This is a genomic window from Streptomyces sp. SID13031, from assembly GCF_010548305.1.
Taxonomy (GTDB): Bacteria; Actinomycetota; Actinomycetes; order Propionibacteriales; family Kribbellaceae; genus Kribbella.
Map to the genome: position 1 here is coordinate 56,945 of NZ_JAAGLV010000004.1, position 221,509 is coordinate 278,453.

Annotated in this window: 234 protein-coding genes, 1 tRNA gene and 4 pseudogenes (2 of these 239 cut by a window edge); 142 read left to right on the forward strand and 97 right to left on the reverse strand. The window is 67.7% G+C overall.

Features of this window, described 5'->3' with window-relative positions:
• Positions 1-100, reverse strand: the start of a protein-coding gene (locus tag G3I17_RS09970) for a choice-of-anchor M domain-containing protein (RefSeq protein WP_164595679.1). The gene continues 2,084 nt to the left of window position 1, outside the view; only the first 100 of its 2,184 coding nucleotides appear in the window; the start codon lies at positions 98-100; its stop codon lies off the left edge, out of view.
• Positions 101-438: 338 nt separating this feature from the next.
• Between G3I17_RS09970 and G3I17_RS09975 the strand changes: the two genes are divergently transcribed.
• From G3I17_RS09975 to G3I17_RS09995, 5 genes are read left to right on the forward strand one after another with little or no spacing between them, the layout of a single operon-like run.
• Entirely contained in the window at positions 439-1,062 is a 624-nt protein-coding gene (locus G3I17_RS09975) for a 50S ribosomal protein L25/general stress protein Ctc (protein ID WP_164595680.1), read from the forward strand.
• A gap of 42 nt (positions 1,063-1,104) precedes the next feature.
• Complete coding sequence (gene pth / locus G3I17_RS09980; RefSeq protein ID WP_164595681.1) at positions 1,105-1,680, forward strand: aminoacyl-tRNA hydrolase; 576 nt, start codon at positions 1,105-1,107, stop codon at positions 1,678-1,680.
• Positions 1,681-1,693: 13 nt separating this feature from the next.
• The gene (mfd, locus tag G3I17_RS09985; RefSeq protein ID WP_164595682.1) at positions 1,694-5,320 is read left to right on the forward strand and encodes a transcription-repair coupling factor; all 3,627 of its coding nucleotides are present in this window, start codon (positions 1,694-1,696) and stop codon (positions 5,318-5,320) included.
• 47 nt (positions 5,321-5,367) lie between these two features.
• Positions 5,368-6,021: a SurA N-terminal domain-containing protein gene (locus G3I17_RS09990; protein ID WP_203589991.1), complete on the forward strand. Its 654-nt coding sequence runs from the start codon at positions 5,368-5,370 to the stop codon at positions 6,019-6,021.
• Between the two features lie 4 nt (positions 6,022-6,025).
• Entirely contained in the window at positions 6,026-7,009 is a 984-nt protein-coding gene (locus tag G3I17_RS09995; protein WP_164595683.1) for a MazG family protein, read from the forward strand.
• Positions 7,010-7,120: 111 nt separating this feature from the next.
• Here the strand turns inward: G3I17_RS09995 and G3I17_RS10000 are convergent, their stop codons facing one another.
• Positions 7,121-7,489 (reverse strand): hypothetical protein, encoded by a 369-nt coding sequence (locus G3I17_RS10000; RefSeq protein ID WP_164595684.1) that lies wholly within the window; start codon positions 7,487-7,489, stop codon positions 7,121-7,123.
• Between the two features lie 70 nt (positions 7,490-7,559).
• Here G3I17_RS10000 and G3I17_RS10005 point away from each other — a divergent pair, with 70 nt between their 5' ends.
• Genes G3I17_RS10005 through G3I17_RS10030 form a run of 6 tightly spaced genes read left to right on the forward strand, consistent with a single transcriptional unit; the run spans position 7,560 to position 12,426 of the window.
• Complete coding sequence (locus tag G3I17_RS10005; protein WP_164595685.1) at positions 7,560-8,429, forward strand: LysR family transcriptional regulator; 870 nt, start codon at positions 7,560-7,562, stop codon at positions 8,427-8,429.
• Positions 8,426-9,010 carry an RNA 2'-phosphotransferase gene (locus G3I17_RS10010; protein ID WP_164595686.1) on the forward strand — a complete coding sequence of 195 codons (585 nt, stop codon included), beginning with the start codon at positions 8,426-8,428 and terminating at the stop codon, positions 9,008-9,010. The genes G3I17_RS10005 and G3I17_RS10010 overlap by 4 nt, the downstream gene beginning before the upstream one ends.
• 38 nt (positions 9,011-9,048) lie before the next feature.
• On the forward strand, positions 9,049-10,329 hold the full coding sequence (gene eno / locus G3I17_RS10015; protein ID WP_164595687.1) for a phosphopyruvate hydratase: 1,281 nt from the start codon (positions 9,049-9,051) through the stop codon (positions 10,327-10,329).
• Between the two features lie 18 nt (positions 10,330-10,347).
• Positions 10,348-10,962 carry a septum formation initiator family protein gene (locus tag G3I17_RS10020; RefSeq protein ID WP_203589992.1) on the forward strand — a complete coding sequence of 205 codons (615 nt, stop codon included), beginning with the start codon at positions 10,348-10,350 and terminating at the stop codon, positions 10,960-10,962.
• Positions 10,959-11,441 (forward strand): DUF501 domain-containing protein, encoded by a 483-nt coding sequence (locus G3I17_RS10025; RefSeq protein ID WP_164595688.1) that lies wholly within the window; start codon positions 10,959-10,961, stop codon positions 11,439-11,441. The genes G3I17_RS10020 and G3I17_RS10025 overlap by 4 nt, the downstream gene beginning before the upstream one ends.
• Before the next feature lie 37 nt (positions 11,442-11,478).
• On the forward strand, positions 11,479-12,426 hold the full coding sequence (locus G3I17_RS10030; RefSeq protein ID WP_343238255.1) for a Ppx/GppA phosphatase family protein: 948 nt from the start codon (positions 11,479-11,481) through the stop codon (positions 12,424-12,426).
• A gap of 58 nt (positions 12,427-12,484) precedes the next feature.
• On the opposite strand, the gene G3I17_RS10035 is transcribed toward G3I17_RS10030, so the two are convergent.
• Positions 12,485-13,087: a TetR/AcrR family transcriptional regulator gene (locus tag G3I17_RS10035; protein ID WP_164595690.1), complete on the reverse strand. Its 603-nt coding sequence runs from the start codon at positions 13,085-13,087 to the stop codon at positions 12,485-12,487.
• 131 nt (positions 13,088-13,218) lie between these two features.
• Here G3I17_RS10035 and G3I17_RS10040 point away from each other — a divergent pair, with 131 nt between their 5' ends.
• The 3 genes from G3I17_RS10040 to G3I17_RS10050 all read left to right on the forward strand — a co-directional run bounded on the left by G3I17_RS10040 (position 13,219) and on the right by G3I17_RS10050 (position 16,997).
• Positions 13,219-14,643: an MFS transporter gene (locus G3I17_RS10040; protein WP_164595691.1), complete on the forward strand. Its 1,425-nt coding sequence runs from the start codon at positions 13,219-13,221 to the stop codon at positions 14,641-14,643.
• An 18-nt stretch (positions 14,644-14,661) separates the two neighbouring features.
• Positions 14,662-15,492 (forward strand): uracil-DNA glycosylase, encoded by an 831-nt coding sequence (locus G3I17_RS10045; RefSeq protein WP_164595692.1) that lies wholly within the window; start codon positions 14,662-14,664, stop codon positions 15,490-15,492.
• A gap of 197 nt (positions 15,493-15,689) precedes the next feature.
• Positions 15,690-16,997, forward strand: a complete 1,308-nt coding sequence (locus tag G3I17_RS10050; protein ID WP_164595693.1) for an NAD(P)/FAD-dependent oxidoreductase — start codon at positions 15,690-15,692, stop codon at positions 16,995-16,997.
• Between the two features lie 60 nt (positions 16,998-17,057).
• On the opposite strand, the gene G3I17_RS10055 is transcribed toward G3I17_RS10050, so the two are convergent.
• From G3I17_RS10055 to G3I17_RS10065, 3 genes are all read right to left on the reverse strand, one after another.
• Entirely contained in the window at positions 17,058-19,409 is a 2,352-nt protein-coding gene (locus tag G3I17_RS10055) for a GH92 family glycosyl hydrolase (protein WP_164595694.1), read from the reverse strand.
• A gap of 88 nt (positions 19,410-19,497) precedes the next feature.
• On the reverse strand, positions 19,498-20,163 hold the full coding sequence (locus G3I17_RS10060; protein ID WP_164595695.1) for a response regulator transcription factor: 666 nt from the start codon (positions 20,161-20,163) through the stop codon (positions 19,498-19,500).
• Positions 20,160-21,284 carry a histidine kinase gene (locus tag G3I17_RS10065; protein ID WP_164595696.1) on the reverse strand — a complete coding sequence of 375 codons (1,125 nt, stop codon included), beginning with the start codon at positions 21,282-21,284 and terminating at the stop codon, positions 20,160-20,162. The genes G3I17_RS10060 and G3I17_RS10065 overlap by 4 nt, the downstream gene beginning before the upstream one ends.
• A gap of 103 nt (positions 21,285-21,387) precedes the next feature.
• On the opposite strand from G3I17_RS10065, the gene G3I17_RS10070 reads away from it, so the two are divergent.
• From G3I17_RS10070 to G3I17_RS10085, 4 genes are all read left to right on the forward strand, one after another.
• On the forward strand, positions 21,388-21,894 hold the full coding sequence (locus G3I17_RS10070) for an ACT domain-containing protein (RefSeq protein ID WP_164595697.1): 507 nt from the start codon (positions 21,388-21,390) through the stop codon (positions 21,892-21,894).
• Positions 21,895-21,902: 8 nt separating this feature from the next.
• A complete protein-coding gene (locus G3I17_RS10075; protein WP_164595698.1) occupies positions 21,903-22,466 on the forward strand; it encodes a peptide deformylase in 564 nt (187 codons plus the stop codon).
• 178 nt (positions 22,467-22,644) lie between these two features.
• Positions 22,645-22,725: transfer RNA gene (locus tag G3I17_RS10080), tRNA-Leu, on the forward strand.
• Positions 22,726-22,772: 47 nt separating this feature from the next.
• A complete protein-coding gene (locus G3I17_RS10085; protein ID WP_164595699.1) occupies positions 22,773-23,096 on the forward strand; it encodes a hypothetical protein in 324 nt (107 codons plus the stop codon).
• A gap of 52 nt (positions 23,097-23,148) precedes the next feature.
• On the opposite strand, the gene G3I17_RS10090 is transcribed toward G3I17_RS10085, so the two are convergent.
• The 7 genes from G3I17_RS10090 to G3I17_RS10120 all read right to left on the reverse strand — a co-directional run bounded on the left by G3I17_RS10090 (position 23,149) and on the right by G3I17_RS10120 (position 27,095).
• Positions 23,149-23,607 (reverse strand): Imm1 family immunity protein, encoded by a 459-nt coding sequence (locus tag G3I17_RS10090; RefSeq protein ID WP_164595700.1) that lies wholly within the window; start codon positions 23,605-23,607, stop codon positions 23,149-23,151.
• A complete protein-coding gene (locus G3I17_RS42055) occupies positions 23,600-24,331 on the reverse strand; it encodes a DddA-like double-stranded DNA deaminase toxin (RefSeq protein WP_203589993.1) in 732 nt (243 codons plus the stop codon). Before G3I17_RS42055 ends, G3I17_RS10090 begins: the two co-directional genes overlap by 8 nt.
• A gap of 80 nt (positions 24,332-24,411) precedes the next feature.
• Positions 24,412-24,672: a hypothetical protein gene (locus G3I17_RS10100; RefSeq protein ID WP_164595701.1), complete on the reverse strand. Its 261-nt coding sequence runs from the start codon at positions 24,670-24,672 to the stop codon at positions 24,412-24,414.
• Between the two features lie 96 nt (positions 24,673-24,768).
• A complete protein-coding gene (locus G3I17_RS10105) occupies positions 24,769-25,110 on the reverse strand; it encodes a hypothetical protein (RefSeq protein ID WP_164595702.1) in 342 nt (113 codons plus the stop codon).
• Positions 25,111-25,248: 138 nt separating this feature from the next.
• Positions 25,249-25,992, reverse strand: coding sequence for a GntR family transcriptional regulator (locus G3I17_RS10110; protein WP_164595703.1), 744 nt, complete (start codon positions 25,990-25,992; stop codon positions 25,249-25,251).
• Between the two features lie 69 nt (positions 25,993-26,061).
• Positions 26,062-26,262 (reverse strand): hypothetical protein, encoded by a 201-nt coding sequence (locus G3I17_RS10115; RefSeq protein ID WP_164595704.1) that lies wholly within the window; start codon positions 26,260-26,262, stop codon positions 26,062-26,064.
• A complete protein-coding gene (locus G3I17_RS10120; protein WP_164595705.1) occupies positions 26,253-27,095 on the reverse strand; it encodes a phosphoribosylaminoimidazolesuccinocarboxamide synthase in 843 nt (280 codons plus the stop codon). The genes G3I17_RS10115 and G3I17_RS10120 overlap by 10 nt, the downstream gene beginning before the upstream one ends.
• Positions 27,096-27,263: 168 nt before the next feature.
• Here G3I17_RS10120 and G3I17_RS10125 point away from each other — a divergent pair, with 168 nt between their 5' ends.
• Positions 27,264-28,040, forward strand: a complete 777-nt coding sequence (locus G3I17_RS10125) for a hypothetical protein (protein WP_164595706.1) — start codon at positions 27,264-27,266, stop codon at positions 28,038-28,040.
• A 450-nt stretch (positions 28,041-28,490) separates the two neighbouring features.
• On the opposite strand, the gene G3I17_RS10130 is transcribed toward G3I17_RS10125, so the two are convergent.
• From G3I17_RS10130 to G3I17_RS10140, 3 genes are all read right to left on the reverse strand, one after another.
• Positions 28,491-28,937, reverse strand: coding sequence for a hypothetical protein (locus tag G3I17_RS10130; protein WP_164595707.1), 447 nt, complete (start codon positions 28,935-28,937; stop codon positions 28,491-28,493).
• 548 nt (positions 28,938-29,485) lie between these two features.
• Complete coding sequence (locus G3I17_RS10135; protein WP_164595708.1) at positions 29,486-29,680, reverse strand: hypothetical protein; 195 nt, start codon at positions 29,678-29,680, stop codon at positions 29,486-29,488.
• Between the two features lie 132 nt (positions 29,681-29,812).
• Entirely contained in the window at positions 29,813-30,277 is a 465-nt protein-coding gene (locus G3I17_RS10140; protein ID WP_164595709.1) for a GNAT family N-acetyltransferase, read from the reverse strand.
• A 356-nt stretch (positions 30,278-30,633) separates the two neighbouring features.
• Between G3I17_RS10140 and G3I17_RS10145 the strand changes: the two genes are divergently transcribed.
• Together G3I17_RS10145 and G3I17_RS41570 are read left to right on the forward strand one after the other, a co-directional pair.
• Positions 30,634-31,053 (forward strand): hypothetical protein, encoded by a 420-nt coding sequence (locus G3I17_RS10145; RefSeq protein ID WP_164595710.1) that lies wholly within the window; start codon positions 30,634-30,636, stop codon positions 31,051-31,053.
• On the forward strand, positions 31,050-31,184 hold the full coding sequence (locus G3I17_RS41570) for a hypothetical protein (RefSeq protein ID WP_275402425.1): 135 nt from the start codon (positions 31,050-31,052) through the stop codon (positions 31,182-31,184). The genes G3I17_RS10145 and G3I17_RS41570 overlap by 4 nt, the downstream gene beginning before the upstream one ends.
• Here the strand turns inward: G3I17_RS41570 and G3I17_RS10155 are convergent.
• The gene (locus G3I17_RS10155) at positions 31,181-31,612 is read right to left on the reverse strand and encodes a DUF4440 domain-containing protein (protein WP_164595711.1); all 432 of its coding nucleotides are present in this window, start codon (positions 31,610-31,612) and stop codon (positions 31,181-31,183) included. The genes G3I17_RS41570 and G3I17_RS10155 overlap by 4 nt on opposite strands.
• An 18-nt stretch (positions 31,613-31,630) precedes the next feature.
• Positions 31,631-32,149, reverse strand: a complete 519-nt coding sequence (locus G3I17_RS10160) for a DinB family protein (RefSeq protein ID WP_343238256.1) — start codon at positions 32,147-32,149, stop codon at positions 31,631-31,633.
• A gap of 76 nt (positions 32,150-32,225) precedes the next feature.
• Here G3I17_RS10160 and G3I17_RS10165 point away from each other — a divergent pair, with 76 nt between their 5' ends.
• The 3 genes from G3I17_RS10165 to G3I17_RS10175 all read left to right on the forward strand — a co-directional run bounded on the left by G3I17_RS10165 (position 32,226) and on the right by G3I17_RS10175 (position 34,634).
• The gene (locus G3I17_RS10165) at positions 32,226-32,990 is read left to right on the forward strand and encodes a DUF4118 domain-containing protein (RefSeq protein WP_203589994.1); all 765 of its coding nucleotides are present in this window, start codon (positions 32,226-32,228) and stop codon (positions 32,988-32,990) included.
• A gap of 258 nt (positions 32,991-33,248) precedes the next feature.
• Entirely contained in the window at positions 33,249-34,088 is an 840-nt protein-coding gene (locus G3I17_RS10170) for a Bax inhibitor-1/YccA family protein (RefSeq protein ID WP_164595712.1), read from the forward strand.
• A gap of 108 nt (positions 34,089-34,196) precedes the next feature.
• On the forward strand, positions 34,197-34,634 hold the full coding sequence (locus tag G3I17_RS10175; protein ID WP_164595713.1) for a VOC family protein: 438 nt from the start codon (positions 34,197-34,199) through the stop codon (positions 34,632-34,634).
• 99 nt (positions 34,635-34,733) lie between these two features.
• Here the strand turns inward: G3I17_RS10175 and G3I17_RS10180 are convergent, their stop codons facing one another.
• Positions 34,734-34,982 (reverse strand): DUF4287 domain-containing protein, encoded by a 249-nt coding sequence (locus G3I17_RS10180; RefSeq protein ID WP_164595714.1) that lies wholly within the window; start codon positions 34,980-34,982, stop codon positions 34,734-34,736.
• 88 nt (positions 34,983-35,070) lie between these two features.
• Positions 35,071-36,099: an SGNH/GDSL hydrolase family protein gene (locus G3I17_RS10185; protein WP_164595715.1), complete on the reverse strand. Its 1,029-nt coding sequence runs from the start codon at positions 36,097-36,099 to the stop codon at positions 35,071-35,073.
• 77 nt (positions 36,100-36,176) lie between these two features.
• Here G3I17_RS10185 and G3I17_RS10190 point away from each other — a divergent pair, with 77 nt between their 5' ends.
• Positions 36,177-37,550: a cystathionine beta-synthase gene (locus tag G3I17_RS10190; RefSeq protein WP_164595716.1), complete on the forward strand. Its 1,374-nt coding sequence runs from the start codon at positions 36,177-36,179 to the stop codon at positions 37,548-37,550.
• Between the two features lie 665 nt (positions 37,551-38,215).
• On the opposite strand, the gene G3I17_RS10195 is transcribed toward G3I17_RS10190, so the two are convergent.
• Positions 38,216-39,682 carry an NAD(P)/FAD-dependent oxidoreductase gene (locus tag G3I17_RS10195; RefSeq protein ID WP_164595717.1) on the reverse strand — a complete coding sequence of 489 codons (1,467 nt, stop codon included), beginning with the start codon at positions 39,680-39,682 and terminating at the stop codon, positions 38,216-38,218.
• A 45-nt stretch (positions 39,683-39,727) separates the two neighbouring features.
• Positions 39,728-40,969 carry a lactate racemase domain-containing protein gene (locus G3I17_RS10200; protein ID WP_164595718.1) on the reverse strand — a complete coding sequence of 414 codons (1,242 nt, stop codon included), beginning with the start codon at positions 40,967-40,969 and terminating at the stop codon, positions 39,728-39,730.
• 193 nt (positions 40,970-41,162) lie between these two features.
• Here G3I17_RS10200 and G3I17_RS10205 point away from each other — a divergent pair, with 193 nt between their 5' ends.
• Positions 41,163-42,551: an FAD-binding oxidoreductase gene (locus tag G3I17_RS10205; RefSeq protein ID WP_164595719.1), complete on the forward strand. Its 1,389-nt coding sequence runs from the start codon at positions 41,163-41,165 to the stop codon at positions 42,549-42,551.
• A 4-nt stretch (positions 42,552-42,555) separates the two neighbouring features.
• On the opposite strand, the gene G3I17_RS10210 is transcribed toward G3I17_RS10205, so the two are convergent.
• On the reverse strand, positions 42,556-43,560 hold the full coding sequence (locus G3I17_RS10210; RefSeq protein WP_164595720.1) for a hypothetical protein: 1,005 nt from the start codon (positions 43,558-43,560) through the stop codon (positions 42,556-42,558).
• 97 nt (positions 43,561-43,657) lie between these two features.
• Between G3I17_RS10210 and G3I17_RS10215 the strand changes: the two genes are divergently transcribed.
• Positions 43,658-44,680, forward strand: a complete 1,023-nt coding sequence (locus tag G3I17_RS10215; RefSeq protein WP_164595721.1) for a LacI family DNA-binding transcriptional regulator — start codon at positions 43,658-43,660, stop codon at positions 44,678-44,680.
• A gap of 32 nt (positions 44,681-44,712) precedes the next feature.
• On the opposite strand, the gene G3I17_RS10220 is transcribed toward G3I17_RS10215, so the two are convergent.
• Positions 44,713-45,675: a hypothetical protein gene (locus tag G3I17_RS10220; protein WP_164595722.1), complete on the reverse strand. Its 963-nt coding sequence runs from the start codon at positions 45,673-45,675 to the stop codon at positions 44,713-44,715.
• 190 nt (positions 45,676-45,865) lie between these two features.
• Here G3I17_RS10220 and G3I17_RS10225 point away from each other — a divergent pair, with 190 nt between their 5' ends.
• Both G3I17_RS10225 and G3I17_RS10230 read left to right on the forward strand, forming a co-directional pair.
• Positions 45,866-47,377 carry a phospholipase D-like domain-containing protein gene (locus tag G3I17_RS10225; protein ID WP_164595723.1) on the forward strand — a complete coding sequence of 504 codons (1,512 nt, stop codon included), beginning with the start codon at positions 45,866-45,868 and terminating at the stop codon, positions 47,375-47,377.
• 39 nt (positions 47,378-47,416) lie between these two features.
• Positions 47,417-48,292 (forward strand): aminoglycoside phosphotransferase family protein, encoded by an 876-nt coding sequence (locus G3I17_RS10230; protein WP_164596042.1) that lies wholly within the window; start codon positions 47,417-47,419, stop codon positions 48,290-48,292.
• An 18-nt stretch (positions 48,293-48,310) separates the two neighbouring features.
• Here the strand turns inward: G3I17_RS10230 and G3I17_RS10235 are convergent, their stop codons facing one another.
• Positions 48,311-49,030: a nucleotidyltransferase domain-containing protein gene (locus tag G3I17_RS10235; RefSeq protein WP_164595724.1), complete on the reverse strand. Its 720-nt coding sequence runs from the start codon at positions 49,028-49,030 to the stop codon at positions 48,311-48,313.
• 138 nt (positions 49,031-49,168) lie between these two features.
• Here G3I17_RS10235 and G3I17_RS10240 point away from each other — a divergent pair, with 138 nt between their 5' ends.
• Positions 49,169-51,211 (forward strand): copper-translocating P-type ATPase, encoded by a 2,043-nt coding sequence (locus G3I17_RS10240; protein WP_164595725.1) that lies wholly within the window; start codon positions 49,169-49,171, stop codon positions 51,209-51,211.
• 7 nt (positions 51,212-51,218) lie between these two features.
• Here G3I17_RS10240 and G3I17_RS10245 read toward each other — a convergent pair whose 3' ends face one another.
• Entirely contained in the window at positions 51,219-52,217 is a 999-nt protein-coding gene (locus G3I17_RS10245) for a zinc-dependent alcohol dehydrogenase family protein (RefSeq protein WP_164595726.1), read from the reverse strand.
• Positions 52,218-52,281: 64 nt separating this feature from the next.
• Between G3I17_RS10245 and G3I17_RS10250 the strand changes: the two genes are divergently transcribed.
• The gene (locus G3I17_RS10250) at positions 52,282-52,593 is read left to right on the forward strand and encodes a helix-turn-helix transcriptional regulator (RefSeq protein ID WP_164595727.1); all 312 of its coding nucleotides are present in this window, start codon (positions 52,282-52,284) and stop codon (positions 52,591-52,593) included.
• 18 nt (positions 52,594-52,611) lie between these two features.
• Here the strand turns inward: G3I17_RS10250 and G3I17_RS10255 are convergent, their stop codons facing one another.
• Complete coding sequence (locus G3I17_RS10255) at positions 52,612-52,797, reverse strand: hypothetical protein (protein ID WP_164595728.1); 186 nt, start codon at positions 52,795-52,797, stop codon at positions 52,612-52,614.
• Between the two features lie 169 nt (positions 52,798-52,966).
• On the opposite strand from G3I17_RS10255, the gene G3I17_RS10260 reads away from it, so the two are divergent.
• From G3I17_RS10260 to G3I17_RS10285, 6 genes are all read left to right on the forward strand, one after another.
• The gene (locus G3I17_RS10260; RefSeq protein ID WP_203589995.1) at positions 52,967-54,073 is read left to right on the forward strand and encodes a hypothetical protein; all 1,107 of its coding nucleotides are present in this window, start codon (positions 52,967-52,969) and stop codon (positions 54,071-54,073) included.
• An 88-nt stretch (positions 54,074-54,161) separates the two neighbouring features.
• Positions 54,162-56,954 (forward strand): ABC transporter permease, encoded by a 2,793-nt coding sequence (locus G3I17_RS10265; RefSeq protein ID WP_164595730.1) that lies wholly within the window; start codon positions 54,162-54,164, stop codon positions 56,952-56,954.
• Positions 56,955-56,959: 5 nt separating this feature from the next.
• Positions 56,960-57,631, forward strand: a complete 672-nt coding sequence (locus G3I17_RS10270) for an ABC transporter ATP-binding protein (RefSeq protein WP_343238257.1) — start codon at positions 56,960-56,962, stop codon at positions 57,629-57,631.
• Positions 57,632-57,699: 68 nt separating this feature from the next.
• Complete coding sequence (locus G3I17_RS10275) at positions 57,700-58,326, forward strand: histidine phosphatase family protein (RefSeq protein ID WP_164595731.1); 627 nt, start codon at positions 57,700-57,702, stop codon at positions 58,324-58,326.
• A 5-nt stretch (positions 58,327-58,331) separates the two neighbouring features.
• Entirely contained in the window at positions 58,332-58,478 is a 147-nt protein-coding gene (locus G3I17_RS10280; protein WP_164595732.1) for a hypothetical protein, read from the forward strand.
• Positions 58,479-58,482: 4 nt separating this feature from the next.
• Entirely contained in the window at positions 58,483-59,013 is a 531-nt protein-coding gene (locus G3I17_RS10285; RefSeq protein WP_164595733.1) for a DinB family protein, read from the forward strand.
• A 19-nt stretch (positions 59,014-59,032) separates the two neighbouring features.
• Here the strand turns inward: G3I17_RS10285 and G3I17_RS10290 are convergent, their stop codons facing one another.
• Positions 59,033-59,383: a YciI family protein gene (locus G3I17_RS10290; RefSeq protein ID WP_164595734.1), complete on the reverse strand. Its 351-nt coding sequence runs from the start codon at positions 59,381-59,383 to the stop codon at positions 59,033-59,035.
• A gap of 309 nt (positions 59,384-59,692) precedes the next feature.
• Between G3I17_RS10290 and G3I17_RS10295 the strand changes: the two genes are divergently transcribed.
• A complete protein-coding gene (locus G3I17_RS10295) occupies positions 59,693-60,454 on the forward strand; it encodes a class I SAM-dependent methyltransferase (RefSeq protein ID WP_164595735.1) in 762 nt (253 codons plus the stop codon).
• A gap of 227 nt (positions 60,455-60,681) precedes the next feature.
• Here G3I17_RS10295 and msrA read toward each other — a convergent pair whose 3' ends face one another.
• Both msrA and G3I17_RS10305 read right to left on the reverse strand, forming a co-directional pair.
• Positions 60,682-61,320, reverse strand: coding sequence for a peptide-methionine (S)-S-oxide reductase MsrA (gene msrA, locus G3I17_RS10300; RefSeq protein ID WP_164595736.1), 639 nt, complete (start codon positions 61,318-61,320; stop codon positions 60,682-60,684).
• Between the two features lie 87 nt (positions 61,321-61,407).
• A complete protein-coding gene (locus G3I17_RS10305; RefSeq protein WP_164595737.1) occupies positions 61,408-62,847 on the reverse strand; it encodes a PLP-dependent aminotransferase family protein in 1,440 nt (479 codons plus the stop codon).
• A gap of 221 nt (positions 62,848-63,068) precedes the next feature.
• Between G3I17_RS10305 and G3I17_RS10310 the strand changes: the two genes are divergently transcribed.
• Both G3I17_RS10310 and G3I17_RS10315 read left to right on the forward strand, forming a co-directional pair.
• Positions 63,069-63,611: a hypothetical protein gene (locus G3I17_RS10310; RefSeq protein WP_239062414.1), complete on the forward strand. Its 543-nt coding sequence runs from the start codon at positions 63,069-63,071 to the stop codon at positions 63,609-63,611.
• Between the two features lie 148 nt (positions 63,612-63,759).
• A complete protein-coding gene (locus G3I17_RS10315) occupies positions 63,760-64,353 on the forward strand; it encodes a helix-turn-helix domain-containing protein (protein ID WP_343238258.1) in 594 nt (197 codons plus the stop codon).
• 561 nt (positions 64,354-64,914) lie between these two features.
• Here the strand turns inward: G3I17_RS10315 and G3I17_RS10320 are convergent.
• The 3 genes from G3I17_RS10320 to G3I17_RS10330 all read right to left on the reverse strand — a co-directional run bounded on the left by G3I17_RS10320 (position 64,915) and on the right by G3I17_RS10330 (position 68,637).
• Positions 64,915-66,789, reverse strand: coding sequence for an HNH endonuclease signature motif containing protein (locus G3I17_RS10320; protein WP_164595739.1), 1,875 nt, complete (start codon positions 66,787-66,789; stop codon positions 64,915-64,917).
• Positions 66,790-66,901: 112 nt separating this feature from the next.
• Positions 66,902-68,047, reverse strand: coding sequence for a hypothetical protein (locus G3I17_RS10325; RefSeq protein WP_164595740.1), 1,146 nt, complete (start codon positions 68,045-68,047; stop codon positions 66,902-66,904).
• Positions 68,048-68,055: 8 nt separating this feature from the next.
• Positions 68,056-68,637: a hypothetical protein gene (locus tag G3I17_RS10330; RefSeq protein ID WP_164595741.1), complete on the reverse strand. Its 582-nt coding sequence runs from the start codon at positions 68,635-68,637 to the stop codon at positions 68,056-68,058.
• Between the two features lie 197 nt (positions 68,638-68,834).
• On the opposite strand from G3I17_RS10330, the gene G3I17_RS10335 reads away from it, so the two are divergent.
• Genes G3I17_RS10335 through G3I17_RS10345 form a run of 3 tightly spaced genes read left to right on the forward strand, consistent with a single transcriptional unit; the run spans position 68,835 to position 72,706 of the window.
• Positions 68,835-70,019: a cystathionine gamma-synthase gene (locus tag G3I17_RS10335; protein WP_164595742.1), complete on the forward strand. Its 1,185-nt coding sequence runs from the start codon at positions 68,835-68,837 to the stop codon at positions 70,017-70,019.
• Positions 70,016-71,386, forward strand: a complete 1,371-nt coding sequence (locus G3I17_RS10340) for a glutamate mutase L (RefSeq protein WP_164595743.1) — start codon at positions 70,016-70,018, stop codon at positions 71,384-71,386. The genes G3I17_RS10335 and G3I17_RS10340 overlap by 4 nt, the downstream gene beginning before the upstream one ends.
• Before the next feature lie 30 nt (positions 71,387-71,416).
• The gene (locus G3I17_RS10345; RefSeq protein ID WP_164595744.1) at positions 71,417-72,706 is read left to right on the forward strand and encodes an AI-2E family transporter; all 1,290 of its coding nucleotides are present in this window, start codon (positions 71,417-71,419) and stop codon (positions 72,704-72,706) included.
• Positions 72,707-72,759: 53 nt separating this feature from the next.
• Here the strand turns inward: G3I17_RS10345 and G3I17_RS10350 are convergent, their stop codons facing one another.
• Together G3I17_RS10350 and G3I17_RS10355 are read right to left on the reverse strand one after the other, a co-directional pair.
• A complete protein-coding gene (locus G3I17_RS10350; protein ID WP_164595745.1) occupies positions 72,760-74,379 on the reverse strand; it encodes an MDR family MFS transporter in 1,620 nt (539 codons plus the stop codon).
• A complete protein-coding gene (locus G3I17_RS10355) occupies positions 74,376-74,918 on the reverse strand; it encodes a MarR family transcriptional regulator (protein WP_203589996.1) in 543 nt (180 codons plus the stop codon). The genes G3I17_RS10350 and G3I17_RS10355 overlap by 4 nt, the downstream gene beginning before the upstream one ends.
• A 145-nt stretch (positions 74,919-75,063) precedes the next feature.
• Between G3I17_RS10355 and G3I17_RS10360 the strand changes: the two genes are divergently transcribed.
• The 4 genes from G3I17_RS10360 to G3I17_RS10375 are packed head-to-tail and all read left to right on the forward strand — an operon-like array spanning position 75,064 to position 78,412.
• On the forward strand, positions 75,064-75,822 hold the full coding sequence (locus G3I17_RS10360) for an SDR family oxidoreductase (protein ID WP_164595746.1): 759 nt from the start codon (positions 75,064-75,066) through the stop codon (positions 75,820-75,822).
• A gap of 54 nt (positions 75,823-75,876) precedes the next feature.
• Positions 75,877-76,824: an ATP-binding cassette domain-containing protein gene (locus G3I17_RS10365; protein WP_164595747.1), complete on the forward strand. Its 948-nt coding sequence runs from the start codon at positions 75,877-75,879 to the stop codon at positions 76,822-76,824.
• A complete protein-coding gene (locus G3I17_RS10370) occupies positions 76,824-77,609 on the forward strand; it encodes an ABC transporter permease (RefSeq protein WP_164595748.1) in 786 nt (261 codons plus the stop codon). Before G3I17_RS10365 ends, G3I17_RS10370 begins: the two co-directional genes overlap by 1 nt.
• Complete coding sequence (locus tag G3I17_RS10375; RefSeq protein WP_164595749.1) at positions 77,609-78,412, forward strand: ABC transporter permease; 804 nt, start codon at positions 77,609-77,611, stop codon at positions 78,410-78,412. Before G3I17_RS10370 ends, G3I17_RS10375 begins: the two co-directional genes overlap by 1 nt.
• On the opposite strand, the gene G3I17_RS10380 is transcribed toward G3I17_RS10375, so the two are convergent.
• Positions 78,405-79,682: an aminoglycoside phosphotransferase family protein gene (locus tag G3I17_RS10380; protein ID WP_164595750.1), complete on the reverse strand. Its 1,278-nt coding sequence runs from the start codon at positions 79,680-79,682 to the stop codon at positions 78,405-78,407. The two genes, G3I17_RS10375 and G3I17_RS10380, sit on opposite strands and share 8 nt — an antisense overlap.
• A 109-nt stretch (positions 79,683-79,791) precedes the next feature.
• On the opposite strand from G3I17_RS10380, the gene G3I17_RS10385 reads away from it, so the two are divergent.
• From G3I17_RS10385 to G3I17_RS10405, 5 genes are read left to right on the forward strand one after another with little or no spacing between them, the layout of a single operon-like run.
• Positions 79,792-80,586: a hypothetical protein gene (locus tag G3I17_RS10385; protein WP_164595751.1), complete on the forward strand. Its 795-nt coding sequence runs from the start codon at positions 79,792-79,794 to the stop codon at positions 80,584-80,586.
• A gap of 43 nt (positions 80,587-80,629) precedes the next feature.
• A complete protein-coding gene (ilvA, locus tag G3I17_RS10390; protein WP_343238271.1) occupies positions 80,630-81,829 on the forward strand; it encodes a threonine ammonia-lyase in 1,200 nt (399 codons plus the stop codon).
• Between the two features lie 10 nt (positions 81,830-81,839).
• On the forward strand, positions 81,840-83,180 hold the full coding sequence (locus tag G3I17_RS10395; protein ID WP_164595753.1) for an extracellular solute-binding protein: 1,341 nt from the start codon (positions 81,840-81,842) through the stop codon (positions 83,178-83,180).
• Positions 83,177-84,055 (forward strand): sugar ABC transporter permease, encoded by an 879-nt coding sequence (locus G3I17_RS10400; RefSeq protein ID WP_164595754.1) that lies wholly within the window; start codon positions 83,177-83,179, stop codon positions 84,053-84,055. The genes G3I17_RS10395 and G3I17_RS10400 overlap by 4 nt, the downstream gene beginning before the upstream one ends.
• Positions 84,052-84,858, forward strand: coding sequence for a carbohydrate ABC transporter permease (locus tag G3I17_RS10405; protein ID WP_164595755.1), 807 nt, complete (start codon positions 84,052-84,054; stop codon positions 84,856-84,858). Before G3I17_RS10400 ends, G3I17_RS10405 begins: the two co-directional genes overlap by 4 nt.
• Here G3I17_RS10405 and G3I17_RS10410 read toward each other — a convergent pair whose 3' ends face one another.
• Positions 84,859-85,284: a MarR family transcriptional regulator gene (locus tag G3I17_RS10410; RefSeq protein WP_164595756.1), complete on the reverse strand. Its 426-nt coding sequence runs from the start codon at positions 85,282-85,284 to the stop codon at positions 84,859-84,861.
• A gap of 88 nt (positions 85,285-85,372) precedes the next feature.
• On the opposite strand from G3I17_RS10410, the gene G3I17_RS10415 reads away from it, so the two are divergent.
• Together G3I17_RS10415 and G3I17_RS10420 are read left to right on the forward strand one after the other, a co-directional pair.
• Positions 85,373-86,875 (forward strand): MFS transporter, encoded by a 1,503-nt coding sequence (locus G3I17_RS10415; protein ID WP_343238259.1) that lies wholly within the window; start codon positions 85,373-85,375, stop codon positions 86,873-86,875.
• 139 nt (positions 86,876-87,014) lie between these two features.
• On the forward strand, positions 87,015-88,007 hold the full coding sequence (locus G3I17_RS10420; protein WP_164595758.1) for a hypothetical protein: 993 nt from the start codon (positions 87,015-87,017) through the stop codon (positions 88,005-88,007).
• Positions 88,008-88,308: 301 nt separating this feature from the next.
• On the opposite strand, the gene greA is transcribed toward G3I17_RS10420, so the two are convergent.
• Together greA and G3I17_RS10430 are read right to left on the reverse strand one after the other, a co-directional pair.
• Positions 88,309-88,821 carry a transcription elongation factor GreA gene (gene greA, locus G3I17_RS10425; RefSeq protein WP_164595759.1) on the reverse strand — a complete coding sequence of 171 codons (513 nt, stop codon included), beginning with the start codon at positions 88,819-88,821 and terminating at the stop codon, positions 88,309-88,311.
• Positions 88,822-89,006: 185 nt separating this feature from the next.
• On the reverse strand, positions 89,007-89,447 hold the full coding sequence (locus tag G3I17_RS10430) for a DUF4307 domain-containing protein (protein ID WP_203589998.1): 441 nt from the start codon (positions 89,445-89,447) through the stop codon (positions 89,007-89,009).
• Positions 89,448-89,482: 35 nt separating this feature from the next.
• Here G3I17_RS10430 and mca point away from each other — a divergent pair, with 35 nt between their 5' ends.
• The 3 genes from mca to G3I17_RS10445 all read left to right on the forward strand — a co-directional run bounded on the left by mca (position 89,483) and on the right by G3I17_RS10445 (position 91,954).
• On the forward strand, positions 89,483-90,346 hold the full coding sequence (gene mca / locus G3I17_RS10435; protein WP_164595761.1) for a mycothiol conjugate amidase Mca: 864 nt from the start codon (positions 89,483-89,485) through the stop codon (positions 90,344-90,346).
• Between the two features lie 41 nt (positions 90,347-90,387).
• The gene (locus tag G3I17_RS10440; RefSeq protein ID WP_164595762.1) at positions 90,388-90,672 is read left to right on the forward strand and encodes a hypothetical protein; all 285 of its coding nucleotides are present in this window, start codon (positions 90,388-90,390) and stop codon (positions 90,670-90,672) included.
• Positions 90,673-90,982: 310 nt separating this feature from the next.
• On the forward strand, positions 90,983-91,954 hold the full coding sequence (locus tag G3I17_RS10445) for a CopD family protein (protein WP_203589999.1): 972 nt from the start codon (positions 90,983-90,985) through the stop codon (positions 91,952-91,954).
• A gap of 23 nt (positions 91,955-91,977) precedes the next feature.
• Here the strand turns inward: G3I17_RS10445 and G3I17_RS10450 are convergent, their stop codons facing one another.
• A complete protein-coding gene (locus G3I17_RS10450; protein WP_164595764.1) occupies positions 91,978-92,514 on the reverse strand; it encodes a Uma2 family endonuclease in 537 nt (178 codons plus the stop codon).
• Between the two features lie 17 nt (positions 92,515-92,531).
• On the opposite strand from G3I17_RS10450, the gene G3I17_RS10455 reads away from it, so the two are divergent.
• From G3I17_RS10455 to G3I17_RS10465, 3 genes are all read left to right on the forward strand, one after another.
• Positions 92,532-94,511, forward strand: coding sequence for a thioredoxin domain-containing protein (locus G3I17_RS10455; RefSeq protein ID WP_164595765.1), 1,980 nt, complete (start codon positions 92,532-92,534; stop codon positions 94,509-94,511).
• A 223-nt stretch (positions 94,512-94,734) separates the two neighbouring features.
• Positions 94,735-96,789, forward strand: coding sequence for a M4 family metallopeptidase (locus G3I17_RS10460; protein ID WP_239062388.1), 2,055 nt, complete (start codon positions 94,735-94,737; stop codon positions 96,787-96,789).
• 114 nt (positions 96,790-96,903) lie between these two features.
• Positions 96,904-98,322, forward strand: coding sequence for a M28 family metallopeptidase (locus tag G3I17_RS10465; RefSeq protein WP_164595766.1), 1,419 nt, complete (start codon positions 96,904-96,906; stop codon positions 98,320-98,322).
• Between the two features lie 13 nt (positions 98,323-98,335).
• Here the strand turns inward: G3I17_RS10465 and G3I17_RS10470 are convergent, their stop codons facing one another.
• Positions 98,336-98,848: a hypothetical protein gene (locus G3I17_RS10470; protein WP_203590000.1), complete on the reverse strand. Its 513-nt coding sequence runs from the start codon at positions 98,846-98,848 to the stop codon at positions 98,336-98,338.
• Between the two features lie 44 nt (positions 98,849-98,892).
• Here G3I17_RS10470 and G3I17_RS10475 point away from each other — a divergent pair, with 44 nt between their 5' ends.
• Positions 98,893-99,363, forward strand: coding sequence for a nitroreductase family deazaflavin-dependent oxidoreductase (locus G3I17_RS10475; protein WP_164595767.1), 471 nt, complete (start codon positions 98,893-98,895; stop codon positions 99,361-99,363).
• On the opposite strand, the gene G3I17_RS10480 is transcribed toward G3I17_RS10475, so the two are convergent.
• Positions 99,356-100,540: a phosphotransferase gene (locus tag G3I17_RS10480; protein ID WP_164595768.1), complete on the reverse strand. Its 1,185-nt coding sequence runs from the start codon at positions 100,538-100,540 to the stop codon at positions 99,356-99,358. The two genes, G3I17_RS10475 and G3I17_RS10480, sit on opposite strands and share 8 nt — an antisense overlap.
• A 152-nt stretch (positions 100,541-100,692) precedes the next feature.
• On the opposite strand from G3I17_RS10480, the gene G3I17_RS10485 reads away from it, so the two are divergent.
• The gene (locus tag G3I17_RS10485; protein ID WP_164595769.1) at positions 100,693-101,157 is read left to right on the forward strand and encodes a MarR family winged helix-turn-helix transcriptional regulator; all 465 of its coding nucleotides are present in this window, start codon (positions 100,693-100,695) and stop codon (positions 101,155-101,157) included.
• Positions 101,158-101,159: 2 nt separating this feature from the next.
• On the opposite strand, the gene G3I17_RS10490 is transcribed toward G3I17_RS10485, so the two are convergent.
• The gene (locus tag G3I17_RS10490; protein ID WP_164595770.1) at positions 101,160-101,894 is read right to left on the reverse strand and encodes a hemolysin III family protein; all 735 of its coding nucleotides are present in this window, start codon (positions 101,892-101,894) and stop codon (positions 101,160-101,162) included.
• 221 nt (positions 101,895-102,115) lie between these two features.
• On the opposite strand from G3I17_RS10490, the gene G3I17_RS10495 reads away from it, so the two are divergent.
• The 4 genes and pseudogenes from G3I17_RS10495 to G3I17_RS10515 all read left to right on the forward strand — a co-directional run bounded on the left by G3I17_RS10495 (position 102,116) and on the right by G3I17_RS10515 (position 106,185).
• On the forward strand, positions 102,116-102,895 hold the full coding sequence (locus G3I17_RS10495) for an isoprenyl transferase (RefSeq protein ID WP_164595771.1): 780 nt from the start codon (positions 102,116-102,118) through the stop codon (positions 102,893-102,895).
• A gap of 143 nt (positions 102,896-103,038) precedes the next feature.
• Positions 103,039-103,776 (forward strand): annotated as a pseudogene (locus G3I17_RS10505) (alkaline phosphatase family protein); the annotation flags it as partial.
• Positions 103,777-103,978: 202 nt separating this feature from the next.
• The gene (locus tag G3I17_RS10510) at positions 103,979-105,316 is read left to right on the forward strand and encodes a PhoH family protein (protein WP_164595773.1); all 1,338 of its coding nucleotides are present in this window, start codon (positions 103,979-103,981) and stop codon (positions 105,314-105,316) included.
• Positions 105,317-105,486: 170 nt separating this feature from the next.
• Positions 105,487-106,185 carry a hypothetical protein gene (locus G3I17_RS10515; protein ID WP_164595774.1) on the forward strand — a complete coding sequence of 233 codons (699 nt, stop codon included), beginning with the start codon at positions 105,487-105,489 and terminating at the stop codon, positions 106,183-106,185.
• A gap of 22 nt (positions 106,186-106,207) precedes the next feature.
• Here the strand turns inward: G3I17_RS10515 and G3I17_RS10520 are convergent, their stop codons facing one another.
• Positions 106,208-106,435, reverse strand: coding sequence for a hypothetical protein (locus tag G3I17_RS10520; RefSeq protein ID WP_164595775.1), 228 nt, complete (start codon positions 106,433-106,435; stop codon positions 106,208-106,210).
• Positions 106,436-106,709: 274 nt separating this feature from the next.
• Between G3I17_RS10520 and G3I17_RS10525 the strand changes: the two genes are divergently transcribed.
• The 5 genes from G3I17_RS10525 (at position 106,710) to G3I17_RS10545 (ending at position 110,340) form a co-directional block, all read left to right on the forward strand.
• Positions 106,710-107,354 (forward strand): hypothetical protein, encoded by a 645-nt coding sequence (locus tag G3I17_RS10525; RefSeq protein ID WP_164595776.1) that lies wholly within the window; start codon positions 106,710-106,712, stop codon positions 107,352-107,354.
• A 73-nt stretch (positions 107,355-107,427) separates the two neighbouring features.
• Positions 107,428-108,840 (forward strand): class II fumarate hydratase, encoded by a 1,413-nt coding sequence (locus G3I17_RS10530; protein ID WP_164595777.1) that lies wholly within the window; start codon positions 107,428-107,430, stop codon positions 108,838-108,840.
• Positions 108,837-109,526, forward strand: a complete 690-nt coding sequence (locus G3I17_RS10535; RefSeq protein ID WP_164595778.1) for a DUF402 domain-containing protein — start codon at positions 108,837-108,839, stop codon at positions 109,524-109,526. Before G3I17_RS10530 ends, G3I17_RS10535 begins: the two co-directional genes overlap by 4 nt.
• Positions 109,527-109,646: 120 nt before the next feature.
• Positions 109,647-110,105, forward strand: a complete 459-nt coding sequence (locus tag G3I17_RS10540; RefSeq protein WP_164595779.1) for a hypothetical protein — start codon at positions 109,647-109,649, stop codon at positions 110,103-110,105.
• Positions 110,106-110,175: 70 nt separating this feature from the next.
• Entirely contained in the window at positions 110,176-110,340 is a 165-nt protein-coding gene (locus G3I17_RS10545) for a hypothetical protein (protein WP_164595780.1), read from the forward strand.
• Positions 110,341-110,356: 16 nt separating this feature from the next.
• Here the strand turns inward: G3I17_RS10545 and G3I17_RS10550 are convergent, their stop codons facing one another.
• Positions 110,357-110,569, reverse strand: coding sequence for a hypothetical protein (locus tag G3I17_RS10550; protein ID WP_164595781.1), 213 nt, complete (start codon positions 110,567-110,569; stop codon positions 110,357-110,359).
• 8 nt (positions 110,570-110,577) lie between these two features.
• Positions 110,578-112,248, reverse strand: coding sequence for a fumarate hydratase (locus G3I17_RS10555; protein ID WP_164595782.1), 1,671 nt, complete (start codon positions 112,246-112,248; stop codon positions 110,578-110,580).
• Between the two features lie 118 nt (positions 112,249-112,366).
• Between G3I17_RS10555 and G3I17_RS10560 the strand changes: the two genes are divergently transcribed.
• Positions 112,367-113,059, forward strand: coding sequence for a DUF1707 domain-containing protein (locus G3I17_RS10560; protein WP_164595783.1), 693 nt, complete (start codon positions 112,367-112,369; stop codon positions 113,057-113,059).
• A gap of 21 nt (positions 113,060-113,080) precedes the next feature.
• Here G3I17_RS10560 and G3I17_RS10565 read toward each other — a convergent pair whose 3' ends face one another.
• Positions 113,081-113,413, reverse strand: coding sequence for an EthD domain-containing protein (locus tag G3I17_RS10565; RefSeq protein WP_164595784.1), 333 nt, complete (start codon positions 113,411-113,413; stop codon positions 113,081-113,083).
• 68 nt (positions 113,414-113,481) lie between these two features.
• On the opposite strand from G3I17_RS10565, the gene G3I17_RS10570 reads away from it, so the two are divergent.
• The 3 genes from G3I17_RS10570 (at position 113,482) to G3I17_RS10580 (ending at position 115,177) form a co-directional block, all read left to right on the forward strand.
• Complete coding sequence (locus G3I17_RS10570) at positions 113,482-114,039, forward strand: TetR/AcrR family transcriptional regulator (protein ID WP_164595785.1); 558 nt, start codon at positions 113,482-113,484, stop codon at positions 114,037-114,039.
• Between the two features lie 175 nt (positions 114,040-114,214).
• On the forward strand, positions 114,215-114,514 hold the full coding sequence (locus tag G3I17_RS10575) for a helix-turn-helix transcriptional regulator (protein ID WP_343238260.1): 300 nt from the start codon (positions 114,215-114,217) through the stop codon (positions 114,512-114,514).
• A 249-nt stretch (positions 114,515-114,763) separates the two neighbouring features.
• Complete coding sequence (locus G3I17_RS10580) at positions 114,764-115,177, forward strand: hypothetical protein (RefSeq protein WP_164595786.1); 414 nt, start codon at positions 114,764-114,766, stop codon at positions 115,175-115,177.
• Here the strand turns inward: G3I17_RS10580 and G3I17_RS10585 are convergent.
• From G3I17_RS10585 to glpX, 3 genes are read right to left on the reverse strand one after another with little or no spacing between them, the layout of a single operon-like run.
• A complete protein-coding gene (locus G3I17_RS10585) occupies positions 115,164-115,676 on the reverse strand; it encodes a hypothetical protein (RefSeq protein WP_164595787.1) in 513 nt (170 codons plus the stop codon). The two genes, G3I17_RS10580 and G3I17_RS10585, sit on opposite strands and share 14 nt — an antisense overlap.
• Positions 115,677-115,678: 2 nt before the next feature.
• Positions 115,679-116,647 (reverse strand): carbohydrate kinase, encoded by a 969-nt coding sequence (locus G3I17_RS10590; protein WP_164595788.1) that lies wholly within the window; start codon positions 116,645-116,647, stop codon positions 115,679-115,681.
• A complete protein-coding gene (glpX, locus tag G3I17_RS10595) occupies positions 116,644-117,678 on the reverse strand; it encodes a class II fructose-bisphosphatase (RefSeq protein ID WP_164595789.1) in 1,035 nt (344 codons plus the stop codon). Before glpX ends, G3I17_RS10590 begins: the two co-directional genes overlap by 4 nt.
• 62 nt (positions 117,679-117,740) lie before the next feature.
• On the opposite strand from glpX, the gene G3I17_RS10600 reads away from it, so the two are divergent.
• Entirely contained in the window at positions 117,741-118,358 is a 618-nt protein-coding gene (locus G3I17_RS10600; RefSeq protein WP_164595790.1) for a DUF4245 domain-containing protein, read from the forward strand.
• Positions 118,359-118,481: 123 nt separating this feature from the next.
• Positions 118,482-119,156 carry a nucleotidyltransferase family protein gene (locus G3I17_RS10605; protein ID WP_164595791.1) on the forward strand — a complete coding sequence of 225 codons (675 nt, stop codon included), beginning with the start codon at positions 118,482-118,484 and terminating at the stop codon, positions 119,154-119,156.
• 115 nt (positions 119,157-119,271) lie between these two features.
• Here the strand turns inward: G3I17_RS10605 and G3I17_RS10610 are convergent, their stop codons facing one another.
• Positions 119,272-119,589 (reverse strand): multidrug efflux SMR transporter, encoded by a 318-nt coding sequence (locus tag G3I17_RS10610; protein ID WP_164595792.1) that lies wholly within the window; start codon positions 119,587-119,589, stop codon positions 119,272-119,274.
• A complete protein-coding gene (locus G3I17_RS10615) occupies positions 119,589-120,188 on the reverse strand; it encodes a flavodoxin family protein (RefSeq protein WP_164595793.1) in 600 nt (199 codons plus the stop codon). Before G3I17_RS10615 ends, G3I17_RS10610 begins: the two co-directional genes overlap by 1 nt.
• Positions 120,189-120,229: 41 nt before the next feature.
• Between G3I17_RS10615 and G3I17_RS10620 the strand changes: the two genes are divergently transcribed.
• Positions 120,230-120,892 carry a TetR/AcrR family transcriptional regulator gene (locus tag G3I17_RS10620; RefSeq protein ID WP_164595794.1) on the forward strand — a complete coding sequence of 221 codons (663 nt, stop codon included), beginning with the start codon at positions 120,230-120,232 and terminating at the stop codon, positions 120,890-120,892.
• Between the two features lie 25 nt (positions 120,893-120,917).
• Here G3I17_RS10620 and G3I17_RS10625 read toward each other — a convergent pair whose 3' ends face one another.
• Positions 120,918-121,145: an exodeoxyribonuclease VII small subunit gene (locus G3I17_RS10625; RefSeq protein WP_164595795.1), complete on the reverse strand. Its 228-nt coding sequence runs from the start codon at positions 121,143-121,145 to the stop codon at positions 120,918-120,920.
• Positions 121,142-122,371, reverse strand: coding sequence for an exodeoxyribonuclease VII large subunit (gene xseA, locus G3I17_RS10630; protein WP_164595796.1), 1,230 nt, complete (start codon positions 122,369-122,371; stop codon positions 121,142-121,144). The genes G3I17_RS10625 and xseA overlap by 4 nt, the downstream gene beginning before the upstream one ends.
• A 402-nt stretch (positions 122,372-122,773) precedes the next feature.
• Here xseA and G3I17_RS10635 point away from each other — a divergent pair, with 402 nt between their 5' ends.
• Positions 122,774-123,796, forward strand: coding sequence for a 4-hydroxy-3-methylbut-2-enyl diphosphate reductase (locus G3I17_RS10635; RefSeq protein WP_343238261.1), 1,023 nt, complete (start codon positions 122,774-122,776; stop codon positions 123,794-123,796).
• 12 nt (positions 123,797-123,808) lie between these two features.
• On the opposite strand, the gene G3I17_RS10640 is transcribed toward G3I17_RS10635, so the two are convergent.
• From G3I17_RS10640 to G3I17_RS10650, 3 genes are all read right to left on the reverse strand, one after another.
• Positions 123,809-124,453, reverse strand: a complete 645-nt coding sequence (locus G3I17_RS10640; RefSeq protein ID WP_164595798.1) for a hypothetical protein — start codon at positions 124,451-124,453, stop codon at positions 123,809-123,811.
• A complete protein-coding gene (locus G3I17_RS41575; protein WP_275402432.1) occupies positions 124,450-124,701 on the reverse strand; it encodes a sigma factor-like helix-turn-helix DNA-binding protein in 252 nt (83 codons plus the stop codon). Before G3I17_RS41575 ends, G3I17_RS10640 begins: the two co-directional genes overlap by 4 nt.
• Positions 124,702-124,763: 62 nt before the next feature.
• The gene (locus G3I17_RS10650) at positions 124,764-125,162 is read right to left on the reverse strand and encodes a helix-turn-helix domain-containing protein (RefSeq protein ID WP_164595800.1); all 399 of its coding nucleotides are present in this window, start codon (positions 125,160-125,162) and stop codon (positions 124,764-124,766) included.
• Positions 125,163-125,246: 84 nt separating this feature from the next.
• Between G3I17_RS10650 and G3I17_RS10655 the strand changes: the two genes are divergently transcribed.
• Entirely contained in the window at positions 125,247-125,855 is a 609-nt protein-coding gene (locus tag G3I17_RS10655) for an NAD(P)H-binding protein (protein WP_164595801.1), read from the forward strand.
• Between the two features lie 23 nt (positions 125,856-125,878).
• On the opposite strand, the gene G3I17_RS10660 is transcribed toward G3I17_RS10655, so the two are convergent.
• The 8 genes from G3I17_RS10660 to G3I17_RS10695 form a co-directional block, all read right to left on the reverse strand.
• Positions 125,879-126,994, reverse strand: a complete 1,116-nt coding sequence (locus tag G3I17_RS10660) for an aromatic ring-hydroxylating dioxygenase subunit alpha (RefSeq protein ID WP_164595802.1) — start codon at positions 126,992-126,994, stop codon at positions 125,879-125,881.
• A 7-nt stretch (positions 126,995-127,001) separates the two neighbouring features.
• A complete protein-coding gene (locus G3I17_RS10665) occupies positions 127,002-127,439 on the reverse strand; it encodes an SRPBCC domain-containing protein (RefSeq protein WP_164595803.1) in 438 nt (145 codons plus the stop codon).
• Positions 127,436-127,762, reverse strand: a complete 327-nt coding sequence (locus G3I17_RS10670) for a metalloregulator ArsR/SmtB family transcription factor (protein WP_164595804.1) — start codon at positions 127,760-127,762, stop codon at positions 127,436-127,438. The genes G3I17_RS10665 and G3I17_RS10670 overlap by 4 nt, the downstream gene beginning before the upstream one ends.
• A gap of 135 nt (positions 127,763-127,897) precedes the next feature.
• On the reverse strand, positions 127,898-129,082 hold the full coding sequence (locus G3I17_RS10675) for a glycoside hydrolase family 64 protein (RefSeq protein WP_343238272.1): 1,185 nt from the start codon (positions 129,080-129,082) through the stop codon (positions 127,898-127,900).
• 248 nt (positions 129,083-129,330) lie between these two features.
• Positions 129,331-130,557, reverse strand: coding sequence for a DNA recombination protein RmuC (locus G3I17_RS10680; protein ID WP_164595806.1), 1,227 nt, complete (start codon positions 130,555-130,557; stop codon positions 129,331-129,333).
• Positions 130,558-130,619: 62 nt separating this feature from the next.
• Positions 130,620-132,047, reverse strand: coding sequence for an MFS transporter (locus G3I17_RS10685; RefSeq protein WP_164595807.1), 1,428 nt, complete (start codon positions 132,045-132,047; stop codon positions 130,620-130,622).
• Positions 132,048-132,097: 50 nt separating this feature from the next.
• Positions 132,098-132,889 (reverse strand): polysaccharide deacetylase family protein, encoded by a 792-nt coding sequence (locus G3I17_RS10690; protein ID WP_164595808.1) that lies wholly within the window; start codon positions 132,887-132,889, stop codon positions 132,098-132,100.
• Positions 132,890-132,963: 74 nt separating this feature from the next.
• Positions 132,964-133,848 carry a DUF817 domain-containing protein gene (locus tag G3I17_RS10695; protein WP_343238262.1) on the reverse strand — a complete coding sequence of 295 codons (885 nt, stop codon included), beginning with the start codon at positions 133,846-133,848 and terminating at the stop codon, positions 132,964-132,966.
• Positions 133,849-133,919: 71 nt separating this feature from the next.
• Between G3I17_RS10695 and G3I17_RS10700 the strand changes: the two genes are divergently transcribed.
• Both G3I17_RS10700 and ychF read left to right on the forward strand, forming a co-directional pair.
• Entirely contained in the window at positions 133,920-134,441 is a 522-nt protein-coding gene (locus G3I17_RS10700) for a GNAT family N-acetyltransferase (RefSeq protein WP_164595809.1), read from the forward strand.
• A 90-nt stretch (positions 134,442-134,531) separates the two neighbouring features.
• Positions 134,532-135,608, forward strand: coding sequence for a redox-regulated ATPase YchF (gene ychF / locus G3I17_RS10705; protein WP_164595810.1), 1,077 nt, complete (start codon positions 134,532-134,534; stop codon positions 135,606-135,608).
• A 509-nt stretch (positions 135,609-136,117) separates the two neighbouring features.
• Here ychF and G3I17_RS10710 read toward each other — a convergent pair.
• Positions 136,118-136,945, reverse strand: a complete 828-nt coding sequence (locus tag G3I17_RS10710; RefSeq protein WP_164595811.1) for a hypothetical protein — start codon at positions 136,943-136,945, stop codon at positions 136,118-136,120.
• Positions 136,946-137,419: 474 nt separating this feature from the next.
• On the opposite strand from G3I17_RS10710, the gene G3I17_RS10715 reads away from it, so the two are divergent.
• The 6 genes and pseudogenes from G3I17_RS10715 (at position 137,420) to G3I17_RS10740 (ending at position 141,479) form a co-directional block, all read left to right on the forward strand.
• The gene (locus G3I17_RS10715; RefSeq protein ID WP_164595812.1) at positions 137,420-137,572 is read left to right on the forward strand and encodes a hypothetical protein; all 153 of its coding nucleotides are present in this window, start codon (positions 137,420-137,422) and stop codon (positions 137,570-137,572) included.
• A gap of 155 nt (positions 137,573-137,727) precedes the next feature.
• Positions 137,728-138,228 (forward strand): annotated as a pseudogene (locus G3I17_RS10720) (DUF5984 family protein); the annotation flags it as partial.
• A 102-nt stretch (positions 138,229-138,330) separates the two neighbouring features.
• Complete coding sequence (locus G3I17_RS10725; RefSeq protein ID WP_164595814.1) at positions 138,331-138,714, forward strand: helix-turn-helix domain-containing protein; 384 nt, start codon at positions 138,331-138,333, stop codon at positions 138,712-138,714.
• Positions 138,707-139,975, forward strand: coding sequence for a type II toxin-antitoxin system HipA family toxin (locus tag G3I17_RS10730; protein WP_164595815.1), 1,269 nt, complete (start codon positions 138,707-138,709; stop codon positions 139,973-139,975). Before G3I17_RS10725 ends, G3I17_RS10730 begins: the two co-directional genes overlap by 8 nt.
• Positions 139,976-140,150: 175 nt before the next feature.
• On the forward strand, positions 140,151-141,200 hold the full coding sequence (locus G3I17_RS10735; RefSeq protein ID WP_164595816.1) for a hypothetical protein: 1,050 nt from the start codon (positions 140,151-140,153) through the stop codon (positions 141,198-141,200).
• Positions 141,201-141,302: 102 nt separating this feature from the next.
• On the forward strand, positions 141,303-141,479 hold the full coding sequence (locus tag G3I17_RS10740) for a DUF5984 family protein (RefSeq protein ID WP_164595817.1): 177 nt from the start codon (positions 141,303-141,305) through the stop codon (positions 141,477-141,479).
• A gap of 86 nt (positions 141,480-141,565) precedes the next feature.
• On the opposite strand, the gene G3I17_RS10745 is transcribed toward G3I17_RS10740, so the two are convergent.
• Together G3I17_RS10745 and G3I17_RS10750 are read right to left on the reverse strand one after the other, a co-directional pair.
• On the reverse strand, positions 141,566-142,018 hold the full coding sequence (locus G3I17_RS10745) for a hypothetical protein (protein WP_164595818.1): 453 nt from the start codon (positions 142,016-142,018) through the stop codon (positions 141,566-141,568).
• A gap of 174 nt (positions 142,019-142,192) precedes the next feature.
• The gene (locus G3I17_RS10750) at positions 142,193-142,945 is read right to left on the reverse strand and encodes an SDR family oxidoreductase (RefSeq protein WP_164595819.1); all 753 of its coding nucleotides are present in this window, start codon (positions 142,943-142,945) and stop codon (positions 142,193-142,195) included.
• 95 nt (positions 142,946-143,040) lie between these two features.
• On the opposite strand from G3I17_RS10750, the gene G3I17_RS10755 reads away from it, so the two are divergent.
• From G3I17_RS10755 to G3I17_RS10770, 4 genes are all read left to right on the forward strand, one after another.
• Positions 143,041-143,631, forward strand: a complete 591-nt coding sequence (locus G3I17_RS10755; protein WP_164596051.1) for a TetR/AcrR family transcriptional regulator — start codon at positions 143,041-143,043, stop codon at positions 143,629-143,631.
• A gap of 181 nt (positions 143,632-143,812) precedes the next feature.
• A complete protein-coding gene (locus G3I17_RS10760; RefSeq protein WP_164595820.1) occupies positions 143,813-144,610 on the forward strand; it encodes an oxidoreductase in 798 nt (265 codons plus the stop codon).
• Between the two features lie 7 nt (positions 144,611-144,617).
• On the forward strand, positions 144,618-145,610 hold the full coding sequence (locus G3I17_RS10765) for an AraC family transcriptional regulator (protein ID WP_164595821.1): 993 nt from the start codon (positions 144,618-144,620) through the stop codon (positions 145,608-145,610).
• A 50-nt stretch (positions 145,611-145,660) separates the two neighbouring features.
• Positions 145,661-146,389, forward strand: a complete 729-nt coding sequence (locus G3I17_RS10770; RefSeq protein ID WP_164595822.1) for a class I SAM-dependent methyltransferase — start codon at positions 145,661-145,663, stop codon at positions 146,387-146,389.
• A 315-nt stretch (positions 146,390-146,704) separates the two neighbouring features.
• Here G3I17_RS10770 and G3I17_RS10775 read toward each other — a convergent pair whose 3' ends face one another.
• Complete coding sequence (locus tag G3I17_RS10775; RefSeq protein WP_203590002.1) at positions 146,705-147,355, reverse strand: LysE family translocator; 651 nt, start codon at positions 147,353-147,355, stop codon at positions 146,705-146,707.
• A 169-nt stretch (positions 147,356-147,524) separates the two neighbouring features.
• On the opposite strand from G3I17_RS10775, the gene G3I17_RS10780 reads away from it, so the two are divergent.
• The 8 genes from G3I17_RS10780 (at position 147,525) to G3I17_RS10815 (ending at position 154,316) form a co-directional block, all read left to right on the forward strand.
• Entirely contained in the window at positions 147,525-147,704 is a 180-nt protein-coding gene (locus G3I17_RS10780) for a DUF5302 domain-containing protein (RefSeq protein WP_164595823.1), read from the forward strand.
• Between the two features lie 149 nt (positions 147,705-147,853).
• On the forward strand, positions 147,854-148,555 hold the full coding sequence (locus tag G3I17_RS10785) for a GntR family transcriptional regulator (protein WP_164595824.1): 702 nt from the start codon (positions 147,854-147,856) through the stop codon (positions 148,553-148,555).
• Positions 148,556-148,802: 247 nt separating this feature from the next.
• Positions 148,803-149,903, forward strand: coding sequence for a TIGR03364 family FAD-dependent oxidoreductase (locus G3I17_RS10790; RefSeq protein WP_164595825.1), 1,101 nt, complete (start codon positions 148,803-148,805; stop codon positions 149,901-149,903).
• Entirely contained in the window at positions 149,903-150,571 is a 669-nt protein-coding gene (locus G3I17_RS10795; protein ID WP_343238273.1) for a phosphonatase-like hydrolase, read from the forward strand. The genes G3I17_RS10790 and G3I17_RS10795 overlap by 1 nt, the downstream gene beginning before the upstream one ends.
• A 17-nt stretch (positions 150,572-150,588) precedes the next feature.
• On the forward strand, positions 150,589-151,629 hold the full coding sequence (locus tag G3I17_RS10800) for a 2-aminoethylphosphonate ABC transporter substrate-binding protein (RefSeq protein ID WP_164595827.1): 1,041 nt from the start codon (positions 150,589-150,591) through the stop codon (positions 151,627-151,629).
• On the forward strand, positions 151,626-152,681 hold the full coding sequence (locus G3I17_RS10805; RefSeq protein WP_164595828.1) for an ABC transporter ATP-binding protein: 1,056 nt from the start codon (positions 151,626-151,628) through the stop codon (positions 152,679-152,681). The genes G3I17_RS10800 and G3I17_RS10805 overlap by 4 nt, the downstream gene beginning before the upstream one ends.
• Positions 152,681-153,535 carry a 2-aminoethylphosphonate ABC transporter permease subunit gene (locus tag G3I17_RS10810; protein WP_164595829.1) on the forward strand — a complete coding sequence of 285 codons (855 nt, stop codon included), beginning with the start codon at positions 152,681-152,683 and terminating at the stop codon, positions 153,533-153,535. Before G3I17_RS10805 ends, G3I17_RS10810 begins: the two co-directional genes overlap by 1 nt.
• Positions 153,519-154,316: an ABC transporter permease subunit gene (locus G3I17_RS10815; protein WP_164595830.1), complete on the forward strand. Its 798-nt coding sequence runs from the start codon at positions 153,519-153,521 to the stop codon at positions 154,314-154,316. The genes G3I17_RS10810 and G3I17_RS10815 overlap by 17 nt, the downstream gene beginning before the upstream one ends.
• A gap of 15 nt (positions 154,317-154,331) precedes the next feature.
• On the opposite strand, the gene G3I17_RS10820 is transcribed toward G3I17_RS10815, so the two are convergent.
• Both G3I17_RS10820 and G3I17_RS10825 read right to left on the reverse strand, forming a co-directional pair.
• Positions 154,332-156,434, reverse strand: coding sequence for an alpha/beta fold hydrolase (locus tag G3I17_RS10820; RefSeq protein WP_164595831.1), 2,103 nt, complete (start codon positions 156,432-156,434; stop codon positions 154,332-154,334).
• Between the two features lie 48 nt (positions 156,435-156,482).
• Positions 156,483-157,550 carry a class I SAM-dependent methyltransferase gene (locus G3I17_RS10825; protein ID WP_164595832.1) on the reverse strand — a complete coding sequence of 356 codons (1,068 nt, stop codon included), beginning with the start codon at positions 157,548-157,550 and terminating at the stop codon, positions 156,483-156,485.
• A 100-nt stretch (positions 157,551-157,650) separates the two neighbouring features.
• Here G3I17_RS10825 and G3I17_RS10830 point away from each other — a divergent pair, with 100 nt between their 5' ends.
• The 4 genes from G3I17_RS10830 (at position 157,651) to G3I17_RS10845 (ending at position 163,414) form a co-directional block, all read left to right on the forward strand.
• The gene (locus G3I17_RS10830; RefSeq protein WP_164595833.1) at positions 157,651-160,404 is read left to right on the forward strand and encodes a LuxR family transcriptional regulator; all 2,754 of its coding nucleotides are present in this window, start codon (positions 157,651-157,653) and stop codon (positions 160,402-160,404) included.
• Between the two features lie 73 nt (positions 160,405-160,477).
• On the forward strand, positions 160,478-161,449 hold the full coding sequence (locus G3I17_RS10835; protein WP_164595834.1) for an aminoglycoside phosphotransferase family protein: 972 nt from the start codon (positions 160,478-160,480) through the stop codon (positions 161,447-161,449).
• 54 nt (positions 161,450-161,503) lie between these two features.
• Entirely contained in the window at positions 161,504-162,142 is a 639-nt protein-coding gene (locus tag G3I17_RS10840; RefSeq protein ID WP_164595835.1) for a DedA family protein, read from the forward strand.
• 78 nt (positions 162,143-162,220) lie between these two features.
• The gene (locus G3I17_RS10845; protein WP_164595836.1) at positions 162,221-163,414 is read left to right on the forward strand and encodes a hypothetical protein; all 1,194 of its coding nucleotides are present in this window, start codon (positions 162,221-162,223) and stop codon (positions 163,412-163,414) included.
• Here the strand turns inward: G3I17_RS10845 and G3I17_RS10850 are convergent.
• A complete protein-coding gene (locus G3I17_RS10850) occupies positions 163,404-164,231 on the reverse strand; it encodes an acyltransferase domain-containing protein (protein WP_164595837.1) in 828 nt (275 codons plus the stop codon). The two genes, G3I17_RS10845 and G3I17_RS10850, sit on opposite strands and share 11 nt — an antisense overlap.
• Positions 164,232-164,417: 186 nt before the next feature.
• Between G3I17_RS10850 and G3I17_RS10855 the strand changes: the two genes are divergently transcribed.
• On the forward strand, positions 164,418-164,966 hold the full coding sequence (locus G3I17_RS10855; RefSeq protein WP_343238263.1) for a GNAT family N-acetyltransferase: 549 nt from the start codon (positions 164,418-164,420) through the stop codon (positions 164,964-164,966).
• Positions 164,967-165,023: 57 nt separating this feature from the next.
• Here the strand turns inward: G3I17_RS10855 and G3I17_RS10860 are convergent, their stop codons facing one another.
• From G3I17_RS10860 to G3I17_RS10895, 9 genes are all read right to left on the reverse strand, one after another.
• On the reverse strand, positions 165,024-165,311 hold the full coding sequence (locus tag G3I17_RS10860) for a 4a-hydroxytetrahydrobiopterin dehydratase (protein WP_164595838.1): 288 nt from the start codon (positions 165,309-165,311) through the stop codon (positions 165,024-165,026).
• A 31-nt stretch (positions 165,312-165,342) separates the two neighbouring features.
• Complete coding sequence (locus tag G3I17_RS40630) at positions 165,343-165,675, reverse strand: hypothetical protein (RefSeq protein ID WP_239062392.1); 333 nt, start codon at positions 165,673-165,675, stop codon at positions 165,343-165,345.
• Positions 165,669-166,193, reverse strand: a complete 525-nt coding sequence (locus tag G3I17_RS40635) for an alpha/beta fold hydrolase (protein WP_239062393.1) — start codon at positions 166,191-166,193, stop codon at positions 165,669-165,671. Before G3I17_RS40635 ends, G3I17_RS40630 begins: the two co-directional genes overlap by 7 nt.
• 14 nt (positions 166,194-166,207) lie before the next feature.
• On the reverse strand, positions 166,208-168,184 hold the full coding sequence (locus G3I17_RS10870; protein ID WP_164595839.1) for an AarF/UbiB family protein: 1,977 nt from the start codon (positions 168,182-168,184) through the stop codon (positions 166,208-166,210).
• Positions 168,185-168,430: 246 nt separating this feature from the next.
• Complete coding sequence (locus G3I17_RS10875) at positions 168,431-169,183, reverse strand: succinate dehydrogenase/fumarate reductase iron-sulfur subunit (RefSeq protein WP_164595840.1); 753 nt, start codon at positions 169,181-169,183, stop codon at positions 168,431-168,433.
• Positions 169,180-171,060 (reverse strand): fumarate reductase/succinate dehydrogenase flavoprotein subunit, encoded by a 1,881-nt coding sequence (locus tag G3I17_RS10880; protein ID WP_164595841.1) that lies wholly within the window; start codon positions 171,058-171,060, stop codon positions 169,180-169,182. Before G3I17_RS10880 ends, G3I17_RS10875 begins: the two co-directional genes overlap by 4 nt.
• Before the next feature lie 19 nt (positions 171,061-171,079).
• On the reverse strand, positions 171,080-171,880 hold the full coding sequence (locus G3I17_RS10885) for a hypothetical protein (protein WP_164595842.1): 801 nt from the start codon (positions 171,878-171,880) through the stop codon (positions 171,080-171,082).
• On the reverse strand, positions 171,880-172,170 hold the full coding sequence (locus G3I17_RS10890; protein ID WP_164595843.1) for a hypothetical protein: 291 nt from the start codon (positions 172,168-172,170) through the stop codon (positions 171,880-171,882). Before G3I17_RS10890 ends, G3I17_RS10885 begins: the two co-directional genes overlap by 1 nt.
• Before the next feature lie 107 nt (positions 172,171-172,277).
• A complete protein-coding gene (locus G3I17_RS10895) occupies positions 172,278-172,904 on the reverse strand; it encodes a hypothetical protein (RefSeq protein WP_164595844.1) in 627 nt (208 codons plus the stop codon).
• Positions 172,905-172,967: 63 nt separating this feature from the next.
• Here G3I17_RS10895 and G3I17_RS10900 point away from each other — a divergent pair, with 63 nt between their 5' ends.
• The 6 genes from G3I17_RS10900 (at position 172,968) to G3I17_RS10925 (ending at position 179,589) form a co-directional block, all read left to right on the forward strand.
• Complete coding sequence (locus G3I17_RS10900) at positions 172,968-173,357, forward strand: (deoxy)nucleoside triphosphate pyrophosphohydrolase (protein WP_164595845.1); 390 nt, start codon at positions 172,968-172,970, stop codon at positions 173,355-173,357.
• Positions 173,358-173,484: 127 nt separating this feature from the next.
• Positions 173,485-174,531, forward strand: coding sequence for an ABC transporter permease (locus G3I17_RS10905; protein ID WP_164595846.1), 1,047 nt, complete (start codon positions 173,485-173,487; stop codon positions 174,529-174,531).
• A 3-nt stretch (positions 174,532-174,534) separates the two neighbouring features.
• Entirely contained in the window at positions 174,535-175,539 is a 1,005-nt protein-coding gene (locus G3I17_RS10910; protein ID WP_164595847.1) for an ABC transporter permease, read from the forward strand.
• 16 nt (positions 175,540-175,555) lie between these two features.
• A complete protein-coding gene (locus tag G3I17_RS10915) occupies positions 175,556-176,626 on the forward strand; it encodes an ABC transporter ATP-binding protein (RefSeq protein ID WP_164595848.1) in 1,071 nt (356 codons plus the stop codon).
• 28 nt (positions 176,627-176,654) lie between these two features.
• On the forward strand, positions 176,655-177,692 hold the full coding sequence (locus tag G3I17_RS10920; protein WP_164595849.1) for a dipeptide ABC transporter ATP-binding protein: 1,038 nt from the start codon (positions 176,655-176,657) through the stop codon (positions 177,690-177,692).
• A gap of 187 nt (positions 177,693-177,879) precedes the next feature.
• A complete protein-coding gene (locus G3I17_RS10925; protein WP_164595850.1) occupies positions 177,880-179,589 on the forward strand; it encodes an ABC transporter substrate-binding protein in 1,710 nt (569 codons plus the stop codon).
• An 89-nt stretch (positions 179,590-179,678) separates the two neighbouring features.
• Here the strand turns inward: G3I17_RS10925 and G3I17_RS10930 are convergent, their stop codons facing one another.
• Positions 179,679-182,039 (reverse strand): XRE family transcriptional regulator, encoded by a 2,361-nt coding sequence (locus G3I17_RS10930; protein ID WP_164595851.1) that lies wholly within the window; start codon positions 182,037-182,039, stop codon positions 179,679-179,681.
• A gap of 116 nt (positions 182,040-182,155) precedes the next feature.
• Between G3I17_RS10930 and G3I17_RS10935 the strand changes: the two genes are divergently transcribed.
• The 4 genes from G3I17_RS10935 to G3I17_RS10950 all read left to right on the forward strand — a co-directional run bounded on the left by G3I17_RS10935 (position 182,156) and on the right by G3I17_RS10950 (position 185,870).
• Positions 182,156-182,452 carry a LuxR C-terminal-related transcriptional regulator gene (locus tag G3I17_RS10935; protein ID WP_239062394.1) on the forward strand — a complete coding sequence of 99 codons (297 nt, stop codon included), beginning with the start codon at positions 182,156-182,158 and terminating at the stop codon, positions 182,450-182,452.
• Positions 182,453-182,519: 67 nt separating this feature from the next.
• The gene (gene mshB / locus G3I17_RS10940) at positions 182,520-183,431 is read left to right on the forward strand and encodes an N-acetyl-1-D-myo-inositol-2-amino-2-deoxy-alpha-D-glucopyranoside deacetylase (protein WP_164595853.1); all 912 of its coding nucleotides are present in this window, start codon (positions 182,520-182,522) and stop codon (positions 183,429-183,431) included.
• 67 nt (positions 183,432-183,498) lie between these two features.
• On the forward strand, positions 183,499-184,014 hold the full coding sequence (locus tag G3I17_RS10945) for a flavin reductase family protein (protein ID WP_164595854.1): 516 nt from the start codon (positions 183,499-183,501) through the stop codon (positions 184,012-184,014).
• Positions 184,015-184,079: 65 nt separating this feature from the next.
• A complete protein-coding gene (locus G3I17_RS10950; protein ID WP_164595855.1) occupies positions 184,080-185,870 on the forward strand; it encodes a VanW family protein in 1,791 nt (596 codons plus the stop codon).
• A gap of 71 nt (positions 185,871-185,941) precedes the next feature.
• Here the strand turns inward: G3I17_RS10950 and G3I17_RS10955 are convergent, their stop codons facing one another.
• Together G3I17_RS10955 and G3I17_RS10960 are read right to left on the reverse strand one after the other, a co-directional pair.
• On the reverse strand, positions 185,942-186,373 hold the full coding sequence (locus tag G3I17_RS10955; protein ID WP_164595856.1) for a type II toxin-antitoxin system PemK/MazF family toxin: 432 nt from the start codon (positions 186,371-186,373) through the stop codon (positions 185,942-185,944).
• Positions 186,374-186,382: 9 nt separating this feature from the next.
• Positions 186,383-187,120, reverse strand: a complete 738-nt coding sequence (locus G3I17_RS10960; protein ID WP_164595857.1) for a GNAT family N-acetyltransferase — start codon at positions 187,118-187,120, stop codon at positions 186,383-186,385.
• 322 nt (positions 187,121-187,442) lie between these two features.
• Between G3I17_RS10960 and fdxA the strand changes: the two genes are divergently transcribed.
• Positions 187,443-187,769, forward strand: a complete 327-nt coding sequence (gene fdxA / locus G3I17_RS10965; protein ID WP_164595858.1) for a ferredoxin — start codon at positions 187,443-187,445, stop codon at positions 187,767-187,769.
• A gap of 94 nt (positions 187,770-187,863) precedes the next feature.
• Here the strand turns inward: fdxA and G3I17_RS10970 are convergent, their stop codons facing one another.
• Positions 187,864-188,841: a hypothetical protein gene (locus G3I17_RS10970; RefSeq protein ID WP_164595859.1), complete on the reverse strand. Its 978-nt coding sequence runs from the start codon at positions 188,839-188,841 to the stop codon at positions 187,864-187,866.
• Between the two features lie 94 nt (positions 188,842-188,935).
• Entirely contained in the window at positions 188,936-189,874 is a 939-nt protein-coding gene (dapD, locus tag G3I17_RS10975; protein WP_164595860.1) for a 2,3,4,5-tetrahydropyridine-2,6-dicarboxylate N-succinyltransferase, read from the reverse strand.
• Positions 189,875-190,046: 172 nt separating this feature from the next.
• On the opposite strand from dapD, the gene G3I17_RS42060 reads away from it, so the two are divergent.
• Complete coding sequence (locus G3I17_RS42060) at positions 190,047-190,799, forward strand: TipAS antibiotic-recognition domain-containing protein (RefSeq protein WP_164595861.1); 753 nt, start codon at positions 190,047-190,049, stop codon at positions 190,797-190,799.
• A 218-nt stretch (positions 190,800-191,017) separates the two neighbouring features.
• Here the strand turns inward: G3I17_RS42060 and G3I17_RS10985 are convergent, their stop codons facing one another.
• The 3 genes from G3I17_RS10985 to G3I17_RS40640 form a co-directional block, all read right to left on the reverse strand.
• Positions 191,018-192,019, reverse strand: coding sequence for a LacI family DNA-binding transcriptional regulator (locus G3I17_RS10985; protein WP_164595862.1), 1,002 nt, complete (start codon positions 192,017-192,019; stop codon positions 191,018-191,020).
• Positions 192,020-192,333: 314 nt separating this feature from the next.
• On the reverse strand, positions 192,334-192,678 hold the full coding sequence (locus tag G3I17_RS10990) for a TraR/DksA family transcriptional regulator (protein WP_164595863.1): 345 nt from the start codon (positions 192,676-192,678) through the stop codon (positions 192,334-192,336).
• A 20-nt stretch (positions 192,679-192,698) separates the two neighbouring features.
• A complete protein-coding gene (locus G3I17_RS40640) occupies positions 192,699-192,983 on the reverse strand; it encodes a hypothetical protein (protein ID WP_239062395.1) in 285 nt (94 codons plus the stop codon).
• Between the two features lie 155 nt (positions 192,984-193,138).
• On the opposite strand from G3I17_RS40640, the gene G3I17_RS11000 reads away from it, so the two are divergent.
• The 8 genes from G3I17_RS11000 (at position 193,139) to snpA (ending at position 199,543) form a co-directional block, all read left to right on the forward strand.
• Positions 193,139-193,738 (forward strand): ABATE domain-containing protein, encoded by a 600-nt coding sequence (locus G3I17_RS11000; RefSeq protein WP_164595864.1) that lies wholly within the window; start codon positions 193,139-193,141, stop codon positions 193,736-193,738.
• 74 nt (positions 193,739-193,812) lie between these two features.
• Positions 193,813-194,514, forward strand: a complete 702-nt coding sequence (locus tag G3I17_RS11005; RefSeq protein WP_164595865.1) for a VOC family protein — start codon at positions 193,813-193,815, stop codon at positions 194,512-194,514.
• Positions 194,501-195,562 (forward strand): succinyl-diaminopimelate desuccinylase, encoded by a 1,062-nt coding sequence (dapE, locus tag G3I17_RS11010; RefSeq protein WP_164595866.1) that lies wholly within the window; start codon positions 194,501-194,503, stop codon positions 195,560-195,562. Before G3I17_RS11005 ends, dapE begins: the two co-directional genes overlap by 14 nt.
• 53 nt (positions 195,563-195,615) lie before the next feature.
• A complete protein-coding gene (locus G3I17_RS11015; protein WP_164595867.1) occupies positions 195,616-196,485 on the forward strand; it encodes a TIGR00730 family Rossman fold protein in 870 nt (289 codons plus the stop codon).
• 77 nt (positions 196,486-196,562) lie between these two features.
• The gene (locus tag G3I17_RS39770; RefSeq protein ID WP_239062436.1) at positions 196,563-197,570 is read left to right on the forward strand and encodes a DivIVA domain-containing protein; all 1,008 of its coding nucleotides are present in this window, start codon (positions 196,563-196,565) and stop codon (positions 197,568-197,570) included.
• The gene (locus G3I17_RS11025) at positions 197,570-198,037 is read left to right on the forward strand and encodes an SRPBCC family protein (RefSeq protein ID WP_164595868.1); all 468 of its coding nucleotides are present in this window, start codon (positions 197,570-197,572) and stop codon (positions 198,035-198,037) included. The genes G3I17_RS39770 and G3I17_RS11025 overlap by 1 nt, the downstream gene beginning before the upstream one ends.
• The gene (locus G3I17_RS11030; protein WP_164595869.1) at positions 198,034-198,594 is read left to right on the forward strand and encodes a DNA-3-methyladenine glycosylase I; all 561 of its coding nucleotides are present in this window, start codon (positions 198,034-198,036) and stop codon (positions 198,592-198,594) included. The genes G3I17_RS11025 and G3I17_RS11030 overlap by 4 nt, the downstream gene beginning before the upstream one ends.
• A gap of 283 nt (positions 198,595-198,877) precedes the next feature.
• On the forward strand, positions 198,878-199,543 hold the full coding sequence (gene snpA / locus G3I17_RS11035) for a snapalysin (protein ID WP_164595870.1): 666 nt from the start codon (positions 198,878-198,880) through the stop codon (positions 199,541-199,543).
• 69 nt (positions 199,544-199,612) lie between these two features.
• On the opposite strand, the gene G3I17_RS11040 is transcribed toward snpA, so the two are convergent.
• Both G3I17_RS11040 and G3I17_RS11045 read right to left on the reverse strand, forming a co-directional pair.
• Entirely contained in the window at positions 199,613-200,404 is a 792-nt protein-coding gene (locus tag G3I17_RS11040) for an enoyl-CoA hydratase-related protein (protein WP_164595871.1), read from the reverse strand.
• Positions 200,405-200,437: 33 nt separating this feature from the next.
• A complete protein-coding gene (locus G3I17_RS11045) occupies positions 200,438-201,265 on the reverse strand; it encodes a PaaX family transcriptional regulator C-terminal domain-containing protein (protein ID WP_164595872.1) in 828 nt (275 codons plus the stop codon).
• A 184-nt stretch (positions 201,266-201,449) separates the two neighbouring features.
• Here G3I17_RS11045 and G3I17_RS11050 point away from each other — a divergent pair, with 184 nt between their 5' ends.
• Both G3I17_RS11050 and G3I17_RS11055 read left to right on the forward strand, forming a co-directional pair.
• A complete protein-coding gene (locus G3I17_RS11050) occupies positions 201,450-201,617 on the forward strand; it encodes a DUF3117 domain-containing protein (RefSeq protein ID WP_012923066.1) in 168 nt (55 codons plus the stop codon).
• Positions 201,618-201,839: 222 nt separating this feature from the next.
• Positions 201,840-203,360 (forward strand): leucyl aminopeptidase family protein, encoded by a 1,521-nt coding sequence (locus G3I17_RS11055; protein WP_164595873.1) that lies wholly within the window; start codon positions 201,840-201,842, stop codon positions 203,358-203,360.
• Positions 203,361-203,387: 27 nt separating this feature from the next.
• Here G3I17_RS11055 and glgA read toward each other — a convergent pair whose 3' ends face one another.
• Together glgA and G3I17_RS11065 are read right to left on the reverse strand one after the other, a co-directional pair.
• Positions 203,388-204,542, reverse strand: a complete 1,155-nt coding sequence (gene glgA, locus G3I17_RS11060) for a glycogen synthase (protein ID WP_203590004.1) — start codon at positions 204,540-204,542, stop codon at positions 203,388-203,390.
• A gap of 19 nt (positions 204,543-204,561) precedes the next feature.
• On the reverse strand, positions 204,562-205,095 hold the full coding sequence (locus G3I17_RS11065; protein ID WP_343238264.1) for a GNAT family N-acetyltransferase: 534 nt from the start codon (positions 205,093-205,095) through the stop codon (positions 204,562-204,564).
• Between the two features lie 71 nt (positions 205,096-205,166).
• Here G3I17_RS11065 and glgC point away from each other — a divergent pair, with 71 nt between their 5' ends.
• The 8 genes and pseudogenes from glgC to G3I17_RS11105 all read left to right on the forward strand — a co-directional run bounded on the left by glgC (position 205,167) and on the right by G3I17_RS11105 (position 213,512).
• A complete protein-coding gene (gene glgC, locus G3I17_RS11070) occupies positions 205,167-206,393 on the forward strand; it encodes a glucose-1-phosphate adenylyltransferase (protein WP_164595875.1) in 1,227 nt (408 codons plus the stop codon).
• The gene (gene kynU / locus G3I17_RS11075; RefSeq protein ID WP_164595876.1) at positions 206,390-207,676 is read left to right on the forward strand and encodes a kynureninase; all 1,287 of its coding nucleotides are present in this window, start codon (positions 206,390-206,392) and stop codon (positions 207,674-207,676) included. The genes glgC and kynU overlap by 4 nt, the downstream gene beginning before the upstream one ends.
• Positions 207,673-208,992, forward strand: coding sequence for an NAD(P)/FAD-dependent oxidoreductase (locus G3I17_RS11080; RefSeq protein WP_164595877.1), 1,320 nt, complete (start codon positions 207,673-207,675; stop codon positions 208,990-208,992). The genes kynU and G3I17_RS11080 overlap by 4 nt, the downstream gene beginning before the upstream one ends.
• The gene (locus G3I17_RS11085) at positions 208,989-210,497 is read left to right on the forward strand and encodes a 2-hydroxymuconic semialdehyde dehydrogenase (protein WP_164595878.1); all 1,509 of its coding nucleotides are present in this window, start codon (positions 208,989-208,991) and stop codon (positions 210,495-210,497) included. Before G3I17_RS11080 ends, G3I17_RS11085 begins: the two co-directional genes overlap by 4 nt.
• Positions 210,498-210,786: 289 nt before the next feature.
• Positions 210,787-211,197 (forward strand): annotated as a pseudogene (locus G3I17_RS11090) (RidA family protein); the annotation flags it as partial.
• A 36-nt stretch (positions 211,198-211,233) separates the two neighbouring features.
• Positions 211,234-211,740, forward strand: a pseudogene (locus tag G3I17_RS11095) (3-hydroxyanthranilate 3,4-dioxygenase); the annotation flags it as partial.
• 40 nt (positions 211,741-211,780) lie between these two features.
• The gene (locus G3I17_RS11100; RefSeq protein ID WP_164595879.1) at positions 211,781-212,788 is read left to right on the forward strand and encodes an amidohydrolase family protein; all 1,008 of its coding nucleotides are present in this window, start codon (positions 211,781-211,783) and stop codon (positions 212,786-212,788) included.
• A gap of 1 nt (position 212,789) precedes the next feature.
• On the forward strand, positions 212,790-213,512 hold the full coding sequence (locus G3I17_RS11105; protein WP_164595880.1) for an alpha/beta hydrolase: 723 nt from the start codon (positions 212,790-212,792) through the stop codon (positions 213,510-213,512).
• A gap of 4 nt (positions 213,513-213,516) precedes the next feature.
• On the opposite strand, the gene G3I17_RS11110 is transcribed toward G3I17_RS11105, so the two are convergent.
• Positions 213,517-214,191, reverse strand: a complete 675-nt coding sequence (locus G3I17_RS11110; protein ID WP_203590005.1) for an O-methyltransferase — start codon at positions 214,189-214,191, stop codon at positions 213,517-213,519.
• Between the two features lie 161 nt (positions 214,192-214,352).
• A complete protein-coding gene (locus tag G3I17_RS11115) occupies positions 214,353-215,135 on the reverse strand; it encodes a DeoR/GlpR family DNA-binding transcription regulator (RefSeq protein WP_164595882.1) in 783 nt (260 codons plus the stop codon).
• Positions 215,136-215,236: 101 nt separating this feature from the next.
• On the opposite strand from G3I17_RS11115, the gene G3I17_RS11120 reads away from it, so the two are divergent.
• On the forward strand, positions 215,237-216,118 hold the full coding sequence (locus G3I17_RS11120) for an SIS domain-containing protein (protein ID WP_164595883.1): 882 nt from the start codon (positions 215,237-215,239) through the stop codon (positions 216,116-216,118).
• 136 nt (positions 216,119-216,254) lie between these two features.
• Positions 216,255-216,725 (forward strand): SRPBCC family protein, encoded by a 471-nt coding sequence (locus G3I17_RS11125; RefSeq protein WP_164595884.1) that lies wholly within the window; start codon positions 216,255-216,257, stop codon positions 216,723-216,725.
• Here G3I17_RS11125 and G3I17_RS11130 read toward each other — a convergent pair.
• Together G3I17_RS11130 and G3I17_RS11135 are read right to left on the reverse strand one after the other, a co-directional pair.
• Positions 216,661-217,290 carry a GNAT family N-acetyltransferase gene (locus tag G3I17_RS11130; RefSeq protein ID WP_164595885.1) on the reverse strand — a complete coding sequence of 210 codons (630 nt, stop codon included), beginning with the start codon at positions 217,288-217,290 and terminating at the stop codon, positions 216,661-216,663. The two genes, G3I17_RS11125 and G3I17_RS11130, sit on opposite strands and share 65 nt — an antisense overlap.
• Entirely contained in the window at positions 217,280-218,455 is a 1,176-nt protein-coding gene (locus G3I17_RS11135; protein WP_164595886.1) for an MFS transporter, read from the reverse strand. Before G3I17_RS11135 ends, G3I17_RS11130 begins: the two co-directional genes overlap by 11 nt.
• 68 nt (positions 218,456-218,523) lie before the next feature.
• Between G3I17_RS11135 and G3I17_RS11140 the strand changes: the two genes are divergently transcribed.
• The 5 genes from G3I17_RS11140 to G3I17_RS11160 form a co-directional block, all read left to right on the forward strand.
• Positions 218,524-219,078 (forward strand): CGNR zinc finger domain-containing protein, encoded by a 555-nt coding sequence (locus G3I17_RS11140; RefSeq protein WP_164595887.1) that lies wholly within the window; start codon positions 218,524-218,526, stop codon positions 219,076-219,078.
• A 38-nt stretch (positions 219,079-219,116) separates the two neighbouring features.
• Positions 219,117-219,338 (forward strand): biotin/lipoyl-binding carrier protein, encoded by a 222-nt coding sequence (locus G3I17_RS41595; RefSeq protein ID WP_164595888.1) that lies wholly within the window; start codon positions 219,117-219,119, stop codon positions 219,336-219,338.
• 253 nt (positions 219,339-219,591) lie between these two features.
• Entirely contained in the window at positions 219,592-220,209 is a 618-nt protein-coding gene (gene sigE, locus G3I17_RS11150) for an RNA polymerase sigma factor SigE (protein WP_239062442.1), read from the forward strand.
• 14 nt (positions 220,210-220,223) lie between these two features.
• Positions 220,224-220,823 carry a zf-HC2 domain-containing protein gene (locus tag G3I17_RS11155; protein WP_203590007.1) on the forward strand — a complete coding sequence of 200 codons (600 nt, stop codon included), beginning with the start codon at positions 220,224-220,226 and terminating at the stop codon, positions 220,821-220,823.
• A gap of 16 nt (positions 220,824-220,839) precedes the next feature.
• Positions 220,840-221,509: the 5' portion of a transcriptional regulator gene (locus tag G3I17_RS11160; protein WP_164595891.1), read on the forward strand. Its footprint extends 404 nt past the window's final position; only the first 670 of its 1,074 coding nucleotides appear in the window; the start codon lies at positions 220,840-220,842; its stop codon lies beyond the right edge, outside the window.

Sequence of the window (221,509 nt, forward strand, 5' to 3'; positions counted from 1 at the left end):
CGGCATACGAGCGCAACGGCAGCAGTACGACGCAGAACGCGACGGCGGCGGTCAGAGAGGCGAGGAGGGCAGCACGGAAGCGAGGGTGAGTGGCGGTCACGGGAGGAACTTAACTGATCCGACAATCATTTTCAGTAAGCTCGGGTGAAACTGCCCCGGACGACGCCGGAAAGTCGTCACGATCGACGGACCTCAAAGTCACCCTCAGAACGGATTTCCCGTCTGGGCGGAGTCGTGGGTAAACTGTTTTGGTTGCCTCGGCGAGGGACGCCCCCCGGAAACAGCCACGCTCACCCGTGACCTGTCGGGAGCGGCTCCGTGATCGACGCGGTGGTTCGTTGCCTGACGCCTTTCGGAGTCAAGACGTGCCCGCTGAGGCCAGCAGCTTGCAAGACCACCGATAACACACCACCGCAACGCACTTGAGGAGTTCATCTCGTGGCCGAGGTCAAGATCCAAGCCGAGTCGCGCACGGAGTTCGGCAAGGGTGCTGCCCGCCGTATCCGTCGGGACCACAAGGTGCCCGCCGTTCTGTACGGCCACGGCACGGACCCGGTGCACATCACGCTGCCCGGTCACGACACCATGCTGGCGCTGAAGACCGCCAACGCACTGCTGCTGATCGAGGTCGAGGGCGCGGAGAGCCTGCTCGCGCTGCCGAAGCAGGTCCAGCGCGACCCCATCCGCAACACCATCGAGCACGTCGACCTGGTCATCGTGAAGCGCGGTGAGAAGGTCCAGGTCGAGATCCAGGTGCACATCGAGGGTGACGCCATCTCCGAGACCCTGGTCGTGGTCGAGAACCAGACCATCCTGGTCGAGGCCGAGGCGACGCACATCCCCAACGGCGTCACCGTCTCCGTCGAGGGCCTGGACGCCGGCGCGCAGATCCACGCGTCCGACCTGAAGCTTCCGGCCGGTACGACGCTGGCGATCGAGCCCGACACCCTGATCGTCAACATCACCGCGGCCCAGACCGCCGCGCAGGCGGACGCCGAGATGGCCACCGCCGATGCCGAGGCCGGCATCGTGCGCGACGAGCCGGTCGCCGCCGAGGCGTAGCAAGTAGCAGTACAACAGCTTCAACAGGAGGGGCCGGGATCCGTGGCGGACGACGTGTGGTTGGTCGTCGGGCTGGGGAATCCCGGCCCTTCCTATGTCAAGACCCGGCACAACGTCGGCCAGATGGTCGCCGACGAGCTCGTCTCCCGGGCCGGCGGCAACTGGAAGCAGCACAAGCAGGCCAAGGCCGAGGTGGTCGAGGCCAGGATCAGCGGTATCCGGACGATCCTGGCCAAGCCCCGGTCGTACATGAACGAGTCCGGCGGTCCGGTCTCCGGGCTGGTGAAATTCTTCAAGATCGAGCTCAAGGGCCTGATCGTGCTCCATGACGAGCTGGACATCGACTTCGGCGTCCTGCGGGCCAAGTTCGGCGGCGGCGACAACGGCCACAACGGGCTCAAGTCGATCCGTAAGTCCCTTGGCACCGGCGACTACTATCGAGTCCGGTTCGGGGTGGGACGCCCACCAGGGCGGCAGAGCCCAGCGGACTTCGTCCTGAACGAGTTCTCCTCAACCGAACGCAAGGACCTCCCGTTCGCTGTCGACCGGACAGCCGACGCAGTCGAGTCCCTGATGACGGATGGCCTAGAAGTAACCCAAGGACGGTTCAACTCTTAGTGAGGGACAACTCGTGAAACTGGCCGGTCTGGTCGACACCCTGATCACCGATCCGGTAGTGGCCGAGGCCGTTCGTGACGCCAAGAACGACGGTGTCACGACGCTCGACCTGAGCGCTCCCGGGCCGATCCGCCCGGTGCTGATGGCTGCCCTCGCGGCCGCCCAGGGCGCGGACCGCCCCATCCTGGCGGTGACGGCCACTTTCCGTGAGGCCGAGGAGCTCACCGAGGCGCTGCAGTGCCTGGTCGAGTCCGGCACCGTCGCCTACTACCCCGCCTGGGAGACGCTCCCGCACGAGCGGCTGTCCCCGCGCTCCGACACCGTCGGCCGCCGCCTCGCCGTACTCCGCAGGCTCGCGCACCCCGACCCGTCGGACGAGACCACCGGCCCGATCAAGATCCTGGTCGCCCCCGTACGGTCCGTGTTGCAGCCCCAGGTCGCCGGGCTCGCCGATCTCCGGCCGGTCCAGTTGCACGTCGGCGACTCGGTCGAGCTCGAGGATGTCACCGAGCGACTCTCGGCAGCGGCGTACAACCGGGTCGACCTGGTCGAGCGGCGCGGTGAGTTCGCCGTCCGCGGTGGCATCATCGACGTCTTCCCGCCGACCGAGGAGCACCCGCTGCGGGTCGACTTCTTCGGCGACGACGTGGAGGAGATCCGGTACTTCGCGGTCGCCGACCAGCGCTCGCTCGAGATCGCCCAGCACGGACTGTGGGCCCCGCCCTGCCGCGAGCTGCTGCTGACCGACGAGGTGCGCGCGCGGGCCGCAGTACTGGCCAAGGAGCACCCGGAGCTGTCCGAGCTGTTCGAGAAGCTCGCCGAAGGACACGCGGTCGAGGGGATGGAGTCGCTGGCGCCCGTCCTCGTCGACGACATGGAGTTGCTGGTCGACCTGATGCCGGCCGGCACCCACGTCGTCGTCAGCGACCCCGAGCGGGTCCGGGCGCGGGCGCACGACCTGGTCGCGACCAGCCAGGAGTTCCTGGAGGCGTCCTGGGCCGCTGCCGCCGGTGGTGGCGATGCGCCGATCGACCTGGGCGCGGCGGCGTACATGTCGCTGGCCGACGTCCGGTCGCACGCGCTGGCCAAGGGCCTGGCCTGGTGGAGCATGTCGCCGTTCGCGGCGGCCCCGACGGACGTCCCCGAGGAGCTGCGCGACTCGATGGGGGAGCGCGTCTCGATCGATATCGACGCGGATGCCGGCGCGGTCCGCAGCCGCATCGTCGCGGCGCACGAGGTCGAGCCGTACCGCGGCGAAACCGCTGCTGCCGTTGAGGATGTGCGCGGCTGGCTGCGCGACGGCTGGCGCGTCGTCTGCGTCACCGAGGGCCACGGTCCGGCCCAGCGGCTGGCCGAGGTGTTCTCCGAGGCCGAGCTGCCCGCGCGGACCGTCGACAGCATCGACGGCATCCCGCCGGCCGGCGTGGTACAGATCTCCCAAGGCGCCCTCGATCGCGGGTTCATTGCCGAGGGCATCAAGTTCGCGGTGCTCACCGAGAACGACCTGGCCGGGCAGCGATCCGCGGCCGAACGGCGTTCCCAGCAACGGATGCCGAGCCGCCGCAAGAAGACGGTCGACCCGCTGGAGCTCGCCCCGGGCGACTACGTCGTGCACGAACAGCACGGCGTCGGCCGGTACGCCGAGATGCTGCAGCGGACCGTCGGTACCGGAGCGCAGAAGGCCACCCGCGAGTACATCGTGATCGAGTTCGCGCCGAGCAAGCGCGGGCAACCGGGCGACCGCCTGTACGTGCCGACCGACCAGCTCGACCAGGTCACCCGGTATGTCGGCGGCGAGCAGCCCACGCTGGACAAGATGGGCGGCGGCGACTGGGCCAAGCGCAAGGGCCGCGCGCGCAAGGCGGTCCGCCAGATCGCCGGCGAGCTGATCAAGCTGTACGCCGCCCGCCAGGCGACCAAGGGGCACGCGTTCGCCAAGGACACCCCGTGGCAGCGTGAGCTGGAGGACGCGTTCCCGTTCGTGGAGACGCCCGACCAGCTGGCCACCATCGACGACGTCAAGCACGACATGGAACGCGTCACCCCGATGGACCGGATCGTCTGCGGCGATGTGGGCTACGGCAAGACTGAGATCGCCGTCCGGGCTGCCTTCAAGGCGGTACAGGACGGTAAGCAGGTCGCGATCCTGGTGCCGACCACGCTGCTCGTGCAGCAGCACTATGCGACCTTCGCCGAGCGGTATGCCGCGTTCCCGGTGAACGTGGCGCCGTTGTCGCGGTTCCAGACCGACAAGGAGTCCAAGGGGACGCTGGATGGTCTGGCCGACGGCTCGGTCGATGTCGTCATCGGTACGCACCGGCTGCTCGGCGGTGAGGTGGCGTTCAAGGATCTCGGCCTGGTCGTGGTCGACGAGGAGCAGCGCTTCGGTGTCGAGCACAAGGAGCAGCTCAAGCAGCTCCGGACCGCGGTCGACGTGCTGACGATGTCCGCGACGCCGATCCCGCGCACGCTGGAGATGTCGATCACCGGCATCCGGGAGATGTCCACGATCGCCACCCCGCCGGAGGAGCGGCACCCGGTGCTGACCTTCGTCGGCGCCTACGAAGAGGGCCAGGTGACCGCCGCGATCCGGCGCGAGCTGCTCCGCGAGGGCCAGGTCTTCTTCGTCCACAACCGGGTGAACTCGATCGAGAAGGCGGCCGCCCGGATCCGCCAGCTCGTCCCCGAGGCGCGCGTCTCGGTCGCCCACGGCCAGATGCCCGAGCACCAGCTCGAGCAGGTCATCCAGGGGTTCTGGGAGAAGGAGTCCGACGTCATCGTCTGTACGACGATCGTCGAGTCGGGCATCGACATCTCCAACGCGAACACGCTGATCGTCGAGCGCTCCGACCTGCTCGGGCTCTCGCAGCTGCACCAGCTGCGTGGCCGGGTCGGCCGTGGTCGCGAGCGCGCCTACGCGTACTTCTTCTTCCCGCCCGAGAAGCCGCTCACCGAGACGGCGCACGACCGGCTGGCCACGATCGCGCAGCACGCCGACCTGGGCGCCGGCATGCAGGTCGCGATGAAGGACCTGGAGATCCGCGGCGCCGGCAACCTGCTCGGCGGCGAGCAGTCCGGCCACATCGCTGACGTCGGGTTCGACCTTTACGTCCGGCTGGTCGGCGAGGCAGTCGCGGAGTACCGGGGTGACACTCAGGCCGAGGAGCCCGAGGTCAAGATCGAGCTGCCGATCGACGCGCACCTGCCGCACGACTACGTGCCCTCGCAGCGGCTGCGGCTGGAGATGTACCAGCGGCTCGCCGCCGTACGGGACGAGGACGGCATTGCCGAGCTGGTCGAGGAGCTGCACGACCGGTACGGCGACATCCCGCAGCCGGTGCTGAACCTGATCGAGGTGGCGAAGTTCCGCAACCACGCCCGCCGGGCCGGTCTGCACGACGTCACCCTGCAGGGCAATCTGATCCGGTTCGGACCGGTCGAGCTGGCCGATTCGAAGGTGCTCCGGCTGAACAGGCTGTACCCGAAGAGTCTGGTCAAGCCGCAACTGCGTACGATCCTGGTACCGAGGCCTGCCACCCGGCTGGTCGCCGGTCAGCCGCTCCGCGACCAGGAGTTGCTGCAGTGGTGCGCCAGACTGATCGACGACGTGATCGCCGAACCGGTCGGCGGCTCCGCGTGATGGTGAAGTTGGGCCTGACCACGAACTGGAAGATGCGAGGAGATTCGGTGAGCACTTCGCGACGGCTTCGGGCTGCGCAGGTTGTCGGCGCGGCGCTGGCCTCGGTCCTGCTGCTCGGCGGCTGCGCCGCGGGCACCCACCCGGGTGCGGCGGCGACGATCGGCGGCAAGGAGATCAGCGTCAGCGATCTGGACAAGAGCACCTCGGCGATCCAGAGTGCGGTCGGCGACCAGCAGCAGGTCGCGCCGTCGGCCGTGCTGAGCCTGCTGGTCAGCAACGAGCTCGCCGCCCAGGTGCTGAACCAGCGCTCGATCAGCGTCAGCGACGCGGAGCTCGGCCCGGCCACCAAGGTGGTCGTCGACGAGGCGCTCTACCAGAAGTTCACCGGCAACCCGTCGACCAACGACTTCCTGATCGCCTCGGCGCGGGCACTGGTCGGCCGGATCAAGCTGGCCGGCGGCACCGGGATCACCGACCCGAACGCGCAGCAGCTGAACTCCGAGGGCGCGCAGCTGCTCGACGACGCGGCGAAGAAGATCGACGTCGACGTCTCGCCGCGCTACGGCAAGTGGGACGGCAGCAAGGTCGACGGCACCTCGGGATCGCTCTCGGTCCTGTCCGACCAGAGCAAGCCGACCCCGACCGCGCCGCAGGGCGAGCAGCCGCCGGCTGAGCAGCCACCTGCTGAGCCGCAGGGCTGAGCTTTTGACGGGCTCGATCAAGGTCGTCCTCACCAGTCCACGGGTCGCGCCCGGGTTGCTGACCCGGGCCGGCTGGCAGGTCTTCACCGACGCCGAACACATCGGCGCCTCGGCAGGCCCCGAGCGCCCGGACGTCCAGGCACTGATCGGGTCCGGGCTCGTCCTGCAGCACATCGTGGGTGAGGTCGGCGAGCAGTGGGCCTGGCTGACCGACGCCGCCGCCACCGGCTGCCGCGTCGCGTGGCTGATCGGCGAGGACGGCGAGCCCGCCTTGCTGCGACTGATCGCCGACCAGCTCAGCAGGGAGCCGCGGCCGGAGTACGAGGTCGAGATCGTGCACGGCTCGTACGACGTACCGGGAGCGCGGCTGATCGACCTCGTGCGGGTGATGGACCGGCTCCGGCGCAACTGCCCATGGGACCAGGAGCAGACCCACCAGAGCCTCGCGCGCTACCTGCTCGAAGAGACCTACGAGACCCTCGAAGCAATCGACTCAGGCGACTACGTACACCTGCGCGAGGAACTCGGCGACCTGCTCCTCCAGGTCGCCTTCCACGCCCGCATCGCCGAAGAGATCTCGGAAGAGGACGACGGCTTCTCCATCGACGACGTAGCCGGCGGCCTGGTCGAAAAACTCATCCGCCGCCACCCCCACGTCTTCGCCGACGTCACCGCAGCCGACTCCGCCACGGTGGAGGCGAACTGGGAAACCATCAAGGCAGCCGAAAAACAACGCACCTCAGTCCTCGAAGGCATCCCCTTGGCCCTCCCCGCCCTCGCCCTGGCCGACAAGGTCCTCGGCCGAGCCGCAAAGGTCCTCCCCGCCGACCTTCCCGCAGCAGAAGCGACCGACGACGAGACCCGCATCGGCGAGGCCCTACTCGAACTGGTCCGCGAAGCCCGTGCTCTCGGCGTCGACCCCGAACAGGCACTCCGGACAGCAACCCACCGCCTGACCGACGAAATCAGAACCGCCGAAGCCGGCTGAGAGGCCAGTTGTCTGCCTGGCAGCCTTGGGCTGTCCCTAGCGACAGGACATAGTCGGGCGTTGGCTCGAGCGCCACGCTCACGGAGGCGGCGGCCGTTCGCAGTACAGGCACTATGTCCTGTCGGTAGGGACAGAGCCAACAGGCGATTCCATTGGGGATTTGGCTAGGTCGGTGCAGTGGATTGCCTTGTCGGGGCGGCGGAGGCAGAAGCGGACGTTGGTTTCGGGGATGCCGGTGTGGGTGAAGAAGTCGTGGTGGCGGAGCCAGTCCATCGAGCGGCCCTGGATTCTGGGGCCGCACTTGGAGATGAGCCAGGCCTGGCCGTCGAAGAGGTTCACCAGGCGGGTGATCGCTTCGAATGCTCCGGGGACGCCGGGGGTGCGTAGTACGGCGGCCTGGTCGCCGTGGAAGAACGTGGTGTCCTCGCCGGGCGGGCTGTCGATGATGACGCGGCCGATATCGATTCCCAATCTGTTCATGTCTCGATCGTCGGGCAGCCGACTATGTCGACAGAACTATTAATAGACCGCGAAGCTATAGTTTGAAGTGATGATTCTGGATCGCCTGGTCGCCGAGGACCTGGAGGCGTTCGCGGCCTTCGCCAAGCACCGCAACTTCACCCACGCGGCGGATGAGCTGCACGTCAGCCAGCCCGCGTTGCACGCCAGGATCCGCAAGCTCGAGCAGACGCTGGGCAAACAGCTGTACGAGCGCCAGGGCCGCAACCTGCTGCTGACCGAGACCGGCGACCAGCTCGCCGCCTTCGCCAACGACACCCGCACCCGGGCCGCCGCGTTCCTCGACTCCCTCGACGTCCTGCCACCCCGGCGGCTCGTCCTCGCGGCCGGCTCGGGGGCGTACCTCTATGTCATCGGCGACGTCCTCCGCCGGTACCTCGATCGCAAGCTCGGCCTGCGCCTGATGACCACGGACTCGGACGCCACGCTCGCCGCGGTCCGCGACGGCACGGCCGATGTCGGCGTCACCGCGCTCACGATCCCACCCGAGGATCTCGACTGCGAGTTGCTGACGCAGTACCCGCAAGTGCTCGCGGTCCGCCCCGATCACCGCCTGGCGGATCGGCGTACGGTCCGCTTGAAGGATCTCGGTGGTGAGGCCCTGGTCGTACCGCCGAAGGCCCGCCCGCATCGGCAGCAACTCGAGCGCAGCCTGCTCGACGCCGGGGTCGACTGGACCGTCGCGGTGGAGGCCGAGGGCTGGGTTCTGCTGGTCCACTTCGTCCGGTTGGGTGTCGGGCCGGCGGTCGTCAACGGCTTCGTCCGTACGCCGGCCGCCGTGCGAACCATCCCGATCAAGGATCTCCCGCAGATCCGTTACTACCTGGTCACCCGCCGCGACCGTCCCGCCGACAAACGCCTCGACACGCTACGGACGCTGCTGACACGCTTCGTCACATGAGCGGGAGCGGCGGTGGGAGCGTGAGCCGGGCCAGCCGACAGCTTTCCCGACTGCTCAGGCACTCCGCCGGCGACCGCGGACTCGCGATGACCCCCGACGGCTGGGCCCTGATCGAAGACGTCTGCAAACTCCTCCGAATGGACCGTACTGCGCTCGCCACCGCCGTGGAGCACAACGACAAGGCGCGGCTGCAGGTCGACGGCGCCCGGATCCGCGCCTGCCAGGGCCACTCCAACGCCGGAATGCCCGTTACCCGTGAAGCCTTGGAGAACAGTTGGCGACGGGTGCACCCCGTCGAAGAACTCTGGCACGGCACGAATTTGACCGTCCTGGACGCGATCCTGCGCGAAGGCCTGCACCCGGGCCGGCGGACCCACGTCCACCTCGCACCGGCCCGGAACAGCCACGTGGGCAGGCGATCCAGGGTCGACGTACTGCTCGGCATCGATCCGGCGAGGCTCGGGCAGCCCGTTTTCGAAGCCCCGAACGGGGTTCTGCTGGTCCGTACGGTCCCGGCCGCGGCGATCTCCGAAGTACTGAAGGCAGACGCGGTCCACGGGCCCGACTGGTCTGGCCGCTAGGCTCGGGGCTGACATCAGGTGTGAACAAGGGAGTAGATGTGGCCACCATCGAGGCCGTCGGCGCCCGCGAGATTCTTGACTCGCGCGGTAACCCCACTGTCGAGGTCGAGGTTCTCCTCGACGACGACACCGTCTCCCGGGCGGCAGTGCCGTCGGGAGCTTCCACCGGCCAGTTCGAGGCCGTCGAGCTGCGTGACGGGGACAAGTCCCGTTACGGCGGCAAGGGTGTCCAGAAGGCCATCACGGCCATCCTGGAGGACATCGACAAGGAGATCGTCGGCTACGACGTCCACGAGCAGCGGCTGATCGACCAGGCCCTGATCGACCTGGACGGTACGCCGAACAAGTCCAAGCTGGGCGCGAACGCCATCCTCGGCGTCAGCCTCGCGGTGGCCAAGGCCGCCGCCGAGAGCGCCGGTCTGGACCTCTACCGCTACGTCGGCGGCCCGAACGCGCACGTGCTCCCGGTGCCGATGATGAACATCCTCAACGGCGGCTCGCACGCGGACAGCAACGTCGACGTGCAGGAGTTCATGATCGCCCCGATCGGCGCGTCGACGTACTCGGACGCCCTGATGCAGGGTGCGACCGTCTACCACGCGCTGAAGGCCGTGCTGAAGGAGAAGGGCCTGTCCACCGGCCTCGGCGACGAGGGCGGCTTCGCCCCGAACCTGCCGAGCAACCGCGACGCCCTGGACCTGATCCTGGTCGCGATCGAGCGGGCCGGCTTCAAGCCCGGCGAGGACATCGCGCTGGCGATGGACGTGGCCGCGAGCGAGTTCCACACCGACGGCGTCTACGCCTTCGAGGGCGGCAAGAAGACGTCCGACGAGATGATCGCGTACTACGCCGAACTGGTGGCGTCGTACCCGATCGTGTCGATCGAGGACCCGCTGGACGAGGAGGACTGGGACGGCTGGAAGAACCTCAGCGCCCAGCTCGGCGACAAGATCCAGGTGGTCGGCGACGACCTGTTCGTCACCCAGGTCGAGCGGCTGCAGCGCGGTATCACCGAGAAGGCGGCCAACGCCCTGCTGGTCAAGGTGAACCAGATCGGCACGCTGACCGAGACCCTGGACGCCGTCGACCTGGCCCACCGCAACGGGTTCAGCTGCATGATGAGCCACCGTTCCGGCGAGACCGAGGACACCACGATCGCCGACCTCGCGGTGGCGACCAACTGCGGCCAGATCAAGTCCGGCGCCCCGGCCCGGTCCGACCGGACGGCGAAGTACAACCAGCTGCTCCGGATCGAGGAGGAGCTCGACGACGCGGCCCGGTACGCCGGTCGCTCGGCCTTCCCTCGATTCAAGGGCTGACCGACGTAAACTGCTGAGATGTCCTCCCGCCGGGATCCAGGTGCGCGCCCAGGCTCGCGACCGACCAGTCGCAGCCAGTCGCGCCCGCCTGCCCGCCGGGACGGCAACCAGCCGCCCAAACGACGGACGACGGGAACTCCGGCCGGTCCACCCCGGACCCGGGGTTCCCGCAACCTCACCGGCCGGGCAGCCGTCGTGCTGCTCGTGCTCGGTGCGCTGGTCGTCTCGTACGCGCAGAGCCTGCGGGTCTGGTTCGACCAGCACCAGCAGATCAGCGCGCTGCAGCAGGAGATCCGCGATCGCGAGCTGCGCGTCGGCCAGCTCGGCGACGAGGTCCAGCGCTGGGACGACGATGCCTACGTCAAGGCACAGGCCCGGCAACGGCTCGGCTGGGTGATGCCGGGCGAGATCGGGTACAGGGTGATCGGCGCGGATGGCAAGCCCGTCGGCGCCCCGCCGGAGCCCGCGGGCCCGGCCGATCCGAAGGCCGACGCCCCGCAGAAGCCGACCTGGTACACGAAGCTCTGGGGCAGCGTCGAAGGCGCCGGCAAGCCACCGGCCGCGGCCAAACCGGCCGCGCCGAAGCCGACCCCCAAACCAGTTCTGACCGCACCACCGAAGGGCAGCAGGTGAGCGTTACACCCGAGGACGTTACGGCCGTCAGCGCACAGCTCGGCCGCCCGGCCCGCGGGATCCGTTCGATCGCGCACCGCTGCGGCTGCGGCCTGCCCGATGTGGTCGAGACCGAGCCGAGGCTCCCCGACGGCACGCCGTTCCCGACCACGTACTACCTCACCTGCCCGCGACTCGCGTCAGCGATCGGCACGCTCGAGGCGGAGGGCGTGATGAAGGAGATGACGGATCGGCTGGGGGAGGACGAGGAGCTGGCCGCTCGTTATCGCGCCGCGCACGAGGACTACCTGCGCCGCCGCGAGTTGCTGGGCGATGTGCCCGAGATCGCCGGTATCAGCGCCGGCGGCATGCCCACGCGGGTGAAGTGTTTGCATGTCCTCGTCGGCCACTCGCTGGCGGCCGGCCCCGGCGTCAACCCACTGGGCGACGAGGCCCTGGCGCTGCTCCCCGACTGGAGCCGCCGAGGCCCCTGTGTCTGACGGTGCTGTGTCTGACGGTGCTGTGTCTGGTCAGTCAGTGCGGGTTGCTGCGATCGATTGTGGGACCAACTCGATCCGGCTGTTGATCGCGGACTATGCCGATGGCGAGCTGACCGAGGTCGATCGGCAGATGCGCATTGTCCGGCTGGGGCAGGGCGTCGACTCGACCGGGGCGTTTGCTCCCGATGCGCTGATCCGTACCTTCGCGGCCTGTGGGGAGTACGCCGAGATCGTGCAGGCCGCTGGGATCGACCGGTTGAGGTTCGTGGCGACCTCGGCGGCTCGCGATGTGAGCAACCGGGACGAGTTCTTCGCCGGGGTGTCCGAGCGGCTCGGGGTGTCGCCGGACATCATCTCGGGTGACGAAGAGGCAGCACTGAGTTTCCAGGGTGCGACCGGCGGGCTCGCGGCGCTCGAAGTACCGGGTCCGTATCTGGTGGCCGACATCGGCGGCGGGTCGACCGAGTTGGTGCTGGGCGACGCCGACGGCGTACTGGCTGCCGAGTCGCTCGACATGGGTTCGGTGCGGATGACCGAGCGGCACCTGCACTCGGATCCGGCGACGGTCGAGGAGATGGCGGCTGCCACCAAGGACATCGACGCGTTGCTCGACTCGACGGCGGTGCCGTTGTCGAAGGCGCGCTGTTTGATCGGGGTAGCCGGGACAGTGACGACGGTGGCGGCGGTGGCGCTCAAGCTGACCGAGTACGACCCCGGCGTGATTCACCATGCGCGGATCCATGGTGATCTGCTGCTCGACACGACGTCGTGGCTAATGGGGGCGACGCGGATGGCGCGGGCCGCAGTACCGGCGATTCACCCCGGTCGGGTGGATGTGATCGGGGCCGGCGCGTTGATCCTGCAGCGATTGCACGACCGCCTGGACTACGACGGCGTCCTGGTCTCAGAACACGACATCCTCGACGGCGTCGCACTCGCGCTCGCCCGCGCGGTCAGCGGTTCTGTCCCGACGGACAGGACATAGTCCCCGATCGGCGGTCGCTGGGGTGCTGCGTGAGCGGGGGAGTCTGCCCTCGCGCGGACTATGTCCTGTCGGTCGGGACGGGAGGGCGGGGGCGGAGGCCGTCCAGGGCCAGGTTTAGGACTCGGGTGCGTTGGGCTTCGTCGACGAAGCCGGCGGCGGTCAGGCCGCTGACCATCCGGAGTACGTCGTCGAAGCTGGTGTCGGCGCGGATGACGCCCGCCTCCTGCGCCTGGTCGAACAGCGGCTGGCCGGCGCCGTACATCGCCTCGCGGGCGGTGCGGAACAGCTCGGAGTCGCGGTTCAGCTCCTCGTAGATGGCGCGCTTGGTCGCGGCGTACCCGACGAAGCGCTGCAGCCAGGTCTCGAACGCCTGCCACGGCGGCAGGTCGGCGACCTCGTCCGCGGCCTGGCACAGCTCCTCGATCTCGCCGAAGTAGACGGCGTCGAAGAGGTCCTGGCGGGTCGGGAAGTTCCGGTAGAGCGTGCCGATGCCGACCCCGGCCCGGCGGGCGATCTCCTCCAGCGACGCACCGGCGCCGTTCTCGGCGAAGGCGTCCCGGGCGGCGGCCAGCAGGGCGTCGAAGTTGCGCCGCGCGTCGGCGCGATGCGGGCGCTTGATCGCGACGCCAAGATTGCCGCGTGCGTTTGTGGTCTCGGTCACCCCAGTCACCCTATCGACTAGAAACGGAGGACTGCCTCCGTTATAGTGGAGGCACGCCTCGACTTTAGCAGATCGGGGTCTACCGTGCCGCCGCCGGCAGGCACGCTCACACCCTCTCGAAGGACTTCTGCATGCCCAGAATCAGGCATAACTCACCGCGATTGACGCTGGCCGTGCTAGCGACCGTCGTGGCTGCTTTCTCTATGCTGCAGTCGCTGGTCACCCCGGCGCTGCCGCTGATCCAGCGAGACCTGCACACCACCCCAGGCCTCGTCACCTGGGTGTTCACCGCGCTGCTCCTCTCGGTCTCGGTGTCGACCCCGCTGCTCGGCCGGGTCGGCGACATGGTCGGCAAAGAGCGCACTCTGCTCATCGCCCTGGTTGCCCTCGCGGTCGGGTGTCTGCTCGCGGCGATCGCGCCGAACATTGGTGTACTGATCGCGGCCCGGGTGGTCCAGGGGCTCGGCGGGGCGGTCTTCCCGCTGTCGTTCGGCATCATCCGGGATGAGTTCCCCACCGAGCGGGTGCCATCCGTGGTCGGCCTGGTGTCGGCGGTGATCGCGGCCGGCGGTGGGCTGGGGATCGTTCTGGCCGGACCGATCGTGCAGGCGCTCGGCTGGCGTTGGCTGTTCTGGATCCCGCTCGTCGTCGTCACGATCGCCGCGGTACTGGTTCGCAGGTACGTCCCTGAGTCGCCGAATCGGGTGCCTGGCCGGATCGACTGGCTCGCTGCCCTGCTGCTCTCCGGCTGGCTGATCGCGCTGTTGCTGCCCGTGAGCACCGGCCGCTCCTGGGGTTGGGGGTCGGCCCGGACGGTCGGCCTGTTCGTCGCGGCCGCCGTACTGCTGGCCGCTTGGATCACCGTCGAGCTGCGGTCGAAGAATCCGCTGATCGACATGCGGATGATGCGGTTGCCGGCGGTCTGGACGACCAACCTGGTGGCTTTGCTCTTCGGTGCGGCGATGTTCGCGGTCTACGCGTTCGTGCCGCAGTTCGTGCAGATCCCCAAGGCTGCGGGCTTCGGGTTCGGCTCGAGCGTGACGCAGGCCGGACTGCTGATGTTGCCGATGCTGGTCACGATGGCCGTCGCCGGTTCGCTGAGTGGGCCGTTGGCGCCGCGCTTCGGGGCGAAGGCCCAGGTGGTCTCGGGCTCGGCCCTGAGCCTGGTCGCGGCGCTGCTGTTCGCGCAGTTCCATCACGCGCCGTGGCAGCTCGCGATCTCGACGGCGATCTTCGGTGTCGGGCTCGGTCTGGCGTACGCATCGATGACCAGCCTGATCGTGCAGAACGTGCCCCGTGAGCAGACCGGCGCGGCCACTGGGATGAACGCCAACATCCGCACTATCGGCGGATCGATAGGTACGGCGGTGGCCAGCTCCATCATCACCGGCCATCTTCAGCCCTCCGGCCTGCCCGCCGAGTCCGGCTTCACCGATACGTTCTACCTGCTGGCGTGCTTCTCGGCAGCTGCGGTCGTGCTGGCGCTCGCCATCCCGGCGACTCGCCGGGTCACGAAGGCCGCGCCGGACCCGCTTCTCGAGGAGCTCGTCAGCTGACGGTTCTACGCTGAGGGCATGAAGCTGCCGCACCCATTGACCGGCGACCTGTACGAGAGCCCGGTGCCGCCGGGGACGGGCTGGCCCGAGGACCCGGCGGCCCGTAGTACTGCGGTCGCTCACGATGCGGCGGAAGTCGTCAAGCTCGCGCAGACGGACGACCTGGCGGAACTCGACGCCAGGGTGTCCGTCTGTCGTGCGTGTACCCGGTTGGTCTCCTGGCGTGAAGAGGTTGCCCTAAGCAAGCGAAAGTCCTTTGCGGACCAGCCGTACTGGGGTCGCCCGATCGCCGGTTGGGGAGACCCTGCGCCGCGCGTGCTGATCGCAGGCCTCGCCCCAGCCGCGAACGGCGGCAACCGCACCGGCCGGGTCTTCACCGGCGACCGCTCGGGCGACTGGCTCTTCGCGTCGCTCTACCGGGTCGGCCTGGCCTCGCAACCGACCAGCGAGCACGCAGGCGACGGCCTGCATCTCCGAGGCGCCCGCATGATGGCCGCCGTCCGCTGCGCCCCACCCGCCAACAAGCCGACGCCGGACGAGCGCGACAACTGCTCCCCGTGGTTCCACGCCGAGCTGAAGCTGGTCCTGCCCTCCAGTCGGGCGATCGTCTGCCTGGGCAAATTCGGCTTCGACGTCCTCCTCAACGCGCTGCAGGCCGTCGGCGGCCAGGTACCGAAGCCCCGCCCCAAATTCGGCCACGCGGTCGAGTACGTCGTACCAGGCCCGTACGGCGAAGTCGCCGTCCTCGGCTGCTTCCACCCCAGCCAGCAGAACACCTTCACCGGCAAACTGACCGAGCCCATGCTCGACGCGGTGCTGGCCCGGGCGAAGGCGATCGCGGGGCTCTGAACTTGCGGTTGTGTTACCGCGGTGGTCGGCGCTAGGTCTGGGTGGGTGCAGGCGGCAGAGTAGGGGAGGTGGGAACCCCCGCACGGGGGATTCCCGGTGGGTGAGATCACCCGGAAGACGGCTTGTGAAAGTTTTCACGAGCCCGTTATGCTGAAGTGGACATGAAGTTGGAGCACCACTCAGGGAGAGTGAAGGCAATGGCAGCCCAGGTACCGCACATCCTCGTCGTCGGAGGCGGTTACGTCGGGATGTACACCGCGTACGGCCTGCGCAAGGCCGCCCGCCGGGGCCGGATCAGGGTCACCGTGGTCGACCCCCGCTCGGTGATGACGTACCAGCCGTTCCTGCCCGAGGCGGCAGCCGGTTCGGTGGAGCCGCGGCACGTCGTGGTGCCGCTGCGCAAGACGCTCAAGGGCTGCCGGGTGGTCACCGGCCGCGTGGTCGGGATCGACCACGACCGCAAGGTCGCCCAGGTGATGCCCGAGGAGGGCCCCGACTACGAGCTCGCGTACGACCAGGTGGTGATCGCGATCGGCTCGATCGCCCGGACGCTGCCGATCCCGGGGCTGGCCGAGGAGGCAGTAGGTTTCAAGAACGTCGAGGAAGCGATCGCCCTGCGCAACAAGGTGCTCGACCGGCTCGACGTGGCGTCGTCGCAGCCCGACCCGGAGCTGCGCAAGTCCGCGCTCACCTTCGTCTTCGTCGGCGGCGGGTATGCCGGGATCGAGGCGTTCGCCGAGCTCGAGGACATGGCCCGCTACGCCACCCGGTACTACGACAACGTCACGGCCGAGGACATGCGCTGGGTGCTCGTCGAGGCGACCAACCGGATCCTGCCCGAGGTCGGCCCGGAGCTCGGGCAGTACACCGTCGAGCAGCTGCGCAAGCGCAACATGGACATCAAGCTCGAGACCCGGCTGGAGTCCTGCGAGAAGGGCCATGTCGTACTGAGCGACGGCGAGGAGTTCGACGCCGACACGATCGTCTGGACGGCCGGCGTGAAGGCCAACCCGGCGCTGGCCCAGACCGGGTTCCCGCTGGACGAGCGCGGCCGGGTCAAGTGCCTGGCCAACCTCCGGATCGAGGGCGTCAACGACGCCTGGTCGGCCGGCGACAACGCCGCAGTACCGGACCTGACGTCCGAGACCGGCGCGTACTGCGCTCCGAACGCGCAGCACGCCGTGCGGCAGGCACGCCGCCTCGCGGCGAACATCCTCCGCGTGGTCGACGGTCAGCCGCCGCAGGACTACAAGCACAAGTACGTCGGCTCGGTCGCGAGCCTCGGCCTGCACAAGGGCGTCGCCCAGCTGTACGGCGTGAAGATCAAGGGCTGGCCGGCCTGGTTCCTGCACCGGACGTACCACGTGTCCCGCGTCCCCACCTTCAACCGCAAGGCCCGGGTCATCCTGGACTGGACCCTCGCACTCTTCTTCCGCCGCGAGGTCACCAGCCTAGGCAGCCTCCAAACGCCCAACGAGGAGTTCCGCAGGGCAACCGACTCCTGACCAACGCCTTACGTCCGAAGAAGTGAAGGTGACGTCCCTCCGCTTCTTCGGACATAAGCGTCAGCGGTCGAGGGGAGGGGCGCCCCAGGTCGTGGGGGTCGAACCCAGTTGCACGCTGATCCGGCCGCCGTCGGTGAGGAACGACTCCGGCAGCCAGGACTCGGCGCGTGACTTGCCGTTCAGGGTCAGCGATTCGACGTACTGGTTGGCGTCTGACGTCTCCGGCGCCTCGATGGTCAGCCGTACGCCGTTGCTGCGGTGCAGGTCGACCCGCGGGAACAGCGGGCTGCCGACCAGCAACTCGGCTCGGCCGGGGGTCTGCGGGAAGAGCCCGATCGCGGCGAAGACGTACCAGGCCGAGAGCGTGCCCAGGTCGTCGTTCCCCGGCAGACCCGACGGCCCGGTCCCGTAGACGGTGTCGACGATCTCGCGCGTGGTCGCCTGGGTCTTCCAGGCAACGCCGAGACCGTTGTAGAGCCACGGAGTGTGCAGGCCGGGCTCATTGGTCGGGTCGTACCTGAGCGCACCACCGCCCTTGACGGCCCAGTTGCCGGCGGCATCGTGGAAGAAGCCGTCGAGGCGCTCGACCGTGTTGCTGCCCATCAGCTCAGCTAGCCCCGAGACATCCTGCGGAACCATCCACGTGTACGTCGCGCTGGAACCCTGCGCGAATCCCACGTCGGTCGACGGCGTGAACCCGGCCTGCCAGCTGCCATCCGCCTTCCGTGCCCGCTGATACCCCACGGCCGGGTCGAAGGTGTTCTTCCACCAGGTACCGCGGTCGGCCAGGTCGGCCGTGGGCTTCCCGAGCCGCGATCCCCACTGGGCCAGGGAGAAGTCGGCCAGCGAGTTCTCCAGCGTCTCGGCGGCGCCACCCCAGCAGTGGCAGGCGTCCTGCGGTGCGTAGTGCTTCTGGAGATAGTTGTTCAGCGCGGGTCGTTGCCCAGTGCATTGCCCGGGGCAACCGCCGTCGAGCTCGGCCTCGGCGTTCTGAACTGTTGCCTGCCGCACCAAGGAGTCATAGGCGCCTTCGGCATCGAAGTTCTGTACGCCCATCGCCGCGAAGGTCGCCAGCGTCGGCGCCGCCGGGTCGCCGGTCATCACGTGCGTCGCGCCGTTGTTGTGCAGCCAGCGATCCCAGATCCCCTTGTTCTGCTGGGCGAACTGGTACATCGACTGCGCGAAGTCGCCCGCGATGTCCGGTTTCAGCACCGCGAGCAGCTGGATGTGCGCCCGGTACTGGTCCCAGCCGGAGAACGTCCCGTACTGCGCCTGCTGGCCCGGCGCGAGCTGGTGGATCTGCTGGTCCGTACCGAGGTAGTTGCCGTCCACATCGTTGAAGATGTTCGGCTGCAGCATCGCATGGTAGAGCGCGGTGTAGAAGGTGGTCCGCTGCGCATCACTGCCACCGTAGATGCGGGTGTTCTGCAGCTCGTTCTTCCACTGCCGATAGCCGTCGGCGGCGATCCGGTTGACGGTCGCGTCCTCACGAACCTCGGTGTCGAGGTTCTGCTCGGCCCCGGCGAGGCTCACGTAGGAGATACCGATCCGCATCTTCACTTTGGCGCCAGGGGCGAAGGTGACGTAGCCGCCGGAGCCGCGGCCGGCTCGGTCCGCACCGGTCGCGTAGCCCTCGCCGCCGGTGGTCTGGGTGCCGCCCGGGGTGACGGCCGCGTTCTTCCAGGTGCCGGTGGCAACGACCGGCTGGTCGAAGGAGGCGGTGAAGTACAGGCGGTAGTAGGTCTTGCGGTTGTTCGTACCGCCGTTCGCGCGCCGGCCGCAGAACGCTCCGGTGAGCACGGAACCGGTCACCTTGCGGTTGGCCGCGTCGATGCTGATCTCGGCGTCCTCGCTGCCGTTGAGCGAGTTCGACGTACGGAACAGCAGGTTGGGCTGGCCTTCGGTGGGGAAGGAGAAGTCGCCGACGCCCGCGCGGGTGGTGACCGCCAGGTCCGAGGTCACGCCGTTCGCCAGTTTCACGGTGTAGCGGCCGGGTTTGGCGACCTCGTCGGCGTGGCTGAAGTTGCTGGCGTACTTCGCGTCCTTGGTGTCCGCGGTCGGCGAGGTGTCCACCGCGCCGACGTACGGCAGGATCGGTACGTCCCCGGCGGCGCCCGGGTTGCAGCCCGCGCCGTTCACGTGGGTGAGGCTGAAGCCACGCACTCGCGTCGCGTCGTACTGGTAGCCGTTGGCCGCGCCGGTGCTGGTCTGGTCGCCGCGGGTGCTGGTCGGGCTCCACGAGATCATCCCGAACGGCCGGACCGCACCCGGCCAGGTGTTGCCGTCCCGCGCGGACCCGATCAACGGGTCGACGTACGCCGCCGGATCGACCACTGCTTGGTCTACGGCTGCTTGAGCCGGGAGAGCTGGTACCAACAGGGCCAGAGCGAGACCACCGACGAGCAAGCGCATGCCACAACCTTCCGGGGGCGGACGGAACCCCTAGAGGCTAATGCGCATGAGCATGGAGTGGCTATCCGGCAGAGTGAAGGATCGGTGATCAGCGGGTGTCGTCGAGGAAGCCGGCGTCGTGGACGAGCAGGGCGATCTGGACGCGGTTGTTGAGGTCCAGTTTGGTGAGGATGCGGGAGACGTGCGTCTTCACGGTCGGGATGCTGAGGTACAGGGTCGCGCTGATCTCGGCGTTCGACTTGCCCTCGCCGACGGCCACGGCGATGTCGCGCTCGCGGTCGTTCAGGTCCTTCAGACGCTGCACGGCCTTGTTCTTGCGCTGGTCCTGGCCCGAGGCCGCGACCCGGGTGATCAGCCGCTTCGTCACCCCGGGCGACAAGACGGGCTGCCCGCCCGCGATCCGGCGGACCGACTCGACGATCTCGGCCGGCGGGGTGTCCTTGAGGATGAAGCCCGCGGCACCCGCGCGGAGCGCGCGCAGTACGTGCTCGTCGGCGTCGAACGTGGTCAGGATGACGACCTCGGGCGCGCCCGGGCGCTTTCTGACGGCCTCGGTCGCGGTCAGGCCGTCCATACCGGGCATCCGGATGTCCATCAGCACGACATCGGGGGAGAGCCGGTCGATCAGGGCCTGGACGCCGCTGCCGTCGCCGGCCTCGCCGACCACGCGGATGTCCGGCGCGCCGCCGAGCATCAACTGCAGCCCGGCGCGCAGCAGCGGATCGTCGTCCACGATCAACACCCGAATGGTCATGCGGGCCACGGTAGCCAAGCGGCGAGCCTGAATTCGCCCTCGGGTGTCCGGCCGTGCTCGAGTCGCCCGTCGACGAGCTGGGCGCGTTCGGTCAGACCGATCAGACCCTGGCCGTCCCCGCGACGCGCCTGGCCGGCGGGATTGTGCAGCTCAACGGTCAGACCATTGCCCGGCGCACCGACCACCTTGACCCGGACCGGCTCGCCCGGCGCGTGCTTGAGCGCGTTCGTCAGCCCTTCCTGGACGATCCGGTACGCCGTCCGGCCGACGTGCTCGGGAAGGTTGCCGGGAGCATCGAATTGCAGCTCGACCGGGAGCCCGGCTTTGCGGGAGTCCTCCACCAGCGCGGGGAGGTCCGCGAAGCTCGGCTGCGGTAGCTCGCCGACCGGCGCGCGTAGTACGCCGATCACCTCGCGAAGGTCCTGGAGCGCCTGGTGGGCGCTGGCGCGGATGATCTCGGCGGCACTGGCGACCTCCGTCGGGTTGGCGTCCGGGCGGTAGGCCAGGGCGCCGGCGTGCACGCTGAGCAGGGAGAGCCGGTGGCCGAGCACGTCGTGCATCTCGCGGGCGATCTCCTCGCGGGCTCGCAACTGGCCACGCTCGGCCTGCAGGAGCGCCATCGCCTCGGCCCGGTCGGCGCGGTCGCGGAGGGTCTGCAGCAATTGGCGGCGGGAACGGAGGTACAGGCCCCAGCCGGCCAGAGCGGCGTAGAAGAGGATCGCCCAGAGAGCGGTCTCCTGGACCGACTCGGCCTTGTCGCGGACCAAGAGATAGATGGCCAGGCTCACCGCGTTGACACCGAACATGGCGAGCGTCGTCCGCCAGGGGCGGTAGATCGCCACCGTGAGGATCAGCATCAGGGTCGCGGGGCCGGCTGTGTCCGAGAACGTCGAGATCACTGCCCCGATGACCGTCAGCTGCACCGGCCAGCGGCGCCGGAACCAGAGCGCCAGGCACAGCGCCATACCGGCGATGAAGTCGAGGTCGAGCAGCCAGGACGGAATCGGGTCGTTCCTGCCGCCGTCGTACAGGACGAGGCCGACGAGGACCGCGAGGGTGAAGCTGAGGCTGTCGACGACCCAGTCCCGGGCGCTGCGTCGAGGACCTTCGGAACCGGCCATGGGACGAATCTAGCGCCGTTCCCGGCCGCTTCGGGGTGGATCGCGGCGTCCGGATACCGAAGTCGGGTCTGGTCGAGACTTTGGTCCGGGTAGGTTTTCGCCCATGAGTCAGCTCGCAGTCACCGTCATCGGCCCGGACCGCCCGGGCATCATCGCCGACGTCACCGAGGCGCTCGCCCAGACCGGCGTCAACCTCGAAGACTCCACGATGACGCTCCTGCGCGGGCATTTCGCGATGATGATCGTCTGCTCGGGGCCTTTCGCTGAGGTGCGCGAGGCCCTGGAGCCGCTGCGGGGGGAGCTCGTCATCACAGTGCGTGAGATGGGGCCGGAGCTGGCGCACGCGCCGATCGGGGCGCCTTTCATCTTGAGCGTGCACGGCGCGGATCGGCCGGGGATCGTGTCCGCCGTGACCCGGATGATCGCGAGCGTCGGCGGGACGATCACCGACCAGACGACGCGGCTGAGCGGCTCGCTGTACGTGCTGACGGCCGAGGTCGAGCTGCCGGCCGGGGCGGAGCTGGGAATGCTCCAGCGCGCATTGGAGATCACCGCCGAGGAGCTCGGAGTCGGAGTCACACTGCGCCCGGCCGAGAGCGACGATCTGTGAGCTCTCCCGTGACCGCCCACCTGAACCAGACGCTCGCCAGCTGGAGCCCGGCTCAACTTGGTCTCACAGGCGACGTACTGGAGGTCGTCCAGGCCCCTCACCCTGTACTAGCCACCGAGGGCGCGTCGGTGGATCCACTGGATCCGGTGATGGTCGCCTTGGCCGCTGACCTGGTCGCCACGATGCGCATCTCGCCCGGCTGCGTGGGACTGGCGGCACCCCAGGTCGGCGTCGCAGCCCAGATGTTCGCCCTCGACGTGACCGGCCACCCCAAAACCCGCACCTGCCACGGCGTCTTCGTCCTCTGCAACGCGGTAATCGTGGAGGCCACCCGCCAGGAGAAGGCCCGCGAAGGCTGCATGTCAGTCCCCGACCTCACTGGCGACGTAAAGCGAGCCACCCGCCTGACCATCACCGGCACCCTCCCCGGCACCACAGCCGAACTGACCCTCACCACAGACGCCTTCGAAGCCCGAGCCCTCCAACACGAAATAGACCACTGCTCCGGAGCCCTCTTCCTAGACCGAGTAGCCGGCGCCCACGCCATCTACCCCCGCAAGGTCTACCTGTAGCTCGGCAGGGGCCGGACGGCCATCACACACCAACTCGCCCGGTTGCCGCCTCCCCACGCTCAGGGATGCCTTCGAACCCGACTCTCCAGTTGGTTGGTGTGTGGCGGCGATCCGGGGTTCCGTGCTTACCCTGTGTCCGTGGCCGGGATCTACTTGTAAGGTGCTCTTTTGGTCGCAGGCCCGGGTGGCGGAACGGCAGACGCAGCGAGCTTAAACCTCGCAGCCGAAAGGCATACGGGTTCGAATCCCGTCCCGGGCACAACGACAGCTGGCCTGTGCAGACCCCTCGACTGTCAGACTGATCAGATGGATGACCAGCACCCTGAGGCCCCAGCTGCCGACACCCAGGCGGGCCGTGCTGGGGTTGTGCGTGAGCTGTTCGACATCAACACCTTCTACGCCGCGGGTAAGCCGGGTCGGCTTCGCTGGTACGCCATCCGCCTGGGACTCTTCGTGCTCGGCAGTGGAATCGGCTGGATCCTCTGGCGGATCATCGACGCTGACTCCGCAGGCGGCCGTTCGTTCGGAGAGCGCCTGCTCACCAACGCCTACCTCTGGACCTGTCTGATCGCCACCGCCTTCTACGCGATCCACGACCGCCGAACACGTCGCCAAAACCCCAAGGGCTGACTGATCTCGAATCCTGTCGGGGCACCGGCACCAAATGAAGGATTGCGCAGGATCAGGCGATATCAGCAGGCCAGGCTGACCACTCAAGGGATGTCGGTCGGCCCCCGCCGGTCTGGACGAATTCTCCGATGGCTCGACGCACATCCTCGAGCGAGACCTCAGAATCCTGTGGCCAGCCCTCGTCATGCCCCTGGTAGTAGAAGAATGCTTCTTCGCGTTGGCTGGGGCTTCCCGGGACGTACCAGACGCCGCGGGCAGTCCCGTCGTCACCGGCGTACCGAATGCCGCCCACCTTGGCCTCGGCGTCGATACCGATGCGCAGCTCGTGGTCACGGACACCGGACTCCAACAGCGGCCGCGCCTCGCTGTAAAGCGCGACAACCGAGTTCTCGAACGGCTCAGCCAAGACCGCGTCGACCAGCGCGTCGACATCGGCCGCCGAAGTCAGGAGCGTGGGACCTGCGCCGTTCTTGTAGAAGGCCCTCACAGTCGCTGCCATGTCGTCACCCATCCTGTTCCGTACCGAGGTAGGTCCGCTTGAATCCAGCCGGTCCGTAGACGGTCAAACTACCGCCCGCCGGGAGGAACCGGCTCAGCATCTGATCACAACCAAGGTCACCGTCACACGGCCTCTTGTTGATCGCAATCGTCTCGTCCTTGAGCCCGCGTTCACGCATCATCAGCGCGAATTTGATCTCGACATGCGCCGAGATCGCCAAGGTATGCGGCGGGTCGCCCAGCTCCTTATCCAACGCCAGGCGGTCTGCCATCTCTCGATACCTGTCGATGCCGCTGAGCAAGGGCTGTTCGTTCCCATCGGCGTCTCGCCAGAGGCCACTGGTCTTCTCCCGATGGCCTCGACGCTCAACGCGTACCGGCAGCATCCGAAACAGACCCCAGGCGTCTTCATCACTGATCGTGGGACGCGACCGCTCGGTTCCCGGGCTTGGCTTGTCGCCTGCCTGGGGGGCCTGCTTCGGATTCTTCCCCTCTGAGACCCGTTCATCGTCTCGCTGGCCCTCCGCCGGCGTCCGGCGTCCGGCCACCATTTGGGCGGCCCAGTCCTGTGCTTTTGGCCGTACCTGAGCCAGGTAGTGAGCTGCCTCTTCGCAGCGACTGGCGGCCTCGTCCAGTTGTATTGCGGCCATCTGTGCTGCCGGGTTGTTCGACATGTGCCCGACATAGCCTGCTTTCTCCCGGCACCTCTGAGCCATCCGCGCGAGGTAGTCGGCCACGCGAGGTGTCTCGTCCAGTGCAGTTAGCAGCGCCTGGGCGACCCGCTGGAGTTCGGACGGCATTTTCGTGCCTTCGACGGCTAGATCTGGTCGGCATAGCTTCGGCAGCCTTGTGCGGCGATCTGGAGGGATTCCACGGCTTGTTCGAGCGAACGTCCGGCGGCATCCAGGAGTTGGGAGATGTCGCGGTCGGCGCCGGTGGCTGATCCGGCGATCAGGGCTTGGACCTGCGCTCCGGTCTGGCCGAACTTCTGCCGGAAGCCTCCGAGGCTTCCGGCGCCTTGCTGGGCTTCGGTCGTCAGTTGGTACAGCTGGGCTTTCAGTCTTTGGATATCGGACATGGGCGCCTCATTCGAGTGCGGTTGCTGTGGGCAACTAGATGAAGGTGGAGCGGCGGGTGGACGCAGGTGCAGGGACCGGTACGCCCACCCGCCGGCTTAGTGGCTCCAGTCGAGGCCGGCGGCGACGAAGACCTGGGCGCCAGTTGCGCGTTCGAACGTGAGCTTGACGGCGAGCGGGGCGCCGAGAACAGCGAAGTGCAGCATGCTCGGAAGTACGACGGCCGAAGCCTGGTCCTGGCTGATGGCTTGAACCAGCGCTTCGAACGCGGCGGGCGTGGACTCTCGTTGCTCGATGAAGACCGTCCCCATCGTGAAGCCCTCGGCGAAGGCATAGTCGACGAGCCGTGCTTTGACGCCAACCAGTTCGTCTTCGGTCATGAGTAGGTGCTGCCGGATATAGCCGAGAACAAGGGGTTTGGTGCGGTCCGCGTCGGTCATCGCACAGCCGTTCGTCGGGGGAGCTGCAGAGGTTGGCGCTCCGGGTTAAGTGTTCTAGTTCAGAGCCTAGAACACTTCGATCATGACTACAACCCGTCATGAGGGATCGCGTGGTGGGTGTTTGGTCCGGGTGCGGGACTAGTCGCCGAGGCGTCCGCGGTAGGTGACTCGGCCGAAGGTGATGCTTTCGCCGTACTCGAGCACGTCGCCGGCGTCGTCGTAGACCCAGTTGCGGCCAACGAGGATGAGATCGCCTTCGTCAAGGCCAAGCTCAGCTGCTTGCTCTGTGGTGGCCGCGGCGGGTTCGAACTGGTCCTGCCAGGCGTCGATGGTCCGCTTGAGTGTGTTCGCGACGTAGGCGAAGGTACCTTCGCGGATCCGCTCGGTGCTCAGTAGCAGCGGAGCGCTCTTGGCCAGATCGCCTTTGAAGTAGGAGGTCGAGGCGGAGATCGGCTTGTCGTCGGCGCGGTAGGTGATCCGCACGCGGCGAATCACGGTGCTCCCGACTTTGAGTCCCAGTGCGTCCGCGACCTGCTCGGTGGCCTTGCCTAGCGCGGCGTGGGTGATCTTGGCGTATTGACCGGTCGGGTAGACCTTGCCGGTACGCCGAGACTTGTCCACACGGTCATTCGCGGCCCGGCCGCGCTCTTCCTCGGTCGTGACGATGCTCCCGACGCCACGCTCGGGCCTGACGTATCCCTCGGCCCGCAAGCTGGTCAACGCCCGCTGGGCGGTCGCGATCGCCACTCCGTAGTCGCGCATCAGCGTCCGTACGGACGGCACGCGATCGCCGGCCTGCAGTTCACCGTTGGAGATCCGAGTACGGATCGCATCGGCAATCTGCAGGTACGGCGGCGCGGGGCGTACCAACTTCGGGGGCATGACGAAACCTCAAACTCTTCAATCGGTGTTCTAGAACACCGCAAGCATAGGTGGACCTTGCGCGAAGGTCTAGTAATCGTCCCGCGCGTTGACCCGGTCGACGCTCAGTCCGGTCGCCGCGACCGATCGGGAGATCTCGACATCCGCCGGGTCCGGCTCCGCGCCCTGCTCCTTCGCGGCCAGCAGCCGGTGGTGAACCTTCTGCAGTTCGAGTACCTCGCTCAGGCGAGCCTCTTGGATCTCATCCCAGGTCGCCACGGTCAGTCCCATTTCAGCCCGGTGATGCGCTCGTACATCGCCACATAGCGAGCCCGAGTCTCGTTGACGACCTCTGCCGGAATCTCAGGGCCCGGGGGAGTCTTGTCCCACGTCCCCAGATCCCGTGCCCAGTCCCGCACGTACTGCTTGTCGAACGACACCTGTCGCTGCCCAGGCTTCCAGTCCTCGTCGCGCCAGTACCGCGACGAATCCGAAGTCAGCACCTCGTCGGCAAGGACAAGCGTCCCGTCCTTCGCCAGCCCAAACTCGAACTTCGTGTCAGCCAGGTGGACCCCACGGCCGGCCGTGATCTCGGTAGCCCGCGCGAACAGCTCGAGCGTCTTCGCCTCAAGCGTCTTCGCCAACTCCGGCCCGACAGCCTCCGAGACCTCTTCGAAGGTCATCGGTTCGTCATGCCCGTCCTCAGGCGCAGTCTTCGTGGTCGGCGTGAAGACCGGCTGCGGAAGCTTGTCGCCCTCACGCAACCCCGGGGGTATCGACACCCCAGAGATCTTCCCGCTCTCCTGGTAGGCCTCCCACCCAAGCCCAGCAAGGTATCCACGGGCGATGCACTCAACCTGAATGATGTCGACCTGCTGCACCCGAACAGCCCGACCCTCAAACTCAGCAGGCACATCGGTAGCCGAGATCACGTGGTTGGGCATCACGTCCTTGAGTTGCTCAAACCACCACAACGACAGACTCGTCAGCAACTTGCCCTTGTCAGGCACCGGCGTAGGCAACACCACGTCGTAGACCGACACCCGATCAGTCGCAACGAGGATCACCTCCCCGGGCCGATCGCTGTACACATCCCGAACCTTGCCCCGATGAAGAAGCTCCACGTCACTGTTCTAGCACACCCGGTCCGTCCAGCCGAGGTTGCCTCCAAGAATGTCTCGTTACGCAGCGTATTGACACCTATGAGTCAAACTGACAGCCTCGTCTCGATCTCGTGGGGGGATCTCGCGCATCGCCTTGCGCCGTTGTAGAAGACTGCCAATGGGGGGCACATGGGGACCGAGTTCATATTTCTCCTTGTTTCGGGGTTCACTGTTGTTTACACCCTGCTAAAAGACGCCCTTTCGGCGAGAGGTGACCGCAAAGTCGCAGAGGCTGTCGAGCGGAAGGAAAAGTCGCTCATCGAGAGGCTGGAGTCCGAAGCTCCGAGCGCGGAGGCAAGGCAAATCACTTGGGAAGGCCTGCCGGACGGCGACGCCCACGATAATGAGCTTCAAGCTTACGTCTCGAGCCTGGCTACACGAGTCACTCGCATGGAAACTGTTTCCGAGCGGCTTGAGGTCAGACGGCAAGCACTCCTTGAGACATATCACAATCAGGGCCTTTCGCAATCACGCGTCAGCTTCGGCTTCAGTATCACACTTGGTGTACTTGGGTTTGCAATCATTGCATACGCAGTGCTAACAAAGAGTCCGGAAATAGGCGCTTATGTGTCTGGTGTTGTTACCGAGGCTGTTGCGGCACTATTCTTCACTCAATCTAATCAGTCTCGTGAACTGATGGCGAGGTTTTTCGACAAGCTTCGTGATGATCGTCGCCTAGAAGAGGCTCTCGCCCTCGCTGACGGGATTAGTGATTCCAGACTGAAGTCGACCCTCCAGGCCCTTCTCGCGATGCAACTGATCGGCTCTGAGCACTCGCCGAGCGTTCTGCCAGGTTTCAACTCGGTAGATTCGGCATCACAGAACGCGAATTCCCCCAACACGGCGCTCAGTAACGTCGCGGCCGCCACCGAAAATGGCGCGACGCCATCTATGGCCACCGACTGACAAGTTTCTCCATGTCTTCAAGGCGGGCCCTTCAGGGCCCGAAAGCGCGCCGCCACCACAGGACCGGGGGAGCGGGGCAGCCTCCGGCTCCTCGCCTAAGGGCTCGTCGTCCCCGTTCGCCCGTTGGCTTGGCGCGCACGTGCCAAGGGTGCGGTCGTAGACAGCAGAACTCGCCATCGTCGATCGACACCCTGTCGGTTCATCTCCCTCGCCAATCGGCCGGCCACTGGCCGCCGTAATCCGGGGTGACTCGCCGTCTGATCCTGAGCTACCGCATCGTCCCGCTAGCAATCATGGGAGGGACGGTCCGGCCCGGCCCGCGTCAAGGGCGCCTGCGGCGTCGCTTCGCGATCGAGCGAGCTTGCCCCTGGACCCGCACCGAACCAGACCTAAGGTCGGCAGCTATCGGGACGATGCGGCAGGACTGACCGTGTGCTTGACACGTAACCGTCAAGCGGTACTGACGCCATCTCCGGGTTCACCTTCGACCGCCGCACGAGCAGCGACTGCGTATTCGTAGCGAGGGTCTACTTCTACAAGAGCTTCGGGACCTTGTTGAATGAGGTAGTCCCACCCGGCCACAACCTCTTGAAGGATCGCCGTGGCCAACTGACCTGGATCTGGTTTGAATGAGACGAAGGGTCCAAACAGACCGCTGGGAAGGCGAAGCTGATCATCTTTCGGCTCACCAGTCGTCGGATCAACGAGAACCGGAATCGAGACCCACCGCTTGCCGTCCAGAGATGTGAGCAGATATGAGTCGATATTCGTCCTCACCCGAAGCACCGTCAGTCCGCCATCGAATCGAACAACTTCGGGGTCAATCACTGACGCGTGCCGGTGAAGGACATCACAGGCCCTCATCATGAGCTTCACACCTGACGGGCGACCGAACACGAGGCCTCCTATGGCACTGAAGGTAGACATTTGCCGTTCCAGCCCTACCGAAGGCAAATATCACCCACGTTGCCCATGCCTGTCCACAACAGGTGGTAGCGGCTATCCGGCCGCGCGACGATACAGCAGCGAAGTACAGCAACCGGGGTGGCCAGCATGGTCTGCGGGGGTCGTTGACCGGCCAGCGGTCACGCTTGGATGGCCTGCCTTGACCGGGGTGCCCCGAGTTCGCAACGAGGCGCAGATAGTTGCAGTCGTAGTTGCAGTTCACCCGGATCCACGGGCGTCCGCTGACGTCCAACACTCGGAGCAGGAGTCTGAGGCGAACTATCACGAACGCAGACGGATGGGGGATGGGCGAACTTAAACCTCACAGCCGAAAGGCATGCGGGTTCGAATCCCGTCCCGGGCAGCACCGCGCCTCCCCCACCATGGCGCCGTCACCTGTGCGCCCCAGGGTTGTGACGGTGATCTGACGCCTTGCCGGGCATGATGTCCGCATGGGCATTCACGCCGAACTTGTTGGCTCCGACGGCGCAGCGACCCGGCTACCGGATCCATCCGGTGGCACGTTCGATTCCGCTGGCGACTTCGATGAGTTGATGCCGGGCGGTGCCACCGAATACCCGCTGCTCAGCCAGGTAGATCCGTTCGACGATACGAGCTTCTCCCCGGGTGATATGGATGCACTGCTCGCAGAAATTGATCGCCTCCTTGCTTCTGCCGACCGTGGTCCCCAGCACAGAGGACTTCTCCGTCTCCGTGCACTGGCATCGAGATGCCAAACCCTCCCCGAGAGCGCACTCCGGTTCGTTGGCGACTAGCAACGACTCTGAGGCGTGGTTGCAGTGGCGGTTGCAGTTCACCCCAGTTCCTCACTGATGGTCTCTCCGCTCGGTGCGCACGAGGCGTGGGTCTGTGGTTCGGCGCATCAGGCGCGACCCGCCGACGCCATCGGTGAAGCCCCAGCGGCGGTAGAACGGGACTAGGTCTGGTTGGCAGATCAGTTCGATGCTTCGTACGTCGGTCAGGCGTGGGTGTTGGACGACGGCGTCCATGAGGGCGGCGCCGAGGCCGGAGCCGCGGAAGTTGTTGTGGACGACTACGTCGAGGACCATGGCGAGGTAGGTGTAGTCGGTGAGGACTCTGGTGAATCCGGCCAGCTGGTTTGTCGGTTCGTGGATGAACGCCAGTACCAGGTCTGACTCCTGCAGCATCTGAGTGATGTCATCCGGGGCGCGGTCCGCCATCCACCAGGCTGAGCTGAACAGGTCCATCAATTGGGGCAGCCGCTCCGCCTCGACCGCCTCTTGCGCGACGATTCCTCCGACTCTTGTCATTTGCTCATGCTGACAAGTCCAGCGTGGGCGACGGCCGTTATCGTGCGTTTCATGTGTGCCTCGCAGGTTTGGGATCGGCTGGGTGGTGGTTGGTGAGTCGGCGGGTTCGGTACTACGGGTCGTGTCCTGAGTGTGGGCATGACTGGCGGGAGCATCCGGGTGGTGTGTTCGGGGAGCCGGGGGATGGGACTTGTGGCGAGTGTCAGTACGAGTTCTCGCATGGTCAGCGTGAGAGCGATGCGGAGGCTTGCCGCCTTCCGGCATCCGCGGTGCGGCCGATGGTTGTCCCGGCTCGGGCCCGGCGTTGGTGGAGGAGGAGGAGGAGGAGGAAGGCCGTCGCCTCGGGTTCATCGGGCGTGATCACCGAGATCGTTGGGGTTTCGGACGATCCGCGGCACGGGGTCGCAAGTGGCGGGTCGGGGCTTTATGAGTTCTGGAGCGCGGACGGCGTACCGGTGTACTTGCATGACACGACGTTGGTGAGTGTGTTGTGGGAGCCGGTACTACGTGGGCTCGGCCTGCGGTTTGCGGGGGATGGCGCGGCGAGCGTGGCTATGCGGTTCGAGGGTGTGGTGATCCTCGAGTGGAGTCAGGACAACGAAGGGCTCGATGATGCTCCGGATGAGGTTGCCGGGCAGGTTTCGGAGTTCTCGTATGACGGGGGCGACGGGTTCGAGCTCGTCACTGCCCAGTCGGTCGTCGGATTCACGGCGACGCGGGTGTCCGTTTCCGCCGAGCCTGTACGTCGTACCGGTGACGAAGGGAGTGGAACGTGAAGGTGATCGTGGCGCACGAGACGCTCGACGGCTGGCGGAAGATTTCGCCGGTGCCGTCGGAGCGCTTCGAGATGCTCGACGTCCAGGTGCTCAAGCACGAGGTCTCCGGGACCAGGGGGCCGTTCGACTAGATCGTCAGGCCGGGCCGCTCGTCGTCCCAGGCTGCGGCGGAGATACGCCAGCCTTCCGTAGTACGGATGAACTGGATCGTCTTCATCCCACGGCCGGTGAACGCGACGCCATCCTGCACGCCTTCCTTGGCGTAGCTGCCCCACCAGTGGGCGATATCGCCCCAGATCTCTGTACGTCCGCCAAGTGCCCATTCGTGGAAGTCGACCAAGGTCCCGCCCTCGAGCAACGCCTGCCGGGGAGCGATGAAGTCGTCGACCCCGTAGACGGCGGGCTCCCCACCACAGGTCCGCACGATGACAGCCTCGGGGACGAACAGCCTCCGCAGTACGTCGAGCCGCTCGGCAGTCCCGTCCCCGGAGGTGAATGCCGTGAAGAACGCATCCACCATTCCCTCGAGCTCAACACGGTCGGCGATCGAATCGGTCATGCGCTCGATCGTAGAGGCCTACTCGCCGGTGGAGCCGTCGATGGACTCTCGGAGGAGGTCCAGGTGGCCGGCGTGGCGGGCCGTTTCCTCGATCAAGTGGGTCAGCGCGTAGCGGAGGTTGAAGGTCATACCCTCGCCCTGTGCCGGGTCGTCGAGGGAGGCGGCTGCGGCGGTGATCGAGCGGGAGCGGGCGCACTCGGCCTGATAGACAGCGACCAGGGCCGGGAGGGTGTCGCCGGCGGCGAGTGCGAAGTTGCCATGCGGGTCGTCGTCGGTCCACGGCCATTCGACATCCTGAGCGGCGAAGTCGATCGCGAACCAGAACCGCTCAACCCCGGTCAGATGCTTCACGAGCCCCGCAGGAGTGAGCGTGGAGGCGGTGACCGGGTGTCCGAAGGCCTGCTCATCCGTCAGTCCAGCAACCTTGTTCACCACGGTATCCCGCAGAAAATCGAGCATCCCGCTCAACGTCTCGCGCTCACCGGCGGATTCCGGCGGGCGGACTCGTTCGACGGGCTGGACTGCATCGGAGGACACCGGGACAGGCTAGTGGCCGGTAGGGGAATCGGGGTGACTTTGTCAGAGTCTGGTGAGAAGCGTTGATTGTTGGGCTGTGGCGCGCGTCAATGGAGGGGTGGAGAGCTACCGCGGTCCAGTCGTCACAACGGCTGTCGTTCTTCCTCTGGTCGTTTGTGCGGTCCTGATCCCGTTCCGGAACAGTTTCGACAACGCGAACGCCGCCCTGCTACTGGTACTCGTCATCGTGGCGGTCGCAGCCTTCGGGATCCGGCCGGCCGGAGTGGTCGCGGCTGTGTCCAGTGCGGTCTGGTTCGACATTTTCCTGACGGTTCCCTACAACCGGCTGACCATCGACGACCGGGGCGACATCGAGACCACGGTCCTCCTGGTGGTGATCGGCCTTGCCGTCACCGAGATCGCGATCTGGGGCCGTCGGCAACAAGCTAGGGCGAGCCGGCAAAGCGGGTATCTGGCCGGGGTGATGACGGCCTCCGGCGCGGTTGCCGTCGGTGGCTCCGCCGACGAGCTGATCGAGCATGTGAGTGCAGAGCTGGTCACGGTGCTGGGTATCGACAAGTGCCGCTTCGTCACCGGTGAGCAGCGTCCCGGTACGCCGCAGCTGAACCATGACGGGTCCGTGAGCCGCGGTGAGCACCTTCTCAAGGTGGAGCGCGATGGTCTCCCGACGAACTCCGAGATCGAGCTGGTCGTTCAACACGGCGGCGTCCCTCGCGGACGGTTCCTGCTGACTGCGGCGGCGCGACTGGTCCGTCCGGATCTCGAGCAGCGGCTGGTTGCGGTGGCCCTGGCCGACCAGGTCGGTGCCGCGCTGGCGTCACGCGACGCCGCAGCCAAGTAGCCCCTCCCAAGACTGGCCTGCGGGAAGAACCACATCCTGGGTGGCCATCGGTTACGGCGTCGTACTTGCCCATACAGGTACGACGCCGCACCGCGTCCGGGGCCGACCCGAAGCCCACCTCGTCCGAGAAGTTGGGTTATGCAACCGCTTCCAGCGTTGGGATATCGCTTGGGGAACACCTGGGTCATCCTCAGGCGTTGTTAAGGGTGGGCCCGTAGTATCTCGGTACGACCCACAGTGGGTTATCAGGAGGATGACATGCAGAGCAGTAACCCGGTCCTGAACCGGTCGAGTGCATTTGCGCCTGGCCAAGGCCAGGCCTATCCCGGGGCCGCTCCGTACGGTCAGCCGGGTCAATACGGTCAGCCCGGCCAGTACGGCGGTGCCGGTATGCCGCCCCAGCAGTACCAGGGGGCGCCCGCCAACAGCCGTCCGATGACATTGGACGACGTGATCGTCAAGACCAGCATCACGCTGGGTGTCGTCGTGGCAGCCGCTGCGGTGTCCTGGAACGTGGTTCCGGATCGTCTGGTGACGCCGGTGTTCCTGGCCGGTGCGCTGCTGGCGTTCGCGCTCGCGATGGTGCTGTCGTTCTCGCGCAAGATCAACCCGGCACTGGTGATCGTCTACGCCGCCGCCGAGGGTGTTTTCCTCGGGATCTTCAGCAAGTTCATCGCCGGCTACGTCGGTAGCTCCGATGTCATCGTGCAAGCCGTCCTGGCGACCATGGTGACGTTCGCGCTGACTCTGGCGACGTACAAGTACTTCGCGATCAAGGTGACGCCACGCTTCACCAAGATGGTCATGATCGGCACGATGGCCTTCGCCGGCGTGATCCTGATCAACTTCGTCGCCAGCCTGCTCGGGTTCCACACCGGTATCGGCGGGTTCGGCGCGATGGGTCTGCTGTTCGCCGCGATCGGCGTCGGCCTGGCCGTGTTCAACCTGATCCTCGACTTTGACATGGTCGAGCAGGGTGTCCGCGCCGGAGCCCCGCAGCAAGAGGCCTGGCGGGCCGCGTTCGGCCTGACCGTCACGCTGGTCTGGCTGTACGTGAACCTGCTGCGGATCCTCGCGATCCTCCGCGGTAGCAACTAGCAGCCAGCTGACCAACGAGGCCCGGTTCCTTCAGGTGGAGGAACCGGGCCTTCGTCATGCCCAGCTCCGGTACGAGGCTCTGTCGGTGCGCCCTGCGATGGTGGGCAGATGACAACGAGCTGGACGATGACGATCGACTGCGCCGACCCGGCCCGGGTGGCGCGCTTCTGGAGCACGGCTCTGGGGTACGTCGAGGCCGATCCGCCAACCGGGTGGAGCACCTGGGAGAACTGGCTGGTGGATCACGGCGTGCCGGAGGACGAGTGGGGCGATGGGGCGAGCCTGGCCGATCCGAGCGGCGTACTGCCGTCGATCACGTTCATGAAGGTGCCTGAGGCCCGTACTGCGAAGAACCGGCTGCACCTCGACCTGCAGGTGAGCGGAGGACGCGACAAACCGGCAGAGGTGCGCGAATCCGCCATCAGGCAAGAGGTTGCGCGACTCATCGACGCCGGCGCGACGGTTGTGCACGAGGTCGCGCAGAACGGCGTACTGGATCACTTCTGGATGGCCGATCCCGAAGGCAATGACTTCTGCGTCGTCTAGAAGTCCTTGGGAACAAGGGCGACCCAGAAGCAGCGAAGGCCTGCCCCTCCACCTGAAAGGGCAGGTCTCCGGCAAATATTCAGTCTCCTGTTCGGCTCGTCAGCCCATTCGCCTGTGCGCTTTGACCAGGTCGTATTCATGGACGATGGCTGTGGCGTGCCCGTGAGCGAGGGCGTACTCGCTGGAAAGCCATCTCACCCTGTCATCGAAGCGCAGGAACGACGGTCCGTCGTTCATCAGGCTGAACCACTCGGCCATCTCACGTCCAGTGCACCGGGGCACCTTCTCCACCAGACGTTGGTGCGTCTCCTCGGAGTGGTTCAAGCCCATCTTCGCCTCCCGTTTCATCGGGGTTCTCGCGTAGTCATTCGACTGTGCATCAGGAAAACGCCGTGTGCAAGACCCTCTTCATGAAAGTCATCGCTCAGCGGACGCTCTATTTCCCAACAGGCACAGCGTCCGTGGCGTCGGTACTGCCTTCTTCGACGCGCTCGACCTCGACCTCCGGGTGCCGGCGGCGATGCCGCAGTTGCGCCCAGCGACCACGGGGACCGCGCTCGTGACCGGCCACCTTGGCGGCGGCCACCTCCGTACCGGCCGTGCGGACCGCCTTGACGGCGGCCTCCGCGATCGGCAGCACCGCTTCGCCACGGAACAGCTCGGGTTGCACGAAGGACTCCGGGCCGACCCCGACGGAGGCGGCGACCGATGGCAGCAGGGCGGCCGCCGCAGCGGCGTACCCGGTTACTGAGGGGTGGAAGTTGTCCGGGCCCCACATCGACGGGTTGGTGCGGAAGGCCTCGCTCAGCAGTGAGCCCATCGACACCGTGCGGCCACCGGCCTCGACCACGCTGATCGTCTGGGCGGCAGCCAGTCGCTGGCTCCAGGACCGGGCCACCTGCCGCAACGGCGGCATGATCGGCCGGACGACGCCGAGGTCCGGGCAGGTACCGACCACGACCTCGCAGTTCGCGGCGCGGAGCCGGCGTACGGCGGAGTCGAGCAACCGGACCGACGTCGACGGCGGTACCTGCGACTTCACGTCGTTGACGCCGATCAGGATCGCGGCCACGTACGGGCCGGCGAGTAGTGCGTTGTCGACCTGGCCGGCCAGGTCGATGGACTTGGCCCCCGTTCGCGACACGTCGACGAGCCGGACCGGACGCTTCGCCAGCTCGGCGAGACCGCAGGCCAGCAGAACGCCGGGGGTCTCGTCGGGGGAGGAGGTGCCGTATCCGGCCGCGCTGGAGTCGCCGATCATCGCGAGCGTGATCGGACGACCTGGGTACCGACCGTACAGACCGTCGCCCCTGGTCGGGTGAGCCTTCATCGGACCGATGACGCGCTTGGCGTACCGCGCTTCTGCGGTCAGCACGCCGTACAGCGTCGCTCCGATCAGTCCGAGTCCCCCACCACCGAAGGCTGCGGCCTGGGCCAGTTTCTTGGCGGCCCTGGCTTTTCTCATACCCCCAGGATTACACGCTGTGACACCGAAGCAAGCGAAATAGCGCTCCGACGCGCTCGTCCCATACAGTGAGATTCGTGCGCTACGTAGAATCACTCCTGGACCTGGTCGGCAACACGCCGCTCGTGCGGCTTTCGAAGACCACTGACGGTGCCAAGCCGCTGGTGCTCGCGAAGGTCGAGTACTTCAACCCGGGCGGGTCCGTGAAGGACCGGATCGCCAAGCGGATGATCGAGGCCGCGGAGGCCTCGGGCGAGCTCAAGGCGGGTGGCACGATCGTCGAGCCGACCTCCGGCAACACCGGCGTCGGGCTGGCGATGGTCGCTCAGGCCAAGGGCTACAAGTGCGTCTTCGTCTGCCCGGACAAGGTCAGCGAGGACAAGCGCAACGTGCTCAAGGCGTACGGTGCCGACGTGGTCGTCTGCCCGACCGCGGTCGCGCCGGAGCACCCGGACTCGTACTACAACGTCTCCGACCGGCTGGTCCGCGAGATCGACGGCGCCTGGAAGCCGAACCAGTACGCCAACGTGAACAACCCGCTGTCGCACTACGAGTCGACCGGGCCCGAGCTCTGGGAGCAGACCGAGGGCAAGATCACCCACTTCGTAGCGGGCGTCGGTACCGGCGGGACGATCAGCGGCACCGGTAAGTACCTCAAGGAGGTCTCCGGCGGGCGCGTGCAGATCATCGGCGCCGACCCGGAGGGTTCGGTGTACTCCGGCGGCAGCGGCCGGCCCTACCTGGTCGAGGGCGTCGGCGAGGACTTCTGGCCGGAGACGTACGACCGCGACATCTGCGACCGGATCATCGAGGTCTCCGACGCCGACTCGTTCGCGTTGACGCGGCGGCTGGCGCGCGAAGAGGCGATGCTCGTCGGCGGGTCCGCCGGGATGGCGGCCGCGGCGGCGATCCGGCTGGCTCAGGAGCTCGACGACCCGGACGCTGTCATCGTCGTCCTGCTGCCGGATGGTGGGCGCGGGTATCTGACCAAGGTGTTCAACGACGACTGGCTGGCGCAGTACGGATTCCTGGCGCACGAGCGGCAGGGGGCGACACTGGGCGAGGTGCTCGCGCGCAAGGACGGCAGTCTGCCGCCGCTGGTGCACACCCACCCGCACGAGACGATCGCCGAGGCGGTCGAGATCCTGCGGGAGTACGGCGTCTCCCAGATGCCCGTGGTACGGGCGGAGCCGCCGATCATGGCGGCCGAGGTGGCCGGCTCGGTGTCGGAGCGGACGTTGATGGACGCCCTGTACTCCGGGAAGGCGCGGCTCGCGGATATCGTCGAGCTGCACATGGATGACGCCCTGCCGTCACTGGGCGCGGGGGAGTCGGTCACGAAGGCGGTCGAACTGCTGGAAGGCCGGGATGCCCTGATGGTGCTGGACGACGGGAAGCCGGTGGGCGTGCTCACCCGGCAGGACCTGCTCGGTCACCTGTCCGTCGGCTGACTCCCTGTGCTGGTTGTCATCGGTCCACCACGGTGGGGACGATGGCGATCAGGACCGTGAGGAGAATGCCGAGCACGATCGCTGCTGACCCGAGAATCTGAAGGATTTCCATACCTCAAGAGTCCTTCGGCAATCGGCTCTGACCATCGGTCTCAGGACCGGTCTTGCAGTCCACCCGGGGTAGCAGAACCCCTTGTGTCCCTCATACTTCCGTTGCCTCAAGCAATAGAAACGCCGACGCCGGCCGCTCCTGTGGGGACGGCCGGCGTCGGCGTTTCAGATTGCATGCTCCACGACCGACGAACCCCCCGAGGGCTCTTCGGGTGTGGGGCGGCCGCACTCGAGCGCTCGGTGGTGGGCGCCTGGCTTACCACCGGGGCGCTGAGGGTGGGGAGGGCGCCCGGGCTCGAGTGCGGGGCTGGGTCAGCGGTCTACGACGGTCGGGATGATGGCGATCAGGGCGGTGATCACGACACCGCCGACGATGACGACTGCGCTGAGGATCTGGAGGAGGTTCATGCTTCAAGGATGCGCCGGTCGCGCCTGGAAAGCGTCGGTCCAAAGTCCTGTCTTCGTCTCCACCCATAGTCGTACGCCGACCCCGGCCGCCTCCTACTCCAGTACTCCGGGACGCCCCAGGGGCAGCCTCAGGGCAGCTCGCCGGGCTAGTGGGTGATGACGAAGTCGGCGGGGTTCAGGCGGCGGGTGCGGCGCCAGTAGGACGTGGTGAAGTCGGGCCAGCTGGTCGAGTTGCGGCCCTGGGCGTCGATGTACCAGTTGGTGCAGCCGGTCTGCCAGACGGTGTCGCCCAGGTCGTCCTGGGTCTCGCTGATGAACCGCTCCTGCGCCTCCTCGCGAACCTCGACCGTCAGCCCGTTGCGCCGCCGGAGCAGGTCGAGCGCCTGCATCACGTACCGGACCTGTGACTCGATCATGAACACCATCGACGAGTGCGCGAGCCACGTGTTCGGGCCGGCCAGCAGGAACAGGTTCGGGTAGCCGGCGACCGCGATACCGAGGTGCGCGCCGATCCCGTTCTGCTTCCAGCTGTCCGCCAGATCGACGCCGTCGCGGCCGAGGATGCCGAGCCGGGTCAGGTTGGCGAACACCTCGAACCCGGTCCCGAGCACGATCGTGTCGCACTCGCGCTCGGTCCCGTCGTCGGTGACCACGCCGGTCGGCGTGACCCGGGTGATCCCGCTGGTGATCACGTCGACGTTGTCCCGGGTCAGCGCCGGGTAGTACTCGTTCGAAAGGAGGACTCGCTTGCAGCCGATCTGGTAGTCGGGCGTCAGCTTCGCCCGCAGGACGGGATCGGTGATCTGCTTGCGGAGGTGACGCTTGGCCTGGAGCTCGAGCCCCTTCATCAGCTTCGGGTTGCCCCCGAAGCCGGCCCCGCGCGCCTCCAGCCCCCAGTAGATGATGTCGCGGATGGCCCGCTGCCCGGCCGGGAAGCGCGAGTGCAGAGCCCGCTCGAGCGACCCGATCGCACGGTCCGGCTTGGGCGTGACCCACGGCGCGGTCCGCTGGTACAGGTCCACCTGCGCGGCTTGCTCGGCCACCGGCGGCACGAACTGGATCGCGGAGGCGCCCGTCCCGACGACGGCCACCCGGCGCCCGGTCAGGTCGTGCTCGTGGTCCCACTCCGACGAGTGGAACGCCTTGCCTGCAAAGGAGTCAAGGCCGGCGATGTCGGGGAGCTTGGGCTTGTGCAGGCCGCCCACGCCGGTCACCAGTGCCTGCGTTTCCAGCGTCTCGGTGTCGTTGAGGGTGACCGTCCAGTGCCCGGTCGCCTCGTCGAAAGCGGCTTCGGTGACGTCGGCGCCGTACCGGATCTTGTCCGCGATCCCGTACTTCGTGGCGCAGTGCTCGAGGTAGGCGAGGATCTCGTCCCAGGGCGCGAACATCCGGGTCCAGTGCGGGTTCTGCTCGAACGAGAAGGAGTACAGGTACGACGGGACGTCGCAGGCGCAACCGGGGTAGGTGTTGTCCCGCCAGGTGCCGCCGAGGCGATCCGCCTTCTCCAGGATGACGAAGTTCTCGCAACCGGCCTGGCGGAGCTTGATGCCCATACAGAGGCCCGCGAATCCGGACCCGACGATCGCGACCTCGACCTGTTCGATAGCAGCCATAGCAGCGAAGGTTACCCGCCAGTCAGGTCTGTGTCAGGGTCGCTGTCAGCGGAGTCTGTGCAGGATCTCGCCGGCGTTGGGGAGGACCAGGGTTTCCGGGTCGTTCTCGTACTGCGCCAGGTCGAACTCCGCCGGATCCAGGTACCCGAGATTGGCGCCCCGGACGACGTCCGCCGGAATCCCCGTCGCGAGCGTGACGTCGACCCGGCAACGCTCGCCGTCGACCGGATCCCAGCTACCCGCGCCGCGGAGGTGGGTCGAGTGGGCGAGCACTCCCCAGTGCATCGAGCGGAACTTGTCCCACTGGCCGAGGAAGTAGTCGCGGCAGTGGTACCCGATCTGCTCGATCTCCGGGTGCATCGCGGCCAACTGGGTCACGTGCGGCGCGTACAGGATGACCTCGCCGCCATCGGCCACGATCGGCTCGACCTTGTAGAAGCCCTTGGCGGCTGTCCAGATGTCCTGGTAGCGCGACGGCATGAGCGACACGACCCGGCGTACCGGCCGGTCGAGGTAGCGGACGTGGGTCTCGGCGGAGACCGCCGCGGCTGCTTGCCAGGAGGAGGCGGTGTCGCCGAAAGCCACGGCGTGCAAGGCGTTCGTACCGGACTGGGCGACGACGCTGAGGGCGAGCTTGTCGGCCGGGATGAGGGCGGCGGCCTCGTTGATCAGAGCGCGGACCGGGGTGATGCCCGGCGTACCGATGATGCCGGCGCTGGTGATCAGGGCGCCGAGCCAGTGGGACAGGTCGATGACCTCCTGGCCGGCGACGCCCGGGAAGAAGTACTTGTTGCCGCCGGAGAAGCCGACCACCTCGTGCGGGAAGACCGGGCCGACGACGAGGGCGACGTCGTGCTCGACGACGGCCCGGTTGAGACGGACCGGGACCTCCTCGTGGAGCAGGCCGCCGGAGATCTCGCCGATCCGGTCCGCGCTGATCGTGCCGAGGTCGACGAAGGTCTCCTCCTTCCACCATTCGTGGTTGAGGACCTCGTACTCACCGCCGAGATGGGTCGCCAACTCGGCCGGTGACATCTCGGCATGGGTGCCGAGGGCAACCAGTACGGTCAGCCGGGAGACCTTGCCGGTGAGTGCGCCGTGGACCGCGTCCAGCAGGAGCGGTAGCGGGCAGCTCCGGGTCGCGTCGGGGACGATCACGCAGACGCTGCGCCCGTCGAGCCCCGCACCGCCCAACTGCTCGCGGATGAAGGCGCGGACGTCCTCATCGGCCAGGACCTGCCCGGGCCCACCCAGCACTGCTGCAGTCTGCGCATCGGTGACGGTCATGGGATCAAGCTTATCGGTAAGCGGTTACCACGGTTCCCGGCTGGGCGAGTTCTGGCTGTGACCGGCTGGAAACCCTTGGTAGGCAAGGGAATCGCGTGAGCTCCCGGTAAGCGGCGAGGCGTTGACCGGCTTCGCAACCGGGAGCAGCATCGGGGTGTCAACTGGGGAACATCTAAGCAAGGGGGGAGTTCCCATGTCCGACACGATCGCGCGTCCGTCCGGTGCTCATCGGGGACGGCCGGACGGGTTCGGGGGAGAGGTGATCCGGCCGGGCGATTCGTCGTACGACGAAGCCCGGTCGGTGTTCAACGCGATGATCGACAAGCGGCCGGGGTTGATCGCGCAATGCGAGTCGGCGGCCGATGTCGCCGCGGCGGTCCGGTACGGCGTCTCGGAGGGGCTGGAGATCGCGGTTCGGGGCGGCGGCCACAGCGTTGCGGGCACCGGCGTGACGGAGGGCGGCATCGTCGTCGACCTGCGCAAGATGCGGTCCGTACAGGTCGATCCGGAGGCCAAGCTCGCGCGGGTCGGGGGCGGCGCTACTTGGGCGGATGTCGATGGCGCCTGCCAGCAATACTGGCTTGCGACGACCGGCGGTCGCGTCTCGACCACCGGGGTGGCTGGGCTGACGCTTGGCGGCGGGTCCGGGTGGCTGGAGCGGAAGTTCGGGTTGGCGTGCGACAGCCTGGTGTCGGTCGAGCTCATCACGGCCGACGGGCAGTTGGTGATCGCCGACGAGACCAGGAACACCGAGTTGTTCTGGGCGCTACATGGTGGCGGGGGCAACTTCGGGGTGGCGACGTCGCTGACGTTCAAGCTGCGGCCGTTGACCTCGATGACGCTGGCGATGGTGTTCTGGCCGGCCGACGCCGGACCTGAGGTTCTCAGCCGGTACCGCAACCTGATCGAGGCAGGTGCGCCGGAGGAGTTGGGCGGCGGCGTGATCCATCTGACGGGGCCGCCGGAGGACTTCGTACCGCTGCATCTGCAGGGCGAGCGACTGGTTGCGGCGGGCGCGTTCTATGCGGGGACCGAGGCGGAGACGAGGGAGGCGTTCGCGCCGATGTTCGATCTGTGCCCGGAGGGCGTGATGGTTGCGGAGATGCCCTATGTCGCGATCCAGTCGGCGCTGGATGATCCGCCGGGGTTCCGGAACTACTGGTCGGCGGAGCACCTCGACGAGTTCCCCGACGACGCGATCAAGGCGTTCTGCGATCGGGCGGTGGACATGCCGTACCCCTCGCCGTCGCAGCAGTTGGTGGCTCCGTGGGGAGGCGCGGTCGCGCGTGACGCCGGCAAGTGGCCGTTGCCGCACCGGAGCGCGGCCTGGGTGATCCACCCGTTCGGGATGTGGGCCGACGCGGCCGACGACCAGCGCGGGATCGAGTGGGCGCGGAATCTGTGCACGGATATGAAGCCCTGGTCGACCGGGTCGGTCTACCTGAACTTCATCGGTGACGAAGGCCAGGACCGCGTGGTGGCCGGCTACGGGCAGGACAACTACGACCGGCTGGCCCGGGTCAAGGCGGAGTTCGACCCGGGCAACGTGTTCCATCTGAACCAGAACATCAAACCGGCTTAGGTGTTCAGACGGCGCGGGCGATGGCGATGGAGCCTTCGAGGCGGGTACCGGCCTCGTAGATCATGTACTCCACGCCACCGTCCGAGCCGAAGGCAGGCGCTGCGCAACGACCGTTGTCAGGTGCCCCGGGCAACGGTGTGTGGAAGACGCCGAGGTGGTTGCGCTTGTCGAAGTTGTTGCCCACCTCGGTGATCCGCATCGCCCCGCCGGCCTCGATGTTCGTGTGGTAGACGACGTACGTCGAACCGTTGCGCTCGGCAATGGCCGGTGCGCCGATGTCGCGGGCGCCGACGTCCTGCGGGTTGATCAGCGGCGTCTGGGAGAAGGTCCAGTTGCGGCCCTCCGGCGACCAGCCCCAGCCGATCGAGCGACGGTTCGCGGTGGTGTTGATCATGAAGACCATCACGTACCGGGCGCCCTTCGACGGCAGGTCGTGGCGGAACACCCGCGCGTACGACGCTTCCGTCGTACCGGCCGGGAGCATCGAGGTGGAGAGCACCACCTTGTCGTAGGTGAAATGGATGCCGTCGGTCGAGCGGGCCAGCCGGGTGGTCGTGTTCTCGCCGTGGAAGTACATCCACAGCTCGTTGACGTCGTCGTTCCACAGCGAGTGTGGTGAGGAGACGTGGGAGACGTTGTAGTGCGGCGACCAGGTGCGGCTGATGATCGGGTTGGCCGCGTACTCGGTGTACGGGCCGCCGAGCGAGTTCGAGTACGCCAGGCACAGGCCGCCGGGCGCGTCATGCGGGGCGTAGTACAGGTAGAAGCGGCCGAGGGCGTTGCTGATCCGGCCGACGGTGCCGCGGACGCTGGGGAAGATCAGCTCGCCGGTCGGGTTGTAGCGCAGGTTCGCCTTGTTGAACGCGACCCGGACGTAGTTGTAGTTGGGGAATCCGCCGGGGGCGGCGTTCGCGGTACCGGTGAGCTGCAGGCCGGCCGCGAGGCCGAGCCCGACGCCGGCGGTGCCGCGGAGTAGGGTCCGGCGGCTGACGGGAGGTAGGTTCGTCATCCTGGTTCCTCACACTTCGGGGGCGGTTGCTGCCGAGTGTGTAATCCGGTTGGTGGGCAGTCAATAAGCTAATCCGTATTAGCTAAAGGTGATAGCGATGGCAAGGGCGCCGCGGCAAGCGGATATCGCCGCCGCTGCGGGGGTTTCGCAGACGACGGTCTCGCTGGTTCTGTCCGGGAACACCGACGGTATGCGGCTGTCGGAATCGACCCGGCGGCGAGTGCTGAAGGCGGCGGAGACGCTCGGCTATGTGCCGGACCCGGTCGCCACGCGGCTGGCGTCGGCGCGTAATCACATGATCGGCGTCTACACCTTCGCCTCCGCGTTCCCGACCGCCGTGGACGACTTCTACTACCCGATCCTGGCCGGCATCGAGGAGGAGGCGGCGGCCCTCGGCCAAGACCTGATCCTCTTCACCGGTACCGGCGGTCTCGACGCGCGGGCGGACGACAAGACGGCGATCCGCCGGACCAGGATCGCCGACGGCTGCCTGTTCTTCGGGCGCCACGTACCGGAGGAGCCGATCGACTGGCTGCTCGGCGGCGGCTTCCCCCTCGTCTACATCGGCCGCCGCGACGAGCTCGACGGGCGGATCCCCTTCGTAGGCGTGGACTACGTCGCCGCCTCAGCTGCCGTCATCCACCGACTGGTCGAGGCGGGGCACCGCGAGATCCGCTACTTGCGCTCGATGGACGATGCGCTCTCCTCCTCCGACCGCGAGCGCGGCGTCCTCACCGCGGCCGAGTCAGCCCAGCTGCCGGTACGCCGGATCGTCGCGCGAGCCGCCGACGCGGAGGTTCGCGATTTGGTCGAGCGCTGGCGCAACGAAGGCGTGACCGCCGTCGTAGTCGAGGAGACCGACACGGGCTCCCTGTCGACCGCATTGCTGGCCGCGCTGAACGGCATCCGGGTGCCAGACGAGTTGTCGATCGCAGTACTAGGCCAACCGAAGAACCACCCAGAACTCAGTGGCTTCGACGTCCCCCGCCGAGAACTCGGCCGCCGAGCAGTGCGCCTGCTCGTCAACCAGATCACCTCATCAACTGCTCGGCCCCCCGAGCAGGTCCTCCTCGACTGCATTCCCGTCGCCGGGTCGACTATCGGGGCTCCTGGGTGGTAACTAACTTGCACCTGGAGACCAAAAGTTTCCCACTAGTCGCCTAAGGAGCACTGGCGAGCGTTGCAGGGGTGCGCGGGAAGTGCGGGCATGCGGCGGCGAAGTACCTGGAGAACCTGTACGGCGGCCTCGCATGGGCGGGTGGTGATGTCGAACCACCCGTACCGCAGCGTGGCCTCGGCTCTCAGGGTGGCTCGGTTGTCGCGGTCGAGGTCACGCCGTCGATGCTGCGGCGCGAGGTGGAGACGCCCGTCGAGCTCGACCACCAGCCCGTACTCGGGATAGGCGACGTCGGTGAATTCCCGGCCCACCTGGCGCTGCCGTACTCCGGTCGGCAACCCGTGCCGCCGCTCGACGTCGCGCAGGTAGCGCAGTTCGAGCAGTGAATGCGAGCCCGCCGCCACGTCGGCCAGGATCGGCCGCAGTACTGATCGATGGCGCAGCCGGCCTCTCCCGTCGAGCGCGAGCAGGATGTCGGCTGGACTGACCCGCCCGCTCTGGCAAGCTTCCGCGATCGTGGCGGCAGCGTCGTCCGACGTCTCCGAGATCCCGACGATGTCCAGTACTGCGTGGGCCGCCTCTCGCCGCGGCGGGATGACCGCGGCCAGACGGTCCTCCCAGTGAGCGTCGCGACGGATCAGCAGGTTGGGGCGGCTCCGCACTCGCCGATCGCGGGGGATGGTCACGTACACCGGGCGGCGGTCGTCCCGCTTGATCAGCCCGGATTGCTCGGCCGCGGTGTAGTGGCTCCAGGCTGCATCCGGGCCCGCGTACAGCAGCGCTGCCAGCAGGCGTTCGTCGTACCCGATCGGTCCGGTGTGGGTGGCATAGACACCGGGATGGACCGTCTGCCAGGCCCGCCGCCGTAGGCGCCGCCGGATGTCGGCCTCGGACCAGGCCGCAGCCAGAAGCTGACTCCGGCCGACAATCCGGTTCTGCGTGTGGATCAGGACCTCGATCCCCTCGTCCTCAAGCTCCTGCTGCCACCACCAGTCCATCCAACCAAGGGTGCCGGAGATGAGCGGATGGCGTTGCGCAGGCTGTGGACAACCGGTCCCTCGAACCCTTGCCGCCGCTGGGTGGTAACTAACTTGCACCTGGAGACCGAAAGTTTCCCGCTTAGTGGCCTCGGGGTCAGTGGCCTCAGCTCGTCAGTTCGGATTCGGCTGGTCGGGGTACCTGGGTCTGGTGAGTGACTGGTTTCTGACGTCTGCCGAGCGCGGCAACCCTGCGTCCGATCTCGAGAGGGCGTGGACGGGCGGCAATGCGGTCAGGCTGATCGTGCACGGCGTCGGCTACTTCCGGCGCCTGTACGACGAACTGTGTGCGCTCACCGCCGGCGATCGGGTGTACTTCACCGACTGGCGGGGTGACGCGGACGAGCGGCTCTTCGAGGACGGGCCGACCGTCGGCGAGGTGCTCTGCGACCTGGCCAGGAGCGGGGTCGAGGTCCGTGGGTTGCTTTGGCGGTCGCATTCTCACCATGTCCAGTTCAACGCCCAGGAGAACCAGCGGCTCGGGACCGAGCTCAACGAGGCCGGTGCCGAGGTGCTGCTTGATCAGCGGGTACGGCGGCTGGCGTCGCATCACCAGAAGCTTTTCGTGATCCGCCATCGAGGGGCCCCGGCGAAGGATGTCGCGTTCGTGGGCGGGATCGATCTGAGCCACCAGCGCCGCGACGATGCCGAGCACCTCGGCGATCCGCAGCAGGCGCCGATGGATCCGCGGTACGGGGATCGGGCGCCCTGGCACGACGCGGTGCTCGAGTTGCGCGGTCCGGTGGTCGCGGAAGTGCTCCGGACCTTCGTCGAGCGATGGGACGATCCGAACCCGCTGGACCGGCGGACGCCGTACCGGATGGTGGTGCAGCGGTTGGAGCGGATGCCGCGTCATCCGGCCAAGCTGCCCGAGGAGTTCCCGGATCCACCCGAGGCGGGGCGGCACGAAGTACAGGTGTTGCGGACGTACGGGCACAAGCATCCGGCGTTCCCGTTCGCACCGAAGGGTGAGTACAGCGTGGCGCGGGCGTATCAGAAGGCGTTCGGGCGGGCGCGGCGGTTGATCTACTTCGAGGACCAGTATCTGTGGTCGTCGGTGGTGGCCGAGGGGTTGTGTGAGGCGTTGGAGCGGTCGCCGGAGCTGCGGGTGATCGCGGTGGTGCCGCGGTATCCGGATGCCGACGGGCGGTTCAGCGGGCCGCCCGCGCGGTACGGGCAGCTGCAGGCGATGGACAGGCTGCGGTCGGTGGCGCCGGATCGGGTCGCGGTCTACAACCTCGAGAACGCGGCTGGTACGCCGATCTACGTGCACGCGAAGGTGTGCGTGGTGGATGACGAGTGGTTCACGTGTGGTTCGGACAACTTCAACCGGCGCTCCTGGACCAACGACAGCGAGCTGACGTGCGCGGTGGTCGGCGACGGGCTGGCGCGGTCGGTACGGGCCGAGCTGTGGGCCGAGCATCTTGGTGGCGAGCCGAATCTCGATCCGGCGGAGGGGTTCGAGCAGTGGAAGGCTGCTGCCTCGGCGCTGGACTCGTGGCATGACGGTGGTGAGACCGGGCCGCGGCCGGCTGGTCAGGTGCGGCTGCATGAGCCGGTACGAGTGGGACGGCTGGCGAGGTTGTGGGCGCGGCCGGTGTATGACCATGTCTACGATCCCGACGGTCGCCCTCGGCGGCTTCGGCGGAAAAACGAGTTCTGAGAGTCGCCGTCGGTGGGTTTGGATGGGGGCATGGGCAAGATGCATGCGGACGAGGCGCCGATCGACGAGCAGTTGGTACTGCGGCTGGTGGCGGCGCAGTTTCCGCAGTGGAGCGGGTTGGGGGTTTCGGAGGTTCCCTCGAGCGGGACCGTCAATGCGATGTACCGGCTCGGGGAGTCGCTGACCGTACGGCTGCCGCGGATCGCGGGTGGGGTGTCGGACATCGAGAAGGAGTTCGAGTGGTTGCCGCGGTTCGCGCCGTTGGTGCCGGTGCGGATCCCGGTACCGGTCGGGCTGGGGGAGCCGGGGGACGGGTATCCGTGGCCGTGGTCGGTGCAGGAGTGGATCGACGGGGACATCGCGGTTGCGGGGGCCGTGGTGGAGCCTGGTGGGTTGGCTGAGGAGCTGGCTGGGTTCGTACGGGCGTTTCGGGTTGTCGAGTTGCCGGGCGGGCCGGCGGCGTACCGGGGTGGGGCCTTGGGTTCTCAGGATGAGGAGACTCGGAAGGCTCTTGATCAGCTGGAAGGGTCGATCGATACGGCGACGGCGTTGGCTGCTTGGGAGTCTGCGCTGGCGGCGACACCGGCGGCTGCGCCTTGCTGGGTGCATGGCGATTTGATGCCTTCCAACCTGTTGCTCGACGAGGGCGGCCGGCTGGCCGCGGTGATCGACTTCGCGACCGCGGGGGTCGGGGATCCGGCGTGCGACCTGATTCCTGCGTGGAATCTGTTGCCTGCCTCTGCTCGTCTGGTCTACCGCGAGGCGCTGGGCGTCGACGATGACGCCTGGAATCGCGGCCGGGGGCGCGCGCTATCGATGGCGCTGATCCAGCTCCCGTACTACCGGCACACGAACCCGGGGATCGCCGCCAACGCCCAGCACGTCATCGACGAAGTGCTCGCCGACTTCAGCTAGCCACGTGAAATCCCGAGGCTAGTCGCCGGACAACCGGAACCCCGCGAACAGGCGGCCGCCGTGCGCCGCGAGGATGGCGTCGACGGTGCTGATCATGGCCGCCGGCTTGCCATCAGCGGCCGCGCGCAGAGCGGCGGGTAGTGCGGTTGCGTAGTTGGTGGCGTGCGTCCCGTCGTACTCGATCAGCTCACGCAGGAGACCTTTGCCAGTGCCGGTCCAGTGCTGGGCGCCGGTCAGCAGGAGGTTGGCGGCGTCCTGCCAGAGGATGGCGGCGACGGCGGTCCGTACATCGTTGCTGTCGGCACCGATCAGGTCTTCGAGGAGATCGGAGACCTTGTACCTGAGCATGGCGAGGTCTTGAGGTGAGAGCGGCGGCGGGCCGGCCAGGATTTGGGCCTTGCCGCTCTCCTGGAGCCGGGCGCCGGAGCCGTCGGTGTCGAGCAGCACGATCGTCTCGCCGACCAGGCGCATCATCGAGGGCTGCCGGCGTTGGCGGTCCTTCTCGCAGTAGTGGGTCAGCGACTCCTCGGTGTGCACGAAGAGCTCGGCCGGCCAGCCGCCGTACTGGAGCGATTCTCGCAGCGGTGCCGGCGGCCCGGGGAGCAGGACGGTGATGTCGAGGTCCGAGGTCGCGGTCGCGGTGCCGCGGGCAACACTTCCACCCAGCCAGGCCGCACGAGCCTGTGGATAACGCTCCTCGACCAGCTTGCGGGCCAGCTCGACCGCTTCCTCGACCATCCGCTCAGTCTCCCTGGATCGGGGGGCGAGCTCCACCGACTTTCCGGAAGCGGGAATAGGAAATGGGTGGGGCGGGTTGCCGGGGTCATACCCCATGGGGGTATGGTTGAAGCGCTGGGGAACCGATGGAGGGCACAAATGAGCGACCAACACGCGCCGCACACCACCCACGACGTGCACGCCGGCGAGCACGAGCACGATGGGCATGGGGATCATGCGGCGCAGTTCAAGGATCGGTTCTGGGTCAGTTCGGGGCTGGCCGTGCCGGTGGTGTTCTTCAGTGAGATGTTCGCGGATCTGCTCGGCTACCAGCCGCCGGAGTTCGCGGGATCGAGCCTGATCGCGCCGGTCATCGGCACAGTGATCTTCCTGTACGGCGGGCAGCCCTTCCTGCGGGGCGGCTGGAGTGAGCTCAAGAGTCGCCGGCCGGGGATGATGCTGCTGATCTCGATGGCGATCACGGTCGCGTTCGTGGCCTCGTGGGTGACGACGCTCGGGATCGGCGGGTTCGACCTGGACTTCTGGTGGGAGCTCGCGCTGCTGATCGTGATCATGCTGCTCGGGCACTGGCTGGAGATGCGCGCGCTCGGCGCCGCCTCCGGTGCGCTCGACGCGCTGGCCGCCCTGCTGCCCGACACGGCCGAGAAGGTTACCGCCGACGGCGTGGTCGAGGTTGCCCTGAGCAACCTCTCCGAAGGTGACGTCGTACTGGTCCGCTCAGGCGGTCGCGTCCCCGCCGACGGTCAGGTGGTCGATGGTCAGTCCGAGGTCGACGAGTCGATGATCACCGGCGAGTCCCGCCCGGTACTACGCGCCGTCGGCGACCAGGTCGTCGCCGGTACCGTCGCAACCGACAGCGCCTTGCGCGTACAGGTCACTGCAGTCGGCGAGAACACCGCCCTGGCAGGGATCCAGCGCCTCGTCGCCGAAGCGCAAGCGTCGTCATCGCGAGCGCAGGCGCTGGCCGATCGCGCCGCCGCGTTCCTGTTCTACTTCGCTTCCTCCGCGGGCGTCATCACCTTCCTGGTCTGGAGCCTGCTGGGCAAGCTGGACGATGCGGTGACCAGGACCGTCACCGTGCTGGTGATCGCCTGCCCGCATGCCCTCGGGCTCGCCATCCCGTTGGTGATCGCGATCTCCACCGAGCGCGCCGCCAAGGCCGGCGTACTGGTGAAGAACCGGTTGGCGCTCGAGCGGATGCGGACGATCGACATCGTCTTGTTCGACAAGACCGGCACGCTGACGAAGGGTGAGCCGGCTGTCACCGGCGTCGCGGCGGTTTCCGTTGCCGACAACGAGTTGCTGGCAATCGCGGCGGCCGTCGAGTCGGACAGCGAGCACCCGCTGGCCAAGGCGATCGTGCGGGCGGCCGACGAGGCCGGCGCGCAGCGGCTGAAGGCTTCCGGTTTCAGGTCGCTGACCGGCCGTGGAGTCGAGGCTGAGATCGATGGGGTGCACGTGTCGGTTGGCGGGCCCGCCTTGCTCCGTGAGACCGGCGTACAGGTTCCTGGCGAGTTGGAGGGTGCTGTCCAGGAGTGGAAGGACCGGGGTGCCGCGGTGTTGCAAGTGGTTCGTGACGGTCAGGTTCTCGGCGCGATCGCGTTGGAGGACGAGGTTCGGCACGAGTCGCGGCAGGCTGTCGATGCGCTCCACCAGCGTGGGGTGAAGGTCGCGATGATCACCGGTGACGCGCATCAGGTGGCCGCGGCGGTGGCGGCCGAGTTGGGGATCGACGAGGTGTTCGCCGAGGTGCTGCCGCACGACAAGGACGCCAAGGTGGCCGAGTTGCAGGCGCGCGGGCTGCGGGTGGCGATGGTCGGCGACGGCGTGAACGATGCGCCGGCGCTGGCTCGTGCCGAGGTCGGGATCGCGATCGGCGCTGGTACGGACGTGGCGATCGAGTCGGCCGGAGTGGTGCTCGCTGCGGACGACCCGCGGGCGGTGTTGTCGGTGATCGACCTGTCGAAGGCCAGCTATCGCAAGATGTGGCAGAACCTGGTCTGGGCGACGGGCTACAACGTCATCGCGGTACCGCTGGCGGCCGGCGTACTGGCCTTCGCCGGGATCGTGTTGTCGCCCGCGGCGGGCGCGGTACTGATGTCGCTGTCGACGATCGTGGTCGCCCTCAATGCGCAACTGCTCCGCAGGCTGAACCTCTCACCCGACCGCCTGGCGTCCTGACCGGCTGTCAGCGGGAGGTGGCGACGACGATTTTGCCGAAGTGGGTGTTGGATTCGAGGTGTTCGTGGGCCTGGATGATGTCTTCGAGGTCGAAGACGCGGTCGACGGTCGGCCGGAAGGCGCCGGTGCGCAGGCCGCTGCTGACGAAGGCGATGGCCCGCCGTAGCCGCTCCGGGTTTCGGCTGATCTCCTGGACCGAGTAGGTGCGGAGGTTGAGAGCGGGCATCCCCAGCTCGAACCCCGGGTACGGCGTCGGCTGGCCGCTGGCGGCGCCCCAGAGGAAGTGGGTTCCGTCGGCGGCGACCGCTCGAGCCAGCTCGACCACTCCCGGGCCGGCGACGGCATCGAACACGTACTCCGCGCCGCGCCCGCTCGTCAGCGACAGGATGCGTCCGGCGACGTCCTCTTCGGTCGAGACGATCACCTCGGCCGCGCCCTCATCGAGCAGCCGCTGCCGCTTGGCGCGGGTGCGGGTGATGGCGATCGGCGTTGCCCCCAACCGGTTGGTTGTATGGATTGCCGCCAGCCCGACGCTGCTCGACGCCGCGTTGATCGCCACGACATCACCCGCGCGGCCGCGGCCGATCTCGACCATCGCGCCGTACGCCGTCAGGTAGGGCATCCACACCGCGGCGCCCGCCACGGCGTCGACCGGCTCGGGGCGGGGGACCAGCGCGGTCACCGGCGCCAGCGCGCGTTCGGCGTACTGGGGGTAGTCGTTCTGAGAGAAGTTCGGGATGACGCTGACCGGTTGGCCGACGGTGAAGGCGGTGACGCCGGGGCCGAGTGCCTCGATCACGCCGGCGGCCTCGCTGCCGAGGCCGGCCGGGAACTGCTTGACCGGCTCGATGTACTGACCGCTGCGGAAAAGCACGTCCGCGCGGTTGAGGCCGATCGCGTCGATGCGGAGCAGCACCTCGCCCGGGCCCGGATCGCCTGGCTCGAGGTCGTCCAGTCGTAGTACGCCGGGGCCGCCTGTTTCCTGGAACCGCACGGTCATCGCCATGGGCTCACTCAATCCTGAAGTTTGATTACTGTCAAACTATGATGGGTGTCGTACTATTTCGTCCATGGCACGTGTGCCGCAGCATCCCGAGGTGTCCGAGTTCGAGCTCCAGCAGGTGCTGGAGGCGCTCGTCGACCCGGTCCGCCGGAGCATCGTCCAGCAACTCGACGCCGCGGAGCGCGATATCAAGTGCGGCGACTTCGAGCTGGCGGTGCACAAATCCACCGCCACGCATCACTTCAAGGTCCTCCGCGAGGCGGGTCTGATCCGTCAGTACTACGTCGGCACCTCTCGCCTCAACACCCTCCGCCGCACGGACCTCGACGAAGCCTTCCCAGGCCTGCTCGCCGCGCTGACCACCCCACAAGCCAGCTAGTGGCACGGAGCCAGGGGGTCACTCGTAGGTGAGGGTGACCTCTTCGCTGACGGTTCCGTCGGGGTTCGTGACGGTACGGCGGTGGACGGTGGCGCCCGGCGGATCCCAAGGGAGTCCTGGCGGTGGTACGGGGTTGCCGTCCTCGTCGAGCGGCGGGCGGTCGTCGGCTTCCGGTCGCGGTACGTCGGGGAGATCCGAAGACACACCGACCACCTCCGTGGAGCAACTGTTGATCGAGCCTGGCACAGATACGGAGGCTCAGCCACTCGGACGGTTGCAGGTTGCTGCAAGCTGCGGGCGACCCGTAGTACTGGCCCGGGCTGGGCGGGATGATGCGGGTTTGGCTTGCGGGGGAGGCGATGTGCGGACGTTGATGACGGGCCCGGCATGGGTTTCGTATGCGCAGATCTATGTCGAGAGCACGGAGACCTGGGCCGATCTGCACGAATGCTTCGGCGGTCAGCAGAACGGGTTGTGCGGTGCAGCGATCGGCGGCCGGCTGTGGTTGATCACCGGTCTGCACACCGGGGAGGTCGGCTTCACGGTCGAGTTGCACGACGACGAGCCGCCGGTGGATGAGGAGTGGGAGGAGGTCGTCGAGGCGTCATACCGGCCGGAGGGGCCGACTGCGCTCAACGGCTGGGGCGGTCATGGGTATTGGCCGCTTGACTTGGAGCTCATCGACTATCGGGTTCGGTACTCCGCTTGGGGGATGGAGGCCAGCGAACAATCCGCCGGGCCGATGGATGGCGAGCGGTATCTAGTGCAGTTCTGGCCGGCCCCGCGGGCGCCGGATCGCGTCGTACGGCAGACCAGCGCGCAGGCGGCGTACTGGCACGACTTCGCCAAGACGCAACCGCCGCCGCCCACCGCCGAGGAACGAGCTGAGTCCGAACGGCAGCGCGCCGAGGAAGAACGGCGAGCAGAGGTCGAACGTGAGCGCAGGGAGGCCGAAGCGCTGCTGGCGGTCGAGACGGAGAACTGGGGCGGGCGGCTGCCAAGCGATCGCCTCCGTGAGCTCTCCTGGCGAGCGATCGAGGTGGCCGAGCTCGACCGTCCGCTGCTGGATGCGGTCGATCAGCTGGACGGCGCCACGCAGCGAGCGATCGCACGCTGGGCGGCGCGCCGTACCCTCGCCGAGGCCCGGTTGGCGGAGATCGACTGGATCGCTTCCGCTCTGGACGCGATGGACAGCGGCGAGGAGTTGCCCGCGAGCTTCCACGAGTCGCCTGGTGCGTGGGAACGGCTGTGGTCCGACCGCCGGATCGTGAGTACCACGATCACGACCGTCGATGGGCACAGCGACAACTTCCATCAGCAGTCGATGGCGTTCCCCGCGATCCTCGCTGCGTCCGCCGATGATCCGCTGGTGGCGGCGGTCGACACGATCAGGATCGGCGCCCACACCTACGGCTTCGGCCGGCCGCAACTCTTCTTCGCCGCCCTGCGACGGGCTTTCCCATCTCTGGCTCTGGTGTAGGCATGACCCGGTCGGGCGGGATGATGCGAAGTGGGCGAGGGCTGGCTGGGGAGGCGCTGGTGGGGATCTCGATGACAGGACCTGCGTGATGTTCGGGTTCGTGCTTGCGCAGTTGCGGGGGCGACTTCGGCGTACGGTCGCATTGCTGGTCGCGGTGGTGGCGGCGACGAGTGGGTTCGTCGTGCTCAGCGGGGCTGCGGAGACGTCGCAGTTGCGGACCACGGGGACGGTGGAGGCCAACTACCGGTCGGCGTACGACGTACTGGTCCGGCCGAAGGGTGCTCGCTCTGAGCTTGAGCAGCAACGCAATCTGGTCCGGCCGAACTATCTGTCCGGTATGTACGGCGGGATCACGACGGCGCAGCTCGATCAGGTGCGGGCGGTGCGGAGCGTCGAGATCGCGGCGCCGATCGCGATGCTCGGCTTCACCTACGCCACAGTGGAGCAGTCGGTGGATCTCACCGACCAGGTCGATCCGTCGGCGCAGCAGCAGGTCTTCCGGCTCACTCCGACGTGGCTCGCGGACCGTGGGCTGACGGTGATCGACGACGCGCCGCAGTACGTCTATCTCAGCCGCAACGCCTTGTACAACGCGAAGATCATCGTCGGACTGCAGCCGCCCGGACCTGTCTACGCCAACGGCACGGCACTGCGTCGAGACCCCTTCTTCAACTGCAGTTCCAGCGTTCTCGAGGTCTCTGCGGCCGGCCGGCAGACCCCGCTGTGCGCGTGGACGCTGGACCCCGATGCGAACGGCACGACCAAGCGGGAGCGGACCGGGCTGATGATCTGGCAGCGGTCCACGGACGGCCGGTACTCCGATGTGCTCGCCGTGCCGCGGACCACCATCAAGCGGTTGGTGGTGAAGGTCAGTTGGAAGGTGATGATTCAGGCCGCGGCGATCGATCCGCCGGCCGAGGCCAAGCTGGTCGGGCTCGATCAGGCGATGATCGGCGGCCGGTACCTGTCGGCGGGAGACCAGCCAGTGGTCGCCGGGGTGAACCATTCCGAAGACGGTTATGACGATCGCTACCTGAGCGTGCCGACGATGATGGCCGACAAGTCGTACGTCGACGAGCAGGTCCAGATCGTGATCGAGCGGCTCGCACCGGGCGCACAGGCCGCACTGGTCGGCCACGAGTACGTCGACGCGCTGCCGCTCCTCGGCCGTACGCCCGGTACGCCGGTCGGCGCGCCGATTCGGTCGAGCTCCGTGCCTGACCTGAGTCGCACGCAGGCGAGTCTTGGTGTGCTGTACCGGCCGGGCCCACCGTCGTACCAGCTGGGCTCGACCGGCCGGCTGATACCCCAACCGGCCGCGATCAGCCCGGACGTCTGGCGGGGGTCGACTGACAGCGGCTACTTCGACCAGCCACCGGCGTTCGTGTTCGACACCGGATTCCGGCCGCTCGGACCGACCACTTCGGGGGATTTGTCCGGTACTTCCCTGCCCGTGGGCGAGATGGTCGGTCGCTTCGATCCGGGGCGTTTGCGCGGCTTCTCGCCGCTGTCGACGGTGCCGCTGGAGACGTACCAGGCGCCGGGGCTCGACGGTGCGGATGATCGCTCCCGCCAGTTGCTCGGTGGCCGGTCGTTGCTGCCGACCAGCAGTCCCACTGGGTATCTGTCCACGCCGCCGCTGATCCTGACCAACCTCGCGGCGCTCGACCGGCTGCCACTGGCCGACTCGTCTGCTCCGCTCAGCGCCATCCGGGTTCGGGTGTCCGGCGTCACCGGGATGGATGCGATCAGCCAGGAGCGGGTCCGTGGGGTCGCGGCCGACATCGCTGCCGCCACTGGGCTCGACGTCGACATCACGATCGGCTCGTCGCCGTCGCTGCAGGCCGTGACGTTGCCGGCTGGGAAGTACGGGCGGCCGGAGCTCTCGCTGGTTGAGAAGTGGTCGCGGAAGGGGGTCGCTGTGACGATCATGGCTGCGGCGGATCGGAAGAGCTTGCTGCTTTCCGTGCTGATTCTGGCGGAATGTGCTGTTTTTCTTGGCAATGCGGTGGCTGCGTCGGCCCGGTCGCGGCGGCGAGAGCTCGCAGTACTGACTTGTCTCGGCTGGCCTCCTGGGCGGCTTGCTGTCGGGTTGCTGGGGGAGGTGGCGTTGGTCGGGGCGGCCGGTGGGCTTCTTGCTGCTTCGATCTCGACTCCGTTGGCGCAGTTGGCTGGGCTGGCGGTGCCGTGGTGGCGGGCTGCGTTGGCGGTGCCGATCGGGCTTGGGCTGGCGTTGGTTGCGGCGGCTCTGCCCACGCTGTCTGCGATCCGGGCGACTCCGGCTGAGGCCGTCGTACCGGCGGTACGGTCGGTACGTCGTAGTCGGCATCATCGGACCGTCTTCGGTACTGCGTTGGGGAATCTGGCTCGTGTCCCAACGCGTGCTCTGCTTGGGGTTCTGGCTTTGACCGTGGGGGTGGCCGCGGTGACGTTGCTGGCGGCGGTGCTTGTTGTTTATCGCAACCAAGTTGTCGGGTCGATGCTCGGGGACGCGGTGACTTTGCAGGTCAGGCCGGTGGACTTGATAGCGACCGGGGCAACGGTGTTGCTGGGAGTCGTTGCTGTCGCTGACGTTCTCTATCTCAATGTGCGCGAGCGGGCGGGGGAGATCGCGGCGTTGTGGGCTGCCGGGTGGACCGACAACGCGTTGTTGCGGCTGGTCGTCTACGAAGGCCTCGGGATCGGCGCTCTTGGAGCGATCAGCGGTGCTGCGCTGGGAATGGCGGGGATCGGGTTCTTCGTGGGTGGGATCACGGCGGGGTTGGTTGTCGTTGCGTTGTTGACAGCTGTTGGCGCGACGTTGCTGGCCGGGTTGTGTGCGGTCGTACCGGCTCTATTACTGCGGCGGCTTCCGTTGGCCGCTCTGCTGGCTGAGGAGTGAGCGCTGTGACGGGTGGTTCCGTGGTGGAGGTCAGCGACCTCGTCAAGGCGTTCGGGCCGGCATCCAACCGGTTGGTTGCCGTCGATGGGGTGTCGGTGCGGATCGAGCCTGGCAGTGCAGTGGCGTTGACCGGGCCGAGTGGGTCGGGGAAGTCGACGTTGCTGCACTTGATCGGGGCGATCGAGCATGCCGACAGTGGGTCGGTGCTAGTCGACGGGTCCGAGGTCACGACGCTCAACCGGCGCGGGCTGGCGGCGTACCGGCGGTCTGTTGGGTTTGTCTTCCAGCGCTATCACCTGCTGCCTGCGCTGACGGCGGAGGACAATGTGGCAGCGCCGCTGCTCCCGTTCCGGGTCGACTTCGACAAGCGGGCCCGGGCGCGGGAACTGCTCGAGGTGGTGGGGATCGGCGATCGGTGTACTGCGTTGCCGTCGCAGTTGTCGGGCGGGCAACAGCAGCGGGTGGCGATCGCCCGCGCTCTCGTCGGCGGGCCACGATTGCTGCTAGCCGACGAACCGACCGGCAACCTCGACTCGGCCCGCACCGAGGAGATCATCGACCTGCTACTGAAACTCCGCGACGAACGAGGCATGACAGTAGTCATCGCCACCCACGAACGAGACGTCGCAGCCCGCTGCGACCGCGTAGTCCACCTCCAGGACGGCCAAATCCAGTAGAAGCCCCAAGCGTTCGGTTGTGTGAGGATCCAAGGGCCAACCCGGCTACTAGGCGGAGGAGGCCGGAAATGTCCGGTACTGCTACTCGTTACCTGTACCTCGCCCGGCACGGTCAGGCGTTGCCCGACCAGAGCGGGCTGTCGGCGAATGGGCGTCGCCAGGCGGAGTTGCTTGGGCGACGGCTTCGGGACGTGCCGCTTTCGGCGTTCCATCACAGCCCGTTGCCTCGCGCGGTGCAGACGGCTCAGGTGATTGGCGAGCAGCTGCAGGCGGCGGTTGCGCTGGAGGTATCAGAAGCTGCCGGCGACTACCTCCCTGCTGCGCCGAAGCAGGGCGAAGTGCCGGCCGAGTATGCCGATTTCGTGCTCAACGTCCTTGCGCAGTTCACACCTGATGAGCTTGATGAAGGCCCCGTCCTTGCCCTCAAGGCTCTTGAGCTCTTCACCGGCCCGGTCGACGGCGCGGACGATCGCCACGAACTGCTGGTCACTCACAACTTCCTGGCCGGCTATCTCGTCTGCCAGGCCGTGGGCGCTGCGGGGTGGCGCTGGCTCACCCTCAACCACTGCAACGCCGCGCTGACAGTACTTCGGTACGCCCCGGGTCGGCCCGCCTCGATCCTTGTCTACAACGACATGCGCCACCTGCCGAAGGACCTACGCTGGACGGGCTTCCCGCCTGAGCTTCAGGTCTGAGCTTCATGTCTAAGGCGAAGGAGCCCGAGGTCGACGAGTTCCTGACCGCCGACCCCGGGAACGCCGTCGAGGAACTGGCGGATGTGCTGGAGGTCTGGCCCAAACCGCTCCAAGTAGAGGTCAGAAGCTGTCCGCTTTGCCTTCTAGAGTGAAGGCATGACAACGAACGAGCAGATCGTGACCGGTGAGCGGGCCGACATCGTCGACTTCCTCACCAAACACCGGTACTTCCTGCGGCACACCGCCGACGGGCTCTCCGACGAGCAGGCGAACACCCGCAGTACCGTCAGCGCGCTGACGATCGGCGGCCTGATCAAGCACGTTGCCGAGGTCGAGCGGAGTTGGGCCGATTTCGCGCGGGCCGGTGGCGGCCAGGAAGTACCCGAGGAAATCGAGTACACCCCGGAGCGGATCGCCCAGTGGGAGAACCAGTTCCGCCTGGCCGAGGGCGAGACGCTGGCCGGCGTACTGGCGGAGTACGAGAAGGTCGCAGCCGCCACCGACGAGCTGGTCCGGACCCTCGACCTCGACACCACCTACGAACTCCCGGCCGCCCCGTGGCAGCCCCCGGGCGTCTTCTGGACGGTCCGTCGCGTCTTCCTCCACATCACAGCCGAAACCGCCCAGCACGCCGGCCACGCCGACATCATCCGGGAAACAATCGACGGCCAGAAAACCATGGGCTGACCACCACGTAAGTACTGGGTCAGCGCGGGCTTGACGGCGGGGCGGACCGGAACAGGCGGACGTCTTGGGCACAGCGGCAGGCGGTGGCGACCTTGGCGGCCCATTCTGCCGCCGCCTCGCGGGTAGGCACATCGACGATCATCAAGCCGCCGATGAGTTCCTTACTCTCCGGGTAGGGGCCGTCGGTGACCACCCCGCCCGCGTCCACCTGGAAGGCCTCCACGTCGTAGTCCAGCCCACCGGAGAACACGAAGACACCGGCCTCCGCGGCCTCCTTGCGCACCGCGACGGCGGCTCTGGCCACGTCCGGCATGTCCTCGGCAGGGAAGTCCATCGAACCTTCTTCGAACGAGATCAGGTACAGCGTCATCTCACCACTCCTCGTCTCGGAGGCCGGTCTCCGGCCCAACACTCCTGCTACGAACGGTTCGATCCGGATCCGACAGGCTGCCGACAGGAAATTCCAAGAAGGCCCGGGCAGGTACAAGAAGCGTGCCTCAAACCGGTACAGCGGTAGCGGCAAACAGGCCGGCAACCATCGCCACTTCCTGCAACGGCCGGGGGATGACCAAAAGGAAGAGGACACCACCGTGACGGTGATGCCCTCGAGTTCGGGTGGGGGCTCCCGGCGGTGGAAAATGACAAGCGCTTGGGGCGTGGAAGATGCCAGGATGCCGGCATGGTTGCGCGCGCGTTGAGTTTCGGGGCAGTGGCGGAGGCGTACGAACGGTTCCGGCCTGGGTACCCCGTGGAACTCCTCGATCTGGTGATGGCTTACGCCGGTGGGCCGATCCGGACCGCCCTCGAGATCGGCGCCGGGACAGGCAAGGCAACGCGCCTGTTCGCGCAGGGAGGGATCGCGGTCACGGCGACCGAGCCTGACGCGGCCATGCTCGCGGAGATGCGCAAACACCTGCCGGCAAACGTCACAACTGTGCAAGCCGCATTCGAGGACTTGCCGCCCGATACGTCGTACGAGCTGGTGTATTCGGCTGCCGCCCTCCATTGGACCAACCCTGAAGGCCGGTGGGCCCGGATGGCCGCACTCGTCCGACCGGGCGGCGTGTTCGCCTCGTTCGGTGTACCGATCCAGCTGGCCGACCCGGCCCTCAATGAGGCCGCGCGTGCGGCACGTGCGGCGTACCTGGAGGAAGACGGCGTCCCGTCGCCCGACGGCACACCCGCGGATCGCCCGATGCAATGGCCCGGCACGGAGCTCCAGCAGTCCGAGTGGTTCACCGATGTCCGGCAGTCGGTGATCGAACGGCGCCTGACGATGAGCGCCCACGACTACATCGGACAACTCTCGACGGTCTCGGCGTACGTGATGCTGCAGCCCGCCGACCGAGACCAGGTCTTCCGCCGAATCCTCCAGGTCCTCCCCGAAACCGTAGAACTCAACGCCCAGGTCGACGTCCACCTCGCCCGCCGCCACCACTAGCCCGACGCCCCGCACTCGGCAGGATGTCGGGGCGGTAGCGATCCGCATCAGCATGGGGCCGTACGTGGTTCGGGTGGGCTCAATGCAGTAGCGCGACATGCGAGTACCGGTGGGGCAAATGCGCTGACCCCACGGATGCGGGTTTCGTTCGCATCGCGTGGGGTCGCGGGTGGTTCGGGTGGGCTCAAGACTTCAGCCCGCTAGACGAGTACGGGTGGGGCGATCTGTTAGGCCGGGAACTTGGCGCCGGTGTTGCTGTGGCAGCGGTAGCCGTTGGGGTTCTTGGCCAGGTACTGCTGGTGGTAGCCCTCGGCGTAGAAGAAGTCCTTGGCGGGGGCGATTTCGGTGGTGATGTCGCCGTAGCCCAAGGGCTTGATTACGGGGGCGTAGAGGTCGCGGGTGCGTTCGATCTCGGCCCTTTGGGCGTCCGTCGTGTAGTAGACGGCTGAGCGGTACTGGGAGCCCAGGTCGTTGCCCTGGCGCATGCCCTGGGTCGGGTCGTGGGTTTCCCAGAAGACCTTGAGGAGGTTGGTGAAGGTGGTCTTGGCCGGGTCGTAGACGACGCGGACCGCCTCGGTCTGGCCGGTGCGGCCGGAGCAGACCTCTTCGTAGGTCGGGTTGGGGGTGTAGCCGCCGGCGTAGCCGACTGCGGTCGTGTAGACCCCGGGCTGCTGCCAGAAGATCTCCTCGGTACCCCAGAAGCAGCCCGTGCCGAACCAGACTTCCTCGAAGCCCTCGGGAGCGGGTGCGGTCTGCGGCGTACCGAGCACGATGTTGTCCGCCGGTACGGCGAAGGTGGGCTCGGGGCGGCCCGGCAGGGCGGCGTCCGGCTCGACCAGGGCTGACTTTTGCTTGAAGAACGACATCTCACGCCTCTCGCAGAGTGACTCTCATAGTCTCTCAACGCCACTGCCTCAGTGATCCTTCCCCCGGCCGATTACGGGGCGTTTACGTCAGGCGATCATCGCGGCGGTACGCCGGAGCTGTGGCCCGGCGGTCAGCGACTCGTACGACGACGCCAACCGCGAGACGGCGTCACGCAGAGTGTCCGGGTCCAGCGTGTATGGCAGCCGCAGGAACGACTCCAGCCCACCGTCCGGGGAGAAGCGCGACCCGGCCACCAGCAGTACTCCGTTCCGTTGGGCCACGCCCACCAGGCTCGACCCGACCGGCTCGGGGAGTTCGCACCACATCGACAGGCCGCCGCCGGGCAACTCGAAGCGCCACGACGGCAGCTCAGTACGGAGCGCAGAAGCAAGCGTGTCGCGGCGGAGAGCCAGCGCTGCTCGCCGCTCGGGCAGCACGGACCGGTACGACTGCAGCAGCCGCGTGACGACAAGCTGCTCCAGTACGGGCGCGCCCAGGTCGAGGGAGGCGCGGGCGTCGAGGATGCGGGCGACCAGCGACTCCGGCGCGCGCAGCCAGCCGATCCGCAGGCCGCCCCAGAACGACTTGCTGACCGAGCCGACCGTGATCACACCTTGCGGGTCGAACGACGCGAACGGCGGTGGCAGTTCCTGCCCGTCCAGCGGTAGCTCGAAAAGCGTCTCGTCGATGATCGCGGTCGTCCGGGCGCGGGCGAACGCGGTCGCCAGCCGCTGCCGGTCATCGGCAGACATCAACCAGCCGGTGGGATTCTGGAAGTCCACCACCATCCAGGCGGCTCGCGGCGACGACTGCCGAATTGTTGCTTCCAGCAACGGAAGGTCCCAGCCGGCCGGGCTCATCGGTACTGCGACCACCCGGCAACCACTCCGCCGGATCGCGTCCACCGAGTTCGGGTGGGTCGGGCTCTCGGTCAGCACCCGGTCGCCGATCTGGGTCATCGCGCGGACCGCGATCGACGTGGCGGCCAGCGCGCCCGCGGTGATGATGATCTGATCCGCCGTCGTCGGCAGCCCACGGGCCCGGTACGACGCCGCGATCTCCTCACGTAGTACCGGCAGCCCCTGCGGGTGGTAGCCCGGTGTGGCCAGATGCAGCGGCAGATCCTCGACCGCCTCGGCCACCGCGCTGCTGATTCCCGGTACGGACGCCGATGCCGCGCAAGTGAGGTCGTAGAGCCCATCGGTGTCGATCCACGGGGCGTGATGCCGGCCGAGCTCGGGCCCGACCTTCGACGGCAGCGAGGTGACGCTGCCCGAACCGCGCCTGCTGGTCAGATAGCCCCGATCGCGCAGTTCCCGGTACGCCGACGCGACGGTGGTACGGCTGACTCCCAACGCGTCGGTCAGTTCGCGCTCCGACGGCACCCGCGCGCCCGGCATGATCCGGCCGTCCGCGATCAGCAACCGAAGCCGCTCGGCCAGGCTCCGGTACGCCGGTCCGCTGTCGTCGCTCCAGCTGCCGAGGAGGCCGGCGAGCGTGCTGGCGGGAAGCTGTTGCGCTGTCATGCAGTCCACTATTGCCCAATTGGCTATCGAACACCAGGCCAATCGGCCGCAAACTGGTTCCTGTGACCGCCACTTCCGAAGCCCCTGCCAACAACACCACCGTTAAGACTCCCCGAGGCCGCCAACTGGCTGCACTGAACCCGATCGAGCAGCTCAAGGCCGGGCACCTGCCGCGCCGCCTGGTCCAGCTCTACATCGGGCTGCTCCTGTATGGCGGTTCGATGGGCCTGATGGTCCAGGGGAACCTCGGCCTCGACCCGTGGGACGTCCTGCACTCGGGCATCACCAAGCACGTGAACCTCAGCTTCGGCACCGTCGCGATCGCGGTCAGCTTCCTCGTCCTGCTCGCCTGGATCCCGCTGCGGCAGTGGCCCGGTCTCGGCACGATCAGCAACGCCATCGTGATCGGTCTGGCCGTCGACCTGACCCTGGCGGTCGTGGACCGGCCGGACCAGCTCTGGCTGCGGATCGTCTTCATGGTCTCGGGCATCGTCGTGAACGCCCTGGCCGGCGCGCTCTACATCGGTGCCCAGCTCGGCCCCGGCCCGCGCGATGGGATGATGACCGGCCTCGTTCGGCGTACCGGCAAGAGCGTGCGCGTGGTCCGGACCAGCATCGAGGTCACCGTGCTCGCGGTCGGCTGGCTGCTCGGCGGCGTCGTCGGCTTCGGCACCATCGCCTACGCCCTGGCGATCGGCCCGCTGGTCCACGTCCTTCTCCCGCTCTTCACCGTGAAGCTGACCACCGAACCGGCGAAGAACTGAGACCGCGGCTGCCGGACCAGGGGGCCCGGCAGCCGCGCACCACAGGACCCCTCAGCCTGCGGGATCCATGGTCAGCCGACCGGTTCCCTCCCTGGAGTCCGCCCACTACCTGCCGGTCGGTAGGTAGTGAAAGTGAGAGGGTGGTGATGTGCAGCACGAGATCAGTTCGCGAGAAGGCGCCCGGCCGCCCCGCGACACCAAGGCAGAGATCCACCGGGCGGCGCTCGAGCTTTTCTCCTCGCGCGGTTATGAGAAGACGAGCCTGCGGGAGATCGCCGAGCAGGTCGGGATCACCAAGGCGTCGCTGTATTACCACTACTCCTCGAAGCAGGAGTTGCTGCAGGCGATCGTCGGGACGTTCTTCGACGACATCAAGACTGTGTTCGCGCAGATGGACGGGCTGGTGTGGTCCCCGGAGCGGGAGCACGAGGTACTGACGGCGTACCTGGACGTCGTCATCAAGCACCGTACGACCGGGCCGACCGTACTGCGCGACATCACCGCGGTACTGGCTGCCTTCGACGACCAACTGGACGACCTGATCGAGCAGAGCCGGGCCTTCCAACTGTGGCTGGCCGGACCGAACCCGAGCGCCGCCGACCGGATCCTCGCGGCTGCCGCGGTCGAGGTGATCGGCGCGGTGCTCTCAGCCGGCCTGGATCAGGCCGCGGTATCCGATGAGGAGATCCGCACCGTGTTACTGGACGCGGCAGGCGCAGTACTAGCCCGCAAAACCAACTAGCCCCACCCGTGCTCGTCCCCCAGGTCGGCGCATTGTGCCCGCCCGAACTGCTGGTGTTGGAGCTCGGTTGTTGCAGAGGCAGCAGGCTGCTTCGAGTGCAATCACCGTCGTCGCCATACCTCTGTGCAGCTCGGTGGCGCGATCTGTGGCGCTGTCCGACGGGAATCTCGGCTTGCCCGGCAGCGGAGCAGGATCGTCATCGGAGTTGTCGAGCCGTGTTCGGAACACCACGCCGGACGGTAGGTCCTTGGAGACCGTCGCATTCGCGAACGCCCGGGCTGCCTCCGCCGACGCGGCCAACAGCGCGGCGAACAGATGTCGAGCCGCGGCGAACAGGTTCCGAGCCGGGCGAACGGATCCTGAGCCGGGCGAAGATGTCGAGCCGGGCGAAGAGATGCCGAGGCGCGGCACGGAGCTATCGGTCAGCCGGGTGTCGGTCGCCATGAGAACGCCTCCGCCGAGCCCATGCCGGAGGTCGGCTGCCGATCGACGGGTCGGTGGCTGGAGGGACATCATCGATCGGTATGACGAACGTTGGCCAGGCGCCGGGCGCGATGCTGGTTACTGCCGGTCGGCTGGGCGGGTTCCGCGGTGGTCGACGATGAATTTGAAGCCGTGGCGGGTGGTCCATTCGAGGGCGTCGTCGTTTAGGCGGTGTACTTGCCAGCCGCCGTGGGTTTTGACCCGGTGGCTGAATCGCCTTAGCGGGATGAGGTTGTCGGTGTTTGTTTGTTTTGGTGGGCCGTTGGGTTTGAAGGGTTTGATGTGGTCGAGGTCGGTGGCGTGGCTGCTTTCGCCGGTGCCGTAGATGAATTGTTCTGCTGGGTAGCGGAGTTTGATTCGTTCGCGGATGCGCTGGGGGATCTCGTAGGAGTCGGCGGAGAGCTTGTCGTGGAGGTCGATGACGGGGCGGAGGGTGACGTGGCCGTGGCCGATGAGTTCTTCCAGTCGGGTGACCAGGACGGGGCCGAATCCTTCGACGCGCGCGACGCCTTCACCGGCGAGGAGGGTTTCGTCGGTGATGTGGAGGTAGAGCGTTGTTGGGTTCCCTGGCCGTCGGGCGGACTGGTTGTGGTCGGCGAGCTTCCCGATCAGCTCTCGGAGTGCTGCATTGCTCGGGTCGCGAGGTCCAGTGCAGGTGTCGGGCGGGGTGGAGGCTGCCTGCTCGTCGGTGCCAGGCATGTCGTCCCATGGCCAGCGCCCTGGGTGCGGATCCATTCGTGTCTCTTCCGGGGCAGAAGCACCAGAGGTGGAGGACGCTCTGGAGGCAGCGGCAGACGGCGCGACGGCCGAGGCTGCGGGTGGCGCGGGTTCGGTGGGCGCTGTGGGCGAGGCAGGCTGGGCAGGTCCAGCCGGCCGGGCGGGGGTGTCGCCCGTGGCACGCTCCGCGGAAGCTGCAGACGGCGCAGGGGCGTCGGATGCGGCACCGGTGGGTGGGACAGGCCCGGTGGGCGACGCAGGCACGGTGGGGGCCTCGCGTTCCATCGGGGCCGCGGGGCCGGTGGCGGTCTTGGGGGCGGTGGGAGCCCCGGGCTCGGTGGGAGCCCCGGGCTCGGTGGCGGCGCTGGGCTCGGTGGGAGCCCCGGGCTCGGTGGTGGCGCTGGGCTCGGTGGGAGCCCCGGACACGGTGGCGGCACCGGGGTTGGTGGGGTTTGTGGTGGTGAGGTGGTGGGCTATCTGGAGGAGGTCGGCGGCTTGGGCGGGGTCGGCGAGGATGCCGATGGCTCGGGCTCGGCGTTCGTCTATCGAGGTGGTGTCGCCGTGGGCGGCGAGGATGGCGGCGATCTGGTTCAGGGTGGCCTGGAGACGGATCACGTGGCCGGTGGCGGCTTTGATGAACAAGGTGGTGGTGCCGTGGTCGTCGGTGCGGCCGGCCCAGACTCCTCGTTCGCGGGCCTGTTCTTCGGCGCGGGCGCGGGCGGTGACGGGGTCTGCTTCCCAGAGGGCGGCTTTGACGATGTTGTGGAGCCGCAAGGTGCTGAGGCTGTCGACGATGTCTGCGACGCGGCGGTCGACGATGCCGGCGGCTTCTTCGGACAGTTCCCTGCAGGCCGTCGCGATGTTGCAGGCTTTCCAGGCGGTGGCGTGGCCTGATTCGACCTGGGCCCAGATCCTGGGGAGGCGGTGGCGCAGGGCGAGGGCCTGGCCCATGTATTTGGCGGCCGAGGTGGTGGATCGGCCGATCATCACGCCGAACTCGGCCACCGCGAACTCGGCGACGCTCGGGCAGCCGGTACCGCCGTAGACCCTGCTCTGTTCCCCGCCGGGAACCAGTTCGTGGTCGGAGACGGTCGCTGTGCCGGGATGGAGGTCGGCGAAGTGCAGGCCGTGGCGCAGTATCTCGACATCGATCCAGTTGCGCTGGACGTGCAGCTCACCGACCGAGGAGAGCGTCTCCCGGGCCGTGTACTCACTGACATCAACTGACTCGAACATGCATTCGATTCTATGTCATATTCGAACGCCCGCCAAATTGCGAGAGAGTGGCATCAAGAGGGAAAACCCTTACAGGGCAGGAAATTAAGGGGTTCCCGGTGGTTCGGGTGGGTTAGCGCCCTTGGCTGTCTGGTTTGTGGTGTTTGTTGTGGGTGGGGGTGGCTTCGCCTTGGCCGGTGGTTGGTTGCTGGCTGCCTGGTTTTGGGGCGACTGCGCCGGAGGCGGGGGCCATGGCTGGGTCTGCGCCGGGGGTGCCGCCGTGGCGTTGCGGGGAGTTGCTCTGGGTCTGGGTCACCGGGCCTGAGTTGTTGTAGGCCAGCTGTACGCCGGTCATGCGGCCGGCCGGCGCTATCCCGTCGAAGGCGGCCGCGGACTCTGGTCCGCGGTGGTGGCCATCACCTGCTTCTTGAGTGGCGGTGGGCATCGGCACCGTGGTGTTGAGGCCGACGTGGACAGCCTTGGCCTGGGCTGCCTTCTGGGCGGCCAGGTCCGGAGTCTGCTGGGCAGCAGCAGCACCAGCAGCAGCGGCGGCGGTGGGTTGCGCGCCGCGGCCGGTCGGGTTCTGGCGGCGTTCGTTGTAGTCGGCGCGGAACTGCTCCGCCTTTCCCTTCGCGCTGTTCGCGCCGTCGCGTACGGCCTGGGTCCAGCGCGATGCGGTGTTCACCACGTTCGCCACTCGCTGGCCCGCGGATTGGCGGGGTGGCTGTGCGGCCACGGCCGCTGCGGATACCCGCGCCTGGGCGAAGTGGTGTTGTGCCGCCTGCTCGATACCGGCGCGCAGGGCTCCGCTCAGCTGGGAGTGGGAGAGCATGCTCAGATCCTGCTTGCTGACGCGGGAGTGGCCGATCCCTTGCCGTACGGCCGGGTCGATCCGCTTCACCTCACTCTTGGCCTGGGCGTAGGCCATCTGGAGAACGTGCTTGCCCTGGCGGATGTCCTTGCGCTCGGCCCGCCGGTTCGAGAGCTTCTTGAACGGGTTGCGGGTCCGCTGCGTCGCCGGGGTCGTCGCCTGGATCTGCGCGGCCGCCTGGGCGTTGAGTCGCTGGGCGAACCGCTCGTGGTCGGGGCCGTACAGGCCGTTGATATTGGCGTGCGCCAGGTGCTTCAGGTCGTTGCTGTTCAGCTTGGAGCGCCCGACGGCGGCCAGTACGGCCGGGTCCATCCGCTTCACGTCGCGCGCGGCCTGGGCGTACGCGGCCTTGAGTGTCCGGGTGCCTCGATTGGTCATCCGGCGCGGGGACGGGTTCGACAGGCTCATCGGATCTCCTAGTCGATGTAGACGGCGTAGTTGACCCCGACGGCCGTAGTCAGCGGCTCCTTGCTCGGCTTGGTGCTGTACAGCCGGTACTGCGCTCCCGGGCGCAGCCAGACCGCGAGGTGTCGACGCCCGGCGCCGGCACCCGGCTCCCACTCGTCATCGAACCCGTCAGCGCTGTCGTCGTTCACGTAGTCCGGCAGACCCCAGTACTTCGTCGCGAGCGCGAGGTGCTCCGGCCAGTGCGCGTCCAGCCCGGCCTCGGCGGCGGCGAGGTCGTCGGGACCGATCTCGTACGCCGACCAGCCGCTGTCCGGGCAGTCTGAGAAGGCCAGGCCGGCGAAGACGATCATCGTGATCCCGCGGCCGGTCGTGAACCCCCACGAAACCATCGCGTCGTCGATCACTTCGCCGGGCTCGAGCGGCCACGGCTTCCAGCTGGTCGCGGCCATCACGCGGTGGACGAGCGCCCGGACCACTGCCTCGCCGGAATCGTCGTCGTCCGGTCCCGCGATCGGAGCCCAGTCGGCGATCTCGGCCAGAGCGGCGATCGCCAGCTCGTCCTCGTCCAGCGACCTGTCCTGCGTCTTCATCCGCGAGATTCCTTCCGTGCGTCACTGCGCGTCGACCACCGAAACCGTAGGCCTTTTCCGGGGTCACTGCATCCGGTTGTCCACAGCCCAGCCAGAGGCAGGCCGGAGGCAACAAACCCAGGCAACCCAGGCAACAAACCCAGGCAACGATCACGGTCCCCCGGGCAGTTGTCTCGCGGCTGGGACGGGATTCCGGGATGGATGGGACCAGGCCGTACGCTGGTCCGGTGAACTCTGAACACTCCTACGGCTTCGAGACGCTTGCGATCCACGCCGGAAACGAGCCCGACCCGACCACCGGCGCGGTAGTACCGCCGATCTACGCGACCAGCACCTACAAGCAGGACGGTGTCGGCGGTCTGCGCAACGGCTACGAGTACTCCCGGTCGGCCAACCCGACCCGGACGGCGCTGGAGGAGTGTCTGGCCGCGATCGAGGCGGGCACCCGCGGGTTCGCGTTCGCGAGTGGGCTGGCGGCCGAGGACACCCTGATCCGCTCACTGTGCGTGCCGGGTGACCACGTGGTCTTCCCCGACGACGCGTACGGCGGCACCTTCCGGCTGTTCGCCAAGGTGCTCGGTGCCTGGGGTGTCGAGATGACGCCGGCGGCGGTGACGCACCCGGAGGCGATCCGGGCCGCGATCCGCCCGGGCAAGACCAAGGTGGTCTGGCTCGAGACGCCAACCAACCCGCTGCTGAACGTCGCCGACATCGCGATCGTCGCGCAGATCGCGCACGACGCCGGCGCGGTGCTCGTGGTCGACAACACCTTCGCCTCGCCGTACCTGCAGCAGCCGCTGGAGCTCGGCGCCGACGTGGTCGTGCACTCGACGACGAAGTACATGGGTGGGCACTCCGACGTGATCGGCGGCGCGCTGATCGTCCGCGACAGCGAGCTGGCCGACAAGATCGCCTTCCACCAGAACGCGATCGGCGCGATCGCCAGCCCGTTCGACTCGTTCCTGGTACTGCGCGGCATCAAGACGCTCGGCGTCCGGATGGACAGGCACAGCGACAACGCGGAGAAGGTCGTCGAGTTCCTGCAGCGGCACAAGGGCGTCACCTCGGTGCTCTACCCGGGCGTCGACGGTCACCCCGGCCACGAGACGGCCGCCAAGCAGATGAAGCGGTTCGGCGGCATCGTGTCGTTCCGGGTCACCGGCGGCGAGCCGCACGCGCTGGACATCTGCAACAAGGCCGAGGTCTTCACCCTGGGCGAGTCGCTCGGCGGTGTCGAGTCGCTGATCGAGCATCCAGGCAAGATGACGCACGCCTCCGTCGCCGGTACGCCGCTGGAGGTGCCGGCCGACCTGATCCGGCTCAGCGTCGGCATCGAGACGATCGACGATCTGCTGCAGGATCTCGACCGCGCGATGGCGTGACCCTGTGGGTGGCGGTCGACTTCGGGTCGACCTTCACTAAAGCGATCGCGGTGGACGCCGGCTCGGGTGACCTGGTCGCCCGGGCCGAACACCGCACCACCGTCGACAGCGACGTGATGGACGGCTGGCATGCCTGCCGTACTACGTTGCTGGCGGCGGACGCCGGGGTCGCCAAGGCCGACGTGCTGGCGTGTTCGAGCGCGGGCGGCGGTTTGCGGATCGGTGTCGTCGGCAACGAAGAGCTCGTCACGGCCGAGGCCGGCCGGCGGGTCGCGTTGTCGAGTGGTGGGCGAGTCGTTGCCGTGGTCAACGGCGGGCTGACGGCAACTTCTCTGAAAGCATTGCGGGCCGAGCGGCCCGATGTCGTACTGCTGCTCGGCGGTACGGATGGCGGCAACTCGGCGGTGATCGTCAACGCGGCCGCGGTGCTGGCGAAGTACAAGTGGCGGCGGCCGGTGGTTGTCGCGGGCAACCGTGACGCGCGGGGCGAGATCCGTGAGTTGTTGTCGGCGGCAAGGGTCCCGCATGTGCTCGCGGCGAACGTCGTGCCGGAGATCGGGGTGTTCGCGCCGGACGGGGCGCGGGCGGCGATCCGGGAGATGTTCCTGGCGCACGTGATCGGCGGGAAGAACCTCTCGCGCGATCCCGGTTTCGCGGCGATGGTCCGGGCAGCGACGCCGGACGTCGTACTGCGGGGGGTCGAGGTGCTGGCCGCGTTGCACGGGGACGTCGCGGTCGTGGACATCGGTGGCGCGACGACGGACGTGCACTCGGTGATCGAGCTCGACCCGGAGGACGCGAACCTCGGCCGTGAGGTGGTCGCGACCCATCCGGTGACGCGAACGGTCGAAGGCGATCTCGGGATGCGCTGGAGCGCAGTACCGGTGGTTGGTGCGGGAGTGGAGGCCGGGCTGCTCGAGGCCGGTACTGCGCTCGAGGCTGCTGCTGTGCGTCGGCATGAGGACCCGTCCTTCCTGCCGGGCGATGCGCTGGAGGCGTCGTACGACGAGACGCTCGCCCGGGTGGCGGCGACGGTCGCGTTGCGACGGCATGCGGGGCGGCAGCGGGTGGTGTTCGGGCCGGGTGGGCGGGTGATCGAGCGCTCCGGGAAGGACCTGCGCGAGGTCGATCTGCTGGTCGGATCCGGGGGAGTGCTGCGGCACAACGGGCCGGAGGTCGCGGCGCGGATCCTCGGTGGCATCTCGCAGGGCGCCCAGGAGGAAGGCTGGCTGGTACCAGCTGCCGCGACGACGTGTGTCGACTCCGACTACGTGCTCGCGGGTGTGGGATTGCTAGCGGAACTCGATCCGAAGGCGGCCGAAGGACTGGCCGCCAATATTCATGGAACCGCCGGAGCCGGGCACTAGTCTCAGGAGAACCTGAGACGCGGAGGTGTCATGAGCAAGCCGGACGAGCCGGTAGGGCAGGACAACTCGGCCGATGTGCCTGGAGTTGGTGTGCCTGAGGTCGGGCGGGACGAGGAGAGTCCGGTGGCGGACAACTCCGCCACTGACGGCGTCAGCGGGACCGTCGTGCCGACCGACGACCAGCACCTGGTCGCGGCGTCCAGCAAGGGGACGATCGACCTCGGGGTGACGCCGGGGATGCAGATCGCGAGTGCCTGGGCCTGGCGGTTCCTGGTGATCGTCGCGGCCGTGCTGGTGATCGCTTATGGAATGCGGTACCTGTCAGAGGTCGTCGTACCGGTCACGGTCGGCATCCTGCTCACGGCTCTGCTCGTGCCGGTGACCAATGCCTTGCAGCGGCTGCGGTTGCCGCGCGGTCCGGCCGCCGGGATCACCGTGATCACCACGATCGTCCTCGTGGCCGGCTTGCTCACGCTCGTCGGGACGCAGATCGCGAGCCAGTTCGACAAGCTGTCGGACCAGGTCGGCGAGGGGGTGCAGAAGCTGCGTGACCTGCTCCGGATCAACTTCGGGCTGACCGAGAAGGACATCACCGACTCGCTGAACAAGCTCCAGGACACCGTGATGAACGGTGGCGGGCTCGGCCAGCGCGCGGCCGAGGTCGGTACCACCGCGACCCATGTCGTCGCCGGGCTGTTCATCGCGCTGTTCTGCTTGTTCTTCTTCCTGTACCAAGGTCCGCAGATCTGGGCCTGGGTGGTGCGGCTGTTCCCGCGGCACGCGCGCGAGAAGGCCGACTCGTCCGGGCGCAAGGCGTGGGTGTCGCTGACCGCGTTCGTCCGGGCGACGATCATCGTTGCCGCGGTCGACGCGATCGGCATCTCGCTCGGCGCCGCGATCCTCGGGCTGCCGCTGGTGAGCGCGATCGGGATCCTGGTCTTCGTCGGCGCGTTCATCCCGGTGGTCGGCGCGTTCGTGAGCGGCATCGTCGCCGTACTGGTCGCGCTGGTCGCCAAGGGGCCGATCGTCGCGATCATCATGCTCGGCGTGGTGATCGGAGTGCAGCAGCTGGAAGCGCATGTGCTGCAGCCGTTCCTGCTCGGCCGGGCGGTCAGCGTTCACCCGCTGGCGGTCATCCTCGCGATCGCGACCGGAGTGGTGGTCGCAGGCATCGTCGGCGCACTGCTCGCGGTGCCGACAGCCGCGGTCCTCAACACCATCGTCAACCACCTGGCCGGCAACGACGTGGATCCAGAACCACCACGCCCGATCCCCCGCCGCCGCCCCCCGACTCCACGCGCCGAGCAACCCACAACCTGACCTGAAAAAGCAGCCGCCCCCGGGGGTTCCGGGGGCGGCTGCTTTGTTGGTTTCTAGTGCATCGAGGCGGCGGCTGAGGCTTCGAGGTTTTCGTCCTCGGGCTTCGCCTCGCCGTCGGAGCGGCCGGCGAGGCGCTGCTCCGGGGTGATCAGGGCGAGCACCAGGGCGATCGCCAGGAAGGGCAGCGAGACCAGGAACACGTCGTCCATGGCGTCGACCAGGCCGTGCAAGGCCCAGCCCTTCATCGGCTCCTGCAGGCTGTGCAGCACCGGCACGCTGTTGGCGGCCTTGGCGAGTCCGTCGACCATGCTCTGCGTGGCGTTCGGGACGATGTCTTTCAGGTGGACCTCCAGCCGGCTGGTCAGCACCGCGCCGTAGACGGCCGTACCGATCGCTCCACCCATCGAGCGGAAGAAGGTCATCGTCGAGGTCGCGGTCCCCATGTGCTGCCGGGGCACGCTGTTCTGCGCGGCGGTGACGGTGATCTGCATCGACAGGCCCAGCCCGCTGCCCATCACGAACATGTAGATCGCCAGGTGCCAGTACGGCGTGTCCATGCCGATCGTGGACAGCATCACCATCGCCGCACCGACCAGGATCGCCGAGATGATCGGGTAGATCTTGTAGCGGCCGGTCTTGCTCATCAGCTGGCCGCTCGGGATCGAGGCGGCGAAGATACCGACGATCATCGGCAGCAGCGCCAGGCCCGACCGGGTCGGGGACAGGTCCTTGACGGCCTGCAGGTACAGCGGCAGGAAGATCAGCGCGCCGAACATGGCGAAACCGAGCAGGAACGCGAACCCGGCGTACCCGGAGAAGATCCGGCCCTTGAACAGGTCCATCGGGATGATCGGCTCGGACACCCGCAGCTCGACCAGGACGAAGGCGACGGCGAGGACGACCGAACCGATCAGCAGCGCGAGCGTGGTGCCGTTGCCCCAGCCGTTCTGCGGCCCGGACCAGGAGACGGCGAGCAGCAGGGTGGTGACGGCGCCGGTGACGATCGCCGCACCGAGGTAGTCGATCTTGTGGCTGCGCTTCACGTGCGGCAGCTTGAGGACGGCGGCGACGATGCCCAGGGCAACCAGGCCGATCGGCAGGTTGATCCAGAAGATCCAGCGCCAGCCGGGACCGTCGGTGAGCACGCCGCCGAGCAGCGGACCGGCCACCGAGGACAGGCCGAACACGGCACCGAAGTACCCCATGTACTTACCACGCTCGCGCGGCGGGATCACGTCGCCGATGGTGGCGAAGGCGAGTGACATCAGACCGCCGGCGCCCAGCCCCTGGACGGCGCGGAAGCCGATCAGCATCTCGATGTTCTGCGACAGGGCCGACAGGACCGAACCGGCCAGGAAGGTGACGATCGCCGCGATGAACAGCGGGCGGCGGCCGTACAGGTCGGAGATCTTGCCCCACAGCGGAGTGGAGGCGGTCGAGGTCAGCAGATAGGCCGTGACGACCCAGGACAGCTTGTCGAGGCTGTTGAACTCGCTGACGATCTGCGGCAGCGCGGTACCGACGATGCTCTGGTCGAGTGCGGCCAGGAACATGCCGGCCATCAGGCCGCCGAGGATCACCAGGATCTGCTTGTGGGACAGGTAGTTCGGAGTATCGGAATCGGGCGGTGTAGCGCCGCCGCCGCCGGCGACGGCGGGCTCAGTGGTGCTCATGCTTGGTTCTCCACGTTCTGTGTGTTCTTAAGGCGTTCTGCGGCCGCGGCTGAAGCCCACCCCTTGTCGGCCCAGCCCTTGCCTGTGTCGCGCTCGTCGACGAGGTTGATCACGCCATCGGCGAACCGTGTCATCAACTTCTCGAAGGTCTCGATGTCCTGCTCGGTCCAGCCGTCCATCGCCTGGGAGAGCAACTCCATCCGGCGCTTGGAGGCGGCTTCCCACTCCGCCGTGCCCTGCTCGGTCAGCTCGACCCGGAAGGCGCGCCCGTCGTCCGGATCCGCTGAGCGGCGGAGAAGACCCGCCTGCTCGAGCGCCCGGACGTGGCGACTGGCCGTGGATGCGTCGAGCTCCATCCGGGCGGCCAGGTCGGACAACCGCAGTGCCCCGTTGCACCGCAGGACGAACAGCACCAGGTGGGCGCTGTGGTCGATCGTGTCGCCGGCCTGCTTCGACTTCAGCCGGCGGCCGATCCGGGTGAAAGCGTGCAGAACGCCCTCCACCGGCGTCTGCGGCACCCATCCCTCATTTACATGCATGGTGCAAGCATATACATGCTTGCGTGATACACGCAAATGAGTTTCCAGAGTCGATGAGTGAGCCGCAACTCATTGTCAAGCTGTCACCAGCCGGTTACGCACAGGCATCCAGCGACAATGGGCGGACCTGATCGAGGAGGACGGCATGCAGCAGGTGGCGGTGGTGACCGGTGGGGGATCCGGGCTCGGGCGGGAGATGGCGCTCGCGCTCGCGGCGGCCGGCTTCCAGGTGACGGTGACCGGGCGGACGGAGGCGAAACTCCGCGAGACGGCCGAGGCCGCCGCCGGGGTGGCCGCGGTCGGTGCGGCAGGCGTGGGGGAGGTGCGGACGGCAGTACTGGATGTGGTGGATGGCGCTGCCGTCGCTGCCTTCTTCGGGTCGCTGGAGCGGATCGATCTGCTGGTCAACAACGCGGGGACGGGCGCGCCGTCAGCCGCAGTACAGGACGTGACGGAGGAGGACTGGCGTCGGGTCGTGGACACCAACCTGACGGGGTCGTTCCTCTGCGCGCAGGCTGCCTTCGCGCTGATGCTGCGGCAGCAGCCGTCGGGTGGGCGGATCATCAACAACGGGTCGATCTCGGCACACACCCCGCGGCCGAACTCGATCGCGTACACGGCCTCGAAGCACGCGATCAGCGGGTTGACGAAGTCGCTGGAGCTGGAAGGGCGCGCGCACGGGATCACCTGTGGACAGATCGACATCGGCAACGCGGCCACCTCGATGACCGCGAAGATGGGCGCGGGGGTACTGCAGCCGGACGGCTCGATCGCGGTGGAGCCGACCTTCGACCCGAGGATCGTCGCCGACTTCGTGGTCCGGATCGCGCAGCTGCCGACCGATGTCGCGGTGCCGACGCTGATGGTGATGGCCGCCGGGATGCCGTTCGTGGGGCGGGGCTAGGACGGCTCCCGAATCGACAAGGGGATTGTCGGTGGGGCGGTCTAGGGTCGGAGGGTGGAGGAGCTGCGGGAGTCGTTGGTGCGGGCGCGGGGGTTGCGGAAGTCCTACGGGGACTTCGAGGCCGTCGCGGGGATCGACCTGGACGTCTGGAAAGGGGAGGCCTTCGGGTTCCTCGGGCCCAACGGCGCGGGCAAGTCGTCGACGATGCGGATGATCGGGGCGGTCTCGCCGGTCAGCGGTGGCGAGTTGCGGATCCTCGGGATGGATCCGGGCGCCGACGGCCCGGCGATCCGGGCGCGGCTGGGGGTGTGCCCGCAGGACGACACGCTCGACGTCGAGCTGTCCGTGCACGAGAACCTGACGGTCTACGGCCGGTACTTCGGGCTGAGCCGGGCCGAGTGCCGGGAGCGCGCCGACGAGCTGCTCGAGTTCGTCGCGCTGACCGAGAAGGCCAAGGTCAAGGTCGACGAGCTGTCGGGCGGGATGAAGCGGCGGCTGACGATCGCCCGGTCGCTGGTGAGCAAGCCCGACCTGTTGCTGCTGGACGAGCCGACCACCGGGCTGGACCCGCAGGCGCGGCATCTCCTCTGGGACAAGCTGTTCCGGCTCAAGCAGGACGGCGTCACGCTCATCATCACCACGCACTACATGGACGAGGCCGAGCAGCTGTGCGACCGGCTGGTCGTGATGGACGCCGGCAAGATCGCCGCCGAGGGGTCGCCGGCCGAGCTGATCCGGGACTACTCGACCCGCGAGGTGACCGAGCTCCGGTTCGGACCGGAGGTGATGATCGCCGACCACGACGCGCTCGCGGGCAAGGTGGCCGACCTCGCGCAGCGGATCGAGGTACTGCCCGACCGGCTGTTGCTCTACACCGATGACGGTGAGCGCGCGGTCGCGGCCGTGCACGAGCGGGGGCTGCAGCCGGCGGCCGTGCTCGTCCGCCGGTCGACGCTGGAAGACGTGTTCCTGCGGCTGACCGGCCGGACGCTGGTCGACTGATGGCCGTCCTCGTGGTGGAGAACGGCCGTCGCCAGCTCGACTATTGGCTCACGGTCTACAAGCGCACCTGGAAGGGCAGCCTGGTCACCAGTTTCCTGCTGCCGCTGCTCTACCTGGCCGCGATGGGGATCGGGCTCGGCTCGTTCGTCGACAGCAACGGCTCGGGTGCGCTCGGGGGCGTCAGCTACCTGCAGTTCATCGCACCGGGGTTGCTCGCCGCGACCGCGCTGCAGATCGCGGTCGGCGAGTCGACGTACCCGGTGATGGGCGGGATCAAGTGGCACAAGACCTACTTCTCGATGGTCTCGACGCCGCTGCGGCCGGCCGACGTGATGTACGGGCAGCTTGCCTTCATCGCCTTCCGGGTCGTCACCACCTGCGCAGTGTTCGTCGCGGTGATCGCCGCGTTCGGTGGGCTGAAGACGGCCTGGGGTGTGCTCGGCCTGCCGGTCGCCCTGCTCGTCGGGATGGCCGTCTCGGCGCCGGTCTGCGCGTTGGCGGCCGGGCTCGACAACGACTCCGGCTTCGCGATGATCTACCGGTTCGGCGTCGTCCCGGCGTTCCTGTTCTCCGGCGCGTTCTTCCCGGTCTCGCAACTGCCGGACTGGATCGAGTGGCTCGCGTACCTGAGCCCGTTGTGGCACGGCGTCGAGCTGTCGCGTGACCTCAGCCTCGGCACGGTCGAGCTGCTGCCCGCGCTCGGCAACCTCGCCTACCTGGCGGCGTGGTTCGCCGTCGGCACCTGGCTCGCGGTGCGCGCCCTGACCCGGAGGCTGATCAGCTGATGGCGACCCTCACCGCCCGCGTCGTACCATTGCCGATCAGGCCCGGCAACGGCCGCACCCTGGTCGAGCGGAACTTCCTGGTCTACCGCCGGTCCTGGATCGTCTTCGTCTCCGGCTTCTTCGAGCCGGTCTTCTACCTGCTCTCGATCGGCGTCGGCGTCGCCCAGCTGGTCGGCGACTTCACCCTGGCCGACGGCACCGTGATCGGGTACGCCGCGTTCGTCGCGCCGGCGATGCTGGCCAGCTCGGCGATGAACGGCGCGATCTTCGACTCGACGTACAACATCTTCTTCCGGATGAAGTACGCCAGACTGTACGACTCGATGCTCGCCACTCCGCTGCGGCCGTGGGACGTCGCGACCGGCGAGGTGACCTGGGCGTTGCTGCGAGGCGCGTGTTACTCGGCGATGTTCATCCTGGTGATGCTCGCGCTCGGGCTGGTCCAGTCCTGGTGGGCGCTGCTCGCGCTACCGGTGGCGGTGCTGCTCGGGTATGCGTTCGCCGGCGCGGGGATGGCGCTGACCACGTTCATGCGGAGCTGGCAGGACTTCGAGTTCGTGCAGCTGGCGACGATGCCGATGTTCCTGTTCTCGGCGACCTTCTATCCGATCGAGACCTACCCGGGCTACATCCGCTGGCTGGTCGAGATCACTCCGCTCTACCAGGGCGTCGCCCTGGAACGCGCCCTCACCACCGGCGCGGTCAGCTGGACCCTGCTGATCAACGCCCTGTACCTCGCGGTGATGGGTACTGCGGGCATGTACGTCGCCTCCCGCCGCCTCGGCAAACTCCTCCTCAAGTAAGCAGACCGCGCAACCACCCGGTGGCGCCACGGACCATGGCCTCGGCGCTCGGCCCGGACACGTGGTCGGACAGATGCAGCGAGGTCATCGTCTGGTGGAGCGCGCCCAGCTCCTCGGCCAACTCGAGTGCCCGACACAGCGAAGCAGGCGAGGCATAGGTCTCCCACTCGGCCAGGTAGGCGTCCTTCAATCGTGGATCGGTCGAGATCGGCGACCGCTTCTCGACGAAGGTGACCAGGTCGAGGAACGGATGCGACACCGCCGCGTCGGTCCAGTCGAAGGCGAGCACCTTGCCATCCCGTACTGCGAGATTGCGCGGATGCAGATCGCCATGCAGCAGCGTCTCCGGTACGCCGATCGCCGCCAGCTCGCTGATTGCCTCACGCAACTGATCGGCCCGCTGCGGCAGCTTCGCGCGCTCGGCGGGCTCTAGTCGCTCGGTCGCCGGGTTCGGCCCGAAGAGCCGGTCGAGCTCGCGATCCAGCACCGTCAGCCGTCGATCGACGCAGCTGAACGACAGCAACCGATCCGCCTCATCCGCGAAGCTGCGCTGCAACCGCGCATGCCCCCGCAAGGAGTCGATCCACAGCGAGACGTCTGGCTCCCGAGCCAGCGCCGGACCGAGATCGGGAAGCAGCATCCAGGCGCGCTCCTCGTCGATCGCCAGTGGAGCGGGCACCTCGCCGGGCCGCGCCTCGGACAACCTCTGGAGCAACAGCGGCTCATGCGCGAACAGCAGCGGCAACGCGTCGGCCCGAGCCGGCCGAATCGTGCTCGAATGGGCAAGCGCCTTGAAGTACACGTCGCCCTTGGTGGTCGGGCAGCGCAGCACGTTCGACAATCCCCACGACCGCACCTGATCCGGTACACCGGTCCGCGGGGTGCCCGCCGCAGCGAGCTGCTCGTCGATCCACGGCATCGCCTCGGCGTACCAGTCCGGCCTCGTCCAAGCAGGCGTCACGGGAGAGTCTGTGGGCAACGCAAGATGCGTGCGCGCGGCCTCGACCAGTGGGTGGTCGAAAGACGAAACCCACCGCGCCTCAGGCGGGACAGAGCCGATGCTCACCATCAGGTAGGCCGTCTTGCCCGGCCGGTCGTCGAGACACGTCAGTACGCACGCCTCGATCCCCAGCTGCTCGCGCAACGCCCGCACCGGGGCATCGACATCGAAGAACCAGAACTCGTCCGCGACCGATACCTCGGGAAGCCCAGAAGGCAACACCAGAAGGGTTTCGCCGTCCGGACCCACCACCACCGCCGTGACTCTCACAGCACCTCCCGTCACCGTTCGCAGCGTACTTGGTGAACGTTTTCCGGCGTACCGAATTACTCCTGGTAGCTGACCGCAACCATTCGGTCGCGCGGTGCGTCCGAGCTCTATGTTCAAAGCTTTCAGAGCGCGGATGCGCCGGATCAAGGATCAGCTGGCCTTGCTGGAGCAGCTGAGAGCACCACTCGAAGAACTGCCCGGTGGCCAGCACCAGTGGATCCAGGACTCGATGGACTGGTTCGTCGAGCAGTTCGGGCGCGACGTCCTGAGGCGCCCGATCGCCCTGCCCTCCACCTTCATCCCGGCCGGGTACGACGGCTCGGAGGCGGCGGCGCGCGAATTGTTCGAGCAGGTCCGAGAGTGGATGGGGGTGCCGGCCGGACAGCTCGCGGTGCGCTTCGACCTGGACGATCTCGACCCTGGGCTCGTCCGGACCAGGCCGAGGCCCGAGCTGGCCGGCGCGACCAGGCTGCGCTTTGGACTGTGGGTGCCGGGCAAGAACGGGAACACCGTCTACTCCAGCGCACGGCTGCTCGGTGAGCCGACCGTCCTGGTGGCGAACTTCGCCCACGAGATCGGCCACGAACTGCTGGTCGGCGCCCGCCGGATCAGCAGCGCCCGGCCGGACCAGGAGTCGCTGACCGATCTGCTCGCGGTCTTCCAGGGCTTCGGCATCTTCCTGGCCAACGCATCCTTCGGCCAGCTGCCCGGTGGCGAGCGCAACGCCACGATGGCGATGTTCTACCTCCGCGAACGCGCCCTCAGCGACGCCCTCGCGTACTACGCCTTCCGCCAGGACGTCCAAGAGGTCCCGCCCTGGGAGGACGAGCTCGACTGGCCGGTACGGATCGGCCTGGTCGCCAGGCTGGAAAAACTCCAGGACGCGGCACAGCCAGGTAAATAAGCACCCATAACAGCCAGTCGCGCCTAATGTGGGAGAGGTGAGCATCACTGCGGCTGAGATTGCCCGGGCAGCGGATCTGTTGCACGACGTGGTGGCGCCGACCCCGCTGGAGTACTCGCGCTGGTTGAGCGACCTCGTCGGCGGCGACGTGTTCCTCAAGTGCGAGAACCTGCAGCGGACCGGCTCGTTCAAGCTGCGCGGCGCCTACGTCCGGATGGCCCGGTTGTCGAAGAAGGAGCGCGCGCAGGGCGTGGTCGCGGCGAGCGCCGGGAACCACGCGCAGGGGGTCGCGCTCGCGGCGCAGCTGCTCGGGATCAAAGCGACGGTGTTCATGCCGCACGGCGCGCCGATCCCCAAGGAGAAGGCGACCCGCGCGTACGGCGCCGAGATCCGCTTCGTCGGTACGTCGATCGACGACTGCCTGACCGCGGCGCGCGAGTTCGAGGCGGAGACCGGGGCGATCCTGATCCATCCGTTCGACCACCGCGACATCGTCGCCGGGCAGGCGACCACCGGGCTGGAGATCGTCGAGCAGTGCCCGCAGGTACGGACCGTCGTCGTACCGACCGGTGGCGGCGGCCTGATCGCGGGGATCGCGCTCGCGATGCAACGCGACGGGATGCCGATCGAGGTCGTCGGCGTCCAGGCGAAGGGCGCCGCGGCATACCCCGAATCCTTGCGCCGGGGCGAGCCCGTGCAGCTCGGCAAGATGGTCACGATGGCCGACGGGATCGCGGTCGGGCTGCCCGGTACGGTGCCGTTCGCCGCGATCCAGCAGCACGTCAGCGGCGTACTGACCGTCGACGAGAACTCGTTGTCGAAGGCACTGCTGCTGATCCTCGAACGCGCCAAGCTGGTGGTCGAGCCTGCGGGCGCGGCCGCCGTGGCCGCAGTACTGGACGACCCGAAGCGGTTCAAGCCACCGGTCGTCGTGGTGCTGTCCGGCGGCAACATCGACCCGCTGCTGCTGATGCGGGTGATCCGGCACGGCATGGCCGCGGCAGGCCGGTACCTGTCGCTGCGGGTCCGTATCCCCGACACCCCGGGCGGGCTGGCGACGCTGCTCGGCCGGCTCGCCGAGGTGGAGGCCAACATCATCGAGGTGCTGCACGAGCGCATCTCGGAAACGCTCAACCTGGACGAGGTCGAGGTCGCGTTGCAGCTCGAGACCCGGGGTGAGGACCACCGCGCGCGGGTGTTGGCGAGTCTGAGCACCAATGGGTACACGTACACGCTCAACTGAGGAGTCCCCAGTGAAGGTCCCAGTCGCTCTTGCCACCGCAGCTCTGTTGCTGACAGCAGCCTGTACGCCGGGCTCCGACAACCCGGGTGGGGCCGCGAGCGCGCCCAGCACGGTGAAGACCGACGCGGCCGCACTGGGCGACGTGTCGCTGACCGTCTGGGACCAGGAGGTCCGCGGTGGCCAGGCGGCGCAGATGGCCGAGCTCAACAAGCAGTTCCAGGCGAAGTACCCGAATATCAAGCTCAAGCGCGTCTCGCGGTCCTTCGACGACCTGAAGACGACGCTGCGGCTCGCGTTGTCCGGCAATGACGCGCCGGACGTAGTACAGGCGAACAACGGGCGCTCGGACATGGGGGAGTTCGTCAAGGCCGGGCAGCTGGTTCCGCTGGACAAGTGGGCGGACGCCTACAAGTGGAAGGACCGCTATCCGGCGTCGGTGCTGCAGTACTCGCGGTACTCCGAGGACGGCAAGACCTTCGGCGAGGGCAACCTCTACGGCATGCCGCAGGTCGGCGAGGTCGTCGGCATCTACTACAACAAGACCAAGCTCGCCGCGCTCGGGCTGGAGCCGCCGAGGACCTGGGGTGACTTCGAGAACGCGCTGGGCAAGGCGAAGGCGGCCGGCGAGCTGCCGATGCAGTTCGGCAACCTCGACAAGTGGCCGGCCATCCATGTCTTCGGCACCGTGCAGGACAAGAACGTGCCGGCCCAGCAGATCACCACGCTCGCCTTCGGGCGGCCGGGCGCTTCCTGGAAGACAACGGAGAACACGAAGGCCGCTGAGACTTTGGTGTCCTGGGTGGACAAGGGCTACTTCAACCAGGGCTTCAACGGGCAGGGGTACGACCCGGCCTGGCAGGACTTCGGCAAGGGCAAGGGGCTGTTCCTGATCGCCGGCACCTGGCTGCAGGCCGACCTGCAGAAGGCGCTGGGCGACAAGGTCGGCTTCATGCTGCCGCCGGGTGTGTCTGCCGATGAGAAGCCGGTGGTGACCGGTGGCACCGGCCTGCCGTTCGCCGTGACCAGTAAGGCGAAGAACCCGGACGCGGCCGCGGCGTACCTCAACTTCATCACCAGCCAGGACGCGATGAAGGTCCTCACCAGCACGGGCAACCTGCCCATCGCGGACACCTCGGCACAGCAGGCGCCGGCCGGGCTCGCGGCCGACATCTTCACGGCCTTCGGTACGGCGGTCGGCAAGGAGGGGCTGGTCCCGTACCTCGACTACGCGACGCCGACGATGTACGACACCCTCGGTGCCGCGTTGCAGGACCTGCTCGCGAAGAAGGCGACCCCGCAGCAGTTCGTCGACAAGATCGAGGCCGACTACAGCAAGTTCTCCGGCAAGTGAGCTCACCGCCCGGCGAACCGCGCAAGATCGGCTATCTCTACATCCTGCCCGCGTTTCTCGTCTACGGAGCCTTCCTGCTCTATCCGCTCGGCCGGGCGGTTCACCTGTCCCTGTTCGAGTGGGACGGGATCTCACTCGGGAAGTTCGTTGGCCTGAGCAACTATGCCGACGTCGTCGCGGACGCCGGGCTGCGCGCGGCGTTCCTGCACGCGCTGGTGCTGATCATCTTCTACTCGGTACTACCGGTGGTGATCGGGCTGGCGCTGGCGTCGGTGCTGCAGCGGGCCAAGGTGCGCGGGCTGGGGTTCTTCCGGACCGTCGTATTCCTGCCGCAGGTGATCGCGATGGTGGTCGTCGCGGTCTCGTGGCGCCACATCTACGCGCCCGACGGGCCTTTGAACGACGTACTGCGCGCCATCGGGCTCGACTCGCTCGCCCGGGGCTGGCTGGGGGACTACACGTTCGCCTTGCCGGCCGTCGGGGTGATCGGGACGTGGTTCGAGACCGGGCTGGTCACCGTGTTGCTGCTGGCGGGGATGGCCCGGATTCCCCGCGAGCGGTACGAGGCAGCCAGGCTTGATGGGGCAGGCGCGTTTGCTGAGTTCTTCGCTGTCGTGCTGCCCGCAGTACGGGGTGAGATCGCCGTCGCGGTGACGTTGACGGTGATCGCGGCACTGCGCACTTTCGACCTGGTCTACGTCACGACGAGTGGTGGGCCGGGGAATTCGACCAGCGTTCCGTCGTACGAGGTCTATCACCGGGCCTTCGAGCTCGGCCAGGTCGGTTCGGCGGCGGCGATCGGGGTCTGCCTGACGGTGCTGATCTTCGTGATCACACTGGGCGTCAACCGGCTGGCGGATCGGGGTACGGCGTGAGGGCGCCGCTGGCCGAGCGGGTCGGCAACTATCTGCTGCTGATCGTCTTCGGGCTCTTCGCGCTCGGGCCGATCGTGACGATCCTGGTCTCGGCGCTCGGGCCGGACGACGGCGGCAGCGGGTCTTCAGGGTTCGGCAACTTCGGCAAGGCGTGGGAGATCGGGCACTTCGGCAGCTACCTGCGGACCAGCGTCGCCGTCTCGGTGTCGGTGGTCGTGGTGAGTGTCCTGCTGTCCGTGCTGAGCGGATACGCGTTCGGCACGATGCGGTTCCGCGGCGCCGGGGTGCTGTTCTACCTGTTCCTGCTCGGCATCATGATGCCGACCGAGGCGATCGTGGTCCCGCTGTACTTCGACCTGCGCTCGCTCGGGCTGACCGACACGTTCTGGGCGATCGCGTTACCGCAAGTGGCCCAATCGGTTGCCTTCGGCACCTTTTGGATGCGGGCCTACTTCCGGTCGTCGAGCCGGTCGCTGGTCGAGGCGGCAAGGCTGGACGGCGCTGGGCACTGGCGAACGCTGTGGCAGGTACTGGTGCCGCCCGCGCGTCCGGCGCTGGTGACGTTGATCGTGCTCGTCTTCATGTGGACGTGGAACGAGTTCCTGATCCCGCTGGTGATGGTGACGAGCGAGTCGCTGCGGACCGCGCCGTTGGGGCTGGCGTTCTTCTCCGGGCAGTACACGTCCGGGTTCACGCTGCTCGCGGCCGGCGCCGTGATCGTGGGCCTGCCGGTGGTACTCGTCTATGCGTTCCTGCAGCGCCACTTCATCGCGGGGATGCTGGAGGGCGCAGTACGGGAATAGCTACTGCGGCTCGCAGGACTTGAGCAGCGGAGAGTGCAGGCGCTCGGCCAGCACTCGGCGATGGGTCGGCGCCGCCTCAGTCTGCCGGATCAGGCCCTCGTCGGTCAGCCGGACGTTGACCGCGCGCCGGTCCTCATGGCACATCAGCCGCTCGACCAGGCCGGCCGTTTCCAGCCGGCCGATCACGCGCGACAGCGCGCTTTGGCTCAGGTGGACCGACTTGGCGATCGTCTGGACCTTCGCGGACTGCTCGGGGAGCTCGGCGAGGCGCTCCAGCACCTCGTACTCGCTCATGCCCAGGCCATGCTGCTGCAGCTCACGGTCGAGCGCACAACCGATATCGGCGTGCCGAGCCAGCAGCTCGCGCCATATGCGGACATCGGCGCTGACTTCACCAGTTGCAGCGCTGACCTTCGTCTCGGTCATGGAGGCGACGTTATCATGCATCTGCATTCAATGCAAGCGCAATTAATGACTAGACATTAGATGCAGGTGCATGCAAAGCTCTCTTCTCGTGACACAAACAACAACGCACACCACAGCACCGGCTCGCCTGACCTGGGACGCGCGCCTCTGGGGCGCACTCCTCGTGGTCTGCGGCGTGATCTTCCTCGACGGCCTGGACGTGTCCATGGTCGGTATGTCGCTACCGTCCATCGGTGCCGACCTCGGCGTCTCGCTCTCTTCTCTGCAATGGGTCGTGACCGGCTACGTCCTCGGGTACGGAGGGTTCCTGCTGCTCGGCGGGCGCACCGCCGACCTGCTCGGCCGCCGGCGCGTCTTCCTGATCGCGCTCGCGGTCTTCGCCGTGGTCTCGATGCTGAGCTCGCTGGCCACCAACCCCGAACTGCTCATCGCCGCGCGGTTCGTGAAGGGCATCGCCGCCGCGTTCACCGCGCCGGCCGCGCTCTCGATCATCACCACCACCTTCCACGAGGGCCCGGATCGCAACCGTGCCCTCAGCGTTTTCACCACCTGCGCCGCCAGCGGCTTCTCGATGGGCCTGATCCTCGGTGGCCTGCTGACCGAGGTCGGCTGGCGCTGGACCTTCCTGATGCCTGGCCCGGTCGCGCTGATCGTGCTGCTGTTCGCAATCAAGCTGATCCCGAACAGCCCGCGCGACGAGAGCGCCGGCGGTTACGACGTACCGGGTGCCGTCACGGTCACGGCCGGCATGTTGTTGCTGGTCTTCGCCGTCGTCGGTGCTGAAGGGGCCGGTTGGGGCTCCTTCCAGACCATCGGGCTGTTCGTCCTGTCCGCGGCCCTGCTGGCGTCCTTCGTGCTGATCGAGCTGAAGACCAAGCACCCGCTGGTCCGGCTCGGCATCTTCCGGCAGGCCAACCTGCGGAACGCGAACCTCGCGATCATGACGGTCTTCGGTGCCTACGTCTCCTTCCAGTTCATCGGCACGCTGTACCTGCAGAACCTGCTCGGCTGGTCGTCCCTGGAGACCGCGCTCGGCTTCCTGCCGGCGGGCCTGATCGTTGCCTTCCTGTCCCCGAACGCAGGCAAGGTGGCCGACCGGATCGGTACCGAGCGGATGGTCGCGGCGGGCATGGTGCTCTTCGTGGCCGGGTACGCGCTGTTCCTGCGGATCGGGCCGACGTCGGACTACCTGGGGACCGTGCTGCCGACGATCGTGCTGATCGGTCTGGGCTTCGCGATCACCTTCCCGGCGCTGAACATGCAGGCCACCAACGGGGTCGACGACAACGAGCAGGGGCTCGCGTCGGGTCTGTTCAACACCTCTGCCCAGGTGGGTGGAGCGATCGTGCTGGCCATCACCACCGCGGTGATCGGCAGCCAGTCGCACGGCGTCACGGCGCCGAGCGGGATGCTCTCGGCGTACAAGCCGGCCCTGGTCGTCGTCACCGGGATCACCATCCTCGGAACGCTGATCGGGCTGGCGGGTCTGCGCGGTCTGACCGCCCGGCGGGCGGCTGAGGCCCGCGAGGTCGCCGAGCTCGAGGCGGTACAGAAAGAACTGGCGGACGAGGAGATGACTCCGGTCGCCTGAACCACATAGGAAAGGTGCGGGTCACGGGCTACTCCGCCGTGACCCGTACCGCTGTTTTGGGTGCCGCTCAGGGCCTGGGCGGGGGAGTTCGGGGCGATCCCCGATTGGTTTCGGCCCGTCCGAGTGCTGGACTGGGGGTATGAGCGATCAGAGCAAGCAGAGCGATCACGACCGACGGGTCAAAGACATCCTCGACCGAGTCGCGGCCGGCCACCTGACCCCAGCCGAAGCCGCGACGCTGATCGCTGCCCTCCCCGCCACCTCAGCGCCTGCCCCCGCCGAGTCCGAGGCGCCCGCTGCGGATGCCGGCGAACCGACAGTTCCGGCCGGCTCGGACGCGCCTTCGCCGTCTGTCTGGGCGGAGGTCGTCGACACCCCGACCTCCACTACCGCCCCTGGCGGCGAGGGGAGCGTGGTGGACGACGCTGCCGTAGTACCGGAGCCCTTGGCGGCTGCTGAGACGGTGGTTGAGGAAGAGACTTTTCACAGTGATCTCGTGGTGCCTTCCGGGGTGCGGCGGGTGACCATCCGAGCGATCGGGCGGCGGGTCCGGCTGATCGGGGAGCCTGCGGTCACCGGGGTGGCCGTGGACGGGCCGCATGTGATCAAGCGGGACGGCGACACCCTCGCGATCAACAGTGAGGGGGATATGGGCGTCTCGATCGACGGGCTGAGCATGCTGCGCAACCCGACCGACCTGAAGTCCCACGTGAACGGCTTCGCCAAGGAGCTGTCGATCCGGGTCAACCCGATGCTCCAGGTGGAGATCGAGGTGACCGGCGGCAGCGTCACCGCCGAACGCCTCCCCGGCCTGTCCCGGGTCCGCGTCACCGCCGGTACTGCGAAGGTGACCGACGTGGACGGTCCGATCGATCTCCTCGTCCAGGCGGGCACCGCGACCCTCGACGCCCAGATCACCAAGGGCCGCTCCCGGGTCCGGGTCGAATCCGGCTCGGCCAGCGTCACCCTCCGCCGAGGCTCCGACGTCCGGGTCCACACCGAAGCCCAGCTCGGCCGCGTCTCCTGGACCGGCGCCGTCTCCGGCCAGTCCAAAGACGTGGAAATCGGCCGCGGCCGCGCCGCCCTCGACGTAGAGGTCCTGGTCGGAACCGCCCAGATCACCTCGGACTAGCTCCGCAGGTCGCCCCGCCGGACCCCCATGAGCTCGACTTTGTGCACGACCTGAGCGGATCTGGGGCGCCGGAACGCTCACGTCGTGCACAAGGTGGTCACAAGGAAGTTGAGTGACCTCGACTCGAGTGTGAGCTGGCGGTAAACCTGTCGAAATCTGTCGGCGGGCTCCGGCAGGATGACGTGCGTCGCGGTCGGCGGTTGTGCCTGGGAGCGCACAACGGCCGGCCGTAGTACCGGCAGAAAAGGAACATCCCCGGGACCAGGAGGTCCCGGGGATGGTGTCTGCTGAAGCTGTGGGGTCAGCCCTTGAAGGGGACCGCGGCGACGATCTCCACCGTGACGGGCTTGCCGTTCGGGGCCTGGTAGGTGGCCTTCTCGCCCTTCTTCTTGCCCAGGATCGCCGAGCCGAGCGGCGACTGCGGCGAGTAGACGTCGATGTCCACCGACGCGTCCAGGGCGAGGAGCTCGCGGGAGCCGAGCAGGAACGTCTCGACGTCGTCGTCACCGGCGAACTTGATCGAGACCTTCATCCCGGGCTCGACCTTGCCGCCGGCCTTCGGGGTCTCGCCGACGCGGGCGCGGCGCAGGATGTCCTCGAGTTGGCGGATCCGGGCCTCCATCTTGCCCTGCTCGTCCTTGGCGGCGTGGTAGCCGCCGTTCTCCTTCAGGTCGCCCTCGTCGCGGGCGTCGCTGATCCGCTGGGTGATCTCGGTCCGGCCGGGGCCCTTCAGCTCCTCCAGCTCGGACTTTAGCTGCTCGTAACCATCCTGTGTCAGCCAGACAACGCTGTCCTCGTCGATCTTCTGCGTCATGGGCTGCTCCTTTGTCGGTGGGATGGGTAGAAATGCAACAAAGCCGCCGTCGTCGACGGCGACCAATCCACCGAGCCTAGCAAGACAGCGCTCAGAACCCCACAGTTCTTCGCCTTCTCAAACACTTGGCAAGCGATTTCCATGGCCACCGAGGCAATCGTTTACCTCGCCCGGAAGTGGGTAGCTCAGTGCGGCCGGTGGGCGTCGGCCGTCGTACAACCGATCAGTACCACGGCCGTCGCGGCCCGCTGGGTGGTGAGCGTGGCATCGAGAGACTGCTGTCGCGGCGAATCGGCCGGCACCGTCACGGTGATCTCACCGACGATCGAGAAGTCGGCCGACTTCGCCTGCAACCGGCACTGCGCCTCGACCGACTTGCTCCGGTCCACCTGGAACGTCCCGGTCGCCGAGGTCGCCGAGGCGATCTTGAAGCCGATCAGCCGCGACGAGACCGGCGGGTTCGACTGGATGAACGCGACCCAGAGCAGCCAGACCAGGGCGACCAGTGCGACGGTACCGATGCTGACGAGCATCAGCCCCCGGCGGCTGCGGCCGGTTCGTCCGTACCGGGCGTCCAGGGTTGCGCTCGTGCTGTCGGTCCTGACGGCCGGATGCGGGTCGGTCACTGGTTCTCCTCGGGCTTGGAGGACCATTGTGTCTTGTGACTGAAGATCTTCGCCTACTGCATGTCCATGCTCACCCCGACGACGAGTCCAGCAAGGGCGCCGCGTCGACCGCCCGCTACGTCGCCGAAGGCGTCGACGTGATGGTCGCCACCTGTACCGGCGGGGAGCGCGGCTCGATCCTGAACCCCAAGATGGATCGGCCGGAGGTGCTGGCGAACATCACCGAGATCCGCCGCCAGGAGATGGACGCGGCCCGCGAGATCCTCGGGATCCGGCAGGAGTGGCTGGGCTGGATCGACTCGGGCTTCCCCGAGGGCGACCCGCTGCCGCCGCTGCCCGACGGTTGCTTCGCCTTGCTCAAGGTCGAGGACGCCGCGGCGCCGCTGGTGAAGCTGATTCGCGAGTTCCGTCCGCAGGTCGTCACGACCTACGACGAGAACGGCGGCTACCCGCACCCCGATCACGTGATGTGCCACCAGATCACCGTCGCGGCCTTCGAGGCGGCCGGCGACCCGGACGCGTACCCGGAGCTCGGTACGCCGTACCAGCCGCTGAAGCTCTACTACCACCACACCTTCCATCGCGAGCGGATGAAGGCGCTGCACGACGCGATGGCCGCGCGCGGGCTCGAGTCGCCGTACGCCGATCGGCTGCAGGACTGGAAACCCGATCCGGAGAACGAGAAGCGGATCACCACCCGGGTCGAGTGCGCCGAGTACTTCGAGCTCCGCGATCGCGCGTTGCTCGCGCACGCGACCCAGATCGACCCGGACGGCGCGTGGTTCGCAGTACCGCTGGAAGTGCACCAGCAGGCGTGGCCGACCGAGGACTACGAGCTGGCCCGCAGTCTGGTGGAGTCCGAACTGCCTGAGGACGACCTCTTCGCGGGGTTGCGCTGAGGGGCGGGAGCAGACGGTGAGAGACTGGCAAGGTGACAGCGATGACCAATCTTCTGAGCATCAGCCCGCCGATGGCCGAGATCGATCCGAACACGGTCAAGCCCGGCTGGGTCGCGCTGCTGATCGTGCTCGTACTCGGTGGCGCCACCTTCCTGTTGTGGCGCAACATGGGCAAGCAGTTGAAGCGGATCGACTTCGACCCGGACGCCGGTGCGCGCGACCGAGCACCCTCCGACGTCCCGCCACCCAGCTCACCGGCCCCGGCTGGCGCTGCCGAGCCGGCGAAGACTGAGCCCGAGCCCAACTCTTCCCCCGACCCGAAGTAACCCCGCCCGGCGCTCGGTGCCACTGATCCGTCACGGCGGGTAGGTGGCCCGGCAGGTTGATGCCTCAGGCAACGGGTAGGGCGTTTGCGCGGGGTTTCGCGGGTCGCGAGGATTGCCGAAAGTCACGGTGGGGCAACCGTTTGCTTATGGCTGGTCACGAGATGGTGTCGTGCGGGGACACTGTTAAATAGCTCACCTATAGTGTGCGCGTGTCCATCCAAGGTGCCGAGGGCGTGAACGCTCTGTGACCGCGACCCGCGCCGCTCACGCCGCTCGGCATCGCGTGCCCGGACGCCTGGTGGCGGGTGGCGTGAGCGCTGTCATCGTTGCGGCGCTGACGATGGTGATCGCTTTGTACGCCGCCGGCAGCGAACCGCACCGCAGCGATGAAGGAGTCGGTGGTCCGGGACTGTTCGTCAAGTGGCTGCTGCCGCTGTTCCATCTGGTCTCCACCCTGGCCACGGTCGGTTGTGCCGGTGCCCTGCTGGCGGCGGTCGTGTTGTTGCGTACCGACGGCGGCCCGCTCGGCCTGCAGGGCCGGCGCGCGATCCGCGACGCCAGCAACTCCGCGATCATCTGGGCCGCCGCCACCTTCGTCAGCGCGGTCCTGACCGCCGCGATCCTGCTCAACACCCCGGTCGACCTGCTTCGCCTGCGGCTGGACGACGCGCTCGCCGTCCCCGAGGTGAAGGCGCTGCTGATCACCGGCATCCTGGTCGTCGCGCTGGCGGTCGGCGTCCGCCGCGTCCAGACCTCCGCGGCCGCGCTCCTCGGCGTACTCGTCGCGATCGGCGCCCTGGTCCCACCCGCGCTGACGACCTTCCCCCGCAACGAGTCGTACGTCGTCCTCGCGGGCGCGGCTCTCGTCCTCCACGTGATCTCGGCCACGACCTGGGTCGGCGGCCTGGCGGGCCTCGTTCGGTATGGCCGGGCCAGTCGCAGCGGTCTTCCGCTCGTGCTCGAGCGCTACAGCCAGGTCGCGCTCGCGTCCTCCATCGTGGTGCTCGTCAGCGGCGTGATCAGCGCGGTCGGCCGGCTGGCAGCCAAGGGTGGCGGCTACGACGCGGTCTTCGACGTCCTCACCACGAAGGCGTACGGCGGCCTGCTGCTGGCCAAGACCGTCGCCTTCGTCATCTTGATCATCGGTGGCTGGTTCCACCGCCGCCACGCCATCGGCGACCTCGAAACCAGCGGCCACCGCTTCTGGCAACTGGTGATCGGCGAACTCATCGTGATGGCTGTGGCCATCGGCCTCTCGATCGCCCTCGCCAAGACCATCTAGCCACCGCTCTACGGCTGGTGGGATCAGAGTGTGCCGAGGTCGATTTCCACCAGGAACGGCACGGCAGCCTTGACGGTGCCGGTGAAGACCTCGCCATCGCGGTACGAACTGCTGGCTGGATCGAGCACGTAGGTGTACACCAGCGGGATCCCGGTCGCGGCCTGCTCGACTCGCCAGTAGAAGGCGATGCCGGCCTTGGCGTACTGGTCCGCCTTGACGATTCGGTCGGTGGTCTCCGACCCGGGTGACACCACTTCGACGACGAGTAGCACGTGCTCGGGCCGGGTGGGCGAGACATCGATGGTGTCCGCCCGGTAAACCACGACGTCCGGGCGCCGATTGGTCAGGGGGACGTCCTGCAACCGAACGTCGAAGCCGGTATCGGCGTTCCAGTCCGGACCCGCGGCGAGCTCCAGCCCGTTCGCCAGGAGCCGAGCTAGTCGGTTGTGCCGTATGGAAGGGCTCGGGGTCGCTACGACCATCCCGTCAACGACCTCGATGCCGGCGCATTGCTCGGTGGACCAGGAGTCGTACTGCTCCGCGGCGATCTGGGTGTGCATCCACCTAGTGTGGGTCCATGGCCTCCAATGAGCTTGGTAAGTCGACTTCGCCGTATCTGCGGCAGCACGCCGAGAATCCGGTGCACTGGCGGGAGTGGTCCGAGGCCGTGTTCGCGGAGGCGCGTGAGCGGGATGTGCCGGTGTTCTTGTCGGTGGGGTACTCGGCCTGTCACTGGTGTCATGTGATGGCGCACGAGTCGTTCGAGGACGAGGCCACGGCGGCCTATCTCAACGAGAACTTCGTCTGCGTGAAGGTCGATCGCGAGGAGCGGCCGGATGTGGACGCGATCTACATGCAGGCGACCGTCGCGATGACCGGTCAGGGTGGCTGGCCGATGTCGGTGTTCCTGACGCCGGCGGCCGAACCGTTCTTCTGTGGGACCTACTTCCCGTCCGAGCCACGGCACGGCATGGCGAGCTTCCGGCAGGTGCTGGAGTCGCTGGTCAACGCCTGGCAGACGAAGCGCGCGGACATCGACAAGGTCGGTCGCTCGGTCGTCGAACAGCTCGGTGCGCGCACGGCGGCAGCGGAAGGGGTGATCGACGAGGCGACGCTGGAGCGGGCCGTGGCGTTGCTGAAGGTGGACTTCGATCCGGTGGATGCCGGGTTCGGGCGGGCGCCGAAGTTCCCGCCGTCGATGGTGCTCGACTTCCTGCTCCGGCACCACCGGCGGACCGGTTCGGCCGAAGCGCTCGAGATGGTCGCGCAGACGGGTGAGCGGATGGCGCGCGGTGGCCTGTACGACCAACTGGCCGGCGGCTTCGCGCGGTACAGCGTCGACGGGCAGTGGGTCATCCCGCACTTCGAGAAGATGCTCTACGACAACGCCCTGCTGCTCGATGTCTATACCCAGTGGTGGGCGATCACCGAGGACCCACTGGCCAAGAGGGTCGCCACCGAGACCGCCGACTTCCTGCTCGCCGAGTTGCGCACGCCCGAGGGCGGGTTCGCCTCCGCGCTCGACGCCGACACCGAGGGGGAAGAGGGCCGGTACTACGTCTGGTCGCCCGACGAGTTGCGCCGACTGCTCGGGGACGACGTCGATTGGGTGATAGACCTCTGCGACGTCACCGGCACCTTCGAGCACGGAACCTCCGTCCTCCAGCTCCGGCGCGACCCCGACGACCAGCCTCGGTGGCAGAAGGTTCAGGCGGTACTACGGGACGCCCGTCGCGCGCGGACGTATCCCGGCCGCGACGACAAGGTGGTCGCGGCGTGGAACGGTCTTGCGATCACGGCACTTGCGCGGGCGGGCGTAGTACTGGAGAAGCGGGAGTATGTGGAGGCCGCTGTGGTGGCGGCCGGATTGATCCGGGATGTGCATGTGGACCAAGCCGGAATCCTGCGGCGGACGTCGAGGGATGGTGTAGTCGGAGGTGCGTATGGGGTGCTGGAGGACTACGCGGCCTTCGCGCAGGCGTGTCTGACGCTGCTCGGGGTGACCGGCGACGAGGAGTGGCTGGAGCTGGCGCAAAGCCTGTTGGACCGGGTACTCCAGCAGTTTGTTGCCGACGGCAACTTTTATGACACGGCCGGGGATGCGGAGGCGCTGATCTGGCGACCGCAGGACGCGACCGACAATGCGAGTCCCGCTGGGGTGTCGCTCGCCGCTGAAGCGCTGACCACGCTGGCGAGCGTGACCGGATCGGCCCGCTACGAAGCCGCTGCCCAGCAAGCACTCCAGTTGTCCACTTCCATCATCACCAGAGCGCCCCGCTTCGCCGGCCGGGCCTTGGCGGTCGCCGAGACCATCGCTTCGGGACCACTGGAAATCGCCGTCGTCGGTGAATCCGAGGAGCTGATCCGGGTTGCCGTGAAGGACGCTCCCTGGGGGACCGCCATCGCCACTGGTCTGCCCGGATCCGAAGTACCGCTGCTTGCCGGCCGTGGTCTGGTCGGGGGTGAGCCGGCCGCGTTCGTCTGCCAGAAGTTCACCTGCCGGCTGCCGATCGTGTTGCCGGAAGACCTTCGACGTGAGTTGCAAGCCCCAAGCTGACAACCTGCGTCAGTGCGGGTTTTCCCTGTCATTTCGGCGGAATCACTTGACTCCCGCCCCGACGGAGGACAGAGTCCTCCCTCAGTCGGGTGTAACAGAACTCGCATGTACTGACACACAGTGTCACAACTAGGCAGTGACACTTTTGCGCCAGGCATCCGGCGTCCCCAATTGAATTGGTCGTTGCGCCCAAACAGCGACCACACCGTGAGGAGATGTTGTCTTGAAACGACTGACATCAGCAGGGGCGGTGGTCATCGTCGCAGCTGCGGGGTTGGCGATGTCGCCCGCAGGAGCCGCCAACCGTACGGCCCCGCTTCCGGCATCCGGCTTCAACCAGCCGGCCGCCGTCCAGGCCGAACAAGCGCTGACCGCGCAGACGGCCGCAGCTCTCGGTTTGGCCGGCGGTGAAGTGCTCACGGTCCGCGACGTCGTCAAGGACGCCGACGGCACCGAGCACGTTCGCTACGACCGTACGTTCAACGGCCTGAAGGTGGTCGGTGGTGACCTGATCGTGGAGCGCAAGAGCGACGCGATCACCGGGGTCATCTACAACCGTGGCGCGAAGGCGGTCGGGGTCTCCTCGACCAAGCCGACGCTGTCCCAGGCCGCCGCCCTGGCCAAGGGCGCGAAGGCGGCAGACTTCAAGGCCGCCAGCAACAAGGGGACGCTGGTCGTCTTCGTCACCACCGGCAAGCCGGTGCTGGCCTACGAGGTCGTCACGTCGGGCGTCAAGGCCGACCAGACGCCGTCGGTGCTGCACTCGTTCGTCGACGCCAAGACCGGCGCGATCCTGGACTCCGACGACGAGATCAAGACCGGTACCGGTAACTCGATGTACTCCGGCACCGTCACCATCGGGACGTCCGGCAGCTACTCGCTGACCGACACCAGCCGCGGTGGCAACTGGACCACGGATCTGAACGGCGCCACGTCCGGCAACGGCACCACCTTCACCGACCCCGACGACACCTGGGGCAGCGGTACCACCGCGAACCGCCAGACCGCCGGTGTCGATGCCCACTACGGCACGCAGCTGACCTGGGACTACTACAAGAACGTCTACGGCCGCAGCGGCATCTTCAACAACGGCCAGGGTTCGCGGTCCCGCGTGCACTACGGCAACGCGTACGTGAACGCGTTCTGGGACGGCACCCAGATGACGTATGGCGACGGCTCCGGCAACGCCCGGCCGCTGACCTCCATCGACGTGGCCGGCCACGAGATGAGCCACGGTGTCACCGAGGCCAGCGCGAACCTGAACTACTCCGGTGACGCGGGCGGCCTGAACGAGGCGACCTCGGACATCTTCGGCACCGCCGTCGAGTTCTACGCCAACAACGCCTCCGACGTGGGTGACTACCTCATCGGCGAGAAGATCAACATCAACGGCAACGGCACCCCGCTGCGCTACATGGACAAGCCGTCGAAGGACGGCGCCAGCAAGGACTGCTGGACGACCAGCACCGGTGGGCTCGACCCGCACTACTCCTCCGGCCCGCTGAACCACTGGTTCTACCTGGCCTCCGAGGGCAGTGGCGCCAAGACGATCAACGGCGTGTCCTACAACAGCACCACCTGCGACGGTTCGACCGTCACCGGCGTGACCCGCGACGTGGCGGCCAAGGTCTGGTACCAGACCCTGACCACCAAGCTGACCTCCGGTAGCACCTACCCGGATGCCCGCGAAGGCGCGATCACCGTCGCCAAGGCGCTCTACGGCGCCAACTCGGCCCAGTGCCTCGGCATCCAGGCCGCGTTCAACGGCATCACCGTCCCGGCCGGCGCCGCCACCTGTGGCGCTGTCATCCCGCCGACCGGCTCCGAGCGTCTGGTGAACGGTGGCTTCGAGTCCGGTGCGGCCAGCTGGACCGGTACCGCCGGCGTCGTCACCAACAGCGCCACCAAGCCCGCCCACGGCGGTAGCTACAAGGCCTGGTTCGGCGGCAAGGGCGTCACGAGCACCCAGAACCTCGCTCAGTCCGTCGCCGTCCCGGCCGGTGCCACCTCGGCGCAGCTGTCGCTGTGGATCCGGATCGACACCAACGAGACGACCACCTCGACGGTGTACGACAAGGTTGCGGTCCAGATCGTCAACGGTGCCACCACCACGACCCTGGCGACCTACACCAACCTCAACAAGAACACCACGTACACCCAGAAGACGTTCAACGTCGGGGCGTACGCCGGTAAGACGATCTCGGTGAAGTTCCTCGAGAACGAGGACTCCTCGCTGCAGACCAGCTTCGTCGTCGACGACGTGTCGCTGATCGGCTAGTCAGCTGCACTGATTGTCCCGCTGTGAACAGTCCGGGGCGTACGGCCTCGCCCAGGCCGTACGCCCCGGCTGCTTTGTAACACCCCCCTTTGTGAGGCAAAGGAGTCCCCGCCCATGGTCAAGTCCCCCCTGTACGGCGTACTCGGCACCGCTCTGGTCGCCACCGCCGTCCTCGTCCCCACCAGCGCAGCCCAGGCCGTCGTCTCACCCGACATCTCGGTCACCAACACCAAGGCGCACCTGGACCAGCTCCAGTCGATCGCCACCAGCAACGGTGGCAACCGCTACACCGGCCGCCCCGGCTACCTCGCCTCCGCCAACTGGGTGAAGTCGAAGCTGGACACGGCCGGCTACACCACCACGCTGCAGTCCTTCTCGACCTCGGCCGGTACGTCGTACAACGTGATCGCGGAGTGGCCGCAAGGCGACGCCAACCACGTCGTGATGACCGGCTCGCATCTGGACAGCGTCAGCTCCGGACCCGGGATCAACGACAACGGCAGTGGCAGCGCGGGCGTCCTGGAGACCGCACTGGCGTACGCCGCGAGTGGCCAGGTGCCCAAGAATCGTCTGCGGTTCGGCTTCTGGGGAGCCGAGGAACTGGGGCTGGTCGGCTCGAAGTACTACGTCAACAACCTGCCCGCGGCCGAGCGCGCCAAGATCGAGCTCTACCTGAACTTCGACATGATCGCGTCGCCGAACCCGGGCTACTTCGTCTACGACGACAACCCGGCCGGCAACGGCGCGCGGGACGATCTCACCAGCTACTTCACCAGCAAGAGCGTGCAGACCGAGTACATCGACGTCCAGGGCCGCTCCGACCACGCGGCGTTCCGGTCGCTCGGCATCCCGACCGCCGGCACCTTCGCCGGCGCCGAGGGGATCAAGACGTCCGCGCAGGCCACCAAGTGGGGCGGTACGGCGAACACCGCGTACGACGCCTGCTACCACCGCTCGTGCGACACGATCAGCAACCTCAACCTGACGTCGCTGGACCGGCAGATCGACGCGATCGGCCACATGGTCTGGAACTACGCGCAGAAGGACTACGGCCCGGGCACGCCCCCGACCGGTCCCAACCTGCTCCAGAACCCGGGCTTCGAGTCGGGTGCGGTGAACTGGACCGGTACCAGCGGGGTCGTCACCAACAGCAGCAGCAAGCCCGCGCACGCCGGCACCTACAAGGCCTGGCTGGGCGGCAAGGGCGTGACCAGCACGCAGAATACCGGTCAGTCGGTGGCGATCCCGGCGACGGTGACCGCGGCGTCGCTGACGTTGTGGATCCGGATCGACACCAACGAGACGACCACCTCGACCGTGTACGACACGGTGAAGGTGCAGGTGGTCGACGGGGCGACGACGACCACGCTGGCGACGTACTCGAACCTGAACAAGAACACGACGTACACCCAGAAGACGTTCAACGTCCTTGCCTACAAGGGCAAAACCATCACCGTCAAGTTCCTCGGCGCGGAGGACTCGTCACTGCAGACGAGCTTCGTGGTCGACGACGTGGCGCTCACCACGAGCTGATCAGCTGTCAGAGTTAGACCGGCTTGCACAGACTGCCGGGTTTGGTGGCTTCGGTGAGCAGCGTGCCCACCGGGGCCACCAGCGGCTTCAGCTTGGGGTCGTCGAGTCGCGCCAGCCCACCGCTCGCCGACACCGCGATGATCATGTCGTCCGGGTGCCGGATCGTCGGTTTGGTGACGCCGACAGCGGCCCAGTCGACCTGCTTGACCGCGTCGGTGAGGGTGCTGAGGAAACCGTCCTCCAGCTTGCACTTCCCCGGGCTCTTGCCCATCGAGGTGGCGTTGACGACGCCGTCGGCGCCGACCACGAGCTGGTCGTTGAAGCCGGCGAAGCCACCCGTCCGGCTGACCGTCAACGGCAGCGCACCTGCGCCGGTCGTCGGCGTCGGCGTCGGCGTACTGGTGATCGGCGTGCTCGAGTTGGGTGCGGACGGGGTACTGCCCGCGCCGGAATCGGAATCGTCGCCACACCCGGTCAGTACCAGGCCGGCGGCGGCTGCCAGAACTGCGAACCGAATGTTTTTCACACCCTCATGCATACCCGCCTGCGGGGTGACGGCAGACTTCGTGCATGGGCTGGTACACGAATGTCATCCGCTCGTTAGGGCATCGCCGATGGTTCGCCGTTGCCGGTCGCAATCTGGTACCGATCGATCGCTGGCTGCAACGAAAGACGGGTGGCCGGATCACCATCCTCGGCCGATCCGCCTTGCCCACTTTGCTTTTGACGACCCAGGGGCGGAAGTCCGGCCTGCCCCGAACGGTGCCGCTGATCTACGCGCCCGACGGCGACGGCTACCTCGTCACCGCGTCCAACTGGGGTCAGGAGAGCCATCCGGCCTGGTCGGGCAACCTGCTCGCTTCTGGTGAAGCGACCGTGGCATTGACCGGTGGACGCGAGATCCCGGTCCGCGCCGTCCTGGCTGAAGGAACGGAGCGGGACCGGGTCTGGCCACTCGTCACGCGGGTCTGGCCGGCCTACGACACGTACGTCGAACGCAGCGGCCGGGCGATCCGCGTTTTCGTACTGACGCCTAGCTGATCGATGACACCAGATTCACCAGCGTTCGGGTGAGCCGCACGCGTTCGACGAACAGGTCGAGGTTGCAGTCGCTGGTCTTGCCGAGTTGCTCCAACGGCAAGGCGGTGAAGGTCGCGCGGGCGAGCAGTGAGCCGAGGTAGCCGTAGAGCACCTCGTCCTCGGACACTGTCATCCCCTCCGCGGCCAGCCCCTCCATGAACGCGCCAAGGATGACCGTGTGGATCGTCGGCAGTTCCTCCGCCGCGAGCTCGCCGGCGTGGGCCAGTCCGACCAGGAGCTGACCGAGGTCGAACCCGACGGCCTGTGGGCAGTCGAACCCCCAGTCGATCACCACGAACTCGTCCTGCTTGTCCTTCGGTACCAGCAGATTCTGCGGACTCGCGTCCCCGTGCTGATAGGTCTGTGGCAAGGTGTCCAGCCGATCCAGTACTGCGGGCAGCCGGTTCGCGAGCTCGAGCAACTCGTCCCGCAGCCCGTGATCGCCGGTCGAGCAGACCGCCTCGGCCAGCAGCGGGTGCTGCCAGGTCTGGTCGTCGGCCAGCACCGGGATCGCGCCGTTCATCACGCGGCCGCCCGTGTAGTACCGGAGCCCGGTCCCTGGCACATCCACGTTGCCCCGGGGGAGTAGCGGCTCGACCAGGTGCGGCTGACGCCGGGCGGACAGCTGGCCGAGTAGGTACGCAGCGCGCTCGAAGCGGCCGAGCGGCCAGCCGCCGGGCGGTTGGATGACGTCTTCCATCCACAGCGTCGCGCGATCGTCGTCGTACTCGTTGATCCGGTACAGCTGCGGCAGCCGGAGCCCGTCGGGCAGCAGCGTCGCAATGGTGCTCCGGTGGACCGCTATTTCGAGTTGCCAGGGCAGGTTCTGGATGAAGGCCTCCCGGAGCTCTTCCGGGACCAGGTGCATCATCGGCCAGTGCCGGGTCGACTGGAGCTTCTTGAGGAAGACGGACCACTCGACGCTCTCCCCCGAGGGCAGCTCGGCCGTGCCTAGTACGCGGAGCAGAGCTTCGGTGCTCGGCGTACCGATCTCGTAGTCGACCGGCTCGATCCTGGCCGAGGTCGGTACGGCGCCGGGCAGGCCGGTGGCGCTTCCGACCAGGCTGGCGAGAGCGCGTTCGTCTGGTGCGTCCCGGCCGAGTGCGGCCAGTCCGTCGCTGATGGTGGTGGTGTTCATGGATCCCCCCGGCAATTCGGTAGTACTTCGATCATGCGCCCGACCCCTTCAGCTCACCTTCAGATCCGACACGCCAAAGAAGTAAAGCAGCCTTACTACTGGGATAGTAAAGTTGCCTTATGACTTCCGTCAATGCCCCTTTAGGCGACGCCGTGGGACATGCTGAGGGGCTTCGCGGCCTGCATATCGCCGGCTTGCTCGGGGTCGCGCTGAACCGGCTCCGGGCGGAGATCCTGGCCGACTCGGAGCGCGGCTTCCCGGAGTTGCGGGTCTCGCACTTCCGGCTGCTGGAGCTCATTCCGGACAGCGGGGCGCGGATCACCGACCTGGCCGAGATCGCGGGGATGACGAAGCAGGGGCTCGGCCAGCACATCGACTACCTACAGGAACGCGGGTACGCCGACTCGGAGCGGGTCGCCGGGGATCGGCGGGTGCGGCTGGTCCGGCGGACGGCGTTGGGGGATCAGGCGGTGGAGTTCAGCCGGGCCGCGATCGACAGGGTCGAGCAGGAGTGGAGGGAGCGGCTGGGCGCGGACCGGTTCGAATTGCTCCGCGAGGCACTGGTCGAGGTGTGCGGGCCGCTCGACGACGAACTCGAGTGGCTGGGCCGGCCGTAGTACTAGCCGGCGTGGTACGTGGCGATGCTCACGGCGACGTAGTGGCAGATGAAGGCGGCCACCGTGCAGGCGTGGAAGATCTCGTGGAAGCCGAACCACAGGGGTGACGGGTTCGGCCGCTTGGTGCCGTAGACGACCGCGCCGATCGAGTAGAGCCCGCCACCGATCGCGAGCAGCGTGACCACGGCCGCGCCGCCCAGGTGGTAGAAGTCGCCCATCCAGAAGATCGCCACCCAGCCCAGGGCCAGGTAGATCGGCGTGTAGAGCCAGCGCGGGGCGCCGACCCAGAAGATCCGGAACAGGATGCCGATCAGGGCACCGCCCCAGGCCAGGCTGAGCAGCAGGATCCGGTCGTTGCCGCGCAGCAGCACCACCCCCAGTGGGGTGTAGGTGCCGGCGATCAGCAAGAAGATGTTGCTGTGGTCGAGCCGGCGCAGGATCGCCTCGCCGGTCGCACCCCAGTAGAACCGGTGGTAGAGCCCGGAGATGCCGAACAGCAGCATCGAGCCCAGCGTGTAGACGGCGGCGGCCCAGCGTGCGCTGCTGGTCGGCGCGAGGCAGATCAGCACGATGCCGGCCGCGGTCGCGAGCGGGAAGGTGCCGGCATGCAGCCAGCCGCGCAGCTTCGGCTTCAGCGGCGCGAGCTTGTCGGTCAGCCGGTGGCCGTGCTCATGCTCATGGCCGGACTCGGGCGCGGGGGCATCGGTCGGGGTGCTGGCTGCGGTCCTGGCCGTCATCGCCATCCTCTCGCGTACGTCCGTCTACTTACTCAACCGTAACCTACGCAACCGTAGGTTCCCTCGTCCGTAAGCATGAAATGTAGGCGAGATCACCGGGTGGGAAACAGGTTCCCGGAGTGTCTGATGCGCAAACTCCGGTAAAAGTTCGATCACTCTACGGAACCGGAAATCTGGGCTAGCCTCGGAAGCCGGAGAGCTTTTGAGGAGATCACCTACCCATGCGGACACCTGGCAAGGCAAAGCTGCGCAATGCGGTCTACGGGCTGTACGAGCGCCGACTGGCGCGATCGCTGTCGCCGGACCGGATGCCCCGCCACATCGGCGTCATCATCGACGGCAATCGGCGCTGGGCCCGGGCAACCGGTGACCCGGTGGCGCGTGGCCACGAGGCCGGCGCCACCAAGATCACCGAGTTCCTGCACTGGTGCGACGAGGTCGGCGTCAAGCTGGTCACCGTCTGGATGCTGTCCACCGACAACCTGACCCGCCCGGCCGAGGAGCTGGAGCCGTTGCTCCGGATCATCGAGTCGACGGTCGAGGAGCTGACCGCGACCGGTCAGTGGCGGATCCACCCGGTGGGCGCGCTCGATCTGCTGCCCGGTGCGACTGCCGAAGTACTGAAGGGCGCCGAGGCCGCCACGCAGAACGTGCAGGGCATGCTGGTGAATGTCGCAGTCGGGTACGGCGGGCGTCGCGAGCTGGCCGACGCCGTCCGGTCGCTGCTGCTCGAGGAGGCAGCCAAGGGCATCTCGATCGAGGAGCTGGCCGAGCGGGTCGACGTCGAGCACATCGCCGAGCACCTCTACACCAAGGGCCAGCCCGACCCCGACCTGGTCATCCGGACGTCGGGGGAGCAGCGGCTGGGCGGCTTTCTGCTCTGGCAGAGCGCGCTGAGCGAGTTCTACTTCTGCGAGGCGCTGTGGCCGGACTTCCGGCACGTCGACTTCCTGCGGGCCATCCGCAGCTACGCCCAGCGCGAACGGCGTTTCGGCACCTGAGTCTGGTGCCGGCCTGCGTGGCTTCGGCGACCGTACTGCGGTCCGCGGCGTCAACGGCCTGCCCGTCTTCCAGCAACCCGACCCGAGCCGCCCCGAGGGCTGGCTGGCCCCGTTCAGCATGAACGCGACCCAACCCGAACCGCGAACACCTCATGACCGGCACCAGCGGTGGCACGGTCCGCGACCTACCCGTCTTCGACAACACGGAGATCTCCGGCGGGTACGAGTGGACGACGTACGCCGAGCGGCTGGAGAAGGCGGGCGTCAGCTGGTAGACGTACCAGGCGCTGGACAACTTCGACGACAACGCGCTGGCCTGGTTCAAGCCCTTCGTGCAGGCGAAGCCCGGCTCCTCGCTGTACGAGCGTGGGTTGCGCATGGTCGGCGACGGCAGCCAGCAGAACGACGCGTTCGCCATGGGCGCCGCGCTGGTCAAGGAGTTCGGGGACGACGTCAAGGCGGACCGGCTCCCGCAGGTCTCCTGGCTGGTGGCTCCGGCGGCGCTGTCCGAGCACGCCAACTACGCGCCGCCGAACGGTGAGCACCTCACCGCTCAACTGCTCGCCGCACTCGCGGACAACCCGGCTGTGTGGGCCAAGACCGCGTTCATCCTGAACTACGACGAGCACGGCGGCTTCTTCGACCACGCGCTCCCACCGGTACCTCCGCTGGCCACAGGTCGCGGCAAGAGCACCGTCAGCCCGGACGGCGAGGTCGTCGTGCGGGTGTCGGTGAGCCGCGTCGCCCGGTGGTGGGGAACGTGTAACAAGCCGTTAACCCCGTGGCCGGGCGTGTCGGGCTGCGGCGTTCGCAGGACAGTCCTACAGTCCTTAGTGACGGTCGGAGGGGAAGCCGGCTGTCCGGGAGGCCCGATCAGATGAGACGTAATTGCTCGCCGGTAGCCCCATGAGGCGCCGAACGGAGTGCCCGAGACCCACGGTCTCACCCTCACTGATTTCCGGTTCCGCGCGTGCTGCGGGACGGAGGGGGTCTGCACCAGACCTCCGGGTCCGGACCCGGTCCAACACCTAACCACTGGTGGGCCGGGCGTGGTGCACGCTGCGGTCCGAGAGGACGTGCGACATGGCTGCCACCCACGCCAAGGCGTCAAACCCCTCATCCACGCCGGACCAGCGCACTTTTGTGCTGGACACCTCCGTGCTGCTGTCCGATCCGCACGCAATGGTGCGCTTCGACGAGCACGAGGTCGTCATTCCGGTCGTCGTCGTCACCGAACTGGAGGCAAAACGGCATCACCCTGAGCTCGGCTACTTCGCTCGCACCGCGTTGCGCTTGATGGACGAGCTCCGGATCCAGCACGGACGGTTGGACGCACCCCTGCCAGTGGGGGAGAAGGGTGGAATACTCCGGGTCGAGCTGAATCACACCGACCCCGCGAACTTGCCGGCCGGTTTCCGGCTCGGCGACAACGACAGCCGCATCCTCGCGGTGGCCTGTAACTTCCAGGCCGAGGGCCGCAATGTCACCTTGGTCTCCAAGGACCTGCCGATGCGGGTCAAGGCCTCGGCCTGCGGCTTGGACGCCGAGGAGTACCGGGCGGAACTGACGCTGGAGTCCTCCGGCTGGACCGGCATGGACGAGATCGAGGTGCCGTCCAGCGACGTCGACTCGCTGTACGAGGACGGCGTGCTGGACATCCCCGAGGGGCGGGACTTCCCCACTCACACGGGGCTGGTGCTGCTGTCCGAGCGCGGCAGCGCGCTGGGCCGGGTGATGCCGGACAAGCGGATCCGGCTGGTCCGCGGCGACCGGGAGGCGTTCGGCCTCCGTGGGCGGTCGGCAGAGCAGCGCGTCGCGCTGGATCTGCTGCTCGACCCGGACGTCGGGATCATCTCGCTCGGCGGTCGCGCCGGTACCGGTAAGTCGGCGCTGGCTCTGTGCGCCGGGCTCGAAGCGGTGATGGAGCGGCGCCAGCACAAGAAGGTCGTCGTCTTCCGGCCGTTGTTCGCGGTCGGCGGCCAGGAACTCGGCTACCTGCCGGGCTCGGAGTCCGAGAAGATGGCGCCCTGGGCGCAGGCCGTGCACGACACGCTGGGCGCGCTGACCAGTGCCGACGTGATCGACGAGGTGATGGACCGCGGCATGCTCGAAGTGATGCCGCTGACCCACATCCGCGGCCGGTCGCTGCACGACGCGTTCGTGATCGTCGACGAGGCCCAGTCACTGGAGCGCAACGTGCTGCTCACGGTGCTGTCCCGGATCGGCGCGAACTCGCGGGTGGTGCTCACCCACGACGTCGCGCAGCGCGACAACCTGCGGGTCGGCCGGCACGACGGCGTCGTCGCGGTGGTCGAGAAGTTGAAGGGTCACCCACTCTTCGCGCACGTGACGCTGACCCGGTCGGAGCGTTCGCCGATCGCGGCCCTGGTCACCGAGATGCTGGAGGACGTCCAGTTGTGACGCTGCTGGTGGGGATTCTGTAAAACAGAAGTAAGACTTTCGCGTTACCCGGTGCGGCCACACGCCATGTGGCCGCACCGTTCATTGTGACGTTCTTGTGATCACGCTCTGTTTAGGCCAGAGTATGTTCCTGTTGCAGCCGACGGGGGTCGGGTATCTCGGAAGGACAGATGAAAGCGAAGCGCTCCGTCGCGATCCTCGCAGTCAGTGGGATCGCCGTCGTCTCCGTTGTCGCAGGCCTCGACCTCTTCGCCTCCCCTGGGAGCTCCGCGGCGTCCGACCCGGTCTCCGGGCGCGCCGAGATGGCCGTGCTGAACAGTGAGCGGGCCCAAGCCGCCAAGGCGCCGAAGCCGAAAGAGCTGACGCCCGAGCAGCAGGCGCAGGAAGTCATCCAGCTGCGCAACCAGATCGAGGCCGTGGACGCCGAGCGCCGGGCCGCGCAGGACGCCTCCGACCTCCGGCAGAAGGCGAAGAACACCGCTCTCGCCCGCTACAAGGCCCTGCAGAAGACCGACCGCAACTCGCAGGAGGAGCGGGCCAGCCGCGACGCCGAGCGCAAGAAGTTCGAGGGCACGCCCAAGCAGATCGCGAAGAACCTGCTGGCCGACCACGGCTGGAGCGACAGCCAGTTCAGCTGCCTGGAGAGCCTCTGGAACAAGGAGTCCCGCTGGCGCGTCGACGCCGACAACCCGAGCTCCAGCGCCTATGGCATCCCGCAGGCCCTCCCCGGTAACCGGATGGCGGCGTACGGCAAGGACTGGCGCACCAACCCGGTCGTCCAGATCAAGTGGGGCCTGGACTACATCGAGAACCGCCACGGCTCCCCCTGCGGCGCCTGGGCCCATTCCAAGGCCAAGGGCTGGTACTGAGCATGTCCTTACGTCCGAAGAACTAGTGGGACGTGTGCTCCACTTCTTCGGACATAAGGGGTGAGCGCCAGCCTCGGGCGAGGAGGGCGGCGCGGATCTGGGTCATGAAGCGCCCGGGGTCGGTGCGGAGACCCAGGACCGGGATCCTGAGGACGGTCGAGCGGCTGTTGGTGAGGTCGTTCTGGCGTAACGCATCGGCAATCAACACCGGCGCCTCGGCATGATGGATTCCGTCGATCTCGACGACCAATCCGTACTCCGTCCAGCGCGGCTCGCGAGCCGACCTCCAGTACGGCGGTCCACCACTGCCCCCGCTGGTCGAGAGGCCCGGTCTTGTTGCTGACGGTCTGCGGGCCGACCACTTGCCAACGCCCGGCCTTGACCTCGGCCCGCACGTCCCAACGCTTGACGCCGGCGCGCCACTCCTCCCTCCCCGCCTGTGGATACCGCATCTCTTACGTCCGAAGAAGTGAAGGTGATGTCCCTCCGCTTCTTCGGATGTAAGGGTGCGGGAGGATGGTGGGGTGAGCGAGGTGGCGCGGGCGGGTAGCGAGCGGGGTGAGATCCTGCTGCGGCGCCGGGAGGACGGCGCGCTCGAGTTGCGGGTCAACGGCGTGTTCGTGATGGACGATGCCGAGACCTCGAGCGAGGAGCTGCTCGCCTCAGCGGCGTTGGACGCCGTACTGCGACCCGCTCGGGTGCTGGTGGGTGGGCTCGGGCTCGGTTACACCGTGCGTGCGCTGCTGGCCGACGAGCGGGTTGGGTCGGTGTTGGTTGCTGAGATCGAGCCAGCCGTCGTGCAGTGGATGCGGGACGGGCTGGTGCCGTCGGTGCTCGACGATCCGCGGGTACGGGTCGAGGTCGGCGATGTGCGGGACGTAGTACTGGCTCAGCCGGCCGGGTCGCTGGACGGGCTGTTGCTGGATGTGGACAACGGGCCGGATTTCCTGGTCTACAACGAGAACTCGGCGCTCTATGAGAGCGACTTCCTCGGTGAGTGCAGGCTTCGGCTGGCCTCGGGTGGGGTGCTGACGGTGTGGTCGTCCTCGGTGTCCGCCGCATTGGAGACGGTGATGGGTGAAGTGTTCGGCGCCTGCGAGGTGCGGCCGGTCCCCGTTGCCTTACAAGGACGGGCCGAGACGTACTACGTCTATCAGGGCAGCTCTTAGTCCAACTTGTGGCGTTGTCCACAACGGTTCTATCAGTCCGGGCCGACAGCGCGGATCGACGTACTCTGCAGGTATGGACAACGTGGAATTCAGGATCGAGCACGACACGATGGGCGAGGTCAAGGTGCCCCGCGACGCGTTGTGGCGGGCACAGACCCAGCGCGCGGTGGAGAACTTCCCGATCTCCGGCCAACCGCTGGCCCCGGCACTCGTGCACGCGCTCGCCCAGATCAAGGCCTCGGCCGCGGTGGTCAACGCCGAGCTCGGCGTGGTCGACCAGAAGCTTGCCGACGGCATCGTCGCGGCGGCCGACCGGGTCAGCGCGGGGGAGTTCGACGCCGAGTTCCCGATCGACGTCTTCCAGACCGGCTCGGGCACGTCCACCAACATGAACGTGAACGAAGTGCTCGCCACCCTAGCGACCCGCGCGCTGGATGCCGAGGTGCACCCGAACGACCACGTCAACGCGAGCCAGTCGAGTAACGACACCTTCCCGTCGGCGATCCACGTCGCCGCGACGGCGGGCGTCGTCCAGGACCTGCTGCCGGCGCTGGAGCACCTGGCCGGATCCCTGTCCAGGAAGGGGGTTGAGTTCGCCGAGGTGGTGAAGTCCGGGCGCACGCATTTGATGGATGCGACGCCGGTCACCCTCGGGCAGGAGTTCAACGGGTATGCCACGCAGATCAGCCGGGGCGCCGACCGGGTCCGCGCGACGCTGCCGCGGGTGACGGAGCTGCCACTCGGCGGGACGGCGGTCGGCACGGGGATCAACACGCCGGCCGGGTTCGCGGCCAAGGTGATCACCGAGCTGAACCGGCGGACCGGGCTGGAGCTGAGCGAGGCGGCCGACCACTTCGAGGCGCAAGGTGCCCGCGACGCACTGGTGGAGCTGTCGGGCCAGCTGAAGACGATCGCGGTCAGCCTGACGAAGATCTGCAACGACCTGCGCTGGATGGGCTCCGGTCCGCGCGCGGGGCTCGGTGAGATCGCGCTGCCGGACCTGCAACCGGGGTCGAGCATCATGCCGGGCAAGGTGAACCCGGTGATCTGCGAGGCGACCCTGATGGTGGCCGCGCAGGTGATCGGCAACGACACCACCATCACGGTGGCCGGTGCCGGCGGCAACTTCGAGCTGAACGTGATGCTGCCGGTGATCGCGCGCAACCTGCTCGAGTCGATCCAGCTGCTGAGCAACGCGTCGCGGCTGCTCGCCGACCGCTGCGTCGACGGCATCACCGCGAACGTCGAGCACGCCCGCGCGCTGGCCGAGTCGTCGCCGTCGATCGTCACCCCGCTGAACAAGTACATCGGTTACGAGAACGCGGCCGTGGTGGCCAAGAGCGCGCTCAAGCAGGGCAAGTCGATCCGCGAGGTCGTGATCGAGAACGGGCATGTCAGCAAAGGCGACCTGACCGAGGCGCAGCTCGACGCCGCCCTCGACCTGCTCTCGATGACCCGTCCCGCCACCCCGTCCACCCCGTCGTGACGGCCGAGGCGACGACCGGGCTCGACCTGCACTGGCAGCCCGGGACGACGATCGAGTGGGTCTACGAAGGCGCGGGGCAGTTCAGCGACTTCCCGAACGTGCGGCCGATGACGGTGGTCCGCGACGACGAGGACGGGCTGGTCGCCTGGCTCGCGCCCGGTACGCCGCTGATCAAACCCGTGCTCGTCGACGGCCGCGAGACGCGGCACGCGGGGCCGCAGGGGATGCACACCGAGGACCGGGTGCTCAAACTCGACATCTGGCACGGTACCGGCATCCTCAAGGTCTCACCGACCGGCAAGCCATGGTCCGTCTGGCACTTCTGGGCTGCCGACGAAACCTTTCTCGGGTGGTACGTGAATCTCGAGTCCGAGCACCGCCGCGACATCGAGGCGCGCCGGACCACGTCGATCGACTACGTCCTGGACCTCTGGATCAACCCGGACCGCCGGATCGACTGGAAGGACGAGGACGAGCTGGAAGGCGCGGTCGTGGCCGGCCGCTTCAGCCAGTCCGAGGCCGACCGCATCATCGCCGACGCCCACACCGCAGTACAGGAAGTCCAAGCCTGGGGCTCTCCCTTCACCGACAACTGGAAGGACTGGCGCCCGGATCCCCACCTCCGCCTCCCCGAAGCCCCCACCGGCTACACCGTCACCCACATCGCCGAGGAGCTCCTCGGCTGAAGCGCCCCGGCCGCCCCACCGCTGCTTTCGCCCGGCGTCCGCAACGATCCACTCCACCGCGGCGAACTTCGGACGATGGTTTACGTCATCAAACGGGGTGATGGCTTCTAACCTGGGTGAATGGCGATCATGGACACCGGGTGTCGGGGGTTGTTGATCAGCGGGGGTAGCGGAGCCGGTAAGACGGTGACCGGCCAGGCGATCGGGGGAATTCTCACCGGGCAGTTGCTGCCAACCGCGGTGATCGACCTGGATGCGCTGGCGCAGTACGGGCCGCCGGCTAACCAGAGCGGTTTCCACGATCGGCTGAAGGTGCGCAATCTGGCGGCAGTCTGGGCGACCTACCGGGCCGCCGGGGCGCGTTTTGTCGTCGTCAGCGGCGTCATCGAGACGAGCGAGCTTCGACAGGCCTACGTCGGTTGCCTGACGGGCTGCGACGTTCAGACGGTCAGGCTGGAGCGGGCGCGGGTGGAGTTCGACGGGCCCGCCGGGGGCGAGGACTTCGTCGTCGTGAACGACCGGCCACTCCCGAAGGTCGCCACCGAGATCCTTCAGATCGCGGGCTGGATCGCCGCCTGAAGGATGCGGTCGACGCAACGGGTCGATCACGGGCGGCGCTTTTCGCGGCGAGCGGACTTACCTTGAAAATATGCACACCATCGAACTGAACGACGAGGAGCTCCGGCTGCTGCGATCCGCCGTGCGCTCCTACCTGCAAGCCTTCGGGCACAACGAAGCCGACCTGCTCCGCGCCGCGAAGCACCTGATGGTCAAGCTCCCCGACCCGGCCACCACCGCCGTCGCCGTCGGCTAACGCGCGGCACCCGGCCTCAGCCCGTGAAGGCGAGGCCGTGCTCTTCCAAGGCGGCTTCGAGGATGCGGATGGCCTTGGGGCCGACCCCGTGCAGAGCGAGCAGGTCGCGACGGCTGTGACCGGCGACCTGCTCCAGCGTGGTGATGCCGGCTGCGAGGAGGGCGCCGTTCGCCGGACGCCCGATCGGCGGCAGGTCGCCGAGCTGCGGTGGCAGGTCCCGGGTGTTCACGGCCCGACTCAGCTGCGCGGGCGGACGGTCAGCGGGACGGGCTTGCGGGTGTCGGTGAAGAAGTCGTTGCCCTTGTCGTCGACCACGACGAAGGCCGGGAAGTCCTCGACCTCGATCTTCCAGACGGCCTCCATCCCGAGCTCGGCGTACTCGATCACGTCGACGGACTTGATGCAGTCCTGGGCCAGGCGCGCCGCGGGGCCGCCGATCGAGCCCAGGTAGAAGCCGCCGTGTTCCTTGCAGGCGGTCGTCACCTTGGCCGAGCGGTTGCCCTTGGCAAGCATCACGAGAGAGCCGCCGGCCGCCTGGAACTGGTCGACGTACGCGTCCATCCGGCCGGCCGTGGTCGGCCCGAACGAGCCCGAGGCGTAGCCCTCCGGGGTCTTCGCGGGGCCGGCGTAGTACACGGCGTGGTCCTTCAGGTACTGCGGCATCGGCTCGCCCGCGTCGAGGCGCTCCTTGATCTTGGCGTGCGCGATGTCGCGGGCGACCACGAGCGGCCCGCTCAGCGACAGTCGCGTCTTGACCGGCAGCTTCGACAGCTCCGTGCGGATCTCCGCCATCGGCCGGTTCAGGTCGATCCGCACGACCTCAGCGTCATCGGCCAGGTGTTCGTCGGTCGTGTCCGGCAGGAATCGCGCCGGGTCGCGCTCGAGCTGCTCCAGGAAGACACCCTCGGGGGTGATCTTCGCCAGCGCCTGCCGGTCCGCCGAGCAGGACACCGCGATCGCGACCGGACAGGACGCGCCGTGCCGCGGCAGCCGGATCACCCGGACGTCGTGGCAGAAGTACTTGCCGCCGAACTGCGCGCCGATCCCGAACTCCTGGGTCAGCTCGAAGACCTTCTCCTCCAGCTCCACGTCGCGGAACCCGTTCCCCAGCGGCGATCCCGTCGTCGGCAGCGCGTCGAGGTAATGCGCCGACGCGTACTTCGCCGTCTTCAGCGCGTACTCCGCGGACGTGCCGCCGACCACGATCGCCAGGTGGTACGGGGGGCAGGCGGCGGTACCGAGGGAGCGGATCTTCTCGTCCAGGAACTTCATCATCCCGTCCGGGTTGAGCACCGCCTTGGTCTCCTGGAACAGGAACGACTTGTTCGCCGAGCCGCCGCCCTTGGCCATGAAGAGGAACTTGTACGCCGGGTCCGCCGCGGCCGAGCCCGGCGTCGAGTAGACCTCGATCTGGGCCGGCAGGTTGGAGCCGGTGTTCTTCTCGTCCCACATCGTCAGCGGCGCCATCTGCGAGTAGCGCAGGTTGAGCTTGGTGTACGCGTCGTACACGCCCCGGCTGATCCACTCCTCGTCGACCGCGCCGGTGAGCACGCCCTCGGACTTCTTGCCCATCACGATCGCGGTGCCGGTGTCCTGGCACATCGGCAGCACGCCGCCGGCCGAGATGTTCGCGTTCTTCAGCAGGTCGAGCGCGACGAACCTGTCGTTGCCCGACGCCTCCGGGTCGTCGATGATCCGGCGCAGCTGGGTGAGGTGCGCAGTACGGAGGTAGTGGGAGATGTCGTGCATCGCCTCGGCCGTGAGCTGCTGCAGCACGGCGGGGTCCACCTGCAGGAAGGTGCGGTCACCCGCGGTGAACGTGCTCACTCCCTCGGTGGTGAGGAGCCGGTACTCCGTATCGTCGGCGCCCAGCGGGAGCAGTTCGGAGTAGTTGAAGTCGGCGGACACCGGGCGTACCTCCAGGCAAGTGGTCTCAGAACCCCACCAGCCTAGGGCACGCGTTCAGGGGCGAGCCGGGGACATTCCTTATCTGTGGATGACCGACTGCGGGCGTAAAGTTTTGGGTGTGGCCGCCGACGAGTTTCCCCAGCCGAACCGCCCGCAGGACACCCCGGCGCAGCCGACCGGGGATGAGTTGGCGCTGCGCAGACGTGTCTCGGACCTCGAGCGCGAGGAGGTCGCCGACGTACTGCGGGAAGCCGCGGGCGAGGGCCGGCTGAGCTACACCGAGCTCGAGGACAGGCTGGAGACCCTGTACTCCGCCAAGACCTACGGCGACCTCATCGAGATCGCCTCCGACCTCCCGAACGGCCCGACCATGGCCGGCGCAACGGCCGCCATCGCGCCGATCGGCCAGCCTGGTCCGGGGATGACAGTGCATGCCCCGGTCATCAACGTCTTCCTGTCCGACCAGAAACGCATCGGCAGCTGGCTCGCGCCGCAGCGCCAGGAGGTCAACGCGGTCCTCGGCGACGTCACGCTCGACTACACCGAGGCGCAGGTCCCGTACAGCGAGGTGTACATCGACGTGAAGTCGATCCTCGCGGATGTGAAGATCCGCGTGCCCCGCAACGCGATCGTGCACCTGGACAGCAACCCGATCCTCGGCTCGGTCTCCGAACAGAGCTCCTCCCTCGGCGACACCGCCGACGAACCGGTCACCGTCCCGAAGGTCTTCCACATCCGTGGCACCGCCATCCTCGGCGAGATCAAAATCAAACGAGGCCCCCGCCTCAGCAAACGCCTCGGCCTCAGCTGACCCGCCGGGGCACGGCCCCGGTCAGACCAGCCGGTTGGTTTCCTCGACCACCGCTGAATGAATCCCCACCGACGTCTCGCGCATGTACGCCTGCCGCAGTTCGTGGGCCCGCTGATAGCTGTCCGCCTGCAGCGCTTCCGTCATCTGCTCGACCGAGTCGAAGCTGATCTGCACGATCGCGTCGATGGGGTCCTCGGCGTCGTCGATCGCCAGGTCGGCCAGGAAGTACTGCACGTACGCCCGCGTCTGGGGCAGTTCCAGATAGGTGGGCCCGTAGTCCTCCTTCATGAACCGCCGGAACTCCTCGGTCGCGATCTCCGGCTTCTTCCGGATCACTGTCAGTAACGTGTGCATCGACTCCATCCTCTCCTGAACACCTGTTCAGGAGACCAAGATATCATGAACAGGTGTTCAATAGGGCTGTGCCCAAACAGGACTCCCGTGATCTGCGCGCCACCTTGCTCCAGAAGGCGATCGAGTTGCTCGCCGAGCCGCAGGCGGTCGCCGTGCCGTCGCTGCGATCGATCGCCCGCGCCTGCGAGGTGGCCCCGTCGGCGGTCTACTGGCACTTCCCGTCGGAGGCGGACCTGCGATCAGCGGTTCTCGACGCCGAGTACGCCGACCTGGTCGCCTCGGTCGAGAACGCGCTCGATCATCGCCCGCCGGACTCCGATGCCCTGGAGGTGGCCGGCGAGGCCTACGTGAACTGGGGGCTGAGCCACCCCGGCGCCTACCAACTGCTGTTCGAGAGCGCCGACCCGCTGCCTGAAACCCGCGCCGAGAACGGCCCACGCCTCCAACGCCGCATCGTCGAACTGGCCGTCTCCGTAGACGCCGAGGACCCCTTCTCGGCAGCCCTCCTGCTCTGGACCGTCTGGCACGGCCTCGTCTCCCTACGCCTACACAAAACGGAATGGAACTGGGGCATGACCCCATCCCAAGCCAACCACCGCCTACTCAACGCACTGAAGACAACCTGAAGCCGACCATTCAGCCAAGACCTCCCGATTACTCGGAGTGATCGATGTGTTATAGCATCCTTGCTATGACCTGGGTGCCGTTGAACTCGAGGCCGAGGTAAGGGCATGGCTCGACGAGCCTTCCGGTGATGTGTTGAGGAGTCGGACGAGGTGTCTACGGCTGAGGAGGTTTGAGGTGTCGGGTCGACCTGGCTGGGATGGGCTTCGGCGGGAGCGGATGGCTGAGCCTGGGGCGGAGCAGGCGTACGACACCGCTCGACGGGCCTTTGAGTTGGGTGCTGCTGTGCGCAAGATGCGTGAGGAACGTGGCTGGACACAGACCCGGCTGGCGGAGGCCGCCGGGATGACGCAGTCGGCACTGGCCAGGTTCGAGGCCGGCGGAACTGTGCCCACGCTCGCATTGCTCGAGCGGATCGCCCAGGCACTCAACACTCACCTGGTGGTCAGGTTCGATCAGAACCACTCAGCGGCGTAACTGAGGCGTCGCCTCAGCTGATGCCCAGTGGGGCGCTTGTCCCGACCGACAGGACGTAGTCGGGCGAACTGTGTCCGCTGCCACCTTCGTGAGCGTGGTGGGGTGGCTGGCTGGTGGGGATGTCCTGTCGGTCGGGACGGGGCGGTGGACCCGGGGCGGTGGACACTGCGGGTATGGGGTGGGTTCGGTGGGTTTTTGTGCGGGGGCCGGCTGGGGATTTCGAGTCAGTGGTGGCGCGGGGCGCTGGCGGTGAGTTGTCTGCTCGCGGTGATCTTCGGCGGGGTGCTGACCTGGGTGGCCTGGAGGGACTCGCGGCCGTGGGATGAGGCGACGGCGGTCGTCGACGGGACTGTGATCGACGTCTGGGAGCCGGGGCATGGGCAGAGCGAGCCGGGGCAGGCGATCCTGCGGTACGTGGTGGGCGGGGCGGAGTACCAGATCGAGAGCGAGTCGCAGCTCGATGACCGGATGGTCCAGGTGAACGAAGTGCTGCCGATCGAGTACGCCGTGGCGCAGCCGAGTCGGGGGCGGGCAGTGTGGGAGGTGTGGGGCGCGCGCTCCAACCTCCGCCCGACTGCCTACCTCACGGGTGGAGCCGGGGTGCTGGGGCTGCTCGCGTTGGCCAGTTTTGTGAGGGGCGCGCGGCGGGTCAGTCGTCGGTAGGTTGGGTTTGCTTCGCGTGGAGGGTGCGTAGCCAGGTCGACAGTTGGTCCAGTTCCAGGACGTTGTCGTGGGTGATGCCGAGGGCTGTCGAGCGGTGTTGGTCGACGGGCTGGATCTGGACGCTGCGGAGGCTGAGGGTGCCGCGGGGGCCGAAGACGCCGGAGGGGGCGTCGATGCGGGCGATCTGCTGCCAGTCGTAGGAGCGCCTCTTGCTGACCCGGATCCCTGTCCGGTCGACGGTCACCATCGGGCGGCGGGTGGCGAGCTGCCAAACGGTGGCGCCGACGAGGTAGACGAAGGCGCCGAGCGAGGTGATTCGCAGTACGGCGATCATGCCGCTCATGTCGTCGGCGCGGATGTGGTCGATAAGTGACCAGAGCGAGTTGCCGAAGAAGACCGCCACGATCGCCGCGCGGATCCACAACCGCTTACGGCGTTGGGGAAACACCACCTGGCCGGCAGATTCGAGCTCGGCCGACCATGCGTCCGCAGTGCTCACCGTCAACCCCAGGTCGCGGTGTGCTCGGCGGCGGTGGGCGGGTCGGCGCCGTGCCGGGTGCAGGTGATCGCGGCGGCCTTCACCGCGTAGTCGACGACGGCGTGCAGCGTCTGCTCGTCGAGACCATCCAGCCGTACCTCGCCCAGCAACCCGCGTGCCTGCAGACCAGCGATCAGCGCTGACATGAACGAGTCGCCCGCGCCAACCGTGTCGACCACCTTGATCGCCGGCGCGCTGACCTCGACCCGCGCGGCGCGGCTGATCCCGATCGCGCCCTCGCCGCCGCGGGTGATCACCACGCACTTGGTCCGGTCGACGCTCAGCAGCTCGGCCGCGATGTCTTCCGGCGACAACCCCGGCCGCAGGAACTCACAGTCCTCGTCGCTCAACTTCACCAGATCGGCCGACGCCGCCAGCTCCCGTACTGCGGCCCAGGTGCTCTCCGGATCGGGGGTGATCGTCGGCCGCGCGTTCGGGTCGAGTGTCACCGTGACGGGCTGCGCGGCCAGCGAGGCGAGGAAGGTCCGGATCGCGGCCGCCCCCGGCTCGAGCACCGTCGCGATCGAGCCGGTGTGCACGGCCGGGCAGCCCCGCCGCAGCGAGAGCGCCGGCGGCTCCCAGGTGATGTCGAACTGGTACTTCGCGACTCCGTGCGCGTCGAGCGTTGCGGTCGCAGTACTGGTCCGGAAGCTCGCGTCGACCGAGCCGGGGGAGAGCTGGACCCCGTTGCCGAACAGGTGCGCGCCGAGCTGGTCGCCGTACGGGTCGGTGCCGAAGCGGGTGACGAGCTCGGTCGGCAGGCCGAGCCGGGCCAGGCCGACCGCGACGTTGGCGGGGGAGCCGCCGGGGGTCGCCTTGGCGCCGTTCTTCCCGTTCCGGCCGGAGCCGACGCCTGGACCGCTGCCGTTGCCTGGGCCGTTGGTGACGATGTCCACGAGGGCCTCGCCGATGACGAGGACGGGTGCGGTCATCGGGCGTGCTCGAAGTCGATCGCGGAGTAGGCGCGCAGCTTGGACAACTGGTGCTCGCTCTCGATGCTGCGGATCGTGCCGCTGCGCGAGCGCATCACCAGCGAGTGGGTGCGCGCGATCGAGCTGCGGTAGCGGACGCCGCGGAGCAGCTCGCCGTCGGTGATCCCGGTCGCGACGAAGAAACAGTCGTCACCGCTGACCAGGTCGTCGGTGGAAAGTACCCGGTCTAGGTCGTGGCCGGCGTCGATCGCCTTCTGCCGCTCGTCATCGTCCTTCGGCCAGAGCTTGCCCTGGATCATGCCGCCCATGCACTTCATCGCGCAGGCGGCGATGATGCCTTCCGGCGTACCACCGATGCCGATCAGCAGGTCCAGGCCGGTGTCCGGCCGGGCCGCCTCGACGGCGCCCGCGACGTCACCGTCGCTGATGAACTTGATCCGCGCGCCGGTTGCCCGGATCTGCGCGGCCAGGTCGTCGTGCCGGGGCCGGTCGAGCAGCACGACGGTGACGTCGTCGACCGAGGAGCCCTTCGCCTTCGCGACCAGCCGGATGTTCTCCGCGACGGGCAGCCGGATGTCCACCACGTCGGCCGCCTCGGGGCCGACCACGAGCTTCTCCATGTAGAACACCGCGGACGGGTCGTACATCGTGTTGTGCGGCGCCACCGCCATCACGGCGATCCCGTTCGCCATCCCCTTGGCGACCAGCGTCGTACCGTCGACCGGGTCGACCGCGACATCGCACTCCGGGCCCTCGCCCGAACCGACCCGCTCGCCGTTGTAGAGCATCGGGGCGTTGTCCTTCTCGCCCTCGCCGATCACCACCACGCCGTTCATCCCGACGGTGCCGATCAGGGTGCGCATCGCGTTCACCGCCGCGCCGTCGGCGCCGTTCTTGTCGCCGCGGCCGACCCAGCGGCCCGCCGCCATCGCGGCCGCTTCGGTGACCCGGACCAGCTCCAGGGCCAGGTTCCGGTCGGGGGCGTGCTCGTCGACCTCGAGATGGGCGGGGGGAGTGGACGGGTCGTTCATGCCACGGATCGTAGCCAACGACCGGTGTCCGGCCGTTGGCGGTCTCGGGAGACACTGGTGCCATGAGCTCGACGAGTGAAGGGCCGACCCGGGAGCAGGCGCTGGCCCAGGCGGAGCAGGCCAGGGCGCGTGCCGAGGCCGTGGCCTACCGTGCGCAGAACAAGATCAACCGGGCCAAGGCGCGGACGCTGACCAATATGGTCTGGGCGCTGCTGGCCTGCTTCATCGTGGTGGCATTCCTGATGGCCGTCACCTGGCGGCCGAAGTCGGAGAAGGTCCGCCCGGTCGAGTACACGGCCCAGTTGCAGGACGCGCGCAAGGTCGCGCCGTGGATCCGCGGCCCGGAGCCGATGCCGGCCGGCTGGACCGCGAACAGCGTGGAATTCCGGGCCCCGCAGCAAAGCCCGATCAGCTGGCACCTGGGAATTGTCACCGACCAGAAGAAATACGTCGGGCTGGAGCAGTCCAACGTGACCACCAAGTCTTTCCAGTCCACCGAACTCGGGAAGACCGCCGACGACGGTACGTCGACCGTGGCCGGCCTGGTCTGGCAGCGCAAAACCCTGCTGGAGCGCGACGGCGAGCAGGCTCTGGTGCTGATCGGGTCCGGGGTCACCACGATTGTCACCGGCAATGCCGGATATCAAGCACTTGAAACATTTGCCGCCACTTTGCACTGAAACTCTGAAACCTATTCAGGCGTTGACAGCCTGAGCCTTCGCGTTATGCAATCGTCAGATTGGCATCGACGAGGGAGGCCTGGGATGGAACGCATCGACCAGGTCGTCGGGGGTTGATGCGCCGTGTTCGTCACCGGACTGGTGCTCGCCGCCGAGGGATCGCCGCGGCTCGGCGTCCCCAAACAGCTGCTCGCCTACCAGGGCGGCACCTTGCTCGGAGCCTCGCTGGAGACCGCGCGGGACTGCGGCTTCGACCAGCTGATCGTGACGCTCGGTACCGCCTCTGAGCTGGTCCGCGAGCGCGTCGACCTGGACGGTGCGCGGGTAGTCGAGTCGCCGCACGCCGACACAGGCAGCTCCTCGATCGTGCCCGCCCTGGATGTGGTGGACCGGCGTACCGACGGCCTGGTCGTGATGCTCGGTGATCAACCGGGAGTGACGTCGGCCACTGTCTGGTCGCTCGTCGCGGAGGTCGCTGGGCCGTCGACGCCGATCGGGGTGAGCCGCTACGACAACGGCCGGGGCAACCCGTGCTGGTTCGGCCGGGAGCTGTTCGGCGAGCTGCGGCAACTGCGCAACGACCAGGACATCTGGGCCGTGATGGGCGCAAGCCGCCACCCGGTCACCGAAGTCGATGCCGTCGGCAACATTCCGCTCCGGGTCGACACCTGGGACGAGTATCAGTCCCTGGTCGCCCAGCCCGACTCCCTCGGCGTCGAGCCCCCGGTCGTCCCGCCGGCTGCAGTCCCCACCCGCGGCCGGATCACCCGCCGCTCCCTGCGCCGCCGCCGCGTCTAGCTGGCGTACATAGCGGCAGGCAGTAGTCGCCGACCGCGCCAGGTGTCCCGCTCACGCAGTGCCTCGGCAACCGCGATTCGGGCTCTACTGCCTGTCGCTATGTACGGCGTGCCTCCTATTCGCCGGCGAGGCGGAGGCCGACGACGCCCGCGACGATCAGGGCGATGCAGGCGACGCGGGGGAGGGTGATCGGTTCGCCGAAGAAGACCACGCCGAGGGTGACGACGCCGAGCGAGCCGAGTCCGGTCCAGACGGCGTACGCAGTACCGACCGGGAGCCGGTCCAGGGTCTTCGCGAGCAGGGCGACGGAGATCACGCCGAAGACGAGGACGCCGGCCGTCGGCCAGAACCGGCTGAACCCGTCGCTCGGTTTCAGGCTCAGTGCGAACGCGATCTCGAACGCGGCCGCCGCGATCAGCACCAGCCAGGCCATCAGGCCGCCAGCGAGCCGCGCTGGTGCCGCAAGGTGACCGTGGCGACCCGGGCGCCGAGCGCGGCCGCAGTACGAAGGTCGGTCTCCGGCGGCGCCTTCTCCGCGGACAGGTCGGCGTCGGACTGCGCCATCGCGCCGATATAACTGCCGAGCCGGTTGAGGTCCTCGATGCTCGCGGTCGACTCGGCCCAGCCGGGGTAGATGTCCAGGCCGACCCAGATCATCCCGTGCTGCGCGGCGAACACGACCAGGTCGACGAGGCTGTTCAGCTTGTCGCCCGACATCGACTTCGAGTTGGTGAAGCCGGCCGCGATCTTGTCCCGCCAGCCCAGGTCGGCCGCCCAGACCTTCACGCTGGCTTCCACGAACGCCTTGAAGACGGCGCTCGGGCTGCCCATATAGGTCGGCGCACCGAAGATGATCGCGTCGGCAGCGGCCAGTCGCTGCCACACCTCGTCGGTCAGTTCGTCCAGCGGTACCAGGTCGGCGACAGCTCCCGGTACTGCGGCCGCTCCCGCGGCGACGGCCTCGGCCTGCCTTGCGGTGTGGCCCTGGCCGGAGTGGTACGCGACCGCGATCCGGGCGGTGGTGTTGCTCATGGTGCTTCCTCCCAAGTCTTGAGCGGACTACAGTCCGTCTTATGAACGACGATAGCGGACCGCAGTCCGTTTCACAACGAGGGCTGGCGGTACAACGAGGGCTGCCGGTACAACGAGGGCTGCCGGTCCTGGGTGAACCGCGCCCGGAACGCGCCGACGCGCGGCGGAACCGGCTGAAGGTGCTGGAGGCGGCCGAGCGGCTGTTCGCCGAGCAAGGCGTGAAGAACGTGTCGCTGGACGCGATCGCGGCCGCCGCCGGCGTGGGGAAGGGCACGGTCTTCCGGCGCTTCGGCGACCGCGCCGGCCTGGCGGTGGCGCTGCTCGACGAGCGCGAGGTGGAGCTCCAGGGCAGGCTGCTGAGCGGGCCGCCGCCGCTCGGGCCGGGAGCGCCCGCTATCGACCGAGTGAACGCGTTCCTGACGGCGTACACGGAACTGCTCGATCGCCACGTCGAGCTCTTCGCCGACAGCGAGAACGCCTCGGATGGCGCCCGCTACCGCATCGGTTCGTACAGGTTGTGGCATCGCCATATCGCGATGCTGGTTGAGGAGGCGCGGCCTGACCTGGATGCCGATTACACGGCCCACTTCATCCTGGCGCCGCTCGCTGCCGACCTCCACCAAGCCCTGCGCACCGAAGGCTTCGACCTACCTCGCATGCAAGCAGGCTTGGTCGCCGCAGCTACCGCGCTGCTGACTGCTTGAGCAGCTACGGCCCGCCGCGCTTTGGTCAGGCCTTTTCTTCGTTGGCGGCTTGGGCTTCGGCTAGGCGCTGGCGGGCGCCGTCGAGCCATTGCTGGCAGGTGGTGGCGAGTTGTTCGCCGCGCTCCCAGAGAGCGAGGGACTCCTCCAGCGTGGTGCCGCCGGCCTCCAGCTTGCGGACGACCTCGACAAGCTCCTCGCGGGCCTGTTCGTACGAGATCTCCGGGCGGGCTGCCGCTTCGGCATTCTTGCTCACTTGCTCTCCTTACCCAACTGGTCGGACACAGTCACGTCGAATCGGCCGTCGCTGACCCGTGCGTTGAGGACATCGCCGGCCGCGACCTGGCCGACCTCCCGTACTGCGGTGCCGTCGGCCAGTTGCAGCACGGAGTACCCGCGGTCGAGCGTCGCCTTCGGGGACAACGCCCGGACGCTCGCCAGCCGGTGCGCGAGGTCGTCGCCGGCGCGATCCAGGCGATGGGTCAGCGTCCGCCGGCTGCGGTCGACCAGGGCGGCGATCTCGTCTGACCGCCGTTGCAGGTCGGTCGTCGGGGCTGCCAGGGACGGCCGGCTGCGGATCGCAGCGAGCGCGTGCGCCTCGCGGTCGAGCCAGCCGCGGATCGCGCGCAATCCACGCTCGCGCAGGAGCCGTACGCCGTCGAGCTCCTCGCGTACGTCGGGCACGATCCGCTTGGCGGCGTCGGTCGGGGTCGAGGCGCGAAGGTCGGCGACCAGGTCGAGCAGCGGGGAATCGGGCTCGTGCCCGATCGCGCTGACGATCGGAGTACGGGCTTGGGAAACCGCTCGGATCAGGCCCTCGTCGGAGAACGGCAGCAGGTCTTCGAGTGAGCCGCCGCCGCGGGCGATCACGATCACCTCGACGGAGTCGTCGGCGTCCAGCTTGCGCAGCGCGGTCATCACCTCGCCGGCCGCGGCCGGGCCCTGCACCGAGGCGTGCTCGATCCGGAACGCGACCGCCGGCCAGCGGCGCTTCGCGTTCTCCAGGACGTCGCGCTCGGCGGCCGAGTCGCGACCGCAGATCAGCCCGATCGTGTGCGGCAGGAACGGCAGCTTCTTCTTCCGGTACGACTCGAACAGCCCCTCGGCGGCGAGCAGTTGCTTCAGCCGCTCGATCCGGGCGAGCAGCTCGCCGATGCCGACGTGCCGGATCTCGCTGACCGCGAGCGCGAGGGTGCCGCGGCGGGCGAAGAAGTTCGGCTTGGCGTTGACGAGCACGCGGGAGCCGTCGGTGACGGGCGGGTCGACCGCCTCGAAGACGCGGCGGTTGCAGGTGAAGCGCAGCGAGATGTCGGCGTCGGTGTCGCGCAGGGTGCCGAACACGGTCGTCGTCCCGCGCCCGATCGAGACGTCGGTCAGTTGCCCCTCGACCCAGACGGCGCCGAGCTGGTTGATCCAACTAGCAATGCCGTTCGCAATAGTGCGAACGGCTGCAGGCGCATCCGGTGAGGTCTCCAATGCCACCCGGCGACTCTACGGTGCCCCACCGACAATCCGCGCAACCCCCAGTACATTGCGTGACATGCCCCGCCCGTACCTCCTACTGGACGTCGACGGCCCCCTCAACCCGTACCGCCGAAGCAAACCGCAGCGGCATCGCCGTGCTCACCTACAAACCCTTTGCGTCAAGGGATGATGCGGCGCATTCTTGAATCAGTGAACACCTCCTGGAGAGGAGTCGCCCGGATAGGGCGGGCGACTCCTTTTTTCTTGCTGTGAGCAACAGACCGACCGATCGGCTGAACCGGACCCTCAGCCGGTTGGTCGGTTTGACTTCCCGGTCCGGCTCAAGGTCGAGGCCACCCGGGACCGTGATGTCCACCACGGCGGGCAGAGCGTTCGACCAGGCCCCGTACGATGGGGGTCGTGACTGCCCAGCCTGAGACCACTGGTACGCCGACCGCCCTCAAGACCAAGAGGGTGCTGCTGGCTGCGCCGCGGGGGTACTGCGCCGGTGTGGATCGGGCCGTCGTGGCGGTCGAGAAGGCGCTCGATCTGTACGGGCCGCCGGTCTACGTGCGCAAGGAGATCGTGCACAACAAGCACGTCGTCTCCACGCTGCAGGCGCGCGGCGCGATCTTCGTCGACGAGACCGACGAGGTGCCCGAGGGCGAGACGGTGATCTTCTCCGCGCACGGCGTCGCCCCGGTGGTCCACCAGGAGGCGGCCGCGCGGCAGCTGAAGACCATCGACGCGACCTGCCCGCTGGTCACCAAGGTGCACCACGAGGCGAAGCGGTTCGCCGCCGTCGACTTCGACATCCTGCTGATCGGCCACGACGGCCACGAGGAAGTCATCGGTACTGCCGGTGAGGCGCCGGAGCACGTGCACCTGGTCGACGGCCCCGGCGACGTGCCGAACGTCACCGTCCGTGACCCCGAGAAGGTCGTCTGGCTGTCCCAGACCACGCTCTCGGTGGACGAGACGATGGAGACCGTACGCCGGTTGCGCGAGCGGTTCCCGAAGCTGCAGGACCCGCCGAGCGACGACATCTGCTACGCCACCCAGAACCGCCAGATCGCGGTCAAGAAGATGGCGCCCGACGTCGACCTGATGATCGTGGTCGGCTCCCGCAACTCGTCGAACTCGGTCCGGCTGGTCGAGGTCGCCGTCGAGCACGGCGCCGCGGCCGGCCACCTGGTCGACTTCGCCACCGAGATCGACGAGGCCTGGCTGGACGGCGTCGACACGGTCGGCGTCACCAGTGGCGCCAGCGTGCCTGAGATCCTGGTGCGCGACGTGCTCGCCTGGCTCGCGGAGCGCGGGTACGGCGAGGTCCAGGAGGTCACGACGGCTGAGGAGAGCCTGGTGTTCTCACTGCCCCGCGAGCTCCGTGCGGACCTGAAGGCCGCCGGGATGGCGACCACAGGCACCTCCGACCACGCCTGACGGTTCAGGCCACTACGGCACCACGATCTTCACGGTCTTGCTGGCGGTGAACGAGCCTGTTCGGCCGCCGCAGAACGAGATGCTGTAGCTGAAGGTGTAGGTCCCGGCCTTGGTGAAGGTGTGGGGCGCGTCGAGGAGCGTGTAGGTCTCCTTACCGGCCTTGCGTGTCTTCGCGCCCTGGCAGGTGACGGCGCCGCCGTCCGAACCGCCCGGTTCGGAGCCGTCGCCGTAGTTGTAGTCGGAGCCCAGACCGAGGTCGATCAGGCCGACATTCGTGGGCAACTGCTTGTGGTCATCAGCCCCGAGCGGGACCAGGACGGTGCCCGCGACGGTCACCTTCATGGTCAGCGAGCGGCCTTTGAGGGTCGGGAGCAGCGTGACCGCCGCCCCGATCTTGGCCGGCGCCGGCACGGACGGCTTCACCATGGGCACCGTGGACGGCTGGTTCGAGACCGGCGGGCTGGAGTGGATGTCGGTGAGGCCGCCGGCCAGGACGGTGACGACGGCGACCGCGGCGGCGGCGGTCACCGCGACCCCCGCCGTACGGCGGCGTCGTACCGTCCGGACCCGGGCGAAGACGGCCTGGCTCGGGATCGCGGTCGGTGGCGGCGGATCGGCGACCAGGTTCTGGAAGCGTTCCTTGAGGTCATCGGTCATCGGGACAGCCCTCCTATCGGGCCGGGGCGGTTGGCGATCAGCGGATCGGTGAACAGTTTGTGCTCGCGCAACCTGGCCAGGCCGCGCGAGATGTTGGCCTTCACCGTGCCGGTCGAGCAGCCCATGATCTGCGCGATCTCGGCTTCCGGCCGGTCAGCAGGTAGCCGAATCTCTGGAGAGCGGTGAACCGCCCGTCCACGAATGCGGCGAACTCCGCGTCCAGCCCTGGATCCATCAGTCGCCCCCAGCGAGGTGGTTCTACTTGGTCAGCAGTGTGATGACCGAGTGGGGGCGAAAGATTGAGTCGTGATCAGGCGGAGTCGAGGTCGTAACTGTGCTGAGCGGCTGTGATGGCCGGGACGTGCACCTCGGCCCAGTCGCTGACCGCGCGGATCGGGCCGATCAGGGACTGGCCCAGCGGGGTCAGCGTGTAGACGACGCGCGGCGGTACTTCGGCGAAGACCTCGCGGGTGACCAGGCCGTCGCGCTCCAGCCTGCGGAGGGTCTGGGTGAGGACCTTGGGGGCGACCCGGCCGATGCCGTCGCGGAGCTGGGTGAATCTCAGTGGGCCGTTGCTCAGCAGCAGGACGGCGAGCACGGTCCACTTGTCGCCGATCCGGTCCAGGATGACCCGGGTCGGGCAGTCCGGGTCGAACAGGTTGCCGCGGTCGTACAGCTTGGCGACCAGGTGCTCTCCATTAGTAACCACCAGGTACTTATAGCACGTTGAAGTAGCCAGTAACCAATGGTTACTATCGGTGTCGTTGAGTCGGTCCGACGAAGGAGAGTTGCTGTGAAGATCGCGATCTACGGTGCGAGCGGGATGATCGGGAGCCGGGTCGCCGCTGAAGCGGTCGGCCGGGGGCACGAGGTCATCGGGATCACCCGGTCGGGTGGCGAGCAGCCTGCCGGCGTACGGGCTGTGGTGGGGAGCGCGAACGATGCCGCGTCGGTGAAGGAGATCGCCTCGTCGGTCGACGTCCTGGTGTCGGCGATGGGGCCGAGCCGGACGGGTGGGGATCCGCAGGAGTTCGTGGATGCCATCGACGTGCTGATCGCCGCGGCCGGTGGGACTCGGTTGCTGGTGGTCGGTGGCGCCGGAAGTTTGGTTGTCGATGGCAAGCGGTTGGTGGACGGGCCGGAGTTTCCGGAGATCTACAAGAGTGAGGCGCTGATCGTCGCCGGGGTGCTCGACACCTTGCGCGAGGCCCCCAGTGAGCTGGACTGGACGTTGTTGTCGCCTGCTCACGTGATCGAGCCTGGCGAGCGGACCGGGGTTTTCCGGCTTGGGCTGGATGAGCCGGTCGGTCACCACATCTCCGCCGAGGACTACGCCGTCGCTTTGGTGGATGAACTCGAGAAGCCGGCGCACCAGCGGCGTCGCTTCACCCTCGGCTACTGATCTTCTTTACTGAGCAAATTTCTTTACTGGGTAAGACTTTTGCCCAGGTAACCTCTCGCGAGCATCGTCACCCACTGGTAGACGGCGTCCTCGGCGGGGGCGAGCGGGCCGGGGCGGAAGTGGGGTGACTCGGCGCCGCGCTGGACGGACTCGCAGGCGGCCCAGTCCTCGCGGTTGGTGATGTCCCAGAAGTCGACGGCGTAGGCCGGGTCGGCGACTTCGGCGGGGAAGTGCCAGGAGCACTCGATCGCCGTCAGGTTCGGCGTCCGGGGCTCGAGGCGGTGGGTCATCACGTAGTCGGGGTGCAGTGAGATGAGCAGGTTCGGGAAGAGTCCCACGTAGTTGACGGTGCGCGGGTTCACGCCGGGCAGCGGCACTCCGTGGGATCTACCGTCCAGGGACATGGTTTCGGCGTCCGGGCGCAGGTCCATCAGGCCGCCGACCCAGGCGCCGGGGAGGTCCCAGTTGTCGCCGGAGGTCGGTGGTGAGACCTTGCAGAGCTCCGGGTGGATCAGCGGGCAGTGGTAGCACTCGTGGTAGTTCTCCACGATCGTCTTCCAGTTCGACGCGACGTCGTAGCTGTGTCGGGCCTTCAAGGTCAACGCCTCCGGCCGGTACGGCGCCACCAGGCCGGCCAGCCCGCCCACGTGCTCGCTGAACGGTGGCGCAGTACCGAGTGCGTTGACGAAGAGCCAGCCGCTCCACACCTCTGTGGGCAGCTCGACCAGGCTGTACGGCGCAGGGTCGAAGGTGTCGCCCATCCGGGGTGCTGCCTTGACTGCTCCATCCAGCTCGTACGACCAGCCGTGGTACGGGCAGACCACGGCTCTGCGTTCGCTGGAGTCGCCTCGCGGCAACAGTTCATGGCCGCGATGCCTGCAGGTGTTGGCGAAAGCGCGTGGCTGCTCGCCGAAGGTCAGGAGCACTCCTACGTCGCCCACAGTCGTCGCGCTGTATGTAGTACCGGCTGCTAGTTCGTCTGCTCGTCCCAGACAGGTCCAGGTCCCGGCGAAGAAGTTGCGACGCTCCCAGGCGAGTACTGCGGGATCTATGTAGGCCGCCTGCGGCAGCATCACTGACTCGCCGTGGGGGCGGAGTGTGGCGGCTAGGGCAGCGGGGTCGACCGGAGCGTTCGCCATGCACTCACTATCGGCTGCTGGTGACGTAGAAGTCGAGGACGTAGTCCCAGCCGGTGTTGTAGCTCTCGCGAGCATCGGCGCCGTCGGGGCGGCGCTCCCAGCCGGTGTGGACCAGCTCTACCTCGGTGCAGTCGTCCACCGGCTTGAAGCTGACCGTGACGCTGCCGGCCTGCTTGGGGTCGGTGCCGGGGTGCCAGGTGAAGGAGAGGGACTTGGGTGGGTCCCAGTCGGACACCGTGCCCCAGTAGCCGAGCGGGCCGTCCTCGCCGTACTCGACGATGCGGCCGCCGACGGCGCCCTCGAGCTCGACACCGGTCGCCTTGGCCGCGCCGATCGAGTGGGTGGCGAGCGGCCACCAGTCGGCGAGCTTGGCGGTGAACAGCTCGAATGCGCGTTCCGGGGTGGCTTTCACGACCACCCGTTTCACGACCGGCGCGATGCTCATGGCTGCTCCTTCTCGGTCCGTCGTACGTGCTCCGCGAACGCGTCCAGCGCGTCACCCCAGAACTGGTCGAGCCAGTCCCGTACTTCGTCGAGGCCGGCGCGGTCGATGCGGTAGATGTTCCGGGTGCCCTGGGCCTTGTGGTCGACGAGACCGGCGAGGCCGAGCACCTTCAGGTGCTGGGAGATCGCCGGGCGGCTCACGGGCACGCGCTCGGCCAGCCCGGCGACCGAGCTCGGCCCGGTGCGGCGCAGGGTCTCCAGGATCGTGCGCCTGGTCGGATCGCCGAGCGCGTCGAGGACGGCTCCTGCTTGGTAAGTACCCACGAACGGTAAGCTGCCACTAACGGTTGTGGGGTGTCAAGGGCATAGAACACCCCGGATCCCGCGCGGGCAGCTGCCGGGATCCGGGGTGGGCTGGTGGTGGGTCGGTTACTGCTGTGCCTCAGTTACTGCTGTGTCTCAGTTGAAGGGGTCGAGGGTGATGTAGGCCTGCTGCGGGTTTCCGTCGTGGACGAGGGCCTCGTGGGCGCCGACGTCGTCGAAGGCGAAGCCGTAGGCCTTGCCGTCGACCATCTGCGCGTGGATCTTGCGGGAGTAGTGGTTGGTGACGTTGTCCAGGTAGAAGCCCGAGTTGTTCGGGTCGGGCTGGTTCGGGTTGGTCAGCAGCGTCGACCGGTTGTAGCCGGCGCACAGCGTGCGGGAGATCGGGCCGCGGACCAGGTCGTTCGGGGCGTCGAGCAGACCCGCGCAACCGAAGATGCTGGTCGCGTTGGGCTTCTGGAACGAGGTCACCACGGCGCCGGCGGTGTTGGTGAAGTTCATGACGTTGCCCGAGACGCGGCCGAAGTACTTGGTGTTCGGCTGGTTGGTGAACGGCGTGACGGTCAGCGTCTGCGAGCTGTACTTCGACCAGACCCGGTTGATGTAGTCGTCCATGATGTTGCCCGGCAGGGCGCCGGTCTCGACGCCGTAGAGCGGCGCGAGTGCGCGCAGTATGGTCCCGTTGGGTGCTGTCTGGATCAGGTTCGCCCAGCCGCCCGGTTGCCCGCGGAGCGCGTTGAAGAAGTTGTTGTAGCCGCCTGGCTTGAGGTGGCCGGTGGTCAGCGTGCCGCCGCTGCCCTGCTGGACGCCGACCGCGTACGGGACCGAGAACATGTCGACCTGGGTGCTGTTGATCCACAGGCCGGAGTCGTTGAGCGTGTACTCGGTCCAGCTGAACAGGATGTTGCGGTTGGGGTCGCTCGGGTTCTGGACCGCGGGCTGCACGAGGCCGCCGGTGGTCAGCTTGAAGACGAGCTTCTGACCGTAGGAGAAGTAGACCCGGCCGGAGAACTTCGGCATCCGGATCGTGATCGACCCGCCGTTGCCGGGCCCGGCGATCGAGGCGTCGGGAGCCGGGGTGGGCGGGTTGCCGCCGGCCGGCCACGCGTGGAAGTTGCCCGCGGCATCGGCCCAGCCTTGCTGGCCGGTCTGCAGGTTGGTACCGAGGTTGTAGATGTAGACGGCGTCGCCACGGCCGGAACTGTTGGTGATCTTCAGCGGAATGGTCGCCGGCACCGCTTCGGCCGGGATCGCGACGCTCGCGACCAGCCCGGCGGCGATGGTACTCGCGGCGGCCAGAACCGCCAGCAGCTTGTGTTTGATGCGCACAATTCCTCCTCAGGTTTGTCCCGTGCGAGAGGAAGGCGGAGCACCGGACGACCGCAGAGGGGGCTGCGTTTACCAGGGCGCAGTCACCGCCGGGGGCGGGCGGTACCCACTGCTCACCCGACGAGGGACGGTGAGCCATCGGGTGAGTGAGAGCGCTCTCATACTTGGACCCGCTTCCAGCCGTGTCAACACCTGGCCCCTGGCGGCTTTCCGACGCTTGATATGCCGACCGGCCGGCGCGATCAGCCCGTTTGGGAGTCCAGGCCGGGGAGGGGTGGGGGTTCGCGGTGGGTTTTGTCGAGGGTGGGGCCGGGGAGCCAGCGGTGGGTGTCGGGGGTGTCGTCGTCCAGTGCCAGGAACTCGGGGGCTGTCAGGGGACGGGCGGAGGCCTCGATGGATTCCATCGCGGTGAGTTCGGCTTCGGTGACGTGGAGGTCCCGGAGTTTGCGGGCGGTGGTGAAGACTCGGCGTTCGAAGGAGCCGACGGTGCTGTTGTAGGCGTCGACGGCCGAGGTGAGGGAGCGGCCTACCCGGTTGAGGTGGTCGCCCATGGTGCCGAGGCGTTCGTAGAGTTCGCGGCCGAGCTCGAAGACCTGTTGAGCCGATTCGGTGAGGGCTGATTGGTTCCAGGCATAGGCGGCCGCGCGCAGGGTGGCGATCAGGGTGGTGGGGGTCGCGAGGATGACCCGGCGTTCGGCGGCGTACTCGAGCAGGATCGGCTCCACGTCCAGGGCGGCGGACAGGAAGGACTCGCCGGGGACGAAGAGGATGACGAACTCGGGGGTCGACGGGAGTCTCGACCAGTAGGCCTTCGCCGAGAGCTGGTCGACGTGGGTGCGGAGGTGCCGCGCGTGGGCGCGCAGGCGCTCCTCGCGGAAGTCCGGGTCGTCGCTCTCGGCTGCCTCCAGGAAGGCCGCCAGCGGGACCTTCGAGTCGACGACGAGGTTCTTGCCCTCGGCAAGTCTCACCACCATGTCCGGGCGCAGCAGGCCGTCGTCGCTCACGGTCGTCGTCTGCTCGGTGAAGTCGCAGTGCGCGACCATACCGGCCAGCTCGACCGTACGGCGCAGGTGCAGCTCGCCCCATCGCCCGCGCACCTGTGGTTTGCGCAGCGCGGTCGACAGCGAGGCGGTCTCGCGACGCAACGCCTCGCCACTCATCCGTACTTCGTTCACCTGTTGGTGCAACTGGCTCTGCCAGGCGGCGCGGCCCTTCTCCAGTTGGTTGAGCTGGGCATGCAACCGGTCGAGCGACTCCTTCACGACCGCCTGCCCGGACATCTGTTGCCCGACCGTCGTCCGCTCCTGGGTGAGCTCGACCACCCGATCCTCGGCCGCATCCCGCTCGGCCGTGATCCGCGCGAGCGAAGCGCCATCGCGGCCGCGCGACCAGAGCACGCCGAACACCCAGCCGAGCCCGAGCCCGACCAGCAGGAAAACCAAGAGCAGCAGAACCGCGGTACCGGTCATGTCACAGACAGTCGCAGACGCCGCCGACAATTTCTGGACGACGAGCCCGGCGGCTCGAAACCTCAGGGTGTGAGCTGTGGCTCCTCAGCCTTACGGACCGTGCGCGAGCGGGTGATGCGCCAGGCGGGGAAGGCGCCGAGCGCGGCCGCGAAGGCGAAGGTGTAGAGCAGGAAATGCGCGGAGGAGAGTACGGAGGGTTCGCCCAGTTTGACCAGTACGCCGGCCAGGGCCGCGCTGAAGGCGCTGGCCATCAGGAAGACCGTGTTGATGCCTGCGGAGGCCTTGGCTGCCTCCTCCTCGTCCTCGACGCTGCTGAAGGCTGCGACGGCCAGGTGGGGGAAGGCGATCCCGATCCCGGCGCCGGCCGCGAACAGGGTCACGAACCACAGGCCGGCCACGATTGCGGGCGGCCCGTCCTGCTGCAGGGCGGAGTGCGCGGCGAGCCCGATCGCCAGCAAGATGGGTCCGCCGACGATCATCCGGCGTACGACGCCGGGGCGGTTGGCGCCGGCGCTGATGGTTTGGCTCAACGACCAGCCGAGGGACAGGGCCGCCCCGAGGAACCCGGCCAGCAGCGGCGACATCCCGCCCAGCTCCTGACCGAACAGCGGGATGAACGCCTCGGTTCCGGTGCCGAAGGCAAGGATCCCGACGGTCAGGTAGACCCACTTCAAAGACTTGCCCCGGGCAAAGACGACCCGCGGCAGGACGGCTGCCTTGGCGGTCCGCTCGTAGGCGACGAACCCGGCGCCGAGCCCCAGCCCGGCGATCAGCACCACCGCGGTCGCGACTCCGGCCGGCACGATGCTCGCAACGCTGACCATCGCGACGGCCGCGGTCAACAGGACCAGCGAGATCCCCGGTACTGCGGAACTGGATGCTGAACGCTCGGTCCGCGGAATCACCCGCACCACGACAACCATCAGTACTGCGGCCAGCGCGACCAGCAACCCGAAAGCCGGCCGCCAGACCCCGAGTTGCCCGAAGGCGCCACCGGCGGAGGGCCCGACCAGATTGCCGACACCCCACATCGCCGACACCAGCGCAGCACCCTTGGCCCACAACCGCTCAGGCAGCGACCGCTGGATGAGCGCGTAGCCGAGCCCTGCCAGGAGACCGCCACCGAAGCCTTGCACGGCCCGCCCTGCAAGGAAGATCCCGATGCCCGGGCTGGCCGCCGCGATCAGGGAGCCGAGACCGAACAGCCCGAACGCCAGCAGGTAGGCGACCATCGAGCCCCGCGTGGTGAGGATCCGGCTCACCAGCATCGAGCTGATCACCGACGCGACCAGGAAGGCCGTCATCGTCCAGGCGTAGAAGCCGGTACCGCCGATGTCGTCGACGATCGTCGGTAGCAGACTGGTGGTGAGGTAGACGGTGCTCGCTTCCATCAGCACCCCACCGGCCAGTACGACCGCCACCGGGGCGTACCTGCGGCCGAGGAGCTCGCGCCAGGAGCCGGTCGCGGCATGGTCCGTCATGAGTGCCATGCCGCGACGCTAGGACTTCAAGTGCCCTTGAGATCAAGCGCGTGCAGCTTTCAGCAGGCCATCGCGGCGAAGGTGTAGCCCTGGGCCTTCAGCAGGCGCAGTGCCTTGTCGAGGGCCGCGACGGTCTGGGTGCGGTCGCCGCCGCCGTCGTGCATCAGGATGATGTTGTGCTTCTGCGCGTGGGTCATGATGTTGTGGACGATCGCGTGGACGCCGGGCCGGGCCCAGTCGCGCGGGTCGACGTCCCAGAGCACCTGGACCATCCCGGCGGCCAGGATCTCGGCGCGCACCTTCGGGTTCGACGCACCGTACGGCGGGCGGAAGCACTTGGACTGCGGGCCGTCGAAGATCTCGTGATGGCGCTTGGCCGGTGTGATCGCGGTCAGCTGCGGGTGTGAGATCGAGTGGCTGCCGATGGTGTTGCCTGCAGCAAGGACCTGCTCGCGCAGCCCGGGGTGCGCGGCCTGCATGTTGCCGAGCTCGAAGAACGTTGCGTGGGCACCGTACTTCGCCAGCACCCGCAGAATACGTGGCGTCCAGACCGGGTCCGGGCCGTCGTCGAAGCTGAAGAACAGCACCTTCTTGTTGCCGGCGATCGCGGCCGCGGTCGGGTCACCGGCCGGCGTGCGCGGCTTGCCGGACTCCGGTCCACCCGAGTTGCCGGGCGGCGTCGGGGTCGGCGTCTCGATCGGCGTCGACGACGGGGTGATCGCAGTGTTCGGTGCGGAGGCCGACGTCGGCTTGGGCTGGTTGGTGTGCCCCAGCGCCAAGGCGATCAGCGAGCCCACGACCAGGGCGGCTGCGACCCCGGTACCGATGATGGCGGCTAGCTTGCGGGACATGATGCTCCCTTGCAGATCAGGCGGATGTTCCCCAGATACGCTCCCCCTCAAGGAGCTTTCATCGGTAAGACGCCTTACATTTGGACCTGGTTGGCAGGGCTGTGTTGCAGGGAGATCTCAGTCGCCTTGGGAGTCACGACCGAGGCCGGCGTTCCGCGGTGGTAAAGCCTTCCCTCCAACGACTTCACGCTCGCGACCAGGACGAAACTCATGCTGACCAGCAGCGCCCAGGCGCCGAACTTCGCCGGGTGCACCAGCCGCCAGACGCTCACCTGGTCGGGGTAGTTCCAGGCATCCAGGAAGGTGCCGAAGTTCTCCGCGATCCAGAGGAAGAAGCCGATCAGCGCGAACGACAGCGCCAGCGGCATCCGGTACCGCCGGGTGCCGACGGTGTAGAAGACCCAGGTGCGCCGCAGTACGAGCAGAAGTCCCAGCGCGATCGGGATGCGCAGATCGGGCAGCCAGTGGTGGGTGAAGAAGTTCCCGTAGATCAGTACTGCGAGCACGGTGGTGAGAACCGGCCGATAGCCGCTCACCCGCAGGTCGAACCGCCGCCACGCCTGGCAGATGTAGCTACCGACCGCGGCGTACATGAAGCCCGCGAACAGCGGCACCCCGGCGAATTTCGTCACCGCGTCACCCGGGTACTGCCAGGAGCCGATCTGGACCTTGAACAGCTCCAGCCCGAGCCCGATCAGGTGGAAGCCGAAGATCACCGCGATCTCGCGCCAGGTCTCCAGCCCGGCCAGCCAGCACCCCAAGGTGAGCAGCAGGCAGAAGCCGAGCAGGGCGTCGTACCGGGCGATCGGGAGGTCGATGTACTTCGAGATCGCCAGGCCGGCGAAGAGCGCGGCGGGGAACAGGCAGGAGACGAGTTGGGTGCGGCCGAACCGCAGGAATTGCGAGCAGCCGAACACGAGGCGTGATCGGTGGCTGATGAGTTCTCTGCAACTGGTCACAGAGTGGAGACGCTGCTTGCTCTCGACTGGTTGGGACGGATAGATCACTCCCAACGGATGGAGGTGCTGCGATGGATCCGAAGGTGGTCTACGAGACGGACCGGCTGGTCGTACGCGACTGGACCGACGCGGACGGCGACCGGGTGTTCGACATCTATCGCCGGTGGGAGGTGTCGCGCTGGCTCGGCGCCGACCCGCGGGTGATGACGGATCGTGACGCCGCGTCGCGCGTGATCGAGCGGTGGAACACCCGCAACGAGGATCCGGTGCACGGCATCTGGGCGGTGGAGGAGAAGGCGTCCGGGACGATCGCGGGGACCGTACTGCTGGTACCGCTGCCCGAGGGACCTTCGTCGAAGGGTGAGGTCGAGGTCGGCTGGCACTTACACCCCGACGCGTGGGGGCGCGGGCTGGCGACGGAGTCGGCGCACGGCGCGATCACGCACGGGTTCAAGGCGGGTCTCGGGGAGATCTACGCGGTCGTCCGCCCGGACAACCAGCCCTCGCTCGCCGTCTGCCGCCGGCTCGGGATGCAGCCGCTGGGGCTGACCAGTCGGTGGTACGACTCGGAGCTGGAGTCCTTCGTCATCTAGCCCGTACTGCGTCGCGCGGCGGGCGGTTCGCAGTACCGGCTGGTCGGCGGATTGGGGTGGGGCGGGTTCGGCCGCGTACTCTTGCTGCCCGTGGCACTCTCCATCGGAATCGTCGGGCTCCCCAATGCGGGCAAGTCCACGCTCTTCAACGCGCTGACCAAGAACAACGTGCTCGCGGCGAACTACCCGTTCGCGACGATCGAGCCCAATGTCGGGGTGGTCGGCGTACCGGACGCGCGGCTGGGCAAGCTCGCCGAGCTCTTCGGGTCGGCCAAGCAGTTGCCGGCGACCGTGCAGTTCGTCGACATCGCCGGCATCGTCCGGGGCGCGTCGGAGGGTGAGGGGCTGGGCAACAAATTCCTCAGCCACATCCGCGAGGGCGACGCGATCTGCCAGGTCACCCGGGTGTTCCGCGACGACGACGTCACCCACGTCGACGGCAAGGTGAACCCGGCCGACGACATCTCCACGATCCAGACCGAGCTGATCCTGGCCGACCTGCAGACCGTCGAGAAGGCGATCCCGCGGCTGGAGAAGGAAGCCCGGCTGAAGAAGGAGGGCGTCGCCGTCCTGGAGGCGGTCCGCGAGGCGCAGAAGCACCTCGAAGCCGGTACGCCGATCATCGCCACCAACGTCGACCGCGACGCGATCCGCGAGCTCATGTTGATGACGGCCAAGCCGTACATCTTCGTCTTCAACTGCGACGCGGACGAGCTCGCCGACGAATCCCTCAAGCAGGGGATGCGCGATCTGGTCGCCCCGGCCGAGGCGATCTTCCTCGACGCCAAGTTCGAGGCCGAGCTGGTCGAGCTCGGCGACGAGGACGAGGCCCGCGAGATGCTCAACGAGATGGGCGTAGAAGAGCCCGGCCTGGACGTCCTGGCCCGCGTAGGCTTCGAAACCCTAGGCCTGCAGACCTACCTCACCGCAGGCCCGAAGGAATCCCGAGCCTGGACCATCAAAAAGGGCGCCACCGCCCCCGAAGCCGCCGGCGTCATCCACACCGACTTCCAGCGCGGCTTCATCAAGGCCGAGATCGTCTCCTTCACCGACCTGATGGAAGCCGGCTCCATGGCCGCCGCCAAATCAGCCGGCAAGGTCAGAATCGAAGGCAAGGACTACATCATGGCCGACGGCGACGTCGTCGAATTCAGATTTAACGTCTAACCGCCTCCAACGTCCAAAGGACACCGCCTCCGGCGCAAGCACGCGAGGTGATCTTCGTTGAAGGCTCGTTCAGCGATAGACGCTGCGCCTCGCGGTGTCTTCGTTCGAGGACAGCACGCACTTGTCTTCGTTCATGGACAAGGGGCATCGCTCTCTCCAGCGGAGGTGAGCGGATCTTCCGCCGCATAGGGCGCAATCAATGGGAGAAGGCCGCCAGAACTCTCAGTCTGGCCCCGTGCTCTGCTGATCGGCCGCGCCAAAGGACTTGCCGAGCACTATCCCGATGCCTTCGAACGAGCGGTAGACAGTGTCCGAGACATCCCCGGAGCGGACGAGATCAATGCTTGAACCATGCCGGCGCTGCGCGAACACTACAAGCGTCTAGCGCAGCAAGCTACGTGAGATTTCAGGTCATGAGGCTGGTCGATGACGAATCGGTGTCGAATTCCGGTTCGCCGCTTGGCGGGAGGGTTTGGACTTTGCGCCGCTCCGTCCCGAGCGCTTGTCCGCTACGATTCGTCGAATGCAGCGGCGGAGCTAGGCAGCGATTGGTCTTGTTGGACCAGGCCGGGCTTGAAGGCCTGCAGGACTGTCATGAAGCCCTGCCATGCAGCCTCAGTTAGCGGAAATTCGCCCTCTAGGATCACGACCTTGCCGCCGACCAGCGGGATCGCGTGGCGACTCGGGCGTACCGTCGACGGGGTGTGATGGACCGGAACCTCAACTCGCTCGCCTGTCGAAGCCTGCCAGACGTCAACAGTCGGCGCGACTGGGTAGTTACTGGCTGCGGAACTGTCCAGGCTACCCAAATCGTCCCTGTCCGTTTCGACCGAGGCTGGGAACTCTTCATCCATTAGGCCTGCAAAGTGGATAGTTGCCTCGTACTGCTTAGCGAACTCTCGCGCTCCGGTGTCAGAGAAGCCCATCTCGCTGATCAAGTGCCAGTTGAAGGTCTCGGGTGATCCGGTGTGTATGCCATATCGCTCCCATATTTGCCGATTCATCGTAGGTTCAAGCGCCGCTTCACGAATCTCTGACCTTCGTACGTCTTCAGGTGCAGTGAGGATCGCGCGGGCGCGTTGACTGATTGAGGCCTTGCGCTGGTCGCCCGAGCCGGTCTCATCGAGAAGGCCGAACTGTTTGACGGCGGAGTAGGCAGTCGAGGCTGGGCCAGTCTTGATCGTCTTGAAGCCCCAGTGCCTCGCAACGAGATCGATAGGAGCAGCGTTGTATCGCTCGCGCTCGAATAAAACGCGCGCTCGCTCGATTGCCTGCTCGAGGTTGAGCGACGGGTACTTGCGGCGCTGTCCACCGTGCCTATGGCTAGCTTCACTCATGGGACCCTCCGTTTCAGTTAGAGAGTAACAGAGGGTTGCCACCGACACCTAGAGTCAGTGAAACAGAGAAAACTACTCTGCTGGGGTCGGTATCGCTGCACTCGTGCTAGAGTATTGCCAACGAAGAAGGCCCCCGAGCAGTAACTCAGGGGCCTACTAGTGAAGGGGCGGGTCAAGGCCGACAGGCGGGGCTTATCATCTCTACCAGGCGGGTTCGATTCCCGTCCGCTCCATCGATCAGTATACGTCGGACGTTGGGATCGCGAAGCTCAAGAGCGTCCCAATGGTCGACTGGGCAACTGCAAAGTCGAGGGCTCACGCACGACAAGGTCTACCGCAAGACGTCGGAGTGCGTGTGAAGTGGCTCAAGGCCAACTCGCCGGTTGACCACGCCATCCTCGACCGTGTCAGCCCGCCCTCAAACGCCGCAACCTGCTTGCGCGCGGCCAGTGGCTGCATGTGAGGTGCTCTGACGTGTTCGTCAAGATCGACAGGGACCGGCCAGACCACCTTGTGGGTGAGAAGATCCTGAAGCAGTGGTGCGACGAATTGCGGGAGCTGGCCGACTATACGACCTCTATCAACCTGACTCTTCGCGCAGCGGAGCCCCCGGCGCAGAGTGGCTGACTGCCTGCCGGTTTCGGGATCACTGGTGCCTACGAGTGCCTCGCGGATCTCCACGACGGCGTGGTCGCGCCGGATACTCCGACATCAGTCATGTTGATCGGTGCCACAATCGAGTCGAATTCCGCTTCAACGTCTGAAGGCTTGATTCGGTTCGGTTTCTTTCTGCGGTGAAGCAGGATGTGCCGGCGGATCTGGTCGACTTCGTCAGCGGCGACTCGCTCGGGTGGAATGACGTGGATTCCGACTCGGCGGACGCTGCGATGACCTGGTACTCGGATCACTGGCTGAATCTTGGGTACCTGCGCGATAGTCCGGCAATCTGTTGCCGGCGTCGTGATGGGCAGGTGACGATCGACTGGGAGATGCCGGTGTGGGCGCCGAACAAGTTCGCAGTACCGCGGACTGGTGCCGTGACGGTCGACGCCGACCAGTTCGTCGCTGCGATCGAGGAGTTTGATCGGGCGCTGCTGTCGGCGATGGAAGTCCGCATCGCAGAGGTCGAAGCCTCCCCACCCCTCGGCGTCGAACTCGATCTTGATCAACTCCGCCGTGAGTACCAGGACCGCTCAGGCTGGCTGGAGAGAGCCCGCGGCTGGCACCGCAGTACCGATTGGGACACCATCCGAGCCGGCGCCACCCTCCTGTCCAACCACTGAACCGACACCGGTTGTCTTCGTTCGAAGTCACTGGCGGCTTGTCTTCGTTCGTGGACAAGGGCATGATGTCTATGAACGAAGACAACGGTTGGAGGGAGACCCGTGCGCGACATCACCATTGGCGATTGGAGCAAGTTCGGGGCGACCATCAAGGCCGAGCGCACGCGTCTGGCGTTGAGTCAGCACGAGTTGGCCAGGCGAGCTGGTGTCTCGAGATCCTGGCTGGCGAAACTCGAGGCCGGTCATCGTGGAGCGGAGTTCGAGCAGATTCTGCGGCTTCTCGAGGCGCTGGACTTGTCTCTCGTCCTTCGCTCGTACACGTCAGCGCTGTCCGAGGACGAAGCGAGCGCTGCTCCCGCCAGTCGCGTAAGTCTGGATACCCAGGCGATGCAGGAGTTGATGGACAAGCATCAGCGCAGCGCCGAGATCCGCCGCCGCGCCTGGTCTGCCGGTAAGCCTCAGTCGCCCCCGTCCGATCATGGCTGAGCGCTTGGCCGTCCTGCTGTACGGGCAGGTGGTGGGGTCCCTGGATCGGGTGACTCGAGGAGCCCTTCCGACGTTCAGTTATGACGACGCCTATGTGGACTCCGGCAGCGTTCCTCTTTCGTTGCGACTGCCGATCGCGCCTACTGCCTATCCGGAGCATCGGGTGGAGCCGTACTTGCGCGGGCTGCTTCCCGAGAATCGGGAGACACTCGGGCGATGGGCCGACCGACTCGGAGCGGTGCCGGATGACATCTTCGCGATCCTGGCCGAGACGGGATGGGAATGTCCCGGTGCGGTGCAGTTCTGTCACTACGAGGATGTCGAAGACCTGCTGAGCCGGAACGCGGAGTACAAGCCTGTCGGCGATGACGACATCGCCGAACGCTTGCGTGAACTCATCGATGAGCCCGCCGGGTGGACGATGCCCGACGAGCATTGGTCGTTGGGAGGACAGCAGGAAAAGTTCGCTCTCACGCTGCTCGACGGCCAGTGGCACGAGGCACACGGATCCGCTGCCACGACGCACATCATCAAGCCTGGTATCAAGGTTCTGCTCCACCAGGCAGTTGTCGAGCACCTCACGATGGCAGCGGCCTCCGACCTGGGAGTCGACGTTGCCGCAAGTCGCATCGTTCGGTTCGATGACCAGTGGGCGCTGGTGATCGAGCGCTTCGACCGGATCGTTGGAGGTGACGGTTCAGTCGTACGCGTTCATCAGGAGGACTTCTGCCAGGCGCTCGGTCGGCTCCCGGAGGCGAAGTACGAGTCGCGTGGCGGTCCCCAGCTCACCGACATGGCCGGCGTCGTCAAGAAATGGTCGTCACAGCGAGAGGACGACTTGATGGCAGTCGCGGATTTTGCGGCCATCAATCTCGTCGCCGGCGCGCCTGATGGGCACTCGAAGAACATCTCGCTTCTCCTGGCCCATGAGGGGCAACGCCGGATCGCGCCGCTCTACGACCTCGCTACAGGGTTGAGCTACGACCGCGGGGCGGCTGAGCGAAGCGTTGCACTCTCCATCGGTGGCGAGCGGATCTTCAGTCGCATCAGGCGCAAGCAGTGGGACAAGGCCGCCGGAACTCTAGGCCTGGAGACAGATCTGCTGGTCGATCGCACCAGGGGTTTGGCCGAGCGGTATCCAGATGCTTTCGAGCAAGCCGTGGCCAACATCCAGGATGTCCCCGGTGCGAACGAGGTCGGCGCTCGCACGCTGCCAGTACTACGCGAACACTGCAAAAGCCTCGTACAGCAACTCGGCTAGACACCTGCTCCTGTTGGCCGATGACGTCAACGGGTCGAGTTCAGGTTTAACGTCTAGTTCTCTATACGGATATAGGCTGTCCGGCAGTTACTTGCTGCGGACCAGCCTTTTCGTTTGCCTGACAGCGGAGCATGAGCTATGGACAACTTCGTAAACCATGGGAATGATGTGCGCTGTGAGCGATGAAAACTATAAAGGCAAAGAAGCAGTTGCGGCGGACCCTTCGATAACCGGCGACTTGGACAGTGAAAGCCTCAAGGTAGACGAAGGTGTCGATCCGAGTATGCTGGCCGAGCAAGACAGGGAGGCTGAGCAATTCGCCATAGCGTTCCTGAAAAAAGTCATACGGCTACGTGGCGTACGCATTGACCGGGCCCAATTCCTCAGGGCGGAGCTTCACAAAAGAGGTATCGGTGCAGCCGCAATAGCTCGGGCTGTCAGTGAGAATCCGGCGGTAGCTGGCATTTCGCCGACCATGCTCGATGAGATCGCCAAGAGCGTTATCGAGTTCGAGACTGGAAAATCCACGGCATTGTCGTTCGCTGCGGGCTTGCCTGGCGGGTTTGCAATGATCGGAACGGTGCCTGCTGACATCACTCAGTTCTATGTTCACGCCTTCAGAGTTATGCAGAAGATCGCCTACATATATGGTTGGCAGTCGTTCTTGGATGACATCGATGACTTGGATGATGAATCTTTGGGCATACTTGCAGCGTTCCTCGGCATAATGATGGGGGTCGGCGGTGCATCGGTCTCAGTGAGTCTCTTTGCTGTTCAAGTCGCCCGTCCAGCCGTCCAAAAGAAGATCGCAAGTGTGGCCCTGACTAAAACCGCGTGGTACCTCCCGATGAAGCAGACGCTGCGGGTTATCGGAGTGCATGTAACCAAGCAGAGCTTCGCTAAGACTGTGAGCAAGGTCGTTCCGGTGGTGGGGGGAGTGGTGTCGGGCGGCCTCACCTTTATTACTCTTCGTATTCAATCGAAGCGACTTATGGAGCATCTCAGGGAACTCCCACCTCCGAATGTCGACGCGGAGGTCTACCTGGCAGCCGTGAAGCGAGCCGATGAAATGGCGCGGATCAAGGCTGCGAGCATAGGCGGCGCGATTGTCGGAACAGCGGGCGCCGTTGGGTCCAACGTAGCGAGGTTTTTCAAGTCGAAAAAGAAAGAACAATCATGCGAGGAAGGTTCCCGAAGCGAAGACTTGGACGGCGAAGATGCTTGACGCGTCATTGGCGGAGGCCGCACCCTGGGTGGCGACCAGTCGAGCCTGAGCTGGTACGGCCTGACCGATGGCTGTTACTGGATCGAGCTAGGCGACGTCGACTTGGGCCACCTGTGCATCGCGCCGACCATCCTGTGCTGGCGTCAGGCTGATGAGGTCACCATCAGGTGGCAGCTCAAGGACCCTGAGCCGAGCTTCTTCGCCGGGCGGCGGACTGGCAAGGTCACCGTCGGCCGACCGGAGTTCGTGGCAGCCGTCGAGGAGCTCGACCAGGCGTGACGCACGTTCCCTCCGGCGCCAGCTGAGGTTGGTTGGCGAGGTGACGGGTGGAGTTCAGATTTAACGTCTGATCCAGCACAAGTCGGTCACAGCAACTCAGCGGCGATGTCGATGCCGTCCGGTTGGCCGAGCGGCATCCACCGCGCCCCTGACGACGTTCCAACGGTCGCCCTGAGTTTGACCGTCTTGGTGCGCGAACTGGTCGGGCGGGCTGGATACGGCAGGATGTAGGCGTGGAACATCTCGTCGACCTTGATGTGCTGGCGGCTCGTCTGGCGATGCTGGTTGCCGACTGGGAACGCTCTGCCCAGGTTGGTGTGTTCACCTGGCGCGACGAGCGAGCTGCTTGGCCCCAGCCGATCGTGAGCGACCGCGCCCGCGTAGAAGTGCCTGAATCCCTGGGGATCCGGCTGTCTCGTGAACCCGCAGACGAGGTCGAGATCGTGGTTTGGACGGGTGGGTGGGCCGACATCGGAACTCTGGTCGATGGTGGAATAGTCGCCCTTTGCCCGGAGTTCCGCGATGTCGATGGCGCACACGTGGCGGTCGTGCAGACGGTCCAGGACTTCTTGGCATGACTCACCAATTGCCTAGGTTGGATAGCAGCGGAACTGAGTCGAGTTCCGCTTCAAACGTGTAGTCGATCTTGCGGAAGGCCGTTTGGCCTGCGGAGGTGGTGCGCGAACTCAGCGGCCGGCACCTCCTTCGGTCGGTTAGACCTGGATCTGTCCGCCGTCGACGAAGTGTTCGGCGCCGGTGATGAACGAGCTCTCCGGGCCGGCGAGGAAAGCCGCCAGTGCCGCGACCTCTTCGGGGCGGCCCATGCGCTGCAGCGGCAGCTGTGCGGAGAGCGCTCCGTGGAAGTCGTCGACGCTCTGGCCGAACCTGGCGGCCAGGCCTTCGATCGCGGGTGTGGCGATCGGGCCGGGTGTGATGACGTTGACGCGCACGCCTCGCGGGGCCAGCTCCGCGGCCCAGGTCCGGCCCAGGCTGCGTACGGCTGCCTTGGATGCCGCGTAGATGCCCATTCCGTCGGCGCCTTGATGGATTGTGGAGGAGGCCAGCAGGATCACCGACGCGGGTTGAGCGAGCAGGGGCAGCGACTTCTGTACGGTCATCAGGCTGCCCTTGGTGTTCACACCGAAGACGAAGTCGAACTGCTCCTCGGTGACGTCCGCGAGGCGGGCGCCGGCACCCGCACCGGCATTGGCCACGACGACGTCCAGTTGCCGCCCGTCGCCGCGGATGACGTCCATGACCCGGTCGAGGTCGGCGGCCTGCGAGACGTCGCCCGGCACGGCGACGGCGTTGGACCCGATGTCCTCGGCGGCGGCTTCGAGTTCGTCCTTGCGGCGGCCGGTCAGGTAGACGCGGGCGCCGTCATCGGCAAAGCGCTGGGCGATCGCCCGTCCGATACCACTGGAGGCACCGGTGACCAGTGCCGTCTTTCCATCCATGGGGCGCATGGCACCCATCCTTTCGAGTCGGGTTTTTCTTGACTATCTCGTCCACAACGTAGTCTGTTCTGGACGAGATGGTCAAGAACGGATATTGTGAGGCCATGGCGCGACCCCGAGGTTTCGATGAAGAAGAGGTGCTGCGCGTCGCCAGGGACCAGTTCTGGTCGACCGGTTACGCGGCGGCGAGGGTGGATGACATTGCCGCGGCCACCGGTCTGGGCAAGGGCAGCCTCTATGGCGCCTTCGGCGACAAGCATCAGTTGTTCCTGCGTACCTTCGATGACCATTGCGCCGAACTGGTCGCTGCCGTGCGCCGAGCCCTCGACGGCCCGGACGCCGTCGCCTATGAACGACTGAGCGCCCATGTGCTGAAGGTGGCTGAGGCCACCGCCTCGGACGTTTGCCTGCGGGGCTGCCTGCTCGCCAAGGGAACCGCCGAGTTGTCTGAGCAGGACCAGGCCGTCGCGGCGACGGCCCGCCGGACATTCACGGCCATCGAGGACCTCATCACCGCCTGTGTCGCCGGGGCGCAGCGCGCGGGTGACATCGCGCCGGACGCGGACCCCGCCCGGCTCGCCGGACTCCTGCTGGCCGTGCTGCGCGGTATCGAAGCGCTGGGCAAAGGTGGAGGCAGCCCCGACTCGCTGCGCGCGATCGGCGAAACGGCCCTGGCGGTACTGCCGCGGCCGTAGAGCGAGCCTGGATGTCTTGGTTCGGAGACGCCTGGTGCCTCAGCCCGAGTTCGCCGGCCGTCCGCAATGGTGGCGCGGTTGGGAAAGATGTTGGCGTGATCGGTCAATGGTTGGGGGAGTGGGGCGGGTTAGCGTCGGGGGGTGGCTGGTCGTTGGGGCCGGCTGCTGAGGAGGTACAGGGATGACTGTGGTGCTGGTGACCGGGGCCTCGTCCGGGATGGGGAAGGCGACTGCGGTCAGGTTGCTGGCTGAGGGATACACCGTGTACGCCGCCGCGCGGCGGGTTGAGCAGATGCGGGATCTGGAGAAGCTGGGCGCCACGGTGGTCGCTGTGGATGTCACCCAGGAAGACGATCTGGTCAGGCTGGTCGAGCAGGTCGGGGACGTCGACGTGCTGGTCAACAACGCCGGCTTCGGGTTGTACGGGGCGATGGAGGACACGGCGCTCGCCGACGCGCGGTACCAGTTCGAGGTGAATCTGTTCGGGATGGCTCGACTGACCCAGCTCGTACTGCCGGGGATGCGGGCGCGTGGGGCGGGGAGGATCGTCAACCTGTCCTCGATGGGTGGGAAGATCTACACCCCGCTCGGCTCCTGGTACCACGCCTCCAAGCACGCGGTGGAGGGCTGGTCCGACTGTCTGCGGCTCGAGCTGAAGCAGTTCGGCATCGACGTGGTGGTGATCGAGCCGGGCATCATCGCGACCGAGTTCGGGGCCGTGCTGGCCGAGCCGATGATGGCGCGATCGGGCAACGGTCCCTACGCCGGCCTCGCCAGGAAGGTCGGCGCGGCGACGCAGGGCAGCTACGCCTCGGGCGGGACCTCGGCCGCTAAGCTCGCCGGTGTCATCGCGAAGGCGGTCGGCGCTCGGCGCCCGCGGACCCGGTACGTCGCGGGGAAGTACGCGAGGCTCCTGATCCTCACCCGCAAGTGGTTCGGCGATCGGGTCTACGATCGCGTCGTGATGAGCCAGGTATGAGTCAGGTATGAGCCTCGGCAACTACATCCTGGGCTCCTCGGTGCGGGCTCTCCTGACCGACCTCGGCGCCTCGCTTCCCGCAGTACTGCAACGCGCCCGGCTGCCCCAAGGTCTCTTCGCGGGTGGGACCGTCGAGCTGACACCGACCGAGTACTACGCGCTGTGGCAGGCGTTGGCCGAGGACGTCGCCGACGAACTCCTGCCGATCACGATCGCCCGGACGATCTCGGCGGAGGTCTTCGACCCACCACTCTTCGCGGCCTTCTGCAGCCCGTCGCTCGCCGTCGCGGTGAGCCGGATCGCCCACTACAAAAGGCTGATCGGGCCGCTGCGGCTCACGGTCCGCGCGTCGGGCGGCAGTATGACGATCGAGCTCGTCTGGCCTGATGAGCCGCCCGAGGTCTACGCACTCACCGAGCTCCTGTTCTGGGTGGCGCTGGCGCGGATCGGGACGCGGGCGGAGGTGCGCCCGCTGCGGTTGACGGCGCCGGTCGCCCTTCCGCCCGACGTGCGGGATCAGTACGCGCAGTACGCCGGGGTTCCGATCACGCATGGTCCTCACTGGTCGATCACCTTCGACGATCGCGACGCCGACCGGCCGTTCCTCACCGCCAACGAGCGTATGTGGGAGTACTTCGAACCCGACCTGCGCCGTCGCCTCGCCGACCTCGACCAGGGGACGTCGACTGCTGAACTCGTCCACGCCGCCCTGCTGAAACTCCTGCCCGCGGGCGCGGCGACCACTGTTTCGGTGGCCAGAGAGCTGGCTGTCAGCACGAGGACCCTGCAGCGCCGGCTGCAACTGGAATCCACCGCTTTCCAGTCGATCCTCCGCGCCACCCGCGAATCCCTCGCCCGTCACTACCTGACCACCTCGACGATGACCACCCCGGAGATCGCGTACCTGCTCGGCTACGACGACACGACCTCCTTCTATCGGGCCTTCAACGGCTGGACCGGCCAAACCCCTGAAACCGTCCGATCCGGCGCCAACACCTGAGCGTGGGAATTCGGTCGTCGGGTGGGCGAAGGGCGCCTACGGTCGTGGGTATGGCTGATGCGTTGTTCGAGGTGCCTCGGTTGGTGGAGATCTATGACTCGCTGGAGGTGGGGCGGGCGGATCTTGAGGCCTATCTGGGGATGGTGGAGGAGTTCGGTGCGCGGCGGGTGGTGGATGTGGGGTGTGGGACGGGAGTACTTGCCTTGATGCTGGCCGGGCGTGGGGTTGAGGTGGTGGGGGTGGATCCGGCGTTGGCTTCGTTGGAGGTTGCTCGGGGGAAGGTGGGGGCTGAGCGGGTTCGGTGGGTTCATGGGGATGCTGAGGCGCTGCCGCCGTTGGAGGTTGAGTTGGCGGTGATGACGGGGAATGTGGCGCAAGTCTTTGTGGACGACGCGGAGTGGACGGCGACGCTGGGCGCAGTACGGCGGTCGCTGGTACCGGGCGGGCGATTTGTCTTCGAGACAAGGGATCCTGCGCGCGAGGCATGGCTGGGGTGGAATCGGGAGGAGACCTATCAGCGGGTCGAGCTGCCTGAGGTCGGCGTCGTGGAGACCTGGGCCGACTTGCTGGAGGTTCGGTTGCCACTGGTGAAGTTCAAGTGGACTTACGTTTTTGCGGAGGACGGCGCGACGTTGACTTCGGAGTCGACGTTGAGGTTTCGGTCCCGGGTTGAGGTTGAGGAGTCGCTGGCGCGGGCGGGGTTCGCGGTTGACGAAGTACGGGATGCGCCGGATCGCCCGGGCCTCGAGTTCGTTTTCGTTGCCAGTCGCGTCGACTAGGTGGAGCGGCCAGGGTGCCGGGCAGGGGATGGGGATCACCGGCACCCTGACCTGTCAGGGGGACCACCTCGAGGGTGGTGGGTCGGCCGGGCGGAGCGTCGTACCGGTGGATGATCGCCACGCTGAGAGGGGCGGTTTCAGTCTTGCCGGTCGGTCCGGGGGCCGTATCGATAAATGTACGTCGGCACCCAAGCGCCAGGAGGGCGGCAAGTGGCTCAAGCGCTTGAGATTTCGCGGGATCGGCTGCGCTGGGTGGAGGCGCGGCGGCGGTTCGTGAACGTGGGGTGCCGGTGACTGCGCGGGGTGTTGCCGGTACTACGGAGCGGCGACGGGCTGGGTGCGGTCTGTGGCGAGTTTCACGGCGAAGACGGCCAGGGCGGTGCCGGTCAGGTAGCGGTGGATGTGGGACCAGAGGGGTTTGCGGGTGAAGAAGGTCGCTACCGAGCCTGCGGTGATGACGAAGATCGCGTTCACCGCGACGCCTACTGCCAGTTGGGTGAGGCCGAGGAGGAGGCTCTGGAGGCCGACCTGGCCGCGCGACGGGTCGACGAACTGGGGGAGCAGCGAGATGTAGAGGATCGCGATCTTCGGGTTGAGCAGGCAGGTCAGCAGGCCCATGCCGAAGAGTTTCCGGGGGCGATCCGGCGCGAGTTCGCCGGGGGTGAAGCTGGAGTTGCCGCCGGGGCGGAAGGCGTTCCAGGCGAGCCAGAGCAGGTACGCGGCGCCGGCGAGCTTCAGGGTCAGGTAGATCTCGGGGACGAGGGCGAAGAGAGTCGCCAGGCCGGCGGTCGCGGCCAGCAGGTAGGCGAGGAAGCCGACGCCGACGCCTGCGAGTGAGGTGAGCCCGGCGCGGCGTCCCTGGACGACCGAGCGCGAGACGAGGTAGATCATGTTCGGCCCGGGGATGACGACCAGGCCGAGCTCGACCAGCGCGATCCCGATCACTGCCTCGGTGCTGACCACCATGACTGCCCCTTCCGACGCCGCTACCGACGCAGTGAAACTAACAGCCGCCGGGTACCCGGCCGGAGTGATTTACTGACGCTGAGACGGCCCCGCCGATATTCACTGGCGCGGGGGCAGTCACAATTGGTTGGCTAGAGGATGAAATGCCTGACGGTTTGAAGGAGACGGTATGAGCGACACGCCCAGCGAGCCGGCCAAGGACGATCTGCAGAAGAAGTTCCGTGAGGCGCTCGCCAAGAAGAACAAGACCCACGAGTCGCACCCCGGTAGCGGGCCGCGGCACGAGGGTGTCGGCGAGGCGCACAACGACAAGCAGAAGCGCCAGTTCCGGCGCAAGTCCGGCAGCTGATTTCCGCCGCCATCCATCCATCTCGAGCCCCGGGTTGCCGCCCGGGGCTCTAGCTTTTCCCCGTACTTCGAACGCGGCCCGCAGTGCCAGGCGTTGGCGGCGGGAAGCCTGGCAGCTGGGGACGGGGTGGCTCGGTTATCGTCTGCCGGGTGACCGTGCCGCTGCATTTCGCCGTCAAGACCCGGCTCGTCGAGCTGCTCGAACGGCTCGGTGAGGGCTCCGCGCTGCCACCCGAGCGGACGCTGGCCAAGGAGTTCGGGGTCTCCCGGTGGACGATGCGGCAGGCGATCCGGGAGCTGATCGCGGACGGCCGGCTGCGGGCGCGGCAGGGGCAGGGGACGTTCGTGGCGACGCCGAAGCTGATCCAGCCGCTGGCGCTGGTGAGCTACACGGAGGCGTTACGGGCGCAGGGGCAGGAGCCTGGGCGTGAGGTGGTCGCCTTCGAGGAGATCGAGGCGGAGGAGTTGCTGGCCGAGCAGCTCGGGATCGCGGTCGGCGACCCGGTGCATCGGCTGGAGCGGGTACTGCTCGCGGACGGGCAGCCGATCGGGCTCGAGACGACGTACATGTCGGTGGCGCGTTTCCCGACGTTGCGCGAGGTGCTGAAGCCGGAGGGGTCGCTGTATCGCTGCCTGACCGATGAGCTCGGCGTCCGCTTCGGTGAGGGGGAGGAGCTGGTCGAGACGGTGATCGCCACTCCTCGCGAGGCCGACCTGCTCAAGGCGACCCAGTCGCTCCCGATGCTGCTCCTGCACCGCACCAGCCGCGACACCGACGGCCGCCCGATCGAGTCGGTCCGCTCCCTCTACCGAGGCGACCGAGTCGGCTTCCGAGCCACCCTCCGCCCCTAGCCCCGCCCGTACTACGCCGCCGAGCGCCCGCGCCCGCGCGACGTCTCGGGGGTTAACCCCCGAGACGGTGGGTTGCCTCGCCAGAATCCGAGCAGGCAACCCACCGTTCGAGGGGTTAACCCCTCAAACGGCGCGGCTGGGATGTGCAAAGTGGGGCGGGTGGGGGCGTCGGATGTTTGCTTTGGGTTCATCTGGTCTTCGGGGTGTGTCGGGTTGTCGGTAATTGGTCCGGACCAATCTTTCGGGCATGCGGATTGTTGTGGTCGGTGGCGGGGTGCTGGGGACGTTTCATGCCTGGGAGGGGGTGAGACGCGGGTACGACGTCGTACAGATCGAGCGGGAGCGTGAGGGCCGCGGCGCGAGTGTGCGGAACTTCGGGCTGGTCTGGGTGAGCGGCCGGGCCGTGGGCGCTGAGCTCGAGACGGCGCTGCGGGCCAGGGAGCTGTGGGAGGCCGTCCCGGGGATCGGTTTCCGGCCGGCGGGATCGCTGACCGTCTGCCGAACCGACGACGAGCTGGCCGTCGCGAAGGAGGCCGCGAGCACGCCCGAAGCGGCCGCCCGTGGATTCCAGCTTCTCGACGCCGAGCAGACCCGTCTGCGCAACCCGGCTCTGAAGGGCGAGCTGCTCGGCGCGCTCTGGTGCGAGCGTGACGCGATCGTCGAGCCGCGCAAGGTGCTCCCCGAGTTGCGGGCCGAACTGGAGAAGTCCGGTCGGTACCAGTTCGTCCCGGGTCGTGAGGTCCGCGAGGTCAGTACCGGCGAGGTCAGGGACGACCATGGTGAGATCCACGCGGCCGACGAGATCTTCCTCTGCACGGGCGCCTGGCACAGCGGCCTGATCCGTGAGCTGGCCGGCGAGTTGCCGGTCCGCCGGGTCCGGCTGCAGATGATGCAGACCGCCCCGCTGGGCGAGCAGCTCACGACGGCCGTGGCCGATGCGGACAGTTTCCGCTACTACCCGGCGTACCAGGGAACGGCGCTCGACACGCTCAAGCAGACGCCTCAGGCAACTGTTGCCGCCGACAACGCGATGCAGCTACTGATGGTCCAGCGGGCCGACGGCGGGCTGACGATCGGTGACACGCACGAGTACGCCGAACCGTTCGGCTTCGACGTCCAGAGTGATCCCTACGACTACCTGAAGACGACGGTCGAGAGCATCCTCGGCCGCGAGCTACCACCCGTCGTACGCCGGTGGGCGGGCGTCTACTCGCAGGCCACCGAAGCCGAGATCGTCGTCCGGCAGACCGTCGGCGAGCACGTCACGCTCGTCACCGGTCCGGGCGGCCGCGGCATGACCATGTCGCCCGCGATCGCCGAAACCAGCTACCTGGAGGCAGGACTGTGATCCAGCTCGTAGTGCTCGACATGGCCGGTACGACGGTCGCCGACGACGGGCTGGTCGAGAAGGCCTTCACCCAGGCGATCGGTGCCCAGGGCATCGAGTTTGGCGGCCCGCGGTACGACGAGATGCTGGCGCATGTCCGGGCGACGATGGGGGAGTCGAAGATCACCGTCTTCCGGCACCTGCTCGACAACGACGAAGCCGCCGCCCAGCAGGCGAACAAGGCCTTCGAGACCGCCTACGGAACGCTGGTCGACGAAGGTCACAGCGCGCCGATCGACGGCGCGGAGGACGCGATCCGGGAGATCCGGGAGCTCGGTATCAAGGTCTGTCTGACCACCGGGTTCTCCGAGACGACCCAGCAGCGGATCCTCGGCGCGCTCGGCTGGAAGAACCTCGCCGACCTGACCCTCTGCCCGGCGCAGGCGGGTCGCGGCCGGCCGTACCCGGACATGGTCCTCAAAGCACTGCTCGAGCTGAAAGCCGACGCCGTGGCCAACGTGGCCGTGGCCGGTGACACCGCCTATGACATGACCACGGGGATCCGGGCCGGCGCCGGGATCGTCGCCGGGGTCCTTACCGGTGCCCATGGCAACGATCAGCTCAACGCCGCGGGTGCCACGCACGTCCTCGAGTCTGTCCGGGATCTGCCCGGTCTGCTCCACTACTAGCCAAGACGGAGTTTGCGATGTTCCGCTCGCGTGCCCTCACCGGTCTGCTCGCCGGTGCCCTGCTCACCTCGCTGGTCGCCTGCGGCGGTACCGGCGCTGCCTCTACCGGCGACTCCGGTGGCAAGACCGTCACCGTCTACAGCGCCGACGGTCTGGCCGACTGGTACAAGACCCGGTTCGAAGCCTTCACCAAGCAGACCGGGACCAAGGTCCAGCTGGTCGAGGCCGGCTCCGGCGAGGTCGTCTCCCGGTTGCAGAAGGAGAAGTCGAACCCGCAGGCCGACGTCGTCATCACGTTGCCGCCGTTCATCCAGAAGGCGTCGGCCGACAAGCTGCTGCAGGATTACCAGGTGCCCGGCAGCGATCAGGTCAAGGGTCCCAAGGCCGCCGACTACGTGACCGTGATCGACAACTACCTCGCCTTCATCGTCAACTCGGCCAGGGCCGGTCAGACTCCGAAGACCTTCGACGATCTGCTCGACCCGCGCTTCAAGGGCAAGCTCCAGTACTCGACACCAGGCCAAGCGGGCGACGGTACTGCGGTCCTGCTGTTGCTGCAGCACCTGCTCGGCAAGCAGGGCGCGCTCGACTACCTGAAGAAGCTCGAGGCCAACAACGTCGGGCCGTCGGCGTCGACGGGCAAGCTTCAGCCGAAGGTGAGCAAGGGGGAGATCTGGGTCGCGAACGGCGACGTCCAGATGAACCTGACCTCGATCTCCGCCGCCAAGTCGGCCTTCACCTTGCTGTTCCCGGCGACGGCCGACGGCAAGCGCAGTACCGTCGCCCTGCCGTACGTGATGGGGCTCGGCGCGGGCGCGCCGAACAAGGACGGCGGCGAGAAGCTGATGACGTACCTGCTCTCGCCCGAGGCGCAGCAGACCGCGGCCAGCGACGCGTTCGGGCTGCCGGCCCGCTCGGACGTGAAGCCGACCGATGCGAACTTCCAGGCGGCGCAGAAGGCGACGGCCGGGGTCGAGATCTGGCAGCCCGACTGGAACGCCGTGCTCGCCGACCTCGACGCGGATGTCGCCGCGTACAACAAGGCAGTCCAGGGATGACCGTTCGGCTCGAGGACGTGACCGTGCACTTCGGTCACACTGTCGCGCTGGAAGGGCTCGACCTCACCGTCGCAGCCGGTGAGACGGTGGCGTTGCTCGGACCTTCGGGCTCGGGCAAGTCCACCGCGCTCAAGGCGGTCGCGGGCTTTGTCCGGCCGAGTCGCGGCCGGATCTGGCTGGACGGCAAGGACGTCACCGACGTACCGCCTGCTCGGCGAGGTATCGGGGTGGTGGTCCAGCAGTACGCGCTGTTCCCGCATCTGCGAGTGGCCGACAACGTGGCGTTCGGGCTGCGGGCCGCTCGTAAGCCGAAGGCGGAGGTCGCTCGGCGGGTCGGCGAGATGCTCGAGATGGTCGGGATGGCGAAGTTCGCGCGGCGGTACCCGCGGGAGCTGTCCGGTGGGCAGCAGCAGCGGGTGGCGATCGCACGGGCGCTCGCGATCCAGCCGCCGGTGTTGTTGCTGGACGAGCCGTTGGCCGCGTTGGACGCACAGTTGCGCGCGGACATGCTCGGCGAGTTGCAGAAGCTCCGGCGCGAGGTGCCCGACGTCGCGATCATCTACGTCACGCACGATCAGTCGGAGGCGCTCGCGCTGGCCGACCGGATCGCGGTGATGCGCGATGCTCGACTTGTCGACATCGCGCCGGCGGCCGACCTGTATGCCGCGCCGCCGTCGGCCTTCACCGCGTCGTTCCTGGGTGGGGCCAACCTCCTTCCGGTGGATGTGGTGGACGGAGGAGTCCGCTTGGCGGGCCAGACAATGTTGGGGCTGGGACCGCATGCGGGTGCCCGGCCGACCGGCGGGGGGCTCCTGCTCTGCATTCGCCCGCATGCGATCAAGCTGGCCAGCGATGGTGGGTGGCCGGGGCAGTTGGTGGCGGCGCAGTGGAGGGGTGCTTCCAGCAGGCTTACCTGCACGATCGACGGGTTGCCGGGGGTGCCGGTGCAGGTCGACGTGCCGGCTGATGGGCGGGTACCTGAGGTTGGGGCGAAGGTGTCCATCGAGTTGCCGGTCGAGGCTTGCACGCTGGTCGCCGCGGAGGGTCGCTGATGGCCGCCGACGTTCTTGGGGTGCCCATTGCCCTAGGCAACCAAACCGCGAGTAGGCGGGTCAGTAGGACGGTCTGGTTGCTGCCGCCGCTGCTGGTGCTTGCGGGGCTGGTCGTCTATCCGCTCGTGCTGGTCGCGGGCGAGTCGTTCACCGGCGGGTTCGCAACCTGGCGCGAGGTGATCGGGTCGGTCGAGTTCCGCGACGCGCTCGTCCGGACCGTACAGATCGCTGTCTGCTCGACGATCGGCTGCCTGCTGGTGGGGACATTCCTCGCCGTGGTGATCAGCTTCGTACCGTTCCCGGGCGCGCGGGTGATCTCGGGGCTGGTCGACGCGATGCTCGCACTGCCGTCGTTCCTGGTCGCGTTGTCGTTCACGTTCATCTACGGATCAGCCGGCGTCCTGGGGTCGCTGGTCGGCGGCAGTGGCTTCCTGACCACGCCGTGGGCGGTGATCCTGGCCGAGATCACCTTCTACACGCCGTTCGTGATGCGGCCGCTGCTCGGCGCGATGGCGCAGATCCCGCGAGTCCAGCTGGACGTCGCGGCGAGTCTCGGCGGCGGTCCTTGGCGAGTACTGCGGCAAGTCGTGCTGCCCGAGGTCAAGCCGGCCCTCGCGGCCGGTGGCGGGTTGACCTTGCTGCTGACGCTCAACGAGTTCGGCATCGTGCTGTTCCTCGGCGCGCGGGACACCACGACGCTGCCGATGCTCGTGCACACCAAGGGCATCGTGATGTTCGACTACCCGGGCGCGTGCGTGATCGCCGTCGTTCAGGTGCTGCTTTCGGTCGGCCTGTACGTCGCTCTGCGAGCGGCGCTGACCCGGCAAGGAGGCCGCCGTGCTGCTCTGGACTAAGCCCGGCAAGATCGTCACCTGGATCGCCTTCGGGCTGGTCTTCGGCGTACTCGTGCTGGCCCCCTTCGTCGTGGTCGCGGCGGCTGCCTTCGCGGGCAGCTGGAACGGGGTCTTCCCCTCCGATCCGACCGGCTCACATCTGACGGAGGCGTTGTCGGGTGACGAGTTGGCTTCGCTCACGGTCAGCTTGCAGACGGCGTTCCTCGGCGGGCTGCTCGCCGTAGCACTGGGGACGTGGGCCGCGCTCGCCGCCCGGAGTGCGCCCAAGCCGTTGGCCCGGTTCGCCGATGCGCTGCATCATCTGCCGATCGCAGTACCGTCGGTGGTGGTCGGTCTCAGCCTGCTCGTTGCCTTCTCGCGCCAACCCGTACTGCTCAACGGCACCAAGTGGATCGTGGTGATCGCGCACCTCGTCCTGATGGTTGCCTTCAGCTACGGAACGGTTGCCGCGGCACTGCAACGAACCGACGACGCGTACGCCGACGTCGCGGCGTCCCTCGGCGCGTCGCCGGCCCGAGTCCTGTGGCAGATCCGGCTACCGATGTTGCGCCCGGCGATAGTCTCCGCCGCCAGCCTCTCGATCGCGTTGTCGATGGGCGAGGTCGGGGCAACGATCATGGTCTACCCGGCGTCCTGGCGGACCTTGCCGGTCAGCGTCTTCGCGCTCACCGACCGGGGCCAGACCTTCACCGCGGCCGCCGAGTCGCTGGTCCTTCTCGCGGTGACCGTAGTACTGGTCATCACGCTGGATCGTTTGCGCGGTCGCTCGGTGGAGCGCTGACGAGCTCGCCCATCGTCAAAGGAGTTCGTTGAGGAGGGTGGCGGCTCGGGCGGCTCCGTCGGTGGCGATGGGGAGGTAGTCGACCGATCGAGTGAGTCTCTTGGCGATGGCTTCGGCCAGCGCGTCGGGGTTCGAGGCTTCCTCGTAGGTCAGGTGGTGGCCGGCGTTGTGACGGTCGAGGCGGTGGCGGACGTGGAAGTTCTGTTCGAAGTGGTGGCGCAGTGGGATGTAGATGAAGGGGATCCGCAGGGCCGTCAGCTCCATGCAGGTGGTGAGGCCGCCTTGGGTGATTGCGAGGTCGGCCACGGCCAGGTGCTCCTGGAGGTTTGGCAGGTAGCCGTGGACGGTGACGCCCGGGGTGGTTGGCAGTTCGGCCGGGTCGATGCGAGGGCCGGTGACGAACGCGAACTCCAGACCTGGCACCAACCGCCGAGCCAGCGGCACCGCCTCCAGCACCCGATGCAGGAGTGCGGAGCCGACACCTGATCCACCCACGCTTACCACGCACAGCAGGCGGTCGGTTCGGTAGCCGAGCCGTTCGCGGGTCTGAGGAGCCGACGGCGTGCTGGTGATGTAGCCGGTGAACGTGTAGTTGGTGGTGGCCCAGTCGCGGATCGATGGGAGGTCGGGGCCGAAGGTCGTGGTGACGATGTCTTCTGGGTCGCCGACGAAGAGGGAGTGGTCGCGGAGGCGCGGGTAGCGGGCTCGGTGTTCGAGCATCTCGGCGTTGTAGTCGGCGGTCAGCGCGGCTTCGGCGGGGCCGCCGTCGGGCATCGGGAGCCAGCCGATGAAGTCGGTCAGCCAGGCGTAGGCGAAGTGTTTGAGTTCCGGGTTCTCGTGCAGGAAGTAGTCGACCTCCCAGGCCTCGTCGGCGATCACCAGGTCGTAATGCCGGTCATCGACCACGTCGGCGAAGGTGAGGAAGTTCGCGATCAGCAGCTCGTCCATCCGGCGGACGGTCTGGAACGCGTGCAGGTCGTGCTCGTCGGCCTCGAAGTCGACGTGTGCCGCTTCGCTGAGCAGCCACGACGAGGCGGGGTGCAAGGTTTCGCCGGCATCCTCCAGTACGCGAGTGACGGGGTGCTGGGCGAGCCAGTCGAGTTGGAGATCGGGGCGGAGCAGGCGGAGTTCACGGGCGATGGCGAGATCGCGTTTGGCGTGGCCCAGGCCGATCGGTGACGACAGGTAGAGGGCTCGCCGTGGGCGGTTGAGCGCGCGCACCCACGTACGTCGTACCGGCTGCTGTGGTGTTACGCGATCTACGAAGTCCTTGAGCAGGCGGTTGAAGACCACTGGATCGCGTGCGTGGGGTGCATGGCCGCCACCCTCGACCACTACCAGCGAACCGCCGGTCAGCTCGGCAAGGCGTTCGCCTTCAGCTAGCGGTCGTACTGCGTCGTCTGAGCCGTGCACTACGAGGACAGGACACTCCACCGGCGGCAGACTCGGGCTGTGGGCCTGGCGGGCGGCCTCTGTGTCCACCAGGCGTTCAGGGCCGATCTGTAGGCCCCAGCGGATCCCGTCCTCGATCTGCTTGCTGGAGTGCGGCTCATTGAACAGTTGGCCGAAGAAGAAGCGAATGAACTCTTCGTAGCCGCCGTCCTGCCAGTAATAGCGGTTGTACTTCGCCCACCCCTCGTCTGACTCCTGCCGCTTGCCCCACAGACCCCTGGGCTCCGGCACGAGCCCAGGGGCGCTACCGACACACACCACCCCGAGCACTCGCGTGGGCTGTGCTGCAGCCAGCTGCAACGCCCAGGGGCACCCGCGCGAGAACCCGACCACCACGCACTCGGTCACCCCGGCGGCATCCAGTACTGCGAACGCGTCCGCGACGTACTCGCTCTCGGCATAGGCGGCCGCTCCAACGGGCTTGCTGGACGAACCTGAGCCCCTGCCGTCGAAGGTGACCACGCGGAAGTGCCTGGCCAGGTACGGGACCTGCGCCTTCCACATCCGCGAGGGCACGATCGACCAGGTCGGCAGCAGGACGACCGTGGGCCCGCCGTTCCCCCTCTCGACGGCGGGCCCGTCCCACACCTGGTACGCGGTGGTCACCCCGTCCCGCTCGACCGTCCCCACCTGGTCGGCCGGTCGAGCGGGTCGTTCTGGCTTCATCTCTGCCCCCACTTCCGCCCCCATCTCCGCCCCCATCTCCGCACTGTCTCAGGGGCGGACTTCGAAGACCAGGTTGAACGGGGTCTCGGCCGCAGTACGGAACCGGGTGAAGCCGGCCGCCGTGGTGACGTCGCGGATGCGGGCCGGGCCGGCCTGGGTCCCCAGTGCCAGGCCGACGTCCTGCGACAGCGAGGCCGGAGTGCAGAGCAGGGTGGAGAAGCCGTAGTACGCGCGGCCGACCGGGTTGAGGTTGTCCTCGACACGGTCGCCTGCCATCGGCTCCACGACCATCCACGTGCCGTCGGGCGCCAGTGAGTCGCGCACGTGCTTGGCGGCGCCGACCGGGTCGCCCATGTCGTGCAGCGCGTCGAAGGTGGTCACCAGGTCGTAGTCGCTTCCGCTGTACTGCGTCGCAGCGGCGACCTCGAACGTCACGCGATCCGCGACCCCTGCCTCGGCAGCGCGTTGGCGGGCGGTCTCGATCGATCCCTGGTGGTAGTCCGAGCCGGTGAAGGTGGACTGCGGGTAGGCCTGTGCCATCAGGATGGTCGAGGCGCCGTGTCCGCAGCCGATGTCGGCCACTCGCGCACCGGTCTCCAGCTTCTGTACTACGTCGTCGAGTGCGGGGAGCCAGCCGGCCACCAGGTTCGCGTTGTAGCCGGGGCGGAAGAAGCGCTCGCAGCCGAGGTGTACGTCGGAGCTGTGCTCGTGCCAGCCGATGCCAGCGCCGCTGCGGGCGGCCTCGATCGTCTGGGTGGTGTGCTGCACGGTACCGAGAGCGATCTGGAAGAAGCCGGGCAGGAACGCCGGGCTGCTCTCGTCGGTGAGTGCTACAGCCTGCTCTGGTGGCAGTAGGTACTTGCCTGTGTGCGGGTCGTACTCGACGAACCCGCCTGCTGCCTGGGCGTTGAGCCATTCGCGCGTGTAGTGCTCGCTGGTGTTCGTCCGCTCCGCCAGTTCGGCCGGTGTGGTCGCGCCCCCGTCGGCGAGTGCGTGGTAGTAGCCGAGGCGGTCCCCCATCACCACGAGCGCGGCGTTCAGCGTGGCGCCCACCTCACCCACGGCCTGCCCGACGAAAGCCATCAGCTTGTCCATGTCGATCGCAACCGTTGTCATCTTCAGTTCCCTCCCTGGATCTGTACGCCGAACCTAGGAGCGGACGCTCGTTGTTCGCATCAGGTGACCCACCTGGTCAGTTGGTGGTGTACTGCCAGACATGCTGATCGGGCGAGAGGCCGAACGGCGGGCGATCGAACGGCTGGTCGCGGGGGCGCGGGTGGGATCCAGCGGGGTACTGCTGATCACCGGGGAACCGGGGATCGGCAAGACGGCCCTCGTCGACGAGACGGCGAAGCTCGCCGCGGGCCTGCGCGTCCTGACGGCTCGCGGCACCGAAGCCGAGCAGGAGCTTCCCTTCGGTGCGTTGCTCCAGCTCCTCCGGCCGGCGCTGGGGGAGCTCCGTCGCATTCCCGCACCGCAGCGAGACGCACTCGCTGCTGCCCTGGCACTCGTCCCGCCCTCTCCGCCTGCGGGGGAGGGGAGCGGCGGCGCACAGCGGGGCGGGGTCAGCGCGGAAGAGCGGTTCGCAGTGGGGGCGGCGACGTTGAGTTTGGTTTGCCGGTTTGCCGAAGGTGGGCCGGTGGTGGTGTTGGTGGATGACGCGCAGTGGATCGACCTGCCGTCGGCGGAGGCGTTGTTGTTCGCGGCCAGGCGGTTGGTGGCTGATCCGATCGGGTTGGTGATCGCGGCTCGGTCGGGGGAGGTGCATCCGTTGGCTCAGGCGGATCTGCCGCAGTTGGAGCTGGGTGGGGTGGGGCTGGTGGCGGCTCAGGAGTTGGTGGGTGGGCTGCCGGTTGATCTGGTGGCGAGTCTGCATCGGACGGTGGCTGGGAATCCGTTGGCGCTGCTGGAGCTCGCGAAGGATCCGGAGCAGCTGCGCCGGGTTCCGCCGGGTGTACCGGTGCCTGTGCCGGCACTGTTGGCAGATGCCTTTGCGGCAAGGGCTAAGCGGCTCAGTGGGGCTGCGCAGATAGCACTGCTGGTTGCCTCGGTGGATGACGGTGAGTTGGGAGTGGTAGCCCGCGCTTGTGCCGACTTGGGCGTCGACGTCGCAGTACTGGCTGAGGGGGAGCAGGCCGACCTGGTGCAGCTCAGGGACGGGCGGGTGGAGTTCAGGCATCCGCTGGTTCGGTCTGCCATCTATGCGAGCGCCGAGCCCGCTCACCGTCGGGCAGTGCACCTCGCGGTGGCCAACGCGGTACAGGATGACGACCGCCGAGCCTGGCACCTCTCGGAGACAGTGCTCGGTACAGATGACGCAGTGGCGGCCGCATTGGAGCTAGCAGGCGACCACGCCGTCGACAGAGGAGCACACGCAGTAGCTGCCACCGCCTACGAGCGCTCCGCCCGCCTCACCGGTACTACGGGCGCTCGCGCGGTGCGGCTGGTCGCGGCCGGTCAGGCAGCTTGGTTCGCCGGGTTACCCGAGCGGGCCGACAACCTCCTCAATGAGGCGCTCACCCTCGATCCACCCAGCCAGATCCGCACGCAAGCCAATGAGCTGCGCGGCGACATCGCAGTGAAGTGCGGCTCGCCAGCACGCGCCCGCGACATCCTTGTCGCCGCTGCGGCCGAGACCACCGACCCCGAAGCAGCAGTAGGCCTGCTCGCGGACGTGGTCAACGCCTGCTTCCGCCTAGGCGACGCCCCCACAGCGCTGAAGGCCTCAGACGACCTGGTCGACCTCCTGACCCAGGTCGAGCGCCCGAGCACGCGTGTCATCGGTCTGCTCGCCAGTGGCGTCGCCAAGGTGCTCTCCGGCCGCGGTGGCACCGAGGAGATCCGCCAAGCCATCGCGCTGGCACCGTCGGTCGCCTTGGACCGCGACCGCCGACGGCAGGTCTGGATGATGCTCGCGCCGATGTTCCTCCGCGAAACGGGCACCGGCCGGGCCCTGATCGAAGAGGCGATGCGCGAACGCCGTGACCAGGTCGCTGTCGGAGTACTACCGGCAGTGCTCTTCCAGTTGGCCCGCGACGACGCGACCACCGACCGCTGGGCCGACGCAGCCGCGTCGTACGACGAAGGTGTCCGCCTGAGCCGGGAGACCGGGCAGACCACCGAGCTCGCCATCAACCTGGCCGGCCTGGCGTGGCTGTCGGCGCACCAAGGACGCGAGCCGGAGTGCCGAGCACTGGCGGCCGAGGCGATGGAGATCTGCGCGGAACGACAGATCCACCTCGGGCTCGTCTGGTCGCTGTTCGCGCTAGGCGACCTTGAGCTGGGCAAAGGGGATCCGCAGCAAGCGCTACCGCAGTACGAGCGGCTGGCTGAGGTACTGGCCTCGCTGGGCGTGCTGGACCCCGACCTGTCGCCGGTACCGGAGCTTGTCGAGGTCTACCTGCGGTTGGGGAGAGTCGAGGACGCTACGAAGGCGGCGCGGGCGTTCGCAGTACGGGCTGGTGAGAAGGGACAGCCGTGGGCGCAGGCGCGAGCAGCCCGAGCGCTGGGGCTGGTTGACGAAGACGAGCAGCAGTTCCAGCAGGCACTGGAGTGGCATGCGCACACCCTGGATGTCTTCGAGACCGCACGGACCCGCCTGGTCTACGGCGGCTGGCTGCGCAGGACACGACGGAGAGTGGACGCCCGCGAGCAGCTACGCGAAGCAGTAGCCGCCTTCGACCAGCTAGGAGCGCCGGGCTGGGCCGACCAGGCTGCTGCGGAGCTGAAGGCGACAGGGGAGACAGCACGCCGCCGAGAGCCCAGTACTGCGGACGACCTGACTCCGCAAGAGCGGCAGATCGCACTACTGCTCGCCAGCGGTCAGAGCATCCGCAGTGTCGCGGCACGGCTGTTCCTGAGCCCCAAGACGGTCGAGTACCACCTCCGCAAGGTCTACACGAAGCTAGGCGTCCACTCCCGCACCGAGCTGGCCGGCATCCTTGAGAAGTCTGGTCCGGACCGCAGCTGAGTGGCCATCGCCGAGCTGCCTGATCGGGCGTAATTCGCCCGCGCTTGCGGGCGCGTCGTGGCATGGTCCAGCTATGGACGCTGCGACCTGGACCTCTGACGATTGGCTCGGGCAAGCTCAGACCTGGCTCGACGAGCAACTCGCCGCGGCGGGCACCCCGCGTACCGGCGAGCTGACCCAGCCCCGGGTACGAGCGTGGGGGACCGTTCTGCGCGCCGACACCACCGCGGGCCCGGTCTGGTTGAAGGCGCCTGGCCCGGAGACGGTCTTCGAAGTACAGCTCTACCGTCTGCTGGCGACGATCGTGCCGCGCTTCGTGCTGGACCCGATCGCCGCCGACGTGGAGCGCGGATGGGTGTTGTTGCCGGATGGTGGTCCCACCTTGCGGGAACAGCTGGGTGACCACGACCTGTCCGAGGTGATGGTGCAGGTACTTCCGCAGTACGCCCAACTGCAGCTCGACCTGATGCCGCACGCCGAGGACCTGCTCGCGACGGGCGTCACCGATATGCGGCCGGCGGTGATGCCGCAGCGGTTCGAGGAGGCGCTGGAAGCTACGGGCCGCTACGTGGCTGCGGAGGGTGACGCCGAGGCGCGGGAGCGGCACACGTGGGTGGCAGGGCAGCGCAAAGAGTTCACCACGCGCTGTGCCGACCTGCCGGACCGGGCGAGCCTCGACCACAACGACCTGCACACGAGCAACATCCTCGGCCGGCCCGGTGGCCCGGTGCGGTTCTACGACTGGGGTGACAGCGTCCTCGCGCACGCGTTCAGCAGCATGCTGATACCGCTCCTGGCGCTGACCAAGCTCCTCGACGTCGATCCGGACGATCAGCTGGTACGCCGTCCGCGCGACGCCTACCTGGAGGTGTTCGGCAACCCGGCCGAGCTGCTAGCCGAGCTCGAGCTGGCCTGCTGGATCGGCAAGGTCGCTCGCGCGCTGGTCTGGGAGCGCTCTCTGCACGGCGATCCGGGCGAGTTCGCCGACGCGCCGCTGGAAACTCTGTTGGCCCTCAGGATGAATTCCTGGCACTTCCCCGCCTGAACAGGCCGTTGCCGATGGGGACCGGTTTGACAGTTGATGGCATGCTGGCTTGCGATGACTGATTTGATGGAGGCCGCTCGGCACATCCTCGGGATCGCCATGGCTTCGCACTGGCTGATCCTGGTGCTTTTCCTGGCCGCCGCCATCGACGCCGTCTTCCCGGTCATTCCGAGCGAAGGCCTGGTCGTCACCGCCGGGATGGCGGCCGCTGCCGGTCACCAGAACCTGCTGCTCGTGATCGTCGCCGCGATGGTCGGCTCGGTCATCGGCGAGTCCGCCTGCTACTTCCTCGGCCGCGGTTCCGGCCCCGCGCTGCATCGCTGGATGCGCCGGCAGGAGAAGCGGCAACGGATGTTCGAGAAGGTCTCCAACGCGCTGCACTCGCGCGGCGGGTTGATCCTGATGACGGTGCGCTACATCCCGGGCGCGCGGATGGTGGCGACCCTGACCGCGGGCGCGACGGCGTACTCGTTCCGCAAGTTCATCCTGTTCACCATCGCCGGCGTCACGGTCGCCTACACCTACGTCGCCCTGCTCGGGTACATCGGCGGCGACGCGTTCGCGCACGACTCGCTCAAGGCACTCGCGTTCAGCCTCGGCCTGGCCTTCACGATCGGGCTCGTGATCGAGACGTCCCGCCGGATCGCCGTCAAGCGCAAGGCGATGGCGGCAGCGAAGGTCACAGCCGGGTAACGATCAACCGTTCGCTTTCCGTGCGAACGCGTGTCCCCAGCCAATCCGGCCGAGGGGCCGTGCGTCAGTAGAGGCGTGGTGAGGCCCGCAGTACTGCGTTTGCTGACCTGTTCCGCCGTACTGGCGGCGCTGGTGGGCGGTTGTGCCGACGTCCCCCTCGAAGGTGCTCCCGGCCAGGGCCCGGGCGAGACGCCGAGCGAAACCCCGAGCAAGACTCCGGCCGTGACGCCGAGCAAGACGCCGAGCGCGACTCCCAGCGTGACGCCGGACCCGTCGATCACGCTCACGCCCGGCGTAAAAGCGCCGAACGCCGCACCGGTGACGCGCAGTTTCCCGGCCACCCTGAAGAACGGCAAGCCGCCGCTGTTCGTCGTCATCTCGTTCGACGGCGCGGGCGATCTCCCGCTGTGGGCGCACTGGCGGTCCATCGCCAAGCAGGTCAACGCGCGGATGACGTTCTTCCTGTCCGGTCCGTACCTCTACCCGCAGGCGCACAAAACCGACTACAGACCGCCGTACAAGAAGCCCGGCTCCTCCGACATCGGCTGGGGCGACGCCGACAAGGTGCAGCGGCGGGCCGTCGTCCTGCGCCAGGCGATCGCCGAGGGACACGAGATCGGCACCCACGCCAACGGGCACTTCTGCGGCAAGGACGGCGTCGACCGCTGGACCGGCGCGCAATGGACGAACGAGCTGACCGCGTTCGACTCGATGGTGCGCACCGGCCCGACGCTGGCCGCGGGCAAGACGCTCGCGCCGCCGTTCGATCCGAGCACGGTCAAGGGGATGCGTACGCCCTGCCTCGAGGGCAACCGTCCGGCGTACCGGCAGATGATGGCGCAGCGCGGCATGCTGTACGACGCCTCCGAGCCCGGCTACATCGCGTGGCCGAAGAAGGAGGACGGGCTCTGGAACTTCCCGTTGCAGTCCGTGCAGCTCGCGGGGACGCACAAGAACACGCTGACGATGGACTACAACCTCTGGTACAGCCAGACGGAGGCGCACGAGGCGCCGGCGGCGCATGCACCCGCACTGAAGGCGCAGGTGCTCGCCACCTATCGCCTGGCGCTGGCCCGCTCCCGGAACGGCGGCAACCCGCCGCTCTTTCTCGGCAACCACTTCAACCGCTGGAACAACAGCGTGTACTCCGACGCGCTGACCAGCTTCGTCAAGGAGACCTGCACCGAACCCGATGTCCGCTGCGTCTCCAACATCGAGCTGATCAGCTGGCTGACGAAGTACGGCGTACCTCGTCAGCCAGCTAGAGCTTGAGGTAGCCGAAGGCGTTCTGCCAGGTGCCGCCGGCCTTGATGCGGGCGACGATCAGGCGTTGCAGCGTGGTGTCCTGGGGGAACTCGTCCAGGCGCTCGACGTCGTGGCTGCGGAAGGTGAAGAAGATCGCGCTGTCCTGGGAGTCGCGCGGTTCGCCGTACGGGATGAAGCGGCGGCCGAAGCGGACCATGTTGGACTCCTGCGGAAGGTTGTCCAGCAGGTACGGGTCGAGCAGCCAGGAGCCGAGGGTGGTGGTCTTCACCGGGTACTCCGGAAAGGCGCGCGGGAAGAACTCGCGAGCCTGGGTGAAGCTGTCGTCGATCGCCTTGGGCGTCAACGGGCCCGTCTCCGGAATGTGCACCCCGAGCACCCATTCGCCCTGCTCGGTCCCGGGGACCGGATTGCCGTCCGGCACCTGGTGCAACATGAACTGCAGCCGGCCGAGCGCGAAGATCATCCCGGTCCAGTGGATCCCCAGCCACCAGTGCGTCGCCAGCCCGTACTCCCCGAAGGTCCGGCGATGCACGTCCAGCTGCTTGCCCAGGTCGGCCAGCGTCGCCCAGCTGACCTCGTCGCTGATTCCGCGCTGGTGGTGGTACCGCCGGATATCGGGCAGCGTCTCCAACAGCGCCGCCACCGTCACCCGTGGGTCGTCGGGCATCTTGACCGACTCGCCCTCGGCGGGGAAGGTGCCGATCGCGGCCCGGATCTGCCCAGCCAGCTCCCCGACGGCAACCGGGTCGGCGTCGAACTGCTCGGCCGCCTCCCGATCAGCGTCGGTGAAACCCAGCAGTCGATACTCCTCAGCGGTGGTCACGCGTCCAACCGTAGTCGTTGGATAGTTACCAGTCCTCCGCAATACCAGCCATATCGTTGCCCTCATGCCCGGCCATCTCCGCCACCGCGGGCGAAGTGCAGGAGATCCCGGGGCAGGGGTGGGTCGTCTATGTCCGCGATTCGGAAGGCACGTTGCTGGGCTTGAAGGGCCAATAGGATTGCGTTCGTGGCGTTTCAGTTCCGGTCGGCGGGGGCCGACGATGCCGAACAGGTCGCGATGCTGCACGCGGACAGCTGGCGGCGACACTATCGGGGTGCGTTCGCCGAGGCGTTCCTCGATGGTGACCTGGTCACCGAGCGAGTCTCGGTGTGGTCGAAGCGGCTCGTCGACCCGGCCGGTACGGAGACGATCCTTGCCGAGCAGGACGGCGAGCTGGCGGGTTTCGTCCACGTGGAGTTCGATCTCGACCCGGACTGGGGCAGCCTGGTCGACAACCTGCACGTGGTTCACAATCGGCGACGCGGTGGCATCGGCAGGCAATTGCTGAGCCGCGCTGCACAGGCCGTGGTCGATCAGGCGGCCGGCGACTCGATGTATCTGTGGGTGCTGGAACAGAACACCGCGGCGCAGCAGTTCTACCTTGCGTCCGGAGCGACTTGTGTGGAGGCCGCACCGGTGGCGCCACCCGGTGGCGATCCGGCGCGCCTCAACGGCACTCCACTCGGCCTTCGGATGGCTTGGCCGGACGCAGCGCTTTTCAGCGCTGATCGCTGACCTGGCGACAGGCCGGCTGGTCTGCGCGAGTGCCGGGCCGCCGTTGCCGGGCTTCGGTCAGCCGGCGGCGGTGTCGATGTGGCGGGCCAGGACCAGGTCGTCGTCGGTGAGGCCGCCGGCTTCGTGGTTGGTGACCCTGAAGGTGATCGTGGTGTAGCGGATGTCGATGTCCGGGTGGTGGTTCATCGACTCGGCCAACTGGGCGACCGTGGCGACCAGCCGGATGCCGTCCATGAACGTCGCCTTCTGCACACTGCGGACCAGCGCGCTGTCCACGACCTTCCACTCCGGCAGGTGGTCGCGCAACGCGGCGTCGATCTGGTCATCGGTCAGCAGCTCAGCCATGGTCGACACTCTAGACCCTGGCGCCGCATGCTCAGTCCGATGTCAGTCCGGCGAGGATCCCGCTGGTGGCCGGGTGGTAGAAGAAGCCGGCGTGGGTGGTGTCGATGGTGTGGACGGAGTACGGGTTGGCGGGGGTCGCAGCGTCGGCTTCGGCGATCAGACGGTCCTGGAGGGCGATCGGCAGGCTGCGGTCGGCAGTGAGGCGGACGAAGGTGTGCGGGACGGTTCCCCAGCGGGCGGGGTCGATCCGGGCGTCGGCCGTCATCACCTGCAGCGACTCGTCGGGTTGCAGGAGGTTGAGGAAGGCAAGGAACTGCTCGTCCGTGGCGTCCGCCAGCGTCGCCGCTTTGAGTGCCTCTAGCAACGATTGTCCGCCGTCCGGTAGTTGGCCCGGCCGGCGCCGATCACCGCCGGGTCGCCGACGGCGAAACCACCGAGCGCCGGGAGCAGGCTGTCGGCGAACTCGGGCGCGTTCATGTAGTCGATCGGATTCGCGCCCGAGACGCACGACCAGGCAGAGATGTAGACGAGGTGATCGACCAGGTCGGGCGCCTGGTTGGCGACACCGGTGATGGTGACGCCACCGAGGCTGGCGCCGACGAGGATCACCGGGCCGTATTCCTTCAGGCCTCGTACGACGCGTAGTACTGCATCGACATTGTCCTGCAGTGTTACGTCAGCCAGCGTCGACGGCTCGACCGACCAAGCCTCCAGATCCTGCGGGGCCTGGTAGGAGATCGGGTACTGCGCTTCGAACCCGTGTCCCGGCAGGTCGACCGCGTAGGAGCGATGTCCGAGTAGCGCGAGCTCACGCTGGATCGACGCCCACAGGAACGAGTTGCCGCCCGATCCATGGACGAGAACGAAAGTCGGTGACGGCATTCAGATTCCCCGATTCAGACGCGGGAGCGGGCGTCGGGTAGGCGGAAGACGAGGACCAGGACCCGGAGTACAAGGACAGCGCAGATGACCAGGAGGTTGTAGGCGAACAGTTGGTAGAGGGTGACAGTCTCGGTCACCTTGGGGCCACCTGGCGTGCCGAGGAGGAGAACGGCCATCAGTCCGGCGGTCGCGCCGAGGATCGCCAGCAGGGCCTGATGCAGCAGACCCGTTACGTGGCGGCGGTCGCGTTCGTCGGCGAAGAGGCGCACGTTGAGCCCGAGGCGCCCGCTCTCCGCGGCGGCGGCGATCCGGTCGATCCGGCGCGGCAGCCTGCGGAGCATCGGCAGCAAGGTGGCCAGCTCCTCGGTCGCAGTACGGCGGAGTGCGTCTGGCGCGAGCCGATCGGTGACGTGCGCGGCGGCGAACTGGCGCGACGCGGCAACGAGATCGAAGGCGGGGAAGATCCGCGAGATCGTGCCCTCGACAGTCGCCAGCGCGCGGAAGACCGCGGCCACCTCGGACGGCACGCCCAGCTCGTGCGAGGTGATGATCTTGAACAGATCGTTGAACATCGCCGGCCCGATCGCGGCGCCGGCGCCCAGATGACGCGCCATGAACTGGCCCACCGAGCGTTCCAGGCTCTGCTCGTCGATCACGTCCGGGCGGTAGACGATCTCCAGCAGCGCGTCGGTCGCCGCCACCGGATCCCCGTGGTCGACGGCGAGCAGGAACCGCTGCAGCGCCTCGCGGGTAGCCGGATCGAGCCGCCCGACCGAGCCGAGGTCGAGCATGCCGATCCGGCCGTCGGTCAGCAGCAGGAAGTTGCCCGGGTGCGGGTCCGCGTGGAACACGCCGTCGATCGCGACCTGGCCGAGCAGGCATTCGAAGAGCACCTTCGCCAGCCGGGCCGCGTCCAGACCGCGCTCGGCGATCGACTCCGAAGCGTTGCCGAGCCCGATCCCGTCGAGCCGCTGCATCGTCAGCACCCGGCGAGTGGAGTACTTCGGATACAGCTCCGGTACGACGACATCCGGGTTGCCGGCCACGGACTTGCCGGCCGCGACGCTGGCCATGTTGCCCGCCTCGACGGTGAAGTCGAGCTCCTCGCGCATCGCATCGGCGAACCCCGTGGCGAGCGACCGCACGCCCATCGACCGGCCCCAGTCGGTGTTGCGCTCGAGCAACCGGGCCAACCGCTGCACGATGTCCAGATCCCGATCGACCACGGAGGCGATCCCGGGCCGCTGCACCTTCACCACGACCGGTGCGTCGTCCAGCCGGGCGGCGTACACCTGCGCCACTGAGGCGGCGGCGAGCGGCTCGGTGATGAAGTCGGCGAACACCTGCCTCGGCGGCGCACCGAGCTCCTCGGTCAGTACGGCCTCGATCAGCGGCCACGGCGCGGGGGAGACCTGGTCCTGCAACCGGCTGAGCTCCAGCGCGACCGACGCCGGGATCACGTCACTGCGGGTGGACAGCACCTGGCCGAGCTTCACGAAGGTGACGCCTGCCTCGTCGAGCGCCAGGCGGAGTGACCGGGCGAGATCGGCCTGCCCGGCGGCGTTCTCCCGGCCAGGACGGCGGCGGCCGCGCAGGTACGGGCCGAGGCCGTGCTTGATGGCGATCCGGAGGATCTGCAGGTACCGCCGGGTCCGCGCGATCCGCCCGCTCAGGTCCCGTCGCAGATCACGGGCCCTGGGCAACGATCCGGTCGGTATCAGCGCCTCGGCGAGGACCAGGAAGATGAGCCCGGCAAGCATCGAGCAGAGCGCCGTCAACGCGAGCAGGGAGAATGCCGCACCGTTCGACCCGGTCCACGGCTGCTGCCCGGCGAGCGCGTTCGCCAGCGGACCGAAGATCGCCAGCGTCAGCGCCGCGCCGACCGCCAGCCGGCCCAGCCCGAACCGTACGCCGAGCAGCCGTTGCGAGACCGGCACGAACAACAGCATGAACACACCGATATTGATCAGCCCGATCAGCGCCACATCCATGCCCGCACCCTAGATCGGCAACCCATCAACCCACCTCACCCACGCGGGGGACCCGCGCCCCCACCCAGCCCTCCGCGAAGTCCCCTCCTGGTGGAACCCCCCACCCACGCCCGCGCCGTCGCCTTGCCCAAAACCCTCCACAACAATTTCGGCGGTTAACCCCTCGCCCTGTGGGTTGTCACCTCGGAATCAGGGGTGACAACCCACCGTTTGAGCGGTTAACCGCCGAAATTTTGGCTGGCAGGGTCAGGCGTCGCGGCGGCGGATCTTGTTGCCGAGCCAGACGATCGGGTCGTACTTGCGGTCAGCGACGCGTTCCTTCATCGGGATGAGGGCGTTGTCGGTGATCTTGATGTGCTCGGGGCAGACCTCGGTGCAGCACTTGGTGATGTTGCAGAAGCCGAGGCCGTGCTCCTCCTGGGCCGCCTTCTGGCGGTCGGCGGAGTCGAGCGGGTGCATGTCCAGCTCGGCGATCCGCATCAGGAACCGCGGCCCCGAGAAGGACTCCTTGTTCTCCTCGTGATCGCGGATCACGTGGCAGGTGTCCTGGCACAGGAAGCACTCGATGCACTTGCGGAACTCCTGCGAGCGCTCCACGTCGACCTGCTGCATCCGGTACTCGCCCGGCTTCAGGTCGGCCGGCGGCGAGAACGCGGGGATCTCGCGCGCCTTCTGGTAGTTGAACGAGACGTCCGTGACCAGATCCTTGATCACCGGGAAGGTCCGCATCGGGGTGACCGTGACGGTCTCGCCCTCCTCGAACGTGTTCATCCGGCACATGCACATCAGCTTCGGCATGCCGTTGATCTCGGCGCTGCAGGAGCCGCACTTGCCGGCCTTGCAGTTCCAGCGGACCGCCAGATCCGGGGTCTGGGTCGCCTGCAGCCGATGGATGACGTCGAGGACGACCTCGCCCTCGTTCACCTCGACCTCGTAGTCCTTCAGGTCGCCGCTCTCGGCGTCCCCACGCCAAACCCGGAACTTGGCCAAGTAGCTCATGCCGGCAGCTCCTCTGCAGTCAGGTACTTCGACAGCTCGTCGCGCTCGAACAGCTCCAGCAGGTCCTCGCGCATCGGGATCTGGTCCTTCTTGACCACGGTGACCCCGTCGTCGGTGCTCTGCAGCGAGCAGACCAGCAGCAGCTTGCGCCACTCGGCGTTCATCCCCGGGAAGTCGTCGCGGGTGTGACCGCCACGGGACTCCTCGCGCAGCAGGGCCGCCTTCGCGACGCACTCCGACACCGTCAGCATGTTGCGCAGGTCCAGCGCGAGGTGCCAGCCGGGGTTGAACTGCCGGTGCCCCTCGACCGTCATCTTCGCGATCCGGCCACGGAACTCGGCCAGCCGCGACAGCGCCTGCTCGATCTCGTCGGCCTTGCGGATGATGCCGACCAGGTCGTTCATCGACTGCTGGAGTTCCTGGTGGATCGTGTACGGGTTCTCCCCGCCCTCGAGCTCGAACGGCGCGAGGGCCTCGGCCGCCGCCGCGTCGATATCGGCCTCGGCGATCTTCGGCCGGTTCTCGCCGAGCGACTCGACGTACATCGCCGCACCGGCTCCGGCGCGGCGGCCGAAGACGAGCAGGTCGGACAGCGAGTTGCCACCGAGCCGGTTGGAGCCGTGCATACCGCCGGCCACCTCACCGGCGGCGTACAGGCCCTTGATCGACGACTGCGCGGTGTCCGGCTCGACCTCGACGCCACCCATCACGTAGTGACAGGTCGGGCCGACCTCCATCGGCTCCGCGGTGATGTCGACGTCCGCCAGCTCCTTGAACTGGTGGTACATCGACGGCAGCCGGCGCTGGATCTCCTCGGCGGGCAGCCGCGAGGAGACGTCCAGGAAGACGCCACCGTGCGGCGTTCCGCGGCCGGCCTTGACCTCGGAGTTGATCGCCCGGGCGACCTCGTCGCGGGGCAGCAGCTCCGGTGGACGCCGGTTGTTGTCGGCGTCCTTGTACCAGCGGTCGGCCTCTTCCTCGGTCTCCGCGTACTGCGCGCGGAACACGTCCGGCACGTAGTCGAACATGAACCGCTTGCCCTCGGAGTTCTTCAGGACCCCACCGTCACCGCGGACCGACTCGGTGACCAGGATGCCCTTCACCGACGGCGGCCAGACCATGCCGGTCGGGTGGAACTGGATGAACTCCATGTTGATCAGCGTCGCGCCGGCCCGCATCGCGAGGGCGTGACCGTCACCGGTGTACTCCCACGAGTTCGAGGTGACCTTGAACGACTTGCCGACCCCACCGGTGGCCAGGATGACCGCGGGCGCGTCGAACAGGATGAAGCGGCCGGACTCCCGCCAGTACCCGAAGGCACCAGAGATCGCGTCACCGTCCTTCAGCAACTCGGTGACCGTGCACTCGGCGTAGACCTTGAGGTTCGCCTCGTAGTCACCGGTGGCCTTGAAGTCCTCCTGCTGCAGCGAAACGATCTTCTGCTGCAGGGTGCGGATCAGCTCCAGGCCGGTCCGGTCGCCGACGTGCGCGAGCCGCGGGTAGGTGTGACCGCCGAAGTTGCGCTGGCTGATCTTGCCGTCCGGCGTCCGGTCGAACAGCGCGCCGTAGGTCTCCAGCTCCCAGACCCGGTCGGGGGCTTCCTGCGCGTGCAGTTCGGCCATCCGCCAGTTGTTCAGGAACTTCCCGCCACGCATGGTGTCGACGTAGTGGGTCTTCCAGTTGTCGTTGGAGTTCGCGTTGCCCATCGCCGCGGCACAGCCACCCTCGGCCATCACGGTGTGTGCCTTGCCGAACAGTGACTTGCACACGATCGCGGTGCGCTTGCCCTGCTCGCGGGCCTCGATCGCGGCCCGCAGGCCGGCGCCGCCGGCGCCGATCACGATCACGTCGTACTGGTGTCGCTCAAGCTCAGTCATAAGAGATCAGACGTCCGTATCAGTTGAAGAAGCGCAGATCGGAGAACCAGCCCGCCGACAGCGACATGATGTACGCGTCGGTGATGATCACGGTGAAGAGCGAGATCATCGCGTAGGTGCCGTGCTTCGGGTTCAGCTTCGACACGAAGGTCCAGTACCGGTAGCGCAGCGGGTGCTTGGAGAAGTTCTTCAGCCGGCCGCCGACGATGTGCCGGCAGGCGTGGCAGGACAGCGTGTACAGCCACAGCGCGACCAGGTTGATCCAGATGATCAGTGTGCCCAGACCGATGCCGAAGCCGCCGTCCTCGCCGTGAAAGGCGAGCACGCCGTCGTACACGTTGAGCAGACCGAAGACCAGCGCGCCGTAGAAGAAGTACCGGTGCAGGTTCAGGGCGGTCAGCGGGAACTTGCGCTCACCGTTGTACTTCTTGTGCGGCTCCGGCACCGCGCAGGCGGCCGGTGCCAGCAGCAAAGACCGCCAGCCCGCCTTGCGGTAGTAGTAACAGGTGCCGCGGAAGCCGGCCAGGATCGCGAAGGTGATGATGCTGAACGGCAGGAACACCGGGAACTTCGGGAACCAGGTCCCAAGATGGCTCGAGCCCTCGACGCAGCCGTCGTTGATACACGGCGAGTACAGCGGTGTCAGGTAGTGGTGCTCACCGACCCAGTACCACTTGTTCATGAAGATCCGGACCGTCGCGTAGACGATGAAGAAGCCCAGGATCACGCCGATCCGCAGCGGCGCGAGCCACCAGCGATCGGTCCGTAGAGTCTTCTGCTTGATCTGTGCGCGACCGGGTGCGCTCGTGCCCGTCGCCATCAGGGCGCGCGCCGGTCAGGGGCGCCGAAGCCTTCATGCTCCGCGTCGGTCCACATGGACGCGTCGTATTCCACGTCGGGGATCTCCTCGAGTTCCTCCGGAACTGGTCCGGGTCTGTGATGCGGGTCGGGAGGGCCCAGCTCGGCCAGGTCATCGCTGAGCCTGGCCACGTCCGACACCAATCGGCGAACGCCGAGGGTGTCACCGTACTCCTGGCTGAGTTTGCCGACGCCCGCGTGTAGCGCTTCGAGAGCGCGCTGCACCGCTGCCACGGTGTTGCCGTCACCCATACCGTCTCCAGTGATGGTTTTGTCGCTGTAAGTATGGGCACACTTTGCCCTCGCGAGGCGCACAACGGAAGACCCCTCGGTACGGCGTGTTCCTACTTAGGTTTACCTCAGTTGCCGATGGCTGTCGGGTGGAGTAAAGGGGCGAATCCCGCCTTCAGTACAAGGAGATTCGCCGGCGGTGTGAGGACTTCGACCTCGCGCAGGCCGGCCGGACGGCGGGATGTGGCGTATCCCTCCCATGACCAACCGAGCACCTTGCCGTCCAGTACCAGGGCCGGCCGGCCGTCGAAACGGATCATCGCGCCGTCAGGTAGATCGGCCAGCTCGGCGACCGTCGTGCGTTGCCGGCGGGTGCGGGGCTCGACCCGTTCGAGGTGGAGCTGGGCGTCCATCGCGGTGGCCCGCGGGCGCTCGGGCAGACCGCGGCCGGCGGCCCACGCACCGGCGTACAAGAGATAGTCGCGGCGGCGGCAGTAGGCGCAGGGGCGGTGCCCGGCGGCGAGGGCGACGGCCTCGTCGAAGAAGAAGAGCGCGGTCCAGCGACCGGGTGGCATCGGGTCGCGCTGCACGCCCTTCCAGTCGAGCACGCAACAGATCCAGGCCTTCGATCGCCAGCGGGTGGTGGCCAGGGTGCGGTCTGGGCGGTGCAGGGTGCCGCGGTTGCCCATCAGCAGACCGCGACCCGCGGCGGCCACGATCTCCTGCGTCGGCAACACCCTGTTCTGTAACGGCATTGGATCATCATCGCGCCCGGCGTCGACAGTTGTGACACAGCAGGTCTGACACAGTGCATCCCCATGGGTGAACCGCAGATCGTCGTCGGGGTGGCCGTGATCCGGGCCGGCCGGGTGCTGGCCGCACTGCGACCCGGACCGGATGGCGGCTGGGAGTTTCCCGGCGGCAAGGTCGAACCGGGGGAGACCGATCAGCAGGCCGCGGTCCGGGAGTTGCGCGAGGAACTGGCCCTGGAGATCGCGCCCGGCGCCTCGCTGGGCCCGGCCCAACCCATTGGCGACCGATACTTATTGCGCGTGTACGCTGCGGCGCTGGTGCGTGGTGAACCGGTTCTGCACGAGCACAGCGCGATCCGCTGGGTGGACGCGTCGGAGCTGGCAGAACTGGACTGGTTGCCGGCCGACCGGCCGTTCCTGATCGCGCTCCGTGTGCTCCTGGGAACACTCTGCTGATCCGTCACGATTCCGTGACATCAGAGGGCGTCTGGTGGCGTCCACACTGCGAGATCCGTAGGGTTCCCGACAACTCGCCCGTCGGGGTGAACGACGTGCGATTCAAGGGGAAGGGTAGGCAACAGCGATGACGCTGGGGGTTACGGAAGACCTCTCGCCAGAGGGTGGTCTGCCAGCGGACGGCTTGGCCGAGACCGCGGAGGCCAAGCAGATCGAGGGCCGGTCCCTCGGGCAGATCGCCTGGGCCAGGCTGAAGAAGGACAAGATCGCGGTCATCTCCGCGGTCGTCATCCTGCTGATCATCGCGGTGGCGATCTTCGCCCCGCTGATCGTCAAGATCAACGGCTTTCCGCCGGATCAGTTCAACAAGCTCAACGATGACGGCGGGCCGCTGCTGAACACGCGCGACGGCGGTATCCCGATCGGCGGCCTGTGGGGCAGCGGTACGAGCGCCCAGCACTGGCTCGGCGTCGAACCGCAGAACGGCCGCGACGTCTTCTCCCGGTTGGTCTACGGCACCCGGGTCTCGCTGCTGGTCGCACTCGGCGGCACGATCATCGCGATCGTGCTCGGCACCGTGATCGGGATGGTCGCCGGCTACTTCGGTGGCTGGGTCGACACCCTGCTCAGCCGGCTGATGGACATCATGCTGAGCTTCCCGTCGCTGCTGTTCGTGATGGCGCTGACGCCGGTGATCGCCGACCGCGGCCAGGCCCTGCTCGGCATCCCCGACGACAACAGGCTCCGACTGGGCGTGCTGATGTTCGTCCTCGGCTTCTTCGGCTGGGCCTATCTGGCCCGGATCGTGCGTGGCCAGACGCTGTCCCTGCGCGAGCGTGAGTTCGTCGAGGCGGCCAGGTCGCTCGGCGCCAGCCCGGGGTACGTGATCTTCAAGCAGCTCCTGCCGAACTTGATCCCGACGCTGCTCGTCTACACGACGCTGCTGATCCCGAGCAACATCACCGCGGAGGCCGCGCTGTCCTTCCTGGGCGTCGGTATCAAGGAACCGACCTCCTCGTGGGGCCGGATGATCGCCGACGCGTCGGCCTGGATCGAGAGCAATCCGCTCTACCTGTTCTTCCCGGGCATTGCGCTGTTCATCACCGTTCTGGCGTTCAACCTGCTCGGTGACTCCGTGCGCGACGCCCTCGACCCGCGTGCCGGGAGGAGCTGACCCATGGGCCGCTATCTGATCCGCCGGCTGCTGCAGACGCTCGTCATCCTCTGGGTGATCTCTGCCATCACGTTCTTCCTGTTCTGGATCACCCCGGCGAACCCCGCCCTGCTGATCTGCGGCAAGAACTGCAACACCGAGACGATCGCGACGGTGAACGCGACCTACGGGTTCGACGACCCGCTGATCGTCCAGTACGGCACCTACATGAAGGGCCTGGTCAACCCGGGCGGCCGGGAGATCGGTTCGGTCGGCAGCGAACGCAACTGCGCGTGGCCGTGCTTCGGTGAGTCCTACCAGAATGGCCTCCCGGTCTGGGACTCGATCTCTGACGCCTTCCCGGCGACCTTCTGGCTCGCCACCGGCGCCGCCATCATCTGGCTGGTGTTCGGCGTGATGCTCGGGTTGATCGCCGCGCTGCGCAAGGGCAAGTGGATCGACAAGCTGAGTGTCGGGCTGGCGCTGTTCGGCGTCTCGTTCCCGACCATCGTGTTCGGCTATCTGCTGTTGTTCCTGTTCATCGTGAAACTCAAATGGCTACCGTTCCCGGACACGTCCAGCGCGGCCCTGTTCACCGTCGGTCCGTTCAAGTGGCTGCAGTTCTACATCCTGCCGTGGATCACCCTGGCGCTGGTCTATGCGGCGCTCTACACCCGGATCACCCGGGCCAACATGATCGACACGATGAACGAGGACTACATCCGCACCGCCCGGGCCAAGGGCCTGGGTGAGGGCACCGTGATCTTCAAGCACGGACTGCGGTCCGCGCTGACGCCGATCGTGACCATCTTCGGTCTGGACGTCGGCGGCCTGCTCGGCGGCGCGGTGATCACCGAACAGGTCTTCAGCATCACCGGTCTGGGCAAGTTCTCGATCGACTCGGTGCTCGGCAACGACCTGCCGGCCATCATGGGTGTCGTCTTGTTCGCCGCGATCTTCGTCGTCGTGGCCAACGTCATAGTCGACGTCCTGTACGCCTTCATCGACCCGCGCGTGCGGTTGTCCTGACCCGACGAGGAGACAAGTGACCGAGTCTGTGACAACCACAGCCACTGCGGACCGTAGTACCGGCAAGCCGTTCCTGGAGCTCAAGGACCTGCAGGTGCACTTCCCGACCGACGACGGTGTGGTGAAGGCCGTCAACGGCCTGAGCTTCACCCTGGAGCGCGGCAAGACGCTGGGCATCGTGGGCGAGTCGGGTTCCGGCAAGAGCGTCTCGAGCCTGGCCATCATGGGGTTGCACAAAGGCAGCCGCGCGCAGGTCAGCGGTGAGATCTGGCTGGACGGCGCCGAACTGGTGGACATGTCCGTGCCCGAGATCCGCAAGCTGCGCGGTCAGCAGGTGGCGATGATCTTCCAGGACCCGCTGTCGGCGATGCACCCCTTCTATCGCGTCGGCGACCAGCTCGTCGAGGCGTACCGGGTGCACAACCAGGTGACCAAGGCGGTCGCCAAGAAGCGCGCGATCGACCTACTCGACCGGGTCGGCATCCCGTCGCCGGACAAGCGGTTCTACGACTACCCGCACCAGTTCTCCGGCGGTATGCGGCAGCGCGCGATGATCGCGATGGCGCTGATGTGCGACCCGCAGTTGCTGATCGCCGACGAGCCGACCACCGCCCTGGACGTCACCGTGCAGGCGCAGATCCTCGACCTGATGATGGATCTGCAGAAGGAGTTCAACTCCGCGATCGTCATCATCACCCACGACCTGGGCGTCGTCGCCCAGATGGCGCAGGACGTGGTGGTCATGTACGGCGGCCGGGTGGTGGAGTCCGGCCCGGTCCGGGACATCTTCTACCGGCCCGAGATGCCCTACACCTGGGGACTGCTCGGCTCGATCCCGCGGGTGAACCGCGGTGGCGATCACCGGCTCAAGTCGATCCGGGGCACTCCGCCGTCGCTGATCAACCTGCCGAAGGGGTGCCCCTTCCAGCCGCGCTGCGATTACCAGCAGCACGTCGAGGGCCGATCCTGCACTGGCGAGGTGCCCGAGTTGCTGCAGATCGGCTCCGACCAGCACCGGGTCCGGTGCCACATCGAGACCGCGGAACGCAGCAAGTTGTTCGCCGAGCAGATCAAGCCGAGCCTGTGATGCCGGCACTCAAGAACGAGGAGCGATCGTGAGTACGTCGACGTCGGCCGAGCAGGCCGTCCGGCCGGAGCAGGGCGAGGCGCTGCTCGAGGTCAAGGGACTGCAGCGGTACTTCCCGGTCACCCGGGGGATCGTCTTCCAGCGGCAGACCGGCGCGGTCAAGGCGGTCGACGGTATCGACCTGACCATCCGCTCCGGCGAGACGCTCGGCGTGGTCGGTGAGTCGGGCTGTGGCAAGACGACCACGGGCCGGCTGGTGACCAGACTGGACGAGCCGACCGGTGGCACGATCCGGTTCGAGGGTTCGGACATCACGCACCTGAGCCGGCAGAAGATGCGTCCGTTCCGGCGCCAGGTCCAGATGATCTTCCAGGACCCGTTCTCGTCGCTGAACCCGCGGCAGACGATCGGCACGATCATCGCGGCGCCGTTCGAGATCCAGAAGGTGAAGAGCGAGGGCGGCACGAAGAAGGCCGTCCAGGCGCTGATGGAGCGGGTCGGGCTCAACCCCGAGCACTACAACCGCTACCCGCACGAGTTCTCCGGCGGTCAGCGGCAGCGGATCGGGGTCGCCCGGGCGCTCGCGCTGCGGCCGAAGCTGATCGTCTGCGACGAACCGGTGTCGGCGCTCGATGTCTCGATCCAGGCGCAGATCGTGAACCTGCTGGAGGACCTGCAGGACGAGTTCAACCTCGCCTACCTGTTCATCGCCCACGACCTGTCGGTGATCCGGCACATCTCGGACCGGGTCGCGGTGATGTACCTGGGCAAGGTGGTCGAGATCGCGGACCGTGACGAGCTCTACAACCACGCCCGGCACCCGTACACGCACGCTCTGTTGTCGGCGGTTCCCGAAGCGGACCCCGACGCGCTTGCACACCGTGAGCGGATCCGTCTCACCGGTGACGTGCCGAGCCCGCTGAACCCGCCGTCGGGGTGCCGATTCCGCACCCGGTGCTGGAAGGCGAAGGACATTTGCGCCGAGCAGGAGCCCCAATTGATGCAGATCGGCGCACCGGCTCACCAGGCCGCCTGCCACTTCCCCGAGGAGCGCGATGTGATCTGAATGTTGCGGACAGTGACTGAAAGTCTATCGATGGCAATGAACCAATCACGATCTGGTCACCGAGCCTGATGCTCGTTGCGCCACCTGTGAATCCGTGAGTTGATGACGCGGATCGATGCCAGCAGATGACCTATCCGGCCGCCGCGACCCGGCGTGGAACGTCATGACAAGGAAGGAATTACTGGCTATGAAGTACGCCAAACGAGTAGGACAGGTAGTTGCCGCTGGGGTCTCCGTGACCCTGTTGGCGACCGCTTGCGGCGGCGGCAGCGATGACGCCGGCAGCGAGTCCACTACTGCAGGCACGGCCGGGGCCAAGGGGGGCACCGTCACCGTTTACCACGTGAACGACGTCGAGCATCTCGACCCGGCGCGGAACTTCGTCACCGACTCCGGCATGATCGGCAAGCTGATCACCCGGACGCTGACGGACTACCGCTACGACGCCAAGGCCAAGAAGACCATTCTGGAGAACGACCTGGCCGATAGCTACACGTCGACCCCGGACTTCATGACCTGGACCTTCAAGCTGAAGGACGGGCTGAAGTACGAGGACGGTACGCCGATCGTTGCCGCCGACATCAAGTACGGCGCCGAGCGTTCCTTCTCCGCCGACATGCAGGAGGGTGCGCCGTACGCGCACGAGTACCTCGACTGCCCGGGCTACAAGGGCCCGTACGTGGCCGGCAACAACGGTGGCAAGGGCTGCACCGCGATCGAGGTGCCGGACGAGAAGACGGTCATCTTCAAGCTGAACCGTCCGGTCGCCACCTTCGAGGGCACCGCGAGCATGAAGGTCTGGTCGCCGGTCCCGAAGGCCAAGGACACCAAGACCGCGTATGACAACCACCCGGTCGCGACTGGCCCGTACAAGATCGAGTCCTACACCCGCAAGAAGCAGCTGGTGCTGGTCCGGAACGAGAACTGGGACCAGAAGACGGACCCGCTGCGCAACGCGCTGCCGGACAAGTTCATCTTCAAGTTCGGTGACGCCGAGGCGACCGTCGACCAGCGGCTGTTCGCCGATGGTGCGGCCGACAAGAACTCGGTCAGCTTCGCCGGCGTCCAGCCGGAGAACATCGCCAAGACGAACCAGGCGAGCGTCAAGGACCGAGTGGTCGAGGGCACGGACTTCTGCAGGCGCTACGTCGCGTTCAACGAGCAGAAGCCGCTGCTGAAGAACCAGAAGCTGCGCGAGGCGCTCTACTACGGTCTGGACCGGACCAGCTACCGTGATGCCCGTGGTGGCGAGCGGCTGGCCAAGGTGGTCGATTCGATCATTCCGGAGGAGCTGGACGGCTACAAGCCCGAGGAGAACTTCAAGGTTCCGCCGGAGGGCGACCCGGTGAAGGCGAAGGCCGCGCTGGCCGAGTCCGGTTACAAGGGTGAGAAGCTCGTCCTCGGCACTGCCGACTCGGGTCTTGCCGTCAAGGCAGCCGAGTCTGCGCAGGCGTCCTGGAAGGCTGTCGGCATCAACATCGACATCCGCAAGATCCCGGGCGACAACTACTACTCGACCCAGCAGCAGGACACCTCGGCGACAGACCTGATCACGGCCGGTTGGTGCTTGGACTGGGCGACGCTGGCGACGATCGTGCCGCCGGTGCTCGGACCGGACACCACCGCGCCGAACAAGGCCGCGCAGAACAACTACGCGCGCAGCGACAACGGCTGGGACAAGATGGCCGAGCTGGCCAAGGAGACCGACAAGGCCAAGGTGGTCACCGGCTACGCGGACCTGTACGCCGAGATCATGAAGACGGCGCCGCTGGTGCCGACCGTCAAGGACCTCAACGTCTTCGTCGTCGGCTCCAACGTCGACAGCGCTGTGTCCGACCCGAACACAGGTGGCATCCTCGACCTCACCCAGATCGGCCTGAAGAAGCCGACCAGCTGATCGAGGTAGCAGGACCCATCGCCTGATAGGTGATTGTGGGGGCGGTTCCCTTCGGGGAGCCGCCCCTTCTCCTTTGGGTAGAACGCTCCTCAGGTGGAGCGTAGGAGTTGCTCCAGGGCGGCGGCGCCGTGGGCGTTGTGCTGTTCGTGGATGGACAGGGCGATCCGCCATTCGCGGCGTGCCTCCGGGAGGCGGCCCTGGGCGTGGTGGACCTCGCCGAGGCTCTTGCGGATGTCCGCCTCACACAGCCAGTCGCCGTACTGGCCGGCGATGGCCAGGCCCTCGCTCTGGGCGGCGATGGCCTCGTGGTACCGGCCCTCGGCCAGCCGGAGCCGGCCCAGCTCGTTCAGTACCTCGGCCTGCGGGATCGCTGCGCCCGCTGTGCGGTAGAGGTTCAGACTCTCGTGCAGGGCTTCGCCGGCGACGTCGAACTGGCCGGCCTCGCGGTAGGCGACGCCGACGTTCTGGGCGATCATGCCGCGGTACTTCTCCAGGCCAGGCTCGACCAGTAGGTCCATCGCCTCGGCGAAGTGCCGCCGGGCGCCATCGGGCATCCCCGTCTTCAGGTACAGCATGCCGAGAGCCAGGCAGGCCCACGCCGCGCGGGGCGGGATGCCGAGGCGCAGGCCGATCTCGCGGGCCCGTTCGGCGTAGGGGATGCCGTCGGTGGTGCGGCCGGTGCGCTCCAGGACGTGGCTGAGGCTGCTCAGGCAGAGCGCCTGGAGATTGCCGTCGCCGGAGGCATCAGTGGTGTCCACCGCACGGCGCAGGGGAGCAAGGGCCTGCTCGTACTGGCCCAGCTCGGCATGGGCTGCTCCCAGGTCGTGCAGGACGAGCCCCTCGGCGATGCGGTCGGGCCCACCGCTGACCAGGCGCAGTACGGCCTCGTTGGCCTGGAGCCACTCGAGCCAGGCGCGGCGGACGGCGTAGTACGCGTTGAGGCCGATGGCCAGCTGTACTGCGAGGCCGGGCTGGTCCGCTGCGGCCTGCTGCACGATGCCGACGAGATTGGCCCGTTCGCCGTCCAGCCAGTCGAGCACCTCGTCCTGGCTGGCGAGGTCCTGAGCGCCGACGAGCCATTCCTTGTCGAGCCACCCCTCGCGGGTCACACCGTGCCCGGCGTACTCGCTGGCCTTCCAGACGACAGCGGAGACCCGCCTGATCCACCGGCCGTTGGCTGCTGCCTTGTCCGGCTCCGTCAGCATCTGCTCGGCAAGCTCGCGCGCAGCCACTCGTACGAGGTCATGCAGCCTGTACCGGCCGGGGCCGGGCGTTGCGAGCAGGTGCACGTCCACCAGCCGCTCGAGTACTACGACAGCTTCCGGCTCAGGGCTGTCCGACAGTGCAGCCGCTAGGGCCGACGTGAGATCCACCGAGTCCGACAATCCGAGCAGCGCGAACATCGTGACGGCCTGCACGTCGATGGGGTCGACGCTGCCGGCCAGTTGCTCGATAGACAGCACCAGAGTCGCCCGTACGCCGGAGTCGTCCAGTTGCAGCTCGTCCAGCCGGCGACGGCCGTCTGCCAGCCGCTCGGCGAGGTGGGCAACCGGCCAGGTCGGGCGGGACGCCAGCCGGGCGCCCGCCATCCGGATCGCCAGCGGCAGGCCCCCACACTGACGCACCACTTCCGCACACTCGTCCTCTGGCGCGTCCGGGCGCTCTGAGATGCGACGGAGCATCTCGATCGACTCCTCGAGCGGCGGCTCGCCCAGCTGGAACTGGCGGCCGCTGAGGCCGGCCAGGCTGCGGCGGCTCGTCACGATGACCGCACAGCCGCCCGAACCCGGGAGGAGTGGCCGGACCTGGTCCTGGTCGGAGGCGTTGTCGAGCAGTAGCACCAGGCGGCGCCCGGCGAGCGCAGTACGGAAGCGGGCGGTTGCTGTGGCGAGGTCTACGGATGGGGTCTCGCCCAGGTCCTCCAGCAGATAGGTCAGGGCGTCCAGGGGCTCGAGGGGCGGGCCGAGGCCGAAGCCGCGCAGGTCGAGGTACAGCTGGCCGTCCGGGAAGTGCTCGGCGACCTGGTGTGCGGTGTGGATGGCGAGAGTGGTCTTGCCGATGCCGCCCATGCCGGTGATGGCCGTCACACTGACGCCCTTGGCCGTGGTCAGGTGCTTGGTCAGCAGCTCCATCTCCCGGACCCGCCCGGTGAAGTCGCCACTCGCGAACGGCAGTTGCCTGGGGGAGGCCGCCAGGGCCGGCTTCGCCTTGGGCTTGTCGGTCTTGCCACGACGGGAGGCGGCCGTGGTCAGTGCGGCCGTCTGGTCGGGGTCCAGGTGGAGGGCCTGGGCCAGTGCCGCGACAGTGTTCAGCTGCGGGTAGCGCCGGGTACCTCGTTCGAGCGTGCTGATCGCCTGGATGCTCACTCCGGAGCCGGACGACAGCTCCTCCTGGGTGAGGCCGGCGGCCGCCCGGTGCCGCCGGAGCAGGGCCGCGAACTGCGAGTCCACTCCTGTACCTCCGCCGATCGCCACTTTTGTATGGGTGAACTGTATGGGTTGTACCTGGTGACCCGGTCTAGCCCGGTCGAGAATTGGATCGCACGACGACTGGGGAGGAGATGTGCATGTCGGTTTACCAGGCTGTTCCTGCGGTGCGACGCGAGGACTTCGCACCGGAGGTTCTCTGTGAGGTGTACGAGCTGGGTTCCCGCCGCGAGGCGCCGGCGGAGGCGAACGAGCTCACCGGCCGCCAGGTCACCATCGGCCGGCTGATGGCCACGGGCGCCAAGGACGCCGCGATCGCGCGGCAGCTCGGACTCTCGCTCCGCACCGTCCGGGCCGAGATCAGTGCGCTGATCGCCGGACTGGGCGCCAGGTCACGCTTCCAGGCAGGCTGTCTGCTGGTCCGCCGGTTCGGCTGAGGACCGGGACGGGAAAGCGCCAGTAACAGCGCGGGAGACTGTCCGCCGGCCAACGTAGGCTGGCGGTATGAGTGAACTTCCCGACCGCCGCCTGCTGCTGGTCCATGCCCATCCGGACGACGAGACCATCAACAACGGCGTGACGATGGCGCGGTATGTCGCCGAGGGTGCCCTGGTCACTTTGGTGACCTGCACCCTCGGTGAGGAAGGCGAGGTGCTGGTCCCGGAGCTCGAGCACCTGGCGGCCGACCAGGACGACGGGCTCGGCAAGCACCGGATCGGCGAGCTGGCCGCCGCGATGGACGAGCTGGGCGTCACCGACCACCGTTTCCTCGGCGGCGCGGGCAAGTACCGCGATACCGGGATGATCTACGACGACGAGGGCAACGCCACCGTCCCGCTGGAGACCCGGCCGGACAGCTTCTGGCGGGCCGACCTGCTGGCCGCGGCGAACGACCTGGTCCCGGTCATCCGGGAGGTCCGTCCGCAGGTGCTCGTCACCTACGACCAGTACGGCAACTACGGCCACCCGGACCACATCCAGGCGCACCGGGTGGCGACGTACGCAGCTGCCCTGGCCGCGGCACCGTCGTACCGGGAAGACCTGGGCGAGGCCTGGGACGTCGCGAAGATCTACTGGATGGCGATGGCCGAGTCGAGGATGCGGGAGAGCCTGCGCAGCCTCCGCGACTCCGGTGACACCACCACCTTCGAGGGGATGGATCCCGAAGGCCCGATGCCCGTGATGATCACGCCGGACCGGCTGGTCGACTGCGTGATCGTGGGCGATGCGTTCATCGACCGCAAGATGAACGCGATGAAGGCGCACGCCACCCAGATCACCGTCGACGGCCCGTTCTTCGCCCTCTCCAACAACAACGGCCTCGGCATCTGGGGCAGCGAGGCCTACCGCCTGGTCAAGGGCACCGCCGCCCCCGGCCCCGACGGAGTGGAAACAGACCTCTTCGCCGGCCTCTGACGGCGCAGTGACAGGTTCCACACGGTGAGTTGAGGCGTCAACCTTCTTCGGGTCTTAGGCTGCTGGGGTGACAACGGATCCCGAGGGCAGCATCGAGTCCGGGGAGTTCCGTGCGGCGCTGGGGCGGTTCGCGTCGGGGATCACGATCATGAGCACGTTGCAGGGTGGGGTCGCGCACGCGATGACCGCCAACGCGTTCACCTCGGTCTCGCTGGATCCACCGCTGGTACTGGTGTGTGTGGATCACGGGGTCCGGATGCACGACGCAGTACTGGACTGTGGCTATTGGGCCATGTCGGTGCTGACGGACAGCCATCGGGAGCTCGCCGGGCGGTTCGCCAAGTCGGGGCGAGACCTGTACGGGCAGTTCGATGGAGTGGCCACCCAGGCCGGGCCGAAGACGGGCTGCCCGCTGATCGAGGGAGCGCTCTCCTGGCTGGAGTGCCGGACCTGGGCGACCTATCCGGGCGGCGACCACACGATCGTCGTCGGCGAGGTTCTGAGCCTCGGCTCAGGTCAGCCGGATGACCCCACAGCACTGATCTACTACGACGGCCAGTACAGGGCACTCAAGGGCAGCTAACTCTGCCCTGTCCTGTAGTCTGTGCCGTTGCTGTTACATGGTTACGAGCAGGAGGACTCTGTCCGGTGGGGAGAAAACAGCTCGCGGGGATTATCGCCGCGGCGGGTTTCGGGGTGCTCGTGATCGTCTACGGTCTGGCGTTCGCGCTGACCGGCGACAAGGTCCCGGGGGATACGACCGTACTCGGCATTCCGCTCGGCGGACTGTCCGAGCAAGACGCGAAGGCGAAGTTGCAGGCCGGGCTGAAGGATCGCCTGGTGCTGCCGATCAAGGTCAAGGCCGGCGAATCGACGTACCAGGTGAAGCCCGCTGACGCCGGCCTCACGCTCGACGTGGACGCCACCGTCGCCGCGGCGGGTGCCGGGCGCAGCCTCAACCCGGCCCGGATCCTGCGGGCGATCTCCGGCGGCGACGCGATCCAGCCGGTGGTCGCCAAGGACGAGGGCAAGCTGAAGGCCGCCATCGACACCCTGGCCGGCCGGGTGAACCGCCCCGCCACCGAGGGCACGATCACCTTCGTCAAGGCCAGGGCCGTCCAGCACCCGTCCGCCGACGGGCTGGAGCTGGACAACGGCAAGGCCACCGAGACGGTCGTGTCCGGCTTCCCGTCGGACGGCAACCCGAAGGACCTCCAGGTCAGCGTGACCAAGCCGAAGGCCGGTACCGAGGCCATCGACAAGGCGATGACCGAGTACGCCGTACCGGCGATGTCCGGGCCGGTCCGGCTGACCGTCGGGGACAAGAGCGCCGACCTGCAGCCCGAGGAGCTCGCTCCCGCGCTGACCCTGGTCGCCAAGGACGGCGGATTCACGCCGAGCCTGAACGCCAAGCTGCTCGAGCCGCTGTTCGCCGAGCGGTTCAAGACCCTCGAGACGTTGCCGAAGGACGCGACGATCGGGGTCGTGGCCGGCAAGGTGAAGGTGATCCCCGCCGTCGACGGCATGGTGGTCGCGCGCGACAAGGTGGTGCCGGCGATCCTCGCGATCCTGCCGAAGCCGGCCGGTCAGCGCACCGCCGCGGTCGGCCTGGCGCACACCAAGGCGACCGTCACGACCGAGGCCGCCGCGGCGCTGGGGATCAAAGAGGTGATGGGGGAGTTCACCACCCACTTCCCGTACGCCGAGTACCGCAACGTCAACATCGGCACCGCCGCCCGCAAGATCAACGGCACGCTGCTGAAGCCGAACGAGACGTTCAGCCTGAACAAGGTCGTCGGCGAGCGGACCCGCGAGAACGGCTTCACCGACGGCAACATCATCAGCGGCGGCAAGTTCGTCCTGGACCTCGGCGGCGGTGTCTCGCAGTCGGCCACGACGACCTTCAACGCGGCCTTCTTCGCCGGCCTGAAGGATGTCGAGCACAAGGCGCACAGCGTCTACATCGACCGTTACCCGGTCGGCCGCGAGGCGACCGTGGCCTGGCCGTCGGTCGACCTGAAGTTCCTCAACGACTCCGGTAACGGGATCTACGTGCAGACGATCTTCACCGCGGCCAAGCCCGGTGGGCAAGGCACCCTGACGGTGAAGATCTGGGGCACCAAGGTCTGGGACATCACCGCGGGCAAGTCCGAGCGGACCAACTTCCGCGGCCCCGGCGTCGTCTACGACACCGCCGCGAACTGCCGGCCGCAGTCGCCGACGGGTGGCTTCGACATCAAGATCTACCGGTACTTCGCGAAGAACGGCGCGCGGGTCAAGACCGAGTCGTTCACCACGAACTACAACGCGGCCGACACGATCCACTGCGGCCCGAAGCCCGGTACGCCGACGCCCCCGCCGCCAGGCACCCCGCCAGGCCCCGGCAACCCGGGGATGGGCAAGCCGTCGACGGGCACCACACCCCGGCCGCCGAGCTGATCCTGCACTAGCGAGAAGGGCCGTCCCGTCGGGGGCGGCCCTTTGTCGTCAGGCTTGAGGCTGCTCTGGGGTCAGGCCCGATGCAGGTCGTGCAGGTTGGCGGCCACCTGGTCGAAGATGTCCTCGCCGATCGCGGCGCCCTCACGGCGTACCTCGGCGGGGTCGATCCGTAGTACGCGATCGAGCCGGACCTCGCTGTTGCGGCCGGCGGTGTCCCACGGGCCGCTGCCGATGTCTAGCCAGACCCGGCCCCAGCGGGCCTCGTCGGCGGCGTCGCGGTCGTGGTCCTTGCTGGTCAGGATCAGCGCGAGCAGGTTCGGCCCGTCCGAGCCGACGACCAGTACCGGCCGGTCCTTGCCGCGGTGGTGGTCCTCCTCGAAGGGCACCCAGGTCCACACGACCTCGCCCGGATCGGCGACGCCGTCGTCGGGGTGCGGCGTGTACTCGACATGCACGGTGCCCTCGTAGTCACCGGCGTACTCCGGTCGCGCGACCTCAGCCATGCGCCGACCCTACTGGTTCGTCAGGTAGCGGTAGCGGTAGGCCGTGGCGTAGCCGAGGTTGATGTAGGTCGTCATGGCGGGCTTGTTGTCCTCTACGACCTCCAGGTAGCTGCGGCGACCGCCCAGCTGCCCGGACCAGCGTGCGAGGCCCTGTAGGACCGCTGTGGCGAGCCCACGGCGCCTGTACTCCGGAAGGACCCGCACCGCGTCCACACCCAGCCAGTGGCCCGTCATCGAGCCGCGGCCGACCGCGACGACGTCGCCGTCCAGCTCCACCGAGGCGAAGGCTGCCTTGGGGGCGCCCTCCATCACAGCCGGCGCCGCAGCCGGGACAGGGCCTTCGAACGCAGCCTCGTACCAGGCTGCGTCAGGCTTGTCGCTGACGGTGACCTCGTAGTCCGGCGCCGCATTCACCAGGTCAAGAGTCGTGTGCATGACCTGTACGTCCGCCTGCTCCGGGCGGGCGTCGACCCAGCCGACCTGGCCGAGCTCCTGAGCCACGGGGCTGCCCAGGCGGACCATGGCCAGCGGTGGGAGGCCGCGCTCGGTGTAGAACGCCTCTGCACGCTTTACAGCCTCCGAGACCGGCATCTCGGGGTCTCCGGCGGGCAGGAGGGAGTTGGCGCGGCCGGTCCAGCCATCTGAGGCTCGCAGGAGCCACTGGCCGACGTACGAGGTCTCTACCGCAGGGCGGCCGAGGGCAGTGGTGAGGAAGAGTTGCTCGACGTCCACGGGTCGCAGGGGCATCGGTGGGATCCGTTTGGCTGCTGAGACGTCCTGCAAACGGACCCGGTGCAGCGTACTGTCAGAGTGCCGGACCACCAGCCAACCCGCGTCGTACGCTTGCAGTACCCCGATCACATCCGTCGACTGGCCGCCCGGAAGCCGGTGGCGGACCACGACACGGTGGCCGATATCACGGGCGCTGAGGCCTGACACGATGCGGACTCCTGGCAGAGTGGGGCTGGTACTACCGTGATACTAGGTAGCCGCACCACCATATGAGCATCGGGAACACCGCACCGCAGCACCCAGTCCGCTGCGCCTGCTGGCTATAGGAGGAGTACCAGTGACCTACGTCATCGCGCAGCCGTGTGTTGACCTCAAGGACCTCGCTTGTGTCGAGGAGTGTCCGGTCGACTGCATCTACGAAGGCAATCGGATGCTTTACATCCACCCGGACGAGTGTGTCGACTGCGGAGCCTGCGAGCCGGTCTGCCCGGTAGAGGCGATCTACTACGAAGACGACACCCCGGAGCAGTGGAAGGACTACTACACCGCGAACGTCGACTTCTTCAACGACCTCGGCTCGCCCGGCGGCGCTTCCAAGATGGGCAAGATCGACAAGGATCACCCCCTCATCGCCGCCCTCCCGCCGCAAGAGCACGACGAGTAACAGCTCTCCACGGACGCCCGGACGGTCAACCGACCATCCGGGCGTTCCGTGCTCCTCGCCCGCTTCGGTCGCGCAACGGTACGGCGGTCCTTGGTCAGCTGTCGATGACGTCGACGTGGACGTGGTCCAGGTGGCGGAGGGTGTCCTTGTTGCCGGGGCGGTCCGGGGCGGTGTAGTCGCGCCAGCCGTCGTCCGACCTGCCGCCGGCGGTCCAGATCTTGTCGCTGAAGATGACGGTGCGGATGCCGAGGTGATCGGCGCGGGCGACCAGGTACTGCGCCATCGCCCAGCCCTTGACCGTGTTCGCCGCCGAGATCGGCTTCACGAAGACGTCCACGGCGCGGCCGTCGTAGTGCGCCGAGCCCTCCATGTGGCCGGTTGTCACGCCGCCGGCCTGGTAGCCGCCGGTGGACAGCTTGCCGAAGGTGGTGACCAGGTCCTTGCGCACCGTCTCGGCGCGCGGCGTGAGCCCGTTCTTGCCCATCGTCTCGGCCGGCATCGACGCGGTGTCGACCGTGCAACTGAGGGCGGCCTTCGACTGGCCGGTCAGCGCGCTGGCCAGCACCCGGGCGTCCGCCTCATGGTCGGCATAGGCGTTGGGGAAGGCGCTCCGCTGCACCCGGTCGGCTGCGACCGTCACTGCGAGCTTCTGGTAGTTCTTCACCTTCACCAGCGCGTCGTAGAACTTGCCCGCCGCATAGTGCGGATCCTGGACCTGCTTGACCGTCCCCCAGCCCTGCGAGGGCCGTTGCTGGAACAGGCCGAGCGAGTCCCGGTCCCCATGCGCCAGGTTCCGCAGCCCGGACTCCTGGTACGCCGTCGCCAGGGCGATCGTCGCAGCCCGGGACGGCAGCCCACGCTGGACCGCGATCCCGACGATGATCGCCGCGGACTCAGCCTGCTCCAGGTCCAGTACTACGCTCCCGGTGCTGACCGTCGCCTCGCACTGCTCGCGGGGCGGCAGCAGCGGGCCGAATTCCTTGCCGCTGATCCAGTTGATCCCCACGCCGACGGCAACAGCGAAGGCACCCACTGCTCCCACTGCGACCAGAGCGCCACGTTTCATCGGCATACCGGTCCCAACGTGCGGGCACGGGGTACTGGTTCCTGGAGACGGGTCACGCTCTGTATGACGTGCTGCCCCTCGTCTTGGTTGGCGTGAGCTTTCACGCGTTGGCGTGCAGGGCTTCGTTCAGCGTGATGCCCTCGCCCTGCCGCGGCCGCGCCTCGACCGCGCCGCTGACGGAGTTGCGCAGGTAGAGCAGGCCGGGCTGGCCGGACAGCTCGCGCGCCTTCACCACGGAGCCGTCGGGCAGCGTGACCTTCGTACCGGCGGTTACGTAGAGCCCCGCCTCGACTACACAGTCGTCGCCGAGCGAGATGCCGATGCCGCCGTTCGCGCCGAGCAGGCAGCGCTTGCCGATCGAGATGACGGCCTTACCGCCGCCCGACAGGGTGCCCATGATCGAGGCGCCCGCGCCGATGTCGCTGCCGTCGCCGACCACCACGCCGGCCACGATCCGGCCCTCGACCATCGAAGTACCGAGCGTGCCCGCGTTGAAGTTCACGAAGCCCTCGTGCATGACCGTGGTCCCTGAAGCCAGGTGCGCGCCCAGGCGGACCCGGTCCGCGTCGCCGATCCGGACACCGGACGGTACGACGTAGTCGGTCATCCGCGGGAACTTGTCCACACTCGTCACGGACAGGTGCAGCCCGGCGGTGCGGGCGCGCAGCCGGACCTTCTCGATCTCCTCGACCGGGACCGGGCCGTGCGACGTCCACGCGTTGTTCGGCAGGGCGGCGAAGATGCCGTCCAGGTTGACGCCGTGCGGGCGGACCAGCCGGTGCGAGAGCAGGTGCAGGCGCAGGTACGCGTCGGCGGTGTCGGCCGGTGCCTCGTCGAGCGTGATCGCGGCCTGCACGACGGTACGGCGTACCTGGCGAAGGTCGTCGTTGCCCTCGGCAGCGACCAGCTCGGCCGGCGCCTGCACGCCCTCGGGCGCCTCGCCCAGTTCGGGGGCCGGGTACCAGACATCGAGCACAGTGCCCGAGGCGGTGACGGTGGCGAGGCCGAAGCCCCAGGCGCGAGTGGCGTTCTCAGTCATACCCGAAGCCTGCCAGACGCCCGAAAACCGGCGGCGGGGGGTCGCCAGTGGATCAGGGCTGGAAACACTCCACCTCCTCCACCCCATTAATTAAGCTTGAAGTTGACGTAGTGGCAGCCCTTACCGTCCTTCGTGTGGCCGGAAGGACCGGCCGCGGAGGGTGGAGGTGACGGTGGCCTGGTCGATCGCCGACGTGGCGCGGGATTCGGGGGTCACCTCGCGCACACTGCGGCACTACCACGCGATCGGGTTGCTGATCCCGGCCCGGACCGCGCCGAACGGCCGCCGGTACTACGAGCAGGAGCAGTTGCTCCGGTTGCAGCAGATCCTCCTGCTGCGTGATCTCGGGCTCAGCCTGGGCGTGGTCGCCGAAGTGCTGCAACGGCGGAGCAGCGCGAGCACGATCGAGGTGCTCGGCCGGCACAAGGAGTGGCTGCTGCGCGAGCAGTTGCGCCTCGGGCAGCTGATCCGGACCGTCGACTCCACCATCGGCAACCTCCGGGAAGGAGACGAGATGAAACCAGAGCAGGTCTTCGAGGGCTTCGAACACAACCCGTACGAAGCCGAGGCGCGCGAGCGCTGGGGCGATGAGCGGGTGGACGCCGGCTACGAACGGATGCGGGGCTGGAGCGAGCAGGACGCCGAGTTCGCGCGCACGGGGTACCCACGGGTGCATGAGGCGATCGCGGCGCTGAAGGCGGAAGGAGTAGACGTGCGGGAGCCGAGCGTGCAGGACCTGATCCAGCTGCACTACGAGGTGACCGGCTTGTTCTGGACGCCGGATCGTGAAGCCTACAAGGGACTTGGGCAAATGTATGTCGACGACGAGCGCTTCCGGCGCACCATCGGGGGCGGCGACGACAGTGTCGTGGAGTACCTGCGCGACGCGATGACCGTCTACGCGGAGACCGAACTGCCCGGCTGAAGTATCAGGGGCGGACGATGGCCGAGCGGTTCAGCTTGTGGCGAGCGGCGGTGCCCACGTTCGGGCCCGGCCCGGGATCCGCACCGCGGCCCCGATTCGGCGCGGCATCAGAGTTGAGTGGGAACTTTTTTGTCGCCAGGTGCAAGTTAGTTTCCCCTCAACCACCACAGGCAGGCGCTTCGCCGGCACACAGAGCTGTTGCTCTCGGCAACGTCGGGTCAGGTTTTTTTGGGGGCTGAGGTGGCTCGGATGTGGAGTTCTGTGCGGAGGGTGACTGTGGATGGGGGGCGGCCGGGGGAGGCTATCCGGTCTTTCAGTAGCAGGCCTGCGGTGCGGCCCACCTCGTATGTGGGTTGGGCGACTGTGGTTAGGGAGGGGACTACCAGGTCGGCCCAGGGGATGTCGTCGAAGCCGACCACGGCGATGTCGTCGGGGGCTCGGAGGCCTCGTTTGGCTAGGCATTCGAGGGCGCCGACGGTCATCAGGTTGTTGGTGACGAAGAGGGCTTCGGGGGGTTCGGGCTGGTCCAGCAGGCTTTCCATCGCCGCGAAGCCGCCGGCCTCGCGGAAGTCGGCGTGGCGGACCAGGTCCTTGTCGTAGCCGATGCCGGCGCCGCGGAGTGCTGCGCGGTAACCGGCGAGCCGGTCCATCGCCGTACTGACCCGCCGCGGGCCGGTGATGCAGGCGATCCGGCGGTAGCCGCCGTCGATGAGATGCTTCACGCCCTCGGCGGCGCCGTGCTCGTTGTCGACCAGGACCGTGTCCGCCTCGACGCCCTCGACCCGGCGGTCGATCAGCACCATCGGCGTCTTCGCCTCGTCGAGCAGCTGAATGCCCTCGGCGGTCGACGTCGGGGAGATCACCACCCCGGCCATCTGCTCGGTCAGCACCGCCGACGCGTATGCCGCTTCCTTGGCCGGATCCTCGTCGGAGTTGCACAGGACGACGTGATAGCCCTCGGTCTGCGCGACGTCCTCGAGCCCGCGCACCAGTGAGGTGAAGAACGGGTTCTCGATATCGGCGATGACGACGGCCCACAGGTTCGTGCTCGCGCGGCGCAGGTTGCGGGCCACGCCGTTCGGCCGGTAGCCGAGCTCCGCCACCGCCGCGCGGACCTTCTCGGACAGCTGGGGATCCACGTTCCGGCGGCCGCTGAGCACCCGCGACACGGTGGCCGGCGAAACACCAGATCTACGCGCGACGTCGTAGATCGTCGTCATGCTCGCTCCCCGCTCGAGGCCAAACTGCCGTCTGGACGGCCCAAGGATCTCATGAGGATTGGCGCCCGATCGGAAATGGTGACGGTTCAGCCGGTTCAGCGTCACAGTGTCAACGGCTGCATCTTGTTCAAAATAAGCCGGTTACCTCCAGTTGAGCCAGCAGCTGACCGCTGAAACCCTGACCGTCCCAGCCCTCGCTCGTGCGTGGTGAGAAATCGATTGCCAAGGAGTCAAGCAGCTCGGTCTGCTCGACAGTTACGCCGGGCTGATCGTGCCGGGACACCTTCATCCGGCTGGGTGAAGGTGTCGACTGATCAGCTCGCGCAGGTGATGCAGGTTCGCGCACTCGGCCGGGCGAGCAGGCGGCCGGCGGCGATCGGATTGCCGCAGGCCTCGCACTGCCCGTAGTCGCCCGTGGCCAGCCGCTCGAGCGCGCCGTCGAGATCAGCGAGGCGTTTGCGCGCGTCGTCGAGGAACGTACTCGTCTGGGAGCGCTCGAACGCGATCGTGGCGCCCTCGGGGTCGTGCTCGTCGTCGGTCGCGACCAGCCGGGAGGCTTCCACGATCGCTTCCAGGTCCGCGGTGAGCGCGACGATGCGTTCCGCCGTACCGGCCCGGTCGGCGGTGAGTGCCGCGCGCAACTCCGGATCCGGTCGCATGGCTCCGATTGTTGCTCGATTCAGGGCCAGGGGTTGAGCTCGGGGAGCTGACCGGCGACGGGACAGACGGTGGCGCGGCCGGCCAGCCAGGCAGTGAGGTCGGTCAGGGTGCCGGTGAGGACGAGGTCTTCGCCGGCGCCGTGCTCCCAGCGGGTGTCGACGGCGTCGAGGATCAGGTGGGTTCCGTCGGGAACGCGAGGCCGGAGGAAGTCCAGCAGATGGAGGCAGAACTCGTCCGCCCAGTCGTCGGAGGTCGGCTCCAGGGCGAGGTCGAGAGATGCGTCAGCACATGTCCCCGCGACCACCCCGGCAACCCGGACGGCGCCCGCACGGCCTGGTCATCAAGGCCGGCCAGTACTGCGTTCAGCCGGGCCACCGATCCTTCGACATCGGGTTTCACTCGAACCACCTAATGCTAGATCCATACTTGCCGTTAGAAATGATAGTAGAGTCTCTTGCCATGAGCGTGCTGGCCTTCGAACTCGCCGCGACCGTCCGGCATGACGGGCAGGGTGGGGTCGCGGACGGATTGGCGACGGTCGAGGGGACGCGGGAGTGGATCCGGGCGAACGGTCCGCTGGTCGAGGGGGTGCTCGGCCGGTCCTTTGATTCCACGTTGATCACGGTCGACGGTGGCGTACAGGAGCGGCTTGCCGGCGTACGGCGGGCGGTGCGGTCGTTGTTTGCGCGAGTGGTCAGCCCGGCGCCGCCCAGCAAGGCAGACGCCAGCAGGCTGTTGGCGCCGGCTGAAGCGCTGCGGCTGTTGAACGAGGCGGCTGACGGGCTCGGCACTGCTCAGCTGGACTGGCCTGAGGAGGGCGAGCCGGTGACGCGATGGTCCGCCGGGTCGTCGGGGCCGCTCGAGCTTTTGGTGGGTGCGGTCGGTCGTTCGGGGATCGACTTCCTGACCGGGCCCGATCGTCACCGGCTGCGGGCGTGTCCGGCTGCCCGGTGCGTGAAGTACTTCCTTCAGGATGATCCGCGGCAGACCTGGTGCTCGCCGTCGTGTGGCAATCGCGAGCGGGTCAACCGCCACTACCAGCGCAAGCACGCCGGGTAGGCAGTAGCCGCCCGGTGGTCGTCCAGTAGTCGTCCTGCCACGGATTGTCAGTGGAGACGATTAGCCTCTGAGGTATGACTCTGGGGCGCTTCAAGGATCTTTGTATCGATGTGGGGTCTCCGAGCGTGATGACGGCGTTCTGGGGGCAGCTGCTCGGCCTGACGTCGCCTGCCGACAACCCGGAGGTGCTGGTCGGGGACCGGCCGGAGAAGACGATCTGGCTCAACCGGGTGCCCGAGCCGCGGACGGTGAAGCAGCGGGTGCACCTGGATGTGCACACGAGCGCGATCGGGGACCTCGAGCGGCTGGGGGCGACCGTGCTGAGCCCGGTCTCGGAGCGGCAGCACTGGGCGGTGCTGGCCGATCCCGAGGGTGGCGAGTTCTGCGGGTTCGTCCGGGAGAAGCTCCCGGAGTACAGGTTGATGGAGCTGGCGGTGGACTCGACCGACCCCGAGGCGCAGGCGCGCTGGTGGGCCGGGGTGGTCGGTGGCGAGGTCGGGCACGATCCGGGCAAGCCGTGGTACTGGCTGGAGGACGTGCCCGGCCTGCCGTTCAAGTACTGGGTTTTCAACCCCGTGCCGGAGCCGAAGACGGTGAAGAACAGGATCCACTGGGACATCACGGCGGACGGCCTGGACGCCGTGCTCGCCGCGGGTGCGAGACTGCTGCGGCCCAAGGACGACACGATCGGCTGGCACGTCTGCGCCGATCCCGAGGGCAACGAGTTCTGCGTATTCCTTCCAGTTATTGCAGAGGTTTCTGATGGCGAAGCTTGATCTGTCCCTGTCCGGCCCCGACCTGTGTACTGCGCTGGTCGACGTCTCGTCAGTCAGCGGGACCGAAGAGGAGCTGGCCGACGCGGTCGAGTCGGCCCTCTCGGCGTACGCGCATCTGACCGTCACGCGGCACGGCAACACCGTCGTCGCGCGGACGGAGCTGGGGCGCGCGGAGCGAATCGTCATCGCCGGGCACCTGGACACCGTCCCGCTGAACGACAACCTGCCGGCCCGCCGCGCGGACGGGCTGATCCACGGGCTCGGCGCCTGTGACATGAAGGGTGGCGTCGCCGTCGGGCTGCGGCTGGCCGCGACGCTGACCGAGCCGAACCGCGACCTCATCTACGTCTTCTACGACTGCGAGGAGATCGAGGCGAAGCAGAACGGGCTCTTCAAGCTGACCCAGACGCACCCCGAGTACCTGCAGGGCGTGTTCGCCGTTGTGATGGAGCCGTCGAACGCGGTCGTCGAGGCGGGCTGCCAGGGGACGATGCGGGCAGAGGTGACGACGAAGGGCGAGCGGGCGCACTCGGCGCGCTCCTGGATGGGCAAGAACGCGATCCACGCGGCCGGCGGGATCCTCGACCGGCTGGCGGCGTACGAGCCGCGCCGGGTGCCGATCGACGGGCTGGAGTACCGCGAGGGGCTCAACGCGATCGCGATCAGCGGCGGGGTCGCGGGCAACGTCGTACCGGATCTGTGCACGGTGTCGGTGAACTACCGGTTCGCGCCGAGCCGGTCGGAGGCGGAGGCCGAGGCGCATGTGCGGGAGGTCTTCGCCGGGTTCGACGTGGTGGTGACCGACAGCGCGCCGGGTGGACTGCCCGGGCTGGACCGGCCGGCCGCCGCCGCGTTCCTGCAGGTGGTCGGGGGCGAGCCGAAGCCGAAGTTCGGCTGGACCGATGTCGCGCGGTTCACCTTGCTCGGGGTTCCCGCGGTGAACTACGGGCCGGGGGATCCGCTGCTCGCGCACAAGCAGGAGGAATTCGTGCCCGAGGCGGAGATCGAGCAGTGTGAACAGCGGTTGAGGACTTGGTTGACGTCGTAGGGCGCGGCCCGTTTCGGCGGGTCAGCGGTCGCTCGCCGCACTAACCTGGGGATATGGCAGAACCATCGAGCACCCCCGACCGTCCGCAGGGCTCGCAGCAGCGGGGGCCCGTCGTGATGCGCCGCAACCAGGTGCAGCACTCGACCTCCGAGCAGCGGCTGCTGGACAGCCGCGGCCCGTCGGACTGGGTGCACACCGATCCGTGGCGGGTGCTGCGGATCCAGTCGGAGTTCATCGAGGGGTTCGGCATGCTGGCCGAGCTCGGGCCGGCGATCAGCGTCTTCGGCTCGGCGCGGACCAAGCCCGAGGATCCGATGTACGCCGCGGCGGAGCGGTTCGGGCGCAAGCTCGTCGGCGCCGGTTACGCGGTGATCACCGGTGGTGGACCGGGCGTGATGGAGGCGGCGAACAAGGGCGCCTCCAAGGCGGGTGGCGTGTCGGTCGGCCTCGGGATCGAGCTGCCCTTCGAGAACGGCCTGAACGAGTGGGTCGACATCGGGATGAACTTCCGCTACTTCTTCACCCGCAAGACGATGTTCGTGAAGTACGCGCAGGGGTTCGTCGTGATGCCGGGCGGGTTCGGCACGCTGGACGAGCTGTTCGAGGCGCTCACGCTGGCGCAGACGCGCAAGGTCACGTCGTTCCCGGTGGTGCTTTTCGGCACGTCGTACTGGAGCGGGCTGGCCGACTGGCTGCGCGAGACGATGCTTGCCGATGGCAAGATCTCGTCGGCGGACCTGGAGATGTTCACGATCACCGACGATGTGGACGAGGCGATCAGCTACATCATGAAGGCCGGGGAGATGGCCGACGCGGCGGCTGAGGAAGCGGCGGCGGTGGCTGCCCGGGACGTCGCCGAGGCGGACAGTCCGGAGGCGCGGGAGCGGCGCGAGGTGCGCCGGCTCGGGTCGGACGGGAGCTGAAAACTCGCTCTTGACAACGGGCGACCGGCCCGTGGTTGTGCGGGGTTGTCCGTCGGCATGGCACGATCGGTCACGTGATGTGGTTCTTCGGGCTGATAGTCGTGCTCCTGATCGGAGCTGTTGCCGTCGTTGCGTCCGGGCGGTGGGGTGCGATGGCCCCCGCGTACGACGACCGGCCGGACCTGACGGTGCCGGCGCGGCAAGCGCTCACCGCGGATGATCTCGAGACGGCCCGCTTCGGCGTCGGCCTGCGCGGGTACCGGATGGACGAGGTGGACACCCTGCTCGAACGGGTCGCCCGGGAGGTCGCCGAACGCGACCGCCGGATCGCCGACCTCGAGCGAGCTGTCAGCCCGATCATCCACGGCCCGGAAGGCGCCGGCTTCACCGCCCGCGCCGACTACCACCCCACCGACTTCGAGGACACCGGCTTCAACCAGCCCATCCTCGTCGGCGGCAACTTCCCAACCCCCGACCCAGAGCCGGCTGCGCCCCCGCAACCAGAGGCACCTGCGGCCACTGAGGCCCCCGCCCAGGCGGAGCCGCAACCCGAGCCAACCGCACCCCTGGCGGCAGCGGCGGACCCGCAGACGACAACCGCCGCCGAGGCACCCAGCGCAACTGATGCTCCCGCCAAGCCGCAGGCGCAGGTGGGTACCCAGCCTCAGGCCGACCCGCACGTTGAACAGCAAACCCAGCCCGACGCAGTAGCCACCACGGTGGCGACCCCGAATGTGCTCGCGGAGCCTCACGCACTGACCCCGCCGGCCGCGCCCCCAGCGCAGCCAGTGACTGAGCCGTGGTTCGAGGAGGTGGAGCCGACCTCGGTGCTCGACGGTCAGCCCCAGTCGCCGGTGCCGCTCCCGCCGATGCTGCAGGAGCTGGTCCACCCGCACGAGCCGGAAGAGTCCTGGTTCGAGGCGAAAGAGCCACCGCCCGAGTACCCCGAAGGCACCGCCACGGACCCGACCCCGGCAGCCGACGAACAGGCAGCGGACGACGAGGCGGGTGAGGGCGAGGACGGGCAGCCGCGAGGCCGCCACAGTGCTGCCCCCGACGTGAGCGCAGTACAGCGACCCAACTGATGTCCTGTCACGCGGAAGCCTCGGTCGACCTCCCGCTGGCCCCACAGGCCGCCTGGGACGTGGTGATGGACTGGAACGGCCAGTCCGCCTGGATGCTGTTCACGCGCGTCTGGGCCACCGGCCAGGACGGTCAGGGAGTCGGCGGGGGAGTCGCGGCGCGGACAAGTGTCGGTCCGCTGGGATTCACTGACGACATGGTCATCACGCACTGGGATCCACCGCGCGAGTGCACGGTGAAACACCTCGGCACGATCGTCCGCGGCACCGGTACCTTCGCCATCCGCGCCCCCTCAGCAGGTAGCAACCCCACCGGCAGCAACCCGACCGGCAGCACCTTCGTCTGGTCCGAGGACGTCATCCCGCCGCTGGGCCGGCTGGGTAGTACGGCGTGGCCGCTGATCCGCCCCGCGTTCGAGCTGATGATGCGGATCTCGCTCAAGCGCCTCGCCGCCGTGGTCGCGCGATGACCGTGATCGGCGCGGACGGCCGGCCACGCTGCAGCTGGGCCACCTCGGCGCCGGAGTACATCGCGTACCACGACGACGAGTGGGGCAAGGTGATCCGCGAGGACCACGGCCTGTACGAGCGGATGACGCTCGAAGGCTTCCAATCGGGGCTGTCCTGGATCACGATCCTGCGCAAGCGGGAGAACTTCCGCAAGGCGTTCGACAACTTCGACCCGGAGCGCGTGGCGGCGTACGGGCAGGACGACTTCGACCGGCTGATGGCCGACGCGGGCATCGTCCGCAACCGGCTCAAGGTCAACGCCACGATCGCCAACGCGCGCGCCCTGCTCGAGCTGGAGCCCGGCGAGCTGACCGACCTGCTCTGGTCGTTCCAGCCCGCCGACCGCCCGGCCCCGAAGACCAGCGCCGACGTCCCGGCCACCACGCCGGAGTCCGTCGCGATGTCCAAAGCCCTGAAGAAGAAGGGTTTCGTCTTCATCGGCCCGACCACCAGCTACGCGCTGATGCAGGCCACCGGCATCGTCAACGACCACCTCGCCGACTGCATCGCCCGCTGACCCCTACCCGTGGTCGGCGCACAGACAACGGACGCCTGAGGCGATTAGTCCTGCCGGGGTCTGGGAGCGGTACCCAATCTGCCCCGCCCCACCGCCCCGGTCTGGCTCAAACGCCGGGATACCCGGCAGGTTTTCAAAGTGAACGAAGAGTACGCGCAGGAATACCCTCGGTTATTTCCCGGCGTGGTGCGGAAAATGCCGCCTGTTGGTATCACTTCCAGGGTCAGTCGCGGTCGGTAGTCCGCCGATCGCTGTCCGCCCCAGATCTGAATGAGGCCCGCCCATGCTTCAACGCAAGATCCTGTCCTCCCTGGCCGTCCTGGCCACCACCGCTCTCGGCGTCTCCGCCTTCGCCGCCGGCACGGCGACGGCCGCCCCCGCGCCCGAGCCGGCCCCGGCGACCACGGTCTCGTCGTACGCCGGTTCGCCGCAGGAGGCCGCAGCGAACAAGGCCTTCTACGACGCGGTGATGAAGTCCGCGACGGCCAAGCAGGCCGCGAGCGGCAACAAGCTCGCCGTGGTCACCGTCCGGTACCGGGTGAACGCGCCGAACTTCGCCAGCCAGATCGCGCAGTCGACGCAGATCTGGAACTCCTCGGTCGCCAACGTGAAACTGCAGGCGACCACCGGCGCGTACGACTTCTACTACACGCAGGGCAACGACTCCCGTGGTTCCTACGCGTCGACCAACGGCCACGGCCGGGGCTACATCTTCATCGACTTCGCCCAGTCGCAGCAGTACAACAAGACCCGGATCGTCGCCCACGAGACCGGCCACGTGCTCGGTCTGCCGGACCACTACTCCGGTCCGTGCAGCGAGCTGATGTCCGGTGGCGGCCCCGGCACGTCCTGCACCAACGCCAACCCGAACTCGGCTGAGCGCAGCCGGGTCAACCAGCTGTGGGCCAACGGCAAGACCGGTCTGAGCACCTTCCAGACCATTCGCTGACCCCGCCCGTAGACAGCCGCGGCCCGGAAATCCTCAGGTGGGTTTCCGGGCCGCGGTCTGTCTGAAGCTCTACCTACCGTTGAAGGTCGGCTTCTCCTTGGCGACGAAGGAGGCGACCGCGTTGCGATGGTCCTCGGTGTCGCCGGTGAGCTGCATCTTGCCGGCCTCGAACGCGAGCGACTCGGCCAGCGTGTGCGTCGCGGAGTACGCGATCGACTGCCGGATCGAGCCGTACGCCACTGTCGGCCCGTTCGCCAGCCGGGTCGCCAGCTCGCTCGTCGCCGCAGCGAGCTCCTCAGCCGGTACTACGGAAGTCGCCAGCCCGAGCGTGAGCGCCTCGGCCGCCGGGATCGTGCGCGGGAAGTAGAGCAACTCGGTGGCGCGTGCCTGGCCGATCAGCCGGGGCAGGGTCCAGGAGATCCCGGTGTCGCAGGACAGCGCGATCCCGGCGAAGGCGAAGTTGAAGCCCGCCGTCTCGGCGACCACCCGGAAGTCGCAAGCGAAGGCCATCGACGCGCCGGCGCCGGCGGCGACCCCGTTCACCGCGGCGATCACCGGCTTCGGCATCTCGGCCAGCGCCAGCGCGATCGGCGCGTAGTGGTCGGGGACCGTGCTCCACAGGGCGTCCGTGTCGTTCGCCTGGAGCAGGCCGATGTGCTCCTTCAGATCCTGGCCGACGCCGAAGGCGCGCCCGGTACCGGTCAGCACGACACACCGGACGGCATCGTCCGCGGCCGCTGCCTGGACGGTGTCCCGCAGCGCCACCTTGGTCGGGGTGTCGAACGCGTTCATCGCGTCCGGCCGGTTCAAGGTGATCGTGGCGACGCCCGCGGTCACGTCGTACAGGACTGAGTCACTCATCGTCGCTGGCTCCAAACACTCGGTGAATACACATCAGTGAACAGTCAGACAGTTGTCCACGAAACGCCCGGCCGCGTGGCCCAGCCGGGTGGCGTGGAAATCGAAGAACGCGGCGGCCCGGGTGCCGGCCCAGTCCGCGGGCAGCAGCTCGGCCGGCAGCCCCGGATCCAGGAACAGGAACTTGCGCCACTCGTGTACGAGCTCCGACCGGACGGCGAACGCCTGCTCGTCGGTGACCTGCCCGGCCGCGCTCTCGGCCAGCGCCTTCGCCTCGTTCAGCCAGGAGGCGTACGACGCGCCGAGCTCGTCCAGCTTCCAGACCCGGCGGGCGAACTCGGCCGCGTCGTCGTCGACCGGCGCGCGGAACCGGTCCGCGGCGATCCCTTCCAGGTCGAGGATCTGGTCCACCTCGGCGTCGTTGCGCAGGCCGACCCAGGCGGCATCCGACAGCGGAGCCCAACCCAGGAAGGCGAATTGGCTCGCCAGCTGCTCGCGGCGGCGCGCGTTCGGCACCTCGCGCAGAATGCCCAGATGCCAGTGCCCGTCCCAGTCGCCGGGCCCGGTGCCCTGGCCGTCGGCCAGGTCGGTGCCGTCGGCATCGGAGCCGGTGCGGTAGATCCGGACGGCGGCGTCGTCGAGGCGGCGACGCGCCCGGGAGGTGAGCCCGTAACCGGGCTGCCCGTCGATCCGGACCGGCTCGAGCCAGCCCTGCCGGACCATCCGCGACACGGCGGTCCGGACGGCCGGTGGATGCACGCCCAGCGGGGCGAGCAGCCGAACCAGGGCGGCCACCGGTGCGCGCGCTCCACGCGCGCGCAGGTGGTCGCCGTACAGGTCGAAGAGGGCTGAACGAGCGTGCACGAGACCTGAGTCTGCCGTATGGTGCACGGCTCTGGCCCGGGATCGGGGATAATGGGTCGAGATACACACTTTGCGATGCGCGCCGACGGCGCATCACCGCACGGGCGCCGGCGACGGAGGGCCCGCGTGGTGTCGTCGCTCAACACCGAAGAGGGCAGTATCCAATGAGGGAAGGGGTGCGCGCATGGCGGCGATGAAGCCGCGGACGGGCGATGGTCCGCTCGAGGTCACCAAGGAGGGCCGGGGCATCGTGATGCGGGTTCCGCTCGAGGGCGGCGGTCGGCTCGTCGTCGAGCTGAACGCCGATGAGGCGACCGAGCTGGGGAACGCGCTCAAAGCTGTTGTCGGCTGATCCGATCTCCGCGGTGTGCTCGTGCGCAGTGTCGGGAGTTCCGTTGCGCTACCGGTGCCTAGGCACGCACCTGGACACCGCTATCGCTAACGCAACTCCCGACACTGCGCACAGTGAGCGCACCAGTAACCACTCCACGACCCCGGTGGGTGCCGTTTCCGGCACCGGCCGGGGTCGTTACCGTTACACCCACAGACTTTGATCGAACAGTGAGGATGCCAGGTGGCTCGCCGCAGCAGCGCCCGCAAGATCTTCCCGACCCTGCCAGCCGTCGTCTGGCAGCCCGGGCTCCCCGTGCACGGGTCGCGGACCTGGGTGATCGTGGTCGGCGAGGCCGGTCTGCCGGTCGCTGCCAAGGAAGCCGGTGAGCGGCTCGGTGTCGACCTCGGCCGGTTGCTCGAGGTACAGCGCGAGGCCGGGTTCAGCGCGGCGGCGGGCGCGACCGCGGCGTACCCGCTGCTGACCGGTGAGGTGGCCGAGGTGCTGCTGGCCGGCGCCGGCGACGGGTCCGCTACGGCGCTGCGACACGCCGGGGCGGCGATCGCCCGGTTCGGCCGCGGCAAGGACGAGCTGACCACCGTTGTTGCCGAGGGCATCGACGACGAGGCGCTCCAGGCGTTCGCCGAGGGCGTCGCGCTCGGATCGTTCACGTTCACCCGCAAGACGGTCGACGTGGGCAAGCCGCTGGTCGAGCGGATCGTCCTGACCGACGGTACGGACGCCGACCGCGCCGCCGTGCTGGAGCGCGGCCTGGTGATCGGCCGGACTGGCTGGCTCGCCCGCGAGCTCGCCACCACCCCCTCGAACGAGAAGGACCCGGTCTGGCTGGCTGCCCGCGCCACCGAGCTGGCCGCGCAGACCGGCCTGGCGGTGACGGTCTGGGACGAGAAGCAGCTCGCGGCCGATGGCTTCGGCGGCATCCTCGCGGTCGGCCAGGGCTCGGCCTCGCCGCCGCGGCTCATCCGCCTCGACTACATCCCCGAGGGCGCGACCAAGGACACCCCGTACGTCGTCCTGGTGGGCAAGGGCATCACCTACGACACCGGTGGCCTGTCGCTGAAGCCGCGCGAGGGCATGGTGTCGATGAAGCGCGACATGACCGGCGGCGGCTCGGTGATCGCGACCCTGTCGGCGCTGCGCGAGCTGGGGGCCCAGGTCAAGGTCACGGGGCTGATCTGCTCGGCGGAGAACATGCCCTCGGGAGCGGCGTACCGGCCGGACGACGTGATCCGGCACTACGGCGGGCGGACGACCGAGGTCAAGAACACTGACGCCGAGGGGCGGCTGGTGCTCGCTGATGGACTGGCCTATGCGGTCAGCGAGTTGAAGCCTGACGTGGTCGTGGACATCGCGACGCTGACCGGTGCGATCAAGGTGTCGCTCGGATCGATGCTGTACGGCGGGCTGTTCGCCACCGACGACGGCCTCGCGGCGCAGCTGACCGGCGCCGGTGAGGTATCGGGCGAGCGGCTGTGGCGGATGCCGCTGCCCGACGTGTACGCCGACCTGATCTCCACGCCGATCGCCGACGCGGTGAACAGCTCGAAAGGACCGGGCTCGATCACCGCCGCGCTCTTCCTGAAGCCGTTCGCCGGCGACCTGCCGTGGGCCCACCTCGACCTGTCGAGCATCGCGGAGTCCCCGCGCGACGAACTCGAGTACTCCCTCGGCGCGACCGGTGCCGGCGCCCGCCTCCTCACCACCTGGCTCACCGGCGAGACCCCGACCGCCGGCATCGGCTGATCCGTCGGGCGCTCCTGTAGCCGCTGGCTACAGGAGCGACTGGTAGAGCTCGATGGTGCGGTCGGAGACGGCGTCCCAGCCGAATTCGGCGATGGCTCGTTCGCGGCCGGCCTTGCCCATGGACTCGGCCTTGGCGGGGTCGGCGACGAGGGCGTTGATGCCTTCGGCCAGTTGGCGTTCGAAGGTGGTGGGGTCGTTCTCGTCGTACGGGACCAGCGTGCCGGTGACGCCGTCGACGACGACGTCCGGGATGCCGCCGACCGCGCTGGCGACGACGGCGGTCTCGCAGGCCATCGCCTCCAGGTTGACGATGCCGAGCGGTTCGTAGACCGACGGGCAGCAGAACGCGAGCGCGTGGGTGAGCACCTGGCGGACCTCTTCGCGCGGCAGCATCTCCGACACGATGAAGACGCCGTCGCGGGTGGCCTTCAGCTCGTCGACGAGGGCGTCGGTCTCGGCCTTCAGCTCGGGGGTGTCGGCGGCGCCGGCCAGTAGTACGAGCTGCACCGACGGGTCCAGCTGGAGCCCGGCACGCAGCAGGTGCGGCACACCCTTCTGGCGGGTGATCCGGCCGACGAACGTCACGTACGGGCGGTTGAGGTCGACGCCGAGCCGCTCGAGCACGCTCGTCGAGGGATCCGGGTGGTAGAAGTCCGCGTCGATGCCGTTGGTGATGATGTGGACCTTGGCCGGGTCGATCGACGGGTAGCTGGCGAGGATGTCGTCACGGGTGGCGTTGCTGACCGCGACGACGGCGTCGGCCGCCTCGTACGCCGTCCGCTCGGCCCAGCTCGACAGGCGGTAGCCGCCGCCCAGCTGCTCCGCCTTCCACGGCCGCAGCGGCTCGAGCGAGTGCGCGGTCACCACGTGCGGTACGCCGTACAGGAGCTTGGCCCAGTGGCCGGCCATGTTCGCGTACCAGGTGTGGGAGTGGACGAGCTGGGAGTTGCCCACGGCCGCCGTCATCGTCAGGTCGGTCGAGAGGATGCGCAGGGCCGCGTTCGCCCCCGGGATCCGCGGGTCGTCCTCGGAGTGCGCGATCGCACCGGCGCGCGGTTCGCCCATGCAGTGCACCTCGACCTCAAGCTTCTTGCGTAGCTCGCGGACGAGAAAGTCCACATGCACCCCCGCCCCGCCATACACGTCCGGCGGGAACTCACGCGTCAGAATCGCGATCTTCATCCCCCGACCATAATCCAACTCAAGACATTCGCGTCGCGACCCAGAAGCGGAGTTTTCCGTGCCGCTCGTCCTCCAGTTCGCCGCCCGCGGCGAGGATGACCTTGCGGGAGGCGTCGTTGCCGGAGTCGCAGGTGACCAGGGCGGGATCGATGCCGAGGCGGGCGGCGATCGGCAGCGACTGGTGCAGCATCTGGGTGGCGTGGCCGCGCCGCCGGGCGGACGGGCGTACGCAGTACCCGATGTGGCCGCCGAGCTCGTGCAGCGCCGGGGTCAGCGTGTGCCGGATGGACAACCGGCCGAGCCAGTCGACACCGTTGTCGACGAACCAGAGCACCGTCTGATGCACCAGATCGGCCGGCGTCGGCACGCTCTCGTCGGCATCCGCGCGGATCGCCTCGACCAGCCGGGCGAACTCCCCGGGGTCCTCGGCCCGGTCCCGGCTCCAGCTCTCGCGGAACCCGCTCGCCCCCATCCACCGCACCTCGGACGACCTCAACTCGTCCCAAGCTTCGAGGAAGGAACGGTGAACAGCAGTAGTGGGTTCGACGAGCATCGGCATACACCTAGTGTCACGACACTCTCAAGCGTCTTATGCAACTGGGGTTGGAAAGCTAAGGTGCGGACATGGCTAAGGCACCCAGAGTTCTCGGAATCGTGCTGGCCGGTGGCGAGGGGAAGCGGCTGATGCCGCTCACGGCGGACCGGGCCAAACCGGCCGTGCCGTTCGGGGGCAGTTATCGCCTGATCGACTTCGTGCTGTCCAACCTGGTCAACGCGGGTATCCGCAGCTTGTGCGTCCTGACGCAGTACAAGTCGCACTCGCTGGACCGGCACGTCACCATCACCTGGCGGATGTCGACCTTCCTGGGCAACTACGTCACCTGTGTGCCGGCCCAGCAGCGGCTCGGCCCGCAGTGGTACCAGGGCAGCGCGGACGCGATCTACCAGTCGATGAACCTGATCAACGACGCCAAACCCGACATCATCGTCGTGTTCGGCGCGGACCACGTGTACCGGATGGACGCCTCCCAGATGGTCCAGGCGCACATCGAGCGCGGTAACGGCGTCACCGTGGCGGGGATCCGGGTCCCGCGCGCCGAGGCGTCGGAGTTCGGCGTGATCAAGACCGCCGAGGACGGGTTCGGGATCGCCGAGTTCCTGGAGAAGCCGCTCGACCCGCCGGGCCTGCCGGACTCGCCCGACGAGACCTTCGCCTCGATGGGCAACTACGTGTTCAGCGCCGACGTCCTGGTCGAGGCGCTCCGCAAGGACGCCGCGAACCCGGCCAGCAGGCACGACATGGGCGGCGACATCGTCCCGATGCTGGTTGCCGAGGGCAAGGCCGGGGTCTACGACTTCAAGGACAACGACGTACCGGGCGCGCTCGACCGGGACCGCTCGTACTGGCGCGACGTCGGTTCGCTCGACTCGTACCACGAGGCGCACATGGACCTGGTCTCGATCCAGCCGGTCTTCAACCTGTACAACTCCGACTGGCCGATCTTCACCTCGCACCCGCAGTTGCCGGGCGCCAAGTTCACCGACAACGCGACCGTCGGCGAGTCGATCGTCTGCGCCGGCTCGATCATCTCCGGCGCGACCGTGGACCACTCCGTGCTCGGCGCCAACGTGATCGTCAGCGCGGGCGCGAAGATCGAGAACGCGGTCATCATGGACAACTGCAAGATCGGCGCGAACGCGGTGCTGAAGAACGTCATCCTGGACAAGAACGTGATCGTGCCGGACGGCGTCGAGATCGGCATCGACCTGGACCGGGACCGCGAGCGCGGCTTCACCGTCAGCAAGGGCGGCGTGACGGCGATCGGGAAAGACACGGTCATCGCGTCGTGAGTTCAGATCAGGCGGTACGACCCGGAGAGGCCGAGGCGCTCGCGCTCGACCAGGCCGATCCGGGGTGGCGGGAGTTGTTCGATATTCCGCCGGTGGACAGTGGGTACTACCCGGAGATCGCGCACTTCGCCGGGAACTCGCTCGGGTTGCGGCCGAAGGCGACCCGGGTCGAGCTGCTCGAGGATCTCGACTCGTGGGGTGAGTGGGGTGCCGAGGGGCATTTCGACGCCAAGCGGCCGTGGGTCGACTACCACTCGCTGCTGACCGGGCCGGCCGCGCGGCTGGTCGGGGCGCTACCGGCCGAGACCGTCGTGATGAACTCGCTGACGGTCAACCTGCATCTGCTGATGGTGTCGTTCTACCGGCCGGCCGCGGACCGCTTCAAGATCGTGATCGAGGATTCGGCGTTCCCGTCCGACAGCTACGCGGTACGGTCCCAGGCTGCGTTCCATGGCTACTCACCTGATGACGCGGTGGTGCGCCTCCGGCCGCGGGCCGGTGAGGATGTACTGCGCACCGAGGACGTCGTCGCTGCCCTTGATTCCGAGGTGGCCCTGGTGCTGTTGGGTGGGGTGAACTACCTGACCGGCGAGCTGATGGACATCCCGGCGATCACGGCGGCCGGCCATGCGGCGGGTGCCGTCGTCGGGTGGGATCTCGCCCACGCGGCCGGGAACGTGCCGTTGTCGCTGCACGACTGGGACGTGGATTTCGCCGCCTGGTGCTCGTACAAGTACCTCAACTCGGGGCCCGGTTCGCTGGCTGGCGCCTTCGTTCATGAGCGGCATCTGGACGCCGGGTTGCCGCGCTTCGAGGGATGGTGGAGTACCGCGGCGGCGAGCCGGTTCGAGATGGCGCCCGAGTCGCGGCCACCGGTGTCGGCCGACGCCTGGCAGATCTCGAACCCGCCGATCTTCTCGATGAGCCCGGTACGGACGTCGCTCGAGATCTTCGACGAGGTCGGCATCGAGGTGCTCCGCGAGCGCAGCCTGCGACTCACGGCGTACCTGGAGAAGTCGCTGGCCGGGATCACCCCCACCCGGCCGCTGACGGTGATCACGCCGACGGATCCGGCCCGGCGGGGAGCACAGTTGTCCCTGCGGATCGGCGGCGGTCTGAAGCCGAAGGAGCTGGCCAAGAAGCTCCGGTTCGAGTTCGGCGTCATCGCCGACACGCGGGAGCCCGACGTACTGCGGCTGGCTCCCGTTCCGCTCTATTCGCTGTACCACGATTGCTGGCGCGTAGTAGAGGCGCTGGCCGAGGTTGTTCCGGAGACTGCATGAGTGAGCGGATCGCCATCGTCGGTGCCGGCCTGGCAGGGAGTCTGCTCGGGTGTTATCTGGCCCGACGTGGGTTGTCGGTAACCCTGTACGAGCGCCGGGCGGACCCGCGAAGGGGGCAGCCCGAGCGTGGTCGGTCGATCAACCTGGCGATCTCCGAGCGCGGGCTGGACGCGTTGCGCCGGATCGGGCTGGTCGAGTCGGTGATGGCCGACGCGCTGCCGATGAAGGGGCGGATGATCCACCCGGTCGAGGGGCCGCTGGACTTCCATCAGTACAGCGCGTCGGGGGAGCGGGCGATCAATTCGATCAGCCGCGGGACGCTGAACAACGCGCTGCTCGATGCGGCCGCGGCGGCGCCCGGGGTCTCGGTGCTCTTCGAGCATCGGCTGGTGGAGCTGGATTCGGCTTCGGGGACGATGGTCTTCGAGACGCCCGAGGGCAAGGTGAAGGCGGTTGCGGACGTAGTACTGGGCGCTGATGGAGCTGGGTCCGCGGTGCGGGAGCAGTTGCTGGCCGAGGGGGCCGTGGGGGAGGAGGTCGACTTCCTGGACTATGGCTACAAGGAGTTGAGCATCCCTGCGGTGGACGGCGCGTTCGCGCTGGATCCGGGGGCGTTGCACATCTGGCCGCGCGGTACGTCGATGATGATCGCGCTGCCGAACCCGGATCGGTCGTTCACCTGCACGCTGTTCTGGCCGGCTGGCAGTTTCGATGCCTTGAGCAACCAGGACTCGATCGAGGCGCACTTCCGCGAGCACTATCCAGACTTGTTGCCGCTGGCCCCTTCGCTGGTGGACGACTACCGGCACAACCCGGTCGGCGTCCTCGGTACGGTGCACGCCCAGCCCTGGCAGGCCCACGGCCGGACCGCGCTGATCGGCGACGCGGCCCACGCGATCGTCCCCTTCTACGGCCAGGGCGCCAACTGCGCCTTCGAGGACGTCGTCGAGCTGGACCGCTGCCTGGCCGACACCGGCGGTTCCTGGGCCCGCGCTCTGCCGCTGTACGAGCACCGCCGCCGCGAGAACACCGAAGCCATCGCCTCGATGGCCCTCGACAACTTCGTGGAGATGCGCGACAAGGTCACCTCCCCGGTCTTCCGGCTGGGCAAACGGATCGAACACGCCCTGGAACGAGCCCTCCCCGGCCGCTACGTCTCCCGCTATGAGTTGGTCTCCTTCTCGACCACCCCGTACGCCGATGTCCAGCGACGAGTCCACCGCCAGCACCAGTTCCTGGCCGCCGCGGTGCTGCTCGGCGCAGGTGTTGCAGGCGCCGCAGCGCGAATCGCCCGCTCCGGCCGGAGGACCCGATGAGCGCGGGGTTGTGGCAGCCGGGGCTGCTCACCGGGCAACCCTCTTCGGTCGGCCTGCTGCGGAACTTCGTGGGTGGGTCGTTTGTCGAGGGCGGTTCGACCTTCGCGAAGGTCAGTCCGGTGACCGGGGAGCAGATCTTCGACGTCTCGGAGGCTGATGCCTCCACGGTGGACGCTGCCGTCAGCGCCGCTCGGGCTGCTCTCAAAGGCCCCTGGGGAAGGATGAGCGAGCAGGAGCGGGCGGTGGTGCTCCGGCGGGTGGCCGACGAGTTGGAGCGACGGTTCGACGATCTGGTGGCTGCCGAGGTGGGGGATACCGGGAAGTCGATCAGCCAGGCGCGGACTCTTGATATTCCTCGAGGAGCGGCCAACTTCCGGTCGTTCGCGGACTTTGCGACGACTGCTTCGACCGAGTCGTACACCACCACGCTCGCGGACGGCAGGCGTGCGCTGAACTACGCGGTACGCAAGCCGGTCGGCGTCGTGGCGATCATCGTGCCGTGGAACCTTCCGTTGCTGTTGCTCACCTGGAAGGTGGCCCCGGCGCTTGCCTGCGGCAACACCGTGGTGGTCAAGCCGTCGGAGGAGACCCCTTCCTCGGCGACCGTACTGGCCGAGGTGATGGCCGCGGCCGGCGTACCGGATGGTGTCTTCAACCTCGTGCACGGCTTCGGTCCGTCATCGGCCGGTGAGTATCTGACCAAGCATCCGGGGGTCGACGCGATCACCTTCACCGGCGAGTCCGCCACCGGTACGGCGATCGCGAAGGTCGCCGCCGACGGCGTGAAGGCGGTCTCGTTCGAGCTGGGCGGCAAGAACGCCGGCCTGGTCTTCGCCGACGCCGACCTGGACGCGGCGGTCGAAGGATCGGTCCGCTCGGTCTTCACCAACGGCGGCCAGGTCTGCCTGTGCACCGAGCGGCTCTACGTCGAGCGCCCGGTCTTCGAGGAGTTCTCCACCCGCCTCGCCGCCCGGGCCGCCGAGCTCACCTTCGGCTGGCCCGCCGACGAGGCGACCGTCAACATGCCGCTGATCTCCAAGACCCACCGCGACAAGGTCCTCTCGTACTACGACCTGGCGCGCGCCGAGGGCGCCGAGGTGCTCGCCGGTGGCGGCGTACCGTCGTTCGGTGACGCCCGTGACAACGGTTGCTATGTGCAACCGACCGTGGTGACCGGGTTGCCCGCTGATGCGCGTACGAACACCGAGGAGGTGTTCGGCCCGATCTGCCACATCGCGCCGTTCGACACCGAGGACGAGGCGTTTGCCTTGGCCAACGACAGTCAGTATGGGCTGGCGGCAACGGTCTGGACGCGGGACGTGGGGCGGGCCCATCGCGCCGGTGCTGCGCTCGACGTCGGCATCGTCTGGGTCAACACCTGGTTCCTGCGCGATCTACGGACGCCGTTCGGTGGTACCAAACTCTCGGGTATCGGCCGCGAGGGCGGTAACCACTCCCTGCACTTCTACTCCGAACTCACCAACGTCTGTGTGGAGCTGTCGTGAGCCGCCCCCACCCTCCAACCCCAAGGCCCCACCCCCCGCAGAACATCAGCCGGGCCCGCACCCCCGCACCCTCCGCCAACTTTGTGCGCCAGTTGAGCGTTCTGACCCCGCCGACACGCTCACCTCGTGCACAAAGTCGAAACCCTGGCCCCGCCGCCGGCGACCTTGTGCACCACGTGAGTCTTTTGTCGACCGTCGGATGCTCAGCTCGTGCACAAAGTAGCTGCCAACTGGAGGCTGAGCGAGGGGTAGAGGGAAGGTTCGTGAGCTTGGGGAGGGGGGAGTGGGGATGAACGACGCGAGGGTGGTGGCGGGGAAGGCGACACCGCGGGGCCGGTTTCCGCATGTGAAGGTGGCCGGTGGGTTTGCGTATGTGTCGGGGACGTCGAGCCGGCTGCCGGACAACACGATCGCCGGGGCGTCGGTCGACGAGTTCGGGACGACGACGCTGGACATCCGGGTGCAGACGCGGGCGGTGCTGGAGAACATCCGCGACATCCTGGCGGCGGTCGGGGCGGGGCTCGACGATCTGGTCAGCGTCACGACGTACCTGGTGTCGATGAACGACTTCGGTGGGTACAACGAGGTGTACGGCGAGTTCTTCGACGAGAGCGGGCCGGCCCGGACGACGGTCGCGGTGCATCAGTTGCCGCATCCTCAATTGTTGATCGAGATCCAAGCGGTCGCGGCCATCCCGCAGACCGGAGTGGAAGGTGAACGCACGATGGTGAACCTGGAGTCGACGGATTTCCCGGAGTGGATCGAGCAGAACAAGCACCTGCTGAAGCCGCCGGTGGGCAACAAGCAGATGTTCCCGACCGGCGACGACTTCATCACGATGGTGGTCGGCGGGCCGAACCAGCGGACCGACTTCCACGTCGACCCGTACGAGGAGTTCTTCTACCAGATCAAGGGCACCATGCACGTCGACGTGATGACGGACGACGGGCCGGGCCGGGTGGACATCAGCGAGGGCGAGATGTGGGTGCTGCCGCGCAACCTGCCGCACTCGCCGCAGCGTGACGCCGGCTCGATCGGCCTGGTGATCGAACGAGTCCGCGAGCAGGGCACGCTGGAGAAGTTCCGCTGGTACTGCGCCAACTGCGCCGCAATCGTGCACGAGGTCGAGCTCCAGGTGACCGACATCGTCGAGGACCTCCCGCCGGTCTTCAAGGCCTTCTACGACAGCGAAGAAGCAAGAACCTGCCCGTCCTGCGGCACCCTCCACCCAGGCAAGGCCTGATGCCAAAAGCAAAGAACCGCGCGGTGGGGGAGCGGAGCGCGTGACGCGGGCGGTGGATGTGCACACCCACCTCGTGCCGAAGGGATGGCCCGACCTCGCCATCGCCTGTGGGGGTGAGGGGTGGCCGTGGTTGCGGGTGGATTCTGAGCGGGACGCGATGATCATGGTCGGGGAGAGTGAGTTCCGGCCGATCGGGGCGCAGACCTGGGATCCCGCGACCCGGCGGGTGGATATGGATGCCGATGGCATCGAGTTGCAGGTGGTGTCGCCGACGCCGGTGTTCTTCGCGTACGAGCGGCCTGCCGACCAAGCGATCAAGGTTTCGCGGATCTTCAACGATCTGACGCTGGAGACGCTTGCCGGGGACAACAGGTTGGTGCCGTTCTGTCAGGTGCCGTTGCAGGACCCCGACGCTGCCTGCGAGGAGCTCGACCGGTGCCTGGCCGCCGGGCACGCGGGCGTCGAGATCGGCAACCACGTCGGTGACAAGGATCTCGACGACGCCGGGATCGTTGCCTTTCTCAAACATTGCGCCGAGGTCGGCGCCCCGGTCCTGGTGCACCCGTGGGACATGCCGGGCGGGCCGCGACTCGACCGGTGGATGGCGCGCTGGCTGACCGGGATGCCCGCGGAGACGCATCTGTCCGTGCTGGCGATGATCCTGGGCGGCGCGTTCGACGAGCTGCCCGAGTCGCTCCGGATCTGCTTCGCCCACGGCGGCGGGAGTTTCGCCTTCTGGCTGGGCCGGGTGGAGAACGCCTGGCAGCGCCGCGGCGACGTAGTACGGGGGAAGTCCCAGCATCCGCCCAGCCACTATGTCGGGCGCTTCTCGGTCGACACCGTCGTGTTTGAGCAACCGGCTCTGCGGTTACTGGTCGATACCCTCGGCGAGGACCAGGTGATGGTCGGCAGTGACTACCCGTATCCGCTCGGTGAACGGCCCGTCGGGGAGGTTGTCCGGCGGGCCGACTGGCTCTCGGCCGACCAGCAGGTCAAGCTGCTGTCTGAGAACGCCAGACGATTCTTGGGCCCGAACTGGGAGGTCTGAAATGTCAGAGGACCGCTCTGTACTGACGCGCGAGGCAAGAGATCCGGACGAGGAGCTCCAGTACGGCAAGTACCCGGAGCAGATGGTCGACGTGTGGCACGCGGACGACGACCGGCCGGTGATCGTGTTCCTGCATGGCGGGTTCTGGCGGCCGGAGTACGACCGGATCCATGTCCGTCCGCTCTGCGAGGCGCTGGCCGACCGGGGCTGGCCGGTGGCGTCGATCGACTACCGCCGCGAGCCGGGCAACCCCGACTCCACGGCCAACGACGTCCGCGACGCCCTCGACAAGCTGCCAGACCTGATGGACCTGCATGCCGGCTTCATCCTGGCGGGCCACTCCGCCGGCGGCCAGCTGGCCCTGTGGGCGGCGGCGACTTTCAACCCGATCCGGCTGCGCGGCGTAGTCGCCCTGGCTCCCGTCGCCGACCTACTCCTGGCCGACCGGCTCGAGCTGGACAAAACCGCGGTCCAGGACTTCCTCGGCGGCGGCGTCCGTAACGACCTCGACCCCACCCACCTCCCCGCCCCGATCAGGCCGGTCACCCTCATCCACGGCACCACGGACCCCCGAGTCCCCATCTCCGTCTCCGAGTCCTACGCCGGCTCCCACCCGACAGCCAGGCTCGTCCGAGCCGAAGGCGTGGGCCACTTCGAACTGATAGACCCCCACAGCGAAGCCTGGCCCTACGTAACAGCCGAACTGACTCGACTCTCGGGGTAGCCGGTCAGGCGCGTTTTACGGCGGCCAGGAGGCCGTTGCTGGTGGGGAGCAGGGCTGAGGTGAGGTCGTCGTTGTCGCGGATGGCTCGGATGAGGTCGCGGACTGACGTGGTGTCGGGGTCGCGGTGGGCGGGGTCGGCTACCCGGCCGCGGAGGAGGGCGTTGTCGAAGGCGACGACGCCGCCGGGGCGGAGCAGGCGGAGAGCCTCGTGCAGGTAGGCCGTGTACTCGCGCTTGTCCGCGTCGCAGAAGACCAGGTCGTAGTGGCCGTCGGTCAGCCGGGTGACGACGTCCAGCGCTGAGCCGGCGATCAGGCGGAAGCGGTTGGACGGTACGCCGGCGTCGAGGAAGGTCTGGCGCGCCAGGCGCTGGTTCTCCGCGTCCAGGTCGACCGTGGTCAGCGTGCCGTCGGCGCGCATCCCGCGCAGCAGCGCCAGGCCGGAGACGCCACAGCCGGTACCGATCTCGACGACCGCCTTGGCGCCCGTGGCGGCGGCCAGCATGCTCAGCGCGGAGGCCGCACCCGGGCCGATCGAGGAGATGCCGATCTCCTCGGCGCTCGCCCGTGCACCCGTGACGACCTCGTCCTCACCGGTGTAGTCCTCGGTGTAGGCCCAGGACGTGGGGTCGATGCCCGTGGCGATGATGCCCTCCCTGATCGGTGCCGCTGCGGTACTCATCCCTGCGGTCGTCATATATGGCGAAGCCTAGCGTCCCGCAGCCTCCGGGCCGCGCCTCCCGCGCTGACGTTGCGCACTCCTGCTCGTAACTTCTAGACATGAGCAGATATGATCGGGTTGACTAGGCAGCGAACACCCATCGAAGGAGGTGCGGACAGATGTCAGGACCGGATGACGTCGATCCCGGCTTCCTTGAAGATCGACAGCTGCGACTCGTCGGCCTGCGCGTCGGTGACGAGCGTGTCGATCTCGGTCAGCTCGCAGATCCGGGCGAAGGCGCGCTGGCCGAGCTTGCTCGAGTCGGCCACCACGACCACCTTGGCGGCCCGGCTGACGATCAGCTGGTTGATGTTCGCCTCGCCCTCGTGGTGGGCGGTGGCGCCGGTCTCGTCGATCCCGTCGACGCCGATGAAGGCGATGTCCAGCGACAGGTCGGCCAGGATCCGGTGCGACAGCGGCCCGATCATCTCGTACGACTGCGGCCGCGCGACGCCGCCGGTCAGCACCATCTTGACGTGCGGCCGGACGATCAGCTCGTTGGCGATGTTCAGCGCGTTGGTGACCAGCGTGAAGGCGGGCTCACCGTGCTCGGCGGACAGCTCCGGGCGGGTCGCCAGCGTGCGCGCCACCTCGGAGATCGTCGTACCGCCGTTCATCCCGATCACCATGCCGCGCCGGACCAGGGTGGCCGCGGCCTGCGCGATCCGCTGCTTCTCCGACGCGAAACGCGCAGTCTTGTAGCGCAGCGGCAGGTCGTAGGAGACCGCGTTGGCGACCGCGCCGCCGCGGGTCCGGGTCAGAAGCTGCTGTTTTCCCAGGTGGTCCAGGTCGCGCCGGATCGTCGCCGCGGAGACGTGCAACTGCTCCGCGAGCTCGTCGACATCGATCGCGCCCTTTTCCGCGAGCGTCTCGAGCAACGTATTCAGGCGTTCGTAACGCTTCACCCGGGCGGCCTCCTTCACACAAACGGTCAGCCGGACGGCTGCCGGTTGGCACCATTCGATCACGTTCGAGCAGTTTCGACCATTACAAGTCCGGAGACGACATGACCGACACGCCATTCGTGAGCACTGAGATCGCCACTCAGCCCGAGCTGTGGCGGCAGGTGTCAGCCGGTTTCGCGCAGTACGGTGACGCATTGCCCAAGGCCGGGCAGCGCGTTGCGGCCGTCGGCTGTGGCACGTCCTGGTTCATGGCGATGGCGTACGCCGCGCTGCGCGAGGACCTCGGCCAGGGCCTGACCGACGCGTTCGCCGGGTCGGAGTTCCCGGCCGGCCGCGAGTACGACGCGGTGGTGGTGATCAGCCGGTCGGGTACGACGACCGAGGTGCTCGACCTGATCCGGAACACGCAACTGCCGACGATCGCGATCACCGCGACGCCGGGTTCGCCGATCGTCGAGCTCGCCGACCACACCATCATGCTCGACTTCGCCGACGAGCAGTCCGTAGTACAGACCCGGTTCGCGACCACCACGCTCGCGCTGCTGCGGGCGTCGCTCGGGCAGGACCTGTCGCAGGCTGCCGCGGACGCCGAGGTGGCGCTCACCATCGACGTCGACGAGCTGGCGAAGCTGGAGCAGGTCACCTACCTGGGCACCCGCTGGACCATCGGCCTGGCGCACGAGGCCGGCCTGAAGCAGCGCGAAGCCGCATCGGCATGGACCGAGGCCTACCCGGCGATGGACTACCGCCACGGCCCGATCGCGATCGCCCAGCCCGGCCGAGGCGTCTGGATCTTCGGCGAACCGCCGGCGGACCTGCTGGCCGACGTCATCGCCACCGGCGCAACGATCGTCCACCACGCCGACCTCGACCCGATGGCGTCCCTGGTGGTCGCCCAGCGGGTAGCGGTCGCCAAGTCCCTCGCCCTGGGCCTCAACCCCGACCAGCCCCGCAGCTTGTCCCGCTCCGTCATCCTCGGCTGAGCCAAGCCGGCTCACCGAGCCTCACGCCGTCGGGCCCGGCCACTGGGATTCGGCATCGTTCTCCTCGGTTGGTGTCACCCTCTTCGATGCACAGCCGGGGAGGGATGTCACAACTCCGCTCTGACATCCTCGACGGATGACCAACGACGAGCGGTTCGAAGTCCGGCGAGAGATCGCCGCCTCACCTGCAGAGATCTTCGCCGTACTACGGGAGCCGCGCGGCCACGTCGCCATCGACAGCTCGGGCATGCTCCAGTCCGCGACCGGGGAGCCGGTCGGCAAGACCGGCGACGAGTTCGTCGTGCACATGGATCGGGAGGCGCTGAACGACCTGCCGATGGGCAAGTACGACGTCACGGTGATCATCACCCGGTTCACCGAGGACGCCGAGCTCGAGTGGACCATCTCCGGCACGATCCAGCCGCCCATCAAGCACCTGTACGGCTACCGCCTCGAGCCGAGCGCCAAGGGGACCCTGGTGACGACGTACTACGACTGGAGCCAGATCGAGGACCGCTACCGCGGCAGGGTCAACTTCCCGATCATCCCGGAGGCGGGTCTGCGCGCAACTCTGGGCATCCTCGCGCGCACAGTCGAGCAGCGGTGACAGGAGAGGCGAGCACCCACCCCAGTCGGCTGTAGAGCGCAAGGCCGTCAGCAGTAGCAACCAGTACTCCGGTACGCGCGCCGCCGTGGTGCGCCGCCCGGCCCAGGGCTTGCATGACGGTGGTACCGAGCCCCCGGCGCTGGTGTTGCGGCTCGGTGATCACTTGGTCGAAGACTGCGTGTTTCTGCGCAAGGGCGGCCTGGCCGCGGGCTGCGAGTTCGCCGTGGTGGGTGATGGTGGCGTGGATGAGCGCACCGGTCGTGATCACCTCCAGCTCGTACTCCGGTGGGCAGGTAGGCGCCTCTGTCGTTAGACGAGTGCTCATCAGGTACTCCGGCGCCTGGACCTGCCACCGCTCGTCCAGGGCCGGGGACTCTGCGCAGATCTTCAGCCAAGTGCCGGGTGCTGTCAGGCGTGCCGCCAACTCCGGCACGTGGGTGGGGAGCACATAGCGCGTCAGGTGGCCCGGCAGGCCGACGTCGATGCGGTAGCCCTCGGGCACCACCACGGGCGGTGGTGTGCCCCGGCAGAGTGCCCAGCCGGCAGTCCACGCCTCAAGCAGCATGGGCCACCTGCTTCGGGGAGTAGCTGGAGATGTAGCCAAGCGCGGAGGCGCTGACCAGACTCCCGGCTATCACCAGCAGCGCGGTGTGGGTTCCGACCGCCGGGACCAGCACGCCGGCAGCCGCCTGGCCGAGTGCGGCCACCCCGACACGGAGGCTGGCGGCAGTGGTACTGACCCGGCCCTGCAGCTCCAGTGGGCTGTACTGCTGGCGGGCAGCGAACATCGCCGGGATCATCGGACCCGCCAGCAGGCCTGTGGCCGCTGCCAGCACCAGGAGTACCGCGAAGTTGCTGACCAGCGGCCAAGCGGTGAAGGCCAACCCGTAGGCGGCAACCGCGACCATCACGACATGCTCCGGGCGCCAGCGGGTCGAGAGGCGGCCCAGGAGCAAAGCTGTGGTGACACTCCCCAGCTCCAGGGCGGTCCAGAGGTATCCGGCTGCGGATCTGGGCATGCCGAGCGATGCCATGTGGAGGGGCAGGGTGATCAGCAGCATGCCGATGATGCCCATCAGAAGCGTCGACGTCACCGTTGAGGCACGCAGCCGCGGATTGCGAGCCAGCTGGGCCAAGCCGCCTACTACCGAGCTGAGGAAAGGATCGTGGTTCCCAGCGGTTGCCGGAAGCACAGGCAGCCGGCCGATGGCCAGGATGCTCATCATTGCGATGACTACGATGACCATCGCCGCCGTCTCGACAGAGGCCACTGCGGCGATGGTGGCGGCGGCCGCAGGTCCGGTGATCGTGGCCGCGCCGAAACTGGCGGCTTCGAGCGAATTGGCGCGCGGCAACTGCTCAGTCCGAACCAGACTCGTCAGCATGCTGGTGAACCCACCGCTCACCAGTGGCAACGTCGTACCGGCGACTGCTGCGAGGGCTGGGGCGACCCAGTGAGAGCTGTCGCCGACCGCAGCCAGCATGGACACCATGACTCCGCCCAGCACAGCCTGGTTCAAAGCCAGCGCAGTACGCCGGTACGCCGTCCGGTCGAGCCAAGCGCCGAGAAGCGGACCGGTGATGATCGCGGGCAGCGCATAGGCGGCGCCCGTGATTCCAGCCAATGCGGGACTGCCCGTCCGATCCAGCACGAGCAGGACGAGCGTGAAAGCGACCATCTCGTCGCCGACTCGCGCGAGCGTCGCGGCGGTCAGGTAGCGGGGCAGCATGACATCTCCTCAGTAACGGATATCTAGGCGTTACGCGTTACGCTAGCAAAGGCGTTACGATTGGTCGAGTGGAAACCTTGACGACGCCAGAGCGGATGGTCCGGATCGCCGTGGACCTGGTGAACACCAAGTCCCGCAATCCGGAGAAGCTGACCTCGCCCGAGGCCCTCGGGCAGTTCCTGCTCGAGCACGGCGAGCCGGCCGCGACCGTCGACGAGCGCGACCTCGCGCAGATCAAGGTGATCCGCGAGCGCATCCGCCCGGTCTTCCACGCCGAGCCGGCCGACGCGGCCCGCATCCTCAACGAGCTCCTCACCGAGTACGCAGTACGGCCCTATCTGTCGGATCACGACGGGTCGCCGTGGCACCTGCATGTGGCCAAGCCGGAGCCGACCTGGGCCGAGTGGCTCGCGGCCGGGGCGGCCCTCGGGCTCGCGGGATTCGCCGCCGGGCACGGCTTCGACGCGATCGGCGCCTGCGCTGCTGCGGATTGTGAGCGCGTCTTCGTCAACGCGGCCGAGCGCCGCCCTCGCCGGTTCTGCACTCCGACCTGCTCCAGTCGCACCCGCGTTGCGTCGTACCGGGCCCGCTCGAAGGCGGCAGCGGCCGACTCGGGCCACTAGGATCGCAGCGAGGACCCCCGGCAACAGGAGGAACGCGCGTGAGTCACACCGTCGTGGCAGAGCTGGTGGCGAACGTCCAGCAGGTCACCGCCAAGGCCGGGGACACGGTGGGGCCGGAGACCACCCTCGTCATCCTGGAGTCGATGAAGATGGAGATCCCGGTGCTCGCCGAGGTGGCCGGCACGATCCGCGAGATGAAGGTCGCCGAGGGTGAGGTCGTCCGCGACGGCGACCCGATCGCCATCATCGAAGAGAACTGAGTGCCCGTGCCGGGGCACTGGCGTTCAACCTTTCTGGCTGCTCGCGCGTCTTGTTTGATGAGAGTTCCATGAGAGCTGTCGAGGCGGGGAACTTCCCGTCAGCGGGGGCCGTTGACTCGTCGTACTGGCATCCCAGGGTCGAACCAGGGTGTACCCGACGTGCGAAGAGGACGGTGAACGCGGCACCATGGTGTTCTCACTCGTTGCCGAGCGGACCCAGGGAGGCGTTGTCGTGAAACCGGTCGACACCTCCATGGTGGCCGCTGCGACCACCCCGAAGGTCCAGCCGGAGATCGAGGCGCTGCCGTCCTGGGACGAGATCGTCCGGGCCCACTCGGCCCGCGTCTACCGGCTTGCCTACCGCCTGACCGGCAACAAGCACGACGCCGAGGACCTCACCCAAGAGGTCTTCGTCCGGGTCTTCCGGTCGCTGTCGTCCTACACGCCGGGCACCTTCGAGGGCTGGCTCTACCGGATCACCACGAACCTCTTCCTCGACGGGGCCCGCCGTAAGCAGCGGATCCGTTTCGACGGCCTGCCGGACGACGCGCACGACCGGTTGCCGGCCAAGGGCTCCGGCCCGGCCGAGAAGCTCGACCACGACTTGTTCGACCACGATGTGCAGCACGCGCTCGACGCGCTGCCGGAGGACTTCCGCGCGGCGGTGGTGCTCTGCGACATCGAGGGCATGACGTACGACGAGATCGCCGACGTACTGGACGTGAAGCTCGGCACCGTCCGCAGCCGGATCCACCGTGGCCGCTCGATGCTGCGCAAGCACCTCGAGCACCGCGCACCCCGGTCCGGTCAGACCCGTATCAGTGGCCCGCCCGCGGACGGACCCTTCCTCGCCGGGGGTGGCGACCGGTGACCCTGCAACATCCCATGGACAAGCTGAGCGCCGTCGTCGACGGCGAGCTGGACCACGACTCGCGCGACAAGGTGCTGAGCCACCTGGTCGGCTGCGACACCTGCCGCTCCGAGGTGGACGCCCAGCGGCGCCTCAAGGCCCGGCTGGCCGCGACTGCAGCCCCGGAGCCGTCACTCGACCTCATGCAGCGGCTGATGGGCGTCTCGTCGTTCTCGCAGGAGCCGCGCGAGGAGATCCGCCCGGTGCTCACGCCGGCGGCCGCCTTCACGCTCAGCCCGCAGCGGTCGGCGTTCCCGGCCGCCCGCAACGACACCACTCGACCAGGCACCCGTACTGCGACCCGGAGCCGGCGGCGTGCCGGCGTACTGGGTGCAGCCGGCTCTGCGGCCGCAATGGCTTCACTGCTCGGTACTGCGTTCGTCCTGGGTGACCCGGCACGGTCGGAGCAACCGCCGTCGCTGCAGCCGCCGGTGACGAGCTTCTCCCTCGACCACGCCGGCGTCACTGCCGGTGCGCCCTTCGCGGACCCGGTGGCGCTGATGAACTCCTTCAACGGGGCTGGTTACGCCGGGCTGAGCCCGACGTTGCAGCCGGTGGCCCTGACGGGCCGCTGACTAGGGTGTGCCTGCTGTGAGCCTCTCCCGGCTCGCCGTTCTGGTCGGCACTGCGCTGATCGGCTTCGGCCTGCCCATGCCCGCTTCGGCCGCGCCTGCGCCGGCCGCGCCGCGTGAAGACAACCCGACGGCCGTCGCCTGGCTGGAACGCGCCGCGGCGGCCCCGGATCACGTGTCGTACCACGGCACCCAGATCATCACCTCCTGGGGACCGCAGGGGTCCAGCTCGGCGATGCTCGACATCGTCCACGCCGCCTCGCAGGGGTCGGAGATCAGCGTGGTCGGCTCGCCCGCGTCCCCGGGCGCCAAGGCGTTCGTACAGCGGGCCAACCACACCGCCGGGCCGACTGTCGACGGCGGGCCGCTGGCGCTGCTCAAGGAGACGTACGAGCTCGCCTACAAATGCTGCACGGACACGATCGGGCGGGCGGCAGTACTGATCGAGGCGTTGCGGGGTAACCGGACGCTGGCGGCGCGGTTCTGGATCGACCAGACGACCGGGTTGCTGCTGCAGCGGCAGCTGTTCAGCGACGACGGCAAGACGATGGTCCGGGCGACCGTGTTCACGGATCTGGAGATCGAGAAGTCCGAGTTCATCAGCCACCTGCCGCCGATGGCTCCGGGCAGCGTCGAGGCGATGGGGATGGACAACGTCGACGGGCTGCGCTCGCAGGGCTGGACCTGCG

What these genes read in the sequence shown, in the direction of transcription:
- G3I17_RS10000 (WP_164595684.1), bottom strand. Translation starts at nt 7,489, where the DNA reads ATGAACAGATTGGGAATCGATATCGGCCGCGTCATCATCGACAGCCCG.
- G3I17_RS10005 (WP_164595685.1), top strand. Translation starts at nt 7,560, where the DNA reads ATGATTCTGGATCGCCTGGTCGCCGAGGACCTGGAGGCGTTCGCGGCC.
- G3I17_RS10010 (WP_164595686.1), top strand. Translation starts at nt 8,426, where the DNA reads ATGAGCGGGAGCGGCGGTGGGAGCGTGAGCCGGGCCAGCCGACAGCTT.
- G3I17_RS10020 (WP_203589992.1), top strand. Translation starts at nt 10,348, where the DNA reads ATGTCCTCCCGCCGGGATCCAGGTGCGCGCCCAGGCTCGCGACCGACC.
- G3I17_RS10040 (WP_164595691.1), top strand. Translation starts at nt 13,219, where the DNA reads ATGCCCAGAATCAGGCATAACTCACCGCGATTGACGCTGGCCGTGCTA.
- G3I17_RS10045 (WP_164595692.1), top strand. Translation starts at nt 14,662, where the DNA reads ATGAAGCTGCCGCACCCATTGACCGGCGACCTGTACGAGAGCCCGGTG.
- G3I17_RS10050 (WP_164595693.1), top strand. Translation starts at nt 15,690, where the DNA reads ATGGCAGCCCAGGTACCGCACATCCTCGTCGTCGGAGGCGGTTACGTC.
- G3I17_RS10055 (WP_164595694.1), bottom strand. Translation starts at nt 19,409, where the DNA reads ATGCGCTTGCTCGTCGGTGGTCTCGCTCTGGCCCTGTTGGTACCAGCT.
- G3I17_RS10060 (WP_164595695.1), bottom strand. Translation starts at nt 20,163, where the DNA reads ATGACCATTCGGGTGTTGATCGTGGACGACGATCCGCTGCTGCGCGCC.
- G3I17_RS10065 (WP_164595696.1), bottom strand. Translation starts at nt 21,284, where the DNA reads ATGGCCGGTTCCGAAGGTCCTCGACGCAGCGCCCGGGACTGGGTCGTC.
- G3I17_RS10070 (WP_164595697.1), top strand. Translation starts at nt 21,388, where the DNA reads ATGAGTCAGCTCGCAGTCACCGTCATCGGCCCGGACCGCCCGGGCATC.
- G3I17_RS10085 (WP_164595699.1), top strand. Translation starts at nt 22,773, where the DNA reads ATGGATGACCAGCACCCTGAGGCCCCAGCTGCCGACACCCAGGCGGGC.
- G3I17_RS10090 (WP_164595700.1), bottom strand. Translation starts at nt 23,607, where the DNA reads ATGGGTGACGACATGGCAGCGACTGTGAGGGCCTTCTACAAGAACGGC.
- G3I17_RS10100 (WP_164595701.1), bottom strand. Translation starts at nt 24,672, where the DNA reads ATGTCCGATATCCAAAGACTGAAAGCCCAGCTGTACCAACTGACGACC.
- G3I17_RS10105 (WP_164595702.1), bottom strand. Translation starts at nt 25,110, where the DNA reads ATGACCGACGCGGACCGCACCAAACCCCTTGTTCTCGGCTATATCCGG.
- G3I17_RS10110 (WP_164595703.1), bottom strand. Translation starts at nt 25,992, where the DNA reads ATGCCCCCGAAGTTGGTACGCCCCGCGCCGCCGTACCTGCAGATTGCC.
- G3I17_RS10115 (WP_164595704.1), bottom strand. Translation starts at nt 26,262, where the DNA reads ATGGGACTGACCGTGGCGACCTGGGATGAGATCCAAGAGGCTCGCCTG.
- G3I17_RS10125 (WP_164595706.1), top strand. Translation starts at nt 27,264, where the DNA reads ATGGGGACCGAGTTCATATTTCTCCTTGTTTCGGGGTTCACTGTTGTT.
- G3I17_RS10140 (WP_164595709.1), bottom strand. Translation starts at nt 30,277, where the DNA reads ATGACAAGAGTCGGAGGAATCGTCGCGCAAGAGGCGGTCGAGGCGGAG.
- G3I17_RS10155 (WP_164595711.1), bottom strand. Translation starts at nt 31,612, where the DNA reads ATGACCGATTCGATCGCCGACCGTGTTGAGCTCGAGGGAATGGTGGAT.
- G3I17_RS10170 (WP_164595712.1), top strand. Translation starts at nt 33,249, where the DNA reads ATGCAGAGCAGTAACCCGGTCCTGAACCGGTCGAGTGCATTTGCGCCT.
- G3I17_RS10175 (WP_164595713.1), top strand. Translation starts at nt 34,197, where the DNA reads ATGACAACGAGCTGGACGATGACGATCGACTGCGCCGACCCGGCCCGG.
- G3I17_RS10180 (WP_164595714.1), bottom strand. Translation starts at nt 34,982, where the DNA reads ATGAAACGGGAGGCGAAGATGGGCTTGAACCACTCCGAGGAGACGCAC.
- G3I17_RS10185 (WP_164595715.1), bottom strand. Translation starts at nt 36,099, where the DNA reads ATGAGAAAAGCCAGGGCCGCCAAGAAACTGGCCCAGGCCGCAGCCTTC.
- G3I17_RS10195 (WP_164595717.1), bottom strand. Translation starts at nt 39,682, where the DNA reads ATGGCTGCTATCGAACAGGTCGAGGTCGCGATCGTCGGGTCCGGATTC.
- G3I17_RS10200 (WP_164595718.1), bottom strand. Translation starts at nt 40,969, where the DNA reads ATGACCGTCACCGATGCGCAGACTGCAGCAGTGCTGGGTGGGCCCGGG.
- G3I17_RS10205 (WP_164595719.1), top strand. Translation starts at nt 41,163, where the DNA reads ATGTCCGACACGATCGCGCGTCCGTCCGGTGCTCATCGGGGACGGCCG.
- G3I17_RS10210 (WP_164595720.1), bottom strand. Translation starts at nt 43,560, where the DNA reads ATGACGAACCTACCTCCCGTCAGCCGCCGGACCCTACTCCGCGGCACC.
- G3I17_RS10215 (WP_164595721.1), top strand. Translation starts at nt 43,658, where the DNA reads ATGGCAAGGGCGCCGCGGCAAGCGGATATCGCCGCCGCTGCGGGGGTT.
- G3I17_RS10220 (WP_164595722.1), bottom strand. Translation starts at nt 45,675, where the DNA reads ATGGACTGGTGGTGGCAGCAGGAGCTTGAGGACGAGGGGATCGAGGTC.
- G3I17_RS10230 (WP_164596042.1), top strand. Translation starts at nt 47,417, where the DNA reads ATGCATGCGGACGAGGCGCCGATCGACGAGCAGTTGGTACTGCGGCTG.
- G3I17_RS10235 (WP_164595724.1), bottom strand. Translation starts at nt 49,030, where the DNA reads ATGGTCGAGGAAGCGGTCGAGCTGGCCCGCAAGCTGGTCGAGGAGCGT.
- G3I17_RS10240 (WP_164595725.1), top strand. Translation starts at nt 49,169, where the DNA reads ATGAGCGACCAACACGCGCCGCACACCACCCACGACGTGCACGCCGGC.
- G3I17_RS10245 (WP_164595726.1), bottom strand. Translation starts at nt 52,217, where the DNA reads ATGGCGATGACCGTGCGGTTCCAGGAAACAGGCGGCCCCGGCGTACTA.
- G3I17_RS10250 (WP_164595727.1), top strand. Translation starts at nt 52,282, where the DNA reads ATGGCACGTGTGCCGCAGCATCCCGAGGTGTCCGAGTTCGAGCTCCAG.
- G3I17_RS10260 (WP_203589995.1), top strand. Translation starts at nt 52,967, where the DNA reads ATGACGGGCCCGGCATGGGTTTCGTATGCGCAGATCTATGTCGAGAGC.
- G3I17_RS10265 (WP_164595730.1), top strand. Translation starts at nt 54,162, where the DNA reads ATGTTCGGGTTCGTGCTTGCGCAGTTGCGGGGGCGACTTCGGCGTACG.
- G3I17_RS10275 (WP_164595731.1), top strand. Translation starts at nt 57,700, where the DNA reads ATGTCCGGTACTGCTACTCGTTACCTGTACCTCGCCCGGCACGGTCAG.
- G3I17_RS10280 (WP_164595732.1), top strand. Translation starts at nt 58,332, where the DNA reads ATGTCTAAGGCGAAGGAGCCCGAGGTCGACGAGTTCCTGACCGCCGAC.
- G3I17_RS10285 (WP_164595733.1), top strand. Translation starts at nt 58,483, where the DNA reads ATGACAACGAACGAGCAGATCGTGACCGGTGAGCGGGCCGACATCGTC.
- G3I17_RS10290 (WP_164595734.1), bottom strand. Translation starts at nt 59,383, where the DNA reads ATGACGCTGTACCTGATCTCGTTCGAAGAAGGTTCGATGGACTTCCCT.
- G3I17_RS10295 (WP_164595735.1), top strand. Translation starts at nt 59,693, where the DNA reads ATGGTTGCGCGCGCGTTGAGTTTCGGGGCAGTGGCGGAGGCGTACGAA.
- msrA (WP_164595736.1), bottom strand. Translation starts at nt 61,320, where the DNA reads ATGTCGTTCTTCAAGCAAAAGTCAGCCCTGGTCGAGCCGGACGCCGCC.
- G3I17_RS10305 (WP_164595737.1), bottom strand. Translation starts at nt 62,847, where the DNA reads ATGACAGCGCAACAGCTTCCCGCCAGCACGCTCGCCGGCCTCCTCGGC.
- G3I17_RS10310 (WP_239062414.1), top strand. Translation starts at nt 63,069, where the DNA reads ATGGGCCTGATGGTCCAGGGGAACCTCGGCCTCGACCCGTGGGACGTC.
- G3I17_RS10320 (WP_164595739.1), bottom strand. Translation starts at nt 66,789, where the DNA reads ATGTTCGAGTCAGTTGATGTCAGTGAGTACACGGCCCGGGAGACGCTC.
- G3I17_RS10325 (WP_164595740.1), bottom strand. Translation starts at nt 68,047, where the DNA reads ATGAGCCTGTCGAACCCGTCCCCGCGCCGGATGACCAATCGAGGCACC.
- G3I17_RS10330 (WP_164595741.1), bottom strand. Translation starts at nt 68,637, where the DNA reads ATGAAGACGCAGGACAGGTCGCTGGACGAGGACGAGCTGGCGATCGCC.
- G3I17_RS10335 (WP_164595742.1), top strand. Translation starts at nt 68,835, where the DNA reads ATGGATGGGACCAGGCCGTACGCTGGTCCGGTGAACTCTGAACACTCC.
- G3I17_RS10345 (WP_164595744.1), top strand. Translation starts at nt 71,417, where the DNA reads ATGAGCAAGCCGGACGAGCCGGTAGGGCAGGACAACTCGGCCGATGTG.
- G3I17_RS10350 (WP_164595745.1), bottom strand. Translation starts at nt 74,379, where the DNA reads ATGAGCACCACTGAGCCCGCCGTCGCCGGCGGCGGCGGCGCTACACCG.
- G3I17_RS10355 (WP_203589996.1), bottom strand. Translation starts at nt 74,918, where the DNA reads ATGCATGTAAATGAGGGATGGGTGCCGCAGACGCCGGTGGAGGGCGTT.
- G3I17_RS10360 (WP_164595746.1), top strand. Translation starts at nt 75,064, where the DNA reads ATGCAGCAGGTGGCGGTGGTGACCGGTGGGGGATCCGGGCTCGGGCGG.
- G3I17_RS10370 (WP_164595748.1), top strand. Translation starts at nt 76,824, where the DNA reads ATGGCCGTCCTCGTGGTGGAGAACGGCCGTCGCCAGCTCGACTATTGG.
- G3I17_RS10375 (WP_164595749.1), top strand. Translation starts at nt 77,609, where the DNA reads ATGGCGACCCTCACCGCCCGCGTCGTACCATTGCCGATCAGGCCCGGC.
- G3I17_RS10385 (WP_164595751.1), top strand. Translation starts at nt 79,792, where the DNA reads ATGTTCAAAGCTTTCAGAGCGCGGATGCGCCGGATCAAGGATCAGCTG.
- G3I17_RS10410 (WP_164595756.1), bottom strand. Translation starts at nt 85,284, where the DNA reads ATGACCGAGACGAAGGTCAGCGCTGCAACTGGTGAAGTCAGCGCCGAT.
- G3I17_RS10420 (WP_164595758.1), top strand. Translation starts at nt 87,015, where the DNA reads ATGAGCGATCAGAGCAAGCAGAGCGATCACGACCGACGGGTCAAAGAC.
- greA (WP_164595759.1), bottom strand. Translation starts at nt 88,821, where the DNA reads ATGACGCAGAAGATCGACGAGGACAGCGTTGTCTGGCTGACACAGGAT.
- G3I17_RS10440 (WP_164595762.1), top strand. Translation starts at nt 90,388, where the DNA reads ATGACCAATCTTCTGAGCATCAGCCCGCCGATGGCCGAGATCGATCCG.
- G3I17_RS10450 (WP_164595764.1), bottom strand. Translation starts at nt 92,514, where the DNA reads ATGCACACCCAGATCGCCGCGGAGCAGTACGACTCCTGGTCCACCGAG.
- G3I17_RS10455 (WP_164595765.1), top strand. Translation starts at nt 92,532, where the DNA reads ATGGCCTCCAATGAGCTTGGTAAGTCGACTTCGCCGTATCTGCGGCAG.
- G3I17_RS10465 (WP_164595766.1), top strand. Translation starts at nt 96,904, where the DNA reads ATGGTCAAGTCCCCCCTGTACGGCGTACTCGGCACCGCTCTGGTCGCC.
- G3I17_RS10475 (WP_164595767.1), top strand. Translation starts at nt 98,893, where the DNA reads ATGGGCTGGTACACGAATGTCATCCGCTCGTTAGGGCATCGCCGATGG.
- G3I17_RS10480 (WP_164595768.1), bottom strand. Translation starts at nt 100,540, where the DNA reads ATGAACACCACCACCATCAGCGACGGACTGGCCGCACTCGGCCGGGAC.
- G3I17_RS10490 (WP_164595770.1), bottom strand. Translation starts at nt 101,894, where the DNA reads ATGACGGCCAGGACCGCAGCCAGCACCCCGACCGATGCCCCCGCGCCC.
- G3I17_RS10495 (WP_164595771.1), top strand. Translation starts at nt 102,116, where the DNA reads ATGCGGACACCTGGCAAGGCAAAGCTGCGCAATGCGGTCTACGGGCTG.
- G3I17_RS10510 (WP_164595773.1), top strand. Translation starts at nt 103,979, where the DNA reads ATGGCTGCCACCCACGCCAAGGCGTCAAACCCCTCATCCACGCCGGAC.
- G3I17_RS10515 (WP_164595774.1), top strand. Translation starts at nt 105,487, where the DNA reads ATGAAAGCGAAGCGCTCCGTCGCGATCCTCGCAGTCAGTGGGATCGCC.
- G3I17_RS10530 (WP_164595777.1), top strand. Translation starts at nt 107,428, where the DNA reads ATGGACAACGTGGAATTCAGGATCGAGCACGACACGATGGGCGAGGTC.
- G3I17_RS10540 (WP_164595779.1), top strand. Translation starts at nt 109,647, where the DNA reads ATGGCGATCATGGACACCGGGTGTCGGGGGTTGTTGATCAGCGGGGGT.
- G3I17_RS10545 (WP_164595780.1), top strand. Translation starts at nt 110,176, where the DNA reads ATGCACACCATCGAACTGAACGACGAGGAGCTCCGGCTGCTGCGATCC.
- G3I17_RS10565 (WP_164595784.1), bottom strand. Translation starts at nt 113,413, where the DNA reads ATGCACACGTTACTGACAGTGATCCGGAAGAAGCCGGAGATCGCGACC.
- G3I17_RS10590 (WP_164595788.1), bottom strand. Translation starts at nt 116,647, where the DNA reads ATGACCGCACCCGTCCTCGTCATCGGCGAGGCCCTCGTGGACATCGTC.
- glpX (WP_164595789.1), bottom strand. Translation starts at nt 117,678, where the DNA reads ATGAACGACCCGTCCACTCCCCCCGCCCATCTCGAGGTCGACGAGCAC.
- G3I17_RS10600 (WP_164595790.1), top strand. Translation starts at nt 117,741, where the DNA reads ATGAGCTCGACGAGTGAAGGGCCGACCCGGGAGCAGGCGCTGGCCCAG.
- G3I17_RS10610 (WP_164595792.1), bottom strand. Translation starts at nt 119,589, where the DNA reads ATGGCCTGGCTGGTGCTGATCGCGGCGGCCGCGTTCGAGATCGCGTTC.
- G3I17_RS10615 (WP_164595793.1), bottom strand. Translation starts at nt 120,188, where the DNA reads ATGAGCAACACCACCGCCCGGATCGCGGTCGCGTACCACTCCGGCCAG.
- G3I17_RS10620 (WP_164595794.1), top strand. Translation starts at nt 120,230, where the DNA reads ATGAACGACGATAGCGGACCGCAGTCCGTTTCACAACGAGGGCTGGCG.
- G3I17_RS10640 (WP_164595798.1), bottom strand. Translation starts at nt 124,453, where the DNA reads ATGACCGATGACCTCAAGGAACGCTTCCAGAACCTGGTCGCCGATCCG.
- G3I17_RS10660 (WP_164595802.1), bottom strand. Translation starts at nt 126,994, where the DNA reads ATGGCGAACGCTCCGGTCGACCCCGCTGCCCTAGCCGCCACACTCCGC.
- G3I17_RS10665 (WP_164595803.1), bottom strand. Translation starts at nt 127,439, where the DNA reads ATGAGCATCGCGCCGGTCGTGAAACGGGTGGTCGTGAAAGCCACCCCG.
- G3I17_RS10680 (WP_164595806.1), bottom strand. Translation starts at nt 130,557, where the DNA reads ATGACCGGTACCGCGGTTCTGCTGCTCTTGGTTTTCCTGCTGGTCGGG.
- G3I17_RS10685 (WP_164595807.1), bottom strand. Translation starts at nt 132,047, where the DNA reads ATGGCACTCATGACGGACCATGCCGCGACCGGCTCCTGGCGCGAGCTC.
- G3I17_RS10690 (WP_164595808.1), bottom strand. Translation starts at nt 132,889, where the DNA reads ATGTCCCGCAAGCTAGCCGCCATCATCGGTACCGGGGTCGCAGCCGCC.
- G3I17_RS10700 (WP_164595809.1), top strand. Translation starts at nt 133,920, where the DNA reads ATGGATCCGAAGGTGGTCTACGAGACGGACCGGCTGGTCGTACGCGAC.
- G3I17_RS10710 (WP_164595811.1), bottom strand. Translation starts at nt 136,945, where the DNA reads ATGAGTGAAGCTAGCCATAGGCACGGTGGACAGCGCCGCAAGTACCCG.
- G3I17_RS10730 (WP_164595815.1), top strand. Translation starts at nt 138,707, where the DNA reads ATGGCTGAGCGCTTGGCCGTCCTGCTGTACGGGCAGGTGGTGGGGTCC.
- G3I17_RS10750 (WP_164595819.1), bottom strand. Translation starts at nt 142,945, where the DNA reads ATGCGCCCCATGGATGGAAAGACGGCACTGGTCACCGGTGCCTCCAGT.
- G3I17_RS10755 (WP_164596051.1), top strand. Translation starts at nt 143,041, where the DNA reads ATGGCGCGACCCCGAGGTTTCGATGAAGAAGAGGTGCTGCGCGTCGCC.
- G3I17_RS10760 (WP_164595820.1), top strand. Translation starts at nt 143,813, where the DNA reads ATGACTGTGGTGCTGGTGACCGGGGCCTCGTCCGGGATGGGGAAGGCG.
- G3I17_RS10765 (WP_164595821.1), top strand. Translation starts at nt 144,618, where the DNA reads ATGAGCCTCGGCAACTACATCCTGGGCTCCTCGGTGCGGGCTCTCCTG.
- G3I17_RS10770 (WP_164595822.1), top strand. Translation starts at nt 145,661, where the DNA reads ATGGCTGATGCGTTGTTCGAGGTGCCTCGGTTGGTGGAGATCTATGAC.
- G3I17_RS10775 (WP_203590002.1), bottom strand. Translation starts at nt 147,355, where the DNA reads ATGGTGGTCAGCACCGAGGCAGTGATCGGGATCGCGCTGGTCGAGCTC.
- G3I17_RS10780 (WP_164595823.1), top strand. Translation starts at nt 147,525, where the DNA reads ATGAGCGACACGCCCAGCGAGCCGGCCAAGGACGATCTGCAGAAGAAG.
- G3I17_RS10790 (WP_164595825.1), top strand. Translation starts at nt 148,803, where the DNA reads ATGCGGATTGTTGTGGTCGGTGGCGGGGTGCTGGGGACGTTTCATGCC.
- G3I17_RS10800 (WP_164595827.1), top strand. Translation starts at nt 150,589, where the DNA reads ATGTTCCGCTCGCGTGCCCTCACCGGTCTGCTCGCCGGTGCCCTGCTC.
- G3I17_RS10805 (WP_164595828.1), top strand. Translation starts at nt 151,626, where the DNA reads ATGACCGTTCGGCTCGAGGACGTGACCGTGCACTTCGGTCACACTGTC.
- G3I17_RS10810 (WP_164595829.1), top strand. Translation starts at nt 152,681, where the DNA reads ATGGCCGCCGACGTTCTTGGGGTGCCCATTGCCCTAGGCAACCAAACC.
- G3I17_RS10820 (WP_164595831.1), bottom strand. Translation starts at nt 156,434, where the DNA reads ATGAAGCCAGAACGACCCGCTCGACCGGCCGACCAGGTGGGGACGGTC.
- G3I17_RS10825 (WP_164595832.1), bottom strand. Translation starts at nt 157,550, where the DNA reads ATGACAACGGTTGCGATCGACATGGACAAGCTGATGGCTTTCGTCGGG.
- G3I17_RS10830 (WP_164595833.1), top strand. Translation starts at nt 157,651, where the DNA reads ATGCTGATCGGGCGAGAGGCCGAACGGCGGGCGATCGAACGGCTGGTC.
- G3I17_RS10835 (WP_164595834.1), top strand. Translation starts at nt 160,478, where the DNA reads ATGGACGCTGCGACCTGGACCTCTGACGATTGGCTCGGGCAAGCTCAG.
- G3I17_RS10840 (WP_164595835.1), top strand. Translation starts at nt 161,504, where the DNA reads ATGACTGATTTGATGGAGGCCGCTCGGCACATCCTCGGGATCGCCATG.
- G3I17_RS10860 (WP_164595838.1), bottom strand. Translation starts at nt 165,311, where the DNA reads ATGGCTGAGCTGCTGACCGATGACCAGATCGACGCCGCGTTGCGCGAC.
- G3I17_RS40635 (WP_239062393.1), bottom strand. Translation starts at nt 166,193, where the DNA reads ATGCCGTCACCGACTTTCGTTCTCGTCCATGGATCGGGCGGCAACTCG.
- G3I17_RS10870 (WP_164595839.1), bottom strand. Translation starts at nt 168,184, where the DNA reads ATGGATGTGGCGCTGATCGGGCTGATCAATATCGGTGTGTTCATGCTG.
- G3I17_RS10875 (WP_164595840.1), bottom strand. Translation starts at nt 169,183, where the DNA reads ATGAGCTACTTGGCCAAGTTCCGGGTTTGGCGTGGGGACGCCGAGAGC.
- G3I17_RS10880 (WP_164595841.1), bottom strand. Translation starts at nt 171,060, where the DNA reads ATGACTGAGCTTGAGCGACACCAGTACGACGTGATCGTGATCGGCGCC.
- G3I17_RS10885 (WP_164595842.1), bottom strand. Translation starts at nt 171,880, where the DNA reads ATGGCGACGGGCACGAGCGCACCCGGTCGCGCACAGATCAAGCAGAAG.
- G3I17_RS10890 (WP_164595843.1), bottom strand. Translation starts at nt 172,170, where the DNA reads ATGGGTGACGGCAACACCGTGGCAGCGGTGCAGCGCGCTCTCGAAGCG.
- G3I17_RS10895 (WP_164595844.1), bottom strand. Translation starts at nt 172,904, where the DNA reads ATGCCGTTACAGAACAGGGTGTTGCCGACGCAGGAGATCGTGGCCGCC.
- G3I17_RS10900 (WP_164595845.1), top strand. Translation starts at nt 172,968, where the DNA reads ATGGGTGAACCGCAGATCGTCGTCGGGGTGGCCGTGATCCGGGCCGGC.
- G3I17_RS10905 (WP_164595846.1), top strand. Translation starts at nt 173,485, where the DNA reads ATGACGCTGGGGGTTACGGAAGACCTCTCGCCAGAGGGTGGTCTGCCA.
- G3I17_RS10910 (WP_164595847.1), top strand. Translation starts at nt 174,535, where the DNA reads ATGGGCCGCTATCTGATCCGCCGGCTGCTGCAGACGCTCGTCATCCTC.
- G3I17_RS10925 (WP_164595850.1), top strand. Translation starts at nt 177,880, where the DNA reads ATGAAGTACGCCAAACGAGTAGGACAGGTAGTTGCCGCTGGGGTCTCC.
- G3I17_RS10935 (WP_239062394.1), top strand. Translation starts at nt 182,156, where the DNA reads ATGTCGGTTTACCAGGCTGTTCCTGCGGTGCGACGCGAGGACTTCGCA.
- mshB (WP_164595853.1), top strand. Translation starts at nt 182,520, where the DNA reads ATGAGTGAACTTCCCGACCGCCGCCTGCTGCTGGTCCATGCCCATCCG.
- G3I17_RS10955 (WP_164595856.1), bottom strand. Translation starts at nt 186,373, where the DNA reads ATGGCTGAGGTCGCGCGACCGGAGTACGCCGGTGACTACGAGGGCACC.
- G3I17_RS10960 (WP_164595857.1), bottom strand. Translation starts at nt 187,120, where the DNA reads ATGCCCCTGCGACCCGTGGACGTCGAGCAACTCTTCCTCACCACTGCC.
- G3I17_RS10970 (WP_164595859.1), bottom strand. Translation starts at nt 188,841, where the DNA reads ATGCCGATGAAACGTGGCGCTCTGGTCGCAGTGGGAGCAGTGGGTGCC.
- dapD (WP_164595860.1), bottom strand. Translation starts at nt 189,874, where the DNA reads ATGACTGAGAACGCCACTCGCGCCTGGGGCTTCGGCCTCGCCACCGTC.
- G3I17_RS10985 (WP_164595862.1), bottom strand. Translation starts at nt 192,019, where the DNA reads ATGACGACGATCTACGACGTCGCGCGTAGATCTGGTGTTTCGCCGGCC.
- G3I17_RS10990 (WP_164595863.1), bottom strand. Translation starts at nt 192,678, where the DNA reads ATGCGACCGGATCCGGAGTTGCGCGCGGCACTCACCGCCGACCGGGCC.
- G3I17_RS11000 (WP_164595864.1), top strand. Translation starts at nt 193,139, where the DNA reads ATGAGCGTGCTGGCCTTCGAACTCGCCGCGACCGTCCGGCATGACGGG.
- G3I17_RS11005 (WP_164595865.1), top strand. Translation starts at nt 193,813, where the DNA reads ATGACTCTGGGGCGCTTCAAGGATCTTTGTATCGATGTGGGGTCTCCG.
- dapE (WP_164595866.1), top strand. Translation starts at nt 194,501, where the DNA reads ATGGCGAAGCTTGATCTGTCCCTGTCCGGCCCCGACCTGTGTACTGCG.
- G3I17_RS11015 (WP_164595867.1), top strand. Translation starts at nt 195,616, where the DNA reads ATGGCAGAACCATCGAGCACCCCCGACCGTCCGCAGGGCTCGCAGCAG.
- G3I17_RS39770 (WP_239062436.1), top strand. Translation starts at nt 196,563, where the DNA reads ATGTGGTTCTTCGGGCTGATAGTCGTGCTCCTGATCGGAGCTGTTGCC.
- G3I17_RS11025 (WP_164595868.1), top strand. Translation starts at nt 197,570, where the DNA reads ATGTCCTGTCACGCGGAAGCCTCGGTCGACCTCCCGCTGGCCCCACAG.
- G3I17_RS11030 (WP_164595869.1), top strand. Translation starts at nt 198,034, where the DNA reads ATGACCGTGATCGGCGCGGACGGCCGGCCACGCTGCAGCTGGGCCACC.
- snpA (WP_164595870.1), top strand. Translation starts at nt 198,878, where the DNA reads ATGCTTCAACGCAAGATCCTGTCCTCCCTGGCCGTCCTGGCCACCACC.
- G3I17_RS11040 (WP_164595871.1), bottom strand. Translation starts at nt 200,404, where the DNA reads ATGAGTGACTCAGTCCTGTACGACGTGACCGCGGGCGTCGCCACGATC.
- G3I17_RS11050 (WP_012923066.1), top strand. Translation starts at nt 201,450, where the DNA reads ATGGCGGCGATGAAGCCGCGGACGGGCGATGGTCCGCTCGAGGTCACC.
- glgA (WP_203590004.1), bottom strand. Translation starts at nt 204,542, where the DNA reads ATGAAGATCGCGATTCTGACGCGTGAGTTCCCGCCGGACGTGTATGGC.
- G3I17_RS11065 (WP_343238264.1), bottom strand. Translation starts at nt 205,095, where the DNA reads ATGCTCGTCGAACCCACTACTGCTGTTCACCGTTCCTTCCTCGAAGCT.
- glgC (WP_164595875.1), top strand. Translation starts at nt 205,167, where the DNA reads ATGGCTAAGGCACCCAGAGTTCTCGGAATCGTGCTGGCCGGTGGCGAG.
- G3I17_RS11080 (WP_164595877.1), top strand. Translation starts at nt 207,673, where the DNA reads ATGAGTGAGCGGATCGCCATCGTCGGTGCCGGCCTGGCAGGGAGTCTG.
- G3I17_RS11085 (WP_164595878.1), top strand. Translation starts at nt 208,989, where the DNA reads ATGAGCGCGGGGTTGTGGCAGCCGGGGCTGCTCACCGGGCAACCCTCT.
- G3I17_RS11105 (WP_164595880.1), top strand. Translation starts at nt 212,790, where the DNA reads ATGTCAGAGGACCGCTCTGTACTGACGCGCGAGGCAAGAGATCCGGAC.
- G3I17_RS11110 (WP_203590005.1), bottom strand. Translation starts at nt 214,191, where the DNA reads ATGAGTACCGCAGCGGCACCGATCAGGGAGGGCATCATCGCCACGGGC.
- G3I17_RS11120 (WP_164595883.1), top strand. Translation starts at nt 215,237, where the DNA reads ATGACCGACACGCCATTCGTGAGCACTGAGATCGCCACTCAGCCCGAG.
- G3I17_RS11125 (WP_164595884.1), top strand. Translation starts at nt 216,255, where the DNA reads ATGACCAACGACGAGCGGTTCGAAGTCCGGCGAGAGATCGCCGCCTCA.
- G3I17_RS11130 (WP_164595885.1), bottom strand. Translation starts at nt 217,290, where the DNA reads ATGCTGCTTGAGGCGTGGACTGCCGGCTGGGCACTCTGCCGGGGCACA.
- G3I17_RS11135 (WP_164595886.1), bottom strand. Translation starts at nt 218,455, where the DNA reads ATGCTGCCCCGCTACCTGACCGCCGCGACGCTCGCGCGAGTCGGCGAC.
- sigE (WP_239062442.1), top strand. Translation starts at nt 219,592, where the DNA reads ATGGTGGCCGCTGCGACCACCCCGAAGGTCCAGCCGGAGATCGAGGCG.
- G3I17_RS11155 (WP_203590007.1), top strand. Translation starts at nt 220,224, where the DNA reads ATGGACAAGCTGAGCGCCGTCGTCGACGGCGAGCTGGACCACGACTCG.